A 230,686-nucleotide genomic window follows, 5' to 3' on the forward strand; every position below is an offset into this window, starting at 1 on the left:
CGTGCGTACCTGTACAGCAATCACGGACAATGGTCCGGCTTAGCCGTCACCTTGTGGCTGCTCACGCTATCGCTGTTTTTTGGTTTTATCCTCTCTATTTTTACTGCCATTGGGCGCAACTCAGCCCGTTGGTACGTTTCTAAGCCCATTTGGCTGTTCTCCTACGTATTTAGAGGCACGCCCCTATACGTACAGATACTGTTTATCTACGGCGGCTTGTACGGCCTAGATTTCATCAAAGAAACCCCAAGCTTGGCGTCATTTTTCCAAAGTGGTTTTAACTGCATGGTATTGGCGCTGGTGCTGAATAACGTGGCTTACACCACCGAAATCTTTGCCGGCGCAATCAGAGCCACACCCGCTGGCGAAATTGATGCTGCCAGAGCGTACGGCATGACCCGTACTACCATGTACCGCCGCGTCATCTTGCCATCTGCATTACGCCGCGCCCTGCCCGCGTACAGTAACGAAGTTATCTTGATGCTGCACGCTACCTCTCTGGCTTTCACTGCCACCGTGCCTGACATCTTAAAAATTGCTAGGGACGCCAACTCGGCCACCTACGAAACCTTTGCCTCTTACGGTTTTGCCGCTTTGCTGTACCTTGCCATCACTGTGGTACTGGTAGGCATATTCCGTCTCGTTGAAAAACGTACACTGTTATCTATGCAACCCCTGAAGCCTTAATCATGCAAAAACTGCAAGTTAAAAACATTCATAAAGCCTACGGGCAGAATCAAGTGCTGAAAGGTGTATCACTGGATGCGAACGCAGGTGATGTTACCTGCATTATTGGCTCCAGTGGCTCGGGCAAAAGTACGTTCTTGCGCTGTATTAACTTTCTGGAAATTCCAGATCAAGGCAGCGTGCAACTGAATGACCAAACCATACATGCCGTCACCAAAGACAATGGCACCATACGCGTATCAGACCTAAAAATGCTGCGCGATATGCGCACACGTCTGACCATGGTGTTCCAGCACTTCAATCTATGGGGCCACATGAACGTTCTGCAAAACGTCATGGAAGCACCTACCCATGTATTGAAAGTCTCCAAGAAAGAAGCCATGGAGCGCGCACGTCACTACTTGAACAAAGTAGGCCTGCCAACCAGCATAGAAACACAATACCCTGCCCACTTGTCCGGCGGACAGCAACAACGTGTGGCTATTGCCCGTGCATTGGCAATGGAACCTGAGGTCATGCTCTTTGATGAGCCTACCTCAGCGCTGGATCCTGAGTTAGTAGGCGAAGTGCTGAAAGTCATGCAACAGTTGGCTGAAGAAGGCCGCACCATGTTGATCGTGACCCACGAGATTGGCTTTGCTCGTCAGGTCAGTAACAACATTGTGTTCTTGCACCAAGGCGTCGTAGAAGAAAGCGGCAATCCATCGACAGTTCTGGATACACCACAAAGTGATAGATTGAAGCAGTTCCTAACAGGTAATTTGAAGTAATGATTGCCTAACACGGGTGCCTGTTGATTAGCAGTACAACCTGTATATAAAAAGCCCTTCATAGGAGTTTCTATGAAGGGCTTTTTTTTCGGCTGAATGTTTGGAAGCTATTTTGATGGCTAGTAGCTGCTGCAAGCTGTACTGCAGTTAGGCTCGCTATGTAAACGTTACTTGTTGCATTTGAGAGCTTTTTGGTAGCGTAGCAACTACTAATCGCATGAGCTTAGGCTGCGAAAAATATTTTGATTTGATGTCTCAAATCACAAAAAGATAGCCGCAGCCCCAGCGTGTGCTATGAACTCTCTGCTATAGCTCCCGCAGTGTCTCAAAACAAAAAAGCCCACAAATCCAAAAGGACTCATGGGCTTCTTGTAGCTGTTACCAGCTAAATACTGCGTACCTGATTATGCTTCTTCACGAGCAAACTTACGACGCTCATGCTCTTTCAGGTGACGTTTACGCAGACGGATGGATTTAGGGGTTACTTCCACCAATTCATCGTCATCAATAAAGTCTACAGCATATTCCAGGGACAAACGGATCGGTGTAATCAGGTCGATGTGCTCATCTTTACCGGATGCACGAACGTTAGTCAGTTTCTTCTCACGAATTGGGTTCACGATCAGGTCGTTGTCACGGCTGTGAATACCGATGATCATACCTTCGTAAACTGGGTCGTTAGGCGAAACGAACATTTTGCCGCGCTCTTGCAGTTTCCACAAAGCGTAAGCTACTGCTTCACCATCGTCTTGGCTGATCAGCACGCCGTTACGACGCTCACCCACGGAACCTTCACGCATAGGCTGGTAGGAGTCAAAAATGTGACTCATCAAGCCTGTACCACGTGTCAGTGTCATGAAGTCGCCTTGGAAGCCGATCAGACCACGTGCAGGAATACGGTATTCCAAACGTGTACGACCACGACCATCAGGGATCATGTCTTGCAAGTCACCACGACGGCGACCCAACTCTTCCATCACACCACCTTGGTGACCGTCTTCAACGTCCACTGTCAGGTGCTCGTATGGCTCCATCTTCACGCCGTTTTCTTCTTTGATCAACACGCGTGGACGGGATACCGCCAACTCGTAGCCTTCACGACGCATGTTTTCCAACAAGATGGTCAAGTGCAACTCACCACGGCCACATACTTCAAATGCAGTATCGTCACCGGTTTCGTTTACACGCAACGCCACGTTGGATTTCAATTCCAAATCCAAGCGATCACGAATCTGACGGCTGGTCACGAATTTACCTTCACGACCCGCCAATGGCGAGGAGTTAACGATAAAATTCATGCTCAGTGTAGGCTCGTCAATGCGTAGCAATGGCAGAGCTTCTGGCTTAGCAGGATCCATCAATGTGCAGCCAATACCGATTTCATCAATACCGTTGATCAGTACGATGTCACCCGCTTGGGCTTCTTCCACTTGTTGACGGTTCACACCTTTAAAGGTTTGAACTTGGTTGATGCGGCCTTTGATTGGCTCGCCTTCAGGACCAAATTTCAGAATCACGTCTTGACCAGCACGCACACGACCACGGTTTACACGGCCTACACCGATCTTACCGACGTAGCTGCTGTAGTCTAAGGAACAGATTTGCAACTGCAATGGACCATCTGGGTCATCTTCACGTTGAGGCACGTGGTCCAAAATAGCTTGGAACAGTGGGCGAAGATCGCCGGAACGCACATCATCAGTCAAACCGGCATAGCCGGACAGACCAGAAGCGTAAACAATTGGGAAGTCCAACTGCTCTTCTGTAGCACCCAACTTGTCAAACAAATCAAATGTTTCGTTTACAGCGAAATCTGGTCTAGCACCTGGACGGTCAACTTTGTTCACCACCACGATAGGTTTCAGACCTAGTTCCAACGCTTTGCGGGTTACGAAACGGGTTTGGGGCATAGGGCCTTCTACCGAATCCACCAGCAACAACACTCCGTCAACCATCGACAGTACACGCTCTACCTCACCACCGAAGTCAGCGTGTCCGGGGGTATCAATAATGTTGATGTGTGTACCCTCAAACTCTGCCGCGCAGTTTTTGGCCAAGATAGTGATACCGCGTTCTTTCTCGATATCGCCAGAGTCCATAACGCGATCGCTAACATGTTCATTCGCACGGAAAGTGCCAGACTGTTTCAGAAGCTGATCAACCAGGGTAGTTTTCCCGTGGTCTACGTGAGCAATAATAGCCACATTGCGCAATGCGCGACTCATAATGTTTCCTTAAGGTTAAGGTTAGCTGGGCGTAGCGTCTCGGGTAAATCAGCCAGCCCGATTAAAAGGGATTCAGGTTCCTCAGAATCCTGTATTGTGTCCAGCGTTACCGCCTTTTCCAATAAAAAGGGTCCCACAGCCGTACGACGCAATGCCGTCAGGTGAGCCCTATAACCTAAACGTTGACCAATATCTTGTGCCAAAGTTCGGATATACGTGCCTTTACTGCACTCCACTGCAATACGCGCAGTGTTCCCTTCGCAAGATAACAGCTCAATATTATGAATCGTTATTGTACGGGGTGGTCTTTCCAGTTCTATGCCTTGCCGTGCATACTCATACAGCGGCTTACCATCACGCTTTAAGGCCGAGTACATCGGTGGAATTTGTTGAATTTCACCTAAGAATTCTTGCAATACTTGTTTTACTGCTTCTACATCTGCACCGCCATCAGGCAGCTCCGCCGTCGCAACTACCGTACCGGTTAAGTCACCAGAGTCAGTTTCTGCACCGAAGGTAAGTTCTGCTTCGTATGCTTTATCAGCATCCAGCAACAGTCCAGAAATTTTCGTTGCTTTACCAAAGCAGCACACCAGCAACCCTGTAGCAAAAGGATCTAAAGTGCCAGTATGACCTGCTTTACGAGCATCCATCGCTCGTCGGGCACGTTGCAATGCGTGGTTACTGGACAATCCTTCATCTTTGTCCAGCAACAGCACACCATCGAGCACACGTCCGCGTTGTCGCCTCGCCATCGTATTTATTTTCCGCTAAAAAACGACGCGCCGACTCAGGCCTGGTCGTCGTCAGGATCGTCAGGAACAGCGTCAGTAGCCGTACTGAAAGAAGAACGGTTTGCTTCGTCGATCAGCTTGGACATGGCCATGCCACGCACCACGTGATCATCGTAGAAGAAACGCAGAGTAGGAACAGTATGGATATGCAACAAGCGGTATAGCTGCGAGTGCAGCCAGCCAGCCTTGGCATTCAGTACTTCAGTTGCAGTCTGTGGCTCAGCGCCAAAAACTGTGAAATATACTTTAGCGTGTGCATAATCAGCTGACAGCTCAACTTCTGTCAGCGTGATTAGACCAGCGCGAGACATATCTATCTCTCGCTGAATCAGCACAGCCAAATCTTTTTGAATTTGGTCGGCTAAGCGGACATTACGTCCGCCGCCAGCTTTATTTTTGTGTCTTGCCATGAATTACAGTGACCGGGCGATTTCCTTGATCTCGAAGATCTCTAGCTGGTCGCCCACTTGAATATCATTATTACCACGTAAGGTGATACCACAATCGAAACCTTGGCGTACTTCGCGGACATCGTCCTTGAAGCGTCGTAGGGATTCGAGATGGCCCGTCCAATGCACCACGTTGTCGCGCAGCAGACGTACCTGAGAATCGCGCTTGACGATGCCTTCGGTAACCATACAACCAGCCACACTCCCGATACGGGAAATGTGGTACACCTCGCGAATTTCTACCATACCGATAACTTCTTCGCGTTTCTCTGGTGTCAACATGCCGGACAAGGCTGCTTTCACTTCGTCTACCGCATCGTAAATGATGTTGTAGTAGCGAATATCAATACCGTTCAATTCGGCCAGTTTACGTGCGCTTTGTTCAGCACGTACGTTAAAGCCAATCACTACTGCGTTAGACGCGATAGCCAAGTTGATGTCGCTCTCGGAGATACCACCCACAGCGGCGTGCACAACTTGCACTTTCACTTCGTCTGTTGCCAGTTTTAGCAAGGAAGACACCAACGCCTCTTGAGAACCTTGTACGTCGGTTTTGATGATCAGAGACAATGTCTGTACACCTTCGCCGATGTTCTCGAACAGAGAATCCAGTTTGGCTGCTTGCTGACGCGCCAGTTTTACATCGCGGAATTTACCTTGACGGAACAAGGCGATTTCACGTGCTTTACGCTCGTCTTGCATTGCAATCAATTGATCGCCAGCAGCAGGTACTTCGGTCAGACCCTGGATTTCAACAGGCATAGATGGGCCCGCTTCTTTCAAGGACTTACCTGTTTCGTTCACCATGGCACGAATACGACCGAAGCTAGCACCTACCAACACGGTATCACCGTGGTGCAATGTACCGGTTTGAACCAATACAGTAGCCACAGGACCACGACCGCGATCCAGACGTGCTTCAATCACAGTACCTTGTGCAGGTGTATTCACAGGAGCTTTCAGTTCCAGCATTTCTGCTTGCAACAGCACTTGTTCCAACAGGTCATCAATACCATCACCAGTGCGTGCCGACACAGGTACGAAAGGCACATCGCCACCGTACTCTTCAGGCACCACTTCTTCTACCAACAACTCTTGCTTAACGCGCTCAGGGTTGGCTTCAGGTTTATCTACTTTAGTAATCGCTACAACCAGCGGTACACCAGCGGCACGAGCGTGGTGAATAGCTTCACGTGTTTGAGGCATCACGCCATCATCAGAAGCAACCACCAAGATCACAACGTCAGTTGCCTTGGTACCGCGAGCACGCATGGCCGTAAAGGCTTCGTGACCGGGGGTATCCAGGAAAGTAACGTTACCGCGTTCAGTTTTAACGTTGTATGCACCGATGTGCTGAGTAATACCACCAGCCTCACCCGATGCCACTTTAGTGCGACGGATGTAATCCAGCAAAGAGGTTTTACCGTGGTCAACGTGACCCATCACAGTAACCACCGGAGCACGAGGACCTTCCTCGATTTCACCAGTGAACTGATCTTCCAAGAAGGACTCAGGATCATCCAATTTGGCTGCAATCGCTTTGTGGCCCATTTCCTCAACCAAAATCATGGCTGTTTCTTGGTCCAACACTTGGTTGATTGTCACCATTTGACCCAGCTTCATCAGATGCTTGATCACTTCAGCTGCTTTCACAGCCATTTTGTGCGCCAAGTCTGCAACGGTAATGGTTTCAGGCACAGCCACTTCGCGAACAATTGCTTCCACAACTTGTGGTTGTTGCTCTACTTGACCTTGACGGCCACGGCCACGTCTACCACCACGGGTATTCGCATGCCAGGCTTCGCGCTCAGTGGAAGCAGAAGCCACTTCCGCTTTAGAAGGTTGTTTGCGACGGCTATCACCTACCCAACCAGTTTCGCCTTTGGCTGCTGGTTTAGGCGTGGTTTTCTTAGCGCTATCGCCGTTCTTAACATCTTTTTTCGCAGCCGGTTTGCCTGCTTTACGAGCAGCATCTTGGCTCTCAGCCGCACGCAATACTTTGCGAGGACGATTCAGCATTTCACTGATCGCTGCTGCTTCGGCTTCTGCTGCCGAGCGTGCGCGATCACGATCACCGTCGACTACAGCCGCCTGAGGGGCTGGTCTGCGTGCAGTAGGGTTACCACTAGACTGCGGACGGCCAGCGCCTTGAGGACGATCCGAATGGCGGTTAGCGCCAGACTGATTCTGTCCGCCACGCGGAGCATTCGCCCCACCTTGCGGTCTTGGGCTACGAGTTTGATTGTCAGCTTTCGCTGTAGGGGTGTCTTTGACAGGCTTGTTTTTAACGGCCACGTTATCCAGCTCTTCAGTTTGTTCTGCCTTCACAGGCGTTTCTTGCTCTACCTGTGATGTAACTTCAGGCACTTGCTCTTCAGACTGACTGACAGCTGGCGATACAGGTTGCCGTACCTGCTCTTCCTTGGCTGCTGTTTCTGCAGTCGGTTCGGTTTTTTGAGTCTCTACAACCGGTGCCTCTTTAACGGGCTCTGGTTGGGCCTCAACTTTAGTTTCCTGTACTGGAGCGGACTCTGCTACAGGAGCTTCTTTTGCTGCCACTGGCGCTTCAGCCACTACCTCTGGGGTAATCTCTGGCGCGGCAGTTGGCTTGCTTGCTACTTCCGGTGTAGCGTGTTCTGCTGCTTTTACAGGGGCTGTCTCTGCGTGCTCAGCGTCGCTTTGATCTTCTGTACGCTCTGCTGCTGCAGCTTTAGCGGCTTCAGCAAGAAGCTCAGCCGGATCCCGTTTCACAAATACGCGTTTCTTGCGGGTTTCTACCTGAATAGTGCGAGAACGACCAGAGCCATCAGCTTGACGGATTTCTGACGTTTTGCGACGAGTCAGCGTGATTTTGTTCCCACGCAATGACTCTAGCAGCTTCGCCTTATCTGCTTCGGTGACGGAATCGCTCACCGATCTGAGCTGAACACCTGCAGCACGCAATTGCTCCAACAACGATTCTGCAGGCATTTTCAGTTCTTGAGCGAACTGGGCGACTGTGTTACTCGGCATTCGACTCTCTCTTGCTTACAACTACTTATTCTATTAATAACAACCCCTGATAGTCGGCTCTCCTCTCTAGAGCAGGCCGACCTGCTGCAACGTCATCATGCGTCACCATCAAACCAGTGGGCTCGTGCACGCATAATCAGATTGCTCGCGTCTTCGGCATTTAGGCCAGTCATTTCGGACAGTTCATCTGTCGCCAACTCGGCCAAATCATCCAAGGTGGTGACTTGCTTTTCAGCTAGTGCAGCCACGATATCAGGAGTGATTCCTTCAATTTCCAATAGATCTTTTTCTACTGTTTGCACCAGCTCATCTTTAGCAATTGCTTCAGAAAGCAGTGCATTACGAGCACGTGTGCGCAACTCGTTTACAGTGTCTTCATCAAAGGCATCGATATCCAGCAGTTCTTGCAATGGCACGTAAGCCACCTCTTCAAGACCACTGAAACCTTCGTCGATCAGTACATCAGCAATACCTTCGTCCACATCCAAACGTTGCATGAACATGTTTTGCAGTTCACGACGCTCTTCTTCCTGACGATTCTGGCTTTCTTCTGGTGTCATGATGTTGATTTGCCAGCCAGTGAGTTCGGAAGCCAAACGTACGTTTTGACCACGAGCACCAATAGCTTTAGGCAGGTTTTCTTCATCAACCACTACGTCCATAGCATGTTTATCTTCATCGACCACGATGGATTCCACATGCGCTGGAGCCAGAGCACCAATCACGAATTCTGCAGGATCTTCTGCCCACAGAACGATATCGACCTGTTCACCGCCCAGTTCGTTACGAACAGCAGTGACTCGCGACCCACGCATACCTACACATGTACCGATAGGATCAATACGTTGATCGTAGGCAATAACGGCAATTTTAGCGCGCACACCCGCATCACGAGCAGCTGCTTTAATTTCCAATAAGCCTTGTTCGATTTCAGGCACTTCGTTCTCGAACAGTTCCTTGATGAAATCAGGAGCAGTACGAGACAGAATTACCTGTTGACCACGTGCTGTGCGGTCAATTGTTTTTACCAAAGCGCGTACACGGTCACCCATACGAATATTTTCTTTGGGGATCATTTCGCTGCGTGGCAAACGGGCTTCGATTTTACCCATCTCGATGATGGCGTCGCCCTTATCAATACGTCGGACTGTGCCAGACACGATTTTTTCGCCACGATCCAGGAAGTCATTCAACACCTGTTCGCGCTCTGCATCACGTATACGCTGCAAAATAGCCTGCTTAGCGGCTTGTGCACCGATACGTCCGAATTCTATAGGCTCCAAGGCCTCTTCAATGTAGTCGCCAATTTGTACATCAGGCACGATCTCAATCGCATCGCTGTACATCTCTTGACGATCAGGCTCTTGCAGGCCAGCCTCATCAGGCACGACCAACCAACGTCTGAAGCCTTCGTGCTCGCCCGTTACGCGATCCACCGCTACCCGTATGTCGGCATCTTCTTCGAAGCGTTTTTTCATTGCAGACGCCAACGCACCTTCTAGGGCGCCAAACACCACATCTGCTTCTACACCTTTTTCACGCGCCAGCGCATCAACTAGCAAAAGAATTTCGCGACTCATCGCTTTCTACCCTTGAAATCAAGAACGGGATCCAATTTGGCACGATCCACTTCATCAAATGTGAAAGTCAGGTCTCTGACATCGCCAGAGGCTTGCTCTAGTTCCAACACGAATTTGGTGTCGGCATCCACATTATCCACAGTGACGTCATCAGGGCTGATCAACACACCCTTAAACACTTTCTGGTTATCCACCGCCTCGTAAAAGCGCAGTTCTACCCTAGCACCGGCAAAGCGTACAAAGTCGCGCAATGTTCGCAGCGGACGATCTGTACCAGGAGAACTCACTTCCAGACGGCCGTAATCGACGTTTTCTACTTCGAAAACGCGCGACAGCTGTTTGGACACCCATTCACAATGGTCAATGCTCACCCCTTCAGGGTGATCAATCACGACACGCAACACGCCCAGTGGCGCGCGTTCCACATCGATCAACTCGATGTCGCTGCCTAGCAAGGCTTCCTGTGTTAAAGCGAAAATATCTGCCATAAAATCCAAAAAAAATGGGCTGACTGCCAGCCCACTGCTACCTTAAAAGCTTAGATCCGGTAAGTATCTGACATTACATACAATAATGATGATACCGTGCCAAGCTTTACATTTTAACAGAATTCGAGAAAAAATCCTGCCACATCCAGCGCTTAGCCCAGAAATAAAGCCACAGCCATGCGGAAGCCGGACTACACCTACTTCATAGCCCGGCCCTGTGGTGCATTAACGACGGTTAGTTCCTATACGCGCCAAGCGTGACTCGTGCGCATTAGAGGAACGTGGCTGCCAATCATCCCCCGAACGACCGCCTGTACGACCACCGCGCGCCGGAGCACGCTTAGCAGCCGATCGCGGCGCCTGTTGACGCTGCTCTTCGGTACCACGCTGCTCACCACTGCGGCGACGTCGATTTGCTGGCCCTGCCTGAGGATCACGCTGATCTCGAGCAGTTGAACCTGCATTACCGCGCGGCTGCTGACCACGACCGCCCGTACGGCGACCACCACGACCTGCCTCAGGATGGCCATTAGCCAAACCACCGCTTACCAGCATACCAGTTGTAGCCGTTGGATCCACATAGCCACCACCCTCGCTGGTACGCAGGCGGCCACGTCTATTAGTACGCGCACCGTTAGTACCATTTTGCTCCATGGTACCAAAGCCGGGAGGCAAAGCACTGTCATGACTTAGCGGTTGACTATGACGACGAGCACCACGACGACCACCGCCTGCACTTTCTGTTTCGCCTGTATCACGCCACAAGCCCACACGCAGCATCAACGCAGCAACCATGTCGGCATTCAGCTCTTCCCATCGACCACGACGCAGGTTACGCGGCAACACCACCTCACCAAAGCGTGTACGGATCAGACGACTCACCACCACACCAGCAGCCTCAAACATACGACGCACTTCGCGGTTACGGCCTTCATGCAAGGTCACACGGTACCAACGGTTACTACCTTCGCCACCGATGAACTCCAATTCGCCAAACTTAGCTTCACCGTCTTCCAGCTCAATACCGGTAGTCAGACGCTTCGCTTGATCATCAGCCAGCTCTCCCAATACGCGCACTGCGTATTCGCGCTCAGCGCCATAACGGGGGTGCATCATTTTGTTGGCCAAGTCACCGGATGTCGTGAAGATCAGCAGACCCTCAGTGTTCAAGTCCAACCTACCAATGGATAACCACTTACCTACGCGTACTTTAGGTAAACGCGCAAAAACAGTTTCACGGCCTTCTGGATCATCGTGCGTCACAATTTCGCCTACAGGCTTGTGGTACAGAATCACACGAGGCGGTTTATTGGCATGAGGACGCGCAATCAGACGACCATTCACACGAACTTTATCGTCTTGACCTACGCGTTGGCCAATGTGTGCAGGCTCACCGTTTACCGAAACACGGCCTGCAACAATCAACTCTTCCATTTCACGACGCGAACCCACGCCAGCATCAGCCAGCACTTTATGCAATTTGGGTTGTATCGCTTCGCTAGTCAGATAACGCCCCAAACGCTGGGACATTCTGGCTGTTTTATCCAAGTAGGACAGCGCGTGATCAGCTTCTTGATCATCTTCTGCGCTCATCTGCACTACTGGTTCTTGATCGTCCTGCACTGGCGCTGCTGCTTTAGGAGCGCGCGTACTGGTTTTGCGAGCACGAGGTGCGCGTGGCGCACGCGGCTGATCTGCATTTGCAGCGGCAGCAGCGGGCCTACGTCTACCTTTAGCTACAGGTTTTTGCTCTGCAGTTTCTTCCTTAACATCTTGGGTGGAGGAAGAGTCATCACGGGTACGTGCACCTGCTTCAGTTGCATCACCTCGACGACGACGAAACGGCGTGCGTAATTTACGCCCCTTGCCGCGCGAAGCAGATGCCGTAGAAGAGGACTCAGCCGCTTCTGCGCTACGCTCAGGCGCTTGTTCAATATTTTCCGTCATTGATTAAAAGACTCCAGTTTTTCTCATTCATTATGCTTTGATGATAAGTGTCAAAAAATTTCACTTCTCATCGCTTTCTTCATGTTCTGTAGTGTCGGGCTCATGCAACGTCCCTTGCTGTGTGTTATCCAGCTCCACAAGCTGTTGCATAAACACATCCTGCACCTGCTCTTCATCCAAAGAAGGCAAGTCCTGTAAAGAACGCAAACCTAAATCATCCAGAAATTGTCGCGTTGTACCTAGCAACGCTGGGCGCCCTGGTGCATCTCTATAGCCCAGTACTTCGATCCAACCTCGATCTTCCAACGTACGCACAATCTGCGTAGAAACACCCACACCGCGTATATCTTCGATATCACCACGAGTAACAGGTTGACGCCACGCAATGATGGCCAGTGTTTCCAACACCGCACGTGAGTATTTGGGCGGACGGTCCGGATTAAGTCGCGCCAGATAAGGCTGCATTTCAGGCCGGCTTTGAAAACGCCAGCCGCTGGATAGGGATACCAGCTCAAGCCCTCTATCATTCCAATCCAGCTGCAACATAGCCAGATGGTGACGCATTTGATCGGCGGAAATTTCATGCACACCGAACAACTGCCGTAATTGTGACAGATTCAGCGGCTCTTCTGTACATAATAATGCCGCTTCCAACACTTTTAAAATCTCACTATCTGTCATATTCAGTTTATTTTCCAAATGAGGCTTGCTTTTTTGAAACAGTCAGGTTACTATTATTTTTCTGACGCGGGGTGGAGCAGCATGGTAGCTCGTCGGGCTCATAACCCGAAGGTCGTAGGTTCAAATCCTGCCCCCGCAACCAAATACCGAAAGGGCTGATTTCTTAGAAATCAGCCCTTTTTCTTTGCCGATTCTATTTACACACAAACCCAACACGCACCCCAGCCCCTGTTCTTGCACACTGCGAATGAACACGGAAGCATTTTTCGTTTTCATGTTGTTAGTACACGCCTAGCTCGCACACCATTGTGCTGCGAAACCATATCGGCCATAAGAAAAAGAAAGGAAGGTGTGAGGGCCTGCTATGACGTAGTATGCAACTGCGTTACCATGCTGGCGCTTTCCGCGCCTGATTGCCCTGCTATCTATCAAAACAGTGGGGAGCCTCCCCACTAGTTTTGCCATTACATCATCAGAATCCTGCTTTATGCAAGATGCTTTTACTCTTTGGGTTTATGTGTTTTCTCTTTTGCAGGAGACGCAAACGGGAAAGCAGAAAACAAACCATACACCTGATCTTGCATCTGATCCTGCACCTGCGTGAACATTTTCTGGCTTTGTTCCGCGTAGGAGTTCATCATTTTTTGGATCATAGGCGTTTGCACCGTCATAAACTGTGCCCAAGCTTCTGGCCCTACAGGCTTGCCATACACATGCTTGGATTGTGCCAACAAACGCTCTTGAATCTCGATGAAAGCTTGAATGTTTTGCTCTAGATAACTACCCATCACGCCCTGCATGGCACTGCCATAAAAGCGAATGATATTGGACAGCACCTCTGCTGAAAACATAGGCACGTTCGCACTTTCCTCTTCCAAGATGATCTGCAACAGAATACTGCGCGTAATATCGTCATTGGTTTTAGCGTCTACCACGGCAAAACTTTCATTTGCCATCACCAACTGTTTCACATCAGCCAACGTGATGTACGAACTGGTGCATGTATCGTAAAGACGCCTATTGGGATATTTTTTAATCAATCTTACAGTTTCTGCTGCAGAATCTTGTGTCATAGACTACCTTTTCATTCTAAAAATACAGTACATCAGCCCATATGCAGGCCACCGTTGACCGAGAAATCAGCACCGGTAGAAAAACCTGAATCATCAGAGGCTAACCACGCCACGATAGAGGCAATTTCATCAGGCTCACCCAGTCTACGTACTGGAATGGTGGCTACGATTTTCTCCAGCACATCAGGACGAATGGCTCGCACCATATCTGTACCAATATAACCTGGAGAAACGGTATTGACGGTTACCCCTTTGTTCGCAACCTCTTGTGCCAATGCCATTGTAAAACCATGAATACCGGCTTTGGCAGTAGAGTAGTTGGTTTGGCCAAACTGACCACGCTGCCCATTAACCGAACTGATGTTAATGATGCGCCCCCAGTTGTTCGCCAGCATGGGCTCCAACACCTGCTTTGTGACGTTAAACAAGCTATTTAGGTTGGTGTCTATCACAGAGCGCCAGTCATCCAAGCTCATTTTACGGAACTGCCCATCGCGCGTAATGCCAGCATTATTCACCAGCACAGCAACATCACCGTGTTCTCTACGCACTTTTTCAAACGCCTCTACGGTAGAGTCCCAGTCAGACACGTTCCCAGCAGACGCATAAAACTCAAACCCTAGTTGACGCTGCTCATCTAACCATTTTTGCGCATCACGGTTTGGCCCACACCCTGCTACAACTTTAAAACCTTCACGCGCCAAGCGCTGACATATTGCCGTACCGATACCACCCATGCCCCCGGTCACATATGCTAATTTTCCAGACATACACTTTCTCCTTGTAGTCCTCACCCATACAACAACACGAGTTGGCCTGTGCTGCACCAACGTTCTTTTTTTATCTAGTGGTTAGGCTCTAACTCGCACGTAGCTTCCCGGCGCAGCACCCAGCGATGGGTAATGTGCATTGCCCGTACTTTTGGGCGCAGGCACATCAGCCCCGCTATGCATTTGTAACCACTGCATCCAATCGCCCCACCAACTACCGGGCAACTGTTGAGCCTGTTCAAACCACTGCTCAGAATCCAGGCCTTTATCTAAACTGCCTGGTTGTACTTGCGTCCAATAGTGACGCTTTTGATCTGCAGGAGGATTAATGACCCCTGCTATATGGCCCGACGCCCCCAACACAAAGCGCACATCACCTTGCAGCAACTGCGCACTACGGTAAGCACTGCGCCATGGCACGATATGGTCATCTCTGGAGCCATACACGTAAGTAGGCATAGCCAACGTGTTCAATTTCAGGGTATGGCCGTTAATACGCACCCCTTCTGGATTCTTTAAGTTATTTTCCAGATAGGTATTACGAAAATACCATGTAAAAAATGGCCCCGGCAGGTTTGTACCGTCTGCATTCCAATACAGCAAATCAAAGGCCGGCGGCGTTTTACCCTTAAGGTAGTTATCGGTTACGTAATTCCATACCAATTCTGCTGGGCGCAAAAAGGCGAAAGTAGTGGCCAGTTCGTTCGCTGCCAACAAACCACCCGCCCCTAATTGCCACTCACGGAAACAAGCCAACGCTTCGTCTACAAAGACCTGCAAAGCCCCCACATCGTCGAAGTCCAACATCGTGGTAAGCAAGGTCATCGCATTAACGGGATGCTCTCCTTGTGCTGCTGCCAAACTTAATGCTGAACTGAGCAGCGTGCCACCCACACAAAAGCCTAGCGCATTGATTTTGGACTGCTGCGTTATATCACGCACCACATCAACGGCTTGCAGCACACCACTATCTAAATAATCGCCCCACGTCGCATGAGAAATAGAGTCTTCGTCATTGGCTAGCGGATTACGCCACGACATTAAAAAGACTTGATAACCCTGCTCTACCGCGTGTTTCACAAAGGAGTTACGAGGCTGCAAATCTAAAATGTAGTATTTATTAATGCACGGTGGTACCACCAGTAAGGGGATAGCTTTAACCGTAGTCGTAGTGGGACGATAGTGCAGCAACTCAAACAGCGCATTGCGATACACCACGTCACCAGCAGTAGTAGCTAGATTCTCGCCGAGTTGGAACTGGCTTTCATCGGTTTGGCTTAGCCTACCTTTTTGCAGATCTTCCCAGAAATTTTTAGCGCCCGCCATCAAGCTTGCACCTTGCGAGAACAATAAATCTTGTTGTGCGTCTGGATTCGTTGCCAAGAAATTTGCAGGTGAGATAGCCTCAATCCATTGCATCAGCGCAAAGGAGAGTCGTTGCTGCTGTTCCACCCCTATAGAGGCTTGATCCGCTAGTTGCTGCAACGTGTCAGCGTAGAGCTCCCACACGTGTGCCGCCATCAATGATTGGGGATGAGATTGCCACGCACCACTTTTGAAACGGCGGCTTTTGGGCACGCCCAGGGTTGCTTGTGCCGCAGCCTGTTGCAACGCCTGCCAGCGCTGCTCAAAGTCGGCACGAATAGCCTGTAGCTCATCAGGACTGATGAAAAAAGAAAGAGGGTGTACCGCAGCCTCAGCCATCGTAATTTGTCTCCCTGTCGCCAAAGCCATCTATGGGCTTTTATTGAACGGTCAAACAACCAATCACACGCAGCAAGCTTGCATGACAAGAAACGCGCAACGCCTTTCACTTGCCGCCACACCTACACTTTGTAACATCCAGAATAAACAACTAGGCTTGGCTTTGCAACCACGCTACCGTCACGAGCCGCCCTGTGGATGCTTGACGTCTGTATGAGTAATAGCGGTCAGTACGCTCGTAGCTGCACTCACCACTTAATGCCACAGCAATATTTCCATCACAATGCTGATGCAAACGGTGACGCGCAATGCCCGGCAAGTCGGCAAAGTACTTGCCAGCATTCACTGCTGGAACAAAATACATGCCATAGTGCGCATTGTTATCTAGAAATGCCTCACGCACTTCTGCGCCCACCTCAAAATGTTGCTGGCTAATTGCCGGCCCCACCCATGCGTACAACGGCCCTTGAGTAGTTGTTTTAGACCGCATTTGATCTACCATGCGTTCCAGTACGCCCGATGCCAGCCCTCGCCATCCTGCGTGCGCGGCACCCAGTACGCCTCCTAAGGAATCATACACCACTACTGGCAGACAATCCGCTGTCATGATTGCCAAGACTTTGTTTGTTTGTGTTGTGATGGCGGCATCCGCTTGCGGAGGCTCATTACCCGAAGGCACATACACGTCCGCATCCAAGACTCCCGTCCCATGCACCTGCTGTAACCAGACAGGCTCGCTGGGCAAACTTTGTCTAAGCAAGGCACGATTGGCTGCCACATCAGCTGCCTCATCAGAACAGTGCGCGCCTAAATTCAGCCCATCCCAATCACCACGGCTGTAACCGGGATAACGCAAACTGCTGAAATACGAACAACCGGCCCACTCCGGGCCGGTAATTGTAGATACCTTTAAAGGTTTTTCCATTCAATGCACTCCCGTACAGCGTTCATATCATCCGGTAACGCTGATTCGAACTGCACCAACTGCCCAGTAGCAGGGTCTTCAAAGCCTAACCCTCTGGCATGCAGCATCTGACGCTCAGCGCCCAGCATATTTTTACCGCCATACAAATCATCGCCTAACAAAGGATGCTTTTGACTCGCTAGGTGTACACGGATTTGATGTGTACGGCCCGTCTCTAGTTTGCACACCACTTCACTAAAGGCGATACCGCGCTCAGCCAAGCCATGACGTAAACAATGGAAGTGTGTAATAGCTTCACGAGGAGCAGAACCGTTCACAGCCATACGGACCGGCACATGAGGATCACGACCTATAGGTATATTAATGGTACCTTCGGGCGCTACAAAACCATGCACCAATGCTCGGTATTCGCGTTTAACGCTACGGCTTTGCAATTGGCGCACCAGGTGTGTTTGCGCCGTCTCTGTACGTGCCACTACCATCAAACCTGAGGTCATCTTATCCAAACGATGCACAATGCCTGCACGCGCCACTGAAGCCAACTCAGGGTAGCGGTACAACAAGCCATTCAGCAAGGTACCTGTCCAGTTACCTGCACCGGGATGCGTAACCAAGCCTGCAGGCTTATTTACCACAATCCAATGCGCACTTTCCTCAACCACAGGGAAATCCACAGGCTCTGCGGTAAAAGCCGTAGATTCAGGTGCCGCCTGTTCCTGCACCGTGATAACATCGCCGGGGTACAAGATATGGCGTGTACGCACTACCTGCTGATTCACCTGCACATGTCCTTCCTCGATCCAGGACTGCAGTCGGCTACGCGAATGCTCTGGCAACAATAAGGCCAGTGTTTTATCTAAACGCTCGGGTTCCTGAGTGATAGGTAACACAAAGCGACGCTCTTCCACTGCCTCGTCGGACAGGAGATCGTGTAAATTTTTTGCAGTATTAGTGTCTTGCATAGCAACAAATCATATAATCAGTCTGAAATGCTAACACCAAGGATGCTTCTGTGACTCGTCTTGCTCGTTTTTTTCTATCTCGAATCGCTAATCTTCAGCGCTATGCCAAAGCTTTGGCAACACTCTGCGTAGTATTGGTGATTGCGGGTTGTGGTGCCACCAAGCCTACCGTAGATCCTACTGCAGGCTGGACAGCAGAAAAGCTTTACCAAGATGCGCGTGAAGAAATGAATGCTGGCAACTGGAAAGCTGCCCGTACTAGATTGGAAGCCATTGAAGCTCGCTACCCGTTTGGCACTTATGCGCAACAGGCTTTGATTGACCAAGCCTACATTAACTGGAAAGACGAAGAACCAGAGCAAGCATTAGCTGCTATTGACCGTTTCCAGAAGCAATACCCTAATCACCCCGGCAGTGATTACATGCTGTACCTCAAAGGGTTGATTACGTTCACACCGCCTAGCGCGATGTTGACGCGGTTCACACGTCAAGATCCTAGTGAGCGTGATCCCCAAGGCTTGCGCGAGTCGTATGAGTCATTTAACGAGCTGATCAATCTATACCCTGATAGCCGTTATGCCGCGGATGCCAAACAACGTATTACATGGTTGGTAAGCACTATTGCAGAAAACGAAGTACACGTTGCTGAGTACTACTACAAACGTGGCGCTTATATCGCTTCCATTAACCGCGCACAACGCGTCATCACTGATTTTCACGGTGTAGCTATTGCTGAAAAAGCGTTGTACCTGATGTACTTGTCTTATGACGAACTAGGTGAAACCGCTTTGCGTGATGACACTAAACGCATCATGGATGAAAACTTCCCAGACAGCATTCTCTGGAAGCAAGGCCTGGATACACCTAGCAACTACTGGAATCCTATCAACTGGTTCTAAGCACGTTTCACGCATACAAAAAAGGCTGCCTTATGGCAGCCTTTTTTTATTCCTCTTGTTGCTTGTCTTTGAAAAAAGCCAATGCTCGCTGTGGGTCTCGTGTACGCGAAAATGGTGGCAACCCGCGCCATAACAACTTGCCGTAAGGTTTATCCACAATACGCGCATCACCTACCACTAAGACGCCCCAATCTTGCTCAGTACGAATCAAGCGTCCTGCCCCTTGCTTTAAGGCAATGGCCGCATCGGGCAACTGGTATTCCATAAACGGATTACCGCCACGCTCTCTACACGCATTGATACGAGCCTCTAGTACTGGATCATCTGGTGGTGCAAACGGCAGCTTATCAATAGCCACTAAAGTCAACGCATCACCCGGCACGTCAATACCTTCCCAGAAGCTCGCACTGCCCACCAACACCATGTTGTGCCCATTGCGGAACTCTTCCAACAATACGCGTCGTGAACGCTCGCCTTGACGCAACAAAGGTCTAGTAATACCTAAGTCTTCAAAACGCTCTTGTAGCAGCTCAGCAATACGCTCAACCGAACGCAGCGTGGTACACAGCACCAACACCCCACCTTTAGCTTCCTGTATCAGTGGTATCAGCAACTCCACAAAGCGTTCATTGAATTGTGGCGACGAGGGTACTGGCAAACTATTAGGTACAAACATCAGCCCTTGCTGAGGGTAATCAAACGGAGACGGCCACACTTCAGTACGGGCTTGCCACAGGCCCAACTGGTGCACGAAGTGAGCAAAGTTACCATGCACCGACAAGGTCGCCGATGTTAGCACCCATGCCTGATGCGGCTCTCGGTAGCGCGAAAATATCTTTGCTACTGACAACGGTGCGCTATGAAAACGCAACGACGTTTGTGTGTGCTCTACCCAGCGCACCATCTCATCGGCAGCAGACTCTTTTAACTCGGCAGAAGCCGTATCAGGCGCTAACGCATGACGCCCTTGCCTATCTGGCTGACTCCATAAAAACAACCGTGCGCGCAACAGCAGTGCCTGTTTATGAGCCGCGCCTAGATCTGGATGCTTTTCTGCCAGCATATCTAGCAGCTTGATAATTTTGTCTAATTTTTCCAGCAGTTCCTCTAGAGCCTCATCAAAAGCCTCTGGCTCAGGAATCATCTCGAAGGTGGCGCGAGCACCTGGCATCTTAGCGACTTCAGCTGTAGCCAAGCGTAAGTCTCTACAGGCTTGTTCTAATGCGCCCGAAACAGCACTCCAATCCACCACGCCACGCGCATGACCTAAACCCGCCACCTCAGTTTGACGCGCCAAATCTAACAAGTGATGCAGTGATACCGATGTACCCAGGAAACGGGTAGCTACGTCAGGCAACTGGTGTGCCTCGTCAAACACCACTGTGTCTACCGCTGGCAACAGGTCGGTAATACCCTCTTCACGCAGTGCCAAATCGGCCATAAACAACGCGTGGTTCACTACCACCACGTCGGCCTCTTGCGCCTTACGGCGTGCTTTCAACACAAAGCAATCACCCACATACGAGCAGTCTTGCCCCAAGCAGTTTTCACGTGTGGAGGTTACCCGCGACCAAATTTCAGCATCTTCGGGGATGCTAGCCAACTCGGATTTATCGCCTGAGCTGCTGGTTTCGCTAAACCGTTGGATTTCGCGCATCCACGTTACTTCGCGGCGTGATGCAAACCCACGACCATCTTGCTCTGCACGCTCTAAGTGGTAATGACACACGTAGTTGCCACGACCTTTCAACAACGCCACCTGCACAGGCAACCCCAAAGCCTTGCGCAAGTGTGGCAAATCGCGCCTAAACAACTGGTCCTGCAAGGTACGTGTCCCCGTGGACACTAGGGCTTTTGAGCCACTTAGGAATACGGGAACCAAGTACGCCCAGGTTTTTCCTGTACCCGTACCTGCTTCGGCAATTAGTATTTCGTGATCTGTGATCGCCTTATGAATAGAGCGTGCTAGCTCTAATTGGCCCATACGCAAATGGTATTGCTGCACAGACTCCGCCAGAGGTCCACCCTCAGCAAAAATTTCGTCAAGTTCCTGTGTCAGCATGGTCATAGTTCTTTCAATATCTCTGCACGGCTCTATAATCAAAGCCGATCATTTTTTACTGGGTTCCCGTTCATACACGGGATTCACGTCAGCCTCCGGCATGGCACCAAGCCCGACCTTTTGTTTTTTGGCCGTATTGAATCCATGACAACTACCCCCTCCTCTTCCCCGCGTACCATTGACCAAAACCGTATTTTGCAACAGCTCGCAACCGAGTTGAGCATACGCCCTAATCAGGCCACTGCGGCAGTGGATTTGCTGGATGATGGTGCCACCGTACCGTTTATTGCCCGTTACCGTAAAGAAGCCACTGGTGGTTTAGATGACGGTGTACTACGCGAGTTGGAAGTGCGCTTATTGTATCTGCGCGAACTGGAAACCCGCCGTATCGCCATTTTAGATTCGATTGAGCAACAAGGTAAGCTCAATCCTGAACTTCTTTCCGAAATCACTTCGGCTGATACCAAACAGCGCCTAGAAGACTTATACACTCCTTACAAACCCAAACGTCGCACACGCGCACAAATTGCCCGTGAAGCTGGTTTGGATGCCTTGCTGCAAAACATTCTGGACAACCCCACCAGTGATCCGCTGGTACTAGCCGAAGCCTTTGTAGGTGAAGCGCCATTTGATAGCAGCAAAGCAGCGTTGGATGGTGCTCGTGACATTCTGTCTGAGAACCAAGCCGAAAATGCTGACTTGTTAGCCAAGCTACGTGAATACTTATGGAACAGCGGTTTGCTGTACGCCAAAGTCGTAGAAGGCAAAGAACAAGAAGGCAACAAATTCCAAGACTGGTTTGATTTTAGCGAAACCCTGCGTACCCTACCCTCGCACCGTACATTGGCGCTGCTACGCGGCCGCCAACAAGGGGTACTAACGTTACGCTTAGGCTTAACCGAAGAACAAGAGGCGCTGCACCCTCACCCCTGCATTGAACGCATTGCTGAACTCAGCAACAGCGCTGCACGCTTTGACAGCCAAGCCACTGCTCACGAAGCATGGATGGCCGAAGTATGCCGCTGGACATGGCGCGTAAAACTGCTGACCTTGTTTGAAACTGAGCTCATTACACGTTTGCGTGAGCAAGCTGAGCAAGAAGCCACACGTGTATTTGCTGCCAACTTACGAGATTTACTGCTAGCAGCCCCTGCTGGCCATAAATCTGTATTGGGCCTAGACCCTGGTATTCGTACCGGTGTAAAAGTAGCTGCCATTGATACCACTGGCAAACTGCTAGACACCGTCACCATCTATCCTTTTGAGCCACGCCGTGATGTAGAAGGCAGCTTAAAAGCCTTGGCCGCTATCGCTAAGAAACACAACATTGAGCTGGTAGCTGTAGGTAACGGTACTGCATCGCGTGAAACTGAAAAACTGGTTTCCGAATTGCAAAGCCGCCACCCTGAACTTCAACTCACACGCGTTTCTGTGTCTGAAGCCGGAGCATCGGTGTACTCAGCCTCTGAGCTCGCCGCCAAAGAGTTTCCTGAGTTGGACGTAAGCTTGCGTGGTGCGGTATCCATCGCCCGTCGCTTACAAGACCCATTGGCTGAATTGGTAAAAATCGAACCCAAAGCTATTGGTGTAGGCCAATACCAACACGATGTGAATCAACGTGAGCTGGCTCGATCACTAGAAGCCGTGGTTGAGGATTGTGTGAACGCGGTAGGTGTAGACGTGAATACCGCCTCTGCTCCATTGCTGATGCACGTATCTGGCCTGAACGCTACACTGGCTAAAAACATTGTGGAATGGCGTAACAGCAACGGCGCATTCTTGTCCCGCAAGCAATTGCTGGACGTACCACGCTTCGGCCCCAAAGCTTTTGAGCAAGCTGCTGGTTTCTTGCGTATTCCTAACGCTGACAACCCACTGGATGCCTCCGCTGTTCACCCAGAAGCCTATCCAGTCGCTGAACGCATCTTGGCTCGTATTCAAAAGCAGGCCAAAGAAGTGATGGGCCAAAGCGGTGCACTGAAAGGACTATCCCCTAACGACTTCACCGACGAGCGCTTTGGTTTGCCTACTGTTCAGGATATTTTTGCTGAGTTTGAAAAACCTGGCCGTGACCCACGCCCTGAGTTCAGCACAGCCACCTTCATGGAAGGTGTTACCAAGATCTCTGACTTGATCCCTGGCATGACGCTAGAAGGCGTAGTGACCAACGTGGCTAACTTTGGCGCATTTGTGGATGTGGGCGTACACCAAGACGGTTTGGTGCACATCTCGGCGCTGTCTGATCAGTTTGTAAGCGACCCACGCGATGTAGTGCGTGTAGGTCAAACCGTGAAGGTCAAAGTGCTGGAAGTAGATGTGCCGCGTAAACGCATTAGCCTCACCATGCGTTTAAACGACGATCTGCCTAGCTCTGGTGGCAGCGATCGTCCAGCTAGCAACAAAGGCCAACGCAACAATAATCGCGCTCCACAGCAACGTCGTGAAGAACCCGCGATGAACAATGCTATGGCGGCAGCGTTTGCCAAACTGCGTAAGTAATACGCGTTAGGCGTAGGTTGGAAACGGCTCCTTTTAGGGGCCGTTTTTATTGCGGGGTACACAACTACCATTACTCAAGAAAGGGCTGTAAACCTATCCATATTCAAAGCAACCGGGGGACGGAGAGGAAACTTTTTTGATTTGGTGTCTCAAACCACAAAAAGTATTCCTGCAGTTCCCAGCGTGTGCGATGAGAGCAGCACAAACGAACTCACCACTAGCTGCAGTAGCTAGCACTGCGAAAAGTATTTTTTAATTTGAGACACCAAATAAAAAAATACTTTCCTCCGTTTTCCCTTCATCGCTTGCAACGGTTTTTAGTGTGATTGCCGGTGGGAGAATATGAGTACTTCTGCGACTAAGAAAGAGTCATTCCTGCTGTCTCTTTAACAAGCAGCCTTATCGCTAAGAGTAGATAAAAATAGCCAAATACTCCACAGAATGCCACAAGTCCCTCTCACTCAAAAAAGGCTGTAAACCTATCCACATTCCGATCAACCGGGGGACGGAGAGGAAACTTTTTTGATTTGGTGTCTCAAATCACAAAAAGTATTCCTGCAGTCTCCCAGCGTGTGCGATGAATGGATCCTCGGCATGCTCAGCACTAGCTTCCACAACACGTGTGCTATGCATGTCGTAATCATCCATCAGCCATCGCCGCCTGAACAATAAAAAATGGCCCCTACATCAGGAGCCATTTTTACTACTCAGAGGGGAGGGAAACTGCAGTTCTTACTCCGCCCGCATTCCTTCCAATGTTTCCAGCAAAGCATCCAACTCAGCAGTTGGCAGGCTGGCAACTTTTGTGCCCTCTACCACTACCAACGCCTCATCGCCTGCCACGTCAAATTGGCTACGATCATTCAGTGCCGCCAGTGCCTTCTGTGCCATACCGGCCTGACGAGGATCAGCAAACACCTCAGACACCAACAACTCTGTGCCCGCTGCGTCTAGCAAACGGAAGCGGAAACCTTCTTCTTCGCGGAAGCTGACAAAGCGGCCTTTACGTGCTGCTTTCTTTTCAGCAGGTGCAGACACTGCAACACGTTTCGCTTTACGCAAGCCTACGGCATCACGCACTTTTTCCATCAAAGGCTCTGTGTAGCGGCGTGCTTTAGCTGCGCCGGCCAACAGGATGTCTTCGATATCGTCTGGGCGAGACAGTAAGTCTTGGTAATGGTCACGCATAGGTGCCAAGTGATCATTCAGCAAAGTGAACAAGGCATTTTTAGCATCGCCCCAGCCCATGCCGCGCTCTAGCTCTGCTTTCAACGCGGCAGTTTGTGCGTCACTAGCAAAACCTTTGTAGATCTGGAAGATCATGGAAGCATCAGCATCCTTAGGCTCCCCAGGCTGACGGGAATCCGTCACGATGCGCATAATGGCTGCTTTTAATTCAGCTTCGGAGCTTTCAAACAGCGGAATGGTGTTGTCATAGCTCTTGGACATTTTGCGACCATCTAGGCCTGGCAAAATAGCTACGTTTTCAGCAATTTGTACCTCAGGCAGCACAAAGGTTTCACCGTACATGTGGTTGAAACGCTGAGCGATATCACGTGCCATTTCCAAGTGCTGAACTTGATCTCGGCCTACGGGTACTTTGTTCGCGTTAAAAATCAGAATATCGGCAGACATCAATACAGGGTAGCAATACAGCCCCATCGTCACGCCATCATCCAGCTCTATGCCTTTAGCTGCATTTTGATCCTGTGCTGCTTTGTAAGCGTGTGCACGATTCATCAAGCCTTTAGACGTTACACAACTCAACACCCAGTTCAACTCTGGGATTTCAGGAATATCAGACTGACGGTAAAAGGTGGCTTTATCTGTATCCAGACCTGCTGCTAGCCACGTAGCTGCCAACGCTTGGCGCGAACGGGCTACCCGTTCTGGATCATCGCATTTCACCAATGCGTGGTAGTCGGCCATAAAGAAAAATGCATCGTTACCCGTTTGACGACTCATTTGAATCGCAGGTTGGATAGCGCCAGCATAATTTCCCAAATGAGGGATACCCGACGTCGTGATGCCTGTAAGTATACGTGTGCTCATCAGATCAAGACTTTTAAAAACAATTAGTAAATTAGAGGGTCACAGCGCTGCGGCGCTCGGACTCCAGATACTCTTTAGACTGCATTTCAACCAGACGTGAGACAGTACGGTGGAATTCAGATGCCATAGGGCCTTCCACATACAACTCATCTGGATCACATTCTGCCGAGATAATCAGTTTGACTTGGTGGTCATACAACACGTCCACCAACCATGTGAAGCGGCGGGCAGCTGATGCGTCACGCACAGTCATACGCGGCACATCAGACAAAATTACCGTCTGGAAGCGGCTCACCAGATCTAAGTAGTCATTCTGGGAACGCGGCCCTTCACACAACACATCAAAACCGAACCACGCCACACTACCACTGCGGGCAACCATCGGCAAGGTACGATTTTCAATTTCAATGGTGGGTTCCATCGGGGCGGTATCAGACAGTTTGTCGAATACCGACTGCAAGTGCGCACGACTTTCATCGCTCAGAGGCGTGAAATACGCCTTCACTTGCTCTAAGGAACGGCGACGGTAGTCTACCCCTGTATCAATGGTCAACACGCTCATGCGGCTTTTAATCAGCGCAATAGCCGGTAAGATACGATCACGGTGTAAACCATCCGGGTACAAACTATCGGGCGGATAGTTTGAGGTCATCACAAAACACACACCACGCTCGTACAAGCCCAACAGCAATTTATACAGAATCATGGCATCAGCAATGTCTGACACATGGAACTCATCAAAACAAATCAATCTATAACGATCTGCGATGACTTGTGCAACGGCTTCTAAAGGGTCAGTTTGCCCTTTGAAGTTATTCAGTTGTTGATGCACGCTGCGCATAAACTCGTGAAAATGCAGACGTGTTTTACGTTCTATGGGTACGCTGCGATAAAACGCATCCATCAAGAAGCTTTTTCCGCGCCCTACCCCACCCCACAGGTACACGCCTTCAGGTGGAGCTTCTTTGGAAAACCAACGCTTCATCAATGAACGCTGACTACGTTCATAAGCCTGAAGTTCATCGGAAAAGCGTTGTAAGCGATCTATACCCGCCAATTGGGCAGCATCAGCCTCGTAACCACGCTCTGCCAGAGCATCCTTGTAATATTGACGAACAGACATGTAAATGCAGTGAAAACAGTAAAACGACCAGTATAAACCCTTAACTACTACGGGTCTGATCTAAGAAGCATAACGTCGCAACACGCGTACACAGTACGTGACTGACTACAACATTATGACCATAAAAAAAGCAGGCCTAGGCCTGCTTTTTCCTGCACCAAACTTGATTAGAAGTTCAATGCACGTTTGTCCACTGCCAAAGCAGCTTCTTTCAGAGCTTCGGACAATGTTGGGTGAGCATGGCAAATACGTGCGATGTCTTCAGACGCGCCACGGAATTCCATGATAGTCACTGCTTCTGCGATCAGCTCGGAAGCCATAGGACCAACAATGTGTACGCCCAATACTTCGTCTGTTTTCGCATCAGCCAATACTTTCACGAAACCAGTAGTATCGCCCAGCGCACGTGCACGACCGTTAGCCATGAACGGGAAGCTGCCAGCACGGTAGTCGCGGCCTTCTTTTTTCAGTTGCTGCTCAGTTTTACCTACCCAAGAGATTTCTGGGGATGTGTAAATAACCCAAGGCACTGTGTCGAAGTTCACGTGAGGGTGTTGGCCAGAGATACGCTCAGCCACTGCAACACCTTCTTCTTCCGCTTTGTGAGCCAGCATAGGGCCACGTACTACGTCACCCACTGCCCATACGTTAGGCAAGTTGGTCAGGCAGTCGTCGTCTACTACAACGAAACCACGCTCGTCTAGTTTCAGACCTACTGTTTCAGCACCCAGACCATCTGTGTTAGGTACTCGACCAATAGATACGATCAGACGATCTACTTTCAGGGATTGCTCTGCACCAGCAGCATCTTCGTAGCTAACTTCTACGCCTTTGCCTTTGCTATCGATGCCTTTAACTTTGGCACCCATCTGGATGTTCAAGCCTTGTTTGGTCAGCGCTTTCAGGGCCTCTTTAGCCACATCACGGTCAGCAGCAGCCAAGAAATCAGCAGCACCTTCCAAGATTGTTACTTCAGCACCCAGACGACGCCATACGCTACCCAATTCCAGACCGATCACGCCAGCACCAATCACGCCCAGTTTTTTAGGTACGGAAGCGAAACGCAGTGCGCCGTCGTTGGACACTACTTTTTCTTCGTCGAAAGGCAGATCAGGGAACTGACGAGCAGAAGAACCTGTAGCCACAACCACGTGCTTTGCGATCAGCTCTTCAGCATCTTTACCGTCAACTTTAATTGACCAGCCAGCATCTACTTTAGCGTTGAACGCTGCTTTACCGTGGAAGAAGCTAACTTTGTTCTTTTTGAACAGGTACAGGATACCTTGGTTGTTCTGGGTTACGACTGTGTCTTTGCGACCCAGCAATGCGTCCAGTTTCAGGCCCAAACCTTTAACTTCGATACCGTGCTCGGCAAAGTGTTTGCCAGCTTGTTCGTAGTGTTCGGAAGACTGCAACAGTGCTTTGGAAGGGATACAACCTACGTTGGTGCATGTACCGCCAGGAGCAGCTTTACCACTTGCATCGCTCCATGCATCCACACACGCTACTGACATACCCAGCTGGGCAACACGGATCGCTGCAATGTACCCACCAGGACCAGCACCAATCACTACTACATCAAATTGTTTTGCCATTTTCTTACCTTTAGCTTTTTCGTGCAGCTCAACAGTAGCCCTTGTACACACAAACAGGACTGGAGCTCTTCATTGCGAAGTACTGCACTGAAAATAAGACCGGCCAGATACGATGCGCATCTGGCCGAACCATTAAAACATGATCAAAGACCCGATGCTAGATTAAATATCCAGCAACAAACGCTGAGGATCTTCCAGCGCTTCTTTCATGGTGACCAAGGCCAGAACAGCTTCGCGGCCATCAATGATGCGGTGATCGTAGGACATTGCCAGGTAGTTCATTGGACGAATAACGATCTGACCATTTTCAACCACTGCACGCTCTTTAGTAGCATGGATACCCAAGATAGCGGACTGAGGTGGGTTGATGATTGGTGTGGACAACATAGAACCGAATACACCACCGTTAGAGATGGAGAAGGTACCACCAGTCAACTCTTCCAGAGTCAGTTTGCCATCACGAGCACGTGTACCGAAGTCAGCGATTTGCTGTTCGATTTCGGCGATGCTCAGTTGGTCAGCGTTACGCAGAATAGGTACAACCAAACCACGCGGGCTACCTACAGCGATACCAATATCAAAGTAACCGTGGTAGATGATGTCTTTGCCATCAACCGAAGCGTTGATGATAGGGTATTTTTTCAGCGCGGCAACAGCTGCTTTCACGAAGAAAGAAGTGAAGCCCAGTTTCACGCCGTGTTCTTTCTCGAACACGTCTTTGTACTGTTTACGCAGATCCATCACAGCCTGCATGTTCACTTCGTTGAACGTAGTCAGGATGGCGTTTTCTTGTTGAGATTGCAGCAGACGCTCAGCAACACGAGCACGCAGACGGCTCATAGGCACGCGTTGTTCTGGGCGGCCATCTAAAGACACACCGATAGGAGCAGCAGGAGCAGCAGCTTTTTGTGTGCTACCAGCTTGTGCGTTTACGGCGTCTTCTTTGGTTACGCGACCACCACGACCGGAACCCGCAACGTTTTCAACTTCCAGACCTTTTTCAGCCAGGATTTTTGCAGCAGCTGGAGAAGCAGCAGCAATCGTTGTGGATTTTTCTGCAGGCGCAGCGGCTGGTGCAGCAGCAGGAGCTGGTGCAGCTTCAGCTTTAGGAGCTGCAGCTGCTGTAGCGGCTGTATCGATACGAGCCAATACTTCACCAGCCAATACTGTAGCGCCGTCACCTTTAACGATCTCTACCAGCACGCCAGCAGCAGGAGCTGGAACTTCCAATACTACTTTGTCAGTTTCAACGTCGATCAGAATTTCGTCGGCGCTAACAGCTTCACCTGGTTGCTTTTTCCACTCAAGCAAGGAGGCTTCAGAAACAGACTCAGACAGCTGAGGAACTACAACTTCGATAATAGACATAATATTTTCTTTCCGTAAATGTGTGTATTTGCTAAAAGTGGTCCCGCTTACTTAACCAGCGAGAAGCCCTTGATACGTGGTGAAAAGGCTTGCTCAAGCAAGGCTTTATGTTGTTCTTGGTGTTTAGCCAAGTAACCCACTGCAGGCGAGGCTGATGCGGGGCGACCTGCATAGCTCAACTTCTGACCTTCAGCCATATTTTCAATCAGGTGATGCTGTATGTAGAACCAAGCACCTTGGTTCTGAGGCTCATCTTGCACCCAAACCACTTCTTTCAGGTTGGGGTACTGCTGCACAACCGATTGGAAAGATTTATGTGCAAATGGGTACAGCTGTTCTACACGAACAACCGCTACGTCACCGCGTTGCAGTGCTTCACGCTCAGCAACCAAGTCGTAGTACACCTTACCCGAACACACCAACAAACGTGTTACGTCTGCTGATTTGATGTCCTCGTTTACTTCGGCAATGATAGGCTGGAATTTGCTGCCTTCAGACAAATCACTCAATGGCGAAGTCGCTGCTTTGTTACGCAGCAAGGACTTAGGTGTAAACAGCACCAGCGGTTTACGGAAAGGACGAATCATCTGGCGACGCAGTACGTGGAAAATCTGCGCACCAGTTGTGGGTTGAACCACTTGAATATTGTTATCAGCGCACGACTGTAAGAAACGCTCAATACGTGCAGAGGAGTGCTCTGGACCTTGGCCTTCGTAGCCGTGTGGCAGCATCATGGTCAAACCACAATGACGGCCCCATTTTGCTTCGCCGGAGCTGATGAACTGGTCGATTACCACTTGGGCACCGTTCACGAAGTCACCAAACTGTGCTTCCCAGATCGTCAGAATGTTAGGCTCAGCAGAAGCGTAACCGTATTCAAACGCCAATACTGCCTCTTCAGACAATACGGAGTCGATCACCAAGAAAGAGGCTTGGTTTTCGGAAATATTTTGCAGAGGAATGTATGTACCATCATCCCAACGCTCACGTTTTTGATCGTGCCATACGGAATGACGGTGGCTAAACGTACCACGGCCAGAATCTTGACCGGTAATACGCACAGCGTAACCAGTGTTCACCAGCGACGCAAAAGCCAAGTGCTCACCCATACCCCAGTCTACGTTCATTTCGCCACGAACCATCGCACGACGGTCGTTCAACAAACGGTTAACCAGAGAGTGTACGGTGAAGCCTTCAGGTACTTCAGTGATGCGCTCACCCAAACGTTTCAATTCAGCCAGAGGCAAGCCGGTATCAGCTTGATCTGTCCATTTAGCGCTCAGGAATGGAGACCAGTCGGTGGAGTACTTGTTTTTGTAGTCTGTTAATACAGGCTCAACAGTACGCTTACCGTCTTCCATCAATTGACGGTAGGCTTTCACCATGTCTTCTGTTTCTTCATCGGACAGCACGTTCTGGGCTACCAGTTTCTCAGCGTACAGTTTACGTGTACCTGGGTGCTTACCAATGCTCTTGTACATCAGCGGCTGTGTCAGTGCTGGTGTATCTTGTTCGTTGTGGCCCAGTTTACGGAAACACACAATATCAACCACTACGTCGTGGCGGAATTGTTTGCGGTAATCCAATGCCAGACGTGTTACGAACACGACAGCTTCTGGATCATCACCGTTTACGTGGAACACAGGCGCTTCGATCATTTTCACTACATCTGTACAGTACAGCGTAGAGCGCGCATCGCGTGGATCAGAAGTGGTGAAACCAATCTGGTTATTAATAACGATATGCAATGTACCGCCGGTACCGTAACCACGTGTTTGGGCCAGGTTCAGCGTTTCCATTACTACACCTTGACCAGCAAACGCTGCGTCACCGTGTACCAGTACTGGCAATACTTGTTCACCTGTCGCATCACCGCGACGGTCTTGACGAGCACGAGTACTACCCTCGACCACTGGGTTAACAATTTCCAAGTGGGATGGGTTAAAGGCTAGAGACAAGTGAATTGGGCCACCACGAGTGGACAAGTCACTTGAGAAACCGTTGTGGTATTTCACGTCACCGTCGGTCAGACCTTCGGTGTAACGACCTTCAAACTCAGCAAACAAATCACCAGGCATTTTGCCCATGATGTTTACCAGCATGTTCAGCCTGCCGCGGTGAGCCATACCCACTACGATTTCCTGAATGCCGTTGTCACCAGCGTGGTTCACGACTTCGTCCATGGAAGCGATGAAGCTTTCACCACCTTCCAACGAGAATCGTTTTTGACCTACGTATTTGGTGTGCAAGAAACGCTCTAAACCTTCTGCTTCAGTGAGCTGCTGCAGAATATTGCGTTTTTCGTCAGTATTGAATTCAAAGGAGCCATGCACGGATTCCAGACGCTCTTGTATCCAACGTTTGGCTACAGGGTCAGAGATGTGCATGAACTCAGCACCAATGGACTGACAATAGGTGTCACGCAATGCTTTGAGCAAGTCGCGCAAAGTCATTGTCACATTGGTAGTGAAGTATGTGTTGGTGGCCGAGTAAACCTGATCTAGATCAGCTTCGGTCAAACCATAAAAAGAAGGATCTAACTCTGCAAAGCTCACACGTTCGGTGCGTTTCAGAGGATCCAACATGGCCAGCCTTACGCCCAAAGAGCGGTAAGCGGCGATCAGCGATTGTACCGATACCTGCTTAGCGGCAACACTCAAGTCCACTGAAGGAATGCGGGCAGCCAAAGCATTAGCTTTAGCACGCTGTGCAAAAGATTCTACGATTGGAGCGTGTGCTTGGTCACGTGTATGTTCACGACCATCGGTTGCTGGCAGATGCTGCAACTGGTCGAAATAATCACGCCATTCACCAGGCACCGCAGTGGGGTTGTCCAGATAAATCTCGTACAAATCTTCTACGTAGGCAGCGTTGCTACCAAAAAGATAGGACGTGGACAGCAATTCTAGTTGCGATGATGACATTATATGCTTCACCTGTCCGAGTGTTTCACTCGTAATGAGATGCAGGAATACCTTCCGCGATCACGGCCACGCCGTATAGCGGATAGCAGAGCAGAAGGCTACTTAACTACTTAACGCCTTTAAACAAGCCGTATGTAATTTAGTATACATGTCAGCATTCAACTGTGCACATTGGCCACTTGAAAACCCTTAGCCAGAGCCACTTTGTTGCGCATACGCCAAAAAAATCAGGTCCACTTGGTACAATGTAGGCCTGCAATTTTGTAGAGCCACTTGGTTCTACAGGTGCTTTTTGTTCCCGCCACGCTTCAATACTTTTTCTATGTTGCGTTGCGACATGCATTACTTTGCACATTCACGCTATAACATGCAATTCACCGTAATTTGCCTGATGAACAAAAAGAGCAAATCGATTTTAGCTTTTACACAGATAGATATCCCGCAGGAGCACATCAACAATGGTTGCCAAAGCAGATCTGGCCAAAATGGCGCTGGATTACCACGCTTACCCTACACCCGGAAAAATTTCGGTTACTCCTACTAAGCCTCTGGCGAATCAAGACGACTTGTCTCTTGCTTACTCCCCTGGCGTTGCTGAAGCATGTATGGCTATTCATGCAGACGGTAACGAAGCAGCAGCTAAGTACACGTCCCGCGCCAACCTGGTAGGTGTGATCAGCAACGGTACCGCTGTACTAGGCCTAGGCAATATCGGCCCACTGGCATCCAAGCCTGTGATGGAAGGTAAAGGCTGCCTGTTCAAAAAATTTGCTGGCATCGATGTGTTCGACATCGAGTTGGCTGAAAACGACCCACAAAAACTGGTAGATATTATTGCTGCCATGGAGCCCACTCTGGGCGGCGTAAACCTGGAAGATATTAAAGCACCAGAGTGCTTCTACATCGAAACAGAACTGCGCAAACGCATGAAGATTCCTGTCTTCCACGATGACCAGCACGGTACCGCTATTATTTCTACCGCTGCGATTGTTAACGGCTTGAAAGTTGTTAACAAGAAAATCGAAGATGTAAAACTGGTATGTTCTGGCGCTGGCGCTGCTGCGATTGCTTGCTTGAACTTGCTGGTAAGCCTGGGCCTGCCACGCGAGCACATTTATGTGGCTGACTCCCGCGGCATCATCTGGAAAGGCCGTGAAGAGAACATGGAGCCAAGCAAGGCCCAATACGCTCAAGAAACAGACTACCGCACATTGGCTGACGCTATTGTGGACGCAGACGTATTCTTGGGTTGTTCCGCCGCTGGCGCATTGACACCAGCCATGCTGAAAAGCATGGGCACACAGCCGCTGATTCTGGCCTTGGCTAACCCTGAGCCTGAAATCCGCCCTGAGTTGGCTAAAGAAACACGCCCAGACTGCATTATCGCTACAGGCCGTTCCGACTACCCTAACCAGGTAAATAACGTTCTGTGCTTCCCCTTCATTTTCCGTGGCGCACTGGATTGCGGTGCAAGCGTCATTAACGAAGAAATGAAGCTGGCTTGCGTAAAAGCGATTGCAGAACTTGCTGAAGCCGAGATTTACGATGACAGCGAACTAAGCTTTGGCCCTGACTACATTATTCCTCGTCCATTTGATCCTCGTTTGCTGGCACATATTGCCCCTATCGTGGCTCAAGCGGCAATGGACTCTGGTGTAGCAACACGCCCTATTGCTGACATGGAAGCCTACCGTCAGAAACTGATTGCGATGACCTATCGCTCCGGTCCTCTGATGCGCCCACTGTTCATGCAAGCAAAGCAAGAGCCTAAACGCGTTATTTACGCTGACGGTGAAGATGAGCGCGTATTGCGTGCAGTGCAATCGGCTGTAGACGAGCGCATCGCCAAACCAATTCTGGTTGGTCGCCCTTCTGTAATCGAAATGCGCATCAAACGTTTTGGTCTGCGTCTGCAACCTGGCGTGAACGTGGAAATTGTTGATCCAGAAAACGACGATCGTTTCAACGAAACATGGACCAGCTACTACCAACAACGTGCACGCTTCGGTGTAACACCTGAAGTAGCTAAAGCGACTATCCGCAAAAACAACACCTTGATTGGTGCCATGTTGCTGGAACGCGGTGATGCTGATGCCATGCTGTGCGGTGTAACCTCACCATTCATCAATGAGCTGAACCACATTGAAAATGTGATTGGTCTGCAAGAAGGTGCTACGACTTTCGCCGCCATGAACGCTTTGGTTCTGCCTACACAAACCTTGTTCATTTGCGATACACACGTGAACGAGAACCCTAGCGCAGAACAAATCGCCAACATGACTATTCTGGCTGCACATGAAGTTCGTCGCTTTGGCGTAGAACCTCGCGTTGCTCTGTTGTCGCACTCCAACTTTGGTAGCCGCGATAACGTATCATCCAGAAAAATGGCTGAGGCTCGTCGTCTACTGGCTGAAATGGCACCTGAATTGGAAGTTGATGGCGAAATGCATGCAGACTCCGCACTGGATGACAGCGTACGTTTCAAAGCCTTCCCAGACAGCACACTGAAAGCGCCTGCAAACCTGCTGATCACTCCTAACTTGGATGCGGGTAACATTACCTACAACATCCTGAAAGTGACTGGTAGCGGCGGCGTAGCAATGGGCCCAATCCTGCTGGGTGCAAAACGCCCAGTACACATCCTGACCACTAGCGCTAGCGTACGTCGTATTTTGAACATGACTGCTATCGCTGTGTTGGATGCAATGGAAGAAGCAGAACAAGCGAACTAAAAAATAACGCGACACTGCTACAAGCAAAACACCCCCTCACTCACATGAGGGGGTGTTTTTTATGCCTATTCATAATATTGTTTTTGTTCTATAGCCTAGTTGCTTGCTTAAGCCTTTTTGTGGTTCTTTAGCTTGAACTGCTCTACAACGCAGCAAGCGCATCCAGCACTGCCACGCTACCCCTGTCGAATAGCCACAAAAAAACCCAACCGTTCAATAACGATTGGGTTCATTCCTTCAGAGCTGCTATCTAATAAGCTATTAGATGTTGCGCTCTGTTTCGCCTGTGTACAACTGGCGAGGACGGCCAATTTTGTAGCCTGGATCGGAGATCATTTCATCCCACTGAGAGATCCAACCTACTGTACGTGCCAATGCGAAAATGGCAGTAAACAACGGAGTAGGAATACCAATAGCGCGCTGTACGATTCCGGAATAGAAATCTACGTTCGGATACAGTTTACGCTCAACAAAGTATGGGTCTTCCAGAGCAATACGCTCCAATTCCATTGCCAGCTTGAACAGAGGATCGTTTTCCAGACCTAAAGCAGCCAACACTTCTTTGCATGTCTCTTGCATCAACTTGGCGCGTGGATCGTAGTTTTTGTAAACACGGTGACCAAAGCCCATCAGACGCACGCCTGAATTTTTGTCTTTGACCTTTTCCATGAATTCGCCAACTTTCTCTACACCACCGTTAGCTTGCAATTCTTCTAACATGTTCAAGCATGCTTCGTTAGCGCCACCGTGAGCAGGACCCCACAAGCAAGCTACACCAGAAGCAATCGCTGCAAATGGGTTAGTGCCTGAAGAACCGCACAGACGTACTGTGGAGGTAGAAGCGTTTTGCTCGTGTTCTGCGTGCAGAATGAAGATACGATCCAATGCGCGCTCTACCACTTCGTTTACTTGGTAGTCATCGCAAGGTGTACCGAACATCATGCGCAAGAAGTTACCTGTGTAGCTCAAGTCATTGCGTGGGTACATCAAAGGTTGACCCAATGTGTACTTGTGCGCCATAGCTACCAGCGTTGGCATTTTCGCGATCAAACGGATAGCGGAAATACGACGGTGCTCAGGATTAGTGATGTCAGTGGAATCGTGATAGAAAGCCGACATGGCACCAACCAAACCGGTCAGAATAGCCATAGGGTGCGCATCACGACGGAAGCCATGCAGGAATGTCTGCATTTGCTCTTGAACCATCGTGTGGTGTGTCACCAGCCAGTCAAAATCAGTTTTCTGTTTTTCATCAGGCAATTCGCCGTTCAGAATCAAATAGCAAACATCTAAGAAGTTGCAGTTCTGAGCCAATTGCTCGATTGGGTAGCCGCGGTACATCAGCTTGCCCTGATCCCCATCGATGTAAGTGATCGCGGACTCACAAGAGGCCGTTGCCATAAAACCCGGATCATAGGTAAACATACCTGTAGAACCGTACAGTTTACGGATATCGATTACGTCAGGACCCACCGTCCCTTTGTATACGGGAAACTCTACCGAAGGACTTCCATCGGAAAACGATAGTGTCGCTTTCTTATCAGACAGTTGCATCACATATCTTCCTCAAAAATTACAGCTCACGAATCTGAGCTACCAAACGCCGAATATCGGTCGTGTCATACTGGCCCTCAACTTCTTTTCGGGCCAGTAAAACATCGAGTAATTCCGTGTCATCCATTTCAAACAGAAGCGTTAGAGCAGAAACGTCAACGTCAGTTAGAGTCTCTTCATAACGATCCAGAAACTTGGTCACCATCAAATCGTTTTCAAGCAAACCTCGGCGTGCTCTCCAACGTAGGCGAGCGCGTTCTAACTGCGTTAACGTTCTCATTTCTACTCCTTACACGCTGCGGCGAACCAGCATTTCTTTGATTTTGCCGATGGCTTGTGTTGGGTTCAGGCCCTTAGGACATACGTCCGCACAATTCATGATGGTATGGCAACGGAACAAACGGTATGGATCTTCAAGGTTGTCCAGACGCTCAGCTGTTGCCTCGTCACGAGAGTCGGCAATAAAGCGGTACGCCTGCAGCAACCCTGCTGGACCCACAAACTTATCAGGGTTCCACCAGAACGATGGGCATGATGTGGAACAACACGCGCACAGAATACATTCGTAAACACCGTCAATCTCTTCACGAGCTTCTGGTGATTGCAAACGTTCTTTTTCTGGCGGTGGTGTTTCGTTGATCAAGTACGGCTTGATAGAGTGGTACTGATCAAAGAAGTTAGTCATATCCACGATCAGATCCCGAATGACTGGCAAGCCAGGCAATGGGCGCAGAACAATAGGTTGTTTCAAATCGTTCAAGTTAGTTGTACAGGCCAAACCATTCTTGCCGTTGATGTTCATGGCATCAGAGCCACAAACGCCTTCGCGGCAAGAACGACGAATAGCCAAGCTGTCGTCTACATCGTTTTTGATGCGCACGATAGCGTCCAACAACATCTTGTCGGTGGGCTGGAGGGTAACCTCCAGCTTTTGCATGTAGGGGCGCTCGTCCTTATCAGGATCGTAGCGATAAATTTCGAATTTGATAGTCCGTGTTTTACTCATGACAGCGTCCTGATTAGAAGGTACGTGGCTTAGGCGGAATAGTTTCGGCCGTTAGGGGTTTCATCTGAACTGGTTTGTAGTCCAGACGGCTGCCATCGGCATACCACAAGGTATGGCGCAACCAGTTCTCGTCATCACGCTCAGGGAAATCGTTCAGTGCGTGAGCACCACGACTTTCTGTGCGGTTGGCAGCAGAACGGGTTGTGGCACGAGCCACTTCAATCATGTTGGACACTTCCAGCGCTTCAATACGTGCTGTATTGAATACTTTGGATTTATCCTTAAAGTAAATACCGTTAACTTCTGGCACCATCTCTTCGATCAGGCGCTCGCCCTCTTTCAGCAAGTCCATAGTACGGAACACGCCGCAGTGAGCTTGCATGATGGTACGCATTTTGCCAGCCACATCTTGAGCTTTTTCGCCCGACGTACGGCTTTCCAGGTGCTCAACACGTGACACAGAGTAGTCGATAGCAGATTCTGGAATCTCTTGATGGCTGTGCTCTTTTTCTGGGTGGGAATCCACAATGTGGTTACCAGCCGCACGACCAAATACGATCAGATCCAGCAAGGAGTTAGTACCCAAACGGTTCGCACCGTGTACGGACGTTGCCGCACACTCACCTACTGCGTACAGACCATTAACAACTTTGGTCTCGCCATTTTTGTAATCAACAACTTGGCCGTAGTAGTTAGTAGGAATACCGCCCATCTGATAGTGAATGGTAGGCACAACTGGGATTGGATCTTTGATTGGATCAACGTTCGCGAATTTGATAGAAATTTCACGAATGGATGGCAGACGTTTCTTAATAACATCTTCACCCAGGTGATCCAGTTTCAGAACCACGTAGCTACCATCACCACAACCACGACCTTCTTTGATCTCTTGGTCCATAGAACGGGACACGAAGTCACGAGGAGCCAAGTCTTTCAGGTTAGGTGCGTAACGTTCCATGAAGCGCTCGCCGTCTTTATTCAGCAAGATACCGCCTTCACCACGCACACCCTCAGTGATCAGCACGCCAGCGCCAGCCACACCAGTTGGGTGGAATTGCCAGAACTCCATGTCTTCCAGAGCCAGGCCTGCACGAGCAGCCATACCCAGACCGTCACCAGTGTTGATGAAGGCGTTAGTGGAAGCACCCCAGATACGACCCGCACCACCAGTCGCCAACACAGTACGTTTGGCTTCCAGCACGAACATCTCGCCGGTTTCCATTTCCAGTGCAGTAACACCCAGCACATCGCCAGCTTCGTTACGCAACAGGTCTAGAGCCATCCACTCAACGAAGAAGTTGGTGCGAGAAGCTACGTTTTGTTGGTACAACGTGTGCAACATCGCGTGGCCAGTACGGTCAGCAGCGGCACAGGCACGTTGAACAGGTTTCTCACCAAAGTTAGCAGTGTGACCACCGAAAGGACGCTGGTAAATAGTACCGTTAGCGTTACGGTCAAACGGCATACCAAAGTGTTCTAGTTCGTATACAGCGTTAGGCGCTTCACGGCACATGAACTCAATAGCATCTTGGTCACCCAGCCAGTCCGAACCTTTAACGGTATCGTACATGTGCCATTGCCAATGATCTTCGCTCATGTTACCCAGCGAGGCACTTACCCCACCTTGAGCAGCAACAGTATGAGAGCGTGTTGGGAAAACCTTAGACAACACAGCCACAGACAGACCGGCACGAGCCAGCTGCAACGAACAACGCATGCCAGCACCGCCGGCACCTACCACCACCACATCGAACTGGCGGCGAGGTAATGATTTATGAATAGCAGCCACGGCTTACAGGCTCCAGATAATTTGTGCAAAGAAAATGATGGATGCTACCAACCACAAAATGGTCAGGACTTGCAAAGTCAGACGCAAGCCAGTGGGCTTAACGTAATCCATCCAGATGTCACGTACGCCAATCCAAGCGTGCCATGCCAGAGACATAAAGAACAGGCTTGATAGCAATTGACCCAAAGGCAGTCCACCTACCTTGAATGCAAACAGGCTACGCCAGGACTGGTAATCCAAAGGCATGTTTACCAACAGACCTACCAAAAACACCAGGGTATAGATGATCATGATCACAGCGGTGACACGCTGGATAATGAAATCGAATGTCCCGTAGTGGGCGCCCACTACCAGACGATGTTGCCCAACTCGTTCTGGACTCGCCATTACCATGCTCCAAACAGTTTCAAACCGAACACAACCGTCAAAGCAAGGCTGACGATGATGACAGACGCAGCCGTTTTACAGGCGCTATATTTATCTATACCTTTGCCCAGATCCAGTGCCAGGTAACGAATACCAGCACAGAAGTGGTGCAAGTAACCCCAGATCAAGACCAGCAATACTAGTTTGAACAGTGGGTGACCTACGTAGGCGCCGATCTGGTTGAACCCTGCTTCGGAACCCAAGCTAGCTGCCAGCAAAGGCAGAAGCACTACTGGTAGGCTCAAGAACAGCAGAGCGCCGCTAATGCGGTGCAGAATGGAGGTTTTGGCCGCCAACGGTAAGCGGTATGACAATATCTGCGGTATGCCGATATTGCGATACTCCGGACGCGGTTTGGATGCGGTATCAGACATTATGGCCTCTATAAAAACAAAATGAGTGCATCGTTACGTGAAGATTATAGTTTTAGTATTTTCGCCTATTTACTTCGCAAAGCGCCAGACTTGACGCAAACAAAGATCAATTCAGCAAGTTTCGGTAGTGGAATCGGTCCGTTATATACAACCCTCTACGTACTTCCATAGGACGGTCACCATAGGTATAGGCTACCCGTTCAACTTGCAACAGGGGCGATCCCTCTGTTACGCCCAGGTGCTCAGCGGCCTCTGCACTGGCAGCCACTGCTCGTATAGATTCATCGGCGCGCACCATACTGACGCCAAACCCGCTTTCGAACCAGGCATACATGGGGCGTTTATTCGCCGCCACACTCTCGGCGGTTACACCTTTAAAGGCGGAGCCTGGTAGCCAGATATCATCCAAAATCGTTGGCATACCGTCGAAAGACAAGACGCGTCGTACGTTAACGACCACATCAGCTGTACGTAAACCTAAGAGCACAGCGATATCGGCAGGCGCCTTAATACGCGAGCACCCTAAAATCACGCTGCTGGTCGCAGGCTGGTGCCCGTCGTCGGGCGTCAAACGCAGGAAACGGTAACGTACTTTGGCTTCGTGGTGAGTGGACACAAAAGTGCCCTTACCTTGACGGCGTATCAACAAGTTATCGGCCGCCAGTTCATCAATCGCCTTGCGTACTGTGCCTTGGCTGACCTGATAACGAGCCGCTAAATCGAATTCGCTGGGGATAGCCTCGCCGGGCTTCCACTCACCTCTATCAAGACTTTGTAATAACAAAGCCTTGATCTGCTGGTATAACGGACTATACGCCGCACTGGCAGCATTTCGTTCCGACACCAACAAGCGTTCGGGTGTAGCAATGGGTTCTGTCATAAGCCTGCTAGCCGGTTACTTGAAAAGTTAGCGACCGCGCACAAGAATTTAAACTGTCCATATTTTCGCACGCTATACAGAATCTGTCTAACACTCTTCTGTCTTATATAAGATATAAGAGATTTGACTAGCCCCCCATTTTGGTCTAGTGTTCGCACCATGGAGTCTCTGTTCTGAGCCACATCAAAAATCACATGCATTTTTAGGTTTCAGCAGAGCAAACTGGCAGTACACTAGTTTCCAAGCACACTGTTTTTCCAACCCAACTGGAGTCAACTCTCATGTCCAAACCCGCAATGCGCGTTGCCGTTACCGGCGCCGCAGGCCAGATCGGTTACGCACTACTGTTCCGCATCGCTTCAGGCGAAATGCTGGGCAAAGACCAACCCGTTATTCTGCAATTGCTGGAAATCCCAGACGAAAAAGCTCAGAAAGCCCTGCAAGGCGTCATGATGGAGCTGGACGACTGCGCATTCCCTCTGTTGCAAAGCATGACTGCTCACAGCGATCCACGTACTGCATTCAAAGATGCTGACGTTGCTCTGCTGGTTGGCGCTCGTCCTCGTGGCCCAGGCATGGAGCGTAAAGATCTACTGAGCGTGAACGCGAAGATCTTCACCGAGCAAGGCCGTGCACTGAACGATGTTGCTAGCCGCAATGTAAAAGTATTGGTTGTAGGTAACCCTGCTAACACCAACGCTTACATCGCTATGAAATCCGCACCGGATCTGCCAGCGAAAAACTTTACAGCTATGCTGCGTCTGGATCACAACCGTGCGTTGTCTCAATTGGCTCAGAAAGCCAACATCGCTGTTGCTGATATAGAGAACCTGATTGTGTGGGGCAACCACTCCCCAACCATGTACCCAGATATCCGCTTTGCTACCGTTAACGGTGAATCGTTGGAACAAAAAATCAACGACCAAGAATGGAACCGTGACACCTTTATTCCTAAAGTGGGTAAACGTGGCGCCGCCATTATTGAAGCGCGTGGCCTGTCCTCCGCTGCTTCCGCTGCTAACGCTGCAATTGACCACGTACGCGACTGGGTACTGGGCAGCAATGGCAAATGGGTAACAATGGGCGTACCTTCTGATGGTTCCTACGGCATTCCTGAAGGCATCATCTACGGTGTACCAGTGACAACAGAAAACGGCGAATACACACGTGTTGCCGGCTTGGAAATCGATGCATTCTCTCGTGAACGCATGGACTTCACTCTGAACGAGTTGCTGGAAGAGCGCGACGGCGTGAAAGACTTACTGGCGTAAGACTTTAGAACAAGGCCTGCTATATGCAGGCCTTGTTTTTATGTATGCTAACTACACCAACCACACTTTTCACACCCATCGCAACAGGATTACCAACACTCGTTTAGAAACATTTTCCGGAGAAGTTCATGCACACCCTCGCTTCTACTGGCTCGCTGTTTCGCCACCCCCGCAGCAACAACGCTTCGTCTTACTCCCCGGCTACTTCTAGCCCCCTTACTGCATCTAGTTCGCACCACCTTTTACTCACCTGCCCCATTTTTCTGCCTGCAGGTTTCTTGATTCCGCACTGTCACCCACCCGACTTATTGCGCTCAGCACTCATCGCCTGAGCAACGCTATAACACGCCCTTGTTTTTCGTAGCAACGCGCATGACGCATGGGCACAGCCTATAGTCATCACACACGAAATGGCGCACTAGAGTTTTACAGTCACCCTTACCATTTTTGCGCCCAAAACCCCTGCTGCTGTTTACACCTATCACGGCACCAGAACACGATGATCAACCTTATGCACAACATGAGGCGTTGGCTCGTGTATAGGCAATCACACCTTTGAATGTCCACGTTACAACAACCAAGCAGTTCAAAAGGAGACAAACATGGCAACAACACGACGCACCGCATCCAAAAGATCAGCAAAAGCGACGGAGCCCATCACAACGACCGCACCTACCCCTAAACCCAAAAAGTCGGTTGCACTATCTGGCATTGTTGCCGGCGACACCGCACTTTGCACGGTAGGCCGTAGCGGTAATGATTTGCACTATAGAGGCTACGATATTTTGGATATCGCACACACCTGCGAATTCGAAGAGATTGCCCACCTACTCATTCACGGTAAGCTGCCTACGCGCCCTGAGCTCAAGACTTATAAAGACAAGCTACGCCGCTTGCGTGGTTTACCTGCTGCGCTAGTCACAGTACTGGAGACCCTGCCGCCCGCGAGTCACCCCATGGATGTGATGCGCACAGCGGTCTCGGTATTAGGGTGTGTATTACCCGAAAAAGATGACCACAACCTGCCAGACGCCCGCGATATTGCTGATCACCTGGTCGCCAATCTAGGCTCTGCCCTGCTCTACTGGTATCACTTCAGTCATAACGGTTGCTCTATCACGCTACAGACTGATGACGACAGCATAGGCGGACACTTTCTGCATTTACTGCACGGCCAAAAACCCTCAGACGACTGGGTACGTGCCATGCACACCTCGCTGATTTTGTATGCCGAACACGAATTTAATGCCTCCACCTTCACCAGCCGCGTAATTGCCAGCACCGGCTCAGATATGTACTCCGCCATCACTGGTGCTATTGGTGCGCTGCGCGGCCCCAAACATGGTGGCGCTAACGAAGTGGCGTTCGAAATTCAGAAACGCTACAGCAACCCTGACGAGGCAGAAGCCGATATACGTAGGCGCGTGGAAAACAAAGAAGTGATTATTGGTTTTGGCCACCCGGTGTACACCGTTGCTGACCCACGCAACCAAATCATCAAAGAAGTGGCATACAAACTGTCCAAAAAGCAAAACAGCACAAAAATGTATGACATTGCCGAACGCTTAGAAACGGTGATGTGGGATGCCAAAAAGATGTTCCCCAACTTGGACTGGTTCTCGGCTGTGTCGTACCACATGATGGGTGTACCCACCGCCATGTTCACTCCGTTGTTTGTGCTCGCTCGTACCGCAGGATGGGCTGCACACATCATAGAACAACGTATTGATAACAAAATCATTCGCCCCACAGCCAATTATGTAGGCCCTGAAGACCTGAAATTCGTCCCTATTAACCGTCGCACCTAACTCTGGAGCCGCTTGTTATGTCTGCACCCATTTCCAACATTCGCCCTGAGGCGGATCAGGTTTTAGTCGATATTGCTGATTACGTTCTGAATTACGAGATCAAGAGCACGCTAGCTTACGAGACAGCACGCAACTGCCTAATGGATACCTTAGGTTGCGGGTTAGAGTCTTTAGAATACCCCGCTTGCCGAAAACTATTAGGGCCTATTATTCCCGGCACTATTGTTCCTAATGGCGCTAAAGTGCCTGGCACTCAGTTTCAACTTGACCCCGTGCAAGCCGCTTTCAACATAGGTGCCATGATACGTTGGCTGGATTTCAACGACACATGGCTGGCCGCCGAATGGGGACACCCGTCTGACAACCTAGGCGGGATTCTGGCTACTGCTGATTGGCTATCACGCAATGCCGTAGCCGTAGGCAAACCAGCGCTTACTATGCGTGATGTTTTAACAGCCATGATCAAAGCCCACGAGATTCAGGGCTGCATCGCGCTAGAGAACTCGTTTAACAAAGTAGGCTTAGATCACGTTGTTTTGGTCAAAGTAGCCTCCACTGCCGTAGTCGCCCACATGCTGGGACTAAACCGTGATGAAATCATCAATGCACTGTCATTAGCATGGGTAGACGGCCAAAGCCTGCGTACCTACCGGCACTCACCCAATACTGGCAGCCGAAAAAGCTGGGCAGCAGGCGATGCCACCAGTCGTGCGGTGCGTTTAGCCTTAATCGCCAAAACGGGGGAAATGGGCTACCCCTCTGTGCTGTCTGCCAAAACCTGGGGCTTTTACGACGTGTTATTCAAAGGCAAGCCCTTCGCCTTCCAACGCCCCTATGGCAGCTATGTGATGGAAAACGTGCTGTTTAAGATTTCCTTTCCTGCTGAGTTCCACTCACAAACAGCGGTGGAATGCGCCATGAGCATACACAAGCAGTTAAAAGCACTAGAAAAAACCGCAGAAGATATCAAGAAAATCACCATACGCACCCATGAGGCGTGCATACGCATCATCGACAAAAAGGGACCGCTTAATAACCCTGCTGACCGCGATCACTGCATACAGTACATGGTTGCTGTGCCGATTTTATTTGGCAGACTCACCGCTGCTGACTACGAGGATCACATCGCTAGCGACCCACGCATTGACACCCTGCGCGACAAAATGGTTTGCATTGAGGATCAGGCCTTTACGGCGGATTACCATGATCCCGAAAAACGCTCTATCGCCAATGCCTTAACCGTTGAGTTTAACGATGGCAGCAAGCTAGATGAAATCGTCTGCGAATACCCTATTGGGCATAAGCGTCGCCGAGCTGATGGCATACCTTTACTGGAAGCAAAATTCCGCACCAACTTAGCGCGCATTTTTCCTAGCAAGCAACAACAGCGAATTTTGGAGGTATCACTGGACCAAAAAGCACTAGAAAACATGTCCGTACATGAGTACGTAGACATGTATGTGATTTAAGGCCTACGCAAAGGTCTGAAAATAGTCGGCGTTACGAGACCTATCTTTTCCTCGTAACGCCTTATTTTCTATAGCGATACGCCATAGCAAACTCATCTATAATCACTACAAAACGTTACCACTTCTACTGCGCTACGCTGCTGTTACAACAGCCATGTTACAGTCGTCAAACCACTGACTTTTTCCCTGTATCAACATGCGTAATGTCACTCATAACACCGCCGAACAACGTTTCGAAATTTTAGAAGATTCGTATCTGTGCACGCTTGAATATCAGCTACGGGATAACACTCTGACCATTACACACACAGTTGTCCCTCGTGCAGTTGGTGGCAAAGGCATCGCCGGCGAATTAGTGAAAGCCGCGCTGAATTACGCCCGAGAGCAACAGCTACGCGTTATACCGCAATGCAGTTATGCCGCGGTTTATGTACAGCGCCACCCTGAATACCAAGATCTTGTGTTGTAAAGCAAACAAGCGCATATCAGAAGTCTTATGTCTTATATAAGACCATTGCGTTGAACCCTGCTTCCACCTACAATAGAGGCATTACAAGCCTCTTGTCCCACCCTTTACTTAAATAGGCCTGCAACATGCTGGATTCTTATCGCCAACACGTTGCCGAACGCGCCGCGTTGGGCATCCCCCCACTGCCGCTAACGGCACAACAAACTGCTGATCTGATCGAACTGATCAAAAACCCTCCTGCTGGCCAGGAAGAATTTTTGCTGGACTTGATCACCCACCGCGTACCAGCGGGTGTGGACGATGCCGCTAAAGTTAAAGCCTCTTACCTTGCAGCCGTTGCATTTGGCTCCGAAAGCAACCCGCTTTTCGATCGCAAACGCGCCTGTGAGCTGCTGGGCACCATGCTGGGTGGCTACAACATTGCTCCATTGCTGCAATTGCTGGATGACGCCGAACTGGCTCCTACCGCAGCTGAAGCACTGAAACACACATTGCTGATGTTCGACGCTTTCCACGACGTGAAAGAAAAAGCCGACAAAGGCAACAAATTTGCTCAAGAAGTGCTACAGAGCTGGGCTGACGCTGAGTGGTTCACTAGCCGCCCTGAAGTACCTGAAAGCATGACCGTGACAGTATTCAAAGTCACTGGCGAAACCAACACTGACGACTTGTCTCCTGCACCTGATGCTTGGAGCCGTCCTGATATTCCTCTGCATGCATTGGCCATGCTGAAAAACCCACGTCCAGGTATTACTCCTGACGAGCCAGGTAAAGTGGGCCCCATCCAGTTCTTGGAGTCCTTGAAAGAAAAAGGTCACCAGATCGCTTACGTGGGTGACGTAGTTGGTACAGGTTCTTCCCGTAAATCGGCTACGAACTCCGTACTGTGGTTCACAGGCGATGACATCCCATTCGTTCCTAACAAACGCTTTGGTGGCGTATGTTTGGGCAGCAAAATTGCACCTATCTTCTACAACACCATGGAAGATGCTGGCGCGCTGCCTATCGAGTTGGACGTTTCCAAAATGGAAATGGGAGATGTAGTTGAACTGCGTCCTTACGAAGGCAAAGCCTTGAAAAACGGTGAAGTTATCGCCGAATTCAAAGTGAAATCCGACGTATTGTTTGACGAAGTACGTGCAGGTGGTCGTATTCCTCTGATCATCGGTCGTGGTCTAACTACACGTGCTCGTGAAGCACTGGGCTTGCCAGCAACTGATTTGTTCCGTCTGCCACAAGCTCCTGTAGACAGCGGCAAAGGTTTCTCCTTGGCACAGAAAATGGTTGGTCGCGCATGCGGTCTGCCAGAAAACCAAGGTATTCGTCCAGGTACATACTGCGAACCTCGCATGACTACCGTTGGTAGCCAAGATACAACTGGCCCAATGACTCGTGACGAGCTGAAAGATTTGGCTTGCTTGGGCTTCTCTGCTGACTTGGTGATGCAGTCCTTCTGCCACACAGCTGCGTATCCAAAACCTGTAGACGTAAAAACTCACCACGAATTGCCTGATTTCATCAGCACACGTGGCGGTGTATCTCTGCGTCCAGGTGATGGTGTGATTCACTCGTGGTTGAACCGTATGTTGCTGCCTGACACCGTTGGTACAGGCGGTGACTCCCACACACGTTTCCCTATTGGTATCAGCTTCCCAGCAGGTTCCGGTCTGGTAGCGTTCGCGGCAGCTACAGGTGTAATGCCTTTGGATATGCCTGAGTCCGTATTGGTACGTTTCAGCGGCAAAATGCAGCCTGGCGTGACACTGCGCGACTTGGTTAACGCCATTCCTTTCTACGCCATCAAGCAAGGTCTGTTGACAGTAGAAAAAGCCGGCAAGATCAATATTTTCTCTGGCCGTATTCTGGAAATCGAAGGTTTGCCTAACCTGAAAGTTGAGCAAGCATTTGAATTGTCCGATGCATCCGCTGAGCGCTCCGCTGCAGCATGTACCGTACGTCTGGACAAAGAGCCTATCATCGAATACCTGAACAGCAACATCACACTGTTGAAGTGGATGATTGCTAACGGTTACGAAGATGAACGCACATTGGCCCGTCGTATCCAGAACATGGAAAGCTGGTTGGCTAACCCTGAATTGATGGAACCTGATGCAGACGCTGAATACGCAGCTGTGATCGACATCAACATGTCCGAAATTCACGAGCCTATCGTTGCTTGCCCTAACGATCCTGATGATGTGAAAACACTGTCAGACGTATCCGGCACAGCCATTGATGAAGTGTTTATCGGTAGCTGCATGACCAACATTGGTCACTTCCGTGCCGCGTCCAAATTATTGGAAGGCAAACGTGACATCCCTACCCGTCTGTGGATTGCACCTCCTACCAAAATGGATCAGGCTCAGTTGACAGAAGAAGGCCACTATGGCGTTCTGGGTACGGCTGGTGCTCGTATGGAAATGCCAGGTTGCTCGCTGTGTATGGGTAACCAAGCTCAAGTACGTGAAGGTGCAACAGTAATGTCCACCAGTACACGTAACTTCCCTAACCGTTTGGGTAAAAACTCCAACGTGTTCTTGGGTTCTGCTGAGCTGGCCGCTGTATGTTCCCGTCTGGGCCGCATTCCTTCCCGTGAGGAATACTTGGCTGATATGGGTATCTTGGAAAAAGACAGCGACAAGATCTACCATTACTTGAACTTCGACCAAATCGAAGAGTACAAGGAAATTGCTGACTCCGTCGGCATTTAAGCAACACACTTGCTCTAAAGTGTACAGAGGGGCTGCATTTATGCAGCCCCTCTGTTTGTGTTCTGTCACAAGACAGCCTACACGCACTACTTCAAGGGTAAACTGATTCTATTGTTACCGGTCTCATACTTTTGGCATGCATCCATCCTTGTTACCTGACTATCAGCATCTGCATTCACATGCCCAACGCTTGTTGCAGTGTGCGGATGCACTCAGCCACTCTGTGTCCAAAGTAGAAGACTCCTACTGGGAACACATGGCCGAACAATGCATAGAAACACTGCTGCTTTCTGACGAAAGCTCTATTATTGAACAGCTGTTTCAATACCTGAATGAGCACCAGCTAACTGAGCATTTGGAAATCATCGCCAGCCTGCTTGAGGGTTGCAGCGAATCCATCTCGCTAGAAGATGCCCAAGGGCAGCGCTACGATGCACTGCTCATCAGCATCCCTATTACGGCATGGACTCGCTACAGCCTACCTGAAGGCCCTATGGATTCCGAGCTTACCCACGCTTTGGAACAACAGTTGCATCAGCACGTGTTGGCTCCCAAAGTGCGTGTAGCATTGCACCCAGAACTGCTTTGTTTTGAGGATGTGCCCCACAACTTGCACCAAGCGCGTCAGTTGTTGGAGTCATTAGCCAAACAAGCATTAGGGCTGCACGGAAAATCCACCACCAAACTGCCCCCACGGTCACAGCACCCTACACTGCTAGCGGATGCTCGATTTGTGTTGGCGGTAATTGCGGCCCCCTCTGGTTTGCCGCTCTTTGCATGGCAACAAAGTAAAGAACGCGCGCTCACCAAACAAGTAGCCATCCTCAACACATGGCAACAACACAGCCAAGAGCTTTTTGCTGGACTCTTTACTGGCTGCCAAACCGAGTACTGGCTGCCTAATGCCTTCCACGCCAATAACCGCGTAGCTGAGCAGCATTTGCGCCCGCTGAATCTCAAAGCTACGGTGACATGGCTACAAACCGTTGCCCAAGTTCCTAAAGGGCAACTCACTGCCATACTCGCGGCATGTGGGCAGGAACAGATAGAAGAATATCGTATTGGTTTCTGCGTGACCGATAGCGATGTAGTCATACATGGCTGCATCTGGCCTTTGCTAGATCCCGACGATCAATCAGACACGCTAGCTCAAATCAGTGAACTGCTTAAAGAGCTAGACAGTGGCGACGTATTATTGCTGCCCGGCCTCTACGAGCCCGAGTTCTGCGACGACTGCGAAACCCCCTACTTTCCCAATCCGGATGCCCAGTTAGTGCACCCGGAATTCCCTGAACAAATAGATTCAGATCCTCCGCTTTTACATTAATATCCGTGCTTCATTTTGATATTTTCTGCCGTGTCGTTGATAACTACGGCGACATAGGTGTCTGTTGGCGCCTGGCTCGCCAGTTAGCTGCCCCTCCCCACCAAAAAAACGTACGCCTATGGGTGGACGACTTACACAGTTTCAAACGCTTAGAACCCCGTCTGCAGACCGAGCTGAATGAACAGCATATAGACGGCGTTACCGTACACCCTTGGAATGATGCACAATCCTTCCCCCCTCCTGCCGAGGTAGTCATAGAGGCTTTCGCCTGTGAATTACCAGACACCTACAAAGCCGCGATCACTGACAAAACGGTGTGGCTGAATCTGGAATATTTAAGTGCTGAAGACTGGGTTGAGGATTGCCATGCGCAACCCTCACCGCAGCAACAAGGCAAACGTAAGTATTTCTTCTTCCCTGGCTTTACGGAACGCACAGGCGGCTTACTACGTGAAGAAAACCTTAAGCAACAACGCCTTAGCTGGCAACAAGATCAAAGCAATGCTCAAGCGCTATGGACCAAGATTGGTTTATCTGAGCGTACTCAAATTGAGTTGATGCACGGGCAGCGTAGGCAGATTTTGTTATTTTCCTACCCTTCCGCACCAGTTATGGCGCTGTTGCAAGCCCTACAGCAGGGCAATCACGATACGTTAGTGTTAAGCCCCACGCCGTTCACACCTGAACAGCAAGTGCTGTCTAATGACCATCTGCAACTGCACCATTTCAATTTTGTGAGCCAACAAGAGTTTGATCATTTGCTCTGGAGCAGTGACCTGAACTTTGTACGTGGTGAGGATTCCCTTGTTCGTGCGCTATGGGCCGCTAAGCCGTTTATTTGGCAACCCTACGAGCAAGAAGAAGGGCTTCATACAAAAAAACTACAAGCGCTCTTAGATCGCAGCCCTATGAATCAGGCTGTACAAACACTGATGCACACCTGGAGCAACTGCGACAGTCAGCAGTTCACCGATCAATATCTCTCATGTATGCAAGCTCCTATGTGGCACAGATGGCGCGAGGAAGCCCTGCAATGGCATAATACGCTATTGCAACAGAAAGACCTGTGTACACATCTGCTGGAGTTCTGTACGAAACACCAGCCTACACAGTAAAATAGTCTTCTTTACGATTTTTGCCCCACACCATCACGTGCGGGGCCATCCTTTACCGGAGTTTCTTTAGTTATGAAAACCGCTCAAGAGGTACGCGTTGGTAACGTGGTGCTCGTCAATGGCGAACCTTTAGTTGTACAGAAATCCGAATACAACAAGTCTGGCCGTAACTCAGCTGTTGTAAAAATGAAGTTCAAAAACCTGCTGACAGGCTCTCCTAGCGAAGCTGTACACAAAGCTGACGAAAAATTCGACATCGTTGTGTTGGAGAAAAAAGAGTGCAGTTACTCCTACTTCGCTGATCCTATGTACGTATTCATGGATACTGAATACAACCAGTACGAGATCGAAGCTGACAGCATGGGTGATGCGCTGAACTACCTGGAAGAAGGTATGGAAGCAGAAGTAGTGTTCTACGAAGGTCGCGCGATCTCTCTGGAACTGCCTACTATGATCGTTCGTGAAATCACTTACACAGAACCTGCTGTGCGTGGTGACACTTCCGGTAAAGTGCTGAAACCAGCAACTATCAACACTGGCCACACTCTGCAAGTGCCTATGTTCTGCGAAATTGGTGACAAAATCGAAATCGATACACGCACCAACGAATACCGCAGCCGTGTGTAATTCACACACTCTGGCAATAAAAAAGGATCGCTTAGCGATCCTTTTTTATTTGTGCTGATAGGCACGCTACTTACTGCAAGCGATCATCATCCAAATAATCCGGTATAGGTAATACAGCAATACCTTCCTCTACCAGTTCTACGCATTCTTCGGCAGTTGCACTGCCGCGTATAGAGCGCTCTTCAATTTCGCCGTTGTGCATTTTTCTGGCTTCTTCGGCAAAGTTTGCCCCTACGTTATCCGCCTTACTTAACAAGGTGCGCACCTGACGCATGACTTCGGCCTGTATCGCTGCGACGTCCGCAGTACCAGACGGCACGCCTCCCCCGGTTGATGACACAGAAGCAGTTGGCGCAGGCTTAGAGGGTGAATCCTTAAGGTGACTTAAGTTCAAACGGGGTGCAGATAGTTTTTTATGTACCACCACAGAATGACACACAGGACAGCTCAGCAGCTTTTGTTCCAGTTGCTGCTCATAATTGTCTTGTGATTTAAACCAACCCTCGAACACATGCTGGTTTTCACATTGAAGATCAAAAACTTTTAACGCCATACCCTACCTAGTGAAGGCTACAGTGACAGTGAAAGCACCATTATAAACGCTATACGCCTGCCCTACGCCCTTGCTCTTACAACCGTGGAACCGAGGCCAACAACTGCTTTGTGGACTCGTGTTGCGGGCGTAGCAGTACCTGTTCTGCACTGCCATATTCAGCAATACGTCCGTTATGCATCACCGCCACAGAATCCGCCAAATACTCTACCACCCCAAAGTTATGCGTGATAAACAAATACGCCATGCCACTTTCTTGCTGCAATTGACGCAATAGATTCAATATTTGTGCCTGCACTGATACATCCAACGCCGATGTAGGCTCATCACACAGCAGCACTTTAGGCTCTACCGCCAACGCCCGCGCAATAGCCACTCGCTGACGCTGCCCTCCCGAAAACTCATGTGGATAACGTTCGGCACTGTTTACTGGCAGACCCGTTTGATCTAACAACGTTTTGATGCGTACTTGCCTCTGCTCTTTGCTGGTATGCGGATGCAACGCTCGTATGCCTTCATCCAAAATATCACCCACCAGCATGCGTGGGTTTAGCGAGGCATAGGGGTCTTGAAACACAATCTGTATTTGACTGCGTAAGGCCTTAAGTTGCTGCCCCTGCACCGCTAACAAATTCTGGCCATCTAACAGGGCTTCACCCTGTATCTGCGCTTGCCCATCTAGCAACCGTAGCAATGCTTTAGCCAAGGTAGTTTTCCCGCAGCCTGATGCCCCCAACAATGCTAAGGTCTCACCCTGATGCAAACATAGGTTCACATCCGTCACCACGGGAATGCTACGACGTTTACGCAACCAACCACTGCCTGCCCAATACGCCACATGCACACCTTTTAAGTCCAACACGGGTGTGCGAGATGCCACTGCAGTGGCTTCATTCTTTTCTACTACTGGCACAGAAGATGCTCCTAGCCCTAATGGCTGACCACGTTTTTCATAGGTAGGAATAGCTGCCAATAGCTCTTGGGCATACGGATGATCTGGATGCGCGAAGAACTGTTCTGCAGGGGATATCTCTACGATATCGCCAGCTTTCATTAAGGCCACGGTATGGGCAATACGCTTCACTACCGCCAAATCGTGGGTAATCAAGAGAATCCCCAGCCCCATCTCTTGCTGTATTTCAGCCAACAAATCCAGAATTTGCGCCTGTACCGTGACATCTAATGCCGTGGTGGGCTCATCGGCAATCAGTAAGGTAGGTTCGGCGGCTAAGGCCATCGCAATCATAATGCGCTGCCGCTGCCCACCCGAAAACTGAAAGGGGTACTCATGTAGGCGCTCACGCGCTTGGGGAATGCCTACTCTGTCCAACCACCAAATCACTTTTTCCCAGACTGCATCACCACGCAACGGACTGTGCAAACGTATAGTTTCAGCAATTTGTTCACCTATGCTCATGATGGGGTTTAAGCAGGTAGAGGGCTCTTGGAAAATCATGCCTGCTTGGCCACCACGCAACTGCTGCATACGCTGCTCAGGCACATCAAACACAGCCTCGCCAGCCAGACTCACATCTCCTGAACTGATCCACGCCGCATCAGGAAGCAATCGCACAATGGCTTGCGCCGTCAGGCTTTTACCTGAACCGGACTCGCCCACCAGCGCGAAAGTACGACCCTGCTGTACCGCGAACTCTACCTGCCGCACTACTTCTTTAGCTTGATCTTCGGTGGCCACACTCACACTAAGCTGAGACACATCCAGCAAGACGTTAGTTGGTTGCAGAGTTTGACTCATAGCGTGCCCTCCTTGGCTGCACTGGCCTTACGTCTGAAACGCTGTAGGCTTTGCAATCTAGGGATATGCAAGCGTCGAGTTCGGGGATCAAAGGCTCGTTGCACAGCATCGGAAAACACATTGGCAGACAGCACCAAGGCTAACAAGAACACAAACGCTGCCAACAAGTTCCACCAAATCATGGGGTCTCTAGACATTTCTACGCGTGAAGCATCAATCATGGTGCCAAAAGACGGCATGCTTGGGTCCACCCCTATGCCCAAGTACGACAACACAGCTTCGTAAAGCACCAATCCCGAGAACTCCAGCACCATCGTAATCAGCACAATGTGCATGAGGTTAGGCAGGATGTGTTTCAGCATAATACGCACATGACTCACGCCAAAGGCTCTGGCGGCCTGCACGTACTCCATCTCACGTAACTTCAAGGTTTCAGCTCGTAATAGCCGGCATAAGCCCGCCCAACCGGTAAAACCCAAAATCAAACACAGCAAAAACAAACGCAAATCGGCGCGCGCCGCGATGGTATCAAACAGCTCTGGGTGAGACTCTATATACACCTGCATCATCAGTACACACGCTGCGATCAGCAATACACCTGGCACAGAAGTAAGCGTGGTGTAGATGTATTGGATTAGATCGTCTACCCAACCCTTAAAGTAGCCTGCTGCAATACCAAAGAACAACGCAGGCGGCAACATGGCGCAGGTTGTTAAGGTGCCAATCACCAAAGCAGTACGTACACTTTTAAGCGCTAAGGCTATGACGTCGTTACCTGACCTATCTGTACCCAATACGTAATAATTACCGGCCAGCATAATCAGTGCCAAAACCATAATCACTAAGATAGACAACGCTACCCATGCCGCTCGCCATGCAACGCGTTCGCTACCATTACGCCACCACAAGCTGCGTGCTGCCCACCAGCCTTTAGACTGCTTGCGCGTACGCAAGATACGCCATGCCAAACTATTCACTACTGCCCACGACAGTACCAGCCACAACAAGGCATAACCACCCGCATATTTCAATCGTTGGCGTACATCTTCATTACGCTCTTCTAGCGTACCTATACCTACAGCAGCCTGCTCCAATGCCGGATAATCTCGCACCGCTTGCCCATCTACTAACTGTGACTCTTTGAAAAATAAGGTGAGCGAGAACGGTGCCGAATACGTACGCTCTACTTTGCTTAAACCCGTAGCGTCCAACACATCATCTAATACAGATCTAGCAATAGGCGCGTAACGCTGCGGCGCACTCTGTGCGCTATCCAATGCAGGTAACGCCTGACGATAATGAATAGAGTCCAGCATGCCCACCGTCACGAAGCTAAGCAATACCACGGCAGCGGCAGCCGCAGAGGGTGTGCGCCAGACACTACCCCACGCAGCACGTAACGCCGTAGTACGACGCACATGCCAGACGTAGCCTAAGGCCGCTAACAACGCCAACCATAGAAAAATATCGGTCCAGAGCAAAGCAAATTTAGGCATGATCATGACCCAGTGCAGAATAGCTGCTCAACATTTATTCAAACCGGACACGAGGGTCCACCACGGTATAGGAGATATCCGCCAAAATCAGGCCGACGATATATAAAGCCGAACCTAAAAACACCATCGCGCGCACAATGGATAAGTCTTGTGCGTTGATAGCATCAATGGTGTAGCTACCCAAACCAGGAATACCAAAGAAGGATTCAGCGATCAGGCTACCCATGAATAGCAACGGTATAGCCGAGACTGTTCCCGTCAAAATAGGCAGCATGGCATTACGTAATAGGTGTTTGAACAATACGGCTTGCTCAGATAACCCTTTGGCTCGTGCGGTACGTATGTAGTCTTTATAGGCCTCTTCCAAGAACAGGCTGCGATAAAAACGGGATTCCGCCCCCAATCTGGACATAATGCCCACCAGCACTGGCAGTATCAAAAACTTAATGTTTTGCATGCCATCTAGCCAACCGGAATACGGCACCCAACGCAAAACTTTAGCAAACATCCATTGCCCAGCAATGATGTAGAACAGCCCTGAGATAGACAGGAGCACCACACACACCACTACCCCAGTAAAGTCCACCGCCGTTGCCCGGAAAAACACCAACAACAAGGCAAACATAATGGATGCCCACAAGCCCAAAATAAAGGTAGGTATGGCTAAGGCTAAGCTGGGGCCCATCCGTTGTTTGATTTCGCGCGTAATGTCAGCGCCATTGTCAGAAAAACCAAAGTCAAAACGTAGCAATGGTACAGAGCGTTCGTAGAAAATGGTGTTGGTGAAGGCCTCGCTACCGCTGGCTTCATCGTTATAAAACAAAGGCTTGTCGTAGCCATGTACGACTTTCCACTGCTCTACCGCTTCGGCACTCACACGCTGACCACCAATTGCTAACCGTGCCATATCATCAGGTGTGTTCACAGCAAAAAACAGCACAAAGGTAAGTAAATTCACTCCAAACAGAATCAACACACCGTACAGTAATCGACGCAGTACATAACGGATCATGGTTGCCTCTCCTTAGGTGACACGGCAACTGCGCGCACCGTTTGCTGCTCTCGTCTTTTCACCTGACGCCATAAATACACGGCTACGCCCCCGCCTAGCACTAACACCAGCCACAGCGGCCACCAGTACGGCTGATTCCAACGCTGCTGGAACACCACCCTACGCTCAGGATCTATACGTAAATATTGCAGCGTATTACGCACCATTTGCGAGGGCTTCAAATTGTGTACCCACGAATGAGCGGCTCCACCCGACTTGGGAAAATACCCAAACATCCACACAGCATCCTCTTGCAAGATAGACACCATCTTACGTATTACAGCTTCTTTTTCTGGGCCATCATCCAAATAACGCATCGCCCTGAAGAGCTTGTCGTACTCAGGGTTTTCGTAGTTAGCGGCATTTTCTCCGCCATGCGCTACCTTAGCCTGTGGGCCATACAGCTGGAACAGGAAGTTCTCGGCATCTGGGTAATCGGCTACCCAGCCCCACAAAAACAGCTGCGCCGAACCCTTACTCATTTTCTCTTGAAAACGGTTGTAGTCGCTGGCACGTATTTCAAACTGCACACCAATAGCTTGTAGTTGCCTACGCATCCAATCCAAAGACGCGCTAGCACCCATACCTGTCATGGAGTCGTAGTACAAAATTAACGGTGCGCCAGTCTCACTATTACGCCCATCTGGATACCCTGCTTTGGCCAGTAACGCACGAGCCTCGTCCAGCGAACGACGTCGCACCTGACCTGCCTCTGTGGTGTACACCGTAGGATTCATGCCCGCAGGCAATGGCTCATACCCCACCACGCCTGGTGGTAATGGGCTATGCGCAGCTTCGGCCTGATCATTTTGGAAAATACTGACGAACTCTTCCCAATCAAAGGCAATACTAATCGCTTGACGCAAATACCGGTTACGCTCGGCCTGCTCTGGCGTGTCGCCCTTACCGACGATGGGGTCTAACCAGTTAAAGCCCATGTAAAACAAACTGGCTTCGGGCGCACTGCTTAACTGCAACGCACGCTCTTGGTATAAAAGCGCCTTTTCGGGCGAGTCTTCCGCTGCCACTAACATTGCCACCCCATACTCACCACGCTCTAGCTGTGGAATATCGTAGTAGCCTTGTAAAAACTTGCCCATTAGCGGCACGCTTTCTTTTTCTATGCTGAATATGGCTTTATCGATAAACGGCATAGGCTTACCGCAATCTTCTAGCAAGCCAGCTGCTTTGTCTTCCGCACTGCCTTCACAGGGGTACGGCTCGCCACGGAAATTCGGGTTGCGTGTGAGCTCATGCCTACGATTGGGAATGTACTCCGTCAACATATACGGCCCCGTACCTACTGGCCATCTACTGAATGACAAACCGTGCTGCGCCATACCGGGCTGGTGATAAAAACGATCGGCTTCCCACGGCACAGGGGCCACAAAAGTCATCGCTAACCAATATTTGAACTGCGGATATTTACCCAATACGCGTATGCGTAACGTATGGTCATCTAGAGCTTGCACACCTGATAACTCGTACTTGCGCAAATCTAGCCACTGCTCGGCTGGCAGATTTTGATTAACGGTTTTTAGCTGCTCACCATAGTCACGCATGCCTTCCACATGCGCGGCCATAGTGGAGAAAATCGGCGACACCACTCTTGGGCTGGCCAAACGTTTAAAGGCGTACACCACATCGTCGGCCACCAACGGGCGCGTGCCACTCTGCGAAAAATCCGGAATGGCGTACTTGCCTTCTAGTTGCTCTGGGGTGATTGGCCAATAGCGATAATCACCAGACTCTGATCTAGCAAAAGCAGGATGCGGCTGATACAAAATATCAGGCCGCAGCCTAATGTCGTACACACTAATAGCCACTTGCTCGCCGTCTGCATCGGAAGGCAAACGCTCACCTTGGGCATCCAAGTAATAGGGTTCTACCACCTCTACGGCCGCCCTAGGCATGAGCTTGTAGGGGCGCTCAAGATAGTGATAGCCGTATAACGGCTCATACACCGAGTAGGTGATAGGTGTCTCGTCACCAGAATAGCTGGTGGCAGAATCTAAAGTACGAGGCGAACGCTGTGTAAACGCGGTATAGAACACGTTTTCAGCCACCTGTTCTGACGGGTAGGGGTTATTCACCACCTCATCGCCGCAGCCTACTAGCCCTCCCACCAGTCCTACAACGACCACCAGCCAGAGTTTACGCATTAGTCACACTTCCTCTGTTGCCAGCATTGATAACGCCACACCCACGGTTCTACGGCTGAGGGTGCCTGCCATATGCCTTGTTTGTTTTTTTGCGCCTGCTGCTGCAGGTCTACCATGTTTTTGTCTCGCAAGAAACGACCACGTTTTTCTTGATTGGCCCATGCATAACCCGCCGCGACCAACTGACGATTCAGGCTAGTATCTTGGCCGAGCAGACTCACATCACAAATCTTTCTACCGTAATTATCTTCTTCATAGCAGTTGAGCTGCACGTTTTTGCCCCCTACTCGCTGATAGAGAAAATCTCTGGATGCTTGGGCATAAGGCTGACCGGGTTGCTCGTCGCTTTTATGCGTTTCGGGTGCATCAATGCTAGCCAACCTAATACGGTACTGCTGGCTTCCTACCTGCACCGTTAACGTATCGCCATCCGCCACGCGTACCACTCGCCCCTCTAGGACTTGTGACTCACCTGATGCTGCAGGGCTACTTGGCTCTACCGAGTCCGGTAACCATTGCTCCCACAACCATGACAGCATGATCAATGCCACAATCACCGCTGCACTCAACCCCGTCTTTTTTGCTTTAATTCGTTGCTGTTTCATCTGACCCATCACGTTGATTTCAGTTCCGGTAGTGCTTGATGATTATAAGTTCAACCACCCCTAAGTCCAGCGTCATAGCTCGCTTTTTTCACCTGACAGAAAATCCGTAATACCTGTTAAAGTAAAGCCTCATGTTGGCTTTCAATCACTGAATTACCCCCTATGCAACCTAGAACTCTTTGCGGCGCAGGCGCCCTACTACTCACTATTGGCGTTGCCGCTGGCGCATTTGGCGCGCATGCACTCAAAGCCATTCACGTTGACCTGCTTGCCGTCTGGCACACAGCTGTACTGTACCAATTGATTCACGGCCTGGGCTTGATCGCCTTGGCCGCTGCACACCCCTTACTACAACCTCGCACCGCTGCTCTTGCTGGCCCTATTTTGCTAGCTGGCTCAGTACTGTTTAGCTTCAGTTTATATGCGTTGGTCATGTTCCAAATCCCATTTTTGGCCTATTTGACTCCGTTAGGCGGCCTTCTGATGGTGGCAGGCTGGGCACTGGTTGTAGTCGCTGCATGGACACGCCCTCGTTCCTAATCTGTTTATCAGGAGATTCTTATGTTTCAACCAGCCACGGCCCTGCAAACTTTCTTGCGTGGTTTGCCTAAAGCAGAGTTACACCTACATATTGAGGGTACTCTGGAGCCTGAACTGATTTTCGAACTGGCTGAACGTAACCATATCCCGCTGAACTACCCTTCTGTAGAAGCACTACGCGCCGCCTATCAGTTTCAGAATTTGCAGTCTTTTCTGGATTTGTATTACGCCGGCGCCAGCGTGCTAATACACGAAGCAGATTTCTATGCCATGACCATGGCGTACTTTGCCCGTATCCATGCCGACGGCGTGACCCATACCGAGATCATGTTTGATCCCCAAACGCACACGGCACGCGGCATTGCAATGGAAACCGTGTTTGCTGGCATTGCCACGGCCTGTAGGGATGCGCAAGCAAAGTACGGCATTAGCAGCTATTTAATACTGAGCTTCTTGCGTCACCTTAGCGAAGAAGAAGCCTTCACCACGCTAGAACAAGCGCTGCCGTTACGTGAGCAATACAGCGACCTGTGGATAGCCATAGGGCTAGACTCTGCCGAGCAAGGCAACCCCCCAGAAAAATTTGCTAAGGTATACCAACGCTGCAAAGAATTGGGCTTCAGACTAGTCGCTCACGCCGGTGAAGAAGGTCCGGCTGACTACATTACTACTGCCTTAGATTTGCTTCACGTTGAACGCGTGGATCATGGTGTGCGCAGCGAAGACGACCCACAACTGGTACAACGCTTAATCAAAGAACAAGTGGCCCTCACTGTCTGTCCGCTGTCTAACCTAAAGCTGCAGGTGTTTGATGCCATGCATCAGCACAACTTGGCAACGTTGCTGCGCCAAGGCGTAAAAATCACCATCAACTCGGATGACCCTTCCTATTTTGGTGGCTACCTACTGGATAACTACCTAGCCTGTGCACACGCGCTGGATCTACACAGAGACGAGTTAGTCACCCTTGCCATGAATAGTTTTACCGCCTCATTCCTGCCTGATGCGCAAAAACGTGAATGGGTGGCTAGCATTCAGCGTTACGCAGCAGAACACTAAGCATGCCTATTTCGAGCACCGCTTTACCGCGTGATTTTTACCTGCAAGACACCATAGAAGTGGCCCAGCAATTGTTGGGCCACTATCTAGTCTACGAACACGCTGGGCAAACACGCTACGGCCGCATTGTAGAAACAGAAGCCTATTTGGGCGCTCACGATTTAGCAGCACATAGTTGCCGTGGCGTGACACCTAGAACGCAAATCATGTTTGGCCCTGGCGGCTTTGCCTATGTGTACCTAATTTATGGCATGCATCATTGCTTCAACATTGTCACTGGCCCAGAAGGCCAAGGCAGCGCAGTGCTTATCCGCGCTTTAGAGCCTTTGGGTGAATTGGACACCAACACAGCAGGCCCAGGCAGGCTGTGCAAAGCCATGGGGATTACTCGCGAGCAAAACGGTTACGACCTGTGCAACTCTGCCTTGTATGTATGCCACCCTGACTCCGCTCTTATACATGCCAACGAAACATTGGTGACTGCACCCCGCATAGGCGTGGACTATGCAGGAGAATGGGCCTTAAAGCCCTTACGTTTTCTACTGCAAGGCAATGCCTACGTTTCTCGTCCCGCTCCTAAAACAGCCTGACTTGCCCTGAATACTATGACTGCTACTACCCCAATAGATCCGTTACTGCAAATTGCTTTAGCACCATGGGTGCAAGTAGAACGCTTGCAACAAGTGGAGCGATCCGCCCAACACATCACGCTAGATCTGTGCTTAGCCCCTTTGTTACTGCAACACCCTGAACACTACGCGCATAGCTTACACGCGTTGGCTGGCAGCGCCATGAGTTGTTTGGTTGAGGGTGCATTGCAGCCTGGTTTCACGCAACGTAACGTCGCTTTGCACGCCAGTTTGATTCATCCTGAACCCAGCCAAGTCGTGCAGGTGCAGGCTAGACTATGCCGGCAAGGCCGCAGCGTCTCGTTTGCTGAAGCCAGTCTCTACAATGAAGACAATATAGTGATCGCGCATTACCAAGGCACTTATGCGCTATTGAGCGCCACACAATAGCAGGCAACTATACCGCACACTACTCTATAGCAGAGGCAACTCTTGTCTACTCGCAAAAAAGTGACGTGGTTAGCCCCCATAAAAAAAGCCCTTGCCATCATAGCAAGGGCTTTTTTATAAACATCACGCGATTAACGATCGAAACGCGCAGGGTCTAACAAGATACGGCGGTCCACATCCTGTATATCGCGCACACCGCACAACCCCATCGACACACTCAGCTCGTTTGCCAGAATTTCCAGCGCACGGGTTACGCCAGCTTGCCCTGCTGCACCCAAAGCGTACAGGAATGCTCTACCAATCATGGTGGCATCTGCACCCAGCGCCACAGAACGCAAAACATCTTGGCCGGAACGCACACCACTGTCTAACCAAATTTCAGTTTGATTACCCACTGCATCGGCAATAGCCGGCAAACATGCAATGGTAGAAGGCGCGCCATCTAACTGTCTGCCGCCGTGGTTAGACACCACAATCGCATCAGCCCCCGCATCTACCGCATGGCGAGCATCTTCGGCTTCCATAATACCTTTCAGCACCAACTTACCGCCCCAGCATTTTTTGATCCACTCCACGTCATCCCACGACAAAGTTGGGTCAAACTGCTGCTGCGTCCATGACGCCAAGGTACCCAGATCATCTACACCAGCAGCATGACCAATAATATTACCGAAAGTACGGCGTTTGGTTTTTAGCATACCTTGGCACCAGCGCAGGCGAGTCGCCAAGTTCAGCATGTTCATCAAGGTAGGACGCGGTGGTACAGACAGCCCATTACGTATATCTTTATGACGCTGCCCTAAGACTTGTAAATCCAGCGTCAGCACCAAGGCAGAACAATTCGCTGCTTTGGCTCTATTAATCAGTGCCTCGATAAACTGCCTATCGCGCATCACGTACAACTGAAACCAGAATGGAGCTTGAGTGTGCTCGGCCACGTCTTCTAACGAGCAAATACTCATGGTGGATAAGGTAAATGGCACACCAAAATCACGCGCAGCACGTGCGGCCAATATCTCACCATCAGCGTGCTGCATGCCTGTCAGGCCGGTAGGAGCCAGCGCCACAGGCATACTCACAGGCTGCCCCAACATGGTGGTCGCCAAACTACGACCTTCAATATTCACGGCTACGCGCTGCTTGAACTTCAGCTGTTGAAAATCTGACTCATTTTCTCTGTAGGTGGATTCTGTCCAGGAACCCGAATCTACATAGTCATAGAACATTTTAGGCACGCGACGGCGCGCCAACTGCTGAAAATCAGAAATACACGTAATCTTGGACAGATCTTCCACTTCGGCTCTCCAAAGGGCTCATAAATAAAGCAATACTACACACCTGACAGCATGCAGGTATGCGAAAACATCAAGCGTAACGCTTGTACGCGGTACTAGGCCAGTGCATTCGCTAGAATTTTGCTGTGCGACACCTAAAATGGCGCACTTTTTTGCTCCAAAATGGGGCTACAAAGACCTAAAACCAAAAATTTCACTATAAATTCGCTTTGCATATCAAAAAACGTTGACACATTAAGAAATACAGTGCTATAGTTTCTTTCTCACAGCGGCTGTAGCTCAGTTGGATAGAGTACTTGGCTACGAACCAAGGGGTCGTGAGTTCGAATCTTGCCAGCCGCGCCATATTTAGTAAAAAAGCCATTTCTTCGGAAATGGCTTTTTTATTTTCTACTCCCTAGACTAGGCAGTGAATAAGTCTACGACACTGTTAGGTGCACCACTTCCCAAGAAACGCTGCTGATTATCGGCAGTCTGTTTAGCAAAGCGAGCACTACGCTCAAATAACGCCTGTTCATACTCAGACAGCGCACGCTCTGTATTATCAGGATGCTTGCACAAGACCAGCGCCAACTCTGCTCCGTCATACATAGCTAGATTTGCCCCCTCACCCGCAAACGGCGTCATCACATGCGCGGCATCGCCAACCAAGCTCACTCCAGCAACATGCTCCCAACGATGCTGTATAGGTAAGGCATACAAAGGACGCACTATAGGCAGCGTGTCGCTGTGTATAAGTATGTGCTGCAACGTCACCGCCCAATCAGAAAACTCACGTACCAAGCACGGCAACACGTCAGACTTTTTAGAGCTAGCCGCTATGCGTGCACCCCAGCTTTCTGGTTTATTGAGTGCAATATACGCACGTATGTCGCCATTCGCATAATGGTGGGCCAATATTGCTTTGCCCGGCGCTACCGCCATTAGCGTACCCTTCCCCACCAACTCGGCAATAACCTTATGATACGCCCCGTGAGCATGCTGATGAATTTCAAAAAAGGTAGTACCGGTATAAGCTGGTTTAGCGTTCGACAACAGAGGTCTAACCTTAGACCACGCACCATCCGCCCCAATCACGAGATCAGCTTCGTAATACGTACCATCCGAGAATGTTAATTCCTGAGCACCTTCAGAACGCGTGCGAACCTGAGCCAGTTTGCGCCCCCACTGGATACACCCAGCAGGCAGTGATGCGATTAATAGCCTACGCAGTGCACCTCTATCTACTTCAGGTTTACTAGAGAGCAAAGAACTGGGCTTATCCCACAAGATATGGCCATGTTTGTCTGTAATACGCTTGGCATCTTCCCCAGGAAGAATCAACGCCAAAAACTCGTTATACAGCCCGGCCGCCTTCAGTGCTAATTGGCCGTTGTACTCATGTATATCCAACAGCCCGCCTTGATCCCGTGCGTCAGGAGAAGCCTCGGCCTCAAAAATCGTGGTCGTTATTCCATTTACCCATAGCACACGAGCAAGCACTAACCCACCCAATCCAGCACCAATAATGGCGATAGGCGACGTTGTGGGTGATGATGAAAAAGCAGAATTCATGGCGCGTTCCTAGTGTTATGAACCGTGATAACAGTTCATAAAAAACCGACACAAGTCGGGGGAGACGCTGGCCACTATCGCAAGCAATGCGAAGAGACGTGTGCGCGGCTGTTATAGGGTGAATGCCTTATGCTTTACAGCCGTTTTTCGCGATTATTAAAAAATTCTAGCACAGCAGTAACCTAACACTGCTGCTCTATTAGCGTTTTTCTGACAGATCTATACCATTGCCATCGCCAAAGCCATCATGCACCCATGCCACAACAGGCACGGCGTAGCTCCAGCCACCGGCTTTCCACCAGCACTCGGCAAACCATGCTTGCACTGTATTAGCGGCAATAGCTAAGCCATCAAAATCCTCATCGAGGAAATAATCTTCGTGGAAGGCATCCATCTTCTCTAAGCCTACGGAAAGCTCCATGGCTCTGCCAGCGAAGATAGTAGGATCGTTATTATCGACTTTATTATTTTCACCGCTGTAGTAGATCCACGCAGATGGGGTTTCCAAGCCGTCTTCACCAAAGAAGATTTGTACTTCAGCACTGCACACAGTATCGGGCACAGGTAGTGTGAACAACGCACGTAACTCGTTGATAAGATGCTTTGAGGACTTTTCTAAGCAGCGTCTATAACGGGTTTGAAATTGCGTTTTACTTAGCCCAAATGGAACCATGCGTAGATACTCCTAATGCAGCGATAAGGCGTCTAGCCACTAGATAAGGCTGCATCATAACATTCGACTTTGGCACATCCACACGGCCTTCAACACTGCCGTATACCCTATCTAGTAAAAATTTCTTGCACCGGTATTATATTTAGTGTTATAGTTTACTTCTCACAGCGGCTGTAGCTCAGTTGGATAGAGTACTTGGCTACGAACCAAGGGGTCGTGAGTTCGAATCTTGCCAGCCGCGCCATATTTAGTAAAAAAGCCATTTCTTCGGAAATGGCTTTTTTACTTTCTACTTCGTTAACACTCTCTGCGTGCCGTATACACCTAGACGATTTACGACACGCCGTTAGTCTCTGACTACTCTGTAGTGGGTAGCGGTAACAAACCCAACGCTTTCAAATGCGGTTCTTCATAAACTGAGTCTTCCGCTGGGTAGCGCAAACCCTCTACCCCTTTGATTTTGGCATTCGCCCAAATAATACTTTCCCCGGCTGGCAAGCTATCCACATCCGCCACATACAACGGATCGTTAAACGCCTGCAATGGCGGCACAAAACTCCAGCCGTTCTGTGTAAAAGCCTCTATCACGTCAGGAATAGTCTCGGCATTAATACGGTTAGTATGCAGCAGCAACACATGCGCGGGGCGTCGTTCCAGCACCTGCATGGCCAGGTTGTCGTAATACGTGGCGCGATCCAGCAAATGTTCTATGTAAGCGGCCTGCACTTGCTGCGCTTTGGCGGGTTCCCCTGCGTCCATCCATGCCGAATAAACTTGGTTGTAATACCAGTCGCTAGCATCAATGGAAACTGGTGCCGCTTTATACCCGTGCTGACGCATCCACTCACGTATACCATCACGCTTTTCTACGGTATCGCCTTCTTTAAGATAAGGAAAACGTAGCATGGGCATCCAGTTAGGCAAGGTATTTAGCACCACATCAGCCTCGGCCACATCCGCGATAAAGTCATTCAACGACAACTGAGGGGACGCCAAACTTCGGTGCTTAGAAGTATGGTTGCCAACGGCATGCCCTTGTTCGCCCCATTGCTGTATCAGCGCCAAACCAGCCTCTCCACCCAAACGATCTAATGCGGGAAACACCATTGCTGTGATGTTGGTGTTTTTCAAACCATCCAAAATAGCCTGATTCCAACTCGCTGCTAGCGGCTGCTTATCGGGATTCAAGCCATCATCAAAGGTCAAGCTTAAGGTTTGCGCAGTAGCCACAGCTGATAACACAGCAAAAAAAAGAGCAGAAAGTAGTTGAAGCTTTTTTCTCATGAAACGGTTGCCATAAAAATGTGCATTGACGCAGAAAGGCCCACAGTAATGTGGGCCTTTCCATACTACAAAGTTGACTGTAGAAACTCAATCGCTAAAAAAGTAGCCTGCGTCAACGTGTCACAATAGCAGTTAGCTGGCTATGCATAAACGCTGGATCTGAATCCCTGACCGTAGGTAAATGCAGCCTCGCATCAGCAATCTGCAGAACATCTAGCTCTGCAGTTATTAACTCACTGCCTTCACCTGCACACGCTAGCACCTTAGCATTTGCATCTAAGATGCATGACCCACCCCAAAAATCCAAATTATCTCGACGTCCACAGTGATTTGCCATCACAGCAGCCACCCCATACGTCATGCAGGTATAACGCAAATTCAGATCCCAGCCACCAGGGTTATCAAAATCACCACCCACTGCCCCACGCGCAGAGGCAATAGGTTGAACCAATAAATTAGCTCCTTTAAGCGCAGCTAACCAAGGCAAGCCAGGCGACCAACTATCGGCACAAATTAAAGTAGCCAATTGCCAGTCGTCACACAAAGAAGTGAGAGTAAACTCAGCACCTTTAACGTAAAAATAGCCCTCTTTCAGATTGCCATAGGTGGGGAGATTAAGTTTACGATGCACATGCTGTATGCGGCCATTAACTAGTAACACTTGAGAGTTATAGACTCGCCCATCATCTGCTTGCTCTATTAGCCCAAACGACACAGCAGTACCCCGCGTAGCCGCACACAAAACCTGTACTTCGTTAGCATCTACTGATCTGGCCAACCGGCTTACATCCGGTTCAGAAAGATAGTCCGTCAGAGACAACTCAGGAAACACCAACAAGTGCACATGCTGCTGCTTAGCTTGCTCAATCATGTCTACGTGCAATGCCAAGTTTTGCGCTATATCTCCTGGCACACACTCAATCTGAGCCGCCCCAACCTTAAGCTTCCTCATGCTCTATCCTTACAGCAGGCCGTTTTCTGTAAGAAAGGTCTGCGCCACAGACTCTACAGACTTTCTTTGCACATCCACCTCAGCATTCAGCCCAGACATTATCGAACTGTCCAGTTTGGCAGACAGCGCATTCAGCAATTCAGCAATTTCTGGGTTTGCTGCCAATACATCAGCGCGTATAACCGGGGTCAGCGCATAAGAAGGGAAGAAGCTTTTATCATCTTCTAACAAAACAAAGTCAAACGCTTGTATGCGACCGTCTGTAGCCAAAACTAACGCCACGTCCACTTGTTTATCACGTAATGCTTGATAAGTGAGCCCGCCATCCATACGTTTAATTTGGCTACGCGGAAACTCAAAACCATACATGTCGTGCAAAGGTTTTAGCCCATCCGAACGAGAGTAAAACTCAGCATTGGAGGCAAATAAGTACTTGCTTCCTTGATTCAAGGTGGCGGCCAAATCGCTCAAGGTGACAATATGATCTGCTGCTGCTTGCTCTTTGCGCATGGCAAATGCATACGTATTATTTGCCTCGGACGGGTTTAACCAGATCAAACCTTTGGGTTCATCCATACTCTTAACGCGCTCGTACGTCCCCATACGATCCAAACGCTCTTGCACCTTGTTGTAGATCACCAAAGCTGTGCCCGTATATTCCCAATACACATCCACTTGGCCATTTTCCTGAGCTGCCCGTAAAACAGACGACCCCATGTCTACGCGTTTATCCACATCAAAGCCTGCATTCTTCAGAACTAACGCTGTCATTTCAGCGATCACTTGCTGCTCAGTAAAACTTTTCCCCCCCACCACAACAGTAGGTTTCGCTACGGCAATACCAGCAGCGGTCATTAAACATAAGGTGGCTATCCATTTATGAATTCTTGTCATCACTCATCCTCTTTTTCATGGTTTTTTAGTTACTACACTTACCCTAAGGCCTTACACCACGTGGAATCATCCAATGCTGTGCTTGAGCACATAACAGATCCACAGCAATAGCCAACAAAGCTGTAGAAAGCGCCCCCGCCAGCATCATGCCTATATCATTCAAATCAATACCAGTAAAAATCAGCTCCCCCAGACCACCGCCACCGACAAGAAACGCTAGCGGTACTGTACCTACATTAATTGCCAGCGCCGTACGTATACCCGCAAAAATCACATACAAGGCATTGGGTAGTTCTACCCTACGCAGTATTTGCATTCGGGTCATACCCATTGCTTCTGCCGCCTCTATAAGATGAGCAGGCAAGGAACGTAGCCCCTCGTAAGTATTCACAGCAACAGGCAACAGCGTCGCAACCCACAGACCAAAAATAGCCGCTGGCGCTCCCAAGCCCATAAACCCCATAGCAAGTGCTAACAAGGCTAGCTTTGGTACAGCCTGACCTATATTAAGCACCTGCAATGCAACTAATGCCCCAGTACGCTGTGAAGGTCGGCTCATCCAGATGCCTAATGGGATTGCTACCACAATGGCCAAACCACCTGACACCATCACTAAATAAAGATGCTGCATCACCAAGTACTTCACATCCTCGCCATGCATAGCGATCTCATCCCACAGCCCAGCATGCGCAGCGAACGAGGACAAAGCTCCCACCAACACCACAAGCACACTCCACGGCGCTATTTTGGAAAGACACTTCACGCTGCCGCCTCCTGTCTTACAGGAGCCATGAGCCACGCCAAAATATGCTCTTTACTAATTGCGCCCATCACCTGCAGATGTTCATCCACACAAATGGCATAGGGAACATTGCGCGCCAACAATAGAGACAACACCTGACGCAAATCATCAAACTCATTGACACGTAACGCATTCGGATCCTGTGCCAAACCCTCTAATCCAGCAACCCTTGTTACCGAACGCACCAACCGCCCTGCATCCATCAAGCGCAAGCGTTTCAGTAAACGATCATCACCCATAAAGTTCGCCACAAAATCACTGACAGGACGTGCTAATAAATCATCGGGTGCACCAAACTGCTCTATTTTTCCGTCTTTAAAGATCGCCACACGATCTGCCATTTTGACAGCCTAATCTATATCGTGACTCACAAATAGTACTGTCTTGCCCATCTTGCGCTGTATGCGCATAAATTCATCTTGAATAGTTTCACGGTTGATAGGATCAATCGCGCCAAAAGGCTCATCCATTAGCATCACGGGGGGATCTGCAGCCAACGCTCGCGCCACACCCACACGTTGCTGCTGCCCTCCCGACAACTCACGTGGATAACGCTGCAGAAAGGCAGAAGGATCCAACGCCACTACCTCTAACAGTTCTGCGGCACGCTGCCGGCTTTTCTTTTTATCCCACCCCAGTAAATCCGGTACCACACAGATGTTGTCGCTCACCGTCATATTGGGAAACAACCCCACCTGCTGGATGACATACCCGATAGAACGCCGAAGCGTGACGGTATCCATCTCAGAAGCGTTACGTCCCGCAATCATGACCTGTCCCGATGTGGGTGGAATTAGCCTATTGATCATTTTCAGGGTAGTGGTCTTTCCACATCCCGAGGGACCTAACAACATGCAAATTTCCCCCTCCTTCACCTGAAAAGACACATCTTTTACCGCATCCACAGAACCATCACGGGTTTCATATCGTTTAGACAAGTTTTTGACTTCTATCATTTCAACGCTTCCTTAGGTGTTATACGAGCAACAGGACCAACACCCTTTGGGGTTAAGACTTTTTGCAACCAGGCCAATAAATAATCAGAGGCAATTGCTATAGCACTCACCAATATCGCTCCCGCTAACAATTGACGCGGATCCGATTGAGAGATCCCTCTATTAATCAAACTACCTAAACCACCTGCGCCAATATACGTAGCGATAGTGGCAATACCGATATTGATCACCACAGCCACACGTACTCCTGTCATGATCAAAGGCACAGCCAATGGCAGTTCTACCCGCCACAAGCGCTGTACCGCTGTCATACCCATACCGGTAGCTGACTCACGCAATGCGGGATCCACGTTGGCAATCGCCGTAGTGGTGTTACGTAAGATGGGTAATTGTGCATACAAGAACAACGCCAAAATCGCTGGCACTAGGCCTATACCCTGCCCAATTAACGATAAGGGAGGAATCATCAATCCAAATAAGGCGGCAGACGGGATGGTCATGATGATGGCAGCAATTGCCAATACCACTCGGGATGCACGCGCATATTGCGAGATCACAATACCCATAGGTACCCCGGTCAAAATCGCTAACCCCACAGCTATACCCACCATCGTTAGATGCTGTAGCGCGAGCGTAATAATCAGCGAAATATTATTCACAATAAAATCTATGGTCTCCATCTTCCTTCCGACTCATTCTTATAGGCGAGGCTCTAAGATACGAAACTCTGCAATAGTTCGTAACCTTAGATCCGACAGAATCTATCAAAAAAACGACATCACACCAAAACTAGGGTAATCACCGATCTGACATATATCCCTCCATCCATAAAAGAAAAAAACACAAACCCCACACACCCTTATATTTAAAAGACTTTTAAAAACAAAAAACAAAACCCCATTATTTATTGTTCGTTGGAAACGAAAATAAGCTTTATTCAGAATGTCGTTTTCTTGATAGTAAATGTCGTCTTAGTATGGGCTGAATCACGTTAAAGCAGGCTATCTTTTCCTGACCTTAACTCTGCTACTACACCCTAAGATGATCTCAGCTTCTCCGCGTTTGGATGCTCACGTACATTTCTATACCGCTCACGATTTGGAGTCGGTAGCAGCATCTCTCCCTTATTCCCTGCCCAGCCCACACCCGCTAAAAGAGTATTTGGACACACTCATTGATGCCGGCAAAAAACCGTATCTACTCAATAACGTCCACCTCAGTATCTTGCCGGACTCTGAAAATGTATTTGCCTCATTTCTAGAGTTGAATCAGTTGCAGCAATCCGATCCGCAACGGTACGGGGATATACATCTGGTAGGCACCATCATGGCGGATCCAGACTACGCTACTGACCAACGTTTAAGCCACCCACAAGTGGCGGGTATACGTATCGTTTTGCACAATGCCAAACCTACAAGCATTAGCACTAATGCCTATAGCACCCCCGCATGGCAAGAGTTATTGACGCGCCTGCAACCGCATCACCATATACACATTTATGCCTGCGAAGCAGAAAGCAACCTGCGCGTACTGCGTCAGCTACCCAAACATATCACTGTATTAATTGATCACTTAGGTACTTGCCATCCCGAACGAGGCGCCAATGAGCCCGCCTACTTAGCACTACTTCAAGAAGCCAAAATACGCGGCAATGTGTACTTCAAGGGACCTGGTTATAGAACCTCTATACACCCGATTGCGGCACAGCCTTTTGTAGAAAAAATTCTGCAGTACGTGGGGCCGCAGCGACTACTGCTAGAAGCAACCGATGCACCTCATGTAGGCACTGACCAAGAAGGTGTGCCTTACGCCCATAGCTTCACCCCTACCCAAGCGTTTGATTATGTAGAGCGTTTGGCTCATCTCTCCTCTCTGCATCAGGGAGTTAGCCCCGAAACCCTGTTACGTGCAACTGCAAGCGATATTTTTCCCAACCTTTACCCACAAAGACCTACTATGAACAACATTACTGAACGCGTTATTTCCTTCCCTGTTTCCTACTCTGATGAAACTATAGATTTACAAGGCAGAGTTTTCTTACCTGAACAGGTTGATGAGTCACTCCCCCCTGTGGTGTTTAACTCAGGCTTTACTGGCGGCGTGAGCATGTATGGCCAGTTGATGTCCAAAGCACTGGCAGCCCGTGGCTATCGTGTAATGACCTACGACGTAGCTGGTTTTTTCACTAATCGCCAAGTTAGAAACACCTTCGTGGCGAATGGCAAGCGCGTAACTCGCGTCAGCCTAGCAGACCAAGTACAAGAAATGCTAGCTGCCATTTCGTGGTGCAAACAGAATTTTGATCAGATGCCAGCTGTAGCGTCTTGGGCGATGGGCTCATCTGCCAGTTTGGCTGCTGTCATAGAGTTGGCAAAGCAAGGGGGGGAGCAGATTCCCTTCTACATCCCCATGAGCTATACCAGCTTGACAGACCTGCAGAATCTGCGCGCTGATGCTCAAACGGCTCATCGCGATATCATGCAACTAGATCCTATGTCTGCCATTCCTCCATTTGATACTGGCACAGCACAAACGCGCTTGGGTTATTACCCACTAGACGTAGACACTCAAGCTTATGTAGACCAGCAACTCGGTGCTTACACTGATGCTAGCGGTGTAGACCATTGGCCTGGTTGCGAGGCTGTAACTGCAAGCTCTTATCAAGAGTACATTACCTTTAACCCAGAGGCCGATTTACCCACTGTTACTGGAAAGCTGCCTATCGCGCTGATTGTTCATGGCAACGACAACACCTTGCATATGCCAGCAGAGTCTGTTCGGTTGCATGCTCTTTACAGCAAACAGCAACCTAAAGCAGAGCTTTTACAAGTAGAAGACATGCAACATGGTCAACAACTTATCGCTGACAACCCGATCTTCCAATCATTAATTCAGCGCATAGATCAAGGCATACGTACACGTTAATTCTTTGCCCCAGTTATACCCAACAGGCTCACAGAACGTGGGCCTTTTTTTAGCAGCATTGTTAGGTCTACAGGAATACTCTATGCTTTTGATTCACTTCACCCATACCTATAGATACTGAATCATCCATGCCTGACCCACATGCAAACGCACCAGAGGCCTCTCAAAAAACAGCACCTATCAAACGTATTGGGTTGCTAGTTTTTCCCGATTTTTCGATGCTAGCACTGGCGTGTGCCAGCGACCCTCTGCGCGCAGCGAATCGCCTTAGCAATCAGCGCCTGTACGAATGGCATGTGCTCTCACCCAGTGGAGATCAAGTCAGTTCTAGTAGCGGTTTCTCTGTGCAAACAATAGCGTTAGAACAAGCACCACCTTTAGATCGTTTATTCGTTGTTGCCAGCCTAAACATAGAAAATGTACGCGAGCCGCATGTACTCAGTTTCCTACGACAACAAGCCATACAAGGCACCACCTTAGGAGCACTAAGTAATGGGGCTTTTGTATTAGCCCGCGCAGGTTTACTCGCAGGCTATAAGTGCACCGTACATTGGGAGTCTTTACGCCAATTCGCGGAAGAGTTTCCTACTCTACAAGCCTGTAGAGAGCTCTATGTAAAGGATGGTAATCGCTGGACCTGTGCCGGCGGTACTGCCGCTATGGACATGATGCTTGCCCAAATCGCCAGTGACAATGGTGCTCCGCTTGCCGCGAACGTTGCAGAACAATTTTTGCACAGCCGTATTCGCGGACCAGAAGAACAACAGCGTATGGCTGTGCAATGGCGCTATGGCATCCACGATGCCAGACTGGTTGCCGCTATTGCGTATATGGAGCAGAACCTTGAGCACCTAGTCTCTATAGAGTTTATTGCTGAGCACTGCAATGTTTCCATACGCCAACTCGAACGCTTATGGCTACAGCATTTTGAGCAGACTCCGCAACGCTTCTACTTAAATATACGACTGCATGAAGCTAGACGGCTGCTTAAAGAGAGTACAGAATCTATTGCCTCGATTGCACTACGCTGCGGCTTTGTATCGGCTTCCCACTTTGGGAATGCCTACAGAAAAATGACCGGCTACAGCCCTAGTGAAGAACGCCGGCTCAGTACCGCACCGACACAAGACACAGGTACAACCACATTGCGTTAGCACCTTTTACTTACATATAACCTTCGCAGCCTTCTCGTATTGTTGTGGTTGTTGCACGCCACGGTGCAAACACCATCACACTCAATGCCGCCAAGGCTAATACGCTGAGTGCTCCGTAGGTCATCACCCAACCAAAGCCATAAATCAGCGCGGCATGCACGGCATCCAGAGGCGCTGATATGTGTGCCAGCAACTCAGCATTTTGCTCTACAGCTGTCACATCACCCGCCGCTATTTTTTCGGCCAAGAAGCGTGTTTCGTCACTATCTACCACATACAGAGTCTCTACCAGATACGCTCTAATGCCCTCTACCAACACCAATCCCATCACAGCAATATTGAATGCCAAGGAAATCATTCGGCCACTAGTGTCAGCACCTGAAGCCATGCCAGCTCGGTCGGCAGATACTGCCGCCGTGATCGTATTGGTAGCCGTAGTATTCGTTAAACCCAGCCCTATTCCCGCAAGCACACAACCTGGCAATATCCACCATCCTGGCTGGGCAGAGATACTGCCTATTTTCATCAATACAAAGCCCAAGCCTATAGTAGACAAACCCAAAGGAATCACCACGCCAGGCTGGTACTTCAATGACAGTCGCTCTGCCACAGGGGGTATAAATAAGGTGGGTAAGGTATAGGCTAATAACGCCATACCCGTCTGTACGCTGTCGTAACCTAATCCCACATGGAAATAAATAGGCAGGTAAATGATAAACGGCCAGAAACTAAAGTTTTGACCCATAGAGCCCAATAGCGCTCCTGAGAATTTGCGTATTCTGAACACCGAAAACTCAATCATCGGCCTAGTAGCTAGACGTTCTGCGACGATAAAACCAATCACACTGATGGCAGATAGCGTAATGATCCCTAGAGCCGCAGCACTACCAAATCCTAAGACTGGACCTTGTGTAACGAACAGCACCAAGCAAAATACCGCGACGGATAAGGTCACAATACCGGCTATATCTAAACGTGTGGCGTTTGGATCTACCGACTCTTCTACACCCACAATGCTTAGTACCAACGTTAGAACGGCCAAAGCCCCATGAATTAAAAACACCCACTCCCAACTCGCTAAGGCCAAAATTGCACCACCCACGATGGGACCAAAACCTAGCCCAGCACCAAATATAATGCCCCACCACGCAAAAGCCTTGCCGCGCTCTACGCCATCGCGAAATTGACTGGATAAAATCGCGATTTGGCAGATCAACATCATGGCTCCGCTTAATCCCTGCAAGAAACGCGCCACAATAAGCACCTCTGCACTTTCAGTCAGACCACAGATCAGCGAGGTAATGCCAAAGGCTATGATGCCAATCACAAAGACGCGTTTACGCCCATAACGATCCGCTAACGTGCCCACCGCCATCAAAATAGTCGTCATCGCAATGGTGTAGGCTGCCATCACCCACTGCAATTGCCTAAAGCTCGCCCCCATCACCTGCTCTATGGTGGACAAAATAGGCGGCACGCTGGAGATTTCCAAACCCAGCATCAATGCGGATAAACACACCGCAATCAGGGCAAATTTGCGCTGCTGTAAAGGTGAAAGTGACATCAATAAACCTTTGAGAAAAACGATAATGCAGACACGCATTGTGGCGTGCCATCACAGGCTACCGATCTTAGTCATCCCACAACCATTCATCAATGCTATGCTTGAACATATCAGTAACAACAAAATTGAATAGATATGAGTAAGCCAACGCTGGATGTGGACTCTGTACAGGCTTTTATTGCTATTGCGGATTTCCAAAGTTTTACCCGCGCTGCGGAAGCGCTAGGCAGCACACAAGGCGCAATCAGCGTGAAGTTAAAACGTCTAGAGGATAGGCTGGGCTACAAACTGCTGGAACGCACGCCACGCCAAGTACGTCTTTCGGCATCAGGTGCGCTGTTTCTGCAACCTGCCCGTGATTTCATTGTGGCGCACGATCGTGCGGTACAAGCGTTATCGTGCGAGTGCAGGCGCTTTAGGCTAGGTATAGCCGAACATGTGGCTGGCCCTGAAATCCCCACTCTACTGGCTCGACTCAATGCACGCGACCCTGCCTTAACCATCGAAGTACGTATAGAAAACTCGCGCTCATTACTGGATGCCTTTGATAACGGCGAGCTGGATGCCGTGATTGTTCGACAAGAAGATGATCGTCGAGATGGTGAAGACTTAGGGCCAGAACACTTTGGTTGGTTTGCGGCTCCTACCTTTCATCAACCGCCAGGCACACCATTACGCCTAGCTGCACTAGCACCGTGCTGTGGTGTACGTGATATTGCCACCCGTGCCTTAGAAACAGCCGAACTAAATTGGAGCGAAGTGTTTGTAGGTGGTGGCCATGCCGCGGTCATGGCAGCGGTATCTGCTGGGTTAGCCATTGCAGCGTTTTCGTGTCGCTTAGCTCCCGCCGACACCATCGAGGTGAGTCAACGTATGGGCTTACCCCCCCTACCCTCATCACGCATTATGTTGCATTCAACGCTGACCGACACCCGATCGCGTGAGGCCTTACGCACCTTAGCTGCTGCTTACAGAGAGCATCGAGCACCGGCATAATCCCCAAAAAACCTATTAACTTACGTCCAACAAAAAGGCCACCTCTGCTGAGGTGGCCTACTGCTATATTCTCTACACAACCATTAGAACGTAATGTTTGTGGACAACCAGAGGCGTCGGCCAGGCTCAACCATCCTATATTGGTTGGCGTAGGAGTTACCTTCTCGCTGGTAATCTACGGTGTTGGTATCAAACACGTTATAAACCGCCATGTTTAAGGCTACATTTTTATTTACTCTGTATGTACCACCTACATGAGCCAACGTTAATGATCGGTAATAGCGGTTGCTACCGTTCTCTCCCTGATTATCACGATAACGCTTCCCTCTGTATTCCAAACGTGTCCACAAGCTTAAGGCGTCATCTGGATACCATGTCAGCTTAGCGTTGAACATGTTTTTGGGTGTTGAGGTCAGTGGTTTACCATCGTCAGCATGGCCTGGGTATTTAATCCTGCTATAGGTATATGTGTAGTTAGCAGAGATATCCAGGTTATCGGTAATCAAATATTTAGCCTGTAGCTCTACCCCGCGAGTGACGGCCTTGGAAAGGTTGGTACGTCTACTGAAGGTAGCTTGCTCCACGCCGTTATCATCCGTCCAACTACCTATGTCCACACACTCCTCATTCATTGGCCTGTCAGCACCTGTATAGCGGCAATTCCATACTCTTTCTGACTCCAACTTATCTTTGAAATCAGTATTAAAGACGGTAGCCCCAACAGAGAAGTTGCTTAGGTTGTCATAGATAAACCCAATCTCAGATGACGTACTAGTTTCGGGTTTCATGTCAGGATTACCACCAATAATTGGCCGTGTTCCCTGCCCCCCAACGTTCTGTATACCTGGCGCTAATTCATTAACTTTTGGCGCTTTAAAGCCTCGGCTAATACCACCTTTGATGGTCCAGTTTGGTGTTGTGTTCCACACCACATACGCACGAGGGCTAAAGTGGCCACCATACCAATTATGGTGATCGTACCTAGCACCTAGTGTCAGGCTAAGATCATCTGTTAAGGACCACTCGTCCTCTGCAAAGATCCCCCACTGCTTGTGCTCCATAGGGCTGCCCACCAAAGTGTCCGTCATTTTGGCAGACCACCATTGCCCACCCAACGTAAACATATGGTTATCCGTGCCTAATGGAGTGACCAATTTAGTGTCAAACACGATATTACGGATTTTCAAGTCACGTGGGTCATTAGGCCCTGTGCCTGGCGGTCGGTGTTGAGGTGGCAACACCTCTGGAATCAGCCTACCAATTGTCTCGGTAGTGTTATGCATGATGCTGCTATCCCACGTACCAAAGCTGTAGCGGCCTGTGTGCGCTAGCGTGTAAGAGTCGCGATGAAAGCGTAGTGCATCACTTGAATACCCCCCATTCCAGCGCCCCATCGCACCACAACGTCCTAGGTTAGTGGTATTGGGTGCGCACCAAGAGTTGTCGTACTTTTGTCTGGACCACGTACCTTCCAGCACAATGTCATGATCCTTAGTAGGCGTCAGCGCAAATCGTAAACCGGTATCGTAACGATGGTTAGGAACTTTATTACCGCTAAAAGTAGGTGTGACCTCTTTGCCATCGTCATTGGTATAGGTGACATTGTTTTCTTGATTGTTGACATAAGCACCACGCACAGACATGCCTAGTAACCCCTGCTTCAACGGCCCATCAATATAAAAATCCCCAGAGGTGTTATTACCAAACTCAGAATCAAAGTTGATGGTGGTACCAAGGTTCACTGCCCCACGCCACTCATCTGAAATTTTGCGGGTAATGATATTAACTACACCGCCCATTGCATCCGCACCATACAGTGTGGACATGGGCCCCCTAATCACTTCTATACGTTCAATTGCAGAAATAGGTGGCAAGAAGTTGTTTTCGGTACGCTCGAAACTATTGGGCTGTACATTACCTACACTGTTCTGCCTACGCCCATCAATCAGAATCAACGTGTAGTCTGCAGGCATCCCTCGCATTTGTATTTGTAGACTACCCGATTTATCTGTGCCATCAGTAACATCAATCCCCTCTACATCTCGCAAGGCCTCAGCAATGGAATGAACAGGACGTTCTTCTAAATCTTCCCTGGTGATCACAGAAATAGAGGCAGGTGCATTCTTAATCTTCTGCTCAAAGCCTGACGCCGTCACAACAACTCTATTAAGCTGTGTAGCCATATTGTTTGACTGTGCCACCACAGCATTTGCTGCGAAAGCACCCGCCATCAATACAACTAGCCGTTTTGGTTCTACCATAAACTTCATTTCAACTTCTCCTAAATCCCATCATTCACCATCCAACTGACGGTAACTCTCTCTCCCCAAAAAGGAACTAAACAATAACAGTTATCATTATCACTATCAATCTCGATTGTGTAAGCCCTAGACATATCTAGATTGGAAGTTGTGAACCTTAGTTACAAAAGCGCAGCACTGCCTATGACCTCTTTGCACTCAACCATAAAAAAAGCCCCAAAAAGGGGCTTTTTTGTTTGCTACGTGACGACTTAAAACTCTATGCCTAGGTTAGCGCGTACACCATGGTCATTGCCATCGCTACCCAACTGACCTTGGTATGACACACCCAGCGTTACCGACCGACTGAGTTTCAAGCCCAAACCAGCTTCCAATACCGCACTGTCGCGAGACAGAGGTACACCATACACTGTGAAGGCATTACCAGCCGAGAAGCGATGTGTGGATTCTGGAGTCACACCACCAAGGGTATGGCGCCACCCAAGAGAAGCATTGGCCATCACAGTGGTTGCACCCACATCCATTTCAGTACTGAAGCGTGAACCCAATGTCATGTAACTGATATTGGTATTGTCGCTCTTCACTTTCAGTGCTGCATCGCCACCACGCTCGTTAAAGCTACTGCTATGCAGATTCACGTAAGCCAAGTTAGCAAACGGTTCCAATTGCACAGAACCCGCATCAATGTTGTAGCCCACATCAGCAAAGATCTGTGTAGTACGTGCTTTTGGCGAAGACTTCAGATCGTCAGAGAAACCGGGAATAGAAACTGAACGCGTTGCGCGCATGTCATGCCAAGTATGCGCTACCCCCATACGTACACCCAAGTTATCCCACTGACCACCACCGTATAAACCTACGTGGTAGTTATCGCTCTTATTCGTGCTGCTTACATCATTAGCATCGGCTTTGGTGTAGCTGTAACCCGCCAATGCGCCTACGCGGAATGCACCATCACCAAGCGGTGTGTCAGCACCGACCAAGAAACCGTATGTACGACGTTTAAGTTTGTGCGCATTGCCGTCGCTATCGGTATCCCCCCAGTTGCCGTAAGTCTGCATCCATGCAGCCGTACCTGTGGCGTTAGCCTGAGCGACTTTTTTGTCAGCCATCACCGCACTACCACTACTACCTGCACCACCAAAAGCGGAGCGCATACGATCTGTAGCGGCATCACGTACAAAGCGGCTATCGTCAATCAGTGCAGTTTTGGTAGAGGCGTAGATCTCGCCAGACAAGGCATCTAAGCTGCGCTCAATCAGTGCTGAATCGTTAGGTAATTTAGCGATGGCCGTGTACACACTATGTGTAGAGGTAGACCCCATGCTATCAATACCTCTGGCAGTAGCACGCTGGTTAGGTGTTCTACCACGCGAGTCAAAGGTATCACCATTACGTTTCAAAATCAGTTGTACTTCGCTATCGCTGTAGTTGTATTTCAGCTCTGGGTTCAAGAACGCAAAGTTAGATTTCACGCTATCAAAGGTACCGTTTACCGAACCATCTGCAGTCAGGATAGTGTAGGCCGCGTTCAACTGGTAATTACCTGTTTCGCCAATATGGGCAACCCCACCCGACAATGTCGCATTACCTGTGACGTGTACCAAGTCAGAGGCTGTACCCACTGGGTCAACTTCTACATCAAAACGTGAGCCAGACTGGAATACCAAGTCGCCATCTACCGTCAACTTGCCAATAGAGTTACCAGGTGACAGTACGCCACCTTTAGCAATGGTCACGGTTGCACCGTTACCGCTACCAATCGTGCCAGTACCAGCCAGCGTTGCGCCGTCAGCAATCAGGGCTTGTTTAGCACCTAGCTTGCCATTCACGGCCAACACACCGCTATCTACGTTTACTTGACCGTTAAAGGCAGAGCTGTCGCCAGTGACTTGCAACATGCCTGCGCCTTTTTTGCGTAGTTCACCTGTACCCGCCAATTGACCTGCATACGCTGCATCAGCCGCTTGGTTCAGCGCCAAGGTTGCGCCGGAAGCAATGTTTGCATTACCTGCAAAACGCTCTGCTGCTGTCGCCAACTGACCAGCCTCTACATTCCAATCCAACGCGGATTGGCCTGCGAGCGTCAACGTACCTTGCCCTTTTTTGACCATGCTCCCTTTCTGGTTGTTCAAGGCCAGAATGTCGTTAGCAAACGTAGCATCAGCGGTTTGATCCAACACAACCGTACCGGCGTTAGCAATATACCCAGACACGCTGCCTGCTTGCGCCACCAACGTACCTTCTTGCACCAGCGTGTTGCCATAGGCGTTGGCGGTGTTGCTCAACGCTAACGTACCTTGGCCTGTTTTCAGCAAATCGCCTTTACCCGTTACTGCACCGTCTACGCCCATCGTTGCACCAGCGGCTACCGCAACGCTACCGGTTTTGTTCAAGGTGAAATCGTGTGCAGTGTTCAGTGATGCTGTAGCAGCCAAGCTACCGCCTTCAAACACTACCGCACCACTGTTTGCACCCAAGTTAGCAGCACTGCTGATTTGAGTAATACCACCACCTAAGGTGGTGTCGCCAGCATAGCTATTTGTGCCTGCCAGTGTCAGAGTACCGGTGCCTACTTTAATCAGGCCACCAGCACCGCTGATGTCACCTTGCAGGCCCAGTTCTGTGCTTGCTGCCACATCTACAAAACCTGTTTTGTTCAGTGCAATTTCACGCCCTGAGTTGAAGGACGCTGTCGTTGCCAAACCACCGCCATCAAACACCATGTTAGGGGCTGTACCCAGTCTTGCATCGCTATCGATTTGCAGCGTACCGCCTGCAATCGTGGTGACACCGGCGTAGTTGTTCGCACCACTCAACACCAAGGTACCGGCACCGGCTTTAGTCAAACCACCCGCGCCATCGATGATGCCTTGCCAATCCACTTTGGTATCGGCAGCCACATTCACAGCGGCTGTTTGTTGCAAGTCCATATGGCGGCCGGAATTAAAGGAGGCTGTAGTCGCCAACCCACCGCCATTCATGACCAAATTACTGCTTGCTGCACCCAGGTTTTTATCGCTGGAAATAGAGAGCACGCCACCTTGCACTAAGGTATCGCCGGTGTAGCTGTTATTGCCACTTAACACCAACGTACCAGCACCTGCTTTGGTCAGTGTTTTACCATCCCAACCAGTCTGTGGGTTTGCGGTTTGGTCACTAAGATCAGTGCCTACCAAGAACTGCTCAGCCGCAGTTGCTAGTGTGAATGTACCGTGCGCGTTATTGTTATTCGCCAACCAGCTCAAGCCGTACTTAGCGAAGAACTGTTTGCTATCAGCAGACTTACGTGTACCCACGGTGAGGTAATCCACCACACCGGATGCACCACCTACGTTTACTGAGGCAAAGTCACCATTAATACCGTTAGTGGTATCAATCACTAGTACTTCTTGCTCACCCGCTTGAGACACGCCATTAAGCATAAAGTTAACGTCGGAACCCAACTGTACGCTCTTAGCCGTTAACACCGCACCGTTATCCATCGCACCCAGCGACAAACTCGTGTCATTGGCCATGTTCACGTCACCAGCTACAGTCAATGTCGCTGGGCCCATTACACCCAATGCACTGTTTGCACCGCTAACATTCAAATCACCTTGCAAACTATTGGCGGCGTTAGTGGTGCCATTACCGTATTCCAATGCACCGCCTGTTACTTCAGCGCTAGAACCTGCGGTACCCAACACCACCAATTTGCCTTCAGACACTTTGGTATGGCCGGTAAAGCCTGTGTTTTGTGCACTCAGTGTCAGCTCACCTGCACCAGTTTTCTCTAGACTACCAGTACCCGAGATTGCACCCGTAAAGGTAGCATTCGTAGCTTGAGCGAACTCTACTGCGCCATCGTTTTTCAGATTACCCTTAATAGCTGCAGCCTCACCTTTCAGCAAACCTGCTTGTACTTCTGTGTTGCCATAGGCATTGCCACTGTTCTGCAAGTGCAGCGTGCCAGCACCTTTTTTCACCAAATCACCTGCGCCACTAACCTTGCCAGACACAGCCAATTCGGTGCCGCCTGCTACGTCAACACCACTAGTCTTGCTGACTTGTAGATCGCGTGCATTCGTAAACGACGCTGTCGTTGCCAAGGTACCACCGCTTAAGGTGATGGCATCGGTGCCTGTACCCAAGTTAGCTGCACTCGCTACCTGTAACGTACCCTCAGCAATATCATGAGAGATCGCGCCATTGGTACCATCTAGCGCTAGCGTACCTGCACCTTTTTTCAGCAAGGTTGTACCCGAGCCTTTGACATCACCTTTCCAGTCCACAGACATCGCTGCAGCTACCGATACGGTGGCGTCTTCTTGCAGATCTAGCTCACGCTGCGTTGCAAAACTGCCTGTAGTAGAAAGCGTTGTGCCTTGGCCTGCGATCTGTACTGCGCCGTTGGCATCACCCAGATTTTCATCTTTAGCGATTTCCAGCTCACCGCCTTCTAGTACGGTGTCGCCAGCGTAGGTATTTGTACCGCCTAGTACCAATTTACCGGTACCAGCTTTGGTCAAACCACCTGCCCCTTCTATAGTGCCGTTCAACCCCAAGGTTTTATTTGCGGCCACATCCACAGCACCCGTTTGCTGTAAATCTACCTTGCGAGCAGAAGTGAAGGAATCCGTAACCGCTAAGCCACCACCGTTCAAGACAAGGTTGCTAGCTGTTGCACCCAAATTATCATCGCGGGAAACAGAGACCGTACCGCCTTCTACAATGGTGTTACCGGTGTAGCTGTTTGCACCGCTGAGTGTCAGCGTTCCAGCGCCTTTTTTGGTTAACGTCTTACCGTCCCAACCTGTGGCGGCGTTCGCGGCTTCATCTGTGAGGTTCTCGGTCACGTTGAATGTATTTGCCAGCGTGAACGTACCATGTGCATTGACATTCTTAGCCAACCAGCTCAAACCATATTTAGCTAAATATTGTTTGGCATCTATAGACTTACGTGTACCGACAGTCAGGTAGTCCTCCGCGCGTGAACCATCTACAGTTACGGATGCGAAGTCACCCAAAATGCCATCGGTGGTGTCAATAATGACGACCTCTTGGTTCATGGCCAACGAAGAAAGGCCGCTGAGGTTCAAACTAACATCACCGCCCATGAGTATTTCATTGGCCGTCAACGCTACGCCATTACCACCCAAGCTAATGTCCAGCTTGGTATCATCCGCAAACATTGCAGTACCATTTACTTTGAGCTTTGCAGGTCCATAAATAGCCAGCGTACTACCTGCATCATTCACGCTCAGTTGGCTAGCCACCGTACTGAGTCCGCCTTGCGTACCATCGCCATACTGCAAGGTAGAACCAGCATAAACCTGCGCCTCATCTGCGGTGGCTTCCAGTACAACCAACTTACCGCTTAACACATCCATAACGCCCGAGAAGCCATTGTTCTGTGCGCCCAGAGTCAACTCGCCTGTCCCTGACTTAGTCAGTCGGCCGTTACCCGATATCACCCCATTAAAGGTAGCATTAGAAACTTGAGCAAACTCTACCGTTGCGTTAGCTACGGTTTTTACGTTCCCTTTGATAGTTTCTGCCGTACCTTTCACCCCACCTGCACGTACATCAGTATTTGCATACGCATTCGCTGCATTTTGCAGTTCTAGTACGCCAGCACCCGTTTTGACTAAGTCCCCTGTACCACTGACTTGACCGGATAGGGCCAAAGTGTCAGTACGGGTGGTGACTTCGATAGCACTACCTTGGCTAACACTAATATCTCTAGCGGTAGCAAAGGATGCTGACGCCGCCAATGTACCGCCACTGAGTGTGATGGCATCGGTACCTGTGCCTAGGTTGGCATCACTACTAATTTGTAGCCTACCTTCAGCGATGTTGTGAGAGATTGCACCGTTATTGGTGCCACTTAGCACCAAGGTACCTGCACCGGTTTTATTCAGTGTGGTACCTGTACTTTTTAGATCGCCTTCCCAATCAACCGTCGTACCACTAGCCACCGACAAGGTAGCATCTTGCTGTAAATCTACTTCACGACGACTTGTGAAGTTAGCTGTAGTCGCCAAGGTGGTGCTCTGCCCCTTCAGTCGTAGCACACTGTTGGCATCACCCAGATTACTATCGCTAGAAATCTGCAGCACACCGCCTTCTACAATGGTGTCGCCGGTATAGCTGTTATTGCCACTTAAAGTCAGCGTGCCCTCGCCTTTCTTGGTTAGAGTCTTGCCATCCCAACCCGTAGCAGCATTTGCTTTCTCATCTTTAAGATCCTCATCCGCATCAAAGCTTGCCCCCGCATTAAGTGTGAACACACCGTTCGCTAGGTTGTTATTAGCGGTCCAGCTTAGGCCTTTCTTGGCCACATATTGTTTGCCATCTACTGACTTGCGTGTATTTAACGCCAAATAGTCTTCTGCTTGAGGCTGATAGCCGTGCACGATGACTGATGCAAAATCATTCTGAATACCTGATGTTGTATTGAATAACACCAAATCAGTACCCAACTGCTGCACGTTGGTAATACCACTGATGTCTAACACGGTACCTGCACCAATAGTAAAGCCATCCGCCTGCACCACTGTAGCTGCACTAGGCACCACATCCATTTCTAATTTAGCACCATCACTGATCGCTACCTGACCAGCAACGTCAAGCCCTGCCGTTCCTTTGATCAATAACGCACTATTAGCGCCGCTTACGGTCAATGAGCTTAGGTTGCTCGTTGCCCCAACACCTGCAGCACCGTATTGCAACGTACCGCTAATGACCTCAGCCGCACCGCCCAATTTATTCTGAACAACTAACGTACCGCCAGAAACTGTGGTTTTGCCTTTAAAGCCAGAGCTGTCCTCGGTCAAGGTGGTGTGACCTGCAATCTGATTGATCTGCTGATCGTTCCCTAGAACTGAACTATTTATCGCTGCGGCTAAAGTGTAATTGGCGTCAGTATGGTTAAAGTTCAGTTGCCCTTTCATCACACCAAAGTCGATGCTAGCAACATCTAAAGTACCAGCCGCTTTGGCATCTGCCGCATTATGTGACGCACCGCCCACATAAATGGCAGCTGCATAATCAGGGCTAGTCTGAGCGGGATTCATACTGATGCTACTGGCTTTTACTAAGCCCCCCTCTTGCACCACTAACACAGAGCCTAGACTTGGAACAGTCTCACCATCCATAAGAATGGTATCCGTTGCCGTCAATGACGAGCCAGCACCTGTCACTACCACTCTGGCTTCTGCACCGATACCTGCTCTAACCCTAACCGTTTTAGCGGTAACCGCCCCTCCGTTTTCTATCTGTACCTCACCAACCTCACCTGGATTAGGGCCCATGATAGTTAATGTATTACTCACATCAACTTTAGAGCCTGCCCCATTTACCAAGAGTCGGCCCCCCACACCACTCTCATTGATCAGGATATTGACGGCCTTAATAGCGCCGCCATTTCTTACCTCTAACGCCCCTTTGGAAAAATTCCTACCCACACTGATAGCGGTGCTTACATTTAAGAGAGATCCATCACCGTCAACCACGATGGTGCCACTGGCCCCTGTGTTATTTCCCACGCTAACTGATGACTTGCCTGTGATATTTACTTCAGCCCCGTCTTTAATTTCCAAACGTCCTGTTGACTGCGCGGTAGTACCTATATTCAATGCTGTCGGAATATCCCATGGACCAGTAGCAGGAGGTATAAGGTTGACATCCCCCGTCGCCGTAATAGTCCCTTGCGCTAAGGCATTCACACTGATAAATGCAGCCGCCGCCGCGACCAGAGTTGCTTTACGCCCTCCCGATTTTTTCCGTGCTTTACAGCTCTCGCTGGCTACTTGCCACAGCCCCAGCTTGGCATTAAAAACGACTCGATAAATACGGTTCATAGGTGCGCTCTCTGATAAGAAACTCGACGGTTTTTGATGCCTCGAATTATAAGAAGCAGCCTGTCAACCATGATTTCCGAACCTGCGTACTATGTGCCTAGTTGTTACCTCATACGTTTTTCTTTACGTAATTCCTTCACTGTTTTTTGGACTTCTGCACGGCACTAAAAACTGCTTTTTACACTGTTCTGTATAGACGTTTTTAAAATTACTTTTACCAATTTATACATGAGCAATTTTCATAAGGGTTTAGTATTCAACTTATGTCTGTATCAATATTCGGTTTCAACTGATACAGACACCGTAGCCAATACGCAGAGGCTATTGCACCACACCGGCTACGGTTTTTCTAACATCAACCAGCGCTAAAAGCATTAGAACCTTAGCGTTGCCCCCACATAGAAACGACGACCATCCAAGATTTTGTCGTACCCATCATCACCGCTAATCTGCTTATCCAACAGGTTATAAATACCCGCAAACGCACTGATATTCTTGGTGATGTCGGCATTGATACCCACATCCACCATGGAGTAAGACGGGATACGACTGCTACCGCCTTCAATGGTACGGCTCTTATGTTTCCATTTCCCCCAGAAGTTAATCGCTTCGGTGGCTTGCCAATCCACCCCTAGGTTAAACATATGGCGCGGTGTGTTGTTCAGCGGTTTACCCTTGCTTGCTCCCGACGTAATTTCACTGTCCGATAGCGTGTAGTTGGTGTTCACACGAACTTGCTCACCAATAGGCATGCCAAAACCCACCTCTAAACCTTGCAAGCGAGCTGAGTCTAGATTGATGTATTGCTGAATACTTTGGCGAGTTTCACCGTTATAGGTACATTCAGGAATGCTGCCAGAGCTTTGACACACATACTGCTTACCAATTTTGTTACGGAAACGTGTGTGATAACCCATCACGCTAAAGCTGTATTGATCAGGCGTGCTCCACACAAACCCCAACTCATAGCTGGTACTTTTTTCAGGTTGTAAGTCTGGGTTACCCATGTCCCATGAACGTCCCCGTGCTGCATTTTCAACAATGCCATCATCGGCCTGTTTCAAACTTGGTGTTTTGTAGCCCGCACTCACACCACCTTTCAACACCAAATCGTCACTCACGTTATACACACCATACAAACGTGGGGTCACGTGATTACCGTAATGCTGATTACGGTCCACCCTCAAGCCGCCCGTTAGGGTGAAATTATCGGTTAGGTTGTACTCATCTTCGGCAAATAATGAGGCATGCCATCTAGATAAGTCAGTATTTTTAGAACCAGGAAAACGACTAGCATCGTGCAAGGTTTCTTCTTTCTTGTACTCAGCCCCTACCGTAATCGTATGTGACTCCAATGGCAGTAGCGTTCTGCTGTTCAAAATACTGGATCGGTACTCAGACTCTGTACCGCCATTTTCAATGGTGACTTTTTCTTGTAACGCGTAGGTACGTGTATTGTTACTACTGCCCCAATTCCAGTCATGCGTCACACCGTAATAAATGCGTTTGTTATTCATGTCCATCTCGCTGCCTGAGCGCTCTGGTGTACGCAAGTTATCGGTGGTAGTAATGCCCCCGTCAAAACGCAAACTGTGGTTGTCAGTCAGGATCCAGTCTAACCTCGCATTGTTATTGTTAATACGCTGTTTACCATAGCCGCTTGCAATACGATCTTCGCGCCTGTGGTAACTAGAGCCAGACAGCATAATGCCTAGACGGTTAGCAATTAATGGTCCGCTCAGGTTATAGCGCCCCTGAAACGCATTTCCCGATTCAGATCTTTTTTGTAAGGTTGCATCCAGCGTTACCTCACCTGTCCATTCCGGTGATATTTTCTTCGTAATGATGTTGATCACACCACCCATCGCGCTAGAACCATACAGCGACGACATAGGACCACGTATCACTTCTATACGTTCGATGGCTGACATAGGGGGTAGTAAGTTAGTGGTAGCACCGCCCCCAAAGCCGTTGTAATACGCCTCGGACGATGTACCCAATGGCTTACCGTCCACAAGAAACAGTACATAGCTCTCGCCTAAACCTCGAATGGTGATGCTAGTACTTTCAAATTTCCCACTGGCACCACCTTCAATGGATACCCCTGGCACATCCTGTAGGGCATCCGTGATGTTACGGTAGGCCTTACCCTCCAGTTCTTCTTTCGTGATTACGGTAATAGTGGCTGGTGCGTCAGCAATCACCTGCTCAAACCCTGATGCTGTGACGACGATATTACTCAGTTTATTGACGTGCTGTTCTTGTGCGTATATAGGTAGTGCCAAAGCGCCCAATACAGCGCTACACAACAAACGCTGCGTAAAGTGGTGCGGTGTAAAGCCAGTCATAGTTGTAGTGGTCCAGAGTGCAAGCGGAAACCTGTATCGGTTTTTGTGTGCCTGCATGAGTTTTATAAATAAGAATCATTTTCATTATAAAAATACAACCTGACCACAGCCTGACGGGCAAGCCTTACTGCTGAAAATACAACCTCATCGTGCACGGCTGCATACTGACAAAACAGGCATCCCCGCCTGCATTACGCAAAATTCGTCGCACAATTGATAAGCCTAGGCCTGAACCCGAACTACCTGGATCGGCTTTGTGGAAACGTTCAAACATAGCTTCCCACCTTTCTACAGGTACGCCCGTACCTTGATCCTGTATATCTAAAACCACCTGCTCACCCGCCGTATACAGCCTTACCACTACATCACCCTGACCATGAAGCAATGCATTCTCTACGCCGTTACGTATCGCATCACGCAGCAGCGACTCTTGCCCCCGCACGATTACATGCTCTTGTAGCTGCACCTGTATGGATCGCTGCGCTGCTTCAAACAATGGCATCAAACCCAGTACAGTTTCTCGCACTAGGCGTGTCAAACGCGTTGTGGATGTCGCATGTTGTTGGCGTTCTATATCTTGCTCTTGCCGCGCCAACAACAATAGTTGACCAACCAATCTGCTCAATTGTTTAAGCTCATCGTCTATAGCCTGCCAATCTGCCTGCCCGTCCGCTCGGTAACGCTGTAGGCGTAAATCTAAAACAGTTAACGGGGTACGCAACTCATGCGCCGCATCAGCAATGACTTGCTGTTCTTTCTCGTAGGCATTGGCAAAGCGCTCTAATCCTAGATTAGCAGCCTGCGCCAACGGGCGAATTTCTACTGGCAATGTCTCAATCGGAATACGTAACTCGGGAGACTGTGGCCCTATACGACTCGCCAACCTAGCTGCCTGCTGAACGGGCCGTAATGCCCACTGCAACAAGAACCACGCCAACACCATTCCCAGTACCGCAAAGGGTAATAGCACAAACAGACTGCGAATAAACTGCGCGTGAAATAAGGTATCCAACAGTTCGCGCTCCATGCGGTCCTCTTTGGAGACCATCAAGGTTGCACCATCAGCCAGCACAACAGGGATACTAATAAGTTTGCCGCTCGCTTTACTCCAACTAGGATGCGAGAAGTGCAGCCACTTCCTTGACTCATATTGCTTCAGTTTTAACGGACGCCCTAAAAATCCGCTGTACCAAAGCAGTTCTCCGGTAGCGTCATATAAGGTGTATGCCATAGGGCTACCAGCATAATGATCAGGCAAATCGGCAGGGTTACTATGCATACTTAAACCCTTACCCAGCTCTTGGGCTTGTATATAGATCACACTGCGTCGTATCTGATCCCTAGCATCCAACAGATACAACACTACAGCCGCCAAACCCAGTAAAAACACTAGCCCAAACGACAACAATAAGCGACGACGCAAGCTGGCTCTACGCATATTACGCATCCGTAACCAGCCGGTAACCTATGCCTCGTACCGTATCCACACGTATGGTTGCACCAGCAATTTTCAACTTACGCCGTAAGCGGGATACCAAGGCTTCTATGGCATTAGACGTCACCGCTTCGTGATTCGTGTATAGCGCATCCTCAAGGTAATCTTTAATCACTGTACGAGGTGACGAACGCAATAAGGCTTCTAACAACATGGCCTCGCGCCTTGGCAAATCCAATGGCTGCTGTCCTACTGCAGCTTGCAAAGACGCTGGGATAAAGCTCAAGTTACCACGACTTAACATAGCTGTTTGCTGGCTTGTGCGTCGCCAAATAGCGCGTAATCTGGCCTCTAGCTCTTGCATGTCTACAGGCTTAAGCATGTAATCATCTGCCCCTGCATTCAGACCGGCAATGCGTGAAGCAATAGCATCACGCGCAGATAAAATGATGCAGGGCGGCCTAGATGCAATGCCTTCCAACAACTGTAGGCCATCCATATCAGGCAACCCTAGATCTACTATCCAGGCGTCATAATGCGTATGTGCGATTAACTGTAGAGCAGCAGCACCCGACGGCGCGACATCCACCACAAAACCATAACGCTGCAGATGCTGCTGCAAAAGTTCGCTAAGAGGGGCGTGATCCTCAACTACCAATAGCCTCATACCGTCTTCTGCGTTTCTTATTTGATAATGATTCTTATTATAGTAAGAAAAAGAAGATACTACAGAAAGTCCCCATTGCACTACCCACTCAGGTTACGTCCTGCTATGTTATTGGGCCTGCAACTGATCCAACACACCATCGGTCGCAAAATGCTTAGCTTGTATGGCCCGCCACGAGCCTAACACTTCGGTTGGATTGATCAGCTTCAAAGAGTCGAAGCGTGTCGCTGCTTCTTGGACAACGTCCGGATCCCGCACCCTATAGTTAAAGTCACTCAAAAGGCGCTGAATATCCGGCGTATATAAAAACTGTAGAAAGGCGGTTGCGAGTTTTTGGGTACCCCGCTCATTCGCCACTTTATCCACCACCGCCACAGGGAACTCCGCTAAGACACTGCTAGGTGGCACAACGATTTCAAAACTCTGATCTTGAAACTCTGGGCTAGCGAGAATATTGCGCTCCTCGAACTCGAAGGTCAGCAACACATCACCCTGACCATTTTGAGCAAAGGCCACAGTTGCCCCTCTACTGCCAGTAGGAAAATTTTCTACGTTCGCCAACAGGCTGCCTACAAACTCCCTAATTTTGGCTTCATCGCCGTTAAATTTTTGATGCGCGAACAACCACGCCCCCAAGTAGCTATAGCGCGCATTACCGGAGGTTTTAGGGTTTGAAAACACTAGACTGACGTCATCGCGTACTAAATCATCCCAGTCTTTGATATTTTTAGGATTCCCTTCACGCACCAAGAAAGTAATGGTGCTGTAGTAAGGAGAGCTATTGTGCGGCAAGCGCTGTGCCCAGTCCTCGGCCACAATGCCTCGTTCTACTAAGGCATCTATATCAGTGACCTGGTTAAAAGTGACTACATCGACTTTTTTACCTTGAATAATGTCTTGTGCTTGGCGCGAACTGCCTGCAAACGATTGATCTATCTTGATGCTCTGGCCGGTTTGTTGCTGCCAATGCTCTACAAACTTAGGATTCACCGCGGCAAAGGTTTCACGGGCCACATCGAAAGATGCATTCAACAAACTGCTGGTTTGCGCCATGACAGTAAAACTGCTTATCGCGACGATCAGCGTGAATACCCCCGCCGTAATGTTCACATTCATCTTCTACTCCACATAACATTGGCATAGCTGCCAAATCATTTATTCATGCAGAGCATTATGAGCAACCCATCATTGAATACGAACAACAAAGTCCTCATGCACTTATAACTATTTTTAAAACTGAATATAATTACCAAGAAATATTATTTTTTTATACAAAACACATCCACACCATCAAATAATATAAACAAATAATTTATATTATTTATATCAACAACACCTTCTACCATACCGTAGCATTCACCCACACCTCATACTCAGGAGCATCCCCCTGATTGAGGTATCCCTACCTTCTTCCTAGAAAGCATGATAGCTAGACCATATTTACTACGTTATATTTTTTCAGAAATCAGTGTTTTCCGTATCAAAAAATAGCGTTTACCATCACAAAAATTCTGATTTTTTTCAAAAACGCTTATATAGCTAAAAATTGAATGTAAATATTCATTGCGATACTATTAATAACTAAAACTCATGAAACTTCTATAACAAATATTTTCAGCACTACGCGACTTAATAAACACACGCGTATACTGTGTTGTTAGAGAAAACCACTGCAGTACCACGCATTCTGACCAAGAGCCGCCATGCTTACTGATTTCTTCGTTGGCCACAAGCCAGCCCCTTACGCCCCATCACACGCTAAGCGCGCTCTTACTGCACAGCCCTTTTCGCTGCGCCGCCATAGTCGGATTGTTTCTGCCGTATTGGGCTACACACTATTGGGTTCAGTGCTAGCCCCAGCGGTTGCTGCCACCAACAAAGACGAAGCAGCGTTATACAAGCTGTACGACGTACTCACCTCGCAGTTGCTAAGTGACCGACCATTAGAAGAATCATTGGTTGCCGCTTTTCCTATCAAGCGCCCTATTAGCTATTTCGAACAGCAGTTCAACGTAGAAACCGACAGCGCCAAACTGTCTAAGCCCGATCAAAGCATTAGCCCAGATGAGTGGAAAGCAATACAAAACTCTGACATCACTGCCTACTCAGAGTCTGGCAATATCTCCTACACCCTGATGGATTTGGATAACGATGGTCAGCGCGATCTGATTATTGAAAGCTATATAGGCGGCACAGGATTATTCAGCTACACCGGCGTACTTAAACGCGATGGTGAGCAATTTGTTGCGGACGCGGATGCTGCTCCAGAAGATGACTCATTCATGCCTGGCGAACTGTTTACCGAAAATGGGCGTGGCGCCAACCAATGGAGCACATGGTTGGATATAGACGGGCAAATTTATGCGCTATTTTTTGACGGCACCTTTAGCCAAGAAAAGTTCTACCTCTTACGACCTTTTCACCACACTGCCGAAGTGCCTGTCATCACCGTCAGTTATAAAACTGAATTTACAGGCGTTACCCCACCTGATAAACGAGCGCGTACCAACCCTGCAGCCTATGTAGATCAAGCTAAACTGTTTAGCGAATTAGGCAATATGCAGAACACCAAAACGGTAGCTACAGATGTTCCTACTCCACTGTGTCCCGTACCGGCAGACACTGCGCCTGAAGACCTAGGGTCTTATTCCATAGGCTCAGCCTTGCATTACAGTGTAGATGGCATAGGTACCATACCTGTATGGGCAGAATCGTCATGTTATGTAGGCTCGGTATACAGCTATTTCGGCTTAGCGCCAGGCGCCAGACGCGCCGAGGCACAAATACTGCTACGCGACCCTTATACACCGGACAGCGAAGAACTTTCTGAATTTACGGTATGGGGCGTTAGAAAATTGCATACTATGGCGGTGGGTTGGGAAAAGCTCTATTAACCCCTTAGCCGTTCGTCACACCTTCTTCATTTTGTATGACCGTAGCCATTCCCTCTGAAGCCTCACAGGCGCTACAACTATTGCAGCGCAGCTTACTCAATAATTTGCATTCGGTTTACTTGCATGGCTCTGTCGTCACGCAAGGGCTACGCCCACGCAGTGATGTGGATGTGCTGGCGTTTGTTCACCAACCGCTTTCCACAGAAACCCGCCAACAGTTGGCGTATGGACTACTACAAATTTCTGGCCACTACCCCACTGATAAGGCGGGGCGACGCCCCTTAGAAGTAATGATTTTTTTGGCGGATGATCCTAGCGTGACGCACTATCCCGCACGTTGTGAGTTCATCTATGGCGAATGGCTACGAGCAGACATAGAAAATGGTGACCTTGAAGAGGCCAGTGCCGACCCTGAGTACACATTGATTTTGGCTCAAGCAAAACAGGCTGTGCTGCCGTTGTATACGGCTACTAATGCTCCACAACTACCCACCATTCCCGACGCTGATATACAGCAAGCTATCAGCGATTTACTGCCCTCATTAGTAGCATCTGCTGAAGGCGATGAACGCAACGTGCTACTAACGTTAGCGCGCATGTGGTACACCGCCTGCACTGGTGAGTTCACTTCTAAAGACCACGCCGCCACGTGGGCCTCTGAACGCGTGGAGGCTGAGCACGCAGAGCTGCTACGCTATGCCAGAGACGGCTATGTGAATAGGATAGATGAAGACTGGGCGGCAAAGTCTAAACTGCTGCGCCATACCATGAGCATCATGAAAAAACACATTCAGCAGCGACTGCAAAACACGTAAATAACTCACAGACCTGTCGCACAAAGCACACCTTGCCTACGCTTTGCCGCATAGCTCCAGCAACTCCCCCAGCAACGCCTTCTGTGGCTCCGGTGCTAGTTTATGCACTTTACGCAGCGCCGCCTCAGAGCCCCAGATAAAGTACACCAACGTTTGCAGGGCATAGTTATCCAGCGTGCGGCTTTGTTCTAGCAATAACAGCAACGCCTCTGCACTTTCAAATACTGGGGCTACTTTGGCTTTAAAGTCGCCGTTCACGCGCCCTATGCCATCCACCACAATCGCGCTATTGGCTGCCGTCATGCCGCGTTGTTCTAGCAAGATTTTGAGAAACTGTTGATGCACCATTTGGTGCTCATCATCCACCTGATGCAAGTAACGCTGTAGTAAGGGCAAATAGCGCTCATCCGCCAATGCCAACGCAAAAACAGCGTAGCTGCCGGGCATAGCGCAATATTCGTTTTCTTGGTCGGTGTACCACTCATACTCTTGCATGGCGGTAGTCGCGTAGCGCTCTAATTCCGCATACAACTCTGGATACTGCACCGCATTCGCAAAAAACTGCAGGGTTTTGCCTTTACCTAATTTGGGTACAGGGAAAGTGGCTTTAGCTTTGCTGCTTAAGAGTATTTTGTAGCTATGTGGAAAACCTTGCTCCAACACATTGCTAAGAAAGTTCAAAGCGGTGGCATAAGCTGCTGCACCTTCGCGCAGAATCTTGATTTTGACCTGTGCTTGCACGTCGTTGGCAATGCACTCAACATCGTCAGTGCGTAACGTCGTGTAGGCTGCATCAATTAAACCGCTGCCGGTTTTTAACAAATCATAAGCACGTTGATAGCCCAGCTCACCCGCATTTTGTAGATACGCCATGCCGGTATCGCGGCTGTAGTTAGGCTCATATTGCAAGATCAGTACGGCGATAAAGGCCAATAGTTCGACGGCAGCTTGATCCTCTACTGCAAACGCTACCTTGTTACGCACGCCTATGTCGTGATCGGGTACCACAGAGAAGAACATGGATGACCCATACAGCGGCTCTACCGTGTCAAAGTAGCGCGGCAAAAACACCTTGTTTGCCCAGTGTTTCAAGGTGGTCAACATGGTATTGCGCACTTGTATCAAGCGCTTAGGGGACACCTTGCTTAGCTCAAGAATGGTTTTGCAGGCTCGTTCAGCCTGCGCCGCATCAATGACCGCATACAACTGCGGGCTGAGTAAATGCTGCAGTAAGAACATCACGTCCAAATCTTTGGGCGGATGCTTCCCTTCCCACACATTGCTGTTCAGGTACTCATCTATACGCTGACGTAAGGCAATTTGCCTAGCCTCATCCACATACTGCAGCAAAATACCATGCGGCTCTAAGGCTGGACCAAACTGTGCCGGGTACAACAACTGCACTACGACACTATGGGCCCAAAATGCATCGCCTTTTTGCGTATCCAGCCACTCGTACACGGCCTGACGCAAAGCAGGAATCAATACCTGCTGTAGTTGCTCGGCCGTCCAACGCGGCTCTACCAGCTCTACTACGCTGTACTCTTGTGAGGATAACTGCACCGTGATACGCATTTTATTCGCGTCAACGGTATTCTCAATGTTGATGCCCAGCTCATCAAACATGCCATCTTGCAAAGGGCTGCGACTGACTATGCTTTCAGGGGTGCCATTCAATTCGCCCCGCTTATGGGTGACCAATTGATTGAGTGCAGTGATGATGGTGGCGACAAATGCGGTGGGCTGGTTCATGGCATACCTGACTATTTTCTAAGCCACGATTTTGCCACAGTACGCCTAGGAAATTGTAGCAATGGGTTTGCGCTGCCCTCTAGATGGACCACCGCAAACCCAAGATCAATGCTAATCAGCCTTCTGCGCCATCGGCCCTAATGGTCAACAACGGTTTACTGTAGTGGTACAAGAAAATCGCATAGGCTACGCCCCATAAGGTCACGCTTGCGTCATACACCGGCAAAGCAATGGTAGGAAATACCGCCAGCAATGGCCCACGTACTACTGCGGCAATCAACATTAATGCTAATGCCAATCCTATGCCTGGCAAGGTTTTAATAACCCTGCCGGTATGGCCTAAACTTACCCGCGCCATCATGGCAAGAATCATGGTGGACATGGCACCTATAGTGAGTGCATGTATAGCGATTTCGGTGCGCATCCAGCCCAATAACGCCCCCGCCCACAGTAATAAACCGATGGCGATGAAGTAATAGCTAGTATGTAGCCCCCACAACAATGGCTCATGCCAACAACGCTGACCTTCCCACCGTAGTGCTCGCCATGCGTTACAGATGGCGGCAGCCACACACACGATCGCCATCGCTGTAGTCGATACATTGACACCGAAGATCGCCAGAATCTGCCAAATCACCAGTATCAACACCAAGAGTATTGATCCTAGTTCTAAGCCTTTACGCGGTTTCACGGCGTCGCGATTAAGTTTTCTGGAGGTAAAAAATGGTATGACTCGGCCACCTAGAATCACCATCAATAAGGTGATGAGCAAGATACCCATGTATACCGAATGCTGTGTTAACTCGAAATCAGCACGCCATGCGCCCACATGCATGCCTATGTTCGCCAAGGCCAATAAGGTCAAGATAGGCACAAACATCATATTGCGCCACAGTTTTGCACGCGCCACCAACCAGCCCATGATTAGCGCTACCACGGGTAAAAAGGCCATGTCTACAAGGCCTACCACCACCGTTAATCCTTGAGGTGGAAAGGCCATCAAGACTCGCCCGGCTAGCCACAGCAGTACCAACAACAATAGCGGCACCCCCGTCAGACTAGGCATGCCTGTCCAGTTACGTACGGCCGTGAGTAGAAAACCCGCTACTACCGCCGACACGAAGGCAAACAGCATTTCATGCTGATGCCACCACAGCATAGAACCATACGGCTGCAATAGTACTTTGCCATGCCAGAACAGTATCCATACCACCAAAAACACCACACTACTTAAGGCCGCCAAGAAAAAGAAAGGCCTAAACGCCAATGCCTTATGAGGCATCCACCCTTTAGTCATGCTGCTATCGTGTGCCATCACTTACTCCGCCACCCAAAACATGCATCCTTGATGCGTTAGCCGCTACTCTTCTGCCGCCAAACCATGCTCCACGGCATAGACTGCGATTTGTACCCTACTGGTTAAATCTAGTTTCTTTAAAATATTCTGTACGTGAATTTTGACGGTGCTTTCCGCCACATTCAGCTCACGCGCAATGGCTTTATTGCTATCGCCGCGTACCAAACACTGCATGATTTCACGCTCGCGTTGAGTAAGACGACTTTGCTGCTCATCGCGCTCTTTGTTGCTGGCCACATTGGTGCCATGCTGGCGAAATTGTTCTACCAACTTCACCGTCATCTGGTTATCAATGACCGGTTCACCTGCGGCTGCTTTACGTATGGCAGAGGTCAGTGCTTCTACATCCATGTTTTTCAGCAAATAGCCTCTGGCACCATAGCTCAGTGCTTGCGCTAACTCAGCCGCCTCTTCGGAAACGGTCAGGATAATCACAGCGCAGTCGGGTAACTCTTGTACCAACAACTGCAAGGTGTCTAAACCCGATAAGCCAGGCATGTTTAAGTCCAGCAAAATCACATCGGGCTTCAACGATGTTGCACGCTTTAAGCCCTCAGCCCCATCGGCTGCCTCGCCCACTACTTCAAAATCGTCTTGACGCATCAACAGCAATTTGACGCCGGAGCGGAATAAACTGTGATCATCAATCAATAAAATGCGTATGTTGCTCATCTTCTTATCTCTAGTGAGGTCATAGACCTTCTTGTAGCGGTTGGTTTTCCGATGCGTCTGTTCGGGGATGACTAGACGTCAGAATAGGCAATACCAATGACACTTTTGCCCCCTGACCTGGAGTAGAAACCTGCTCTAAGGTTGCGCCTATTCGCGCAGCACGCTCTTTCATAATGCGCCGGCCCAGCTGTTCCCTGGCTTCATGCCGTAATGCACTCTCATCGTAGCCCATACCGTCATCAATCACCTGCAAGGTGAAATCCACACCCTCATGAATTTGGATTTGCACTTTGCTCGCGTGCGCATGTTTACGCACATTCGACAACGCTTCTTGCAAAATAAACAGCACCTGCAACTGCTGCTCTTGCGTTAATGCCGTGCCCTCGTCCAGCCCCTCAGTATCCAACTCTACTAATACATCAACTTGCCGCTGAAAACGCTCAATGGTTTCACATACGGCATCCAACAACTCACCTTCACCCAACTTGCTGCGGAAATTACTTAGCAGCTCGCGTACGTCCTGATAGCTTTCGTCTACCCCTGCACGCAGTAAAGGTAAGATTTCTTTGGCCTCTTCAATCTTGTCATTTTTTAGTGACTGATCCAACATTTGCAGCTGCAAATTCAAGAAATTCAAGCCCTGCGCAATGCTGTCGTGCAAACCTTGAGCAAACAAATTACGCTCTTGCTCCATCGCTAACTGACGGGTTTGACCCAGTAAGCGACGGTTCTGTAACGCTACGCCCAAATGCTTACCCAAGGTTTCTAACAAATGGCGTTCACTAGCACTGAGCTTGCGGGTTTCTTTGAAATGCAACGAGAAGGAACCTAGCACCTCGTCTTGCGCCATGATCTGAAACACATTCAGACTATGGAAACCGTCATCAAAACAATGAAAGGCTTCGGGTGCCTGTATGCGAGTTACGTCTTGAATAGACACCGTGCCACTGCGTGTGGCCTGCCCACAAAAACACGACCCAGCTTTAATACACGATTCGTGCTGTTCGTGTGTGGCCGATAAGCCTTGGGCCAACACCAAGCGCAAATTATCGTGACGTGGATCTAAGGTGCGGATCGTACCGCCATCTGCCTTAAATTGGCGCATGATGCGATCTAGAAAACCTCGGCATACTTCTTCAACCTCGCGCGGTTGGCTCAAAAATGCTGCCATTTCATACAACGCCGATAACGATGCATTACGTAGTGCCAACTGTTGAGTTTTTTCTTCTGCTCGGCGCTCTAAATCTACGTACAAACTCTTAAGCTCTTTAGCCATCAGGTTAAAGCCTTCAGAGAGCTCACCAAACTCATCGCGTCGCTGAACGGGCAACGAGACAGAGAAATCTCTATCTGCCATGCGGGCTACGCCACTGCGCAAGGCCGATATGGGTAAGATAATCCACTGATACACCAAGTAAATTAGTGCTGCCGCACCTGCTATAGCAATCACCAACAAGACTACCTGCAGCAGTCGCAACAAAAAGGTTTTTTGGGCATTGTCGACTTCTATTAAATGCACCAACAAATCTGCTTTAGAGATAAATTCTGGCAAGGCGATTTGGTAACGCTCAGCAGCATCACCTTTCAAGGCCAAGTTCACACTAGCCACCATCTGCCTATGCCAATATTGTGTCACCTGATCTAACTGCGCATGCACCATAGGATCACGCGGCAACAACAAAGGTCGAGTAGGATCACCCTTGCGCAATTGTTGCAGCACAAAGGCTTGCCTATGCAACTGGCGTTCTAATCGCTCAGTGGCTGCACCAGTAGGGTCGTTACTTAACGCTTCTAATGACAAGGCCACCTGATTCGCGCGCATACGCAAGGTGCCAGCATCATTAATGGCGGCTGCGGCCCCTTCCATTTGCCATGACAACCACAACGTACTACCAATCATGGTCAAAAAAATGGCGAGAGCGACCGCTACACTTACTGTTAAGCGTGTAGAAAGTCGCTCCCACCATTTCAGGTGATCCAGCGAAGCCAACCGGCTTTTATCCATAGCGATGCCTCATCGTAAAAGGATGATGCCTACAGCTTACACCTATGGCCACACTGTCGCGTTGCTTCACCTTTACCTCGCACTACTGCATCAATGGACTATCTGCTGCTACAAAGTGCTCCAACCCTTCTATGCGAGCCTGACCTGCTAAGCGTTGCAGGAACTGCCGCCATGCTATGTCTTGATTCGCAGAGCGCAAGGCATCGCGTATGCTGTCGCAGACTTTTTCATACGGTAGCACCTTCCCCTCTGCTCGCCGTAACACCCTTACCACATGTAGACCATGTCGCGTTTCTACTAGGCGGGGTAAAACTTGGCCCTCAGGCATTGCAAAGACCACTCGCTCAAACTCAGCCACGGTTTGCCCTCGCGACAACTGCCCCAAACTCCCACCCACCGCTGCCGAACTACAGTTAGAAAACTGCTTCGCCAACACAGGAAGCTGTGTGGGATCACGCAACACTTCATCCAGTACGTCTTGTGCGCGTTGACGCAGGCTTTGCAAATCTACGTCAGGCGTTACCTGAAATAAGATATGCTCGGCCTCTAAGCACTCCCCCACAGTGAAATGCTCAGGGTGCTGTTCATAGTGCCGTCTACAGGTGTCTTCATCAGGCTGTGGCAGACTCACTTCTTTAGCGAGCAAGGCATCTATCACTTGCTCGTCAGTCTCGGCGTGCACACCTAAACGGTTCGCTTCATCCAACAACAAACGTCGCACCACCAAGGTGTTTAAGGCCATTTCTAACGGATTTTCCGTATCTTGGTGGTAGCTGATTTCTTGCTCGATTTCAGCGTCTGTTAACTCAATACCGTTTACTTTGACTCCCATGAACGTCTCCTTAACGGCGTGGACGCACTAACTGCCATGCGCGCCCCAAATAGAACACTGAAGCGAAGCCACTCCATACGTGAACCAAACGTGTGAAGGGGAAGATCACAAACAAGGTCATGCCCATAAACAAGTGCGCTTTAAATACCCATGAAGCATTCATAATGAAACCGGCTGCACCTGCTCTGAAGGTCACAATATGCTGTGCCCACGACATCAACAGCACCATTTCTTCGCCATCTAAATGCTGCATAGAAACAAAGATTGTGCTTAGCCCTAATAACAGCGTGACCAGCAACCATACCAACAGCACCTTATCGCCTACACGAGTAGTGGCGGCAATACGAGGATTGGTCAACCGACGGTAAAGCAGTATCAACAAGCCGGCCAAACACATCAACCCCATGATGCCGCCTGCGGCCATCGCAAATACCTGCTTAGTGCCGTGCGAAATACCCAGGAAGTCCCACACAGCTACGGGTGTTAGCAAGCCCACCAAGTGGCCAAAGAACAAACCAATAATCCCAATATGGAACAGAATATTCCCTAAGCGTAGGGAGCCGTGATACAGCAGTTGTGAGCTATCACTTTTCCATGTGTATTGCTCACGCTCAAAACGCACCAAGCTTCCCAAAAAGAAGATCGTCAGCGCCACATAAGGATACACACCGAATAAGAACTGATTCAGGCTACTCATGCTGATTCTCCTGTTGATCTTTGTACCGTTCTGGGATGAAAGCGCACCACCTGTTCGCCCCCGAAGTTACCGTGCAACAAAGGCTCTGCACCATCGTTACCTACCCCGAACATTTCCAACGCTTCGTCCATATCCCGTATAGGTGGCATTTCCTGTTCTTCAGGCTGAACGTCTGTACGGGTACGCAGTACGGCAAAAATCGTGGCGTAAGGACTTTGGTTGGCCGCCAACCTTGTGCCTAGAGCAGCCAACACGTGAATGGCTTGATCTAATAACTCTTGAGATTCCTCTGGACTTTGTAAGCTTAAAAACTCCAAGAACAACGGTACATAATCGGGTAGCTCAGCCGAAACCAAGTCGAAACCGTGTTGCTGGTATTCGTTCAGTAAGTCCACCATCGCTTGCCCACGGTCACGACTTTCGCCGTGTACGTGTTCAAACAAGTGCAAGGAGTGAGCCGGATTTCTATCGAAAGTGGCCACATAGTTTTCTTGCACGGCAATCAACGATTTTGAGGATAAGAAATCCAGTAATGGGGTGAGCTGTTGTAGCGCACCAGGGTAATCGCTTAAGGCTTCGCGCACTTCGGGCAGCGCATCCAACAACTCTTGATCTGGGTAATCCAATAAGGATGAGAGCACTTTATACAGCAGCATGTTTATCCTCCCCAGAGTTCTGTTCCGCTGGTTTTCTGCGTACTTCCCTAGCAATCACTGTAGGAGCGCGCTCCCCTGTTGCTAGGCCTTTAGGTTTATCCGCACGTTGGCGTGGTCGTCCAAACAAGGTGGTTTCTGTGACCCCACCACTGCAACCATTACCAAAGGTGAAACCACAACTACCTTGATCATCGAAGCTGTCTTCCACCATCTCTTTGTGTGATGACGGAATCACGAACCTGTCTTCGTAATTGGCAATTGCCATGATTTGGTACATGTCTTCGATGGTTTCAGCATCCAGGCCCACGGCAGAAATCACCTCGTGATCTGGCTGTTTGTGCACCACTTCAGAACGTTTGTAGGCACGCATGGCCAACATACGTTTCAGCGCCAATGTAATGGGCTCTTCCTTACCTGCTGTTAACAAGTTCGCCAGATAACGTACTGGAATACGTAAACTATCTACGTCTGGGATCATGCTGGCAGCACCAATAGTGGCATGTGGCATTTGACCAGACTCAGCGGCAGACTGAATAGGAGACAGTGGCGGTATGTACCACACCATCGGCAAGGTACGGTATTCAGGGTGCAGTGGGAAAGCGACTTTCCACTGACAAGCCATTTTGTACACCGGCGACTGTTTAGCAGCCTGCAACCACCCTTCAGGAATACCTTGCTCACGAGCTTTAGCAATCACTTCTGGATCATTAGGGTCCAAGAAAAGATCTAACTGGGACTCGTACAAATCTTGCTCGTCAGCCGTGGAAGCTGCTTCGGCAATTTTGTCGGCGTCATACAGCATCACGCCCAAGTAGCGTATACGTCCCACACAGGTTTCCGAACATACGGTAGGCTGACCGGCTTCAATACGTGGATAGCAGAAAGTACATTTCTCTGCTTTGCCGCTTTGCCAGTTGTAATACACCTTTTTGTACGGACAACCGGAGATACACATACGCCAGCCACGACATTTGTCTTGATCCACCAGCACAATACCGTCATCTTCGCGCTTATAAATAGAGCCAGATGGACAGCTAGCCACACAGGTAGGGTTCAAACAGTGCTCACACAACCGGGGCAAATACATCATGAACGTATTTTCAAACGTGGCGTACATATCTTTTTGCACGTTCTCAAATAACTGATCACGACTACGTGCAGCAAACTCGCCGCCCAAGTCATCTTCCCAGTTCGGACCCCAGGTGATTTTTTCCATTTTTTGCCCCGTCAGCACCGACACAGGCCGTGCGGTAGGCGGAGTACGACTTAGGGGTGCATTTTGTAAATGCTGATAGTCGTAGGTGAATGGTTCGTAATAGTCATCAATTTGTGGCAAGTTGGGGTTGGCAAAAATATTAGCCAAGATACGCAATTTACTACCTTGTCTGGGTTTGAGACGCCCTTTAGCATCTCGCACCCAACCACCTTTCCATTTTCTCTGGTTTTCCCATTCTTTGGGATAACCCACACCAGGTTTAGTTTCTACGTTATTGAACCAGGCGTATTCCACACCGTCTCTGCTGGTCCAGACATTCTTACAGGTCACCGAGCAAGTGTGACAACCAATACACTTGTCCAGATTCAATACCATGCCTATCTGTGCACGAATCTTCATTGATGAACTCCTTTACGAATACTATCCAGACTGAGCGGCTCTTCCATCCAATCCACTTTATCCAGCTTGCGTAGCACCACAAACTCATCACGGTTACTACCTACCGTACCGTAGTAGTTAAAGCCGTACGCTTGTTGAGCGTAACCACCAATCATGTGCGTAGGTTTCAGCACAGTACGTGTTACCGAGTTGTGGATACCACCACGTTTTCCACTCAGTTGAGAGCCGGGCACGTTCACGATCTTTTCTTGAGCGTGATACATAAAACACACACCCGCTGGAATACGTTGGCTGACTACTAGTCGAGCAGTTACCACACCGTTGACGTTAAAGACTTCTACCCAGTCGTTATCCACCAAACCAGCACGTTTGGCTTCGCTTTCAGCAATCCACACGTGTGGACCACCACGGCTCAACGTCAACATACGCAGGTTGTCAGAATACGTGCTGTGAATACCCCATTTTTGGTGAGGCGTTACCCAGTTCAGTACCAAGTCGTTTTTGCCTTTACCGTGTGCCTTGAACATAGGCTGTACGGTTTTGGTGTCTACAGCTGGACGGTACACACAAAAGCCCTCACCAAAATCCAGCATCCAACGGTGATCTTGGTACAGTTGCTGTCTACCAGTCAGCGTGCGCCAAGGAATCAGCTCGTGTACGTTGGTGTAACCAGCGTTGTAGCTCACTTCCTCGCTTTCCAAGCCCGACCACGTTGGAGCAGAAATAATCTTGCGAGGTTGCGCCTGAATATCGCGGAAACGGATTTTCTCGTGCGATCTACCCTGCGCTAAATGCTTGTGTTCACGCCCAGTAATTCGCTCTAGCGCTTCCCATGCTTTTACTGACACATGACCATTGGTTTCAGGCGCTAAAGTCAGAATCATTTCAGCCGCATCAATTGCCGTATCTAACTGTGGTCGACCTTGGCTGACACCGGCTTCCAATACACACTGGTTCAATGCACCCAGTTCTGTGATTTCATGCTCGGTATTCCAGTTAATCCCTTTACCACCGTTACCCAGTTTGTCTAACAGCGGGCCTACTGATGTGAACTTGCGATAAATGTCGCGGTAATCCCGTTTCACTACCATCATGGATGGTGCAGTTTTACCGGGGATCAAATCACACTCACCGTATTTCCAGTCTTTAGGCTCCAAGGCTTGACCCAATTCCCCGGGGGTATCGTGCATCAGAGGACTCAGTACCAAGTCTTCTTGCTCGCCCAAGTAGTCGCCACCAATCTCGCTAAAGCGTTTGGCCAACAGCTTGTAGATTTCCCAATCAGTTTTGCTTTCCCACAAAGGCTGTACAGCTTCGCTCAGTGGGTGGATGAAGGGGTGCATGTCAGACGTATTCAGGTCGTCTTTTTCGTACCATGTTGCGGTAGGCAGCACGATATCGCCGTACAAACAGGTGGTGCTCATACGGAAGTCCAACACCGTCAATAAGTCCAACTTACCTTCGTGCTCTTCATCACGGTAGGCTACTTCCAACGGACGTATGCCGTCTTTTTCCTCGCTAAATACCGCGTTTTGTGTACCCAATAAGTACTTCAGCATGTACTCATGGCCTTTACCGCTGGAACCCAGCAAGTTAGAACGCCAAATGAACATGTTGCGTGGGAAGTTAGCTGGCAGATCAGGATCTTCACAGCTCATGCGCAAGGTACCTTTTTTCAAGGCCTGTGCTGCGTAAGCGACTGGATCTTCGCCTTTAGCTCGTGCCTCAGCCACGACATTCAGCGGGTTAGTTTCCAACTGTGGTGCCGATGGCAACCAGCCCATGCGCTCAGACTTGGCATTCATGTCTATCATGCTCATGCCCGCATAAGGCGAGGTCTGAGCAGTAGGCGACAACACTTCGTCCACGGCTAATTTTTCGTGGCGCCATTGACCTGTATGCGCGTAGAAGAAAGACGTACCGTTCATTTGGCGTGGTGGTCTGGACCAGTCCAAGCCAAAGGCCAATGGGGCCCAACCAAACTGTGGACGCAGTTTTTCTTGACCCACGTAGTGAGCCCAGCCACCACCGCTTTGGCCCACACAGCCACACATTACCAACATGTTAATGATGGCGCGGTATGTCATGTCCATGTGATACCAGTGGTTCAAACCAGCCCCCACAATCACCATGGAGCGCCCTTTGGTATCGTGGGCATTTTGTGCGAACTCACGGGCAACTTGTATAACTTGCTGACGCGGCACAGTGGTGTGTTTTTCTTGCCAAGCTGGGGTGTACGGCACATCGTCGTCGTAGCTGCTGGCCACATTAGGACCACCCAAGCCCATGTCTACCCCGTAGTTGGCCATCTGCAAGTCGTAGACTGTGGCCACTAAAATAGGATTACCGTCAGCACCTATTAAACGTTTAACCGGTACGCGACGCTGCAACACCTCGTCGTGTTCACCACCAAAGTACGGGAAGGCCACTTCTACGGCTTCATCGTGCTGTTTCACTAAACTCAGCTGTGGTGACACCTCACGACCAGTGCTAGCATCACGCATTTCCAGATTCCAGTGACCTACGTGCCCTTGCTCGTGCTCACCTTCACCCCAGCGCAAGCCAATAGAGCCATTAGGCACTACCAGTTCACCAGTGGTTTCATCGATCAGTAGTGTTTTCCACTCAGGGTTATTCACTTGGCCCAGAGCATTATCCAAATGCGATGCACGCAAGAAATGACCCGGATGCAGCATGCCATCCCGCGATTCCAGCATCACCAACATAGGCATATCGGTGTACTGTTTTATGTAGCTTCGGAAGTACTCAGACTTATCTGGACGGTGGAACTCGGACAAAATCACATGGCCCATCGCCAGTGCCAATGCGGCATCCGTACCTTGTCGTGGTGACAGCCAGATATCACCGAATTTCACCATTTCACCGTAGTCACTGGATACAGCCACGGTTTTGGTACCTTTGTAGCGAACTTCTGTGTAGAAGTGAGCATCGGGGGTACGTGTTTGCGGCACGTTAGAACCCCACACAATCAGGTAGTTAGCGTTATACCAGTCGGCCGATTCGGCCACGTCAGTTTGTTCGCCCCAGACTTGCGGGCTGGCTGGCGGCAAATCGCAATACCAGTCGTAGAAGCTCAAACAGGTACCGCCCAATAAACTGAGGTAACGCGCACCAGCAGCGTAGCTCACCATACTCATCGCAGGAATAGGCGAGAAACCTATCAAGCGATCTGGACCAAATTTTTTGATGGTGTACGCGTTGGCTGCGGCAATGATCTCTGTCGCGGTATCCCAATCAGCACGTACAAAACCTCCCAAACCACGCACCGCTTTATAACGGCGTGCTTTTTCTGGGTCTTGGCTAATGGATTCCCAAGCAGCTATAGGATCCAGAGTTTGTCTTGCTTCACGCCACATTTCCATCAGCGTGCCGCGCATTAAGGGGTATTTCACCCTTTGGGCTGAATACACGTACCAACTGTATGAGGCGCCACGTGGACAGCCCCTAGGTTCGTGATTAGGTAAGTCGGCACGAGTACGTGGGTAATCGGTTTGTTGGGTTTCCCAGGTAATTAAACCGTTCTTGACATAGACCTTCCAAGAACAGGAACCGGTACAGTTCACACCGTGCGTGGAGCGTACGATTTTGTCGTGCTGCCAACGGGCACGATAGGTGTTTTCCCACTGCCGGTCTTCATTAACCACCTCGCCGTGCCCATCTGCATACGTAGACTTCACACGAGAAACGAATTTCAGCCTATCGAGAAAATGACTCATACTGTTGTCCTCATTGTTCAGCCCACACTGCCTACTGGACTGACGTAAAAGAATGGAGATTACGTACTACTGTAAAAAAGTTCTGCGCGGCTAACCATTCGCCACGCGGGGTAATTTCCTACCGCAAAAGGAGTAGTTCTAACGCCATAGAACTACTCCTTTAGAACTAGTGGCCTAACACGGCATAGCCGCATTGCGTCTGGCGTAAAACCACCATGTAAGCAATACACAACTCAAATAGAAGCCTACAAAACACCACAATGCCGCACTCACCCCACCCGTCATACTGATGGAGGTACCAAAACTTCTAGGAATGAAAAACCCGCCATATGCCCCAATCGCACCGGTGAAACCCAGTACCGCAGCAGACTCTTTACCAGCGTCAATCAAGGCGCGTTTATGTGCCTCCTCGCCTTTGCCTTCTGCCTCACGCAGACGCTCTGTCATAAAAATGATGGGGATCATGCGAAACGTAGATCCATTACCCACACCAGACAAAGCAAACAACAAGATAAACAACGACAAAAACACATAAAAATTGCCGCTTTGACCTTCGGCGGGAATCACAAACAACAGCGCAATCACGCACAGAGTCATCAAACCAAAGGTATAGAGCGTGACTTTGGCTCCCCCTACTTTGTCTGACACCCAACCACCTGCAGAGCGGGTTAGCGAACCTACCAGTGGGCCTAAAAAAGCATAGGCAACGGGGTTGTACTCAGGGAACAGCAGCTTCGCCAACATGGCAAAACCGGCTGAGAAACCAATAAATGACCCAAAGGTACCTACGTATAACCAGCACATCAGCCAGTTATGTTTACGCTTGAACACCACGGCCTGTTCTCTAAACGATGCCTTAGCATCAGCAATATCGTTCATCCCAAACCAGGCAGCTATCGCTGACAGCGCAATAAAAGGCACCCAAATAAAACCCGCATTTTGCAACCACACAGCTTGCGGTGCATTGGCATCTACTACCATTTGCGGTGGTCCCGCCAATGCGCCAAACATCCCCACACTAATCACGAAGGGCACGATAAACTGCGCCAGCGACACACCCAAGTTCCCAATACCGGCATTCAAGCCTGTAGCCATACCTTTGTGGGATTTAGGAAAGAAGAAGCTGATGTTTGCCATACTGGAGCTAAAGTTACCGCCACCAAAACCACACAACAGTGCCAGAATCATTAAGGTGGTGTACGAGGTAGTTGGGTCTTGCAACGCAAACCCCATCCCCAAGGCGGGAATCAGCAACAAGGCGGTGGAAATCGCTGTCCAGCGTCTACCGCCAAAAATAGGCACCATAAAAGAATAGAAAATACGCAGCGTGGCACCTGACAAAGCGGGCAACGATGTCAACCAAAACAGTTCGTTAGCCGAAAAATCAAAGCCCGCCTTGTTTAAGTTCACCGCCACAATGCTCCACAGCATCCAGATGCTGAAAGAGAACATCAATGCGGGAATAGAAATCCACAAATTGCGGCGCGCAATACGATGGCCGGTGCTTTTCCAAAATGCTTCATCTTCCGGTGTCCAACGTTTTAAAACATACTCGCCCATGACATGTTCCTTATGTAGTAACTCTGACTGTGCTTGTGAGATAGCACTAGGCCTCAGCCGCAGTTTTCTTTTGTGGCGCTCTAAAGCTGAAATGCATCCAGATCAACGACACACACACCGCGCCATACAACAACATGAAGCAGCTAGAACGTACGCCGGTTAGATCCAACAACAGACCAAATAAGATGGGCAGCACAAAACCACCCAGACCACCGGCCAACCCGACTAAGCCAGATACCGCGCCAATGTTCTGATCAAACTCATCTGAAATAAACTTAAACACCGAGGCTTTACCAATAGCCATGGCTATACCCACCACAAACATCAAGACGGTGAACGCCACAGGGCCTAGTGCAATATGGAAACTTTGAGGACCATCCACAGTACGAATCGTGAAATCCGTATCGGGATAACTAAGAAGGAAGAAGGCGACCCAGCACACCCACATCACCCACCATGTAGTGCGATACGCGCCGAATTTGTCGGACACCCAACCACCCACAGCACGCAACACACCGCCAGGCAAGGAAAAACAGGCAGCTAAGAAGGCTGCGGTTTTCAGGCTAAAGCCGTATTCGCCTATGTAGTATTGGGTCATCCACAATGACAACGCCACATACCCGCCGAACACCACTGAATAATATTGGCAGTAGCGCCATACTCTAGGATCGCGCAACATGGCTAACTGAGCAGACAAGCTCGTGGTTTGGCTAGATTGCTTATGGCTTGGATCGGTAGAGGTCAACAACCAAAAAATCCCGGCTGTGACCAGCAAAGCAATGGAATACACCTGTGGAATGATGGTCCACGTGCCACCCGCAGCAATCATTAACGCCGGGGCTACAAACTTGGTGAGTGCCGCACCCGAGTTACCAGCGCCAAATATCCCCATCGCCAAACCTTGGCGGTTTTTAGGGAACCAGCGAGCCACATAGGGCGTACCTACTGAAAACACGCCACCTACTAAGCCCACAAACAATGCCAAAACTAGGAATTGCCAGTACTGTGTGGCGAACGACATAAGCCAAATAGGAATTACTGCCACTAGCATCGTACAGAAAAATACGATACGACCACCGTATCTGTCTGTCCAAATACCTAAAGGCACCCTAACTAGCGAGCCGGTAAGCACAGGCATAGATGCCAATAAACCAAACTGAGTTTCTGTCAAACCCAGCTGTTCTCGAATTGGAATACCCAATACAGCAAACATCATCCAAACGGCAAAACAGATGGTGAATGCAAAGGTACTACCCGCTAAAACAGAAACCGCCTTTCCAGAGTGTGTGCTCATACGTATGCCCTCCAAGAGCAACTATTCACATCAACTCAAGCGTAGCTAACGGTCTTGTATTGCACCATTCCTCTGGCGAGCAGGCAAAGCCAAGCAGAAGAACTAGTTATTTAGAACTAGTCGCCCTGCTAATTCCTGCAAAACACAAACAACACAATGAGGCGCTACTAATTGGTGCACATCAACACCTAGCCTTACTCACTAGAACTGCTTATTTTTGCTGCGTCATTTTTATAGAGACACTTGTTTTAGTCACGATTATGGCGTGCAAGCTCGTGTTCTTTCTAAAAATTTACAATCCGTTGCCAGCATTTAAAAGATTGAAAACTATGGCTCTTAACCCTTTAAAGCCGTTTTTTTCGCTGTACTTAGAGGTCATTTCCCGGAGGAAAGCGGTATATCTGGCCGCGCACATCACATATGTTGGAGTACTACAAAACATCTGCACTAGCGCTATACGTACAAGCATCTAGCCGCATAGCAGCAATTTCTATGCCTCTTGATAATCATTCCAATTTTATTATTCATTTTCAATAACTTGTCTACCAAACAGCCATCCTTAAAGAAGGCGTTTCTGAGCTCATCAGTGTGTTTTTTCTCATCACAGCCCTGTTGCCAAAACACATCATCCTGTAATTCACCACAGCCTAAACAATTATTAACACTTGAGCCGTTACAAATTCGCTCCTGAGCAAGAGGCGCAAAATAATACAAAAGTTCCTTGCAAATTACCTTCCGATACAACCTTAAACCTTTAGAACACAAAAAAAGCCAGCCCCTCATACACAATACTCTCAAAACAAAACCAAAAAACTCTTCCCACGCACAGTGCAGTGGGCATTTTTTATAGTGAATTGAGATACGTGATAGTTAAGATCTATGGTTTTAAACTTCTTATATAAGAAGACAAGTCTTAGTTAGGATTTTTAATAAAAACCATACTGCAAAACACATATAAAGGTTAGCAATGAATATTTATAACTGGCAGGCTCAAGACTATAGAAAAACAATATGCAAATTCCTGAGCAGCAAAGAAATAATTTCCCAAGAGGACTGGATTATAGATTCCACTCATTTTAATAGGGAGACTTCAGAGACTATACAAGCAGGATATTCCGTATGGGCTAGACCTGTTTTAGCCTTGATTAAAAAAAGTGAAACTTTTGAAAAAATAGTATCTAAACCCGCCTCATGGCTAATTGAAGATATTAAATTCAAAAAGGGAATAAATAAAAAACCTCACATTAGAGGTTATTTATTTAGACATCTCTTTTTTAACCCTATTTCCTGGTGTCTAGGAAATTTAAAATTGCTTGTAAGTATTAAAAAACACAAGCAAGTCGTAGCAGCAAATAAACGTTGATAAGACGTTTTTATTACCTTAATTAAGGAAACTCATTATGAAAAAACATGCACTGAACATCGCTTTGGCTTCTGCTTTGATTTTACCTGCAGCGTTTGCAAACGCATCTACCGGTAACATCGACTTCACTGGTGAAGTAACAACAGAGACCTGCTCACTTGAAGCTGATTCCGCACAGATCAACGTACCTCTGGGTTCATGGGCTGCTCACCACATCAACACTCTGGATCGTACAACTGCACGTAAATTCCAGATCAAGTTGACAGGTTGCGACCTGACAGTTGCTCCATCTGGCACAACTGGCCCAGTTTCCAAAGCTAACTTTGCATTCAGCGGTGGTGTTGCTGACGGCAATGCAAAACTTTTGAAACTGAACTCCGCTGGTGGTTTCGAAGCTAAAAACATCGGTGTTGGTATCAGCACAAACCCAACAGACCTGACAACTGCTCGTGTGCAGTTTGACCGTCAAGCTCCTCTGTCTATGGATCTGGTTGATGGTGACAACACTATGGATCTGTACGCATTCTACGAGAAGTTTGTAACTACTCCAGGCACAGTAACTGCTGGTCCTGCGAATGCTCAGGCAACCTTTGAAGTAACTTACAACTAATCTTTAGCGATTAGTGGCCATGCTGGTCCTCACGGGCCAGCATGGCTCTCGCTTACTTATTATGACCAAAAATCTATCAACATTTGCTGCAGTACTTTATGCCTGTTTGCTGAGCACTTCAGCCTATGCTGATACGACCAATATCACCATTACAGGTTCAGTTCGGGCAGCAACCTGCACGGCTGTCACCGCTAACGGTGGTGATGCTGTAGATTTCGGCACAGTAGACTCCCGCCTTCTACAGCGCGACGGTTTTACTAGACCAAAAGTTTTTTATATTGTGCTCGAAAATTGCACTACTGATATTTATAAAAATGCTTCATTTAAGTTTAGTGCAACAACAGTTGCTGGATCTGGCGATTACCACATTGCGTTAAGAAATATACCAAACTCCGCTCAAGGTATAGCCATTTCCCTTAAAGATGGCCAAAACAGAGATATCAAATTTGACAACCAAAGTGCCTTTAACTATCCCATCTCTTCTGGCAATAACTCTTTAAGATTTGAAGCCTCACTAGTTCCTACAGATACTAATTGGGCAACATTAGTACCAGGAAAAATATCAGCACAAGCTACTTTTACAGTCAGCTATCTATAACGGTTACATAGGAAACACAAAAATGGGAAAGAATAAGACCCTTAAAATCTTTGCTCTGATAGCCTCTACGTTTTTTTGTGCTCAAAGCTTCGCTGCTGTTCAGCTCAATAACACTAGAGTAGTTATACGTGAGGCGAAGAACTCCGGAACCGTTACTGCAAAAAACGTTTCATCTGACCCTTTTGTGGTTCAAAGCTGGGTAGAAGGCCCTAATGGAGAAATGGAAACTCCACTTTTTGTAACACCACCTCTTACTCGCTTAGAAGGTAAAACAGATTTAGCTTTAAACATAAGAAAAATTGATGGTTCTCTACCTGAAGATAGAGAATCATACTTTTGGCTAAACGTAATGGAAATCCCAAAAGAAGCCAAAGATGCTGAAAATACGTTAACTCTTGCTGTGCGTACAAGAATAAAAATATTTTACCGACCTAATGCGGTTGGAACTCCATCAGATATAGAGAAATCCTTGAATTGGACATTGATACGTAATGGTAATCAGTGCCAAGTAAGTTTTGCTAATACCTCGCCATTTAATGTCAACTTCTCTGACATACGTCTAGGTGGTACAGCTGTATTTGGGCAAGGTTACGTGTCCACACCCTTCAGCGAACAAACATCAGAGAGCATTCCCTGCCCTGCCAGTACCGAACTGGATGCGATTATCGTTAATGACTATGGTGCATTCGTGACTCTGCCCAAAGTTACTCTTCAATAAAAGAATAATATGAAAAAAACTATCGCGATTCATCTTACTTGCGCTGGCTTATTATTTACTAGCTCTTTTGCTGTACAAGCCGATGACGGAGAGTTTTTTGACAGTGGTTTTTTATTTCGCCCTGATAACCAAGAGTTACCTACTGACCTATCTATTTTCAGTCATACCAACCGCGTACTACCTGGACCACAGCAAGTCAAAATAGTTGTCAATGAGCGCAACTTCGGTGATCACACGGTCAACTTCATTGATGCTGGAAACGGCGCCAAAGACGCCGTACCGTGCTTGACCATACCGCTATTGCAAACGGTAGGGATTAAGACTATTGCATTCCCAGAAATCTCCGCTGAGGATGAGAACGCCTGTGTAGATTTGAGCCTAATTCCTGCCGCCACATTTAGTTTTGATAGTAACTCGTCCATATTGACACTTTCTATCCCTCAAGCAGCTTTAGATGCATCCGCTCGTGGTGCTGTGCCAATGTCAATGTGGGATGACGGTGAAACCAGTTTTTGGGCCTCCTATCAACTCTCTCACTATAGAGCCTCCAATAAATATGGTGGTGAAGAGTCTGAAAACTCAAATAGTACATTTTTGGGACTACGGGCTGGCTTTAATGCGGGCGCATGGCGCATTCGCTCCAACGGCACATTGTATAGACAAGATGGTGATCAGCACTGGAACACCAATGAGACCTATGCTGAACGTGACATTAATGCATGGCGTAGCCGTATACGTTTAGGTGACGTAACCACTAATAACCGTAATAGCGCCTTTACCACCAACCGTATTAGAGGTGTGCAACTAGCTTCTGAAGACGGTATGTTGGCCCCTAGTGAACAAGGCTACGCACCAACTGTACAAGGCTATGCTAACTCTAGTGCTAAGGTAACAGTCTACCAAAACGGTAATGTAATCTACTCTACCTTTGTAGCCCCTGGCCCCTTTATGTTCAATGACTTGTACGCCATTCCAGGCGGGGGTGACTTAGAAGTAGAAATTGAAGAAAATGGCGGGAAAATAACTCGTTATATTCAGCCATACTCTGTACTACCTTCTATGCTGCGAGAAGGTCGTTGGCAGTATTCTGCGTCCGTAGGTAAATACCGCGCGTATGATTCAGATTCAGATGAACCATTAGTAGCACAAGCCACATTCGCCCACGGCTTACCCGGTGGAGTTACCGTCTACGGTGGCTCTATGGTGTCTAAAAATTACTTTGCTAACTCTCTGGGTGTGGCATTGAACATGAGCGATTTTGGTGGGATCTCTACCGATATCGTGCACTCTAATGCTAAAGATCAAGAAGGGAAACGCCTAAGCGGTCACGCTATACGAGTCCAGTATGCAAAAAACCTACAACAAACAGGTACCGATTTCCGTTTATTTGCCTATCGCTATAGTTCTGATGGCTATAGGGACTTGGATCAAGTATTAAGAAAAACCAGAATCTACACAGACCCTATTAATGGTCAGGTGTACGACACCACTTTATGGAATAAATCCCATGAGTATCAGGTGTCAATTTCTCAAAGCTTGGGTGAGTATGGATCCGTTTCTGCCTCGTATTCTAAAATACAGTATCACTCAAACGTAAAAGCATCGAACTCGTTCAACATTGGCTACAACACGCAAATTGGTCCTGTGAACGTATTCCTGAACTACAACATGCTAGATTCTGAGTGGCAACGACGTTCACACAACTTCATGCTGAATTTAAGTATTCCACTTGGCAGTGGTTCTACCTATGCAGGCTATAGTTTCTCTAGACAAAACGATGGCAACTACTCACATGACGCAACACTTTCTGGCTCTACCTTAGAAAATAATGCACTGTCATATAGCTTGCGTACCGGTGTCTCTAGGGATGATCGCGGACGCGGCAATAACATTTATGCAAGTACCAGCTACAAGAACTCTATAGGTCAAGTAGCCGCTAGCTACTCACGTAGTCATAAGAACACCCAAACTCAGCTTAGTGTAAGTGGCTCGCTAGTCATTGATAAAGGTGGCTTGCTACTGGGTCAGTACCTCACTGAAACAGCCATTATTGTAGATGCTCCAGGCGCAGCTAACGTCAGACTACAAAGCCACCCAAGTATTAGTACAAACAGCTCTGGCAGGGCTCTTATTCCTTATGCTGCTGCCTACCGTGAAAACATGGTGTCATTGGCCCCTGACTACTATGATGACAACGTTACATTACGTCAAAACATCCAGTCCGTGGTACCTACACAAGGCGCAATTGTCGTAGTGACATTTGAAACAGAACAAGGCCGCTCCTATCTGTTCACACTGAAAAATGATGGCCGTAATGTTCCGTTTGGTGCCGCTGTGTACGACGCTGAAGGTCTGCAGAGAAGTATTGTTGGTCCTATAGGTCGTCTATGGATGACGGGTTTATTAGAACCACAAATCTTTACCGTCAAATGGGGTACTAACGGAAGTGCCAAAAGCTGCGAATTTTCAGTAGACCCTGAAGTCTTACCAGCCTCTACTGACACTGTTGAGAAGGAAATGACATGCGAATAATTTCTGCTGCTTTAGCCATGGCATTAGGCAGTTGCATACTTTATGCACCACATGTAGCAGCGCAATCGACCATTGCGGGCTGTGATATTCATACTAATCAGCTTCCTAACAAATACGACCCTTATGATTCTAGCCATTACAGAATAATACTATCAGGTGGTTGGAGTACTAATGTTTCAGTTCCGATTGACGCAGCAATAGGTTCAACTATCCATAGGATTACAGCTTGGGTGTCGCCAGACCTGAATTCAATTGCCAGCAATCAAAAATATGCTGCCAGGTTTATTCCCTTAGCAAACTGCCCTGCAGGGGTACAAGAGCGCTTCATGCCTACAGGTACTCAAGTTTCCTATGATGTATTTAGGCATAACCTTTCTACCATAGGCGTAAGAACTTATTATCCTTACGTTAATGCCACGTCAGCTCAACCCGGTATGACAGTTAACATATCTACAGCTCAATACAACATGTTGTATTTCCCCTTTGGGCAAGCAGTGGTTGAGTTTGTTTTGCTCAATCAAAACTGGGGGGCAAGCAGCAGCCAATTGCTTAACTTTCCAGCTAATCGTGTAGCCACTACCACTGTTGCAGGTTGGGGTGCAGATCAGCTATTGCGCTATGAAGTGCCGAGCAGTATCCGTTTCACACCAGAACCATGTAAGTTCGTCACTGATAAAAACATGACGCAAGACTTAAATCCGGTCGACTCATCCTTGTTCACCTCGGTAGGCACTACACTAGAACCTAAGCGATTCAGTTTGCGTATGCAATGCAACAGTACTAGACCCAAACCTAAAGTCACGTTTTCCGGCACTGCAGAAAGTGCTACGTTACCAGGCGTCCTAAAAAACCAAGCTACGACTAACCCCGCCTCTGGTGTGGGTATTTTGCTTGAACATATCCCTCCCAATGGATCCCCTACTCCTGTTCCCTTGGGCAGCAGCTCTGGCGTTACAACCCTCGTCAATAATGGTTCTTGCGGTGGCAACACTTCTTTCTGCGAAGAGTCGCAAATCAACCTGCAGGCCAGTTATTACAGTACTGCCGCAACGGTTACACCAGGTACTGTTCTGTCACGGGTGACAGTTACTGTTGAACACATGTAAGTTTCATACGCTTTGTAACTATTCAGATCGCCGCTACTGCGGCGATCTTGCTATGCTTGTTACAAACTTATAGCCTCAACAAGGAATAGGCATGATTACACTTCCTGAGCGCCCCGAGCTGCGGGCAGCTTTAGCGAAAATTATTGCTGAAGTTTGCCGTTGTGACGAAAAAGACTTGCTCAAAGATACTCCTTTTAATGAGATCATTGAGCACTACGATTCACTAGCTATGTTGGAAATTCTGTTGGGTATTGAAGCCAAATTCGATATCACCACAGACGACATGCTCCCCCCCGAATACCGCACACAAGAAGAGGTTGCCGAGCTTTTTCCCAAAACATTGGAGGAGCTGGTAGACCATACTTACAATGTTGCAGCACGCCTAAATAAAGAAGAACAAGAAAAATCGGTAGCCGCTGAAGATGCTGCGTCGACGACCGAAAGTGCAGAACTCACTCCACAAGCCCCTGCTGCTGTGCCTGACCTAACCACAGAGAAATCGGAAGCAGCGCCACGTAAAACTGCTAAAAAGGCGGCCAAGAAAGCAGCTAAAAAGGCAGCTAAGAAAGTGGCGAAAAAGGCGACTAAGGCCGTCGTGGAAACCGATGGTGCTGCACCAGAAAAACCCAAACGTGCTAGAAAGGCAGCCAAAAAAGCGGCAGATAGCACTGCAAATGCCCCTAAGCGTAGAACCACTAAAACCCCTTCCTCTAACTCATAATTGCTGAGCATTGCTACATGAAACGTCGTGTTGTTATCACTGCTATGGGTTTGGTTTCGCCTATAGGCCATAACCCAGAAGATTTTTTTACTGCATTGCGTGAAGGGCGTCATGGTGTACGTCCGCATACTGAACTGAAGCTCAGCCATTCAGTAGGTTGGGTAGATGCTGATCTGAACAAAGACTTGCCGGGCAATCAAAGCATGATGCTAGATAGGGTTAGCAAAATGGCATTGTTTGCTGCCCGACAAGCACTGTCGCAACAACCGCTATCAGCTGAAGACCTAACGCAAACTGGTGTATACCTTGGTACAGGAATTGGCGGTATTAAAGCACTGTGTGATGCTGTAGCGGGTCATCACAACATAGGCCCAAAAATTGTACAGTTGGTCATTCCAGCCGCCATGCCTAATGCGCCTACTGCCCATATTGCACAATTAATGTCATGCACCCAAGAGGCACAAACCTACGCTACTGCCTGCACTGCCGGTTCTGTTGCTATTGGTGAAGCATACCGTCGTATCCGTGATGGCTATGTAGACACTGCACTCGCGGGGGGCACGGAGGCAATGATTCAACCAGAGCTACTTAGGGCTTGGGAACAGTTGCACGTGTTATGCGTAGACCAAGAGACAAACCCAGAAGGTGGGTGTAGACCTTTCAGCCTAAAACGTAGTGGTTTTGCGTTAGGTGAAGGTGCTGCCATGGTCATGATGGAAACACTTGAGCATGCGTTGGCTCGTGGTGCCACCCCCTTAGCTGAGGTTATTGGTTACGGTGTTAGTAATGATGGTACACACCCCTTGCGCCCTAATCCCCATGGCCAAGCGCTAGCGATCTCTCGTGCACTACAAGATGCCAAGATCAAACCCAAACAAGTGGAATACATCAATGCACACGCAACCGGCACCATGACGGGCGATCGCATTGAAACTGAAGCAATTAAAAAGGTGTTTGGTGATCATGCCAAGAAGTTGGCTGTCAGCAGCATTAAAGGCAATATGGGTCACTTAATTGGTGCCTGCGGCGCGTTAGAAGCTATCAGCACCATCAAATCCCTGCAAACAAAAATCTTGCCACCTACGCTGCACTTTGCCCCCGGTGATGAGCTATGTGATCTAGATTACGTTCCTAACAAAGCCCGCCAATTGGATAAACTGGATATTGCCGTCAGCAACTCCTTTGGTATGGGTGGTAACAACGCGGTATTGGTGTTTAAAGCCTATAAAGAATAAGCGTTGTCCAACGACCAACTAACGGGCTGTGCCGCACATTGTGGCACAGCCCGTTTTACATGCTGCTCCGTCTTGTCCAGCCTATTTCTCCCCTCTTACCGATTTTTTTCTTTTCCACACACCTCCTAGTTATCCACGTCTGCTGTGAATAAGCTTGGGGACAGTGGCAGAACAAGCCTCGCTTAGCTAATCCACACGCCACTTTGCACAGGCATGGCTAGAGAATGCTCACCACTCTGCTTCCTCCTCTACCTTGCCATGCTGATCCGGCAGTGCCATGATAAGTGTCTACGGTCATACTGATTTTCTGGTGCCGCACATGCCGTAAGCTGCACCCGCTATGAAAAGGAAACACGATGAAAGCGATACAGTTATCCTACCCCGGCGGTATAGACGCCCTAACTACTACCGAACTGCCTCAACCACCTGCCCCGCAAGCCGGGGAAATTCAAGTGCAACTGCATGCTAGTTCGTTGAACTTTCATGATCTATTGGTGGCCAAACATACGACGGCCGCGCAAAAGGGACGTATCCCGTTGTCTGATGGAGCAGGCGTAGTCACCGCTGTAGGCGCAGGTGTCACTGAGTTTGCAGTAGGCGATCAGGTCGTCTCGTGCTTCTTTCCCACATGGCAATCAGGCCCAGGCTTATTAGCCGACTTTAGTACAGTGCCTGGTGATGGCATAGATGGTTATGCCCGTGAATACGTGAATGCCGCCCCCACCGCGTTCACCCTTTCGCCCACAGGCTACAGCCATGCCGAAGCCGCTACGCTAACTACAGCGGGGCTCACCGCTTGGGTAGCCTTGGTAGAAGACGGCAAGCTCAAAGCGGGTGATACCGTTTTATTGTTAGGTACAGGTGGCGTATCCATTTTTGCCTTGCAGTTAGCTAAGTCTATGGGCGCTCACGTCATTGCAACTACATCATCACACGACAAAGCTGCCCGTCTAAAAGAGCTGGGTGCAGACCATGTGATTCACTATCCATCTACCCCTGAATGGGGCAATCGTGTGTTAGAGCTTACCCAAGGCCGTGGCGCAGATATTGTGGTTGAAGTAGGTGGCCCAGGTACCTTAGCGCAATCTATACGCGCTGCCCGTGTGGGTGGTCACATTGCACTAATTGGTGTGCTGACCGGTTTCTCTGGCGACATCCCTACGCGTGAACTTATGGCGAAACGCGTCTCGGTGCAAGGTGTGTTGGTAGGCAGCAGAAGCGCACAGCAAGACATGGTACGTGCCTTAAATCAGCAAACATGGCGCCCTATTATCGATCGCAGCTTCCCTCTGTCTGAACTCAGCAAAGCGTTCAACTACCAAGAGTCTGGACAGCATTTTGGGAAAATTGCGATAGAGATTTAAGGGCTTTCTTAGGCCAGACATAATCTGACTTTGCCGTCATGATAAGGGGGAGGTAACGACGCAGTTGCTCGTTACTTCCCCTAGCTCCTTTAGAGGTGATGATTCCTAACAGTGGAATACCTTTTAGTGGGCTTGCTCAGCATATTGCACCGTGATCGTCCCGCTTTCCTGTGTGAGCGGTAATCGCACCACCACCACCACCACCACCACCACCACCACCACCACCACCACCACCACCACCACCACCACCACCACCACCTCCTCCTCCTCCTCCTCCTCCTCCTCCTCCTCCTCCTCCCTCGTACAACAACACACTATTTTTAATTCTCAGTGCTACAATAACAATCCATCTAGACGGATTGTTATGAGCAAAATTAACCGACCTAAACAACCAGAAGTACTACGTGCCAAGATTCTAAAAGCCACCCAGGACGTACTACTGAGCGAAGGCCTTGCTGCACTCACACAAGAAAAAGTGCTTGCCCAACTGGATATTTCCAAAGGTGGCTTGCAGCATCATTTCCGCACCAAACAAGACTTATTGGATGCACTGTTTGATCATGTGTATGAAGGCTTTGAAGAGCTGTATAACGATGCCTTGGCACAAGAACCGGAAGGCCCTGCACGCCATATACGCGCCTATGTAATTGCTGCCAGTCGTAGTGGCAGTGAAGAAAAACTCTGGGGCCAGACCTTAGTATTACTTGCCGTAGGTAATGCCAATTACCAAGCCAGATGGCAACGTAGCCTAGAAGATATCGCCAAAGCTGATTCATTAGATCCCGGCAAACAATTAGCCTGCAGATTGTTTGCTGATGGCTTGTGGTACAGCTTGGTCATAGGGCCTGATCATCATATGGATCACGTTCAAAGCGCCCTACAACACATCCTCTCTCTCACCGAGTAAAGCACTCATATGTCATCTCCCTACATACCTCTAGGCATCGCTATTGTTGCTGAAGTGATCGCCACCACCGCCTTAAAATCTTCGGACAGTTTCACTCGTTTGATGCCCAGCATCATTACTCTGGTAGGGTACGCCATCGCTTTTTATTGTTTATCCCTAACGCTGAAAAGTATCCCTACAGGCATTGCTTATGCCATATGGTCTGGCGTGGGCATTGTGTTGATTTCGCTAGCTGGTTGGTTCATCCATAAACAAACTCTGGATGTGCCAGCGTTAATAGGCTTGTCGCTGATTATTGCTGGCGTCATTATTGTGAACGTATTTTCTAAGAGTACCGCGCACTAACGTGCTTTAGAGTTATACCGTGGCCTGATAGGAGACTTGCCCATAAGCCCGTTCAATCACGGCCACCAAATCTTGTATGGTTTTATGTTGGCTTTTGTTCTTCGCCACAAACATAGAATACAAATGGCGTAGTACTGGTTCTGCCCTACCCTGAAAGGGGCTAACCAATAATCCAGTCTCTACTTCGTACTTCACAATACGCTCGCACTCTACATAAAAACCCATCCCTTCTTTGGCACTTTGTATGGCCTGTATGCCGCTGTTGAAATGAATGGCGTTACGGAAGTTAAAGTCTTCTATGCCATTCACTCTAAACCAATCTGCCCAATCCACTTCTTGATTATCGTTAAAAATCAGAGGAAACTTCAGCACATCACGAGGATGGCGAATTTTCTTCGCTAAGGCGGGTGCACAATACGGCATCAAGGTATTGATGCCCAAACGTTCTACCCCTTTTTTCTCCATGAACGACTCACCATACAGTACGGCAATATCAAACTCTCTAAACCGGTCAGTATGGGGAATGTACTCGCTGATGACAGCAAAACTCACCGACTCATCGCTAGTCTTCATGTAGTTTTGCAGTGCAGGGTTAATAATTTTGCTGCAGAACGTGGGGGAACTATAAATGCGCACCAAACCTTCGTCTGCTGCGGTGACTCCCCTAATTCCATCACGGATTTCACGCAGACCTTTTTCCACAGCCTGCAATAACATACGGCCATCTGCCGTCAAGGCTAACGCCCTACCCTGACGGCTAAATAGCTCTACATTGAGATCCTCTTCAAGCTTGCGTATGGCTTGGCTGACAGCGCTAGGAGACAGAAACAGCTCCTCCGCCGCCAGCTTGAATGACTCCATTCTCGCTGCAACCTCAAAAATCTCTAACCCGCTTAAATAGCTTGAAATACGCATTGTCGCCATGCTGACACCACCTTCAATGCCAAAATGGCTAATGCTAGTGGTACAGCCTGCCGCTACACAGATGCCAATATCACCTATATAACGCCTCCCTCTCGTGTGATAGCCACTCTTGCAGCACCAATTCCACGGTAATGCATACGGGGGCTTCGGCACGTACAAACCTGCCTGAATAGACTACCCCTTGATTATCGGCCACCATGCCAAACAGTTTGGCTTCAGGCTGTGAACCGTTACGCGTCACTTCACCACGCAGGGTTAACAACTCTACGGCATAGCCCGTAATATCAATGGGTGCAGCGTTTTCATGGCCAGGCTCATTTACTAATAACTGCGCCCTGAATAAGCTACCCAGCCCGCCCTTCACCAGTACATGATCCATCTCGTAGTGAGCACAGATATCTTCTATGCCCAACACAAGGTCATCATTGCATTGCAGTCTGGCCTTCACGATGCGACCTGGCTCACCCTGTAATAGTTGTGTCGTCATACCCTAGTCTCCGCAGAGACTACGGATGGATGAAACACATGCATCTGGGAAGTGCTGTCTTTCTTGGCTACAAAACCAATCTCTGCCGTCACTAATACTTGCACAGACAAGCCTTGTTTACCGACCACACAACGCGATAAATCTAAATGGCCACCAAAGGTGGTTTGGCTGGATTGTTCGATTAGGCAACCATGACAATGCACCAGTGGCAATCCGTACTGGTCTTCACCCAATACCGCATCACCGGCCAATAACAAACATGGCCCAAACTCGTGCCCAGCGCCATATTTCACGATGAATTTTCCTGCGCTATCAGGGGGAGCTGTGTGGCATACCCCGCTTTCTAAATAGCCAGGCTGAAAAGATAACAAGGCAAAACGTATATGTTGTGCCTGCTGTAATTGCTCCTGTATGGCCTGACTGATGGTCTGCCCTTCAGGTATATGAAGAAGAAACTCTTTTTCCCCATACGCAGCGGCTGTCAAAGCACGGCTTTGTAACATGGCAACTCCTCCTCCGGTGCTGAGGTTATCAACCCGGCATAAACAAGTACGTGTCATACTTTATAAAGCTGGGCAGCCTTGTGAGCTGCACAGCATTACCTGCCTACACACCATCAGTAGGACAGCATTTTTCGTATTTCTTTTTTAACGATCTTGCCATACCCAGACTTGGGCATGTGTTCCCAGAAGTAGTAATGGGTAGGCTGCTTATAGCGGGCAATCCTTCCCTGAATGAAGCTTTGCATTTGTTCGGTGTCTAAGGTAGTACCATTTTTAGGCACAATCACAGCCACCCCCACTTCCCCCCATTTCTCGTCAGGAATACCTAAAACGGCGATCTCGGAAATATGTTCGTGGGTGAGGAACACTTCTTCGATTTCGCGTGGGTACACATTAGAGCCACCCGAGATATACATGTCGGAATGACGACCTGTGATGTACAAGAATTGCTGCGCATCCATATGGCCTATGTCACCAGTATGGAACCACCCAAACTTAAAGGCTTCAGCATTGGCTTTGTCATTGTTGTCATAGCCCTTGAATACCGCAGGTCCACGTACGCAAATCTCGCCTGTTTCAAAAGGCGGTAGCCGGCGACCTTGTTCATCTAGAATCGCGACTTCCATACCAGTACGCGCATAACCGCAGGTACCGACTCGGGCATCTGGCGTGTCTTCTAGATCGTGTAAGTGCGGTGGCAATACCGTGATGTTTCCGGTGACCTCACCCAGACCATAATATTGCACCAGCACCTTCCCTAATTTTTTCAGGGCGTGTTTCTGGTCACTGCGGTACATAGGAGCACCCGCATAAATGACATACTTCAGCGAGCTGTGGTTATAGCGATCTACAGATTCGTGCTCAGTAAGAATTTTCACAATAGTAGGTACGGTGAACATGTTGTCCACACCGTATTTTTCTACCAATGACCAGACCTCTTCAGGCTCTAACTTGCTGCTGGCAGGCACCACACTAGCTGCACCACGCGCCACGTTAACCAACGCATGAATACCCGCACCATGTGAAAGCGGAGCCACCACCAACGACCTAGACTGATGCGTTAAGCCCGGCATTAGATCAGCTAAGTGATTGGTGATCACAAATGCCATTTGACCGTGCGTCAAAATACCGGCTTTGGGCATACCTGTTGTGCCAGAGGTATAAAAGAACCACAGCGGATCGTCGTACTGTACCTCGGCGGCCTCAAACTCGCCGTCCTGCCTGTGGCTACTAAGCAAGGTGTCGTAGCTTAGCTCGCCCGCTTTGGCATCACCTATAGCAATTACATGCTGCAAGCTGGTGGATGCATCTCGGCATGCTTGTACATGCGAGTCGAAACCTTCGTCGTAAATGATGACACTGGCACGACTGTGCTCTGCCAAATAGCTGATTTCATGTTCGGTAATGCGTACATTGGTAGGCACCCATACCGCCCCCAACTTAAACGCCACCCAACAACTTTCAAACAGCTGGATACGGTTTTTAGCATGCACCAGAATTTTGTCGCCATGCCCTACGCCTAATTGCTGCAACGCATGTGCCATGGCATCTACACGCGCATTCAACTCTTGCCAGCTATAGTGCTGCGTACCTTGTAGATACGCAGGCTCGTGCGGCAAACGGCGGCTGATATCCGTTAATAAAGACCCAAGGTTTTTAACTGTGGACAGCATGTTCTACCCTTTTAGTTACACCCTAGTAGGCTGACGTAGTTCGCCACAGCAGCCCCACCCATATTGAATACACCCGCCATATCCGCATGCGGCAACTGCATATCACCCGCTTGACCGGTAAGCTGCATTGCTGCCATCACGTGCATGGACACGCCTGTTGCACCGATGGGGTGCCCCTTGGACTTCAAGCCGCCAGACGGATTAATAGGCAAAGCACCATCTTTGCGACTGACGCCATCCAAAATAACGCGAGCTCCTTGGCCAGGTTCAGCCAAGCCCATCACTTCGTATTCGATAAGCTCGGCAATCGTGAAGCAGTCGTGGGTTTCTACAAACGACAGGTCACCAATGCGTAGCCCTGCTGATGAAAGCGCTTGCTGCCACGCTAAACGTGCGCCTTCAAACGCAATAGGATCGCGCTTGCTAAGCGGCAAGTAGTCGTTCACGTGTGCCACGCCGAGAAAATCCACACGGTTAGCGTGATTAGGCGTGTAGTGCCTATTGCTAATCACCATTGCTGCCACACCGTCGGACACCAATGAGCAATCGGTACGTTTTAATTTGCCTGCCACATAAGGATTTTTTTCAGACTCTTGTCGGCAAAACTCGTAGCCGAAATCTTTACGCAAATGTGCGTAGGGGTTATGTACGCCATTAGCGTGGTTCTTAGCGGCAATAGCGGCCAAAGCATCCAGTTGATCGCCGTAGCGCTCGAAATAGGTCTTGGCAATAATGTGGCCAAAAACGCCCGCAAACCCACCTTCTACTTCCGCCTCTTCTTCGGCATACGAGCACTTCAATAACACCTTGCCCACTTCAGCGGTAGGCAACGTGTTCATCTTTTCGTAGCCTATAACCAAAGCATGTTTGCTTTTACCAGAACGTACCGCATCCAGCCCGGAGTGCACGGCCGCCGAACCGGTAGCACATGCATTTTCTACGCGCACAGCAGGACGAAAACGCAGTTCTGGCACCTGATTGAAAATCAGGGAAGACGGGAAGTCTTGGTACAAGAACCCGCCATTGAAATGCCCAATATGTACGGAGTCTATGTCTTCCCAGTCTAGCCCAGCATGCTCTACAGCTTGAGCGGCCATTTCAGCAATGGTGCGCTCAACATCCAGATTATCCAATTTGCCAAACTTGCTATGAGCCCAGCCTGATATAGAAGCATTAATCATTACCACATCACCCTACACATTAAGGTTGCAACACACCTGAAGCCAGGAAACCACCATCCACCGGCAACACATGTCCATTGATATACGACGCCCCTTCCGAGGCTAAAAACAGCACAGCGGCCGCGATTTCATTACTGCTACCGTAACGCCCCATGGGCACACGATCGGTATAGGCTTTGCGCGCCTCATCGCTGTGCAACACTTGCGTAAGCGGTGTCTCAATAGGGCCTGGAGAAATACCATTGGCTGTGATGCCGTACTCAGACAGCTCAATGGCCATTTGTCGAGTCAGGCCATAGACAGCAGCTTTAGAGGTGCCATAAGCGGCGCGCCCAAAACTGGCGATTTCACCGCTGATAGACGCCAGATTAATAATGCGCCCCCAACCGTTCTTTTTCATGAGCCTGCCCGCATACTGCGACAACAAAAACGGCCCCGTAACGTTGACGCGCATGACTAAATCCCAATGCTCTTTGGGGTATTCCAAGTAAGGAATGGTTTTAGCAATTCCGGCGTTATTCACTAATACATCGCAACGCCCGTACTCACGATCTAGATAATCAAACAACCCCGCAATTTGTTCTTCGGAACCTACGTCGAGTTTGTAGAAATCTACGGTGCAGTCCTGCGCTCGTAAGCGCTCTTGCAACAGCAATGACCCTTCTTCGTTAATATCGGAAATGACGGTGATATACCCATTGGTGGCAAAGGCTTCCACGATGGAACTGCCTATGCCGTTCCCACCACCTGTGATCACTGCTACTTTTTGATTCATCATGCTATTCATCCATTACAAAAAACCGATGGAAATCCAAGGCACCAAGGCAATGAAGATGGTGGTTACCAACAGCACTGCGAGGTATGTCCAACTTTTCGGCATCACGTGATCGGCATTCACTTTACTGATCGCGCTGGCCGCATAAAAACCAATTCCTAGTGGTGGTGCAAACAGACCTATACCCATAGAAAGAATGATGACGATGGCGTAATGCACATCATGAATACCCAGGGACTGTGCCGCTGGAAACACCAAGGGGCCAAATAGCACGATGGCGGGAATACCTTCCAACATGCTGCCCAATAAAATAAACACAGCAATACTGACCAACAGGAAACCCACTGCGCCACCTGGCATATTGGTAAGGTGCTCTACCAAATACGACGAGAACCCTGACTGTGTCAGCGCCCAGGCCATGGCTGTAGCTGCACCGATGATCAGCAAAATGGCACCAGATAACGAGCACGCTTCTACCAACAACTTGTAGGTATTAGAGAAATCCAGGGAGCGTGTGATGCGCTGCAAGATGAGCGCATAAGCAATCACATACACAATCCCGATGGCAGCCACTTCCGTTGCTGTCGCAATACCATTCACCACGCAGAAACGAATCAAGATAGGCAGAAAAATGACCGGCAAGGCATACAGCAATGTGCGCATCACTTGGCTCATCGGTGCTTTTTTCACCCCTTTGAGATCAATCTTGCGCGCTTTGTAAGCACATACCAGAGCGATGGCGACCGTACATACAAAGGCTGGTAACAACCCACCAATGAACAGCGCACTAATGGATACGCCACACACCGCCCCTACCGTAATCAATACCAAGCTAGGTGGAATGGTTTCCGTCATAGCACCAGTTGCCGACAACAATGCAGCCAGCTCGTGCTCATCTGCCCCGCGTTTTTTCATTTCAGGGAACAACGCCGGTGCAACCGCCGCCATATCAGCTACTTTGGAGCCTGAAATACCCGACACCAAGAACATGGCTCCTAGCAATACGTAGTTCAGGCCACCACGTACGTGTCCCAGTAAAGACGACATAAAGTCGATCAATACTTTGGCCATACCGCTAAGTTGCAGTAAGGCACCCAAGAAGATAAACAGCGGCACCGACAACAGCACCATGTGCGACACGCCTTCGTCGATACGGCTCACAATGATCATGCTAGGTACTTCGGCCACATGCACCACATACGCCAAAGTGGAAATACCGAAGGCAAATGCGATGGGAATACCGCAAATCACCGCAGCACCTAACATCACCACAAAGAACAACACCAAGTTCAAGTTGCCCAGGTCGTACAAGTCGTAGGCGAAGTAATCAATGGCATACCAGATCACCGCTATGACTGCTGCTGAGGCCAACACACTGGCCACGCTGGAGCGCTCTATTAACTGTGCTACAGCGATAAACACCACCAACCCAAAGCCCACGGGAATAGCTGATGCTCTGAAGCCATCAGGTACGTTTAGTGCAGGCGACGTCACGGCCATTTGCTCAGAGGCATGTGTCATACCAGGTTCTAGTAGCAAACAGGCAAACACCAACACCACCATCAAACCAAAGGTTTCCAACCACGCTCGATTGGACTCTGACAAACGACCTACCACGGCTGTTAAGCGCATATGTTCAGAGCGGTTTAGTGCCACCACCGCCCCCATCATGCAAAGCCAAATAAATAGGGATTGCGCTAGCTCATCGGACCACACCAATGGGCTATGCAGGAAATAGCGGAACACCACGCTCACAAACAGGATCAACGACTCTACCAGCAGCAATGCGACTGCCAATGCTTCCACAGCACGCATTACTCCTGTTTTGAAGGCTAAGAAACCATGTTTGAATGAGTAGGTAGTGGGCGCTGGCATGACCTCGGCCCCCGCACTCATGACAGGCTCCCTACCGCGCGTTCTAGGGTGCTCCACAATTCATTGCCAAAGGTTTTATGCCATTCTTCATAAAAGCCGGCTTGTCTGAGCTTGTCACGGAATGGGTCTGAATCTACGTCGTTAAAGACCATGCCTTGGCCCTCTAACGTATCTTTGATGTTCAAAGACAATTGCACCAAATCAGCACGCTCATTCATGGCAGCTTGATTAGCGTGTTTTTGAATTAAGGCTTGTACATCGTCAGGCAGGCTTCTGAACTTGTTTTTATTGGCTAAGAACCAGAAACCATCCCACATGTGGTTAGTCACGGATAAATATTTTTGTACTTCGTACAACTTGGCACTTTCCACCAAGGTAATGGGGTTTTCTTGCCCATCAGCAATTTTGGTTTGCAGTGCTGAATACGTTTCGGCGAAGTTAATGGTGGTAGGGGCTGCATCAAAACCCCGGAACATAGACGTCCATAATGGGCTTGGGGGTACACGTAGCTTCAGCCCCACCAAGTCTTCTGGGGTATAGATGGCTTTATTACTGGTAGTGATGATTCGGAAACCGTTATCCCAGATTTTTTCAAATGCCATCAAGGACGAGTTGTCTTCGATAGTTTGACGTACTGCGGCACCCAAATCGCCATCCATTGCGCCCCATACTTGATCGTAATTCTGGAAGGCAAACCCTACTCCAGAGATTTGGGTATTGGTAATCAACGAACCCAAGATAATGGGCGACAACATAAAGAAATCTACGGCGCCAGAACGGATTTGTGCCAAGGTGTCAGTGTCGTTACCCAACTGGCTGCTGGGATAAATACGAATTTCGATTTCACCATCAGACTCAGCCGCGATAGCTTCTACCATTTCTTTAGCCCGTATATTCATAGGGTGGCTAATAGGTAGATTATTGGCGTACTTCAGTCTGAATTTAGGGCGTTTTGAGGCCCATGCAGGCTGAGTGTAACCTGCACCCAAAACTGTTGCTGCGGTGAGTAAAGAACCAGCCTTAATGAAATGTCTACGCGTAACGTTACTCATTTTGTCTCCTCCTTGAGGATGGGGAAACAGACTTCAATAAATAATGTTTTAAGAGGCGAAGTCTGCGTTTTTATAATTTATGAACGAGACTATATTGCCCGCGAAACATAGGGCTAACAAACGATAAATTTTGCTTTATAAGTAAGCTTAGCTAACCTATAGCAGCCCTTAATTCATGCACCTTTCAGAACCTAAGGACATACCCTTAACTAAGGGATAAACCGGTTGACCTGATCGTATTTTTCTTCTGAGCAGTTTTTGACCACCCCTGCAAGATGGGCTTGGCTACGAGCTTTGTGACAGATGTCATCAGACTATCCCCAAGCTTATGCACAGTAGCTGTGCACAACCTACAAATAGACACACAGCTAGCATTTGGAACCAAAGTTTTTTGCTCTAAATCAATAGTTTATGCTTTAGTTATCAAATCCAAAGCGATGTTGAGCCAAGTCAAATGCTGGCCAAGAACCTCAGTCTATCCTGTTCTCAAATTACGAGATTTACTGCCTAGACTGCATGTGATCTACCGTTTTACACAGGCACAATTAAGGTGCCTCACCTTGGGGGGTAAAGATGAAAAAAACCAAAAATTTGCGCTCGGCCAGTAAGACCATGGGAATTTTTCCATCTGGGGACAGCGCTGAACAAGCAGTCAAAGAGCTATCTCATATTTTGTCTGACGACTCAACTCGAGTCATTGTGGTTGAACCCAACGACCCCGCCTTGGAAGCCAAACTAAAAAATGAATACACCCATATGGGGCAAGCGGCTATTTCTGCACACATCTGGTCTGCGGTTATAGGGGTACTAGTAGGCGTTGTGTTCTGGGCCATGCTGTATTACTCCAAGATCCCAATGTTCGTGCATGAAGCACCTACAGCGCTGCTCGGATCCATCTGTGTTTTCTTGCTGATTGGCGTACTCATAGGCTGTTTAGTCGCCTACATGCCAAGCGGAAACAACATTATTCGCCCCACCAAAGAAGCAACAGCAAACGGCAAATGGGTGGTTATGGCCTACCCCATTTCAAGCCGTGAAAAGAAAGCTGCTGTGGCCTATTTTGGCCAACAGAATCACGCTAGAGCATAATTACTTATAAGTGAGTTTCTCCCTCTGCACGCCCTAACATTCTTGTAATGTTCAGGGCGCTTTTTTTTAGTGACTGCGTTATCCACTGGATGTGTGCATAAGTGTGGGGAAAGCCTAGGCATACCTTGCTCAACGCGAACAAATACGCGCCTGTATCAGCACTGGGCAAAAACTGCTCAGTGCCACATTACTCACAATAATTAACATCTTTGTCGTGTTATATATGCAGCAAAAACATGCTTTATTCCCCCTGTATATAACGCGTCACCGTATACTTCTAATTTTCCCTGCTAATTGAGAATTTTATGTTGAAAATCGTTTCCCAAGCTGTGACTGCTGGTGCTCTGAGCCTGGCTATGTTGAGTCCTGCTGCTGCACAAGATGCACAAACCATGGTTGGTTTGGCTGAGTTGGGTGGTGTAATGCACGCTGCTGCCGAAACTTGCGGCACTTACTCCAGCTCTGAATTGGCTGAAATGAAATCCCAACAAATGACTGCTCTGAAAGAAATGGGCGTGTCCGAAGCTGATTTCAACACCGCATTTGATTCTGGCTTTAGCCAAGGCAAAGAGCAAATCAGTGGTGCTACTGCTGAACAGAAAAAAGAAATGTGCGACGAATTGGCAAAAATGAAGTAATTCGTTGAACGATCAGGGAGCAGCGCGTTGTGCTGCTTCCTGAACTTGCCAAAGCTCGTGCCAATCACGCGCATATTGAACACGCATTTCATCTGCACTAATTTTCTTGAACCCTAAGGCTCGCCAAAACTGGTTTGCTGGTTCTTTATGTACATCCGTCTCTAGATGTACTGCCTGCACGGCTTTCTCGCCCGTCCAGCGCAAAATCTGCCCCCACAACAAACGCCCATACCCTTGTCGTTGCGACAATGGCCGTATATAGAACTCGGCTACATTCGCCACATCGGGATTCTGCGTATCTATCCACACGTTGGCAAACCCTACAGGCACCTTATCATCACACAGCAATAAAAATGCTCTAGGGCCTTCTGCATAACGCTGAATGAGCAAATCGGCATCGCACTGCTCACCCGCCCAGTTTTGATCCAAATACTCTTGGTATAGCGCAATGAAATTCGCCCAATGAGAGGTATTTGGCACAACCAAAATACTGTTCAGCATAGGTTTTCCTTGATGGTGGACGTTTTATATAGTGTGTTCTATAGAGGTGACCGCAGTATGTATGACGTGATTTACTCCCAACGATACTCCAAAATCTCGTCGCCTGCGTCATCGAATTCACCTGTAGAACGCCAACCCAAGTATCGATAAAAGCCATAAGACCTAACCTGCGCATCGGCTGCACAGCTAAGGAAAGGCCGCTCTACATCCGCTGCCTTCATGTCTTGCATCACCAAGTTCAGCAAGTGTTTACCTATACCTTGATTTTCATATTCAGGTAACAACGCAAGCACCAGCACTTCACCATGTTCTATTTCGCCAAAGCAATAACCCACCATGTGCTGGTCGTCTAAACACACATAGCCAAAAGACTCGCCGTTCTCTATGCCTTCAGCCCATGTTTGAGTCGTAATACCCAACTCGGCCAACTCGTCACGCGAGAATGCATTTTCACGTGTTAAACCACGGATCTCTATGCATTGGTCGGCATCAGAAGCAACAGCTGCTCTATAATGAATCATTGAAAACCTGTGAATAAATTTTGATTTACCATGTCAAAAAACATACAAGCAGCCTGCGGCGCTGTAATTATAGACAAGAATAAAATTCTACTATTAAAAAGAAAGAAAAATCCAGAATCTAACCACTGGGGAATTCCTGGTGGGAAAATAGACTGGATGGAAAAAATTGAAGATGCCGTAGCTCGCGAAACGCTAGAAGAAACCGGCGTTCACCTCACATCACTCTACTTGCTAGTGAACATTAACCACTTTGATATTGAACACGATGAACATTGGTTAGCAGGCGTGTATTTGGCGACATCCTACCATGGTGAAGCACAATTACAAGAACCCGAAAAACATGCTGATTTAGGCTGGTTTCCGCTGGATAATTTACCGTCCCCACTAACACAGGCTACCCAACAAGCGGTTGCTGCCTACACCCATTACAACGAAACCCCGCCCACCAAACTGGCATAACACTACAGGGGCTATATAGCCCCTGTTTTGCATTTACTCTGCTGCTTGTGTCTCTGCACTCACTACAGATTTCTGATGTAACTGCGATCTAAAAATTCGGTCATAAACCAGATTAAAGAAAAAGGCGAAGAACAAATAAAACGCCACAATCCATAAATCCATAATTAATGCTTTGACTAGAGTTATATTCAAATACCAAGAAATGAATGGTATTAGCAAGAACAATAATCCAAACTCAAATATTATTGCATGCAGCACACGATCTTTTACGGTTTTATCTAACTTACCGCGCAGTTGGTAGATGACTTTATCGTAAAGAATGTTATAAACAAAGTTCCAAAGCGTGGCAACAATGGATGAAACTATTCCCACCACGCCCATAGAGGCGATGGAGTACCCCAAAAAGTAGGTAAAAATGGGAATAAATAGCATCAATGCTATGGCTTCAAACATCAGGGCATGCCTGATACGGTCGGCTAAACTTCTGGCTTGCATCATCAATCCACGTTATACAGCGAAGCTTATGTTATACACGCAGCTTTTCTCTCTACCAAGTTGATAACCATCGCTTTAATAGATATATGAACCTTTCCATCGATCAACTACAAGCGCTGGTATGGGCTGTGCAAGCAGGATCTTTCTCGCAAGCTGCTAAACAAGCAGGACGCTCACAATCGGTGATCAGCACACACATTGCCAATCTGGAAGCCGATCTAGGAGTACAGGTGTTTGATCGCAGCACCCGTATTCCTACGCTGACACCAGAAGGTGAAAGAATTTTCCAAGAAGCGGAGTTCATTCTGCAGCGCCGAGAACACCTCATCCAAATGGCGCATAGCTTCGAAAAACAACACGAAAGCCATATCGTCATGGCCATAGACGAGATATTTCCTGAATGTCTGGTTGGTAAGCTATTACATGAGTTTTCACTGCATTTCCCACACACTGAGGTAGAAATCTACTTCCCGCTGATGGATGATGTGGAAGATCTAGTAGAACAAGGCAAAGTAGATATAGGCGTTTCGTGGCGGCAAGCTCCTAGCCGCGACAGCCTACGTTTCACTCCCATAGGTAGCGTGCCACTGGTGCTGATATGCGGGCCAGACCATCCTTTGCGTGATGTATCACCTATTACCGTAGATGAGCTACGCAAACACAGACAAATTTTGATATCAGGCCGCAATCACAGCTTAAGTAAAAAGACGCTCAAACTATCACTGGAGTCGTGGTATGTGGAAAGCCACTGGGTCTCTATGCATATGGTGATGCAGCATATAGGTTGGGCATTTGTGTCCAAGTACGCCTACGATAACTTCTTACACAAAGACCAACTCGCTCTATTAGAAATACGTGATACCCAACTGCGTGATATAGACCAAAGCGTACATATAGATGTAATCACCAGCAAGAGCAAGCACATAGGCCCCGCTCTACATTGGCTGATACAACGCTTTCAAACTAGTGTACTGCCGTAGTCTTAGCGCACTGCTGTTGCCTTAATGGCTGCTTGATTTGCTTTCCAATAGGCATACAACCCTGCCACCTCATTGGTGCACAGCAATGGCATACATGCATGTAAGTGCTCTAACGACCAATCCCACCATGCCATTTCCAGCAATTGCTCAATCACATCATCGGGAAAACGTTTTTTAATCTGACGAGCCGGATTGCCGCCCACTACGCTGTAAGGCTCAACGTTTTTGGTGACGACTGCACGGCTAGCAATCACCGCTCCGTGGCCTATTTCTACACCTGGCATGATTAAGGCTTCGGTGCCTATCCACACGTCATGGCCCACAATGGTGTCACCCGCTGGTGCGTAAGCGTTTTCAGCGCCGGCGAAAGCTGGCTCTTCTGGCATAAAGAAAAAGGGGAACGATGAGATCCAGTCGTGTCTGTGACCTTGGTTGCCCGCCATCATGAAGGCCACACCGCTGCCTAGGGAACAAAAATCACCAATGCGCAGCTTATCTACATCGTCGCGGTCTGGCATCAAGTAGCGGGCACAATCATCAAATGAGTGCCCATGATAATAACCAGAGTAGTAGCTGTAACGCCCCACCTCGATATTGGGGTTAGTGACTTGCTCCGAGAGCAGTTTGCCTCGGAAAGGACTTTCAAAATAATTCGTCATAATGTGTTTTACTCTATGATCTACGCCTATCCCTTGTGAGGATACGGCTTTGATACCTAGGGCTTTAGCGTAGACTACAATACTGTCTTTAAGCCCAAGTTGCTTACTGTATTCCTATTTCTTTCTCTGCACACCTATTAGCTATGTTCACAGGTATAGTTCAAGGCAAAGCACGCATTGCCACCCTTAAAGATCACAATGGTCTACGCACTCTAGAACTAGAGTTTCCTGCCGGTTTCTGCGAAGGGCTGGAAATTGGCGCTAGCGTCTCGGTGGATGGCGTCTGTCTGACCGTTACCGAATTACTTTCTGACACCATGGCATCCTTTGATGTCATGTTGCAAAGTCTGAACATCACCACGTTGTCGCAGTACCAAGAAGGCACCTTGGTCAACGTAGAGCGCGCCGCCAAAGACGGTGCTGAAATAGGTGGCCACCCGTTGTCTGGACATGTGGATTTCGTAGGTACCATCAACCTCATCCAGATTTTTGATGACAACAAACAGGTGCGCTTCAGTGTGCCGCCAGAGTTCTGCCGCTATATTTTTGCCAAAGGCTATATCGCGATTAATGGTGCGAGCCTCACCGTATCCGAGGTCAACAAACAAGAAAACTGGTTTGAGGTCTGGCTCATTCCAGAAACCCGCCGTGTGACCACGCTAGAAGACAAAGACGTGAACGACACCGTCAATATTGAAATAGAACGCGGCACCCAAGTGGTGGTAGATACCATTCGCGACAGCATTCAAGAAAGCCTGGGCAGCTTGCAACCTTTGTTAGAAAAGCTGCTGCAATCCCAAGGGATCTCGCTGGAAGAACAGTTATTCAGCCAGCAACTACAGCGCCTAAACCAATCTACCAAACCCTAAGCTCTGCAGCACCGCCTAAGCTTACATACATCCTGCCATCATCACGAGGCAGGATGTTTCTTTTCAGACTGTCGCACCAGCGCCCACACCATCACCAACGCAGCCAACATAATTCCCACGGCAGACCAAGATACGGCACTAAACGCCTTATCGAAGGCCTGTAACGCAGCGTGCAGCAACGGTTGAGCGGATTCCGCGGGCATATTGCCAATCAAATAACGCACCTCATCCAAGCTATCCACAGCACTAGGCAAATTCATACTGTTGGCGGTGGCCAGCATATAGGCACTGTAGACGGCAGACATCACACTGCCCATCACCGCCACACCCATAGCGCCACCCAGTTCATAGGATATTTCTTCTAGTGAACCCACCATACCCACCTGATTAGCCGGTGCTTGCTCTAACACCGCATACGAAGCTGTGGTCATGGCAGCACTTAATCCGCACCCCAACAAAATCAAGCTGGCGGCTCGTGGCCACGTACCCATATCATGCAGACTAGCAAAGCAAGTCATACCAACCAATGACAGCAAGATCGCCAACACCAACAAACGTTGGTACGGCAGATAGCGCATGGCATAACCGCTTAATGGCCCCGCTAATAATGCCGAGATAGGCAACGGTAGCAACACCAAGGCAGCATTAAAAGGGGAATGCTCTAACACCAACTGCAACTGCTGCGTAAAGGCGAACTCTACACCCGACAATGTAACGGTGCTTAAGAAGGCTGTAATCACCCCTGCGCTAAATAGCGGATTTTTAAAAATAGCGAAACTTAGTAGCGGATAAGGGCCATGCAGTTGCCTGTGAGTAAACCACCCCAAAAACACAAACGCCATGACCACACTGCCCCAAAAATAAGCCCATGAGGTATTGGGCAACGCGGCTTCTTTCAATGCACTGACAGCAGCAATTAAGCCCACCATCACCAACAATGAACTGTAGCCATCCCATTTCTTATGGGTAGGTGCAGGTTTTTGTTTGGGAACTACCCAGATACTCACCACCAAAGTAAGTACCACAATGGGCACATTAATCAGAAATACTGATCCCCACCAGAAGTACTCCAACAAGATACCGCCCACCACAGGCCCCATCGCCGCTCCACCGGCTGCAATGGATGACCACACGCCAATGGCTAACGAGCGCTCTTTTTCATCGGTAAACACATCACGAATAATCGCTAATGTTGCGGGCATCATCATTGCCGCCCCCAACCCTAAAGCTGCTCGCGCAATAATTAATACCAAAGAAGACGGCGAGAAAGCAGCCCACAGCGAGGCCAGACCAAACACCACCAAGCCACTCATGAACATACGACGGTGGCCTATGTGATCCCCTAGCGACCCCATCCCCAACAGCAAGCCTGCCACCACCAAGGAATAAGCATTCACAATCCACAACTTTTCACTGGTGGTGGTATGTAATGCCGCGCTTAAGGAGGGCAAGGCGGTGTACAACACCGTAATATCCACCACAATCAACAATAACGCACTGGCTACTGCCACCAATGTGAGCCAACGATAGCGATACGGTACTGCACTGTTTTCTGACAGCATACTTTCCTACTACTACAACTATTGATTGATAAATTGCTGATCGGCTAATCGCCTGTCCTCATCGTTAACGGATGTCAGCTTGGACAAATGTTTACCCAGCCAATGGCGTAAGTCATCCATGTAGCTATACACCACAGGAATGAACACCAGACTGAGTACGGTAGAGGTTAATAACCCACCAATTACCGCTGCGGCCATTGGCGCCCTAAAACCGGCATCAGCACCGGTACTGAGCAAAATAGGAATCATCCCCGCCACCATCGCAATGGTAGTCATCACAATAGGACGAGCCCGCTCTTTACCCGATTGCATCAATGCCTGAGCTCGGTCCATGCCGGCTCGGTATTTTTCCGAGGCAAAATCTACCAACAAGATGGAGTTCTTTGTCACGATACCCATCAACATCAAGATACCTATCACGGCAGATAAGTCTAAGGTTGCCCCTTGCAGCAATAACCCTGCGAATGCTCCACCCATGGACAGCGGCAACGCCACCAAAATAGTGAGTGGTTGCAGGAAGTCTTTGAACAGCAGCACCAAAACGGCATACACCATCAAAATACCGAAGCCCATGGCCAACGCAAATTTCTCGAACATTTCAGTCAGAAACTCAGCATCGCCATACTTCATCAGCGTTACGCCTGTGGGTAAGTCTTGCATCTCGGGCAAGGCATACACGCTTTCTAACACCGTACCTAAGGACTGCCCGGGTTGTAGGTCGGCCTCTACGGCAATACGACGCATGCGATCAAAGCGTTCAATTTGCGCAGGCCCCACCCCAAAGCGGACATCAGCCACCGTGTGTAAAGGCACCGTACCGCCATGTTGTGACGGTACTCGTAGCTGACGTAGAGTTTCCAAGTCATTACGATCTTGTTCGCTTAACAGCACACGTATAGGCACCTGCCTGTCTGAAGCCGTAAAGCGTGCCGAACTGGCGTCAATCTCACCCACCGTGGCAATACGTATTGCAGCACCTACGCTTTGTGAGGTGACACCGGCTCGCGCTGCCTCATCGGTACGTAGCTGTATTTGCAACTCGGGGCGTGCCAAAGGTTCTTTGACCTGTACATTCGCAATGCCACCCAATCCTTCCATTTGCTTACGCAAACGGTGTGCAGATTGCGAAAGCGCCTGCCCGTCAGCACTGACCAAAATCACAGAAACATCACGACTTTCACCACCCGTAAACGAAAACTGCACATCTTCGAATTGGGCTAGTTCACCACGTAAGCGTTGCTCTACCTGCTTCTGCGAGGCATCGCGCTGAGATAACGGCACCAACCGTATCAACATAGAACCCGACGCAACACCTGAGTTATCTTCACCGTCGCTACCGCTACTGGCGAACACAGCCTCTACTTCGGGGTGCTGACGCACCTTTTGCGACATGGCGACAATTTTGGCATCCGTTTGTGCCAAGGTAGCACCAGGAGGCAACTTCACCTGTATGTTGATCAGACTCTGATCCCCTTCAGGCATAAAACCCACAGGAATGAGCGGCAACAACATGGCTGATGCTACCAAAAAGATAGCCCCCAATCCTAAGGTGCGACGTCTATGATTCAGCGCCCATTCCAAAATAGACAGGTAACGTTTCAATACACCCTTCACAGGAGCTTGAGCGGCATGCAACTTGCTCGCTGGTAACGGCTGCAAAACATACGCTGCCAACAGCGGTGTTGCTAACCTCGCTACCAATAGCGACGCCAATACCGCCGCCGATACCGTCACTCCAAACTGCTCAAAATACTGGCCGATATAGCCGCCAATAAAACTCACTGGCAAGAATACCGCCACTATCGTTGCAGTAATGGCTACCACGGCAAACCCGATGGCATCCGCCGCATCAATAGCCGCTTGGTATGGTCGCTTACCTTGGTAGAGATGCTGCTCAATGTTCTCCACCTCTACGATGGCGTCATCCACCAAAATACCAATCACCAAGGTCAACGCCAACAACGTAATGCTGTTCAAGGTGTAATCCAGCAGCATCATGACCACAAACGTGGGCAAGATAGACAGCGGCAACGCAATTGCTGCCACCACTGTTGCACGCCAACTGCGCAGGAATACGAACACCACCAACACAGTTAGCAGTGCCCCTTCCAACAGCGTTTTCATGGACTCTTTGTAGCTATCTTCGGTGTATTTCACCAAAGACAAAATAGGTTGAATACGTATATCGCTATGGCTTTGTTGCAGTGACTGAACACCCTTTTCCACCAACTCAGCCACTACCGTATCGCTAGCGCCTTTGCTACGAAACACCGAAAAACCCACGACTTCACGCTCAGCTAATCGTGCTTTGCTACGACGCTCTGCACTGCCATCGTTGACCACGGCTAACTCAGACAACACCGCCCAACGCCCATCCGACAAAGCTATAGGCAACTGTGCCAGCTCATCCACGTCTTTGGTGCCGCCCAATATACGTATGGCCAGCTCTCGGCCACTTAATACGGCTCGCCCACCGGGCTCATCAATATTGCTGCGCACTAGCTGTGCGTTAACTTCCTCGGCAGTAATACCTAGAGCCTCTAGCCTATCAGGACGCAACTCTACACGTATCTCTCGCTTAGCACCGCCCAACCGTTGTACGCGCTGCACGCCTGGTTCGGCTAACAGCACACGGCTAACGCGGTCATCCACAAACCACGACAACTCTTCTGGCGAACGCTCGGTAGAACTGATGGCGTAATACAGAATTGCCCCACCCTCTACGTCCACACGTGTTACCTGCGGCTCTAATATGCTTTGCGGTAACTCTGAGCGTATGGTGGTGATGGCATCCCGTACATCGTTGGTGGCTCTGTCTGGGTCTACACCCAAGTTGAACTCAACGGTGGTCAACGAAGTGCCTTCATTTAAGGTAGACGTAATATGACGTACACCCGCCATCCCTGCGACGCTTTCTTCCACCTTACGGGTAATGGCATTTTCCAACTCGCTGGGCGCTGCACCGGGCTGTGTCACCAGCACCGTCACAATAGGAAACTCCACCCTAGGGTTTGAGTTAATAGGCAGCTTCATAAACGCCAACCATCCTGCGATGGTCAGCATAAAAAACAGCACTAACGTGGGAATGGGCCTACGTATAGCCCAAGATGACAACTGCGAATTCATGGCTGAGTGCGCTCCAACTCATGCACTTCTACATGATCGCCATCTTTCACAAACGCGAAGGCAGTAGCCACCACGCTTTCTCCGTTATTCAAACCTTCCACAATTTCCACCCACTGCGCATCTTGCCAACCTATACGCACAGGCTGGTACGACACCACCCCGCCGCTAACCACTTTCATCACGGCAGCTTCCCCTTGGCTATTCACCGACACGGCACTAGCCGGTACAGCAATCGCCAAGGTATGGCTAGGTAGCGTTAATTCTGCTCTACCAAACATGCCCGCCAGCACCACCGACGGTACGGCGTTCAAGGTGATACGCACCGACCCCATACGTGAGGCTTTATCCACTTGTGCTGATACCAGCCGTACAGACCCTGGCGCAGCTTCGGTTTGCCCTGTCCACTGCACAGCCGCAGGCATGCCATTATGTAACTGTGCTAACAGCCCCTCCCCTACATCGCCCTCCAGCTCAATCACACTATTTTTAGCGAGCGTAAACAACGCATCATTTCCCACTTGAGCTCCGGCCTGTGCATGACGCTGCAACACCAATCCTTCAACCGTGGCGACAATGCGCGTTTTATCCAACTGCTCTTGCTGCTCAGCTAACTCTGCTTGCGCCTTGTTCAGAACAGCCTGCGCAGCTTGCCAGGTTGCTTGTGCTGCTTGAGCTTGTGTACGTCGCTCATCCAACGTTTGTGCACTAACCGTGCCTTGGCTTAACGCGGTGACTCGTTTGAGGTTTTTCTGCGCTTCTTGATGCAGTGCTAATTTTTCCTGCAGTTCGGCTGTAGCGCTGGCTACACTCGCTTGCGCTTGCTGTACTTGGGCGCGTAGCACGGTGCTGTCTAACTCGGCCAACAACTGGCCGCGTTGTACGCGCTCACCTTGCTCTACTAACACGTTTTCTATGCGCAACCCGGTTAATGCCGTACCGACTTCAATGCTGTCTTTGGCGACCAACGAACCACTCACCCGTGCGCGTGGATGCAACACCACCTCATCGGCTTTGATGGTGCTAATGCGCAACAACGGCTCTTCGGGCACGGTGTCTTTGCCAGAGAGCAAAAGCCACATTGCCAGCAATACCAACACGCATAAACCGCCTATGCTCCACTTGCTTCGTAAGCCCGTCAGCACGGCGTTAGGTTTTTCTGTAGAACTATTCATAGTGATGCAGCAAACTGTACATTTTTTTGTTAGACTGATTAGTCGATCTATTATTTAGAAGATGCTCTACGCTGTCAACTTCTGCTTTGCGCACCTTATGCATTCACGTCGCCCATCCGCTTTGCGTCACTCTGTTATCGCACTTGGACTCAGCCTTGCGCTGTCTGCGTGCACCAACATCCCCACCTTGCCAGATCAACATGTGTCCCTCGCAGCAAACTGGGCACAACAGCATGCCTTGCTCTCGCAAACGCCTGATATTGATCCTGCTTCGTGGTGGACGGCTTTTCATGACCCCGTCTTGGATGCTCTGGTCGCCAAAACACAGGCACAAAACCTGTCACTGGCGCAAGCCGCCTATAGGTTGCATAGCGCCAGAGCCTTGATACAACAAGCTGTAGCGGCGGGTTTGCCTGAAATCACAGCAAAAGCCGAGACCCAACACCAGCGCAAGCTTTCTTCTTCGCATAATGCCTCGCCACTCATGGACCCCACAGTCGATGGTGATCTAGCCCCTGACTCTGAACGCACGACGGGCTATTACCAAGCTGGCTTTGATGCGGCGTGGGAGCTGGATTTATTTGGTCGAGTGTCATCGCAACGTGACTCCGCCCACAGCGCCGCCGGTGTAGCCTACAGCGATTTACGCCACGTGCATGTCAGCGTGATCGCTGAAGTGGTACGCAACTATGTGGAATTACGAGCACAGCAACAGCGGCTAGCCCTGACTGAACAAAATCTGGCAGACCAAACTACGCTTTTGCAACGCACTCAAGAAAGGCACGCAGCAGGCTTAATTGCCGATTACGAGAAAGACCAAATTCATGCTGATCTGATTAGCCTGCAACAGCAACAACTACAGCTACAGCAAGCGCTACAACAAACATTGCTGCGCTTAGCCGTATTAACAGGCGAATCTAGCGTGGATACAGAATTACGTGCGCTTTTCCCCCTGCCTAACCCGCAACAACTGGGCTTTAGCATGCTGCCCGCTGAATTACTACGTGTACGCCCAGCGATTCAACAAGCAGAATTTAAGGTGACACAAGCCAGCGCTGAACTAGGGGTAGCGCAAGCTGATCTCTACCCGCGCTTACGCTTATTGGGCAATCTCAGCATCAGCGATAACCTGACGGGTAAACCGTTATTGGGTCGTACAGAAATTGCAGGCGGCTCTTTTTCACTGAACATTCCGCTACTCGATTGGGGGGCCAGACGAGCAGTAGTCAATGCGCGTGAAGCGCAACTCGCCGAAGCCATTTTGGCGTACCGTGAAGCGGTATTAGAAGGCGTAGAAGAAACTGAAAATGCCTTGTTGGCGATCGCCACACACACTACTGTCGTGCAGCAAGCCCAACAAAAGCTGGCCTTCACCCAACACGCCTTAAACAGAGCCCAAGAGCTGTATCAGCAGGGCATGATTCCATTGCATGAGTTATTGGATGCTTCGCTGCAAAAACGTCGCAGCCAAATGGAGGTAGTGAATGCCCAAGCCGAACAGGCCAACGCTGTTATTGCACTGCATAAAGCGGTGGGTGGAGCGGCATTGCCTGCCAGTTTGCTAGACATGCAGTCCGCGCTACACCCACGCTCATAACTGTTAAGGCTGAGATGGTACCGTTTCGAGTAACCACTCCTTCATATCAGCGATTACCGTATCCAGATGTGTTTGGCCTTGCGCATCATTAAACACATGGTCCAACTGAGGATAGGTTTTATAGTGAATGTTTGTGCGCCCTGCCATGTTCATTTCGCCCATCATCTGCCCAACAGCAATGGGACTCACCGAGCGGTCTTGCCCACTTTGTATGATTAACACTGGTGAATTAACTTTCAGCAAAGTGGCTTGTTGATCATGCTCTCTCATGGCTTTCCACCAACGCACTCCATGATCGTTAATCGCGGCTGTTTCGGTGGGCACCCTGTCTAACATCGCAAAAAACCCATCTATATCTTTGGCGACTTCAGGACTGACTTCCTCGGGCGGAACCCCTGGTGTCATGCTAAACAACATGTCATCTTTAAACCAACGCCCACCACCATTAAAGGCGACACTGGCATCTACCACATCTGATTGAGCAGCCAACATAATCGCGGTTACAGCCCCCTCGCTACCACCCACAACAAGCACTTTTTTGTAGTCGTTTTGTTTTTGCAAGGCATCCAATACTGCACTGTAATCTTGAACACGCTGATAGATCGTATCGTTAATCAAGGTTTCCATCGGGCAATCAGCGCGAGAAGAATCGGCGTTCCACGCAAATGATGCATCTAAGCCGTATTTCTCCACTGTGAGTACATCGGCATTAGGCAGCATAGGTACAAAGGCCTCTTGTATACGTGGATTATTTTGCACGCTATTACAATCAGAACCCTGCATGATCACCAACAACTGCTCAGCCGGCTGGGACGCTGCTTGTTTCACATAATAAGTAATCTCTGAACCATCCGCTCGCGGCAACGTGACGGGTGTTTGCGCCCAGGCTGTTACCCCTGCAAAAACCAACATGCCACCTAGAGCCCATCGCTGCCAGTTGCTTACACCAACACTACTTTGCCTATACACGCTCGTACTCCTATACGTTATTCATGTCTTACCGTTACGCCACGTGTGAAACATAGTACACGCGGCACTTACTCTCACGTAGCTAAAAAGTGTGTCATCCCACTACACAAACATAGGTTGACACTTACCTCTGAGTAGCCTGCCTACTTCAGTGCACTCACAACAATCCATGCGCAGCGAACATATCCTGATAAATAGCGTGCACTACCGCATGCTTGCTACGGTTGTAGTCGAGCGCATTGTTGGTACCTCCGGCGGCATTGAATTTAGACGCGGCATAACGCTTCCTGTCGGCTTCGTGATTGCACAACCAATCCCTAAAGAGCACATGACGAATATGCTCTGGGCAGCCCGGAGCGAATATATGTAAGTTCACGCGTGGGGACTCATGTCGTAGCATGCGATGCTGATACCACGAAGGCTCCCGTATTGTCAGTTGGTAGCCCAACTGCGTTAATGCAGGTACATAGCTATCTTCGTCTGCAGGGTCTGCCACCAATACATCAATATCAATCACCGGTTTAGCAGGCAATTCAGGCACAGCAGTAGACCCTACATGCACAATGCTTAGCGCCTTATCACCCAAGGCTTGCTGAATACGATCGTGTTCATACTGATAGCGCAATGCCCACGCAGGATCGTAGGCTAACACTTCCATTTTCTCTATCTGTGGCTTGCCAGCTACCCACGGGTTTTCGTTGGGATCGCCATCCGCAAAAGTAGTGATGGAGTATTTGTCATGCTGTGTCCATGTACGACGAGTAAGGTCATCTACATTCACGATTTCCCTCAGCATTTGTATAATCAATTAATTAGTTGAATATTTCTCATAGCGCTCATGACCATCACTAGTCAGCCCACCACACAGTCTTCGCTAGGAGCATTGGCCGATATTGCTCGCACCTTGGCCAATGAACACCGTTTGGCTTTGCTCGCGTTATTGCATAACGAGGAATGGTCGGTAGAACAACTGGCTGAACGCAGCGGTTTATCTATTGCCAATACCTCTCAGCACCTGCAAAACCTAAAACGTGCTGACATGGTGCAAACTAGGCGTGATGGCAAGTACATTTACTACCGATCCAGTGCTGGCCCTGTTCAAGCGATTTTGAGCAGTTTGCAGCAATACTTAGCGTTTCAACACGAGCAAATACAAGAATTGCTCACTGATAATCAACATCAACGCGAACGGTTGGATGGGTTATCGGTAGATGAATTGCTAGTACAGATAAAAGCTGACAGCGTGGTACTACTGGATGTGCGCCCTGACGATGAGTACCGCACTGGCCACATACCTGACGCATTGCATATTCCTGTGCCTGCCTTGCAGGGCAGACTGCATGAACTGCCTACCAACAAAACCATCGTCGCGTATTGTCGAGGGCCTTACTGCGTGCTTTCCAGCGAGGCTGTGCAAATCTTGCACAGCAATGGTTTGCTCGCTACCAGACTGCCTGCAGGCTACGATGCGTGGCAAGCCGCAGGGTTAGCTACTGCCCAAACTCCTACACGCTAAGCAACGAGTACTGCTCAAGGCCGCAAGGCTTTGCGTATCATCTTTTCCAGAATATCCAGTTGTGCTTCCCATTTGAAGCCCGGCTGCATAATGCTGCGCCCTAATACACCATCACCCAACATCAACAACCACGTAGCAGTGGCCTCCGGTTCTAGCTCTAAATCGATTTCCCCGTTTTTCATGCCCTGTTCAATCAATTGAACCAGCTTCTGTTTATTGAAGTCTTCGTTTTCCAAAAAGATGGACATGACTTCAGGGTTTCGGGCGGCTTCGGCGCCTACTTCCAAACTTAAGCGGGCAGAGATAGGGTCGTGGTTCATCACATCAATAATGGTGCGAATGATTTGCACGATGGAGTCCACCACTGTTTTCTCAGAAGAGCATCGCTCAAAAATCTCAGTGAGCAATTCGCGGTCTTCTTTGGCGATTTCTTGAATAATTTCGTCTTTGGTGGCGAAGTAATGAAACACGTTACCAGGGCTCATCCCCACCTCTTTACAGATCTCGGCAGTAGACGTGGCATGGAAGCCCTTCTGGGAAAAACACACCATAGCGGCCTCAACGATTTCCTTGCGTTTGGCGCGCTGTTTATCGGTTAACGGTTTGCTGCTCATACTTCACTCACCTCCTTTGTTTAAAAATAGACTAACTGGTCTACTTATTAAATCACTTTTTTAGAATCGAGCAAAGCTCGGTTTCAATATGCCGTACAAACACTGTTTATTAATGCAGTTAATTGATACTGAACCCAACACATTACAGGCTATAAAGCATAGCCATCGTGCACTACGCAATGCCATTTCAATGCATGATACTGTCCATAAACATTGACGCTACCAAGCGCTAAAAAGGGGCCCCAGCCCCCTGCACCACCCTTAGAAAGAGCCTACTTCTTGACTGGTGATTTTGTGGATTTACTTGGTTTTAACGATGGCGTATTGCCGGGAGTATCTTTGTTATCACGGCGACGTCTATCCGGCTTACCTGTTGAATCAGCGATAGGCTTAGGGCCTGGCTTAATCCTAGAAATGACTATTAGCCTTTAGAAAATTAAGAGGAAAAGCCCTCTAAACCTGTATACGGGTTACGGTGAAAATCATCCGTAGAGGTCTACACCTAGGCCACCTCTAGTAGCTCAAGAAAGGCGGCGCATCCAACTCGACCACCACCTACTCCTTCGCCTGCATAGGTGTTGCGCAGTCTCTTTAATCAGGACTAAACAGCCACTACACCGTCGACTTATAGTTTTACTTATTTCTTATATAAATCAATAAAACAAATAAATCACCTTAATAATAAAAACCATGCTAAGGTAATTTAAAAATCATAAATAATAAAAACCAAAATATACCAAAGGATATTCATCCTATACCAAATACAAAGACTAATCGCTACATTATAAAAAATAAGCGATCTATACTTATGAAGTCGATACAGACCAGACCTCGTTAGGTAAGGCTCCTGTACGGAGAAACGCTACTGCCCAGAAACGTCCAAAGACGCCAATGGGTTTGAACAGAAACCATCGACTTAAGGTGGTTTATAACGTAGCTAGAGTTCACTCTCTTATGCCGTGCAGTGCTAAAGCTCAATGATTTGGGGTTCGTTGACAGAAGGCTATAGCCCTCTGCCAACTAGGTGCATGAACAACGGTGCTTCGCCTATCTGGGCCACACCTTGCGAACGCACGCCCCATTCTGGAGAGGCGTGTTTTCATTGCCTGTTAGTTTCCCAACTAATAGACGCCGTTACGGTGTCATCCTCTGGGTGAGCCGCTAAACCATGCACAGCAAGGTGTTTTACATGTTAAAGCTCTATCAAGCCACTACAGCACATGGTGCTGATCAGGCCGTTGGCCGTGTCAGCTGGGATCACCACGTCAACCCAGGGCAAGACGTGGTGCGTGCACTAGCCAGCACTTTTTCTCTGGATTCCAAGACCCTGCAAAAGCAGTTGGGTTCGTCGTGCCGCCCCTTGGCTATGGATTACCACGGCACCATGATGATTACGCTGGCGGTGACGAAGAAAAACGCCCCTACCGCCAAGCGGTTATTTGATATGGAATACCTAACAATTTTGATGCGCGATCAGCACATCGTGACCTTAGGCGATGATTCCAATCAATCCATTCACACTTTGCTAAATAGCTTCAATCAAGGTGCTCATCACAGTAGTGTACATACGCTGCTATTTCATATCTTGAAAGTCTGTGCAGGAAAATTTGTAGAAGCGCTTTCTGAAATCAATCATAAAGTAGAAGAGATTGAAAACGGTTTAAAAACCGCTATTCAAAATAAACAAATATTTCAGCTTTTGGAAAATAATAAAAATCTGAATTTATTATCCAGCACGCTGAAATCTAATTTGAATATTTTGAAGAAGATACAGCTACGACAGAAATTCTACTCAGACGAATCCAGTCATGCGTTATTGGCCGATGCCATTATTGAAACTGAACAAGCCCAAAGCATGGCCGAGATTCACAACATCAACCTGAGCAACTTGATGGACGCGTATTCAGCAGCCGTCGAGAACAACCTGAGTTTGGTCGTTCAGTATTTGTCTGTGTATGTCATTGTGGCAGCCGTTCCCATGGGGATTGCTGGTATTTATGGCATGAACACCCCCTTACCTTTCCAGGATGAACCGTATGCCTTGGCGGCACTAGCCGGTATTGCCCTGCTCATCGCCACTTTGTTGGTTGTCACCCTCAAAGTCCGTCGGATCCTCTAAGTTTCTGGAGAAACCCATGCTGCACATTTACAAAAGCGACGCCCAAGGCACACTGCTGAACGTTAAAGAAATCACCCACAACAGTCTGGTGTATCTGGAAAACCCTACCGCAGAGGAAATCCAAAGCACCGCTAAAACACTGAATATTCCACTGGATTTCTTTGAGGATTCTCTGGATAAAAACGAGCTGCCTCGCATTGAGAAATCAGGCCAAGCCTCACTGATCGTCGTGAATGCTCCTGTACGTGTTTCGGAAGAAAGCGCTAAAGCTGGCGTGCCCTACAAAACCGCCCCCATCGGTTTGATTCACACTCAAGACAATCTGGTGATTGTGGCGCGTGAAAAGCTGCCTTTTATTGGTGATCTGATCAAAGGTAAATACGGTGATTTCCAATCGTTCATGAAAACCCGTATCAGCTTGCTGCTGTTCAAAGCGGTATCTCAAGCCTTTGATAGCAGCTTGCACCAGATCAACCATCAGGTAAGCGGCCTACAAAAGAAAATCAAATCCTCGTACCACAACAACGAGCTATTTGGCCTGATCAACCTGAACAAAAGCTTGGTGTACTTTTCCACCTCGCTAAGCGCGATGTCCATTCTGTACAAACGCTTAATGGAAGGCGTGGACATCAAAATCCATGACGAAGAAAAAACACGCTTAAACGACATTCTGATCGATATTCAGCAATCGGCTGAAATCACTGAAATGCGTCGTGAAAGCTTGAGTAACTTGATGGATGCCTATGCCGCCATCATTCACAACAACTTGAACTCCGTGCTGAAAATGCTCACCACGCTCACCATCGTGATGATCATTCCTACCATGATAGGTAGCATTTTCTCGATGAACGTGGCACTGCCTTACGAAGAAGAGTGGATTTCCACCGTCGTGATCAGTATTGCCATGGTTGCTATCAGCGCATTCCTTGTGGTGCTGTTCTACAAGAAAAAATACCTGCGCCTGTAAGTCTGGCTTGCCCTTGGAACCTTTTTTGCACGAGAAAACATCATGAAAACCATCTACTGCAGCCGCAACAACGAGCTAACCAAAGTTGAAAAAATCCGCCAAAACAGCTGGGTACAACTGATCAACCCTACGCTGGATGAAATCCATGACGTGGCCACTGAACTGAACTTGCCTATTGAGTTCTTAAACGACGCCTTGGATACAGATGAGCGTCCACGCATTGAGCACCGTGGCCCAGCCACCTTGCTGATGCTGCACATTCCGTACAGCGACCCTGCCGTCAAAAATCTGTACGACGATGTGAAGTACAAAACCATTCCTTTCGGCATCGTTCTTACCGGCGGCCACATGGTTACCGTGTGCAAAGAAAGCGGCTTTATCAACAAAGACTTCTTTGTGCAGCAAAGCTTGATTTTGGATGAGCACAACCAAAGCTACAACCTCTTCTCTATCCTGAACCAAGTCGCCCATGTCTTTGCCGATGCCAGCAAAACACTGGATGAATCCATCAGCAAAGCCGAAGACGAGTTATCCAAGTCGTACCGCAACCAAGAGCTGTACACCTTGCTGTACTTGAACGAAAGCTTGATCTACCTAACAACCGCGTTGAAAAACATGATGCACGTCATGAACCGTATGCAGAAAGACAGCCCGCTGCCTATGGACTCCCGTGCTCGCCTGTTGTTTGACGAAGCCTTGGTGGAAGTGGAGCAAGTGTATTCCATCACCAAAATCAGCCAGATCAACCTGAATAACGTGATGGATGCTTACGGCAATATCATTCAGAACAACGTGAGCCACATTGTGAAACTGCTGACTGCCGTGACCATTGTGCTGTCTATTCCTACCTTGATTGCCAGCATCTACGGTATGAACGTACCACTGCCTTATCAGGAAGAACCAGGCGCCTTTACTGCCATCATCATCAGCATGGTAGTGATTAGCGGAATTGTGGCGTTTTTATTCCAGAAGAAACGCTACTTCTAAGCAGGCCACAAAAAAGCCCAGTTTTTACACTGGGCTTTTTTTATAGCTGCTGAACGTTCGCCTACCCTAACAGCAACACAATCACCATCCCCCACAACGTCAGGAACGTATTACTGATCGCATAGGGCACGGTGTAACCCAACATAGGCACGTTGCTCTTTGCCGCTTCAGCCACCATCGCTACCGACGCGGTACTGGTACGTGCGCCACCGCAACATCCTAGGTTAATGGCAGGGTCAAAACGGAAGATGTATTTACCGATGAGCGGTGCCAATAGCATAGGCAAGCTGGTCGCAAACAAGCCCCAGAAGAACAGCTCTATCCCTACCTCTTTCACCCCTTGGATAAAGGTGGGCCCCGCGGTAATACCCACCACGGCAATAAACACGTTCAAGCCTACCGAGTTCATGAACCACAAGGTGGCACTAGGGACACTGCCTAGTTTGGGTTTGAAGCTGCGTAACCAGCCAAAGACCAAACCGGCAATCAATGCACCACCCGAGGTAGACAAGGTAATGGGAATACCGCCCACCGGCACCACAATCGCACCTATTAAGCCCCCGATCACAATACCCGAACCTACAAACACCATGTCGGTCACGCTGGTAGGACGGTCGGCAAAACCGAACTCCTCAATCACCGATTCCACGTGCTTGCGACTACCGCTCACACTCACGATGTCGCCTCGGTGTAGTTTGGTTTGTGCCTGCACAGGGATGTCTACGCCCATGGAGCCTCGGCGTATACGTGTGACATAGACTCCGCGTGCGCACGGGCTTTTAGAGAGTTCAAGCAAGGTTTTGCCGTTGGCATTTTTGCTGGTGACCACCACATCAATGGACTCAATAGGAATCTGTAGCAGTTCTTGGTCGGCCACTTCCTCAGCACGATTAGACCAATCCACCAATGTTTCGTGTCTACCCGACACGGCGACCACATCACCCACCTGCAAGACGGTATTCGCATCAAACTCAATAATCTTACCGTTGCGACGCAAGTTCTCTAGGAACAAACGCTCCCCGCCCGTCATGCCTGCTTCGGCTTGGGCCACTGTTTTACCGGCAATAAAATCCGGTTTAGTCAGTTTGAAGGAACGCACAATGTACTGATACCACGCAGACTGCATACCGCCATCAGGTTCGCCTTCGGACATTTCTTTTTCGTAGCGGGCGCATTCTTCTTGCAGATTAATACGCAAGATCTTGGGGCCCAGATACGCAATGATCCAACCCGTACCCACCGTACCAAACAAGTACGTCACCGCATACGCTACCGGAATGGCATCCAGTTGTGCTTGGATTTGGTCTGCACTCATGTCTAGCCTATTGATGGCGTCCGTCGCCAAACCAATGGAGGCAGAAATCGTTTGTGTACCCGCCAATAGACCTGCAGCCAAACCAGGGCCATAACCTGACAACACCGCTGCCAGATAGACTGAGAACAAGCACAGGCATGACACGATCACCGCAAATACAGCTTGCGGCAAACCATCGTTCGCCACCCCACGCACAAACTGCGGCCCTACACCAAACCCTACCGCAAACAAGAACATGATGAAGAACACTGACTTGATGTGCGGTGAAATATCGATGCCTATTTGCCCAATGATTACCCCTGCTAGCAATGTACCCGTGACTGAGCCCAAGCTAAAACTGCCAAATTTTTTGCCACCTATCCAGTACCCCACCGCCAGCGCCAAAAAGATCGCCAGTTCGGGATAACTACGCAAGGTTTGCTCTATCCAATGCCAAATCGCCATATTTCCCCCTACTGCGTCAATAACGGCCAGAACTTGTCAAAGCACTGGCCGTTATGACGATTAGCTCATAGTTGTATTAACGAAGTTTGAGTAACTGTAATCCACGGCTAGCTTCATACCCGTGTACCTCTTTGACGTCCAGCTTGCGCATGAACTCAATGGTGTCACGGCTAATCACTTGACCAGGGACTAAGATAGGGAAACCTGGAGGATATGGAATCACCATTTTGGCCGAGACCATCGGAGGCCCTTCTTTCAGACGTCTATCGCACTCTTCGCTATTCAAGGCCACATACTCGCAGTTTTCTTCTTTCCAACTCATGAAGAAAGCCTCACGTATATTGCCCTCTACCGCTACTGCGCCGTTACTGTCATGGCGGAATTTTTCATGAAAATGGCTGAAGTTAGGCAAATCAGGTACGTCATGCATCAAGCTGTTCACGCGCTCTTCAAAGCGTAACTTCCCTTGCTCGCCTGTTTTGGTCAGTTTCTGTTCTACATCGCTGGAGATTTCCAACAACACGCGAATAAGATGCGCCACATCACTACGGGTGTTATTGATGTTGGACTGTAGCAAGACCGAGTTACGCGACGTTTTATTCAACTGTATGTCGAATTTATCCGCTAGTAATTGCTTGAATTGTGTGCCATCAAAACCCGCTGTACCGCACACCAGCGTAATACGCGTTGGGTCTAAGAAAAACTCATCATCACGGATGCTGCACACGGCATCATCCCAGTTTGTACCTTCTACCAAGAAGTCTTGGAAACCACTTTGACGGTACTCGGCAGGGATCATCTTATCTGCACCCAGCACTTGGAAATAACGAGAGATCAGCGGGTGTTTGTTGATCTGGCTGCGAATATCAAAAGCAATCTGAATCGCATTGTTCACCAAACCATAGCCTTCCAATTCCATCTGTCTACGGGCGACGTCTAACGAGGCAATCAACTGTTGGTTAGGGCTGGTCGTGGCATGAGTAAAGATGGCTTCGTGCAGTTGCGGCTCAATGCTGTAGAAATCCACGTCTTTGACCAACACCATAGAACCTTGTCGTATGGCCGACATGGATTTATGGGTAGAGTTAGTCTGATACACGCGCAGGCGTACTTGGCGCGGGTCTGGCAACAAGTAGGTATTCAGCAACTGCTCATCGCTTGGGTTGTCGCCCAGCTCTTGTTGCTGACGCTCATATTCTTTAACAGACTCTGGGTTAGCCATCCATTTTTCAATATAAGATGCTGCGCCCATTGCTGTACGTGGGCGTAAAAATGGCGACCAATGCGCAAAGCCGAACCATGCCTCATCCCACAAGAATACGAGATCAGGTTTAATGGCCAAGCACTCTAGCATCACACGACGAGTGTTGTAGACGTGACCGTCAAAAGTGCAGTTGGTTAAATCCACAGCGCGCACTTGATCCAACTTGCCTTCTTTTTTCAGGTTCAACAAGGCACGTTTAATGTTTTGCAGCGGCACCGCGCCGTACATGGAGTACTCCTTCATGGGGAAGGCTTCCACGTAGTAGGGCTGCAAGCCCCCTAACACCATGCCGTAGTGATGAGACTTATGGCAATTGCGGTCTACGATGATGATGTCACCCGGCTGAGCAATGGCCATCAACACCATTTTGTTCGACGTGCTGGTACCGTTGGTTACAAAAAAGCAGTGCTCGGCACCAAAGGCTTTAGCAGCACGTTCTTGGGCTTTTTTGATGTTGCCGGTGGGTTCCAACAAGCTGTCTAGGCCACCGGTAGTCGCAGATGATTCAGCCAAGAACAGGTTCAAGCCATAGAACTCGCCCATGTCGCGAATCCAGTCAGATTTGAACACTGACTTACCGCGCGCAATAGGCAGCGCGTGGAAGGTACTGATGGGCTTACTGGCGTAACGTTTTAGGTTGTCAAAAAATGGCGTCTGGTAACGGGCGCGTACACCTTCCAGAATAGATAAGTGCAGCTCCATAGGCTCTTCTACTGCGTACAGTACGCGGCGCACGCTTTTGGCGCGTTCATCGCTAGCGATCTCTTCTGGACGCAAATCCGACAGCAGATAAATATCCAGCTCAGGACGGTAATCGGCCAACGTAACCGCCAACTGCAGTGCCAAATGGCTTTCATCCACATGCACATCCAACTCTTGGATTGCTTGGTCTAGCAGCGGTACTGACTGTTTGCTTTTGAAATCTATGCCTTCAAAGATCGCTACCGCACAAATATTGCTGTTTACCGAAATAGCGCAAAAGGCGTCTTGGAAGTTATCCACCACCACTGGCTCGTACACAAAGTCATCTTCTTTGCGACGCTGCGCGCGTAATAGCTGTACGTTACGTTCTACACGAGGACTGTTTCCGGGGGCTACCACCAGCACTTCAAAGTACGGTCTGCCACCGCCTAAGCTTTCCCCTTCGTGACGAATGTCGCCGTAGTGGTCTACGTCGTTATTGGCTTCCCATTCGCGGGAATCGTCTTTGTAATAGCGTGCCAGAATGGCAAAAGAAATGCGGCTGGCTAGCTCTACAAACGCTGTGCGTCTGTCTTCTTGCAAATGAGCGGCCAACGTAGCCATCAAATGACGACCAGGGTACGCATGGAGGATTTCCAGATCACGCAGATGTTGAAATTTTTCTTGTACTACCTGACTGTCGCCCTCTTGGCGAGCCCACTTCTGGGCGGCGACCAACAAATCACGCCAGAGGTCCGATCGTACGGCCCCCAGTGAGAAAATTTGATCGAGGGAAGACGTACCTACTGGCGCTTGCGAGCTCATATCTATGACTCCTATACAGACCATCAGGCCTCGTGCGAGGCAAACTCGAAAAAGGGGGTGTGTGAACCATACCGTACATCTATGCAACCAAATGCTTCTATTCAGCACACAACGCTACAGAACTCACACCACACTTTAAATTTCAAGTTTTTGACTATATAGCAGTCATGACAGGCTGTTTACACCAACAACCTATCGCGTAATTGTTCTACCTCTGTATCCTTAATGTTCAAGCCTTTGCTCACATACTTCAAGACAGAGCCATACTGAGCATCTAGCTCACTGAAACTTTGCTCTAAGTACTGTGCGCTCACCCCCCACAAAATACGCATGACAGCTTCGCTCATGCCATATTCTGCTTTAAAGGAGCGGTGGTAATACTGCTCGGTCAGCATGTAGTCCGCCAAAATGTCATCGCGATGCACCCCTAAAATACTGAGCACTAAGGCTGAGGCAAAACCGGTCCTATCCTTACCTGCCGTGCAATGCACTACTAGCGGCTCTTCGGCAGCGCATATGGTACGTAAGCACTGCGAAAAATGCGCTTGGTTATTTTGATGAAAATCGTGATACATGCTTTGCATATATTGGCTGGCTTGCTCAGGCGTCACATGCCCATTTTGCTGCACCATGCCATCCACCAACCGCGCTACTTCGGGCTCAATACCGCATACCGTATGTTGCAAGAACTGATAGTTATAGGGCTTTTTCGTGCGCTCGAACTGACCACGTAAATCTATACTTTGATTCACCTGCAAGGCTTGCAACTGCACCTGATCAGAAGGCGTCAAATCAGCTAAATGCGCTGATCTATAGAGTGTCTGCCAACGCACCGATGCGCCATCAACGGTTTGATAACCACCCAAATCACGAAAATTCGTTACGCCCTCAAACGCAACCGCACGTTGCCCTTGTACATTCTGCTCTGTATCCATTCAACTTTCCTGTGACGAGTTCAAAGTGGCAGGCTTACTCTGCTTATTTCAGCCTATGGTCTGAGTCTTGATCTTGCCGCTTCTGGCGACTTTCCTCTATTACCTGCTTAAAGCCTTTCACTACTAGGTAAACCACGGCTATGGCACCAAAAATAAATAAGGCAATCCTCATGGTCTTTACCCCTATTTGCACTGATTTGCAGTCATTATAAAGGCTTACGCACACAAGTCTCGTACAAGCCCACGCATTACTGACAATAAAAAACCCGCTAAAGCGGGTTTGCTGGTGCTAACGTAGGCGATCTAGTCGCTATCGCTAACAGCGCTCTGAGGGCTGATCTAGATCCATGATGGGGCCAAGCGGCACTATACCCGTAGGATTAATAGTCTTATGGCTACGATAATAGTGCTGCTTGATGTGATCAAAATTAACGGTAGCTGCCACCCCTGGCCACTGATAGAGTTCACGCGTGTAACTCCACAGGTTCTTATAATCTGCCAGTCGTTTCAGATTGCACTTGAAATGACCATAATACACAGCATCAAAACGTAGTAGCGTCGTGAATAAGCGCCAATCAGCCTCTGTCACGCGCTCGCCCACCAAAAAGCGCTGACTACTCAAGCGCTTTTCCAGCGTGTCCAAATAATCAAACAGCTTACTCACTGCTTGTTCATAACTCTGCTGCTCAGTGGCAAAGCCCGCTTTATACACACCATTATTGATCCGGTCGTAAACCTCACTATTTATGGCATCAATCTGCGGCAATAACTCACTAGGTGAATAATCGTCCTGATTACCTGCCACCCCCTCAAAAGCAGAGTTCAGCATACGAATGATTTCTGATGACTCATTACTGACGATAGTATTGCGCTGTAGGTCCCACAATACGGGCACCGTCACCCTGCCGCTATAGTCACTTTGTGCCCGCAGATATACCTCGTAAAGATAGCGAGCCTGCGCCACAGGGTCTGGAATCACGCCTTCGCCAGCCTCAAAAGTCCAGCCGTTCTCACCCATATAAGGATTAACAACAGAGACACTGATGATGTCTTCCAAACCTTTTAACGCTCGCATAATTAAGGTGCGGTGTGCCCACGGACATGCCAGCGAGACATAGAGGTGATAGCGACCAGCCTGCGCGGCAAATCCTCCACTTCCACTAGGGCCTGGACTACCATCTTTAGTAATCCAATTCCGAAACTGTGTGTCACTACGCACAAAACGACCACCCGTACTTGCGGTGTCGTACCATTGGTCCTGCCATTTACCGTCAACAAGAAGTCCCATTGCCTAACCCTTATTCTTAAATGGATGATGGTGCGATGTGCCTATAGAACGATTTACCAAGGCCTTGCCTAGTACCACTAGCTATAAGATGCTATCCCAGAATGGAAAAAGCCCGTAGAACGTAAATTCTACGGGCTTTTTGAAACTTAGCCGTACATCAGGCGTAGAGAGCAGAAATGAAAAAAGCCCTTGATCAACAAGGGCTTCGTTCAAATTTCGCTGGCGGGAATGGAGGGATTCGAACCCTCGATGCGGGTATAAGCCGCATGCTCCCTTAGCAGGGGAGTACCTTCAACCTCTCGGCCACATTCCCAGCAAAAAAGCTATTCTAGCACGAGTAAAACTAATTTTGCTAGCCCTAGAACGTTTTTTTCCTAGGTACGCGATCAAGGACCGCGTACCACCGGATTATTGTGCTTTTTCTTGATCCAATTCGAAGGCTTTGTGCAGTGCACGTACAGCCAATTCCATGTATTTTTCGTCGATCACAACAGAGGTTTTGATTTCGCTGGTGCTGATCATCTGAATGTTGATACCCTCTTCGGACAATGCACGGAACATGGCGCTCGCTACACCGGCATGGCTACGCATACCGATACCCACGATGGATACTTTAGCGACTTTGCTGTCGAATACGATTTCACCTGCACCCACTGCTGGACCTACTTGAGTTTCCAACAACTCGTTGGTGCGATCTGCATCAATACGGTTTACGGTGAAGGAGAAGTCAGTAGTACCTTGTGCGGACAAGTTCTGCAGAATCATGTCTACGTCAATGTTCGCAGCAGCGATAGGGCCCAAGATGGAGTAGGCCACGCCCGGGGTGTCGGGTACGGCACGCAACGTAAATTTAGCTTCATCGCGGCTAAAAGCGATACCCGAAACAACGGCAGCTTCCATTTTTTGATCTTCCTCGAATGTAATCAGTGTGCCCGAGTTTTTCTCTTCCTCGAGCGAAATTTCTGGGTCGGTAAGCGAAGACAACACGCGTACCGGCACACGGTATTTACCTGCGAACTCTACCGAGCGGATTTGCAGTACTTTGGAGCCTAGCGAAGCCAGCTCAAACATTTCCTCAAAGGACACTACGCTCATGCGGCGCGCTTCAGGCACCACACGAGGGTCCGTCGTATAGACACCATCCACATCGGTAAAGATCAAGCACTCTTCTGCGCTCATGGCAGCAGCAATCGCTACGGCTGACGTATCGGAACCACCACGACCCAAGGTCGTAATGTTGCCGTTGTCATCAATACCTTGGAAACCCGTCACAATCACAACGCGCCCAGCATCCAGATCGCTCTGTACGCGTTCGCTATCAATAGATTTAATGCGGGCCTTGGTATAGGCGGAGTCTGTGTGTACAGCTACCTGCCAACCAGCGTAACTACGTGCAGGCACACCCATTGCGATCAGCGCCATCGCCAGCAAAGAACTGCTGGCCTGTTCGCCGGTTGCCGCAAGCATGTCCTGTTCGCGTGCATCGGGACGTGGGCTAATTTCTTTAGCCAAGCCCAGCAAGCGGTTGGTTTCACCAGACATAGCAGAAGGTACAACTACGACTTGGTGACCGGCCGCATGCCATTTAGCCACGCGTTTTGCGACATTTCTGATGCGCTCCACCGAGCCCATAGAAGTGCCACCATATTTTTGTACGATCAAGGACATCTTATTACTCGAAAATCAATAGGAATGGTGTCTGTGTGCCCAAAAAAGGGCCATTCTATTCTAACGATATTTTTTACCCCCCAATGGGGCATTTATCAGACTTTTCATGCATATTGTTGCAAAATTACACGCCCTTGGCGACAAATCACGTAAAACGCACCATGTTTTACCTGCATCTGCCTATCAAAGCCCAACGCGTGCAAGGTGCGCATCTGACGCATCATGTCGTCGAGTCGCGCCTCGGTAGGCATTTTTAAGCCTGCCAAGGCCAACCAATGGCGTATTACCTGCGCCTGACGAACAGTGCTTAGTTCGCGCCACGATTTCAAATCAAAACTGTGATCCCGTTTGCGGTAATCCAGTTTTTGCAAATCTTCAGCAGCAACTTCTTCTAGTAACTGCGCGGTATCACGGCTTAACTTCGCGTGACGTGTCAGTATTTTCTGCCACCCCTGCCAGCGCTCGTTCAAATGCGGCTTTAATCGCTCACGCACCGCACCACGGGTGTAGTCATCATTCAGGTTAGTGCTGTCTTGTACGGCAGTCCAACCCAAGCGCTGGCTCATCAGCTCGCCCACAGCCACAATACGGCTACGGGGGATGTCTAACCACGGACGCAGCACCGTAAAGCCGTCACGCGGGCTTATAGGCGCCATAGCGCCCAAACCGGTAGGCCCAGAGCCTCGCAATAAACGCAGCAGGACGGTTTCTGCCTGATCATCTTGGTGATGTGCCACAAACACATGCTGTACGCCTGTGCGTTGGCATAGCATCTGGAAAGCGTGATAACGGGCATCGCGCGCAGCCGCTTCTATTCCGGTTCCGGACAGCAGGTCTACGTTTACTCTTTCTATGTGGATACTAGCCCCAATCAGGCTAGCGAGCTTTTGCACATGCAGCGACCATTGATCCGCAATCTCTTGCAAACCATGGTGTACGTGAAAGCAATGTAGGGGCAGTTCTAGGGCATGCGCCCAAACTGCCATGTGCAGCGCCAAGGCCGCCGAGTCCACCCCGCCGCTCAATGCTACCGCAACCTGCTGCGGCACTGGCTGCGGCAGGTTGGTGTACAGCGTATGGATGGACTGCAATAAGCCTACATCGCACAGTTCAGCCAACGGATGGGCGTGTACCTGTGCGAGTGGAAATTTACGAACGAACTTCCTGGAAACGGCCATAAGACAACAAACGCTCCAAACGACGCTCACGCAGTTGCTCGGAGTTCAGGCCAGACAACTGGCGCAGGGACTCAGCCAAAGCACGTCCCAACTGGCGAGCCATTGTCGTTGGATCGCGGTGAGCGCCACCCACAGGCTCGTTCACTACTCTATCAATCAGCTCTAGCTCTTTCAGGCGTGGGGCTGTAATCGCCAAGGCTTCTGCGGCTGCCGATGCTTTATCTGCACTGCGCCACAAAATGGATGCACAACCTTCTGGGGAAATCACTGCATAAGTCGCGTATTGCAACATCAACACAGTATCTGCCACCGCAATCGCCAATGCACCACCTGAACCACCTTCACCAATGATGGTGGTGATAATAGGCACTTTTAGCTCAGCCATCGCGTACAGGTTGTGGCCAATAGCTTCAGACTGACCACGCTCTTCCGCGCCAATACCTGGGTAAGCACCGGGGGTGTCTACAAAGGTAAAGACAGGAATATTGAATTTTTCGGCCAAACGCATCAAGCGCAAGGCTTTGCGATAACCCTCTGGACGAGGCATACCGAAGTTACGGCGCGCACGTTCTTTGGTATCACGGCCTTTTTGATGACCAATCACCATGCAAGGCAAACCATTAAAACGTGCCAAACCACCAATGATCGCTTGGTCATCTGCATACATACGGTCGCCATGCAACTCATGGTAGTCCGTGAAAATTTCATTCACGTAGTCCATGGTGTAGGGACGTTGTGGGTGGCGGGCCACCAACGCAGTTTGCCAAGGCGTTAATTTTTCGTAGATGCTACGCGCCAAGGTCTGGCTTTTTTGTTGCAGCCTGCTGAGTTCTTCCGAAATATCAACAGCAGAATCCGTTTGAACAAAACGTAACTCTTCGATCTTGTTTTCGAGTTCAGCAATGGGCTGCTCAAACTCCAGAAATGTATTTCGCATTGTTGTGTCTTCGGGTTAATCGCTAATTCATTCGCTTTCGGCAATAGGATCTAGGCTACGCCACAGATACCAAGTTGCCACCGTACACCAGGGAGTCCAGGCTTGAGCCACTTCACGTGCCTCAAAGCGGGAGACTGGCTCACCACTGTAATAATGTTGAGAGATAGCCCGGATTAATCCGGCATCATCCAACGGTAATACATCTGCACGATGCAGGTTAAAAATCAGGAACATCTCTGCCGTCCAGCGGCCTATGCCGCGAATAGCACAAAGTTCTCTGATAATGGCCTCATCGTCCATATCTTGCCAACTTTCTGGGTTTACCTTGCGCTCTTTAAAATGCAGCGCAAGATCCAGAATATATTCGGCTTTGCGTTTGGGCATACCCATCTGTTGCAAGGCTGCGACTTCCAACGCTAACACATCAGCGGGCGTCGCAGGCGATGCAAACGCATTATTAAATCGTTCCCAAATAGCCTCCGCATTGCGGCGGCTCACTTGTTGACCAATCACAGCCCGCACTAATGTAGCAAAGGCTTCTGAAGGTGGTTTCAGGTGTTCTTCAGCAAACGTGGGGATGATTTTACGCAGAATCCTATCGCGTTTCATCAAATGTGTTTTGGCTTCATCCCAATAATGCGGTTTATGCACTATCTCTGCTCCTAGGCTCGTCGCCACTGAGTGACGCCACCCGCCTTGTCTTCTAGCTCAATACCCGCTTCTTGCAATTGCTTGCGCAAGGCATCTGCCTTGGCGAAATCGCGGTCAGCTTTGGCTTGAGTGCGCTCTGCTACCAGAGCATCAATAGCGTCGTCGGTGAGCTGGCCTTCGGTAGAGCTTTGACGTGCATCACGTACATAACGGGATGCCGAACGTAAATACTGCGCAGGATCTTTTTGCAACAGACCCAACACGCCGCCCAATGCTTTCATCAGGCCTGCACTTTGTGGGCATTTGTCACGGTTAGCGGCGGCAGAAAGCTCAAACAACACAGCCATAGCACCAGCTGTATTGAAGTCATCGTTCATTGCTGCTGCAAAACGTTGTGCTGCAGGCAGTGTCCAGTCTATCTCTTGTTCGGCCGCTGGCACGTTTGCCAAGGTTTGGTACAAGCGGTCTACTGCTTGCTGTGCATCAAATAAGTTATCTGCTGCGTAATTCTGAATACTACGGTAATGATTGCGCACAATGAAAAAACGCAACATTTCAGCCTCACGCGGATTCGCCTCGTAAGTAGCCTGATCCGCGGCATCACCGTCAACGGCAATGGTTTGACGAATATTGCGGAAATTGCCCAACGACTTGGACATTTTCTCGGCATCCACCATCAATGGGCCACAATGCATCCAGTAATTGGCCATTGTGCCGCCAAATGCACCTTCGGACTGTGCAATTTCGTTTTCATGGTGCGGGAATTTCAGGTCAGGGCCACCACCGTGTATATCTAGAGGCATACCCAATAAAGAGTGACTCATGGCCGAGCACTCAATGTGCCAACCCGGACGGCCTAAACCATAAGGGGATTCCCATTTGGACTCTGCCGGCTCTTCGGCTTTGGCAGATTTCCACAACACAAAATCCAGAGGGTCGCGTTTACCGTCTGCAACAGCAACACGCTCGCCCGCGCGCAAATCATCCAAGCTTTTGCCAGATAACTTTCCGTAGCCATCGAATTTACGTACGGCGAAGTTCACATCGCCATCACTGCCCTGATAGGCCAAACCGTTTTCTTCCAGCTTGCGGATAATGCCCAACATATCGCCCACGTACTCTGTAGCGCGAGGTTCAGCATCAGGTGACTCTACCCCTAACGCTTTTTCATCCGCATGCATGGCCGCAATATAAAAGTCGGTGACTTCGCCTATGGTGCGATTTGTTTCTACAGCACGACGAATGATCTTATCTTCGATGTCTGTAATATTACGCACGTAATTGACCTGATAACCTGACTGACGCAACCAACGTTGAATCACGTCAAAACTGACCAACATGCGAGCATGGCCAAGGTGGCAGAAGTCATACACCGTCATCCCACACACATACATGCGCACAACGCCAGCCTGGCTAGGCTTGAATTCTTCTTTGCTACGCGACAATGTATTATAAATGTGCAACATGTACAGTAATCACTTAAAAATCAATACGATAGAATAAAAAAACACGCCAACGCAAGCGTGAATCACCACCGATCCACCAGACACGCTAAAATGACGGATCGTAAAGTATACCAATAAAGGCATCTGACTTCGTGAACCAGACTCTTAATCGCCTGCAAGCGTGTGTATTCGCCTCGCTTTTCATTATAGGGGGTATTTCCAGCATTGCTCATGCTCAAACCCCTCACTCCAGACTCTCTGCGCAAGATCAAGAAATTTTTGCCAATGACGTGCAAGAGGATCGAGGCTGGAAGGGTTTGGCCCGCATTTTGGACTCTATCAGCCCCGGTGCTGACACGTCACGCCCGTTAAGTGCCAGCGAGATCACCCAGCGTATTCAACGTATGCTGGATGCAGGTCAAGCCGCTGAGGCCTTGGACGCTATAGAGAAACGCATAGCACAACGAGAAGCACGCAACGAAATAGGCTCTGACGTACAACTGTTGTTTTTACAGGGCAGAGCCCTTTCGGCGTTAAAACGCCACGACGAAGCGATCGCTGCGTACCAACAACTGACTATTGATGCCCCTGAACTGCCCGAGCCATGGAATAATCTGGCCGCTGAATATATGCGCCAAGGCAAACTGCAAATGGCTCAAGAAGCACTAGAAATGGCATTGGCGGCCGACCCTAATTACCGAGTCGCTCGCGCCAACATGGGTGAAGTACAACTGATGCTGGCTAACGAGTCTTTTAAAGCCTCGGGACAATTAGGCCAAAACCGTACACAACAAACCCAACAAATTCTGCAACAATAACTGTTTAGCGTATTTTTAACGAGCATCGCCTATTATGCAAAACTTACCCTTTTTCAAGTCTGCGCATGTCCTGGCTATGCGCCTCTTTACTCTTGCCGCCCTGCTCTGTTTTGCAGGTCTGGTGTACTCACCAGCGCATGCGGCCTCATCAACTACAACACAAGGTAGCGCCATGAGCACAAACCCAAAAGTTAAACTGCAAACTAACAAAGGCGACATCATCATCGAATTGAACGCCGAAGCAGCACCTAAAACAGTAGAAAACTTCATCGGCTACGTGCAAGACGGTTTTTACGATGGCACGATCTTTCACCGTGTAATCAACAACTTCATGATTCAAGGCGGTGGCTTTGAAGCCGGCATGAAGCAAAAACCAACAAAATCTCCAGTAGAGAACGAAGCTAACAACGGCCTGAAAAACGACCAATACACATTAGCGATGGCTCGTACTTCCGATCCTCACTCTGCTACCGCTCAGTTCTTCATCAACGTGACGAACAACGACTTCCTGAACTTCACTTCCCCTACACCTAACGGTTGGGGCTACGCCGTATTCGGTAAAGTAGTTGAAGGCCAAGACGTTGTAGACAGCATGAAAGCAGCGAAAACTGGCAACAAAGGTTTCCACCAAGACGTACCAGTGGAAGACTTGGTCATTGAAAGCGCCACTATCGTTGAATAAACGGGCGTTACGCGGCACCGTTTGGCTTGCCGCGGATATACACCTGGGGCCGCAAGGCCCCCATACATCAGCGGCCTTCTACCAATTCTTGGAGCAGGCCGCTGATGTATGTGAGCACCTGATTTTAGTCGGTGACATCTTCAACGCTTGGATTGGGGACGAGCAAATCAACGCCCCCGAACCCTGGTTACACGACGCCCTACAGCACCTACAACGTTTCAGCCAACGCAAAAAGCTCTATCTAGTACGTGGCAACCGCGACTTCTTAATAGGCAAACAACTAGCGTCGTTCTTACAAGCCGAACTACTGCCGGATCAACTCATACTGCGCACTGATGCATTTGAGTTCTTATTAATGCATGGCGACGAGTTATGCACAGATGATCACAGTTACCAACGTTTTAGACGCATTGTGCGTCACCCGCTGACTCAAGCCTTGTTCTATAGCCTGAGCCTAAAAACCAGACAGCGCATTGCCAACTTTTTCAGAAAGCGCAGCAAAGCCGCTGGCCAGCATAAAACGTACGAGATCACCGATGTGAATGCAGAGGCCTGCCTAGACATCATGCTGCAGAATAATCAACCCACGCTGATACACGGACATACCCACCGCCCTGCCCTGCATCAGGTGAACGCCGAACACCCTAGCTATAGACGCATTGTGTTGCCTGACTGGGAATTTGATCACAGCCAGCCTCCTCGCGCAGGATGGCTATCCATTACCCCTGAACACATCACCTTGCACCGCCAAGGTCATGACGACCTACTGTGCGATGTAGTCTCTGCGCCTACGCAATAGCAACAGGCCAACGTATAACGCTGGCCTGTGTGTTCACTCGTATCGCTATACGCCTTCTTAGTCGATGACGTCAGGAATGATCGTGCGCTGAATAGAGCTATCTAAGGACTCATAGCCAAAGTAGTTGATCAACTCATACAGTTCGGCACGTGTTTGCATGTTCGGCACGCTGCTTGCCGCAGAACCCGTTTGCTTCAAACTGGTATAGAAAAGCTCCATCGCTTTAGCTGCAATACGCAAACTGGATACAGGCCAAATCGCCATACCGTAGCCCAACTTCTCAAACTCTTCGGCAGAAGTTTGTGGTGTACGACCAAACTCCGTCATGTTTGCCAACAAAGGAACGTCGATTTCCTTAGAGAAAATCTCAAACTCTTCTTGTGTGGTCAGTGCCTCGGGGAAAATAGCATCTGCGCCAGCTTGCACATACATCTTGGCGCGAGCAATCGCTGCTTCCAACCCTTCGCTGCCTGCCGCATCGGTACGCGCAATAATACGTAGGTCACTACGTGCTTTAGATGCCGCAGCAATTTTAGCGGCCATATCTTCCGGGCTAACCAATTGCTTGCCGTTTAAGTGACCACACTTCTTAGGCAAGATTTGATCTTCCAACTGCACGGCAGCCACGCCCACGTCTTCCAGTTCGCGCACCAAACGCATGACGTTTAGCGCTTCACCAAAACCAGTATCACCATCCACAACCAGCGGCAAACGTGTCACGCGCACAATGGCTTGAGCTCGTGTGACCAGCTCTTCCATGGTGATCAAACCCAAATCAGGCAAGCCCAGCGACGCAGTGAGCGCACCACCTGACAGATACAGAGCCTCAAAACCGGCATCACGCGCCAGCAAACCACCAATAGGATCGTATGCACCCACAATGGAAATGAATTTCTTCTGTTCCCAGTAGCTTGCCAGTTGAGCCCCTAGACCACGCGGTTGCGGCTGCTCTAACCACACAGCTTTTGCATCGGTATTAGTCATTATTTCCATCCATTCATATAACGAAATTTATAGCGTAGGAACGCACACAGCACCTTCCATCAGGCGACGCTGCGTGCGCACAATACTTGCCGAAAGAATGTGTGGTGTAGACAGCCCGGCTTGCTGTTCCAAATCCACACCCACTTGCACTACACCGCTAGGAGAACCCAAACGTATAGCGCTCAAATCCACCTCATCACCCACACACTGCTGCACCACACTGCCAGCAATCGCTGCTGCAGTGGCAGTGGCCAACGATACGGTGATAGGGGCTGCACGATGCGGTTGCCCCGCTGAAATCATGCGTACCATCACATCTACATCACGCGCTGCAACTTCTTGCCCATTTAGCGCCGTATATGTTTGTGCCTTACCCACCATGCACAATTTAGGAATAGCAATAATGCGCGCAGCTTCTTCCATAGAGGCGGCAATCCCCATTCGCACCGACGCTGCTTGGCGTAAATGCTCTAAATCCGCCAACAATGTGGCATGCGCATCTACGGCATCAGGCATGATGTCAGCACTCACACCCACCGCCTCTGCTTGCACAAACACCGCCGGAATCGCTGAATCCACTAACGTAGCCTGCACGCTGCTGCCAGCCGCAGTAGGCAGATCAACCACCACTGCCTGGGCAGGCAATACACCCCGACCGCGCGTATTAGCAGGGTCTTCAAAACTCAAAGTGACAGGCGCACCAGCAGAAGCCAAGCCTGTGATGCGAGTATCGCCACTCACGCACGCTTCGCCACCTTCTACCGCAAAGCGCGACACAATAATCTTGCCGGAGTTGGTGTTGTGGATCCTAACCACACACTCCCCATCAACCGGCCCTTTCACCATTTTTTCGTCGTAAGCAAAAGGCCCCACAGCGGAACTCATGTTGCCGCAGTTACCGCTGTAATCCACGGCAGTACCGGTCACGGAGATTTGCGCAAAGGTGTAATCCACATCCGCACCCTCTACTGAGCTGGGGCCTATGATGCACACTTTGCTCAACGACGACTGACCGCCACCCATACCATCCAACTGCCTGCCATAAGGATCAGGACTACCCAATGCCGCCAAAAAAATAGCTGGCCACTGATTTTGATCTGTGGGCAAGTCTGCGCGTTTCAGCATCAGTGCTTTAGAAGTGCCGCCGCGCATAAACACAGCGGGTATACGTTGTTGGTGGGCCATGCCTGTTGTCTACTCCATGTTGTTTTCTAACTGACTGGAAAACGCATTCCAGCTTGCGGTCAAATGTCGACGCATCAGTAGCGCCGCCAACTCACTATCGCGCTCCATAATGGCTTCCACAATGCGCTGATGCTCTTTCAACGCCACTTGCCCCCTGCCGCGCACATTTTTATGCTGTGAACGTAGTAAGACCAATTGCGGATACAGCTCTTCGCTTAACGCTCTGCGTATCAACTCGTTGCCACTTAGCTGGGCAATCAGGTTGTGGAAATCTCTGTCGCCACTACGTTGCAAATACGCGCCCGAAGGGTGACTTGCCACGGAGTGTGCATCTGTCTCTAGCAAGGGTTGTAACGCCGCCTTAGCAGAATCATCCACATTCAGCGCCGCCAATCGAGCCGCTTCAGTTTCTAACGCAGCACGTACTTCATACAGCGCCTTAGCATCGGCTGCGGTCATCACTCGTACGCTCGCTCCAATATTGGGCGTGAACGTTACTAAACCCAATGCCACTAAACTACGCAGCGCTTCTCGCACAGGACCACGACTGATATCAAAGCGCTCAGCCAACACAACCTCCCCCAACCTATCACCGGGCTGCAACTTTCCAGCCATGATGTCATTGGCCAGTTCTTGAGCAATTTTCATGCTTGCCGAACCATGACCTTGGGGATCAATACCTGACATTGTAAACAATCTTGGTCTCGCAATAAAAATAGGTAGAGTGTGTTTTTACAGAAATATAGCATTAACCCCTTAATAAAACACATATTCTAGTAGAAACCCTAATTGATGATAGAGACCTATGGAAGTCCAATAGCCTTAACAAAATACACATTGTAAACATTTTCAGTTTGGCGCTATGCCTTCATCAGGAATAAACAATGAATTTCAAACGCATCAAAACATGGGCAGCCACATTGTTGGTAGGTAGCTCTCTGACCTTGTCCGCTGCTGCACCCGCTGTAGCACAAAAAGCAGATAACTGGCCTAACCAGCAAATCACCTTTGTGATTGCGTTAGGCCCTGGTGGCTCCGCTGACCGTACTGCACGTTTGGTCGCACAACAAATGCAAGAAAAGCTCGGCGTACCTATTCGTGCCATTAATCAAGAAGGCGGTGGCGGCCACGTAGGCCAAGTGTATTTCCGCAATATGCCAAAAGACGGCACCTTCTTTTTGGTGACATCCATTCACCCCTACATCAGCAGCGCCATTCTAAATCTGGATGCTGACTACAGTTTGGATGATTTTGCATTTGTGAATGGCCAATGGACCGACATGGATTTGTTCGCTCTGAACGCCAAACTGCCTTACCAAACCATGGACGAATTTATTGCTGCGGTAAAAGAGCAGCCAGGTAAATTCCGCATTAGTGTGGTACCTGGCTCTACTGGCCACATCAACACCATCCAAATGCTACAAGCCTACGGTTTGCCTGCTGACGCCGTGAATATCGTGACCTACCAATCCGGTAATGCTGCACGTACCGCGGTAGCGGGCGGTCAAGTAGAAATGGCAGTATTGGCGGCCGATGGCACTATTCCTATCGCCGAATTCATTCGCCCCTTAGCCGTGGCATCAGATGAGCGTTTAGAAGAGTGGGATGCACCTACCTTGAACGAAGTACTGCAACAAGCTGGCCGCGAACCGGTACAAACGTTGGTGGGTTCCATGCGCGGTATCGCTGCTCACGCTGAATTTAAAGAGCAGTACCCAGAACGCTTCGAGAAATTTGCTGAAGCCTACCGCGAAGTGCTGTCCAATCCAGAGTTCAAAGAAACCTTGAAAAAACAAGGTATTGGTTCGGACTGGCTGGGCCCAGATCGCACAACCGAAATTATCTACAAAAACTTTGAAGTGCTAGAGCAGTACAAAGATCAACTCTAATAGCCTTGGGTCTGGCGGGCATTTTTGACTGAACTAACAGTCGCCAGACCCTCCGCTTTGGAAACCTCTAATGGCTACACGAATTTCTCTTACACACCTTGTGTTTTTGCTGGTGGTTTGCGCCGCCGCAATCTTCCTCAACTGGAGCGCCTTCAGTGCTTCAGACAAACTCTACAACCTGATCGTGGTGGTACCCAGCGGGATAGCTTGCGTACTGTTGGTGCTGTGTATAGCCATCAGCAATTTACGCAAACCTGCCACCAAAACCTCCGCAACACCTAGCGAAGCACAAGCAGCTCGCAAATCCACCTTAGGCGATCTATTGCTGTTGGGTGCTTTTGCCGTTTTCTGCCTTAGCCTGACTACCGTCGGCTTTGATGTCGCCACCTTCGTTTTTGTGTGGGTAGGCATTTTGATGGGTGGCGAGAAAAACAAAATTGCACCACCTATTTTTGCATTCTTGTTTACCTTGGCGCTGATCAAAGGGTTTGGCTCTTTGTTCCCATTCCCTATGCCACTTCTGGTGTTCTGAGATGATTGATACTTTCGCTTTTTCTCAGTCTTTGGGCTTGCTGTTCACCAGTTTTGACCCTTGGCTATTCGTGATCCCTGGCCTCATTATTGGTCTGGTTTTTGGTGCTGTACCCGGTTTGCAAATCTCCATGGCAATGGCAGTATTTTTGCCAGTAACGTGGGCAATGGACTTCCTGCAAGCCATGCTGTTCTTAACCGCAATCTTCACTGGTGGCGCTTACGGCGGCGGGGTAACAGCGGTGCTTATGAACATACCGGGCTCATCGTCCAGTGTTGCCACCGCCTTTGATGGCTACCCCATGGCACGCCAAGGCAAACACAACGAAGCACTGGGTATTGGCCTGGGCGCATCCGTTGTGGGGACATTCATCGGTTACGCACTACTGATGCTGCTGATTCAACCCCTAGCTGGCATGGTATTGCGCCTAGGCCCACTAGAAATGGTGATGATCGTACTGTGGGGCTTGGCGTTGATTGCTACCCTGAACGACAGCACCGTACTTAAAGGCTTGTTGGCTGGCGCTTTTGGCTTACTACTTAGCCAAGTAGGCATGTCCTCTACTGGTACGATGCGCGCCACCTTGGGTACCCCGTACCTGATTGATGGCATTGCCGTAGTACCCGCCATGATTGGTTTGTTTGCCGCGTCTGAATTACTGCGCTTGCGTTCCAGCACGTACTTAGTGGAAGACAAAGCCGCGCGTAGTATTTCCATACGCAAAATCCTGACTGGCTTTAAAGAAGTCTTCAAATACCCAAAAATCCTGCTCAAAGGCAGTTTTATTGGTGCGTTAATTGGTGCTGTGCCCGGTGTAGGTTCGTCTGTGGCTAACTTAGTGGCCTACGGTGAAATCCGCCGATCCTCTAAAGAACCAGAAAAATTCGGTACAGGCTGCACAGAAGGCTTGATTGCAGCGGAGTCTTCTAACTCCAGCTCCGAAGGCGGTTCCATGACAGCGTTGCTAGCCTTGGGGATTCCTGGTGGTGCGGCAACAGCTGTACTGTTGGCGGCGTTCTCGTTCCATAACTTGGTGGGTGGCCCGTCCTTCATTCGCGACCAACGTGATGTGGTCTACGCTATCATCATGGGTAACTTTGGTCAGGTGATTTTGCTGGCTATTGTTGCACTGATGATTCTGCCTATTCTGGGCCTAGTCGTACGTATTCCTTTGAACTATCTAGTGCCTTCCGTCTTAGCGCTGTGTGCATGGGGTGGTTTTGGGATTACCGGTACTATTGCTGGCCCTATCACTGTCATGGTGTTTGCAGGTCTAGGTTGGCTGATGCGCCGACACGACTACCCTGTAGCCGCTACTGTGATTGGCTTATTGCTAGGCCAAATGACAGAAAGTGAACTAGTACGTACCTTGCAGATCTCTGGTGGTAGCCCACTTAGCTACATTACTGAACGTCCTATCGCTATAGGCTTGCTGGTCTTGTTCATTGTCTCGGTCATCATCATGCCTATGCTACGACGCCAGAAAATGAAAAAAATGGCGCAAGCACACTAATGATGAATCGTGTTTCTAGCTATATGCAATCCCGCGCCAAGGGCTTAATCGCCCTTGGCGTAGGTTTACTAGGCGGCCTAAGCTTCATACAAATGGGTCTGTCTCTGCCGTGGGTGCTAGGCAGTTTGGTAGCGTGTTCCCTTGCTGCTCTTTGTGGCGTAAAACTGGCGATTCCTTCTGCGTGGCGCGGTTATGCCATGGCCATGTTGGGCACCATTCTAGGCAGCAGCTTTTCCCCTGAAACGTTGCATACGCTAAGCCAATGGGTTCCCACCCTAAGCGTGATGCTGATTCTAACGGTGGTGTACTTCCTGATCAGCTTCAAGGTACTGGCACGCTGGTCTGGTATGGATAGGATCAACGCCACTTTTGCAGCCATTCCCGGTGGTTTATCCATTGTTAGCGCCATCGCCGACAGCTATAAAGCCGATAGCCGACGCATTGCCTTAAGCCATTCTGCACGCTTGGTCGCCTTGCTTGCGCTAACCCCCATCGTGCTGCACTACGTAGGCCATTACGAGCTACCCGCCAGCGCGCTACCCATTGGGCAACATGCTGATCAAGCTACGTTCTCATGGGTATCGCAATTGGTATTAGTGGGTTGTGCCGTAGCAGGATGGTTACTCGCACGACAACTACGCTTTGCTACCGGCATGTTGCTGTTCCCGCTGTTGTTTTCCGCGATTTTGCATGCCTCAGGTTATACCCAAGCCATTGCTCACCCTGCCGCCGCAGCACTATCCCAATTAGTGATTGGCACCAGTGTAGGTGTACGCTTTGTGGGCTACAGCTGGAAAGTCCTGATCAAAGATGGCTGGTTATCCATACTCGTAGGCATAGGCTTAGCCCTGCTAGCCGTAGTCTGCGCCCTTGCCTTACACACCCTCACTGGCGCACCTTTTGGTGCCGTATTCCTGGTATTGCTACCAGGTGGCGCACCCGAAATAGGCGTCATGGCGTTGGCGTTAAACATAGACCCCGCCATCGTGACCACCCACCACCTGATCCGTGTGTTATTTCTGGTCAGCTTCTTGGGTTGGATCACTAGTCGTATACCAAATAGCACAAAATAAATTTACGCGACGACTGCCCCTTGCCACAAAAAAAAGCCCGACTCAAAAGAATCGGGCTTTTTATCGTTTTAGTGCTTAGCAATTACGCATACAACCACAGCAATACAACCGCACCTAAGGCGATGCGATACCATGCAAATGGACGGTAGGTGTGGCGTGATACGAAACGCAGTACGGCTTTTACCAAGAACAGAGCACTAAAGAAAGCCAGTACAAAACCTACTGCAATTCCCCAACCTTGCTCTACGTTCAAGCTGGCACCGTTACGGTACAAGTCGTACACAGTGGCTGCCAACATGGTGGGCATGGCCAAGAAAAACGAAAACTCAGTCGCTGTTTTGCGGTGTACGCCGGCCAGCATCCCACCCACGATCGTAGCGCCGGAACGCGATGTACCGGGGATCATTGCAATACATTGCGCAAAGCCTACTACCAACGCCTGTTTCCAAGTGATTTCTTCTAGCGCATAGGCGGTAGCTTTTTCGGATGTGGCGGTTACACCGTCTTCTACTTTGTAGTTAGGGTGCTGTTTTGCGTAGGCAGGTTTACGCTCTACCCACAACATAATCAAACCGCCAATAACCAGTGTGAACACAAATACCAAGGGGTTATGGAATAGCGCTTTGATGTATTTGATGGTCAACGCACCGATGATCGCTGCAGGCAAGAAGGCAATGATCAGGTTTCGGGTGAACATCATTTCGGTACGATCACCGCTGAAGGTTCCTTTAATCAATTGCCAAATACGCGCTCTGAATAGCCAGATCACCGCCATGATGGAACCAAACTGAATCACCACCTCAAACACTTTATTACTGTCTGAGGGGAAAGATATCCACTCACCCAACAGCAACAAGTGTGCTGTACTGGAAACCGGAATAAATTCTGTGAACCCTTCAATCAGGCCCAAAATCGCAGCTTTGATTAAGTACAGCGTGTAGTCAGTCATGAAAACCCGGAAATAGCAAAAATCAATGAAAACGGGCTGTGTATAACAGTAGCCCTGACGCAGAAAAGCGGCGTTTTCTTGCCTTGCTGCATCACGAATAAAACAGGGGTATTTGAACACGACCCAAGCGCAAATCACAATGGGCTGTTTACGCCTGCTTACCTATAGCCTTCTGTAGCGATTACCGTGCAGTCGCCCGTTCTACTAACTTTGAACATAATGGCTTCACCCTGCGCCTGCATCGCTAATAAAAACACCCCAACATCACAATAACGTTGGGGTGTTTTTTATTACTTCACGGTGCGCTTATTCAGCCAAGTGCACCATCATTTGAGTGAAGATTTTTGGTGTAGCCGCAATGATGTTGCCGGACTCGTACCAGGTTTGTTCGCCAGCGAAGTCGCCCACCAAACCACCAGCTTCCAGTACCAACAAGGCACCCGCAGCCATATCCCACTGTTTTAGATTAGTTGCTACAAAGCCGTCTAAACGACCACATGCAACGTAAGCCAAATCCAGCACCGTCGCGCCTACGCGGCGTACAGCGGCGCAATCGCTCAACATAGCGGAAAATGGGGAAGTGCTTTTTACTACGCCGCCAGAGTCGGCTACGTGTGCGCCCAACAATGCGTCATGGTATTTGCGCAAGCTGGACACACGAATACGACGGTCGTCCAAGAACGCACCGCCGCCACGAGTGGCGTGGAAAATTTCGTTTTTAGCTGGGTCAAAAATTACGGCATGTGTAGGCACGCCTTTGTTCAGCATCGCAATGGAAATAGCGTAGTGAGGAAAGCCATGAATGAAGTTGGTGGTGCCATCCAACGGGTCGATCACCCACACGTTTTCAGGGTTGTCATTGCCCTCGGGCATGAGTTCGCCAGTTTCTTCGCCAATAAACCCATGGTCAGAGTACGCAGTACGCAGTATGTCAATGATTGCTTCTTCAGCTGCCGCATCAATTTCGGTTACGTAATCGCCGGGGCCTTTGCGGCCAACTTTGATTTTTTCTAGATCCACGCTAGCACGGTTGATGATGGTGCCTGCTCGGCGTGCCGCCTTGATGGCGGTATTCAGCATGGGATGCATAGATAATCCGTTCGGTAAAATTTTCCTGCTCTTGTGCTGCCCGAATGCAATAATAGGGCTACAAAAGCTTTCTGTATCAATGTATTTATGACACAAACATCGGCACACACCAATCACCCTGCCTTCGAGCAGGTTCGCTTCATTATGGTACGGCCCAGCCATCCCGGTAACGTGGGGGCTGCAGCACGCGCAATCAAAACTATGGGCTTTAAAGAACTGTGTTTGGTGGCACCAAAACATGAGCACATTACCGAGCACGCCGAAGCGATCGCTCTGGCCAGTGGTGCAACCGATGTTTTAAGCCAAGCCTCTATCGTACCAAGTTTAGAGCAAGCATTGGCGCCTGTTTCACTTTCTTTTGCGCTAACAGCCAGACCGCGTTATCTGGGACCGCCACCATTAGACATACGCCAAAGTGCGACATTGGGAGCGACACACCTCTCTGAAGGTGCAGGGAAAATTGCGGTTGTACTGGGCACAGAGCGCACAGGGCTCAGTAATCAAGAGCTAGAAAGCTGCCAGCATTTATGCCATATTCCGGCCAATCCTGAGTACAGTTCACTAAATGTTGCTCAAGCCCTGCAACTAGCGGCATGGGAACTGCGTTATGCATTATTGCAACAGTACGACTTAGAAACCATGCCTATCGTCCCCGGAAAAGTGGATCCAGGCAAGGCACTGGCCACCATGGGGCAGTTGGATGCCTTTATGACGCACTTTGAGGAAGCCTTAATAGGCGTGGATTTTTTAGACCCAGAAAACCCCAAAAAACTGCCTACTCGTATGCGACAAATTTTTAGTCGTAATCGTCTAAGCGTGGACGAAGTAGCTATGCTGCGCGGTATGTGTACCGCCATGCTTAAAACAGCAAAACAAGCCAAATAATCGCTGAGCTATACGCAGCCCCTACAACGTGAAATACACCAGGCTGCTGTTACCACACGCATGCAATGGGCCTAGACGGAATCACACCGCTAGGCCTTTTTATTGGGAAACGGTGCGCGCTTAGGCCTTAGCGGGATCTAAGATTTGCAGTAACACTGACAAATTCTGATCCAACGCCGCTAGCTGTTCTACCGCCATGGGAGCCAGCATCTTACGCTCGTTATCCACATGTATGACCACTACCTTGTTAATCAAGGCCAAGCCTTCATCGGTGAGCTGCACCAGCATACTGCGCGCGTCTTGTTCGTTAGGCAGTCGTACAATCCAGCCCTTGCTCTCTAAGCGTTTTAGCCTGTGCGTCATGGTGCCGGATGTCACCATTAAGGTGTAGAACAACGCCGTAGGGCTTAAGCAGTACGGTGCGCCACTGCGCCGTAGCGCCGCCAACACATCGAACTCCCACAAGCACAAACCGTATTCGGCAAAACACTCGTCTAATCGTTGCTCTAACAACATGGCACAACGGTTGATACGCCCTATGGGGCCCATGATTTCTACATCTAAATCAGGGCGTTCACGTCGCCATTGATCCAGAATCATCTCTACCGCATCGTTCTTCTTGGTCATCACACGCCTCTGCATTTATCTTGACATCAAGATAAAAAACTCTCAGAATGAATTTATCTTAAATTCAAGATTAATCTAAAATGACTGCTCCTGTCTCTACTTTTCCGTGGCGCGATAGTTTGCTCACAGCACTGGCCCCTGCTATTTGGGGGTCTACCTATATTGTGACCTCTGAGATTCTGCCACCCGATAGACCATTTACGGCGGCACTCATACGCGCACTGCCCGCAGGCATACTGCTGGTGTTACTCACGCGCAAACTGCCTTTACGCCAAGACTGGCTACGTTTACTCATCTTGAGTGCTTTAAATATTGGCGTGTTTCAGGCCTTGCTATTCGTCGCCGCGTACCGCTTACCCGGCGGCTTAGCGGCTGTGCTTGGTGCCATACAACCGTTATTGGTGATGGTACTGGTCTGGGCTGTAGATGGGAAATCCCCCGCACAAACCACCTTATGGGCAGCAGTAGCGGGCGTGATAGGTATGGCGATTTTATTGTGGTCACCACAAACCCAGTTTGAACCCATAGGCGTAGCGGCTGCCTTGTTAGGTGCGGCCAGCATGGCAGCGGGTATTTGGCTGACTCGACGCTGGCAAGTGCGGCTACCTGTGCTAGCGCTTACAGGTTGGCAGCTACTGTTAGGCGGAGCCATGTTGGCCCCTGTAGCCTATTTGGTGGATGCCCCGTTACCCCACTTAACCGCCACGCAATTTCTGGCTTATGCCTACTTATGTTTGGCGGGTGCATTGTTAGCCTATGTGCTGTGGTTTAGAGGGATTGTGCGACTACCTACGGTTGCCGTGGCGTCGCTAGGCTTGCTTAGCCCCTTAACAGCCGTGATCTTAGGCTGGGCATTATTGTCACAAGCCATGAGCGGTTCAGCACTAGTGGGGTTACTGATTGTGTTAGTCAGTGTGTTTGCGGTGCAGTGGACCTCTAGCAAGCGCTAAATACAGGTGTCATAAAAAAGGTCATTGGGGTTACCCAATGACCTTAAGCTCCCTAACATCAGTATAGAGTTAGCACTTCTTTACATGCCTAACCCCTTAGAAGGCCACACGCACCTGTACTTGCGCTGAATGATCACGCTGGCCATTACCCAGTTCCCCTTTGTATCCAATGCCCACTGAAGAATAACGGCTTAGCAATACTTCGGCACCCAGCTCAATGAGTGCGGTATCTCGTGCCAACGGCACACCCGCCACAGTGAAGTTTTGGCCGCCTTCAAAGGCCATGGTTCTGTCAGACGTTACTGAGCCAATAGCATGACGCCACCCTAAAGTGGCTCGCAATCTGCCATCGTACTCACCCATTTGGAAGTTATTATGCAAACGTACCCCTAAGGTGCTGCTGGCTAAGGTGTGATTGCTGGACTTACCCTCTAACGCCGCAAAACCGCCTTTCTCACTGAAGCCACGTATACGCTGTTCAGACACGCTCATGCCCACAAAGGGCTCTATGCCCATTTGCTCGTACTGCCCAAAGGCATAGCCCACTTCAGCAAAAGCTTGCGCTGTATGTGCACTGTAATCGGCTTTGAGTTTTTGATCCAAGCTAGACACCGTACGCTCGGTGCGAATGTCGTGCCAGGTATAGGCCAAGCCACCCAACATGTTGATGTGGTTAGCACCTGCTTCCATGCTTCTACCGGCATAAATGGCAACGCTGTAGTTATCAACTTTAGTGTTTGATGACCTATCATCCACATCTGTCTTGGCATGTATATAACCAACGGCTGCGCCCACACGCCACTCGCTACCACCCACTTTTTCATCCATACCGAGGAAAACACCGGTAGTGCGTTGCTTCATCTGGCCTACGTTATTGTTACCATCAAAACGCTGCCAATGGCCGATGACCTCAGCCCATGCTGGCAATGCTTTAGAGGATGGCCATGCTGATGCTGGTAAGGCTCCATCGCTTTGCGCAACGGGATCGCCAGCACGTCTGCCTGCCGTTAAATTGCTATACAAATGCTGACTACCCAGATTGGATGCCAAGCTGCCTACACTCGCCAAACCACTGGCTACGCTGGCGTGGGCCTCGCCCGATAAGCTGTCAAACACCGCTGGTGGTGCTCCAGCAGGCAAGGTTTCTACAAATTTGTACAACGCGTGGCTGCTAGGTAGGCTTTCTATACCTTGCGCGGTCGCAACCTGATTACCTGTTTGTGCTAAATCAGCAAAATCAATGATGGTTGTTCCACCGCCCTCTTCTTCCTCTGACTTACGCTCTAGTTTCAAGCTTACGGCATTAGCACCATAACCCAAGGCCACATCCAAATACGCATAGTTAGATTTCACCTCACCAAAATTACCTTGAATGCTGCTGGCTTCTAGAATGGTGTAGGTTTTGCCGACTTGGAAATCTGTTTTGGCATTCAGCTCAGTACCAGCATGCAAGACACTGCCGCCTAGCGTAGCCGTACCAGCCACTTTCAACAGACTGCTGTTGTCGCTGTCTGGGTCAGCCTGCACGTAATAGGTAGACCCTTGCTCTAAGCGTAAGTCACCTGCAATGCGCATCGTGCCGTAGCGCGTAGCATTCTCGCTAGGGTTAATCGTGGCACCGCGTTGCACGGTTGTAAGCGTAGCCGCACTACCTACCGTACCCGTGCCTGCCAACGTTGCTCCGTTAGCCACGGTTACATCGCCACCCAAACTACTATTTTTAGTGATGAGCAAGCCACCATCGGTAACCTGTGTGCTACCCGAAAAAGTGCTGCTATTGCCGGTTAACGTCAGCACACCCGCGCCTGTTTTACTGATGTAGCCTGTGCCGCTAATGGCTTGCGCCAACGTAGCATCGTTGCTTTGCTGTAGCTGCAAGTTGGCATTATTCACAATCGCGCCGCTGCCTAGGCTATCTGCGGAGGCCACCACACTGCCATCATCAATATGCAAACCACCAGACCACGTGTTATGCCCTGTTAAATGCAGCTCACCCGTGCCGGTTTTGGTCACACTACCACTGCCTTCTATGGCTTGCGATAACGTGGCATTGCTACCTTGATCAAGCTGTAGTTCGGCATTGGTCTTAATCGTTCCGCTGCCTAAATTGGCCACACTGGCCACCAGCTTACCGCCATCAATAACAGTGCCACCGCTGTAGCTGTTTGCACCTGTCAACACCAAGGTGCCATCGCCCGCTTTGGTGAACACACCACTGCCAGACAAATCACTGTCTAGCGTGAATAGATTGGCACTATCCGCAATATCTACTGTACCGCCCTGAGCACCCACACTCCAGGCACGATTACCATTGCTGGTAAAGCTAGTACCGGTAATCTGCAAACGCCCGCCGTTCAGTGTGACTGCTTCACCGCTTTGTCCTAAGCTCGCATCCTGCTCTACTGACAGCGTGCCAGCAGATACGGTAGTGCCACCGCTGTAGCTATTAACAGCGGTTAGCAGCAATGTGCCAGCACCCGTTTTATTCAAGCCATCACTACCCGCTAAAACATTCTTGATGGAGGCATGCCATCTATGGCTAACAGCACTGCCATCACCTACACGTATTTCCACTGGGTCGGAATTTGTGCTGCCAACGACTAGCGTTAAGGTATCTCCATCCATCACATAACCATCACTGGCAAACTGCATCCCTGAAGCTTGCACTGCTCCATCCTGATTACTTACTGAAACGATACCTGCATCACCACCAAAGATAGCAAAACCCGGCTGAGGGTTCATCGCTGAAGTAAGCGTACCCTGAAAATCAGCCCAATAAGCAGAAGCAGTGCTCCATACCCCCGAGCCACCTCCTAGCCGCGAGCTAGAAGCCAAACCATTGGCATTCCAGAAGTTCAGTGTGAGGCCACCACTACCATTAATGACATTAATCTGTTTACTGCCAGCCAGATACTGCACCGTCATACCCGCGCTGGAAGGCATAAGCCCTCCATTCAGTAGAGTGAGTGCTCCTTTGTAATCAAACAATCGGTATAAACCGTCGCCAAAACCACTGACTTGCTGTACATCTAACTGCACACCATTCAGTGTGAGATCCCCGTCTACACTGGTGCTAGTACCTTGCCCAGGCGTACTCATGTTAGGGCCAGGAGCGCCTAGCGCTACTGTCAAGCTACTACCCTGCTCCATTGCTAGGTCGCCTTGAATCGTCAGGTTACCCGTACCAATAGCCTCTCCAGGGGCCAATACTGCGCCTGACTCCACCTGAACGTTACCAGCCAGCACCCCTTGCCCAGCTAAGGTAGCACCACTCTCCACCATGACCTGAGCACTGGCTAGACTACTATTCGCTTGCAACTGCAAACGTCCAGCTTTTACTGAGGTATCCCCGGTATAGGTATTGTGGCCAGCTAAGGTCAACGTTGCAGTGCCTAGCTTAGAGAGTGATCCATTACCGCGAATATCACCCTCTACGGTAAGCGCCTTACTGCCCAGTACCTTCAGTTCACCCTGCAGCACCACCTTGTTACTTAGCACTACATCGACACTACTGTCTAAGCTCGTATTCGATGCGACCACTAGTTCGCCTGATCCCAAGGCCTTATTGTTGCCCACCTCCAGGCTGCCCGCATTCAACAAAAGGCCACCCGCATGGGTGTTACTACCGTTGAGGGTCAACTGCGCAGCACCATTCTTCACCAATGCGCCTGCGCCACGAATAACACCACTCAATATCAATTCGTTACTGCCCGCCACGGTCAGATTACCCGTTACCAATACTGCATTGCTTAACGCAACAGTATTGCTACTGTCCAAAACAGTACCCGCGGCTGCCGTTAGCGTGCCCTCTCCCAGCACAGTATTGCTGCCCACCACCAGCGTACCTTCATTCAACGTGGTGCCGTTGCTATAGGTGTTGTTGCCATTTAACGTTAATGTGCCTGTCCCCTGTTTCACCAGTGATCCAGTGCCAGCAATACGACCACCCAGTGTCAGCGAGTCATTGCCTGTTATTGTCAGAGCACCATTAAGGTCTACCTGATTATGCACTGTTTGATTACCTGTAGCACCCAAGGTAGTCCCATTGTAGGTAGTCAGCGTACCTTGACCCAGCGCATTTGAATGACCAACCAACAGCGAGCCGCCGCGCAATGCAGTTCCCCCTGAGTAGGAGTTGTTCCCACTCAATATCAAGGTACCGGCCTCCAACTTCTCTACACTACTGCTCCCGGTCATCGGAGCCTCTATAACAGCCGTTATATCAGCGCCTACACGTATATTGGCACCGCCAGCCTGGCCACTCACCAAGCTCAGTTCGCCCGCAGCCCCTTTAGCCAAGGTATAGCCATCTGTTATGAACTGCATGCCACTAACAGTTTGCCTACCCTCTACCGTGACAGTACCTGCCCTCCCCTGAAAAACAGCAACACCAGCTGACCATCGATCATTCGCGTTACCATCCCAGGTCGTCCAGTTCGTATTCGTACTGTTCCATACACCACTGCCACCCTCGATCTGACCATTAGCTACATTGTCGCTGCCATCCCAAAACTGAACTTCCTGACCAGAGGCTTTAACCACTACATTTACCTGATTAGCAATAGCAATCTGAATCGTTAGGTCACCAGCCTGCCAACCGTTAGGTAAAGTCCCCAAACTCAGCCCGTTATAAGTCAACGAGCCACCATAGGTAAATAAACGATAGACACCACTCCCAAAGTCACCAGCATCCGTAACATTCAATACGCCGTCTAACGTCAGATTCTGATTTACCTTGAAAATTTCCGGTGTACCTAAGCCAGGGGCACCGAGTACGACATCAACCTGTGAGTCAGTACCCAAGGTTAAGGAGTCCATCGTTAAGGTACTGCCGCTGCGGCCTACTACCCTACCGTCCTTACGCACCGTGACTGCCCCCACCGTACCTGTACCTTTTAATGCTGCGCCTGCCGCAACCGTTACCCCTGCGTGGGCCACCCCTGCCACATTCAGCACACCACCATTCAGCGCTACCGTAGGATTTGGTGTGCTTGATGGAAAGAGGTTGCCAGACAGGTTCCATGTACCGCTGTTAACAACTAAATGACTAAAATTCAGGTATTTATCGCCATCTATGGTTCCCGAACCTGCCGTTCCTGCGCCTACACCATTAATGGAGTTTTGTAGCGCTAAGATATTGCCGTTATTGGCTGAGCCAGCATAGACGGTGCCTGTGGCGGCATAGTTAACATTTGCAACCGTTATGCTTTTCCCCACACGAGCATTACTCACAAGCGATGAGCCTGTAACGGCTATAAAACGGTTGCGCCCTCCCCCTGCGCCTAGGTGCACACTACCCTGAACAGTACCTATATTAATAAACTCATTACCTGCGGTAGAGGCCTGCATACCCACTCTGCCAGTAATTGTTCCGCTATTCCGCACCACCTGTTTCGCACCGCCTCTCAGCGTCATTGCGATTAAGTCTTCCAACTCCCCACTGCTAGCCACTACACGCCCGGCCTGAATAAAACCACTATTGATTACGCTCGTAGTTCCACCAGCACCGTTGCTTATGCGTAGCGCAGCACCGCCATCGCTAACATCATCTGATTGCCCTGATATGAAGCCAGACACACTGTTGTTTATCGTTACTGTGCTCCCAGCAAGGTTCTCAATCTGCACACCCACAACAGGCTTAAGCTTCGGCACACTAGCATTTATGTTGCCGTTGTTCTCAAGCGTAACGCCAGTGCCGGTAAGTTGTATTGCATACCCTGCATTCTCCTTTGGAGTCACCGTTGTAGTAGTCCTTATACTAAGACTCAGATTATTATTTGATGATTCGTAGCCCGCGACCGAACCGCTACACATTACTACTCCAGGGCCTGCCTGTGTACATTCTGCATGCGCTGGAGCCGCTACCAAGCTACCCCACGCTATAGCAATGGCAAGTGCAAGACTATGCTTACGCCACACAGGCCTAGTTGTGGCTAAGCTCGCGGCACTACTCGCCGTACTCCCCTGGTGATTACGCGCATTTTCTGGCACCGCCACCCACGTGCCTAAGGCCATGCTCCAAAGCGATTTATAAATGTGATTCATACTGTTTCTTCCCAATTTTTGTTGTAGATCGCTTTGGGCGGCTGCCCTTAACACTTATTAACCATCTATTCCCCCGGATTCTAATAAGTTCATCCCTGTAGCGATATCACTGAAATTGGTGATATCAGCCAAAAACAACGATTTTTCTAGATCACTGCTACACCCTGTTTACGCCCCACTCACGCGACCTCTTACTCGTAGTCCTGTACACCTCTTGTATGTCATGCATAAAAAAACCCGCCCTACATAGGGCGGGTTTTTGTGTATCACGACGTTACATCGTCGTATTACGCACTGGCTTTTTCTGCATCGTTAGGTGCACTGATTTCACGTACGGGTACGGGAATACGCAAACCTTCGTCTTGCAACAGTTGCGGTGCTCTACGCAGTAACTCAAAACGCAGATCCCAGAATTTCTCGACCTGACTCCACACACGTACAGTGACAACAATTGCGCTATCTTTGTATTGCGTCACCATAACTTGAGGGGCTGGATCTTTGAGTACGTTTTCATTGTTCTCTACCATCTGTCTCAAAATACTGATGGCTTTATCCAAATCATCGCCATAACGTACGGCAACTTCCACATCCATGCGGCGGGTTTTGTTGCGGCTGTAATTGATGATGGCGCTGCCCCAGATTGAGCTGTTAGGCAGAGTGAATTCAATACCATCTACTTGGATGAAGCGTGTCAGAAACAAACCTACTTCATCTACAGTACCGTCACCTTTACCCACTACAGACACAAACTCACCCGCGCTGATAGGACGCAGAATCAGCAGCATAATGCCCGATGCCACGTTTTGTAGTGTACCTTGCAAGGCCAAGCCCACTGCCAAACCCATCGCACCCAACATGGCAACGATACTGGTGGTTTGAACCCCAAAGCGCGCCAATACGGCAATCAGCACAATAATACGTATAAACCATTGCAGCACGATGGTGAGCATGGGGATCACGGTGCGATCCATGTGTGGCATACGCGTCAAGAACTTGCGCAAGAAGCGAGCTGCCACCGACGACAACCACCACCCCACAATCAAAATCAGTGCGGCCACAAGCAGGTTGATGCCAAACGTTTGCAGTAAGGATAACGTTGTGCTGTCGACTAGCTGTGTTTCATTCATTCACGTAGCTCCCAAAATAAACATGACCTGTCGCCATCATAACGGGTTTTAACTGCCCTATGATATGGGTATCGTTGTCTGTTACAAGGACTCACCAACATGTCTACTCGTGCCGCTTTCTCTGTACTGGATTTAGCTCCTATTATTCAAGGAGGTACCGCCAGAGATGCTTTCTTACGTGCCGCTGAGCTGGCTCAGCACTGTGAGCAATTAGGATTTAGTCGCTATTGGTTAGCTGAACACCACGGCATGCCTGGTATTGCCAGTGCTGCTACGTCGATTTTGATCAGCCATGTGGCCTCGCAAACGCAACGCATACGTGTGGGTGCTGGTGGCATCATGCTGCCTAACCACTCACCACTGGTGATTGCTGAGCAATTTGGTACGTTGGAAAGCCTGTACCCAGATCGTATAGATTTAGGGCTAGGCCGTGCGCCAGGGTCTGACCAAATTACCTCTAGAGCCTTACGCCGAGACTTAAACTCTGACCCCGAGCAGTTCCCACGCGATGTACTGGAACTGATGGACTACATGTCTGACGAACCTGAGCAACCTGTACTGGCCGTGCCCGGTAAGGGCAGTAAAGTACCTGTGTGGATTTTAGGTAGTAGCTTGTACGGCGCACAATTGGCCGCGGCGTTGGGGCTGCCTTATGCATTTGCTTCGCACTTTGCGCCTGCTCAGTTGGCCCATGCCTGCGAGGTCTATAGACAGCATTTCCGCCCATCCAAATACTTGGATAAACCGTACTTGATGCTGGGCTTTAATATCTTTGCTGCCAATACTACCGCCGAAGCAGAAGACCTTGCCACATCGTGGCAGCAATCTTTTGTGAGCCTGCGTTCAGGCAAACCTATTACCTTGCCACCTCCTGCGCCTGGTTATATGGATAACGCCAGCCCACAAGCTCAAGAACTGATCAAACACATGATGCACTGCACAGCTATTGGTGATGTTGACACCGTTCGTCAGAAAATTCACGCAACACTGGTGAATACCCAAGCCGATGAGTTGATTGTCACCAGCAATATTTACGATCAGAAGGCGCGTTTGCATTCGTATACGTTGGCGGCTGAGGCGTTTAAGTCGCTGTAGTATTCATTGTCTGCGCTGGGGGCTGCAGAAATACTTTTTGTGATTTGAGACACCAAATCAAAAAAGCTTTCTCTCCGCCCCCGAGTATTCGGATTACTGATAGGTTTACCGCCCTTTCTATAGTGATGATGACAGGGGCTATGGGCACAAAAAAGGCTTGGGTAGTTCCAAGCCTTTTTTATATCGCTTACTGCTTATTTCTTGTTGCTGCTGCGCTTTTGCAAAGATTGCGTCAGTCTATCTAGCAACATGGCCAGAATCACGACGGCAATACCGGCGACAAAACCATCGCCAGAGCGTAGTCGTTGAATCGCACGCCATACTTCACTACCTAAACCATCAGCACCAATCATGGCGGCAATCACTACCATGGATAAGGCCAACATAATGGTCTGGTTTACACCGGCCATGATGGTAGGTAAGGCCAAGGGCAACTGCACTTTAAACAGTTTTTGGCGGCGTGTTGCACCGTAGGCATCAGCGGCTTCGATGAGGTCTTCTGGCACTTGGCGTATACCTAAGATCGTTAGGCGTATCGCGGGCGGCATAGAGAAAATCACCGTGGCGAAAATGGCCGATACCGCACCTATACCAAAAAACGGGATGGCTGGAATCAGGTACACAAACGCTGGCATGGTCTGCATGAAGTCCAATAGCGGCATCACCACTTTATATAAGCGGTTAGATAAGGCCGCCACGATACCAATAGGTAGCGCGATCACAATAGCGACTAATGTGGCAATCACTACCAGCGTTAAGGTTTGAATCATGGGCACCCACAAGCCTAGGTTCCAGATCAAGCCCAAACCTGCCACAGCACCTATGGCTAAACGCCAGCCCGATGCACGCCAACATAACAAAGCAAAGGCCGCAATCAGCAACCACTCTGGCAAGGCCAGCAAGCCATCGTTCAGTAGATCAATACCATCTTGCGTAAAGCGTGACACGCTACGGGTGACGCCAGAATAGCTAGAGGTCAGCGAGTTTAACCCCTGCTCAATCCAGCGACTGAGGGGTAAGGGTGGAATACTACTCATCATGAGGTTTCTCCTGCTTTAGCCAGCTCATCCAACACGGCACCTTTCACTACCACGCCCAATAACTGTTCTTTATCGTTCACTACGGCGACGGGGATACTGCGGTCGAACAAACCAAATAACTGATTCAACGGTTCGTCCGGCCCTACTTTAGGAATGTCAGTATCTATATAGTTTTGTATGCTTTGTGCCTGCTCTTGTATGGCTTTACGCAATACCGCCGCTTCAATCAGCCCTATTAAACGTCTATCTCGGGTGGTCACATACACCGAGTCGATACTGTTTTCACTCATTTTGCGCAAGGCAGTACGTGGGCCATCATCAGGGCGCACGGTCACGCGTGAAGAACGCATGGCGCTACTTGCGGTCAGCACTCGTGCTTTATCCACACCTTCAATAAAGCGAGCCACGTAGTCATCGGCTGGTTTACTGAGTATTTCTTCAGGCGTACCTTCTTGCACGATCTCACCATCTTTCAGCAAGATAATGCGGTCACCAATGTTAAGTGCCTCATCCAAATCGTGCGTGATAAAAATGGTGGTTTTACGCGTGCGGTACTGCAGCTCTTGCAGCTCTTGCTGCATGTCTTTACGTATCAATGGATCCAACGCCGAAAAGGCCTCATCCATCAACAACACACCGCCGTCATTCGCCAGCGCTCGCGCAATACCTACGCGCTGTTGCATACCACCAGACAACTGTGAGGGATAGGAGTCTTCCCAGCCTTTAAGACCCACTTGCTCTAGAGCATCAACGGCAATACGACCACGCTCTTCTTTTTCCATGTGGCGTATTTCTAGCCCGAACTCTACGTTTTGCTGCACAGTTCGGTGTGGAAACAAGGCAAAGTTCTGAAACACCATAGAGAAATGCTGGCGGCGTACTGCCAGCATTTCTTTTTCAGAGAGTTTAGTGATGTCTTGCCCTGCTATTTCTACCTGACCTTCGGTAGGATCTATCAGCCTATTCAAACAGCGGATTAGCGTGGACTTACCCGACCCAGACAGACCCATAATCACTAGCAGCTCACCCTCGTACACATCAAAGTTGATGTCGTACAACCCTAGGGTTTGGCCAGTTTGTTCAAAAATTTCAGGGCGTTTCTTACCCTGCTTGCGTAAAGCCAGTGCTCGTTCAGGATTAGCACCAAACACTTTACTTAACTGACGGACTTTGATTTTTACAGTTCGATTATTCGTCATCCGTTCCTCTTTTACTGTAATTGAAAAGTACAAGGCCGGGTCGCAATGCGCCCGGCCTTGTGCCTATAGCGACATTACTGGTTCACCACGATGTGGTTTACTCAGTAGCGGGCATCCAGGCTTGTACTTTTTCTGGGTTAGCTTCTACCCATTTTTTGGCATTTTCATACGGGTCACTACCGGCTTCTTCGTTCATCAACATGATTTCGCCCATGTCATCGGTAGTCCAGTTAAAGGCATCCAAAATCGCATACGCCTCTGGTTTTTCGTCTTTCAGACCTTTACGTGCAATGGTGTGAATTTGCTCTGCACCACCGTAAATACCTTTAGGATCTTCTAAATATTTCAGATCCCAGCGGGCAAACATCCAGTGTGGTGTCCACGCAGTAATCACTACATCTTCTTTGTTTTGAATAGCATTCGCCAATGCTGCTGTCATGGTGGCATCGGTACCATCACGCAAACGCAGCTTCAAACCATATTGATCCACTACATCACCGGTTAGACGTTGCAGACCAGCACCGGGGTCAATACCAATAATTTCGTTATTGAATTTCTTGGCGTTGTCGTTCAGCTCTTCAATAGAGGTGATTTCTGTGTAGGCAGGTACAACCAAGCCCAACTTAGTGCCATCGAGGTTTGGACCTAAGTCTTCAACTTTGTCACCCAATTGCTCGAAGTAATCTTCGTGGGTAGTAGGCAACCACGCTGCCAGCATGGCGTCAGCATCACCGTTTGCTACGGCTTGCCACATTGCGGCACCGGTCAGTGAGCTCATTTTTACATCGTAACCAGCCTGTTCCAACAATACGCGCATCACGTTGGTGGAGGCTACTTCAGAGGACCATTCTACATAGGCCAAATGCACGGTACCTTTGTCTTGGGCATAGGCACTGCCAGTTCCCAATAACCCTAGGCCAAAAACAGCGGTACCCATTGCAACACTTAGACGCTTCAGGATTTTATTTATTAACATAATCATTTGACTCCGAATCATTCTAGAGCTAATCATTATATCAATAAATCAATTTCAGTCCAGTTCAGCATAACCAAAGCGGCATAATCATAGGAAAAAACTGGCCACGAAAATACGCGTTTCTCTAGAGTCATATCTATGAAAATCATTATGAAACAAAACCTTAGCAACACTCAAAAAACCTACTCCTTTAACGTAGTCACATAAAAAATGCTGATGCTTCGCCCTACTCAATAAGGGCTATACATCAGCATTGAAGATAGACGTGAGCAGTGCGTCCGTCGTTACCCATACTTTCAGGCCACGAACGACAAGCGTATATCTGAAACTCTGCCTTGCTACGGTGTAACGATTACGGCCACTGCATCTCACCTTTGGCCACAGCAGCGCTTAACACTAACGAATCATCACCCAGCAATGCAGGATAGCGCTGCTTCATGGCGACGATAAGCTCTGGTGAATTACTCGCCTTAGCGGCTTCTTCATCAAAAGCGCGTATGTAATCCGCCGTAAAAGTGACTGCATCCACACCTTTAGGTAACGCCCCCATATAGTGGCCTGGGATCACCACATCCGGCGCTAACGCTTTGATGTTCTCCAATGTTGCCAACCAATCTGCATGTGATTGAGGCGTTTGGGTATCAGCCATCCACACATGCTCGCCAGACATCACTGGAATCCCACCTACCACGGTTTTAATAGAAGGTATCCACACCACCGTACGATCAGGTGTAGGACCATCTAGCCCCACCACGGTGAGCTCTTGCCCCTCTAACAGCAACGTATCACCCTCTAAAGGTTGGGGCACAATCAACTGACTGGGCGCTCCATCCCCCATTTTCGGCCCCCAAAACGCTAGCTTGTCATCTTTGGTGGCTTCAATGTGAGCGATAGTGGCTGGTGTGGCGACGATGCGTGCATCCGGAAAAGCCGCATGTAAGGTTGCCAGCCCAAAGTAATAATCAGGATCACCATGACTAATATAGATAGTGCTCAAGCGCTTTCCAGTCGCTTTAATCTTTTCGACTAACTGCTTCGCTTCGGTAGCTGAAAACTGCGCATCAATCAGAATGGCTTCATCTTTACCTTGTACCAACACTGACGACACTGCAAAGATAGCCTCATCACCCCAATTAAAAGGCTCAATGCTTAAAGTAGCGTGCTGTGCAGGGTTGGCTGATACAGCAGAGGCCAGCGTAGGCTCAGCCGCTACTGTTGCGGTCGATACCCCTGCGAGCACTGCGGCCACCGCCACGGCTGCTGTAGAAAATGCATAACGCCATGTAGTCATCATTACTCCCTAATTAATACCCTACTGTGAAACGTTGTCGTGAATGCGCTGGGCGCTCCACTTCATCGACCAATGCCATCGCATAGTCCTCAAAGGAAATACGGCTACCCTCGTCACTATGCAGCAACTGGTCGCCACCAATTCTAAATACCCCTGTACGCTCACCTGGTACAAACTCAGCTGAAGGCGATAAAAAACTCCAGTCCAAAGCTTGCTCTCTACGTAACAAATCCAAAAACTCAGCGCCTTTAATCGCCTCAGCCTTATATTCCTCAGGAAATGCGGGAAGGTCCACCAAACGCTGACCCGAAGCCACCTCTAAACTGCCCGCGCCACCTACCACCAAATAGCGTGGCACACCGGCAGCCTGTACTGCAGCAATCAAGGTATGGGTATCACTGTCTAGGAACTTAATCGCACTGATCACAACATCATGCCCCGTCAACAACTGTGTTAACGCCTCTATATCCTTCACATCCCCCGCTTTCGCTGTCACCCCAGACAACGCCGGTACACGCTCAGGACGACGGGCAATCGCAGTCACGGTGTGACCTCGATTTACTAGCTCTTGCAAAATGCGTGAGCCCACCTGTCCTGTTGCACCCAATAATGCAATATGTGCCATATTCCGCTCCTTTAATCCAAAATGAGTACTAGGTCACTAAAAGTGACCTATAACACTAAGAATGCTACACTCCTCCCCGATCAGGAACAAGAAGTCACACCAACGTGCCTCAGTCACCTCAACGTGACCCTCCTGTTAGCAAGAGCACATACCATGTCTGAAAAAAGCGAACAGCATATTGAATTTGACCAGCCTTGCCCCATTCGTGATGTGTTAGATCGCATCGGCGACCAATGGAGTTTGCTGATTTTAGAGGCCTTAAAAAACCGCATATTGCGGTTTAACGAACTACACCGTGAAATAGGTGATATTTCCAGACAAGTGCTATCGCGGACACTAAAACGTTTAGAAAGTGATGGCTACATCAGCCGCACACAATATCCAGAAGTACCACCACGGGTGGAGTACGCGCTAACGGATTTGGGGAGTTCGTTTTTGGTGCCTATGCAGCAATTAGTGCAGTGGGCAGATAAGAATCATGAGGCGATTTATCTGGCGAGAAAGCGGGCTGTAGAGGCTTAAGTATGCCGTTTCAAGCAGGGGTGTAAGTGTGCGGTTTCAAGTAGGGGTGAAAATGCAGCATCAACATACCCACCACTGGCTGCCGTAGCTAGTTCTGCAATCCCCAGCGCAGGCGCTGAATACAGTCTCAACATGCTCACCACTGGCTGCAGTAGCTAGCACTGCGAAAAGTATTTTTTAATTTGTATACCAAATAAAAAAACACTTTCCTCCGTTTTCCCTTCATCGCTTGCCACGATTTTGGAGTGGTTGCTGCTGTGGTTCATGAGTATTTCTGGGGCGGATGAAAGAGTATTCCTGCAGCCACTTTAGCAAGCTATAGACACTACGCAGGGCGTCACAAACATAAAGCCATCATTACTCAAGAAAGGGCTGTAAACCTCACACACTCACAACAATCGGGGGACGGAGAGGAAACTTTTTTGATTTGGTGTCTCAAATCACAAAAAGTATTCCTGCAGTCCCCCAGCATGTGCGATGAATGCCCTGTCAGCATGCACCACTAACACTTGCTGAGGCATTCATCGAGACACAACCAATACAACTGTTAGCGCGCATCCTTCAAAATCAGATCCGCCCCTTTCTCAGCCACCATCATCACCGCCGCTTGCGTATTACCGCTAACCATCGCAGGCATCACAGACGCATCCACAATACGTAACCCTTGCAGCCCACGTACTTTCAGGCTTGGGTCTACCACGGCGTTATCATCCGTCCCCATACGGCATGTACCAATAGGGTGATAAATGGTTTGGCCGTTTTCACGAGCAAATTTCAACCACTGATCATGACTTTGCACCGCACTACCTGGAGCCATTTCCTGCTCTATATAGCGACTCATTGCCGGTTGCCCCATGATGTTTCTGGCGACTTGCATCCCCCCAATCAAGCTGTCTTGATCTTCTTGAACAGCTAAGAAGTTAGGTTTGATGGCAGGTTGCATATAGGGATCGGACGATTGCGCATGAATACTGCCTTGCGATTTAGGCCGCAACTGTGCCACACCTAACGTCATACCCGGCAGCTTATCGAGCTTACGTTCCGCTGCATTGGCATAGCTGGCGTGCATAAAGAAGTACTGCACGTCAGGGGCGGTCAGTTCTGGGCGGCTTTTTACAAAACCAAACACCAAGCCTGTACCCAGAGTCAGAATCCCGGTACGACGTGTAAAGTACTGGCCCACAGCCGACACTAACGACATACCGCGTGTTAGCTCGTTCAGTGAGTCGGTTCCTTTCACGCGCCAATTCATACGCGTGCAGAAGTGATCGATGTAGTTCTCGCCCACCCCTTCCAACGCATGACGTACAGGCACACCTATCTTCTGCAATACATCAGGCTTACCAATACCCGACAGCTCAAGGATTTGTGGAGTCTGCACAGCACCTGCGGCCAAAATGACTTCCGCCTTGGCTTTCACGGTAACTGTCTGTCCGTTATGCACGTAGCGCACACCGGTACAACGTTTTTGCTCGTCTATTTCTAGATTCAGCACATGCGTATCGGTACGCACGGTTAAACCGGAGCGCTGCTGAGCGGGGGCTAAATAGCCATCCACTACACTCCATCTACGCCCTTTATGTTGCGCTACTTGGTAATAACCAAACCCTTCTTGGTCCCCACTGTTGTAGTCAGCATTTAACGGCTGGCCTGCCTGTTGAGCCGCATCCAGCAAGGCTGTGGATAAGGTATGGCGCTCGGTGACCTCACAGATATGCATAGGGCCATCGGTACCGCGCCCTTCGCCACCTTGTGCGTAGGTTTCCAACTTGCGAAAGTAAGGCTCTACGGATTGGAAGTCCCAACCCGAGGCGCCTAGCTCTGCCCAATGATCGTAATCTTGTGCTTGGCCACGCACATAAATCATGCCGTTAATCAGCGTTGACCCACCCAAGCCTTTACCACGTGGCACGGCAATCACTCGATTTAAGGTGCTTTCTTCGGGGGCTGTGGAAAAACGCCAATTGAATTTAGGGTTGGTCAGCAGCTTGCTAAACCCAGCAGGTATAGGAATCCAAAAACCTTTACCTTGCCCGCCAGCTTCTAGCAGCAACACGCTATAGCGTCCGTTGGCTGTTAGGCGGTTAGCCAGAATACATCCGGCTGTACCACCCCCTACCACTACATAATCGAAGCTTTGGTTGGCATCAGACATGATCGGCGGTATCCAGCATAAACTCTGCCATCAATCGCACTTGTTCATCCAACATATGACGACCAAAGTGCACGGTACATCCCTTTTGCTGTGCTGCGTCTAACAGAGGGGTCAATGCTGGTTTCATGATAATTTCTGCGACCAACGTACTGCTAGCAATGGTATTCACATCCAGCGGCAAGGCATCCTCAGGGCGCATACCCAGCGAGGTGGCATTCACCACGATATCGTAGCCTTGCGCATCGCTATCACCCGCACGCACTGGGGCATCAGCCACGATGCTCTTGATGCGAGTGGCGATTTCTTCGGCCTTGCTTAAGGTGCGATTGGTAATCACCAGTTCGCCTACTCCTGCTTGAACCAACGCAAACGCAATCGCTCCTGATGCACCACCTGCGCCGACCAGCAACACACGTTTACCTTTGGGGTCGTGGCCTTGACTAATCAAACCACTCACAAAGCCAGCGCCGTCAAACATATCGCCGTACAAGCGTCCATCAGACAAGCGTCGCACGGTGTTCACCGCACCGGTTGCTTTAGCGGTAGGCCCCAATACATCGCACAACTCAGCCACCGCATTTTTATGGGGCACAGTAATGATGCAACCACCCATGTTTTTCATGCCACGTATGGCATCCAGAGTGATAGATAGTTTGTCTGCTGGCACATGCATAGGCACTAACACGCCATCTACATGGTGCTCAGCAAAGTACGCATTCAACACTTCCGGTGTGCGTACTTGGGCGATAGGGTCAGCCAAGATGGCGAATAAACGGGTATTTCCTGTAATCAGCATAACCATGGTCTCCTTAGGTCAACATCCAGCCACCGGCCACATCCACCACTTGCCCGGTAATAAACGCCGCGCTGGGCGAGGTCAAAAACAAGCAAGCATCCGCCACTTCTACGGGTTCACCTAAACGGCGCAACGGCGTTTCCTGCACCACTTCTTCATTGGCACTGCTCACAACTGTTTTCAGCAACGGGGTATTGATACGACCTGGAGCCAACGCATTCACAGTGATACCGTGTGGGCCCAACTCACCTGCTAAGTGGCGTGTGAAACCTATTAATGCTGCTTTGGTAGTGCTGTAGTGAGCCGCCACGATGTCCACAATATTGGCTTTACCCGCTACCGATGACATAGACACTATGCGACCAAATTTGCGCTCTACCATGCCGGGAGTCAGAATTCTGGACCAATTAAACGCACTGTTCAGATTCACGTTCATCACGCGATTCCATTCAGCCGGGTCCATCTTGTAGAAAGCCATAGGGTGGCCATCATGCTTAGGGGAAATTCCGGCGTTATTCACCAAGGTATCAATAGGCCCCAGCACGCTTTGCAGTTGGTCTGCTGCACGCTCGCAGGCTTGGTAATCCGCCACGTCTGCCGCAGCAAAAGCCACCTTGTGACCAGCCGCTTTCCATTCAGCGCACAACGCTTCGCCACGCGCTGCATCCATATCTACAATCGCTACACTGGCGCCGTCTTGCACATAGCGCTCGGCAATGGCTCTGCCTATACCGCCTAGACCACCTGTGACCACTACTACTCTATCTTGATGCTGCATGGTCTATTCCTCTACTTTCATCATAATTTTGCCAATGTGCTGGCTGCTTTCCATTAAGCGATGTGCGGCTTGTACTTCGCTAAGCGTGTACTCGGCATGAATAACCGGCAAGCATTTCCCGGCTTCCAGCAACGGCCACACCGCATTTACTAAATTATTGACCAAGGTGGCTTTCTGTTCGTTACTGCGCGCACGCAATGTAGAGCCGGTGACCGTCAAACGCTTCAGCATGATGGGCATCAAGTCCATGTCTACACGGCTACCTTGCAAGAAAGCGATCTGCACTAAGCGACCTTCCAAGGCCAATGACGCCACGTTTTTCGTGATGTAGTCACCACCTACCATGTCTAGGATCAGCTCTACACCCTGACCATCAGTGTGTTGCTGCACCACTTGGCTGAAATCTTCGTCGCGGTAGTTGATGGCAATGTCTGCACCTTGTGCACGACATACTTCTGCTTTTTCTGCATTCCCTACCGTCGTGAATACACGCGCACCAAAGGCTTTGGCCAATTGAATAGCCGTCAAACCAATGCCGCTGGAACCACCATGTACTAAGAAGGTTTCGCCGGCTTTCAACCCACCACGCTCAAAAACGTTGGTCCATACGGTTAAATAGGTTTCGGGCAATGCGGCAGCTTGCAACATGCTCAAGCCAGCAGGCACAGGCATACAATGACGCGCATCGGTAACGCAGTATTCGGCGTAACCCGCACCAGGCACCAATGCACAAACTTTGTCACCCACTTTCCATTGGCTCACGCCCTCACCCAAGGCAACCACTTCACCCGATACTTCCAAGCCCAAATAAGGCGATGCATCTTTTGGTGGTGGATATAAACCTTTGCGCTGCAATACGTCGGGGCGATTCACACCGGCGTAGGCCACTTTAATCAGTACTTCACCCGCACCAGCGACTGGGATATCTGCATCCACCAGATGCAGAACCTCTACATCACCGCCAGCACCGTGTTCTACACGTTTCATTTTCTTGTCCATGTCTGTCTCCTCAAATTTGAAGCGCTTCATATTTTTGGCAAAACAAAAGCCTCAACCCATTAAATGAAGCGCTTCAAAAAAATAAAACTTTATCATACGCTGATCTGCTTTGAGCGTACATAGTACAAAGCTCACGCAACTTTCACACTGTACGTTACGTGAGCATCGCTCATTAAATGTAGCTGTATGCTGACCAACCACCATCTGCCACAGCCACATGACCATTCATGAAAGCAGCTTGTTCAGAGGCCATGAAAATAGCCAATGCCGCAATTTCTTCTGGTGTACCCAAACGACGGGAAGGCGTGCGTGCAGTTAATGCATCTAGATCCATTCTGCCGCGTGCAACCAAATCGTCTACCAACGCTGTACGCACATAGCCGGGTGCAATCGCATTCACACGCAAACCGTGCTCACCCCACTCGTTGGCCAATACTTTGGTCAACATAGCCACAGCCGCTTTGCTCGCACAATACGCCGCACGTTGGGGAGCAGCCACCACACCGTACATGGACGACATGTTCAAAATTACGCCCTGCTTTTGTTCTACCATGCAGCGCGCCGCTTCTTGAGCACAATAGAAAACGCCATTCACGTTGATGTCCATCGCACGACGCCAATCGTCACCCGACAACTCCAACGTAGGAGTATTCATGGAAATACCCGCGTTGTTCAGCAGTACATCGACTCGCCCCCAGCTTTGCTGGATTTGGGCAAACATCTCTTGTACGCCAGCTTGATCGTTTACCGCGCAGGTGTATACGGCCACAGCCATTTGTGGATACTCGCCCAACAGCGTATCGCGCGCTTTTGCCAAGGCCTTGGCATCTATATCCACCAACGCCAATTTAGCGCCGTTATAAGCAAAGGCTTGGGCCATGGAAAAGCCTATGCCGCTTGCGCCGCCGGTAATCACAACTACCTTGTCTTTCAGGTCAGCGTAACGTGCCCACGAAGCTGAGTCCGTTTGCGCTACTGTATTTTGATTGCTCATACTCTCATCCACATTGATTCAAACCAACCTAACTGATAGGATATAAAACCTGTCAGACAGGACAAAGCATTCTATGCTTGGCTAAAAACGCTTGTCAATCGCTACTGGCTTTTCGCCACCTGTACATCGCCTTACGCCCAGAAAAACAAAGCAGACTTGTACAATAACGTTGCATCATCCACCTTTACCGCCACACTATGGACACATCACCTACTCCTGATGCCAGCCCGTCACTCAGCGCTCCGCTGGTAACGTGGATTGCTGAACAGATCAACAACCAATCTTTGGTACCTGGCGACAAACTACCCAGTGAGAAACAACTGTGCGAGCAGTTTGGTGTGAGTCGCCCTGTGGTGCGTGAAGGCTTGTCGCAATTGAAGTCTGAGGGCCTTGTGGTATCACACAAAGGCAAAGGGGTGTTTGTGAGCGAACGAGGCAGCAGACAAAGCTTTAGACTGCCTTATACCGAACTTCACGATGCCGAAGGCCTAGCGCATACGCTAGAGTTGATTCAGGTATTTGAACGATCAGCCGCGCGTTATGCCGCCATGCGCCGTACCCCTGACGACTTGAAAAGCATACGGCGTGCCTTAATCGCGATGGAATACGCCATCTTGAGCGACCTACCGGGTGACGAAGAAGATTATGCCTTTCACCAAGCCATCGTGGACGCTACGCACAACCCCCACTTCATTCAGCTTAATGAATACCTAGAGCAGCACGCCAGACGTTTCATTAGACAGGCACGGCAGCATACCGCTACCTACCACCATAATCTGATCCAAACGGTGCAGCAGGAACATCAGGCTATTTTGCAAGCGATTGAAGAACAAGACCCCGATGCCGCCGCTACCGCAGCTGAAACGCATTTACAAAATGCTGCACAGCGATTGCACGTGTATTTGAAAAAGGGCTAAGACAGCCTAGCCGCCTTAGCCCCTTAGGCTTTCTTAGGCCTCAGGTGTCATCACCATACGACCCAGAATTTTGCCTTGCTCTAAATCTTGCAAGGCCTGACCCAACGCATCCAGTGAGCATGTAGTCACGGGGATCAACGACAGGTTTTCTTTAGCTACCAACTCCACCAGCTCTTGCAGCTCACCCAACGAGCCTACATAACTGCCTTGAATGGTAATAGCGCGCATGGCGATCAATGGCAGCGGCCACGGAGCCGCACCACCGAACAACCCTACCAGCACCATGTGGCCACCTTTGGTCACCACGTTAAAGCCCAACTCTGTGGTTTGCGGGTTAGACACAAAATCCAACACGTCGTATACCGCACCACCCACTGCTTTTTGGATTTGCTGGGCCGCATCTTCCGCATTCGGGTCTACGACAGCTACCGCGCCTGCATCCACTGCCGCTTGGCGTCTGGTCGCATCAGGCTCAACCACTACCGCGCCTTTGCCGCCCATAGCCTTCAACAGTGCCAAGGCCATCAAGCCCAAACCACCCGCACCAATAATCACCATGTGATTACGCTGCAAGCGTGCTTGATTGAATTTGCGCAATGCTGAATAGCAGGTCAAACCAGAACATGCCAAGGGTGCTGCTTTAATGGCACTCACCCCTTTCAGGTCAACCAAATAACGCTCATCAGGCACCACCAAATGATCTGAATAACCACCGGGACGGTTAATCCCTACGGTGCAAGGTGTGAGACAGTAGTTTTCTTGACCTGCCAAACATACTTCGCAATGGCCACAACCATTCCACGGGTAGACTAAGCGCACATCGCCTACCTTTACGTTACGTACTTCTTCACCTACTGCTATCACCATGCCCACGTTTTCGTGGCCCATGGTCAGCGGTAACTTCACACCACGTTCAGCCATGGACAAGCGTTTGCCATGACCTAAGTCGTAACCACCGTGCCAGAGGTGCAGGTCGGTGTGACACACACCGGCCGCTTTGACTCGTAGCAAGATTTCTTTGCCTGTGGGTACGGGCACAGCGCTTTCGGTTTGCACTAGTGGTTGCCCAAACTCCAACACTTGCATACTTCTCATCAACTGCTCCTGCTTTATCAATGCCCCAAATAGGCGCGACGCACATGGGGATTGCCCAACAACTCTTCCCCTGTGCCTGACAACACAATGCTGCCGTTTTCCAGCACGTAACCGTAATCCGCTAAACGCAAGGTGTGGAAAACGTTTTGCTCTACCAGCAGCACCGTTATGCCCTGCTCGGTAACACGACGCACCACGTCGAACATTTGCTCTACTAACAGCGGTGACAAGCCCAACGATGGCTCATCAAACAGCAGCAATTTAGGGCATGCCATCATGCCGCGCGCAATCGCCACCATCTGTTGTTCACCACCAGACAGCGAACCGGCAAACTGATCCAAACGCTCGCGTACACGAGGGAACAGTTCCAGCACTTCTTCCAAGCGCTCGGCCACTACAGGACGCGCTTTCTTGCGATACGCCCCCATCAGCAGATTGTCTTTCACCGACAAAAAAGGAAACAGTTGGCGGCCTTCGGGAATCATGGTGATGCCTAGATCCACGATATCGTGAGGGGCCAAACCATTAGTTTCTTGCCCCTGGAACGAGATACTGCCGCGACATTTCAACTGACCGCACAAGGCTTTGAGTGTCGTCGTTTTACCTGCACCGTTAGCACCAATTAGCGTGACAATTTTGCCTTCTGGTACCTCTAGCGATACGCCTTGCAAGACTTCACTCTTGCCATAGCCTGCATATAAATCATGAATTTTGAGCACGTAGATACTCCTTGCCTAGATACGCTTCAATCACTCGCGTGTCGTTGACCACTTCTTCTGGTGCACCACCAGTCAGCACTTGTCCCACATTGATCACCACTACGCGATCAGACAGTGCCATCGTTGCTTGCATCAAGTGCTCAATAAATAGAACCGATACGCCCGAATCACGGATACGACGCACCATGTTGATGGCTCGTTCCACGTCGGTAGGGTTCAAACCTGCCATCACTTCATCCAGCAGCAAAATACGTGGGCGTGTTGCCAAGGCACGTGCTACTTCCAGTCGTTTCAGGCCACCAATAGTCAAACTGCGTGCTTCGGAATCCAAGCTGGCGGTGAGTTCGGTCAGCTCAGCTACTTGTCTAGCAATCGCTTCCGCTTCACGTTTGTCGGTGGTGTGCATGAATGCACCCAGCATGATGTTTTCCAATACGCTCAAACCAGAGAATGGCTGAGCAATCTGGAACGTACGACCCACACCCGCTTTAGCAAAGTCTTGCGGTGTGCGAGGTTGTACCCATGTGCCATCTTCCAAACGTACGCTAACGGTACCGTTGTCAGGAATAATGAAACCAGACAGCTGGTTAAAGACGGTGGTTTTACCCGCGCCGTTAGGCCCAATCACACCCAGAATCTCACCTTCGTGCAAGGTCAGCGATACGTCATTGGTTGCGTGCAACCCACCGAAGTGTTTGTTCAGGTGTTCAGCTTTGAGGATAGGCTCACCTTTATGCGCGGAGTTTTTCTCAGGCATGGCTGCAGCGGGTACTACTTTGCTGCGTGGCCCAGGCAAGCGGTCGATAAACTTCAACGCCCAATTACCGAATTGGCCCACAATACCGCGCGGCATGGTCAACACCACAACCACCAGCACCACACCATAAATAAAGCCGTGCATACCACTGCCGAAGCTACCTAACCAGCCACGAGCCAGCTCAGCAATAGGCACTACCAAAATCGTACCGGCCAATGGTCCCACTACACTGCCCAAACCACCGATCAAGGCAAACATCGCAATCTGAATAGACAGTTCTAGCGAGAAGGCCGCAGATGGCTCAATAAAGGTCAGGTACATCGCGTGGAATGAACCCACGATACTGGTCAGCATGGCAGAAATCACCGCTGCACTCAGTTTGACGTTAATGGTATTAATACCTACCGCAGGTGCAGCAAATTCACGCTCACGCACAGCCACCAAGTAGAAGCCCAAGCGAGAGTGACGAATCCACCACGTCACCCAGATGGCCACTACCAGCATGCCAAACGCGACCAACAAGTACGCCCATTTCTGACGGAAAATCATCCATTCAAGGCCGATGTTCAGTGGCACGCTCAAACCGGCTGCACCACCGGTCCAGTCGGACTGGTGCACGGTCAACAGCTTGAACACTTCCAATACAGCGATGGTCGCCAAGGCAAAGAATGGCCCACGCAGTCTGAAGGTTGGGTACGCAATCATCACGGCTACCAATGCCGAAATACCTGCACCCACAAACATACCTAACCATGGGGTAATGCCGAAGTTAATCACCAACAAGGTCGCGGTATAACTACCCACACCGTAGAACACGGCATGACCCAGCGACAATTGGCCTGCGTAGCCCCCAACGATGTTCCATGCCGTCGCCAATGCGCCATAGACGCAAATCAGCACAAACAAGTGGTACACAAAGGGGGACTGAATAATTAGCGGGATGACGAGCAGCAGCGCAAGGCAGAGCAAGCCCACATAAACCCGTGGTTGTCGAATATCAGGAAACACGTAAAACCTCTCTTGCCCGGTTTACTCAGAACCTCGTCCTAGCCCAAACAGGCCAGTAGGACGGAAGACCAGAATCAAAATAAAGATGGCGAAATACACCACTTCTTTAAGGTCCGGCGCAACGTAGTAGCCAGCCAAGCTGTCTACCAAACCAATCAGTAACGAGCCGAACAACGCCCCGGTCAAGCTACCCATACCACCCAGCACTACGATCACGAAGGCGGTCAGTACAAAGTAACTACCAATGGTGGGGAACACAGGGTATTGCGGAGCCAGCAACGCACCACCTACCCCCACAAAGGCTGAACCAATGGCAAACGCCAATACGTAAATTACTGGTACGTTCACACCCATTAACGATGCCGCGTACTGGTGTTGTGCTACGGCTCTGAACGCTCTACCTAAGTAGGTATGTTTCAGGAACCAGTGCATGCCCCCTACCAATAACAACGCCACAATCAAGGTAATCAGCGGGCCTATGCCAATACTGAATCCACCCAGGAAGATCGTGCCTGTACCTATGTCGGTTTGAATCGCCAATACGTCAGCGCCAAACACCAGCAATGCCAGGTTCATCAATGCCGTGGATACACCCACGGTCGCAAAAATCTGAATGTGCCCATCTGCACTAAGCAGAGGTTGAATAATGGCACGCTGCATTAACGCGCCCAGGCCAAACAATAAGATCGCAATAGGTACTACGGCCACATAAGGGTGCCAACCCAATTGCGTTGAGAACAAATAGGCAGCATACATAGCCACCATCAAGAACTCGCCGTGGGCAAAGTTCACTACTCGAATCACACCAAAGATCAGCGTCAAGCCGATACTGATAATCGCGTACGCGCCGCCCAATAGCAGGCCGTTGATCACCAGTTGCAGAAAAATATCCATTGCAGCTTCCTTCCATCGTCATGCCCGGCTTTGTGAGCCGGGCAGACGTTTCATGCATTACTTATTAACAATGGGTTTTGCTACGGCGGCGGCTTCTGGCCACACGGTTAACAATTTGCCATCTTGCCATTGCATCAGCGTCGTTGTCGCTGCTGTGTTCTGGCCGTTTTCTGCAAAGTCAAAGCCCCAACCTGTTGCGGTAGAACCTACTGGTTTTTTGTATGCCAGTACCGCTTCACGGATTTTGTCTGCATCCATGGAACCGGCTTGTTCGATGATGTCGAAGAAAGCAACGGCACCCACGTAGTTAGCCAAGCTGTGGCCGGAACGTGGCTCGCTGTTGTACTGCTGTTTGTAGGCTTCTACGAAAGCGCCCAAACCAGGAGCACCCGCTTCGTTGGTGTTGTACTGAGGGAAGTCCACATCAAACGCACCTTCGATGGTGTCGCCCAATGCTTTAGCTGTGTCAGTCAACGAGTAACCACCACCTGCGCCCAATACCGCTTTAGGTTTGTAGCCAGCAGATTTAGCCTGACGGAAGAACAAGATAGTGTCGTTCTGGTACGAAGTTTGCAGCACTACATCTGCCTGAGCACCACGCAAACGCAGGATAAGCGCAGACAAGTCCACCGCTTTAGCCGAGTAAGGCAGCACTTCTACTACGTCCAAACCCAACTCTTTAGCGCGTTCTTGTTGGAAGCCGCCCAGTGTTTTACCGTACAAGCCGTCTTCGTGAATGATCGCCACTTTCAGGCTTTTAGGGTCTACCCCCAGCTCTGGAGCAATCACATCTTGCACCGCATCAACCATTGCGTATGCAAAGTCTCTAGCGGTGGAGTTACTACGGAAAATGTTTTGGTAACCACGGTCAGTCACGCTGTCAGACACCGCGCCCAACTCAAAGTACGGTACGCCAGCCAGTTCTGTTACCTGTGTCGCAGCGTAGGACAATGCAGAAGAGAAACTACCGAAAACGCCTTCCACGTTTTCTACGGACGTCAAACGACGGGCTTCACCTACGGCTTGGTTAGCATCCACCGCGTCGGCTTTCACCAATTTGATTTGCTTGCCCAGTACACCGCCTTGCGCGTTACGTTCGTTGACGGCCAATTCCAGGCCTCTATAGCTTTCATCACCCAACTGAGCCAACGCTCCGCTGAAGGGATACAAAGCACCCATGCGAATTTCTTCTGCTGCCATTGCTGCAGAGGACATAGCCAGCACCGCGGCGGTTCCTGCCAGCAAGGAAGTTACTTTCTTGAAACGCATACTGTCTCCTTTATCAACACTAACTTGTGGCGTTACGCCAAACAAATCACTAGTTTCCTTATTTGAAGCGCTTCAAATGATGTCTATAAAAAAAGAGCAGTTAAGATGGATACTAGCTCATTTATAATTTGAAGCGTTTCAATTCATTTGCTGCTCATTATTACAACCACTAAAATCCTTGTCAATGAATAAGAACTACAGACTTTCCCGTACTAAAAAGCCTACTCTGGCTGACGTAGCCAAGCTGGCAGGCGTCTCGCTAGGCAGTGCTTCGCGTGCTCTTTCTGTACCTGAGCAAGTCAAACCCACCACCTTAGAAAAAGTAAACCAAGCCGTTTCACAGCTAGGTTATATACGTGATGGTTCTGCCCGCGCCTTAGCCTCTAGGCGCACGCACACCATTGCCGCAATCTACCCTACGCTGAATAACCCCATCTTTGCGCAATCTACCCATTCTATGCAGCAATCCTTATGGGATAGGGGTTACCAACTGCTGATTGCCAGTCACGAGTATCACACTCAAGACGAACTACCCATTGTGCGAGCCACCTTGGAACGCGGTGTGGACGGCATCATTATGGTGGGTACGGATCACAGCGAAGAAGTGTTTTCTATACTATCGCAGTTAAATATGCCCTATGTGCTGACGTGGTCGGTGGACGATAGCCACTACCCTTACTGCGTGGGCATATCCAACTTCGACGCTTCCTATGAGTTGGCTCAATACGTGCTCAAACACGGCCACACACGCATCGCTATCTGTGGTGGCCCCATCGAAAATAACGAACGATCTCGTGGTCGTCGCAATGGCATTTTGACTGCCGCCGCACACGCGGGCATAGAAGTGCCAGAAAAATGGATGACCATACAGCCCTTTTCGTACAAGGGTGGGCGTCAAGGTTTACGCGAGTTATGGGCTCTAGACGACAGACCTAGCGTACTGTTCTGCGGGACTGACTTGCAAGCCATAGGCGCACTGTACGAGTGCCAAATGCTGGGCATTCGCGTACCCGAAGATCTGTCTATCGTTGGTTTTGACGGTATGGAAGAGGCAACAATGGTGCATCCCAAACTCACTACCATACGCATCCCTGCGGATGAAATTGGTTCACGAGCCGCCTTGTTGATGCTGGAGCTGTTAGCGGGACACACGCCGCCTATTGAACTCCCCATCAAAACCGTGATTATTCCTGGCGAAAGCTTAGGACGGGTTTAAGCCATTTCTTTGGCGAGTGTACGCAGCAATTGAGCCGCTGGCATTTCACGTGCCAGCGGTGCTCCCTGCCCTGCCCATTGCGCAGCAAACTCATAATTGCCTTTTGCTACAGCAGCCGCATTCAACTGTTTTGCCAAATCATAGGTTAAGGGGTACGACGGTACGGCTGGTGCGTCTTCAGCATCACCCCATTGAATTAACTCATTCAACATGCCACGGGCTGGACGCCCTGACATCACAGTGGTTAGACGTGTTGATGCCGCACGTTCGCTACGTAGATTTTCTCGGTAACTGGTATTCGCGGAAGACTCGGGACACAGAATAAAGGCCGTACCCATCTGTGCTGCTACCGCCCCCAAATCCAACATAGCGCGCGCACCTTGACCATCCATGATGCCACCAGCAGCCACAATAGGGGCATGGCATTTTTTAACCAGCAAACGAGTCAGTACAGCTGTGCTTAAGTGCTCATCCTGGCTATCGGTATCCATGATACCTCGGTGCCCGCCCGCCTCTATACCTTGCGCAACAATCACATCAATGCCCGCTTGTTCCAGTAGCTTGGCTTCACGCAAACTGGTGGCTGATGCCATAGTAATAATGCCTGCCGCTTTAACAGCGGTAAGAAACGCATCATCGGGAATACCAAAATGGAAACTCAACACAGCAGGCTGCTGGGCCAGTATTAAGAACTGCATGGATTGATCGTCTAAGAAGGACGTATAGATCTCAGACAATGATGTAGGAGGCGTCGCGCCGAAACGCACAAAGTGCGGCGTAAAGTAACGAATCCACGCTTCTTCGCGTGCTGTGTCGAATTGTGCCGACTTGTGGCAGAACACATTAACGTTAAAGGGCTTGTCGGTCAGTGCTCGCGTGGCACTAATCATGTCCCGCGCTTGCTCCATAGAGCTGGCCCCCAAGCCCAGAGAACCCAAACCACCCGCATTGCTAACGGCAGCCGCCAATTCCGGTGTGGCTACACCGGCCATCGGCGCTTGAATAATAGGAGTCTGCAACCCCAATTTGCCAATCAAGTCTAGCTGATTCATGGTTGTGTTCCCCTTATATAGTCATGCCCTCAAGCCTTTAATCATACTACTGAGTGAAACAAACCATAGTGACCCGCCTCGCCTGAGAAACAAAACGTATCAATATTTGACGATGTGCATTCTGATTTACAGAAAATCATCTGTTAAAATCAACCACTTGCTGAAAAAAATCAGGAGGTAGTGTTGATTCACACAACACGTACACACGCCACACACCGTACACTGAAGCATCTTTTCACTGTATGTGCGCTAATGACTGGCCTATTTTCCACTACGAGTTCTGCCACCTCTACACAAGCACTAGAAGTTGCAGGCTACGTAGAAAAAGTACAAATCGCGGGCACAGACCTTGTTTTTGACGCCAGACTAGATTCCGGTGCAACCACGTCCTCGCTGAACGCTTTAGATATAGAAAAATTCGAACGTGATGGCAAAGACTGGGTACGCTTTGACGTCGTAGATCCCAAAGACAAAGAAAAACGTATTGCGCTGGAATATCCTGTCAAACGCAATGTGCGCATTGTTCGACACGACGGCAATCACCAAAACCGGCCTGTGATACAGCTACCACTGTGTATTGGCACCCACGAGCGCCTAGAAGATGTGTCTCTAGTTGATCGCTCGGAACTCACCTATCAACTACTGGTAGGCCGCAATCACATGCGTGGCGCTATTCTCATAGACTCTGGCAAGCGCTTTATGCACGAGCCTCGCTGCCCCAGTGCTTCCTAATTTAGTCTTTTGCTGATATTTCCTCATGAAACGATTACACCTGCCATTGCTGGTATTCGTGCTGCTGGCTGTTGCCTGCAGCCTTTTCTTTTATAAAGTCAGTGTCCTGCAATTCCCGCTTATGCCTGTGAGTCAGGTTGAGGCGTGGACCGTGGAAGCCAATGTGGACTTTGTGCCCTCGGGAAGTTCGGTCAAAGCAGAGCTGCAATTACCCGACTACACTCCCGGCTTCACTATTGTGGATGAAAGCTTTATTTCGCGTGGCTATGGTCTAAGCACCCAAACCACCAAAGACGGCCGTACTGCCACATGGACGCAACGTCGTCCCGGAGGCCCACAAACCCTGTACTACCGCGTACAGTTGGTACGTGATAATCAGCCTGCAGCACAGCAAGGCTTCCCTGGCGTCGCTGCGCGCCCTGAGCTGCCCCCCGCTTTAGCGACAGCAGCCGATGCATTGCTAGACGACATTCGTAGCCGCTCGGCTGACATTGACTCCTTTAGTACGTTGTTGGTGCAAGAGGTAAACCGCAGTCAGCCTAGTGAAAATGTGGCCGCTTTCTTAGCACGCACAGCAAGCTCCTTAGAGCGCACACAACTGATTGTTGATTTACTAGCTGGCGCCCGCATTCCTGCTCGTGTGGTGCACGGCTTTAGCCTCACTGATCGCAGCCAACATCAAACAGCCATACCTTGGCTGCAATTCCACAATACCCGCGAATGGGTAGCCCTAAACCCTACTACGGGTGAACGTGGTTTCCCTGAGGACTTCTTGGTATGGTGGGTAGGCGATAGCTCAAGCCCACTGACACTGGATCGCGCTCGTCAAGGCAAGGTGACATGGTCTACCAGTAGCAATTATCTGGATGCTATGACGGCAGCCAGCCAAGCTGCTGCACAAAAGCAAGAAGACAGCTTCTTGAGTTTCTCGCTGCGAGAACTGCCTATTGATGTGCAAAACACCTATCGCATCCTGCTGCTGTTGCCTCTGGGTACACTGCTGATCGTGTTCTTGCGTAACGTCATTGGCTTACGTACTTTTGGTACCTTCATGCCAGTGCTGATTGCGTTGTCCTTCCGTGAAACGCAGCTTGTACACGGGGTAGTGATGTTCTGCACTATCGTGGCCTTGGGCTTAGTGCTGCGCTTTTATCTGGAACACTTAAAGCTCTTATTGGTCCCCCGATTAGCGGCCGTCGTCACCATCGTAGTGGTGCTGATGACATTGCTTGCCGTGTTCTCACACCAGTTAGATATACAAGCTGGTTTATCGCTAGGTTTATTCCCTATCGTGGTCTTGGCCATGACCATCGAGCGCATGTCCTTAGTATGGGAAGAGCACGGCCCCGCCGACGCTATCCAACAAGGTGCAGGCAGTTTGGTGGTAGCCGCCGTGTGTTACCTGCTGCTGGTTAACCGCTACGTAGAGCACCTGTTCTTTGTGTTCCCTGAACTGGTGCTGTTGGTATTGGCTCTGCTATTAGCCTTGGGTAGATACACCGGCTACCGACTGTCTGAGCTGTTCCGTTTTAGCTCGCTGCCGCGCCTGAAGGAGTAAGCCATGAAACGATGGATCAGTCCGCGAGAACTGCACCGTCTGGGCATTGCCGGCATGAACCAACGCAATGGTGAGTACATTGCCAAGCTGAATCCGCGCAGCCGCTACCCGTTGGTGGATGACAAAATTCTCACCAAAGAACTCGCCGTCAAAGCTGGCGTCGCGGTACCTGAACTGTACGGTGTGATACAAACCCACCGTGACATACGTTCGCTAGGCGCCATGCTGCAAGACAAATCCAGCTTTGTGATTAAGCCAGTACACGGTAGTGGCGGTAGCGGTATTTTGGTGTTCAACGGCAAAGACGACAAAGGCGCTTACCGCCGTGCCAACGGTCGCATGATGAGTGCCGAGGCTTTGGCTCACCACGTGAGCAACATCTTGGCAGGCGCCTACTCCCTAGGGGGTAGGCCTGACACGGCCATGATCGAACAGCGTGTGGAATTTAGCCAAGCCTTTGAGCACCTAAGCTACCAAGGCGTGCCCGACACCCGCATTATTGTGTACCGTGGTTGCCCAGCCATGGCCATGATTCGTTTACCCACCCGTCACTCTGACGGCAAAGCTAACTTGCACCAAGGCGCTATTGGTACGGGGATTGACTTAGAAACCGGACATACTACTGCTGGGGTATGGCTAAACCAACATATCACGCATCACCCCGACACTGAGGTGGCGGTAGCGGGCCATGTGATCCCTGATTGGGACGTACAGTTGCGTTTGTCGTCACGCTGTTATGACCTAACCGAGCTAGGCTATTTAGGGGTGGACTTGGTACTGGATGCCAATCTCGGCCCTATGCTGCTAGAGCTGAACGCCCGCCCCGGCTTAGCGATTCAAATTGCCAACCAAGAGGGCTTGCATTGGCGCACTAAGGCCATTGATCACTGGCTGGCAGAACGTGCAGAAAACCCGCCCACCGCGGATGAGCGTGCACATTGGTTTGCTGAGAAAGGCTTACGTAAGCTGATTGATGAGGCGGCTGCTCGCGGTTAGTCACTAGCACTTGTGCCTACTAAACAAGCCCCTATCGTTGATTACGGTAGGGGCTTTTTTTATGTGCCGCTCGTGTGTGAAAGTGTGGTCGTAAAAAGCCCGCGTAGCCACCACTGTCTGCCGTAGTCTTAGGCTGCGAAAGTATTTTTTAATTTGTACACCAAATAAAAAAACACTTCCATCCGCCTTCCCTTCGTCGCTTGCCTAGGGGTTTGCTTTGGTAGTTGCTGTAGGAACACCCACTTCTGGAAAGTACACCCTGTAGTCTTGCAGCGAGTGCAAGATCCGCAGCAACTACAGATCGGCAATGAATGGCTGTAGCCTGCGCCTGATTAAGCAAGGGCAGTAAACCTATCAATAGCGGAATGCTCGGGGAGACGGAGAGGAAACTTTTTTGATTTGGTGTCTCAAATCACAAAAAGCTTTCCTGCAGTCTCCCCTGCACGTGCGATGAAATACGATAGTGACACATTAACAATGCCACAATGCATACCATCACCAGACTTCAGCAATTACGACAACTCAGGCACCGTCGCCACAAACCTATTCATCGCACTAAGCACTGCCTGAATAGAGGCCGTCACAATATTAGGATGCTGCCCTACCCCAAAGCGCGAACCAGGTACGCCCGGCCACACCACTTCAACAATAGCCATAGCCTGTGCATCGGCACCTGAACCCATACTGCGCTCTTCATAGCTGTCCAAACGCACTGGCAAACCTAAGGCGGCTACCGCTGCTGCAATAGGCCCGTTGCCTGCACCTTCTACGCTGACTCGTTGCCCATCTGGCCCCGTCATCTCCAAGACAATAGATTGCAAACCGGCATCAGTATCCTGCAACTTATGAGCGTGATACACATAGGCTGGTGATGACTGTTTACCACCCAAATAGCAGTGTTCAAACAGCGCCCACAACTGCGCACTGCTTAGCTCCGTTTCACCACTGTCAGCACGCTCTTGCACCACCGCACTGAACTCCACCTGCATACGGCGAGGCATGACCACGCCATAATCTCGCTGCAGCAAGAAAGCGATGCCACCCTTACCCGACTGGCTATTCACCCGTACGATGCTATCGTAAGTACGTCCTAAATCGTGCGGATCAATGGGCAGATACGGCACACGCCACAACGCATCGGTTTTTTGTGCAGCAAAGCCTTTGGCAATTGCGTCTTGGTGCGAGCCTGAAAATGCCGTAAACACCAAGTCGCCCACATAGGGATGGCGCGGGTGTATAGGTAACGCCGTGGTTTCTTCCACAATTCTGGCTACGGCCGAAATATCCGAAAAATCCAACTTCGGTGATATGCCTTGGGTGTACAAGTTCAACGCCAAGGTCACCAGATCCAAGTTACCGCTGCGCTCACCATTGCCAAACAAGCAACCTTCTACTCGCTCTGCTCCCGCTAACATGGCTTGTTCTGCACACGCCACACCGGTGCCTCGGTCATTGTGCGGATGCACGGATAACACCACATGTTCGCGTCGGTTCAAGTGTCTGTGCATCCACTCTATTTGGTCGGCAAACACATTGGGCGTAGCGACTTCTACAGTAGTGGGCAAGTTGATAATCATGGGGCGCGTAGGGCTTGCATCCCACGTTTCGATGGCGGTATTGCACATCAATAAAGACACCTCCAACTCAGCCATGCAGAAAGTTTCTGGTGAGTACTGCAATACCCACTCTGTTTCAGGATGCTGGTCTGTCAGCTCACGCAGCAACTGCACACTTTCTTGCACCATGACCTGAATTTGCGGGACTTCCATGTTGAACACTAACTCACGCCATGCTGGGGCAATGGCATTGTAGAAATGCACAATCACACGTTTAGCCCCTATCACGCTACGTACCGTTTCACGTATCAAATCAGGACGCAACTGCGTGATCACCATAGGGGTCACATCATCGGGGATTTTTTTATCCTCAATCAGATGGCGCACAATCTCAAAATCTGTACGCGACGCCGACGGGAAACCCACTTCTATTTCTTTAAAACCAATGCGCACCAGCTCATCAAACAAACGCAGTTTGCGTTCTCTATTCATGGGCTCGAACAAGGCTTGGTTGCCATCACGCAGATCCGTAGATAACCACACCGGAGCCTGCGTTAAGGTACGCTCTGGCCATTGGCGATCTGGCAAATTGATGGCGGGAAAAGCTTTGTATTTTTGGGCTGGATTACTCAGCATAAACACCTCAGGAAAATCAAATTCGATGATTTGCCTGACTCCCCTTGCTAGGGAAAAGCTAGTACGGTTGGGGCCACGGGGAATCAGGACAAGTCACGGTGCGCACAGCGACGCACTGACCCCAACCTAGTGTCAGGGAGCGTAGTAGTCGTAGGCTGTGTAGTACGTGAGGCATGGCGTAAAACCCAAAATCCATCCAAGGAATACACAGTGTAGGCTTGACCTGACTGTCTATCTACAGAAAAATAGACAGATTATTGTTCAAAATAGACAGCCCTATGGCGATGACTGTAGACGGCGGAATCGCCACGTTTCTAGACCTGAAGCACCACGAGCAAAGCTCATTACTGGTTACGGGCGTGCATGGGCATTACCCCGCTCAGACGCACGTTCCTGCACACCAGCATGATTGCTATCACTTGTTGTATGCCGCTGAAGGGTTGATGCGTGTAGAGGCTGACAGCGGCGAATGGTTGCTTCCCCCCACCACTGCGGTGTGGTTACGCCCGCAAACGGACCATGCGTTTTTTACCTATAGTCAGGTACGTGCGCACGGGTTGTTTATCAAGGCTGAAATCAGTAATCACCTGGCCGATCAAGACGCTGTGCTGCACGTGTCGCCACTGCTGCGAGAGCTAATCATTGCGTTGTCACAAGACTCTTTTACGCCCCCAACACTCTCGCGGCGTCATCAGCTACTGTCAGAATTACTGCTAGAAGAATTGCAGCAACAACAGCCTTTACCCTGCTATTTACCGTGGCCCGCAGACCCTACTATGGCCCAAGTGTGTGATGCCCTTACGGCCAACTTGTCGCACTCGTTTACGGCCAATGATTGGGCAGATCGCCTTGCCATGAGCAGCAAGAGTTTTCATCGACATTTTGAGCGCAGCACGGGCATGACCTTTGGACGCTGGCGTCAACAATGTAGACTACTGCACTCATTACCCATGCTATTGGATGACGCACCTATAGTCAGCGTTGCACTGACATGCGGTTATGAAAGTCACAGCGCGTACTCGGTCGCCTTCAAAAAACACTTTGGCGTGTCACCGTCTAGCTTTGTAGCGGCAACACGCCAAGCGTAGATTACTCTGCAGCGGCGACTGCAGTGTCAGCCGTTACAGCCTCGTCTTGTGGCAAATGAATGGCTCGGCCTGCCCCCATACCCAGCACGGCTTGCAGCACGCACAGCGCCATACACACATACAGCGGCACTTGCCAATTACCAACGGAATCGTGCAATGCACCCAGAATGATGGGGCCTGTTGCTGCCAACAAATACCCTATGCACTGTGCCATCCCCGACAAAGCAGCAGCTTGTGCTGTAGTGGCAGCTCGCATACCAATGAAAGACAGCCCCAAAATGAAGGTACCTGTCACACCAAAACCAAACACCGCTACCCATACCGTGGCAGCCACTGGAAACAGCACCAAGCCTAGCAAGCTCAACAATGACAAGCTCGCCATCGAGATCGCAATACCGCGTTGATCTTTAGAACGCTTTACCCAAGGCACCAACACCAACCCAGGAAAGGCGGTGGCCAACTGCATCAAACCGTGCAACGAGCCCGCTTGAGCTTGGCTATAACCCAAATCCACCAACATGGCGGGCAACCACGTTGCCACGGAGTAGTACGTCAACGAGGTAGTACCAAAGAACAAGCTCACCTGCCATGCCAAACCCATGCTCCATACGCTGCGTTTGGTAGTCTGTTTAGTGGTAGCGGTGGCTGGCTGAGCACGTACGGCTTTAAGTTGCGGCAACCAGATCAAGGCGCTTAGCAATGGCAACACCAAAAACACGCCTAACGACCATTGCCAATTCAGGCTTTGCGCCAACGGTACTACAACGGCCGAACCCGCTGCCGATGCCACACCCATGGTGATGGCGTACACCGCCGTCAGCGTCGTTATCTGTGTAGGAAAATCGCGCTTCAGCAAGCTAGGTAGCAAGGTATTACCTACCGCAATCCCCGCCCCCAAAATGCTGGTACCGGCATACAGCCCCCACAGCGACCCTGACGAACGCAACACAATGGCACCGCACATAATTAACAACGCCACAAACAAGGCGCGCTCTAATCCTATTTTTCGTGCCAATAACGGCGCAAATGGCGACACAACAAAAAAGCTCAACAGTGGCAAGGTAATCAATAACCCCGCCTCACTGGTGCTTAGCCCAAACACCGGTCGTAGGCTTTCCAGTAATGGGCCTACCGCGGTAAAGGGTCCACGCAAGGTGGTCGCGAAAAGTAAAATCCCCAGTACCAACCATGCCGACCGGGGAAGTTTAGAAAACACTGACATACAGAGATTCACTACATGTTGAATTAGCCAGCCTCTACGATAGCCCACCACGCCTTTTCTGAATTTACTTATAATGACTATTTATTGCTAAAAACGGTCAAAATCTATGAAAGACCCTCTGTATCAAGCTATGCAGAGCTTTGATCCTGATGCCCAGCCATACCCGGTCACTGCATTACGTGACCATGCACGCGAAGAATCTAGCGAACTACCCTTTCATCGCCACGATAAAGGGCAGTTGGTCGTTTCGTTACAAGGTGGCGTGATGTGTCAGGCTGAAGGCGGCATGTGGATGGTTCCGCCACGCTGTGGGGTGTGGATTCCCGGTGATATGCTGCACAGCAATCACATCACTGCCAACGGGCATGTCTACCTACTGTTTGTAGACCCTGCTATTAGTGGCTTACCTGAGCACTGTTGCACACTATCCCTAACCCCATTGGTCATAGAGCTGATCCGGCACATCGCCCATCTGGAGGATCCTAGCGACTTAAACCTACCGCATGAAAAGCAGCTCATCGCTGTCTTACTCGAAGAGCTGCGCCGCATGCAGGTAGAACAACTACACCTGCCCATACCCGAACATCCGGTATTACAACGCATTGCTCATGCACTCATACGCCATCCTGACAACCGCAGTACCGTTGCTCAATGGGCGGAACAAGTGGCGATGAGCGAGCGCACCTTGGCACGTTTAGTACAGCGTGAAACCCTCATGAGCTTTGGGCGTTGGCGTCAGCAATTACACATACTAATTGCCCTACAACAATTAGCAGCGGGTTCTAGTGTGCAACGCGTGTCGGATGCACTGGGATACGAGTCTGTCAGTGCTTTTATTACGATGTTTCGCAAAGCCTTGGGTAAACCACCGGGTCGCTATATTGCAGAACAGTAAGATGAGGCGAGAAGTCGCTACAACAGTGCATTTAAAACCTCTGCATCGTAGAATAAAGGCGTGCTATCGCCTAACAATCACAGCAATAAAGCCTAGTCATGTCTTTAGAATTACTACTGTTATTTATACCTGCCTGTTTTGCCTTAAACATGGCGCCAGGCCCCAACAACCTGCTTTCTGTCTCTAACGCTACTCGCTTTGGTTTTGGTGTCTCGTGCTTAGCAGGCATAGGCCGCTTAGTCGCCTTTGTAGGCATGATTGCTATTGCGGCGTCCGGTTTAGCCGTGGTGCTACAAACCTCGGCCATCGCCTTCACCGTCATCAAAGTAGTAGGTGCCATGTACTTGTTTTACTTGGCATGGCAATTGTGGCGTGCGCCAGTCAGCCAAATCCCCCAAGACGACAACCGCAGCACCAGTAAAAACTACAGCTTATGGAAACTGATGCGCCAAGAGTTTATGGTAGCGGCAGGTAACCCTAAAGCCATCTTAATCTTCACGGCTTTCTTGCCCCAATTCGTGAACCCTTCAGACGCCGCTGCCCCACAATTTTTGGTGCTAGGCAGTTTGTTTTTGGTATTGGAATGGATAGCCATCGCCGCCTACGCATACATGGGCGCGCATTTAGGTAAATGGTTCGCCGTGCCAGAACGCCAGCGCCGTTTTAATCGTGGTTGTGCGGCGTTGCTTGGGGCGGCGGGGTGTGGGTTACTACTTTCTAGAAATAGCGCAGCAACGTAATACCTCATCCACCTACGCGTGGATTGCATAGCCCACCCTTCCCACGCGACAATAGTCACTATGCACTACACTAGGGATCACCCTTTTACCTGCTACAGGTACTAGCGTGATCCCTTGCATTCTCTACACCCGTTTAGATAGGCACAGATAGCACCAACATGACCGACAAGAAACGTACGACTCCTGATACATCATTGCAAAGCAACACCACTCAAAACATTGATATTGAAGCCTTGGAGTTCTCGAATCACACGCCGATGATGAAGCAATACTTGCGTCTCAAGGCAGAGGCCGGTTCGCATCTGTTGTTCTACCGAATGGGGGATTTTTATGAGCTGTTCTACCAAGACGCCGAGCGTGGTGCGCGACTGCTAAACCTCACGCTGGCTAAACGTGGCTCGTCTAACGGCGAACCTGTGCCGATGGCGGGTGTGCCTTTTCATTCTATGGAAGGCTACTTAGCACGACTTGTCGCACTGGGTGAGTCCGTCGCTATTTGTGAGCAAGTGGGCGACCCAGCGACCAGCAAAGGCCCGGTAGAACGCCAAATTGTGCGTATTGTCACGCCCGGCACCCTAACCGACGATGCACTGCTACCTAGCAAAGCCGACCGTATTATTGCGGCCTTGGTACCGGGACGTAAAAACCGTCAAGATGTTATAGGTTTGGCATGGATGAACTTGGCTAACGGTGAATTTACCGTGAGCGAATGCCAACCCGATATGCTGGACTCTGAACTCAGCCGTTTAGAACCTGCTGAACTGGTCATGAGCGATAGCTGCCAACAAACGCTATCCAACCCGTATAGACTTAGCCGCGTGCCAGACTGGCACTTTGAAAGCACAGGCGCAGAACAAACACTGTGCACACATTTTTCTGTGGATAGTTTGTCGGCCTTTGGCTTGGATGACTACCCTGTAGCGCTGTGTGCGGCTGGTGCCCTGCTGCGTTATGTAAGCCACACTCAATCGCAAAGCCTAAACCACATCCATAAATTAAGCGTGCATCACAGTGGCGAGTTTGTGGTGCTGGATAGCGTGACGCGTAAGAACTTAGAGCTGACTGAAACCATTAGTGGTGAGACGTCCCCCACGCTGTTTTCCACGCTGGACCATTGCCAAACCCCAATGGGTGCGCGTTTGCTACGCCGTTGGCTGCACCACCCGCTGCGTAATAACGATGCGGTACTAGAACGCCAGCAAATCGTGTCATCGCTGCTCACTGGCGTACCTAGCCAGCACTTTCAGACGCTACACAAACTACTGCGTAACTTCCCCGATTTAGAACGTATTTCTACCCGTATCGCATTAAGCAGTGTGCGCCCGCGCGAGCTGGCTAGCCTACGCGATGCCCTGCAAGAACTACCTGCCTTTCATCAACTGTTGAGCCAGCATTTTCCTGCCACCCCAGCACTGGAACGGTTGACTCGTCAATTGCAGCTAGATCCAGAACTTGCCACTTTATTGCACCAGTCTATTGCACCTGAACCCGCCCTATTGGTACGTGATGGTGGCGTGATTGCGGATGGCTACGATAGCGAACTGGATGAGTTGCGATCACTTGCCAGTGATAACGGTGAGTTCCTGATGAAAATGGAACAGCGCGAACGTGAGCGCACAGGAATTTCTACCCTGCGTGTAGAGTTCAACCGTGTACATGGCTTCTTTATTGAGGTTAGCCGCGCTCAAGCCGACAATGTGCCCGAAGACTACCGTCGTCGCCAAACACTCAAAAATGCAGAACGTTTTATCACGCCCGAGCTAAAAGAGTGGGAAGACAAAGTACTCTCTGCTAAAGAGCGCAGTTTAGCCAAAGAGAAATTCCTGTTTGAAACGCTGCTGCAAACGCTGACCGATTTCACCGTTCCTTTGTCATTGGCGGCCTCTGCCTTAGCGGAAATTGATGCTCTGGCTTCTTTCGCCCATCACGCCTTGATGAATGACTGGGTAGCACCTGAGCTGAGCGATCAAACCGGTGTATGGATTCAAGCTGGCCGCCACCCCGTGGTAGAGCACAGCATTGAGCACTTCACGCCTAACCATTGTGATTTGCGCCACGACAGACGCTTGCTGCTGATTACCGGCCCTAACATGGGCGGTAAGTCCACCTACATGCGTCAGAATGCACTGATTGCGCTGTTGGCACGTACCGGCAGTTACGTACCCGCTACAGCGGCACGTATTGGCCCTGTGGACCGTATTTTCACGCGTATTGGCGCTGCGGATGACTTGGCTGGTGGTCGTTCTACCTTCATGATGGAAATGACCGAAGCGGCGGCTATTTTGGCCTCCGCCACCTCTCACAGCATTGTGCTGATGGATGAGATTGGTAGAGGTACATCTACCTACGACGGTTTAGCCTTAGCATGGGCTATTGCACATCGCTTGCTGACCCACAACCAAGCCCTCACACTCTTTGCCACGCACTACTTTGAGATCACACGACTGCCGGATAGCGAACCTGCCTGCGTGAACGTGCATTTGGCGGCGGCGGAATCCTCCCAAGGCATTGTGTTCTTACACGAGGTTCAAGAAGGCCCCGCCAGCCGTAGTTACGGTATTCAAGTGGCCCAACGCGCTGGTATTCCTATGGCGGTGATTAGACAAGCCATGCGCGAACTGAATCATCTAGAATCACAACACCCTAGCAATCAGTTAGATTTGTTCTCTGCTCCGGTTGCGGAAGATAACTTAGCAGCAGTAGCTAGTGTTGAAGATGAGCAAGCGCTAGAACTACAACGCCGCTTTAATGAACTGGATGTGGACAACTTAAGTGCACGTGATGCGTTGGACTTGTTGTACGACTGGAAGCAGCAGTTTCCACGTCAGTAAACAGAGATCACTAACATGAACATTGCCCTATACAGCAATGCCCATGCTCTGAATACTAAAAAGCCCCACGTACACACGCGGGGCTTTTTATATACGTAACGCGGTTTTAACCTAAAGGATCTGGCACGGTATGCTGCAATACCAGCAACTCATGGTTGGTAGCCAAACCGCTATGGCGTTCCGACGCTACAGAGACTTGCACCGTAGCATCGGCAATGGGATAGACCTTATTGCCTATATGCAAAGACGTAGGCATCGCTTGATCGCCGGATACATGCAAAACAGCAGAGCCGGTGAGCATATAGACTTCGCGTCTATTACCGTACTCCACCACATTGGCCTTAGCACCTGGTGACAGCTCTAGATAGGCAGCCCCTTCCCACGCGTGCGTCAGCGTTTTAGTGCCGGCATCAAGCTTAGTGGTAGAGAAACGTTCTTGCCATTGCAAACCCACATACGCCACCAGCACTGACGCCAACATAAAGCTGGCTACACATAACAACATACCCCAGCTACCCGGTTTAAGCACTTTGCGCAAAGCCCGATCCAAGCGAGATTGCTCTGCCTGATTCATCGTTACCGCCGAGAGATATGCACTAGTCATGTCCTGCCTCATCACCAATATTAAATGATATTCATTCTCATTATCTATAAGTTGAGAGGGATTGTCTAGCCTTTAGTGCAATAAAAAAAGCCCACCTGTTTGTAGGTGGGCTTTTACGAAAAACGTGCAGCTTATTTTCCGATATGGTTGGACAGTACCGTGATGATACGGCGAGCCGTATCGGTAGAGATGGTTTGGCCATCTTTGTCCAGCACAGTAACCACAGAGCCATTGCCCTGCGATACCACACGAATGCGGAATACCTGAGCTTCTGCCGTGTTACGGCCACCAAACATACGAGTAAAGATGTTGGCTTGCTCGATTTTCTCGCCAGTGTCGGAATCCAAGTAGCGAATGAAGTACTCACCGCTAGAACGATCACGATCTTCTAACGCAAAGCCTGCGGAATCAATCGCTACACCCACACGACGCCATGCGCGGTCGAACGGTTCGTTCAAACGCAAGAAAGCTTCGCTAGAAGTAGTGACGGTTTCTACGGCTGTACCGCGTTCTGTTTGTTCAGCTTGTGTCACTTTGGACTGAGCACGTTCTTGATCAGTACCCAAGTACACCATCAAGCGAGCCAACATAGCTGCGTTCAGGTTAGGATCCTCTTTACCGTATACCCACTTGAAGGTTGTACCGTCAGGTGTAGGAGTTTCTTCCATGTGCTGGTGACTGATGTAAATTTCAGTCTTGCCATCCACACGTTCCATACGGGTAGTAAAGCGCTCACGCTCGCCACTGTCGAACACTTGGTCCACGATGGCGCCCAACGCACTGCGAATCCAGCCTTCAGGAATCTTGGCACGGTTTTCAGCCCAGTCTGTTTGGATCACACCAGCGCGAGGATCTTGGCTACGAATCGTAAAGCCTTGTGTTCCCCAGAACTCAATCACTTCTGGGAAAATTTTCTCTGCGGGCATGTCCACAACCAGCCAGCGCAACTGACCATCGCGCTTAACCTCAATACCATCTGTTTGCGGCAGGATGTTGGAGCCACTGGAAGCAGCTTGTTGCTGCGCTTCACGTGACTGCATGTAGCTGCTGAAGCTGGTGCCTTCCGGTGCTTTGTAATGAGCATCGGCCTGAGCTTGTGTTAGATCAGGTGGAACGCTTAAAGGCTCACCGCGTACTGTACTTTTGTAATCTACGCTTTCTGCACCACCGGTAATTTCTTCCAGAGTGGAGCATCCACTTAGCGCTACAGCACCCAGGCCTACCGTCAAGGCGGCACAAATCTTGGTTAAACGCATTGTTCTCATGAAATCAGACCTGCATCCCTTAATGTTTGACGCAACATATCGTGAAACTTCTCGTTCAAGGGAGTCAATGGCAATCTGTAACCCAATTGCATTCTCCCCATTTCAGCCAGCGCCCATTTTACAGGGATAGGATTGGCTTCGATAAACAATTTGCTGTTTAGTTCGGCCAAAACCATGTTCAAGCGTCGAACTTCTGGCAAATTACCTGCTAAAGCGGCCATACACAGGTCGTGCATCATACGTGGTGCCACGTTGGCAGTCACAGAGATATTGCCTTTACCACCTAGCAGTATCAGTGCAGCAGCAGTAGCATCGTCACCGCTCAGCACAATGAATTCTTCTGGCTTGTCGCGCAGCAATGCGCTCAAGCGACCGATATTTCCAGTAGCATCTTTTACACCGATGATGTTTGGTACATGAGCCAAACGCACAATGGTGTCGTTGTCCATGTCAGCAACGGTACGGCCTGGTACGTTGTACAAGAAAGATGGCAGATCAACAGTTTCCGCAATTTTACGGAAGTGTTGGTACATACCTTCTTGAGTAGGCCTATTGTAGTAAGGCACAACGGACAAGCCAGCATCAGCGCCTACGCTTTGTGCGTGACGAGACAATTCGATGGCTTCAGCTGTAGAGTTCGCCCCTACACCAGCGATAACTGGGATACGGCCAGCAGCGTGCTTAACAGCGATGCTGATCAGTTCAGCATTTTCATCCATGCTGACAGTAGGCGACTCGCCTGATGTACCCACTACAACGATTGCATCTGTGCCTTCAGCCACATGCCAATCGATCAACTTTCGATACGCCTCGATATCCAACTGCCCATCCGGGAACATAGGGGTAACAAGCGCAACCATACTGCCTTGAAATACAGGCGTTGCATTCTCCGAGTTTGCCATAATCGAGGTTTTCTCCAGAATCAAAAAGCGGCACACATCTTACAACATAAAGATCATTGCAGTTTACAGGATTCACCGCAAAATCATAAGAACCAGCTCACCACTTTCTGCCCGAATGACAAAAATGGTGCTAAAGCGATGCCTAATACGTTAGTAAGCATCAATACAATCAAAATCAGCATGCCATATGGCTCGATGCGGCCATACTGATAGGCCCATTTATTAGGTAGCAAGCTAAATACTATCCTGCCGCCGTCTAGTGGTGGCAACGGAATCAGGTTCAGTGCCATCAACACCAAATTCACCCAAATACCGGCTATCGCCATACGTGGGAAGAAACCCGTGTGAAGCACACCGTTATCCAGCATCAAGCGCAGAGCAATAGCCCAACCTATAGCCATGACTAAGTTAGAGGCCGGCCCCGCTAATGCTACCCACAACATATCGCGTTTGGGCTGACGTAGCTTGGACCAATTTACTGGTACTGGCTTGGCCCAACCGAACAATAAACCAGCCCCACCCATCATGCTAGTAGTAAATAGTAAGAATAGTGGCACGGCAATCGTACCGATGGGATCAATATGGGGAATGGGGTTCAGCGTAATGCGCCCTGCCTGTGCTGCTGTGTTGTCGCCAAAGAAGCGGGCCACATAGCCGTGAGAGGCTTCGTGCAACGTAATCGCAAACAAAACAGGCAGAGCATAGACCGTAATGGTCTGTATTAAGTCATTCATGAAAAACCGTAGTTCAAAGCATTTTTGCCATTATTCACCAGAGTTGTGCACAAAAGCAAAAAAACTGCCTTAACTCTTACGATAAGCCTAATTTAGTAGGATCACCCGCCCCCACACGCACTACTACTGGTGTTTCGTCAGTCAGATCGATCACTGTAGTCGGTTGCATAGAGCATGCCCCCCCATCTACCACCGCTTCAATTTGGCCCTTGTAGCGTTTTTCAATTTCCGCCACGTCGTTTAGCGCTTCACTTTCCCCTTCAGGAATCAGCGTCGTGGACAACAGCGGTGAACCCACTTGATCAATCAGCTCGCGTACGATCTTGTTATCAGGCACACGTATACCAATAGTCTTACGTGAAGGGTGGGACACACGGCGAGGTACTTCTTTAGTTGCCTCTAGAATAAAGGTCCACGGACCAGGCGTAGCCATCTTCAACAAACGGTATTGGCTGTTCCCTACTTTGGCAAACGTACTAATCTCTGCCAAGTCTCGACACAACACCGTCAGGTTATGACGCTCATCCAAACCACGTACCCGTCGCAAATCTTCAGCAGCTGACTTATCGTCCAGACGCGCAACTACGGCATAGCTAGAGTCAGTTGGCACGGCTACTAAGCCGCCCTTAGCTAGGATCTGCGCCGCTTGAGCCAGAATGCGTCCTTGGGGATTTTCAGGATGAACAACAAATACCTGTGTCATAGTCAAACTCCTTTGTATAGGTCTGAACCACTATAGAGCAAAGCGCTGTTTCTCGCCAAACTCGTTAAACTTTATTTATTTTGCTGCAAACTTGTGCAAAAAATAAAAATGCTGCTATAATCATTTTTCTTTGCTACACAATGGTGGCCGTAGCTCAGTTGGTAGAGTCCCGGATTGTGATTCCGGTTGTCGTGGGTTCGAGCCCCATCGGTCACCCCAGATTCTTTCTAATTTTCATACACACAAAAGAAAAGCAATTTTTCATAATATGAAAGTTAGAACAAAAATAAATTTTAGAACTAAGACTGCATTTGGCAGTCTTTTTTTTCGTCTATTACACCCGTTTTACCGGCATTTAACAACGGACATTACAGACCGAAAAAAATGCTATACACGCTGTAACCTACTGCGCCGCTTTGTCATCTAGAAAGCTGAAGGGCAAACCGACACCAAACGTCACTTAACCGTGCTCATTAAGTTGCTATGATTGAGCCTTCTCGAATATTTGTTAAGCGACGACTGGATTTGATAATGAAAAAAACATGGGCGCAATCTTTCACTTACTTGCTACTCTTTTTGGGTATCAACTCCGCGTCTATAGCTGAGCCTATATCTTCTCTAACCCCCGAGAACCAAGAGCTTTTTAAGACTGCTCAACTTGAAGCAGAAAAGGGCAACCCTACCGCACAATACAATCTAGGCCAGCTTTATTACAAAATAAACGACTACGAAAAAGCACGTGATTGGTACGAGAAAGCGGCTGTACAAGGGCATACATCGTCGCAATTTAGCCTAGCGATTATGTACGACAAGGGTAAGGGTGTTCCTCAAAATGATACAAAAGCATTTGAGTGGTACAAGAAAGCTGCTGAGCAAGGAATGGCTGCTGCGCAATTTAACCTAGGGATTCTGTACGAAACGGGTCAGGGCGCTCCCCAAGACGACACTAAAGCGTTTGAATGGTACGAGAAAGCCGCCGAACAAGGCATTGCTCCAGCGCAATTTAACGTAGGGAATATGCTCCGTAATGGTCGTGGCGCTCCTAAGAACTATACAAAAGCTATTGAGTGGTACGAGAAAGCCGCCGCACAAGGGCATACAACTTCGCAGTTTAATCTAGCGATTATGTACGACACGGGCCAGGGCGTTTCTCAAAACGACACTAAAGCGTTTGAATGGTATGAGAAAGCCGCTGAGCAAGGATATGCACAAGCACAGTTCAACCTTGGTGTTATGTACAAAACAGGCCAAGGCGTTCCTCTAAACTATACAAAAGCGTTTGAGTGGTACAAAAAATCCGCTGAACAAGGGCATAGTTCCGCACAGCTCAATCTAGGGATTATGTACGACATTGGTCAGGGTGTTCCCCAGAACGACACTAAAGCGTTTGAATGGTACGAAAAAGCCGCCGAGCAAGGAATGGCTCAAGCACAATTTAACGTAGGTAATATGCTCCGCAACGGTCGCGGCGTTTCTAAAAACGATACTAAAGCTGTTGCTTGGTACGAGAAAGCAGCAGAACAAGGGGATGCTTCTTCACAGTTCAATCTAGCAACTATGTATGAAGCGGGCCAAGGCGTTCCTCTGAACTATACAAAAGCGTTTGAGTGGTACAAAAAAGCGGCCGAACAAGGGAATGCTTCTGCGCAGTTCAATCTAGGGATTATGTACGACGTTGGCCAAGGTGTTCAGCAAAATAATACAAAAGCACTTGAGTGGTTCGAGAAAGCGGCTGAACAGGGGCATGCTTCCGCACAGTACAACCTAGGGGTTATGTACGACACGGGCCAGGGTGTTCCTCAAAACGATGCGAAAGCGCTTGAGTGGTTCGAGAAAGCGGCTGAACAGGGATATGCCTCTGCACAGCTCAATCTAGGAATTATGTATCACAGTGGCCAGGGTACTCCTAAAAACGATACTAAAGCGTTTGAGTGGTTCGAGAAAGCGGCTGAACAGGGGCACGCCTCTGCACAGTTTAATCTAGGTGTTATGTACGACACGGGCGCAGGCACCCCTCAAAACAGAGCAGCCGCAAAAGAGCTTTTCAAACAAGCTTGTGATAATGGACACGCCACTGGTTGTAGTAACTACAACATCCTGAATAAATAAGCTTTCTGAGTAATTTATTTTCGCCTTAGTAGTGCACCAAAGCCCCTTAATGGGGCTTTTTCTTTGTCACCCCACACCCAAAACATCATAAGACGCCTCGCAGGCTAATCCTGCGACTCTCACCCTTTAGCAATGCATTACAGACATAAATCACTGACCAATACAGATACACTCCGTAACCCTTTGCCTTGATCAATTTTGCTTAAATTACACCCGTAAAAGTTTTAGGCTTTTACTGAGTCAATGTAAATCCATACAGAAACTCACTACTTATTAGAATCAGGTAATTTATGAAAAAAATAATTTTGGCAGGCGTTATTGCATCTATGTCTTCGGCTACTTTTGCTGCCGATATGTCCCAAGCATGCACAGACTACTACACAGCTGTGGATAAATACATCGAGCAAATCGCTTCTCACGACGCCATGAAAGGCCAAGTAGATATGATCAAAGCACAATACGATGATTCTAAAAAAATGATCGAATCCATGCCTAAAGATTCACAAGATGCAGCATGCAACGCCGCTAATGATGCGATGAAGCAAGCTGAAGAAATGATGAAAAGCATGGGTCACTAAGCTGTGATGCACTACATGCAGAAGGGGATTACTCTTTCTGCATGTGGTTCTTATAGCCACATCACCATATGCCATAAATACACTAATAATAAGAATCTATATTCCATCCAGATCTTTCCTGGCGACCTCCACACTTCCCCTATGCCGCAAGAGCACCGCCAACACTGGCCCAGCCTTGTGCGCACGACGCATCCTTCCCCCTCTACAGTAGAGCGCCTAACGCAATGAAAGCTATTGATTAATTTTTTCTATTTCTTAAGTATATTGATTAAAAACAAAAAAATTAAAAACCAAATCAAATACAAACAAATAGATAGTGATAAAAATAACAATAAATCAATAATTAATTATCACCAATTACTCAATACTCAATACTCAATACTCAATACTCAATACTCAATACTCAATACTCAATACTCAATACTCAATAAGTTAGAAAACCATCACCCCCTAAGTTCCCCTACTTAGCAGTGCTAAGAAAATGTATTCCCGCATACCAAAACACGCTTACTACGGAATCCTTACCTTTGCTACGGCCTAGGCTTGCTAAAAGAACGACGCTTATACTGACAATCCTCTATGGTGTTTACCTAAGTCCACAATTCTGTGCCTTAACACACTGGTATAAATCACCACTTTCTTATACCCTGTACGACTTAGGTTCTTCACTCACACTCCCGTAGGTCTGCGCTGGCATCCATGCAACAACACATTTCTACCCTGCACGAATTCCTGTCTGAGTACTGGCCACATATCGTTCTAACCTTTAGCGTACTCGTTAGTGCATCCGCTGCCGTTCACGCTGCTATGAACAAAAACGATGTGCGTGCCGCCATTGGGTGGGTGGGGGTGATCATCATGTCACCGTTACTAGGACCTTTGCTTTACCTCATTGCCGGTATTAACCGTGTACGCCGCAGCCAAATCTATGAGCAGCGCGACAAAACCTTCAAACAATTCATCAGTTACCCCGAACCTCCTGTATCTGACATAGAAAGTTGTGCCGGCATACAGTTCCGTTCACTACACATCTTGGGCGACAGGGTAAGCCGCTTTCAACTGCGTAATGGCAACCATGTGCGCTTATTAGCCGGTGGTGATGAGGCCTACCCAGCTATGCTAGAGGCCATTCGTAATGCCAAAAGCACCATCGCCATGCAGTCATACATTTTTGACAATGACCACATTGGCCGTATTTTTATTGACGCTTTAGCCGAAGCGCATCAGCGCGGCGTCAACATACGCGTGCTGATTGATGCGGTAGGTGCCAAATATTCGCACCCTCCTATTACACGACTGCTGCGCAAACACCAGATTCCTCATGCACTGTTCATGACCAATCCACTGGGTTTCATGCGTATGCCTTACGCCAACTTGCGTAGCCACCGCAAACTGCTGATTGTGGATGGTACGCATGCCTTCGCAGGCGGTATGAATATACGCGAAGGCTTCATGACAGAGTTTGGCAAAGAAAACACCGCTAAAGATACGCATTTCAGCATTGAGGGCCCGGCTATTTTGCAGTTGTTCTCGTCATTTGCGCACGACTGGGAGTTCACCACCAAAGAAGAACTCCCCTATGCAGACTGGTGCGTGAAAGAATGGAATGCCCCGCAGCCACATGTGCCTGCACGTTGCATACGCTCAGGCCCTGACCGCTTTATTGGCAGCAACCACCATATGCTGCAAGGCGCTTGTGCAGTAGCGACTCGCCATATTCGTATTCAAAGCCCGTATTTCTTGCCTGACCAAGTGCTGATGGGAGCCATCAACACCGCTGCCCGCCGAGGCGTGCAAGTGGATATAGTGATCCCAAAAAATAACAACCTGCGTTTGGTGGGTTACGCCATGATGGCGCAAATAGATCAGCTCATACGCGCTGGCTGCCGCGTATGGATGGCTACAGGCACCTTCAATCACTCTAAACTGGCAACAGTAGATGGCCAATGGAGTTATGTGGGCTCGTCGAACATGGACCCACGCAGCTTACGGCTGAACTTCGAGTTGGACTTGGAAATTTACGATACTGACATTACTGGCCAAGTTTCCAATCTGATTGATAATGAAATCGAGACTGCTGAAGCTCTCACGCTGGAACACCTGCAGAACCTACCTTTCCACAAGCGTTTGCGTAACAGAGTGATCTGGCTAGCCAGCCCTTATCTGTAAATCACCACGAGCAGGCACTAGCCTGCTCTTTTTCTTTACCCTTCTCTCTTTCTACTAGCAAATAGTAAAACCTTGTGCTGTATAGACTTGCACAGCACTAGTCAGGTTTTGCAAAACACCGATAATACTAGGTTGAACAATGCCGTCAGGCCTTGTCGGCAGGCTGCGCATCGTGCTTACCTGCCCTATACCTATAAGATCAAAGGAGATAAGCATGAGCCTAGTACTAAAACTGGAACCCCTAACCCACGAGGCATTTGCTCCTTTTGGCGAGGTGATTGAAGCCTCCGAACATGCACAGCAATTCAGCATCAACGAGGGCAACACGCAGCGCTATCACGATCTAGCCACTATTGATCCGGGCGAAGACGGTAAGGCTATTGTGTCTATTTTCCGAGGCCAACCCCGCAGCCTACCATTCACCATCACCATGATGGAGCGCCACCCTAAAGGTAGCCAAGCCTTTATTCCTATGTCGGGCCACCCCTACTTGGTTGTGGTCGCCCCCAAAGGGGATGCGCCTAAACCTAGCGATTTACGCTTATTTTTGGCCAGAGGCGATCAAGGCGTGAACTATGCAACTGGCGTTTGGCATCACCCCTTATTGGGCCTAGAGACCGTGGTGGATTTTATTGTGATAGACCGACACGGCCCTGGCGATAACTGTGATGTTGTGACCTTAAACCATACAGCGCTCATTGCAGAGCTAGAGAACTGCACGGCATGATGTACCCCACCGACCCTCGCACCGCACCCGGTAGCACGCTATACGCAGCGCGCCCTGCTGAAATTAGCCCAGCCGAATGGCGAGCCCGCGTTGATTTGGCAGCGGCTTATAGATTGGCATCGCGCCACGGCTGGGATGACCAAATTTACACCCATATCTCATTGCGAGTGCCCGACCGTGACAATGCCTACTTGATGAATCCTTACGGATTCAGATTCGAGGAAATCACCGCCTCTAACCTACTGCTGGTAGACACACTAGGCAATGTGATTGATGGCACCAACCGCCGAGGCAACCCTACCGGCTTTGCCATTCACGGGGCTGTGCACAATGCTCGCTCAGATGCGCATTGCGTGATGCATCTGCATAACGACGCCATCATTGCCGTAGGTGCACTCAAACAAGGGCTGCTGCCGTTGTCCCAACATGCCATGCGCTTCTGGAATCATATTTCTTACCACGAGTACGAAGGCTTAGCGTTGAGCGCAGCCGAGCAGAGCCGCTTGTTGGCATCGTTAGGCGATAACGCCGCTATGTTCCTGCGCAACCATGGTTCGCTCACCTGTGGGCGCACAGTAGCTGAAGCCTATGTATTGATGTTTGATCTGGATAAATCCTGTATGACACAATTGGCAGCCATGGCCGCCTCAGACCAGCTCATACAGCCTTCTGACGATGTACTGCGCCAAACACAAGCCAATCTAGCGCTAGGCCCTACACCAGACGGCGAGTTGGAATGGGCCTCACTCTTGCGTAAACTGCTACGCGAAGAACCCGAT

The 230,686-nt window shown here is 49.6% G+C and carries 185 protein-coding genes, 5 tRNA genes, 3 pseudogenes and 1 riboswitch (2 of these 194 only partly in view); of the genes and pseudogenes, 73 read left to right on the forward strand and 120 right to left on the reverse strand.

Annotated features, from left to right (window positions below):
- Positions 1-687, forward strand: partial view of a histidine ABC transporter permease HisM gene (hisM, locus tag ACLO87_RS14635; RefSeq protein WP_135862670.1) — the 3' portion only. The gene continues 27 nt to the left of window position 1, outside the view; only the last 687 of its 714 coding nucleotides appear in the window; the start codon falls outside the window, past its left edge; the stop codon is at positions 685-687.
- Positions 688-689: 2 nt separating this feature from the next.
- The gene (locus ACLO87_RS14640; protein WP_430224094.1) at positions 690-1,457 is read left to right on the forward strand and encodes an ABC transporter ATP-binding protein; all 768 of its coding nucleotides are present in this window, start codon (positions 690-692) and stop codon (positions 1,455-1,457) included.
- Positions 1,458-1,861: 404 nt separating this feature from the next.
- On the opposite strand, the gene typA is transcribed toward ACLO87_RS14640, so the two are convergent.
- The 8 genes and pseudogenes from typA to scpB form a co-directional block, all read right to left on the reverse strand.
- A complete protein-coding gene (gene typA, locus ACLO87_RS14645) occupies positions 1,862-3,682 on the reverse strand; it encodes a translational GTPase TypA (protein WP_135866886.1) in 1,821 nt (606 codons plus the stop codon).
- Positions 3,679-4,437 carry a tRNA pseudouridine(55) synthase TruB gene (gene truB, locus ACLO87_RS14650; protein WP_135866888.1) on the reverse strand — a complete coding sequence of 253 codons (759 nt, stop codon included), beginning with the start codon at positions 4,435-4,437 and terminating at the stop codon, positions 3,679-3,681. Before truB ends, typA begins: the two co-directional genes overlap by 4 nt.
- Positions 4,438-4,472: 35 nt before the next feature.
- Positions 4,473-4,886 carry a 30S ribosome-binding factor RbfA gene (rbfA, locus tag ACLO87_RS14655; protein WP_430222334.1) on the reverse strand — a complete coding sequence of 138 codons (414 nt, stop codon included), beginning with the start codon at positions 4,884-4,886 and terminating at the stop codon, positions 4,473-4,475.
- 3 nt (positions 4,887-4,889) lie between these two features.
- Positions 4,890-7,937 carry a translation initiation factor IF-2 gene (gene infB, locus ACLO87_RS14660; RefSeq protein WP_135864670.1) on the reverse strand — a complete coding sequence of 1,016 codons (3,048 nt, stop codon included), beginning with the start codon at positions 7,935-7,937 and terminating at the stop codon, positions 4,890-4,892.
- Positions 7,938-8,032: 95 nt separating this feature from the next.
- A complete protein-coding gene (nusA, locus tag ACLO87_RS14665) occupies positions 8,033-9,517 on the reverse strand; it encodes a transcription termination factor NusA (protein WP_135864672.1) in 1,485 nt (494 codons plus the stop codon).
- Positions 9,514-10,005, reverse strand: a complete 492-nt coding sequence (rimP, locus tag ACLO87_RS14670; RefSeq protein WP_135864674.1) for a ribosome maturation factor RimP — start codon at positions 10,003-10,005, stop codon at positions 9,514-9,516. The genes nusA and rimP overlap by 4 nt, the downstream gene beginning before the upstream one ends.
- 225 nt (positions 10,006-10,230) lie before the next feature.
- The gene (rluB, locus tag ACLO87_RS14675; protein WP_430224095.1) at positions 10,231-11,952 is read right to left on the reverse strand and encodes a 23S rRNA pseudouridine(2605) synthase RluB; all 1,722 of its coding nucleotides are present in this window, start codon (positions 11,950-11,952) and stop codon (positions 10,231-10,233) included.
- Between the two features lie 165 nt (positions 11,953-12,117).
- Positions 12,118-12,633, reverse strand: a pseudogene (gene scpB / locus ACLO87_RS14680) (SMC-Scp complex subunit ScpB); the annotation flags it as partial.
- A 65-nt stretch (positions 12,634-12,698) separates the two neighbouring features.
- On the opposite strand from scpB, the gene ACLO87_RS14685 reads away from it, so the two are divergent.
- Positions 12,699-12,775: transfer RNA gene (locus tag ACLO87_RS14685), tRNA-Met, on the forward strand.
- A 358-nt stretch (positions 12,776-13,133) separates the two neighbouring features.
- On the opposite strand, the gene phaR is transcribed toward ACLO87_RS14685, so the two are convergent.
- The 5 genes from phaR to ACLO87_RS14710 all read right to left on the reverse strand — a co-directional run bounded on the left by phaR (position 13,134) and on the right by ACLO87_RS14710 (position 18,067).
- Entirely contained in the window at positions 13,134-13,706 is a 573-nt protein-coding gene (gene phaR, locus ACLO87_RS14690; RefSeq protein ID WP_135864680.1) for a polyhydroxyalkanoate synthesis repressor PhaR, read from the reverse strand.
- A 32-nt stretch (positions 13,707-13,738) separates the two neighbouring features.
- On the reverse strand, positions 13,739-14,476 hold the full coding sequence (phbB, locus tag ACLO87_RS14695) for an acetoacetyl-CoA reductase (protein WP_135864682.1): 738 nt from the start codon (positions 14,474-14,476) through the stop codon (positions 13,739-13,741).
- An 81-nt stretch (positions 14,477-14,557) separates the two neighbouring features.
- The gene (locus tag ACLO87_RS14700) at positions 14,558-16,180 is read right to left on the reverse strand and encodes a PHA/PHB synthase family protein (protein ID WP_430224096.1); all 1,623 of its coding nucleotides are present in this window, start codon (positions 16,178-16,180) and stop codon (positions 14,558-14,560) included.
- Between the two features lie 151 nt (positions 16,181-16,331).
- On the reverse strand, positions 16,332-17,105 hold the full coding sequence (pgeF, locus tag ACLO87_RS14705; protein ID WP_430224097.1) for a peptidoglycan editing factor PgeF: 774 nt from the start codon (positions 17,103-17,105) through the stop codon (positions 16,332-16,334).
- Positions 17,090-18,067, reverse strand: a complete 978-nt coding sequence (locus ACLO87_RS14710; RefSeq protein WP_135865540.1) for an RluA family pseudouridine synthase — start codon at positions 18,065-18,067, stop codon at positions 17,090-17,092. Before ACLO87_RS14710 ends, pgeF begins: the two co-directional genes overlap by 16 nt.
- Before the next feature lie 83 nt (positions 18,068-18,150).
- Here ACLO87_RS14710 and ACLO87_RS14715 point away from each other — a divergent pair, with 83 nt between their 5' ends.
- Positions 18,151-18,966 carry an outer membrane protein assembly factor BamD gene (locus tag ACLO87_RS14715; protein WP_430224290.1) on the forward strand — a complete coding sequence of 272 codons (816 nt, stop codon included), beginning with the start codon at positions 18,151-18,153 and terminating at the stop codon, positions 18,964-18,966.
- A 46-nt stretch (positions 18,967-19,012) separates the two neighbouring features.
- Here the strand turns inward: ACLO87_RS14715 and ACLO87_RS14720 are convergent, their stop codons facing one another.
- Positions 19,013-21,028 carry an ATP-dependent DNA helicase gene (locus ACLO87_RS14720; protein ID WP_430224098.1) on the reverse strand — a complete coding sequence of 672 codons (2,016 nt, stop codon included), beginning with the start codon at positions 21,026-21,028 and terminating at the stop codon, positions 19,013-19,015.
- 144 nt (positions 21,029-21,172) lie between these two features.
- Here ACLO87_RS14720 and ACLO87_RS14725 point away from each other — a divergent pair, with 144 nt between their 5' ends.
- Positions 21,173-23,527, forward strand: coding sequence for a Tex family protein (locus ACLO87_RS14725; RefSeq protein ID WP_430224099.1), 2,355 nt, complete (start codon positions 21,173-21,175; stop codon positions 23,525-23,527).
- 732 nt (positions 23,528-24,259) lie between these two features.
- Here ACLO87_RS14725 and ACLO87_RS14730 read toward each other — a convergent pair.
- The 5 genes from ACLO87_RS14730 to ACLO87_RS14750 all read right to left on the reverse strand — a co-directional run bounded on the left by ACLO87_RS14730 (position 24,260) and on the right by ACLO87_RS14750 (position 32,589).
- Positions 24,260-25,579, reverse strand: a complete 1,320-nt coding sequence (locus ACLO87_RS14730; RefSeq protein ID WP_135865548.1) for a tryptophan--tRNA ligase — start codon at positions 25,577-25,579, stop codon at positions 24,260-24,262.
- A gap of 31 nt (positions 25,580-25,610) precedes the next feature.
- A complete protein-coding gene (gene zapE, locus ACLO87_RS14735) occupies positions 25,611-26,702 on the reverse strand; it encodes a cell division protein ZapE (protein WP_430224100.1) in 1,092 nt (363 codons plus the stop codon).
- A 167-nt stretch (positions 26,703-26,869) separates the two neighbouring features.
- Positions 26,870-28,297, reverse strand: a complete 1,428-nt coding sequence (gene lpdA / locus ACLO87_RS14740) for a dihydrolipoyl dehydrogenase (RefSeq protein ID WP_430224101.1) — start codon at positions 28,295-28,297, stop codon at positions 26,870-26,872.
- 162 nt (positions 28,298-28,459) lie between these two features.
- Complete coding sequence (gene odhB / locus ACLO87_RS14745) at positions 28,460-29,665, reverse strand: 2-oxoglutarate dehydrogenase complex dihydrolipoyllysine-residue succinyltransferase (RefSeq protein WP_430224102.1); 1,206 nt, start codon at positions 29,663-29,665, stop codon at positions 28,460-28,462.
- A gap of 47 nt (positions 29,666-29,712) precedes the next feature.
- Positions 29,713-32,589 carry a 2-oxoglutarate dehydrogenase E1 component gene (locus tag ACLO87_RS14750; protein ID WP_430224103.1) on the reverse strand — a complete coding sequence of 959 codons (2,877 nt, stop codon included), beginning with the start codon at positions 32,587-32,589 and terminating at the stop codon, positions 29,713-29,715.
- A gap of 458 nt (positions 32,590-33,047) precedes the next feature.
- Here ACLO87_RS14750 and ACLO87_RS14755 point away from each other — a divergent pair, with 458 nt between their 5' ends.
- The gene (locus ACLO87_RS14755) at positions 33,048-35,321 is read left to right on the forward strand and encodes an NADP-dependent malic enzyme (RefSeq protein ID WP_430224104.1); all 2,274 of its coding nucleotides are present in this window, start codon (positions 33,048-33,050) and stop codon (positions 35,319-35,321) included.
- 261 nt (positions 35,322-35,582) lie between these two features.
- Here the strand turns inward: ACLO87_RS14755 and gltA are convergent, their stop codons facing one another.
- From gltA to ACLO87_RS14790, 7 genes are all read right to left on the reverse strand, one after another.
- Positions 35,583-36,875 carry a citrate synthase gene (gene gltA / locus ACLO87_RS14760; RefSeq protein ID WP_135865731.1) on the reverse strand — a complete coding sequence of 431 codons (1,293 nt, stop codon included), beginning with the start codon at positions 36,873-36,875 and terminating at the stop codon, positions 35,583-35,585.
- A 19-nt stretch (positions 36,876-36,894) separates the two neighbouring features.
- Positions 36,895-37,155: a succinate dehydrogenase assembly factor 2 gene (locus ACLO87_RS14765; protein WP_135865733.1), complete on the reverse strand. Its 261-nt coding sequence runs from the start codon at positions 37,153-37,155 to the stop codon at positions 36,895-36,897.
- A gap of 9 nt (positions 37,156-37,164) precedes the next feature.
- Entirely contained in the window at positions 37,165-37,881 is a 717-nt protein-coding gene (locus ACLO87_RS14770; protein WP_135865735.1) for a succinate dehydrogenase iron-sulfur subunit, read from the reverse strand.
- 13 nt (positions 37,882-37,894) lie between these two features.
- A complete protein-coding gene (gene sdhA / locus ACLO87_RS14775) occupies positions 37,895-39,598 on the reverse strand; it encodes a succinate dehydrogenase flavoprotein subunit (protein WP_430224291.1) in 1,704 nt (567 codons plus the stop codon).
- Positions 39,599-39,673: 75 nt separating this feature from the next.
- Complete coding sequence (gene sdhD, locus ACLO87_RS14780; protein ID WP_135865739.1) at positions 39,674-40,057, reverse strand: succinate dehydrogenase, hydrophobic membrane anchor protein; 384 nt, start codon at positions 40,055-40,057, stop codon at positions 39,674-39,676.
- Positions 40,057-40,470, reverse strand: a complete 414-nt coding sequence (sdhC, locus tag ACLO87_RS14785; protein ID WP_135865740.1) for a succinate dehydrogenase, cytochrome b556 subunit — start codon at positions 40,468-40,470, stop codon at positions 40,057-40,059. Before sdhC ends, sdhD begins: the two co-directional genes overlap by 1 nt.
- 106 nt (positions 40,471-40,576) lie before the next feature.
- Entirely contained in the window at positions 40,577-41,350 is a 774-nt protein-coding gene (locus ACLO87_RS14790) for a GntR family transcriptional regulator (protein WP_135865742.1), read from the reverse strand.
- Positions 41,351-41,631: 281 nt separating this feature from the next.
- On the opposite strand from ACLO87_RS14790, the gene ACLO87_RS14795 reads away from it, so the two are divergent.
- The 9 genes from ACLO87_RS14795 to efp all read left to right on the forward strand — a co-directional run bounded on the left by ACLO87_RS14795 (position 41,632) and on the right by efp (position 52,147).
- The gene (locus ACLO87_RS14795) at positions 41,632-42,621 is read left to right on the forward strand and encodes a malate dehydrogenase (protein ID WP_430224106.1); all 990 of its coding nucleotides are present in this window, start codon (positions 41,632-41,634) and stop codon (positions 42,619-42,621) included.
- A gap of 128 nt (positions 42,622-42,749) precedes the next feature.
- Positions 42,750-42,953, forward strand: a complete 204-nt coding sequence (locus ACLO87_RS14800; protein ID WP_430224107.1) for a hypothetical protein — start codon at positions 42,750-42,752, stop codon at positions 42,951-42,953.
- 270 nt (positions 42,954-43,223) lie between these two features.
- Complete coding sequence (gene prpC / locus ACLO87_RS14805) at positions 43,224-44,429, forward strand: bifunctional 2-methylcitrate synthase/citrate synthase (protein WP_430224108.1); 1,206 nt, start codon at positions 43,224-43,226, stop codon at positions 44,427-44,429.
- Positions 44,430-44,446: 17 nt separating this feature from the next.
- Positions 44,447-45,898, forward strand: a complete 1,452-nt coding sequence (locus ACLO87_RS14810; RefSeq protein WP_430224109.1) for a bifunctional 2-methylcitrate dehydratase/aconitate hydratase — start codon at positions 44,447-44,449, stop codon at positions 45,896-45,898.
- Between the two features lie 196 nt (positions 45,899-46,094).
- Positions 46,095-46,367, forward strand: coding sequence for a GNAT family N-acetyltransferase (locus ACLO87_RS14815; protein ID WP_135865688.1), 273 nt, complete (start codon positions 46,095-46,097; stop codon positions 46,365-46,367).
- Between the two features lie 125 nt (positions 46,368-46,492).
- Positions 46,493-49,078: a bifunctional aconitate hydratase 2/2-methylisocitrate dehydratase gene (acnB, locus tag ACLO87_RS14820; RefSeq protein ID WP_135865686.1), complete on the forward strand. Its 2,586-nt coding sequence runs from the start codon at positions 46,493-46,495 to the stop codon at positions 49,076-49,078.
- 136 nt (positions 49,079-49,214) lie between these two features.
- Positions 49,215-50,405, forward strand: a complete 1,191-nt coding sequence (locus ACLO87_RS14825; RefSeq protein WP_430224110.1) for a DUF2863 family protein — start codon at positions 49,215-49,217, stop codon at positions 50,403-50,405.
- A 5-nt stretch (positions 50,406-50,410) separates the two neighbouring features.
- Positions 50,411-51,520: an elongation factor P maturation arginine rhamnosyltransferase EarP gene (earP, locus tag ACLO87_RS14830; RefSeq protein ID WP_430224111.1), complete on the forward strand. Its 1,110-nt coding sequence runs from the start codon at positions 50,411-50,413 to the stop codon at positions 51,518-51,520.
- Between the two features lie 72 nt (positions 51,521-51,592).
- On the forward strand, positions 51,593-52,147 hold the full coding sequence (gene efp / locus ACLO87_RS14835; RefSeq protein ID WP_135862188.1) for an elongation factor P: 555 nt from the start codon (positions 51,593-51,595) through the stop codon (positions 52,145-52,147).
- Between the two features lie 70 nt (positions 52,148-52,217).
- Here efp and ACLO87_RS14840 read toward each other — a convergent pair whose 3' ends face one another.
- The 6 genes from ACLO87_RS14840 to ACLO87_RS14865 all read right to left on the reverse strand — a co-directional run bounded on the left by ACLO87_RS14840 (position 52,218) and on the right by ACLO87_RS14865 (position 59,770).
- Positions 52,218-52,700 (reverse strand): DUF1178 family protein, encoded by a 483-nt coding sequence (locus ACLO87_RS14840; RefSeq protein ID WP_135862186.1) that lies wholly within the window; start codon positions 52,698-52,700, stop codon positions 52,218-52,220.
- Positions 52,701-52,776: 76 nt separating this feature from the next.
- Complete coding sequence (locus ACLO87_RS14845; protein WP_430224113.1) at positions 52,777-54,456, reverse strand: ABC transporter ATP-binding protein; 1,680 nt, start codon at positions 54,454-54,456, stop codon at positions 52,777-52,779.
- Positions 54,453-55,952, reverse strand: a complete 1,500-nt coding sequence (locus ACLO87_RS14850) for an ABC transporter permease (RefSeq protein WP_430224114.1) — start codon at positions 55,950-55,952, stop codon at positions 54,453-54,455. Before ACLO87_RS14850 ends, ACLO87_RS14845 begins: the two co-directional genes overlap by 4 nt.
- Positions 55,953-55,986: 34 nt before the next feature.
- Positions 55,987-56,964, reverse strand: a complete 978-nt coding sequence (locus ACLO87_RS14855) for an ABC transporter permease (RefSeq protein ID WP_135862180.1) — start codon at positions 56,962-56,964, stop codon at positions 55,987-55,989.
- A complete protein-coding gene (locus tag ACLO87_RS14860) occupies positions 56,961-59,165 on the reverse strand; it encodes an ABC transporter substrate-binding protein (protein ID WP_135862178.1) in 2,205 nt (734 codons plus the stop codon). Before ACLO87_RS14860 ends, ACLO87_RS14855 begins: the two co-directional genes overlap by 4 nt.
- Positions 59,165-59,770 carry a thermonuclease family protein gene (locus ACLO87_RS14865; RefSeq protein WP_430224115.1) on the reverse strand — a complete coding sequence of 202 codons (606 nt, stop codon included), beginning with the start codon at positions 59,768-59,770 and terminating at the stop codon, positions 59,165-59,167. Before ACLO87_RS14865 ends, ACLO87_RS14860 begins: the two co-directional genes overlap by 1 nt.
- Before the next feature lie 162 nt (positions 59,771-59,932).
- Here ACLO87_RS14865 and ACLO87_RS14870 point away from each other — a divergent pair, with 162 nt between their 5' ends.
- The 4 genes from ACLO87_RS14870 to ACLO87_RS14885 are packed head-to-tail and all read left to right on the forward strand — an operon-like array spanning position 59,933 to position 62,388.
- Entirely contained in the window at positions 59,933-60,310 is a 378-nt protein-coding gene (locus ACLO87_RS14870; RefSeq protein ID WP_430224116.1) for a DUF423 domain-containing protein, read from the forward strand.
- 21 nt (positions 60,311-60,331) lie between these two features.
- On the forward strand, positions 60,332-61,369 hold the full coding sequence (locus ACLO87_RS14875; protein ID WP_430224117.1) for an adenosine deaminase: 1,038 nt from the start codon (positions 60,332-60,334) through the stop codon (positions 61,367-61,369).
- A gap of 2 nt (positions 61,370-61,371) precedes the next feature.
- Positions 61,372-61,959, forward strand: coding sequence for a DNA-3-methyladenine glycosylase (locus ACLO87_RS14880; protein ID WP_135862171.1), 588 nt, complete (start codon positions 61,372-61,374; stop codon positions 61,957-61,959).
- Positions 61,960-61,974: 15 nt separating this feature from the next.
- Positions 61,975-62,388: a PaaI family thioesterase gene (locus tag ACLO87_RS14885; RefSeq protein ID WP_430224118.1), complete on the forward strand. Its 414-nt coding sequence runs from the start codon at positions 61,975-61,977 to the stop codon at positions 62,386-62,388.
- 131 nt (positions 62,389-62,519) lie between these two features.
- On the opposite strand, the gene ACLO87_RS14890 is transcribed toward ACLO87_RS14885, so the two are convergent.
- Positions 62,520-63,683: an alpha-hydroxy acid oxidase gene (locus ACLO87_RS14890; protein ID WP_430224119.1), complete on the reverse strand. Its 1,164-nt coding sequence runs from the start codon at positions 63,681-63,683 to the stop codon at positions 62,520-62,522.
- Between the two features lie 268 nt (positions 63,684-63,951).
- Between ACLO87_RS14890 and ACLO87_RS14895 the strand changes: the two genes are divergently transcribed.
- A tRNA-Arg gene (locus ACLO87_RS14895) sits at positions 63,952-64,028 on the forward strand.
- 57 nt (positions 64,029-64,085) lie between these two features.
- Here the strand turns inward: ACLO87_RS14895 and ACLO87_RS14900 are convergent.
- Positions 64,086-65,237, reverse strand: a complete 1,152-nt coding sequence (locus ACLO87_RS14900; RefSeq protein ID WP_430224120.1) for an FAD-dependent oxidoreductase — start codon at positions 65,235-65,237, stop codon at positions 64,086-64,088.
- 199 nt (positions 65,238-65,436) lie between these two features.
- Entirely contained in the window at positions 65,437-65,910 is a 474-nt protein-coding gene (locus ACLO87_RS14905; RefSeq protein WP_430224121.1) for a hypothetical protein, read from the reverse strand.
- Positions 65,911-66,077: 167 nt separating this feature from the next.
- On the opposite strand from ACLO87_RS14905, the gene ACLO87_RS14910 reads away from it, so the two are divergent.
- Positions 66,078-66,154, forward strand: a tRNA-Arg gene (locus ACLO87_RS14910).
- 113 nt (positions 66,155-66,267) lie between these two features.
- Here the strand turns inward: ACLO87_RS14910 and ACLO87_RS14915 are convergent.
- From ACLO87_RS14915 to ACLO87_RS14940, 6 genes and pseudogenes are all read right to left on the reverse strand, one after another.
- A complete protein-coding gene (locus ACLO87_RS14915; protein WP_430224122.1) occupies positions 66,268-67,194 on the reverse strand; it encodes a polysaccharide deacetylase family protein in 927 nt (308 codons plus the stop codon).
- 112 nt (positions 67,195-67,306) lie between these two features.
- The gene (locus ACLO87_RS14920; RefSeq protein ID WP_430224123.1) at positions 67,307-68,146 is read right to left on the reverse strand and encodes a nitrilase-related carbon-nitrogen hydrolase; all 840 of its coding nucleotides are present in this window, start codon (positions 68,144-68,146) and stop codon (positions 67,307-67,309) included.
- Positions 68,147-68,155: 9 nt separating this feature from the next.
- Positions 68,156-69,040, reverse strand: a complete 885-nt coding sequence (locus tag ACLO87_RS14925; protein WP_430224124.1) for a glycine betaine ABC transporter substrate-binding protein — start codon at positions 69,038-69,040, stop codon at positions 68,156-68,158.
- Between the two features lie 43 nt (positions 69,041-69,083).
- Complete coding sequence (locus tag ACLO87_RS14930) at positions 69,084-69,803, reverse strand: ABC transporter permease (protein ID WP_430224125.1); 720 nt, start codon at positions 69,801-69,803, stop codon at positions 69,084-69,086.
- Positions 69,800-70,798, reverse strand: a pseudogene (locus ACLO87_RS14935) (ABC transporter ATP-binding protein). Before ACLO87_RS14935 ends, ACLO87_RS14930 begins: the two are co-directional and overlap by 4 nt.
- Positions 70,795-71,478 (reverse strand): ABC transporter permease, encoded by a 684-nt coding sequence (locus ACLO87_RS14940; protein ID WP_430224126.1) that lies wholly within the window; start codon positions 71,476-71,478, stop codon positions 70,795-70,797. Before ACLO87_RS14940 ends, ACLO87_RS14935 begins: the two are co-directional and overlap by 4 nt.
- 361 nt (positions 71,479-71,839) lie before the next feature.
- Here ACLO87_RS14940 and ACLO87_RS14945 point away from each other — a divergent pair, with 361 nt between their 5' ends.
- Complete coding sequence (locus tag ACLO87_RS14945) at positions 71,840-73,723, forward strand: amidohydrolase family protein (RefSeq protein ID WP_430224127.1); 1,884 nt, start codon at positions 71,840-71,842, stop codon at positions 73,721-73,723.
- A gap of 128 nt (positions 73,724-73,851) precedes the next feature.
- Complete coding sequence (locus ACLO87_RS14950; protein ID WP_430224128.1) at positions 73,852-74,877, forward strand: GlxA family transcriptional regulator; 1,026 nt, start codon at positions 73,852-73,854, stop codon at positions 74,875-74,877.
- A gap of 10 nt (positions 74,878-74,887) precedes the next feature.
- Here ACLO87_RS14950 and ACLO87_RS14955 read toward each other — a convergent pair whose 3' ends face one another.
- Positions 74,888-76,441 (reverse strand): MFS transporter, encoded by a 1,554-nt coding sequence (locus ACLO87_RS14955; protein WP_430224129.1) that lies wholly within the window; start codon positions 76,439-76,441, stop codon positions 74,888-74,890.
- A 135-nt stretch (positions 76,442-76,576) separates the two neighbouring features.
- On the opposite strand from ACLO87_RS14955, the gene ACLO87_RS14960 reads away from it, so the two are divergent.
- On the forward strand, positions 76,577-77,437 hold the full coding sequence (locus ACLO87_RS14960) for a LysR family transcriptional regulator (protein ID WP_430224130.1): 861 nt from the start codon (positions 76,577-76,579) through the stop codon (positions 77,435-77,437).
- A gap of 83 nt (positions 77,438-77,520) precedes the next feature.
- On the opposite strand, the gene ACLO87_RS14965 is transcribed toward ACLO87_RS14960, so the two are convergent.
- The 6 genes from ACLO87_RS14965 to ACLO87_RS14990 all read right to left on the reverse strand — a co-directional run bounded on the left by ACLO87_RS14965 (position 77,521) and on the right by ACLO87_RS14990 (position 93,108).
- Positions 77,521-79,707, reverse strand: a complete 2,187-nt coding sequence (locus ACLO87_RS14965) for a TonB-dependent receptor domain-containing protein (RefSeq protein WP_430224131.1) — start codon at positions 79,705-79,707, stop codon at positions 77,521-77,523.
- A gap of 242 nt (positions 79,708-79,949) precedes the next feature.
- Positions 79,950-87,542, reverse strand: a complete 7,593-nt coding sequence (locus ACLO87_RS14970; protein ID WP_430224132.1) for an autotransporter-associated beta strand repeat-containing protein — start codon at positions 87,540-87,542, stop codon at positions 79,950-79,952.
- 374 nt (positions 87,543-87,916) lie between these two features.
- Complete coding sequence (locus ACLO87_RS14975; protein ID WP_430224133.1) at positions 87,917-89,890, reverse strand: TonB-dependent receptor domain-containing protein; 1,974 nt, start codon at positions 89,888-89,890, stop codon at positions 87,917-87,919.
- 124 nt (positions 89,891-90,014) lie between these two features.
- Positions 90,015-91,328, reverse strand: coding sequence for an ATP-binding protein (locus ACLO87_RS14980; protein ID WP_430224134.1), 1,314 nt, complete (start codon positions 91,326-91,328; stop codon positions 90,015-90,017).
- Between the two features lies 1 nt (position 91,329).
- Positions 91,330-91,992 carry a response regulator transcription factor gene (locus ACLO87_RS14985; protein ID WP_430224135.1) on the reverse strand — a complete coding sequence of 221 codons (663 nt, stop codon included), beginning with the start codon at positions 91,990-91,992 and terminating at the stop codon, positions 91,330-91,332.
- A gap of 108 nt (positions 91,993-92,100) precedes the next feature.
- Positions 92,101-93,108, reverse strand: a complete 1,008-nt coding sequence (locus tag ACLO87_RS14990) for a sulfate ABC transporter substrate-binding protein (protein WP_430224136.1) — start codon at positions 93,106-93,108, stop codon at positions 92,101-92,103.
- Between the two features lie 587 nt (positions 93,109-93,695).
- Here ACLO87_RS14990 and ACLO87_RS14995 point away from each other — a divergent pair.
- Both ACLO87_RS14995 and ACLO87_RS15000 read left to right on the forward strand, forming a co-directional pair.
- On the forward strand, positions 93,696-94,886 hold the full coding sequence (locus ACLO87_RS14995) for a hypothetical protein (RefSeq protein ID WP_430224137.1): 1,191 nt from the start codon (positions 93,696-93,698) through the stop codon (positions 94,884-94,886).
- Between the two features lie 35 nt (positions 94,887-94,921).
- Complete coding sequence (locus tag ACLO87_RS15000; protein WP_430224138.1) at positions 94,922-95,701, forward strand: aminoglycoside adenylyltransferase family protein; 780 nt, start codon at positions 94,922-94,924, stop codon at positions 95,699-95,701.
- 36 nt (positions 95,702-95,737) lie between these two features.
- Here the strand turns inward: ACLO87_RS15000 and ACLO87_RS15005 are convergent, their stop codons facing one another.
- The 11 genes from ACLO87_RS15005 to ACLO87_RS15055 form a co-directional block, all read right to left on the reverse strand.
- Positions 95,738-97,453, reverse strand: a complete 1,716-nt coding sequence (locus ACLO87_RS15005; RefSeq protein ID WP_430224139.1) for a DUF6138 family protein — start codon at positions 97,451-97,453, stop codon at positions 95,738-95,740.
- A 115-nt stretch (positions 97,454-97,568) separates the two neighbouring features.
- Positions 97,569-98,768 (reverse strand): NnrS family protein, encoded by a 1,200-nt coding sequence (locus ACLO87_RS15010; protein WP_430224140.1) that lies wholly within the window; start codon positions 98,766-98,768, stop codon positions 97,569-97,571.
- A 45-nt stretch (positions 98,769-98,813) separates the two neighbouring features.
- Positions 98,814-99,482: a response regulator gene (locus ACLO87_RS15015; RefSeq protein WP_135863459.1), complete on the reverse strand. Its 669-nt coding sequence runs from the start codon at positions 99,480-99,482 to the stop codon at positions 98,814-98,816.
- Positions 99,483-99,501: 19 nt separating this feature from the next.
- Positions 99,502-101,487: a type IV pili methyl-accepting chemotaxis transducer N-terminal domain-containing protein gene (locus ACLO87_RS15020; RefSeq protein ID WP_430224141.1), complete on the reverse strand. Its 1,986-nt coding sequence runs from the start codon at positions 101,485-101,487 to the stop codon at positions 99,502-99,504.
- Positions 101,488-101,569: 82 nt separating this feature from the next.
- Complete coding sequence (locus ACLO87_RS15025; RefSeq protein WP_135863462.1) at positions 101,570-102,319, reverse strand: peptidylprolyl isomerase; 750 nt, start codon at positions 102,317-102,319, stop codon at positions 101,570-101,572.
- Between the two features lie 10 nt (positions 102,320-102,329).
- Positions 102,330-103,016: a respiratory nitrate reductase subunit gamma gene (gene narI, locus ACLO87_RS15030; protein ID WP_135863464.1), complete on the reverse strand. Its 687-nt coding sequence runs from the start codon at positions 103,014-103,016 to the stop codon at positions 102,330-102,332.
- Positions 103,013-103,672 carry a nitrate reductase molybdenum cofactor assembly chaperone gene (gene narJ, locus ACLO87_RS15035; protein WP_430224142.1) on the reverse strand — a complete coding sequence of 220 codons (660 nt, stop codon included), beginning with the start codon at positions 103,670-103,672 and terminating at the stop codon, positions 103,013-103,015. Before narJ ends, narI begins: the two co-directional genes overlap by 4 nt.
- Positions 103,659-105,287, reverse strand: coding sequence for a nitrate reductase subunit beta (narH, locus tag ACLO87_RS15040; RefSeq protein ID WP_430224143.1), 1,629 nt, complete (start codon positions 105,285-105,287; stop codon positions 103,659-103,661). The genes narJ and narH overlap by 14 nt, the downstream gene beginning before the upstream one ends.
- Positions 105,284-109,024: a nitrate reductase subunit alpha gene (locus ACLO87_RS15045; protein WP_135863470.1), complete on the reverse strand. Its 3,741-nt coding sequence runs from the start codon at positions 109,022-109,024 to the stop codon at positions 105,284-105,286. Before ACLO87_RS15045 ends, narH begins: the two co-directional genes overlap by 4 nt.
- Before the next feature lie 174 nt (positions 109,025-109,198).
- On the reverse strand, positions 109,199-110,584 hold the full coding sequence (locus ACLO87_RS15050; protein WP_135863472.1) for a NarK family nitrate/nitrite MFS transporter: 1,386 nt from the start codon (positions 110,582-110,584) through the stop codon (positions 109,199-109,201).
- A 46-nt stretch (positions 110,585-110,630) separates the two neighbouring features.
- A complete protein-coding gene (locus tag ACLO87_RS15055; RefSeq protein ID WP_135863474.1) occupies positions 110,631-111,878 on the reverse strand; it encodes an MFS transporter in 1,248 nt (415 codons plus the stop codon).
- A gap of 967 nt (positions 111,879-112,845) precedes the next feature.
- Between ACLO87_RS15055 and ACLO87_RS15060 the strand changes: the two genes are divergently transcribed.
- The 9 genes from ACLO87_RS15060 (at position 112,846) to ACLO87_RS15100 (ending at position 122,125) form a co-directional block, all read left to right on the forward strand.
- Positions 112,846-113,241 carry a hypothetical protein gene (locus ACLO87_RS15060; RefSeq protein ID WP_430224144.1) on the forward strand — a complete coding sequence of 132 codons (396 nt, stop codon included), beginning with the start codon at positions 112,846-112,848 and terminating at the stop codon, positions 113,239-113,241.
- A gap of 37 nt (positions 113,242-113,278) precedes the next feature.
- On the forward strand, positions 113,279-113,851 hold the full coding sequence (locus ACLO87_RS15065; RefSeq protein ID WP_430224145.1) for a fimbrial protein: 573 nt from the start codon (positions 113,279-113,281) through the stop codon (positions 113,849-113,851).
- Positions 113,852-113,912: 61 nt separating this feature from the next.
- Entirely contained in the window at positions 113,913-114,449 is a 537-nt protein-coding gene (locus ACLO87_RS15070; protein WP_430224146.1) for a fimbrial protein, read from the forward strand.
- A gap of 22 nt (positions 114,450-114,471) precedes the next feature.
- Positions 114,472-115,167, forward strand: coding sequence for a fimbrial biogenesis chaperone (locus tag ACLO87_RS15075; protein WP_430224147.1), 696 nt, complete (start codon positions 114,472-114,474; stop codon positions 115,165-115,167).
- Between the two features lie 9 nt (positions 115,168-115,176).
- Positions 115,177-117,699, forward strand: coding sequence for a fimbria/pilus outer membrane usher protein (locus ACLO87_RS15080; RefSeq protein WP_430224148.1), 2,523 nt, complete (start codon positions 115,177-115,179; stop codon positions 117,697-117,699).
- Complete coding sequence (locus ACLO87_RS15085; protein ID WP_430224149.1) at positions 117,690-118,805, forward strand: fimbrial protein; 1,116 nt, start codon at positions 117,690-117,692, stop codon at positions 118,803-118,805. Before ACLO87_RS15080 ends, ACLO87_RS15085 begins: the two co-directional genes overlap by 10 nt.
- Positions 118,806-118,896: 91 nt before the next feature.
- Positions 118,897-119,526, forward strand: coding sequence for an acyl carrier protein (locus tag ACLO87_RS15090; protein ID WP_430224150.1), 630 nt, complete (start codon positions 118,897-118,899; stop codon positions 119,524-119,526).
- A gap of 17 nt (positions 119,527-119,543) precedes the next feature.
- Complete coding sequence (locus tag ACLO87_RS15095) at positions 119,544-120,761, forward strand: beta-ketoacyl-[acyl-carrier-protein] synthase family protein (protein ID WP_430224151.1); 1,218 nt, start codon at positions 119,544-119,546, stop codon at positions 120,759-120,761.
- A gap of 356 nt (positions 120,762-121,117) precedes the next feature.
- Positions 121,118-122,125, forward strand: coding sequence for a zinc-dependent alcohol dehydrogenase family protein (locus ACLO87_RS15100; RefSeq protein ID WP_135866673.1), 1,008 nt, complete (start codon positions 121,118-121,120; stop codon positions 122,123-122,125).
- A 136-nt stretch (positions 122,126-122,261) separates the two neighbouring features.
- Here the strand turns inward: ACLO87_RS15100 and ACLO87_RS15105 are convergent, their stop codons facing one another.
- Entirely contained in the window at positions 122,262-122,438 is a 177-nt protein-coding gene (locus ACLO87_RS15105) for a hypothetical protein (RefSeq protein WP_430224152.1), read from the reverse strand.
- 51 nt (positions 122,439-122,489) lie between these two features.
- Here ACLO87_RS15105 and ACLO87_RS15110 point away from each other — a divergent pair, with 51 nt between their 5' ends.
- Positions 122,490-123,032 (forward strand): TetR/AcrR family transcriptional regulator, encoded by a 543-nt coding sequence (locus tag ACLO87_RS15110; RefSeq protein WP_135866998.1) that lies wholly within the window; start codon positions 122,490-122,492, stop codon positions 123,030-123,032.
- Between the two features lie 9 nt (positions 123,033-123,041).
- On the forward strand, positions 123,042-123,377 hold the full coding sequence (locus ACLO87_RS15115) for an SMR family transporter (protein ID WP_135866996.1): 336 nt from the start codon (positions 123,042-123,044) through the stop codon (positions 123,375-123,377).
- Positions 123,378-123,389: 12 nt separating this feature from the next.
- On the opposite strand, the gene ACLO87_RS15120 is transcribed toward ACLO87_RS15115, so the two are convergent.
- The 8 genes from ACLO87_RS15120 to ACLO87_RS15155 form a co-directional block, all read right to left on the reverse strand.
- Positions 123,390-124,301 carry a LysR family transcriptional regulator gene (locus ACLO87_RS15120; protein ID WP_135866994.1) on the reverse strand — a complete coding sequence of 304 codons (912 nt, stop codon included), beginning with the start codon at positions 124,299-124,301 and terminating at the stop codon, positions 123,390-123,392.
- A gap of 70 nt (positions 124,302-124,371) precedes the next feature.
- On the reverse strand, positions 124,372-124,788 hold the full coding sequence (locus ACLO87_RS15125; protein WP_135866992.1) for a PPC domain-containing DNA-binding protein: 417 nt from the start codon (positions 124,786-124,788) through the stop codon (positions 124,372-124,374).
- Complete coding sequence (locus ACLO87_RS15130; protein ID WP_430224153.1) at positions 124,785-125,291, reverse strand: PPC domain-containing DNA-binding protein; 507 nt, start codon at positions 125,289-125,291, stop codon at positions 124,785-124,787. Before ACLO87_RS15130 ends, ACLO87_RS15125 begins: the two co-directional genes overlap by 4 nt.
- A gap of 113 nt (positions 125,292-125,404) precedes the next feature.
- The gene (locus ACLO87_RS15135; RefSeq protein WP_430224154.1) at positions 125,405-126,964 is read right to left on the reverse strand and encodes an acyl-CoA synthetase; all 1,560 of its coding nucleotides are present in this window, start codon (positions 126,962-126,964) and stop codon (positions 125,405-125,407) included.
- A gap of 11 nt (positions 126,965-126,975) precedes the next feature.
- Positions 126,976-128,145, reverse strand: a complete 1,170-nt coding sequence (locus ACLO87_RS15140; RefSeq protein ID WP_430224155.1) for an acetyl-CoA acetyltransferase — start codon at positions 128,143-128,145, stop codon at positions 126,976-126,978.
- A 19-nt stretch (positions 128,146-128,164) separates the two neighbouring features.
- A complete protein-coding gene (locus ACLO87_RS15145) occupies positions 128,165-128,923 on the reverse strand; it encodes an SDR family NAD(P)-dependent oxidoreductase (RefSeq protein WP_430224156.1) in 759 nt (252 codons plus the stop codon).
- A 12-nt stretch (positions 128,924-128,935) separates the two neighbouring features.
- The gene (locus tag ACLO87_RS15150) at positions 128,936-130,816 is read right to left on the reverse strand and encodes a TRAP transporter large permease (RefSeq protein WP_135865293.1); all 1,881 of its coding nucleotides are present in this window, start codon (positions 130,814-130,816) and stop codon (positions 128,936-128,938) included.
- Positions 130,813-131,847: a TRAP transporter substrate-binding protein gene (locus ACLO87_RS15155; RefSeq protein ID WP_430224157.1), complete on the reverse strand. Its 1,035-nt coding sequence runs from the start codon at positions 131,845-131,847 to the stop codon at positions 130,813-130,815. Before ACLO87_RS15155 ends, ACLO87_RS15150 begins: the two co-directional genes overlap by 4 nt.
- A 573-nt stretch (positions 131,848-132,420) precedes the next feature.
- Here ACLO87_RS15155 and ACLO87_RS15160 point away from each other — a divergent pair.
- Positions 132,421-132,936 (forward strand): hypothetical protein, encoded by a 516-nt coding sequence (locus ACLO87_RS15160; RefSeq protein WP_135865289.1) that lies wholly within the window; start codon positions 132,421-132,423, stop codon positions 132,934-132,936.
- Between the two features lie 305 nt (positions 132,937-133,241).
- A complete protein-coding gene (locus tag ACLO87_RS15165; protein ID WP_135865287.1) occupies positions 133,242-133,574 on the forward strand; it encodes a hypothetical protein in 333 nt (110 codons plus the stop codon).
- A gap of 12 nt (positions 133,575-133,586) precedes the next feature.
- Here ACLO87_RS15165 and ACLO87_RS15170 read toward each other — a convergent pair whose 3' ends face one another.
- Both ACLO87_RS15170 and ACLO87_RS15175 read right to left on the reverse strand, forming a co-directional pair.
- Positions 133,587-134,075 (reverse strand): GNAT family N-acetyltransferase, encoded by a 489-nt coding sequence (locus tag ACLO87_RS15170; protein ID WP_135865286.1) that lies wholly within the window; start codon positions 134,073-134,075, stop codon positions 133,587-133,589.
- A gap of 71 nt (positions 134,076-134,146) precedes the next feature.
- Positions 134,147-134,596 carry a GNAT family N-acetyltransferase gene (locus ACLO87_RS15175; RefSeq protein WP_135865284.1) on the reverse strand — a complete coding sequence of 150 codons (450 nt, stop codon included), beginning with the start codon at positions 134,594-134,596 and terminating at the stop codon, positions 134,147-134,149.
- A 30-nt stretch (positions 134,597-134,626) separates the two neighbouring features.
- Here ACLO87_RS15175 and ACLO87_RS15180 point away from each other — a divergent pair, with 30 nt between their 5' ends.
- Complete coding sequence (locus ACLO87_RS15180) at positions 134,627-135,055, forward strand: NUDIX hydrolase (RefSeq protein WP_430224158.1); 429 nt, start codon at positions 134,627-134,629, stop codon at positions 135,053-135,055.
- 33 nt (positions 135,056-135,088) lie between these two features.
- Here ACLO87_RS15180 and ACLO87_RS15185 read toward each other — a convergent pair whose 3' ends face one another.
- The gene (locus tag ACLO87_RS15185) at positions 135,089-135,550 is read right to left on the reverse strand and encodes a PACE efflux transporter (protein WP_135864182.1); all 462 of its coding nucleotides are present in this window, start codon (positions 135,548-135,550) and stop codon (positions 135,089-135,091) included.
- A gap of 86 nt (positions 135,551-135,636) precedes the next feature.
- On the opposite strand from ACLO87_RS15185, the gene ACLO87_RS15190 reads away from it, so the two are divergent.
- Entirely contained in the window at positions 135,637-136,530 is an 894-nt protein-coding gene (locus ACLO87_RS15190; protein WP_135864161.1) for a LysR family transcriptional regulator, read from the forward strand.
- A 2-nt stretch (positions 136,531-136,532) separates the two neighbouring features.
- Here ACLO87_RS15190 and catB read toward each other — a convergent pair whose 3' ends face one another.
- Positions 136,533-137,189: a type B chloramphenicol O-acetyltransferase gene (gene catB / locus ACLO87_RS15195; protein WP_135864163.1), complete on the reverse strand. Its 657-nt coding sequence runs from the start codon at positions 137,187-137,189 to the stop codon at positions 136,533-136,535.
- A 143-nt stretch (positions 137,190-137,332) separates the two neighbouring features.
- Here catB and ACLO87_RS15200 point away from each other — a divergent pair, with 143 nt between their 5' ends.
- Entirely contained in the window at positions 137,333-138,058 is a 726-nt protein-coding gene (locus tag ACLO87_RS15200) for a riboflavin synthase subunit alpha (RefSeq protein ID WP_430224159.1), read from the forward strand.
- Between the two features lie 41 nt (positions 138,059-138,099).
- Here the strand turns inward: ACLO87_RS15200 and ACLO87_RS15205 are convergent, their stop codons facing one another.
- The 3 genes from ACLO87_RS15205 to ACLO87_RS15215 are packed head-to-tail and all read right to left on the reverse strand — an operon-like array spanning position 138,100 to position 143,918.
- Complete coding sequence (locus tag ACLO87_RS15205; protein ID WP_430224160.1) at positions 138,100-139,620, reverse strand: MFS transporter; 1,521 nt, start codon at positions 139,618-139,620, stop codon at positions 138,100-138,102.
- Between the two features lie 18 nt (positions 139,621-139,638).
- Positions 139,639-142,746, reverse strand: coding sequence for an efflux RND transporter permease subunit (locus tag ACLO87_RS15210; RefSeq protein ID WP_430224161.1), 3,108 nt, complete (start codon positions 142,744-142,746; stop codon positions 139,639-139,641).
- The gene (locus ACLO87_RS15215) at positions 142,743-143,918 is read right to left on the reverse strand and encodes an efflux RND transporter periplasmic adaptor subunit (protein ID WP_135864170.1); all 1,176 of its coding nucleotides are present in this window, start codon (positions 143,916-143,918) and stop codon (positions 142,743-142,745) included. Before ACLO87_RS15215 ends, ACLO87_RS15210 begins: the two co-directional genes overlap by 4 nt.
- A 97-nt stretch (positions 143,919-144,015) precedes the next feature.
- Between ACLO87_RS15215 and ACLO87_RS15220 the strand changes: the two genes are divergently transcribed.
- The gene (locus tag ACLO87_RS15220; RefSeq protein ID WP_430224162.1) at positions 144,016-145,515 is read left to right on the forward strand and encodes an efflux transporter outer membrane subunit; all 1,500 of its coding nucleotides are present in this window, start codon (positions 144,016-144,018) and stop codon (positions 145,513-145,515) included.
- Positions 145,516-145,518: 3 nt separating this feature from the next.
- Here ACLO87_RS15220 and ACLO87_RS15225 read toward each other — a convergent pair whose 3' ends face one another.
- Complete coding sequence (locus tag ACLO87_RS15225; RefSeq protein WP_135864174.1) at positions 145,519-146,484, reverse strand: alpha/beta fold hydrolase; 966 nt, start codon at positions 146,482-146,484, stop codon at positions 145,519-145,521.
- Positions 146,485-146,641: 157 nt separating this feature from the next.
- Positions 146,642-147,280 (reverse strand): GrpB family protein, encoded by a 639-nt coding sequence (locus ACLO87_RS15230; RefSeq protein WP_430224163.1) that lies wholly within the window; start codon positions 147,278-147,280, stop codon positions 146,642-146,644.
- 42 nt (positions 147,281-147,322) lie between these two features.
- On the opposite strand from ACLO87_RS15230, the gene ACLO87_RS15235 reads away from it, so the two are divergent.
- Positions 147,323-148,000 (forward strand): ArsR/SmtB family transcription factor, encoded by a 678-nt coding sequence (locus tag ACLO87_RS15235; protein ID WP_430224164.1) that lies wholly within the window; start codon positions 147,323-147,325, stop codon positions 147,998-148,000.
- Positions 148,001-148,014: 14 nt separating this feature from the next.
- Here the strand turns inward: ACLO87_RS15235 and ACLO87_RS15240 are convergent, their stop codons facing one another.
- On the reverse strand, positions 148,015-148,614 hold the full coding sequence (locus ACLO87_RS15240; protein ID WP_135864180.1) for a TetR/AcrR family transcriptional regulator: 600 nt from the start codon (positions 148,612-148,614) through the stop codon (positions 148,015-148,017).
- 823 nt (positions 148,615-149,437) lie between these two features.
- Positions 149,438-149,608: riboswitch (M-box (ykoK) riboswitch) on the forward strand.
- Positions 149,609-149,803: 195 nt separating this feature from the next.
- On the opposite strand from ACLO87_RS15240, the gene ACLO87_RS15245 reads away from it, so the two are divergent.
- Genes ACLO87_RS15245 through ACLO87_RS15255 form a run of 3 tightly spaced genes read left to right on the forward strand, consistent with a single transcriptional unit; the run spans position 149,804 to position 152,687 of the window.
- A complete protein-coding gene (locus ACLO87_RS15245) occupies positions 149,804-150,733 on the forward strand; it encodes a magnesium transporter CorA family protein (RefSeq protein WP_430224165.1) in 930 nt (309 codons plus the stop codon).
- A 16-nt stretch (positions 150,734-150,749) separates the two neighbouring features.
- Positions 150,750-151,700 (forward strand): magnesium transporter CorA family protein, encoded by a 951-nt coding sequence (locus ACLO87_RS15250; protein ID WP_135863005.1) that lies wholly within the window; start codon positions 150,750-150,752, stop codon positions 151,698-151,700.
- A gap of 42 nt (positions 151,701-151,742) precedes the next feature.
- A complete protein-coding gene (locus tag ACLO87_RS15255; RefSeq protein ID WP_430224166.1) occupies positions 151,743-152,687 on the forward strand; it encodes a magnesium transporter CorA family protein in 945 nt (314 codons plus the stop codon).
- Between the two features lie 61 nt (positions 152,688-152,748).
- Here ACLO87_RS15255 and aspT read toward each other — a convergent pair whose 3' ends face one another.
- The 10 genes from aspT to cysS form a co-directional block, all read right to left on the reverse strand.
- The gene (gene aspT / locus ACLO87_RS15260) at positions 152,749-154,446 is read right to left on the reverse strand and encodes an aspartate-alanine antiporter (protein WP_135863008.1); all 1,698 of its coding nucleotides are present in this window, start codon (positions 154,444-154,446) and stop codon (positions 152,749-152,751) included.
- A 76-nt stretch (positions 154,447-154,522) separates the two neighbouring features.
- The gene (locus ACLO87_RS15265; RefSeq protein WP_135863010.1) at positions 154,523-157,216 is read right to left on the reverse strand and encodes a beta-eliminating lyase-related protein; all 2,694 of its coding nucleotides are present in this window, start codon (positions 157,214-157,216) and stop codon (positions 154,523-154,525) included.
- A 179-nt stretch (positions 157,217-157,395) separates the two neighbouring features.
- The gene (locus tag ACLO87_RS15270) at positions 157,396-158,151 is read right to left on the reverse strand and encodes a tyrosine-protein phosphatase (protein ID WP_135863012.1); all 756 of its coding nucleotides are present in this window, start codon (positions 158,149-158,151) and stop codon (positions 157,396-157,398) included.
- 316 nt (positions 158,152-158,467) lie between these two features.
- Positions 158,468-159,439 carry a glutathione S-transferase family protein gene (locus ACLO87_RS15275; protein WP_430224167.1) on the reverse strand — a complete coding sequence of 324 codons (972 nt, stop codon included), beginning with the start codon at positions 159,437-159,439 and terminating at the stop codon, positions 158,468-158,470.
- 220 nt (positions 159,440-159,659) lie between these two features.
- Positions 159,660-159,752 (reverse strand) — tRNA-Ser (locus ACLO87_RS15280).
- A 95-nt stretch (positions 159,753-159,847) separates the two neighbouring features.
- Complete coding sequence (locus ACLO87_RS15285) at positions 159,848-161,107, reverse strand: aspartate kinase (protein ID WP_135863015.1); 1,260 nt, start codon at positions 161,105-161,107, stop codon at positions 159,848-159,850.
- A 104-nt stretch (positions 161,108-161,211) separates the two neighbouring features.
- Positions 161,212-162,285, reverse strand: a complete 1,074-nt coding sequence (gene tilS / locus ACLO87_RS15290) for a tRNA lysidine(34) synthetase TilS (protein WP_430224168.1) — start codon at positions 162,283-162,285, stop codon at positions 161,212-161,214.
- Positions 162,257-163,222 (reverse strand): acetyl-CoA carboxylase carboxyltransferase subunit alpha, encoded by a 966-nt coding sequence (locus ACLO87_RS15295; protein ID WP_430224169.1) that lies wholly within the window; start codon positions 163,220-163,222, stop codon positions 162,257-162,259. Before ACLO87_RS15295 ends, tilS begins: the two co-directional genes overlap by 29 nt.
- 27 nt (positions 163,223-163,249) lie before the next feature.
- Complete coding sequence (locus ACLO87_RS15300; protein WP_135863029.1) at positions 163,250-163,831, reverse strand: DNA-3-methyladenine glycosylase family protein; 582 nt, start codon at positions 163,829-163,831, stop codon at positions 163,250-163,252.
- 53 nt (positions 163,832-163,884) lie between these two features.
- Positions 163,885-165,339 carry a cysteine--tRNA ligase gene (cysS, locus tag ACLO87_RS15305; RefSeq protein WP_430224170.1) on the reverse strand — a complete coding sequence of 485 codons (1,455 nt, stop codon included), beginning with the start codon at positions 165,337-165,339 and terminating at the stop codon, positions 163,885-163,887.
- A 131-nt stretch (positions 165,340-165,470) separates the two neighbouring features.
- Here cysS and ACLO87_RS15310 point away from each other — a divergent pair, with 131 nt between their 5' ends.
- From ACLO87_RS15310 to ACLO87_RS15320, 3 genes are all read left to right on the forward strand, one after another.
- Positions 165,471-166,136, forward strand: coding sequence for a tetratricopeptide repeat protein (locus ACLO87_RS15310; protein ID WP_135863020.1), 666 nt, complete (start codon positions 165,471-165,473; stop codon positions 166,134-166,136).
- 172 nt (positions 166,137-166,308) lie between these two features.
- Positions 166,309-166,818 (forward strand): peptidylprolyl isomerase, encoded by a 510-nt coding sequence (locus tag ACLO87_RS15315; protein WP_430224171.1) that lies wholly within the window; start codon positions 166,309-166,311, stop codon positions 166,816-166,818.
- On the forward strand, positions 166,793-167,617 hold the full coding sequence (locus tag ACLO87_RS15320; protein ID WP_430224172.1) for a UDP-2,3-diacylglucosamine diphosphatase: 825 nt from the start codon (positions 166,793-166,795) through the stop codon (positions 167,615-167,617). Before ACLO87_RS15315 ends, ACLO87_RS15320 begins: the two co-directional genes overlap by 26 nt.
- Positions 167,618-167,674: 57 nt before the next feature.
- On the opposite strand, the gene prpB is transcribed toward ACLO87_RS15320, so the two are convergent.
- Genes prpB through ACLO87_RS15335 form a run of 3 tightly spaced genes read right to left on the reverse strand, consistent with a single transcriptional unit; the run spans position 167,675 to position 170,473 of the window.
- Positions 167,675-168,601 (reverse strand): methylisocitrate lyase, encoded by a 927-nt coding sequence (gene prpB, locus ACLO87_RS15325; protein ID WP_135863023.1) that lies wholly within the window; start codon positions 168,599-168,601, stop codon positions 167,675-167,677.
- Positions 168,602-168,628: 27 nt separating this feature from the next.
- Positions 168,629-169,786 carry a PrpF domain-containing protein gene (locus ACLO87_RS15330; protein WP_430224173.1) on the reverse strand — a complete coding sequence of 386 codons (1,158 nt, stop codon included), beginning with the start codon at positions 169,784-169,786 and terminating at the stop codon, positions 168,629-168,631.
- Between the two features lie 9 nt (positions 169,787-169,795).
- Positions 169,796-170,473 (reverse strand): GntR family transcriptional regulator, encoded by a 678-nt coding sequence (locus ACLO87_RS15335; protein ID WP_135863027.1) that lies wholly within the window; start codon positions 170,471-170,473, stop codon positions 169,796-169,798.
- Positions 170,474-170,670: 197 nt separating this feature from the next.
- On the opposite strand from ACLO87_RS15335, the gene ACLO87_RS15340 reads away from it, so the two are divergent.
- The 4 genes from ACLO87_RS15340 to ACLO87_RS15355 all read left to right on the forward strand — a co-directional run bounded on the left by ACLO87_RS15340 (position 170,671) and on the right by ACLO87_RS15355 (position 174,793).
- Complete coding sequence (locus ACLO87_RS15340; protein ID WP_430224174.1) at positions 170,671-171,675, forward strand: tripartite tricarboxylate transporter substrate binding protein; 1,005 nt, start codon at positions 170,671-170,673, stop codon at positions 171,673-171,675.
- A gap of 70 nt (positions 171,676-171,745) precedes the next feature.
- Positions 171,746-172,207, forward strand: coding sequence for a tripartite tricarboxylate transporter TctB family protein (locus ACLO87_RS15345; RefSeq protein WP_135866445.1), 462 nt, complete (start codon positions 171,746-171,748; stop codon positions 172,205-172,207).
- A gap of 1 nt (position 172,208) precedes the next feature.
- A complete protein-coding gene (locus ACLO87_RS15350; RefSeq protein WP_135866443.1) occupies positions 172,209-173,720 on the forward strand; it encodes a tripartite tricarboxylate transporter permease in 1,512 nt (503 codons plus the stop codon).
- Positions 173,720-174,793 (forward strand): AbrB family transcriptional regulator, encoded by a 1,074-nt coding sequence (locus ACLO87_RS15355; protein WP_135866442.1) that lies wholly within the window; start codon positions 173,720-173,722, stop codon positions 174,791-174,793. Before ACLO87_RS15350 ends, ACLO87_RS15355 begins: the two co-directional genes overlap by 1 nt.
- Positions 174,794-174,875: 82 nt before the next feature.
- Here ACLO87_RS15355 and ACLO87_RS15360 read toward each other — a convergent pair whose 3' ends face one another.
- Complete coding sequence (locus tag ACLO87_RS15360) at positions 174,876-175,742, reverse strand: undecaprenyl-diphosphate phosphatase (RefSeq protein WP_135864650.1); 867 nt, start codon at positions 175,740-175,742, stop codon at positions 174,876-174,878.
- 306 nt (positions 175,743-176,048) lie between these two features.
- A complete protein-coding gene (locus ACLO87_RS15365; RefSeq protein WP_430224175.1) occupies positions 176,049-176,831 on the reverse strand; it encodes an inositol monophosphatase family protein in 783 nt (260 codons plus the stop codon).
- 87 nt (positions 176,832-176,918) lie between these two features.
- On the opposite strand from ACLO87_RS15365, the gene ACLO87_RS15370 reads away from it, so the two are divergent.
- Entirely contained in the window at positions 176,919-177,716 is a 798-nt protein-coding gene (locus tag ACLO87_RS15370; RefSeq protein WP_430224176.1) for an RNA methyltransferase, read from the forward strand.
- 120 nt (positions 177,717-177,836) lie between these two features.
- On the opposite strand, the gene ACLO87_RS15375 is transcribed toward ACLO87_RS15370, so the two are convergent.
- Entirely contained in the window at positions 177,837-178,343 is a 507-nt protein-coding gene (locus ACLO87_RS15375; protein WP_135864656.1) for a MarR family winged helix-turn-helix transcriptional regulator, read from the reverse strand.
- An 80-nt stretch (positions 178,344-178,423) separates the two neighbouring features.
- Between ACLO87_RS15375 and ACLO87_RS15380 the strand changes: the two genes are divergently transcribed.
- Positions 178,424-179,293, forward strand: a complete 870-nt coding sequence (locus ACLO87_RS15380; protein WP_430224177.1) for an EamA family transporter — start codon at positions 178,424-178,426, stop codon at positions 179,291-179,293.
- A gap of 96 nt (positions 179,294-179,389) precedes the next feature.
- Here the strand turns inward: ACLO87_RS15380 and ACLO87_RS15385 are convergent, their stop codons facing one another.
- From ACLO87_RS15385 to ACLO87_RS15395, 3 genes and pseudogenes are all read right to left on the reverse strand, one after another.
- On the reverse strand, positions 179,390-184,870 hold the full coding sequence (locus ACLO87_RS15385; RefSeq protein WP_430224292.1) for an autotransporter domain-containing protein: 5,481 nt from the start codon (positions 184,868-184,870) through the stop codon (positions 179,390-179,392).
- 366 nt (positions 184,871-185,236) lie between these two features.
- Positions 185,237-185,338 (reverse strand): annotated as a pseudogene (locus ACLO87_RS15390) (ESPR domain-containing protein); the annotation flags it as partial.
- A 287-nt stretch (positions 185,339-185,625) separates the two neighbouring features.
- Positions 185,626-186,465, reverse strand: coding sequence for a mechanosensitive ion channel family protein (locus ACLO87_RS15395; protein WP_135864660.1), 840 nt, complete (start codon positions 186,463-186,465; stop codon positions 185,626-185,628).
- A 99-nt stretch (positions 186,466-186,564) separates the two neighbouring features.
- Here ACLO87_RS15395 and ACLO87_RS15400 point away from each other — a divergent pair, with 99 nt between their 5' ends.
- On the forward strand, positions 186,565-187,560 hold the full coding sequence (locus tag ACLO87_RS15400) for an LLM class flavin-dependent oxidoreductase (RefSeq protein ID WP_430224178.1): 996 nt from the start codon (positions 186,565-186,567) through the stop codon (positions 187,558-187,560).
- Between the two features lie 194 nt (positions 187,561-187,754).
- Here the strand turns inward: ACLO87_RS15400 and ACLO87_RS15405 are convergent, their stop codons facing one another.
- From ACLO87_RS15405 to ACLO87_RS15425, 5 genes are all read right to left on the reverse strand, one after another.
- Positions 187,755-188,600 (reverse strand): ABC transporter permease, encoded by an 846-nt coding sequence (locus ACLO87_RS15405; protein WP_135864664.1) that lies wholly within the window; start codon positions 188,598-188,600, stop codon positions 187,755-187,757.
- Complete coding sequence (locus ACLO87_RS15410) at positions 188,597-189,799, reverse strand: quaternary amine ABC transporter ATP-binding protein (RefSeq protein WP_135864666.1); 1,203 nt, start codon at positions 189,797-189,799, stop codon at positions 188,597-188,599. The genes ACLO87_RS15405 and ACLO87_RS15410 overlap by 4 nt, the downstream gene beginning before the upstream one ends.
- Positions 189,800-189,896: 97 nt before the next feature.
- On the reverse strand, positions 189,897-190,775 hold the full coding sequence (locus ACLO87_RS15415; protein ID WP_135864668.1) for a glycine betaine ABC transporter substrate-binding protein: 879 nt from the start codon (positions 190,773-190,775) through the stop codon (positions 189,897-189,899).
- Positions 190,776-191,127: 352 nt separating this feature from the next.
- Positions 191,128-192,069 (reverse strand): MBL fold metallo-hydrolase, encoded by a 942-nt coding sequence (locus ACLO87_RS15420; protein WP_430224179.1) that lies wholly within the window; start codon positions 192,067-192,069, stop codon positions 191,128-191,130.
- Between the two features lie 10 nt (positions 192,070-192,079).
- Positions 192,080-192,691: an NAD(P)-dependent oxidoreductase gene (locus ACLO87_RS15425; protein ID WP_135867058.1), complete on the reverse strand. Its 612-nt coding sequence runs from the start codon at positions 192,689-192,691 to the stop codon at positions 192,080-192,082.
- Positions 192,692-192,844: 153 nt separating this feature from the next.
- Between ACLO87_RS15425 and ACLO87_RS15430 the strand changes: the two genes are divergently transcribed.
- Positions 192,845-193,213, forward strand: a complete 369-nt coding sequence (locus ACLO87_RS15430; protein ID WP_430224180.1) for a winged helix-turn-helix transcriptional regulator — start codon at positions 192,845-192,847, stop codon at positions 193,211-193,213.
- Between the two features lie 547 nt (positions 193,214-193,760).
- On the opposite strand, the gene ACLO87_RS15435 is transcribed toward ACLO87_RS15430, so the two are convergent.
- From ACLO87_RS15435 to ACLO87_RS15455, 5 genes are all read right to left on the reverse strand, one after another.
- The gene (locus tag ACLO87_RS15435; protein WP_430224181.1) at positions 193,761-195,368 is read right to left on the reverse strand and encodes a GMC family oxidoreductase; all 1,608 of its coding nucleotides are present in this window, start codon (positions 195,366-195,368) and stop codon (positions 193,761-193,763) included.
- A complete protein-coding gene (locus ACLO87_RS15440) occupies positions 195,361-196,164 on the reverse strand; it encodes a shikimate dehydrogenase family protein (RefSeq protein ID WP_430224182.1) in 804 nt (267 codons plus the stop codon). The genes ACLO87_RS15435 and ACLO87_RS15440 overlap by 8 nt, the downstream gene beginning before the upstream one ends.
- A 13-nt stretch (positions 196,165-196,177) precedes the next feature.
- A complete protein-coding gene (locus ACLO87_RS15445) occupies positions 196,178-196,942 on the reverse strand; it encodes an SDR family oxidoreductase (protein WP_135864045.1) in 765 nt (254 codons plus the stop codon).
- Positions 196,943-196,945: 3 nt separating this feature from the next.
- Positions 196,946-197,941 carry an NAD(P)H-quinone oxidoreductase gene (locus ACLO87_RS15450; RefSeq protein ID WP_430224183.1) on the reverse strand — a complete coding sequence of 332 codons (996 nt, stop codon included), beginning with the start codon at positions 197,939-197,941 and terminating at the stop codon, positions 196,946-196,948.
- A gap of 172 nt (positions 197,942-198,113) precedes the next feature.
- On the reverse strand, positions 198,114-198,935 hold the full coding sequence (locus tag ACLO87_RS15455) for an SDR family NAD(P)-dependent oxidoreductase (RefSeq protein WP_430224184.1): 822 nt from the start codon (positions 198,933-198,935) through the stop codon (positions 198,114-198,116).
- A 197-nt stretch (positions 198,936-199,132) separates the two neighbouring features.
- Here ACLO87_RS15455 and ACLO87_RS15460 point away from each other — a divergent pair, with 197 nt between their 5' ends.
- Positions 199,133-199,852, forward strand: a complete 720-nt coding sequence (locus tag ACLO87_RS15460; RefSeq protein WP_135864051.1) for a FadR/GntR family transcriptional regulator — start codon at positions 199,133-199,135, stop codon at positions 199,850-199,852.
- Between the two features lie 33 nt (positions 199,853-199,885).
- Here ACLO87_RS15460 and ACLO87_RS15465 read toward each other — a convergent pair whose 3' ends face one another.
- The 5 genes from ACLO87_RS15465 to ACLO87_RS15485 are packed head-to-tail and all read right to left on the reverse strand — an operon-like array spanning position 199,886 to position 205,594.
- A complete protein-coding gene (locus ACLO87_RS15465; protein WP_135864053.1) occupies positions 199,886-200,947 on the reverse strand; it encodes an alcohol dehydrogenase in 1,062 nt (353 codons plus the stop codon).
- A gap of 17 nt (positions 200,948-200,964) precedes the next feature.
- On the reverse strand, positions 200,965-201,666 hold the full coding sequence (locus ACLO87_RS15470; protein ID WP_135864054.1) for an ABC transporter ATP-binding protein: 702 nt from the start codon (positions 201,664-201,666) through the stop codon (positions 200,965-200,967).
- Positions 201,650-203,431 carry a branched-chain amino acid ABC transporter ATP-binding protein/permease gene (locus tag ACLO87_RS15475; protein WP_135864056.1) on the reverse strand — a complete coding sequence of 594 codons (1,782 nt, stop codon included), beginning with the start codon at positions 203,429-203,431 and terminating at the stop codon, positions 201,650-201,652. The genes ACLO87_RS15470 and ACLO87_RS15475 overlap by 17 nt, the downstream gene beginning before the upstream one ends.
- Positions 203,432-203,452: 21 nt before the next feature.
- On the reverse strand, positions 203,453-204,325 hold the full coding sequence (locus ACLO87_RS15480; protein WP_135864058.1) for a branched-chain amino acid ABC transporter permease: 873 nt from the start codon (positions 204,323-204,325) through the stop codon (positions 203,453-203,455).
- Positions 204,326-204,382: 57 nt separating this feature from the next.
- Entirely contained in the window at positions 204,383-205,594 is a 1,212-nt protein-coding gene (locus ACLO87_RS15485; RefSeq protein ID WP_135864060.1) for an ABC transporter substrate-binding protein, read from the reverse strand.
- Positions 205,595-205,778: 184 nt separating this feature from the next.
- Here ACLO87_RS15485 and ACLO87_RS15490 point away from each other — a divergent pair, with 184 nt between their 5' ends.
- Complete coding sequence (locus tag ACLO87_RS15490; RefSeq protein WP_430224185.1) at positions 205,779-206,810, forward strand: LacI family DNA-binding transcriptional regulator; 1,032 nt, start codon at positions 205,779-205,781, stop codon at positions 206,808-206,810.
- On the opposite strand, the gene ACLO87_RS15495 is transcribed toward ACLO87_RS15490, so the two are convergent.
- Positions 206,807-207,862 carry an NAD(P)H-dependent flavin oxidoreductase gene (locus ACLO87_RS15495; RefSeq protein ID WP_135864064.1) on the reverse strand — a complete coding sequence of 352 codons (1,056 nt, stop codon included), beginning with the start codon at positions 207,860-207,862 and terminating at the stop codon, positions 206,807-206,809. The two genes, ACLO87_RS15490 and ACLO87_RS15495, sit on opposite strands and share 4 nt — an antisense overlap.
- 252 nt (positions 207,863-208,114) lie before the next feature.
- Between ACLO87_RS15495 and ACLO87_RS15500 the strand changes: the two genes are divergently transcribed.
- The 3 genes from ACLO87_RS15500 to ACLO87_RS15510 are packed head-to-tail and all read left to right on the forward strand — an operon-like array spanning position 208,115 to position 211,148.
- A complete protein-coding gene (locus ACLO87_RS15500; RefSeq protein WP_135864066.1) occupies positions 208,115-208,594 on the forward strand; it encodes an ATP-dependent zinc protease family protein in 480 nt (159 codons plus the stop codon).
- 25 nt (positions 208,595-208,619) lie between these two features.
- A complete protein-coding gene (locus ACLO87_RS15505; protein WP_430224186.1) occupies positions 208,620-210,152 on the forward strand; it encodes a UUP1 family membrane protein in 1,533 nt (510 codons plus the stop codon).
- A 3-nt stretch (positions 210,153-210,155) separates the two neighbouring features.
- On the forward strand, positions 210,156-211,148 hold the full coding sequence (locus ACLO87_RS15510; RefSeq protein WP_430224187.1) for an alpha-L-glutamate ligase-like protein: 993 nt from the start codon (positions 210,156-210,158) through the stop codon (positions 211,146-211,148).
- 512 nt (positions 211,149-211,660) lie between these two features.
- Here ACLO87_RS15510 and leuA read toward each other — a convergent pair.
- Complete coding sequence (gene leuA, locus ACLO87_RS15515) at positions 211,661-213,340, reverse strand: 2-isopropylmalate synthase (protein ID WP_430224188.1); 1,680 nt, start codon at positions 213,338-213,340, stop codon at positions 211,661-211,663.
- A gap of 278 nt (positions 213,341-213,618) precedes the next feature.
- On the opposite strand from leuA, the gene ACLO87_RS15520 reads away from it, so the two are divergent.
- Positions 213,619-214,428 (forward strand): AraC family transcriptional regulator, encoded by an 810-nt coding sequence (locus tag ACLO87_RS15520; protein ID WP_430224189.1) that lies wholly within the window; start codon positions 213,619-213,621, stop codon positions 214,426-214,428.
- 1 nt (position 214,429) lies between these two features.
- On the opposite strand, the gene ACLO87_RS15525 is transcribed toward ACLO87_RS15520, so the two are convergent.
- The gene (locus tag ACLO87_RS15525; RefSeq protein ID WP_430224190.1) at positions 214,430-215,650 is read right to left on the reverse strand and encodes an MFS transporter; all 1,221 of its coding nucleotides are present in this window, start codon (positions 215,648-215,650) and stop codon (positions 214,430-214,432) included.
- 106 nt (positions 215,651-215,756) lie between these two features.
- Here ACLO87_RS15525 and ACLO87_RS15530 point away from each other — a divergent pair, with 106 nt between their 5' ends.
- The 3 genes from ACLO87_RS15530 to mutS all read left to right on the forward strand — a co-directional run bounded on the left by ACLO87_RS15530 (position 215,757) and on the right by mutS (position 220,116).
- Entirely contained in the window at positions 215,757-216,545 is a 789-nt protein-coding gene (locus tag ACLO87_RS15530; RefSeq protein ID WP_430224191.1) for an AraC family transcriptional regulator, read from the forward strand.
- A 98-nt stretch (positions 216,546-216,643) separates the two neighbouring features.
- Complete coding sequence (locus ACLO87_RS15535; protein WP_430224192.1) at positions 216,644-217,285, forward strand: LysE family translocator; 642 nt, start codon at positions 216,644-216,646, stop codon at positions 217,283-217,285.
- 158 nt (positions 217,286-217,443) lie between these two features.
- Positions 217,444-220,116 carry a DNA mismatch repair protein MutS gene (mutS, locus tag ACLO87_RS15540; protein WP_430224193.1) on the forward strand — a complete coding sequence of 891 codons (2,673 nt, stop codon included), beginning with the start codon at positions 217,444-217,446 and terminating at the stop codon, positions 220,114-220,116.
- Between the two features lie 106 nt (positions 220,117-220,222).
- Here mutS and ACLO87_RS15545 read toward each other — a convergent pair whose 3' ends face one another.
- The 5 genes from ACLO87_RS15545 to ACLO87_RS15565 all read right to left on the reverse strand — a co-directional run bounded on the left by ACLO87_RS15545 (position 220,223) and on the right by ACLO87_RS15565 (position 224,324).
- Positions 220,223-220,720: a hypothetical protein gene (locus ACLO87_RS15545; RefSeq protein WP_430224194.1), complete on the reverse strand. Its 498-nt coding sequence runs from the start codon at positions 220,718-220,720 to the stop codon at positions 220,223-220,225.
- 131 nt (positions 220,721-220,851) lie between these two features.
- Positions 220,852-221,976, reverse strand: a complete 1,125-nt coding sequence (gene bamC, locus ACLO87_RS15550; protein WP_430224293.1) for an outer membrane protein assembly factor BamC — start codon at positions 221,974-221,976, stop codon at positions 220,852-220,854.
- Between the two features lie 5 nt (positions 221,977-221,981).
- Positions 221,982-222,887 (reverse strand): 4-hydroxy-tetrahydrodipicolinate synthase, encoded by a 906-nt coding sequence (dapA, locus tag ACLO87_RS15555; protein ID WP_135865881.1) that lies wholly within the window; start codon positions 222,885-222,887, stop codon positions 221,982-221,984.
- 83 nt (positions 222,888-222,970) lie between these two features.
- Complete coding sequence (locus ACLO87_RS15560) at positions 222,971-223,621, reverse strand: site-2 protease family protein (RefSeq protein WP_135865879.1); 651 nt, start codon at positions 223,619-223,621, stop codon at positions 222,971-222,973.
- A 76-nt stretch (positions 223,622-223,697) separates the two neighbouring features.
- Entirely contained in the window at positions 223,698-224,324 is a 627-nt protein-coding gene (locus tag ACLO87_RS15565) for an L-threonylcarbamoyladenylate synthase (RefSeq protein ID WP_135865878.1), read from the reverse strand.
- A gap of 143 nt (positions 224,325-224,467) precedes the next feature.
- Between ACLO87_RS15565 and ACLO87_RS15570 the strand changes: the two genes are divergently transcribed.
- The 6 genes from ACLO87_RS15570 to ACLO87_RS15595 all read left to right on the forward strand — a co-directional run.
- Positions 224,468-224,543, forward strand: a tRNA-His gene (locus tag ACLO87_RS15570).
- Between the two features lie 312 nt (positions 224,544-224,855).
- Positions 224,856-226,433: an SEL1-like repeat protein gene (locus tag ACLO87_RS15575; RefSeq protein WP_430224195.1), complete on the forward strand. Its 1,578-nt coding sequence runs from the start codon at positions 224,856-224,858 to the stop codon at positions 226,431-226,433.
- A gap of 290 nt (positions 226,434-226,723) precedes the next feature.
- The gene (locus ACLO87_RS15580) at positions 226,724-227,011 is read left to right on the forward strand and encodes a DUF5339 family protein (protein WP_430224196.1); all 288 of its coding nucleotides are present in this window, start codon (positions 226,724-226,726) and stop codon (positions 227,009-227,011) included.
- A 699-nt stretch (positions 227,012-227,710) separates the two neighbouring features.
- A complete protein-coding gene (locus tag ACLO87_RS15585) occupies positions 227,711-229,180 on the forward strand; it encodes a phospholipase D-like domain-containing protein (protein WP_430224197.1) in 1,470 nt (489 codons plus the stop codon).
- Between the two features lie 214 nt (positions 229,181-229,394).
- Complete coding sequence (locus ACLO87_RS15590) at positions 229,395-229,907, forward strand: ureidoglycolate lyase (RefSeq protein ID WP_430224198.1); 513 nt, start codon at positions 229,395-229,397, stop codon at positions 229,905-229,907.
- Positions 229,904-230,686: the 5' portion of a class II aldolase/adducin family protein gene (locus ACLO87_RS15595; RefSeq protein ID WP_430224199.1), read on the forward strand. The gene runs 12 nt beyond the window's last position; the window shows 783 of its 795 coding nt (coding positions 1-783); the start codon lies at positions 229,904-229,906; its stop codon lies off the right edge, out of view. The genes ACLO87_RS15590 and ACLO87_RS15595 overlap by 4 nt, the downstream gene beginning before the upstream one ends.

This window comes from Paenalcaligenes sp. Me52 (assembly GCF_050487965.1).
GTDB lineage: Bacteria > Pseudomonadota > Gammaproteobacteria > Burkholderiales > Burkholderiaceae_B > Paenalcaligenes.

What these genes read in the sequence shown, in the direction of transcription:
- ACLO87_RS14640 (WP_430224094.1), top strand. Translation starts at nt 690, where the DNA reads ATGCAAAAACTGCAAGTTAAAAACATTCATAAAGCCTACGGGCAGAAT.
- typA (WP_135866886.1), bottom strand. Translation starts at nt 3,682, where the DNA reads ATGAGTCGCGCATTGCGCAATGTGGCTATTATTGCTCACGTAGACCAC.
- truB (WP_135866888.1), bottom strand. Translation starts at nt 4,437, where the DNA reads ATGGCGAGGCGACAACGCGGACGTGTGCTCGATGGTGTGCTGTTGCTG.
- rbfA (WP_430222334.1), bottom strand. Translation starts at nt 4,886, where the DNA reads ATGGCAAGACACAAAAATAAAGCTGGCGGCGGACGTAATGTCCGCTTA.
- infB (WP_135864670.1), bottom strand. Translation starts at nt 7,937, where the DNA reads ATGCCGAGTAACACAGTCGCCCAGTTCGCTCAAGAACTGAAAATGCCT.
- nusA (WP_135864672.1), bottom strand. Translation starts at nt 9,517, where the DNA reads ATGAGTCGCGAAATTCTTTTGCTAGTTGATGCGCTGGCGCGTGAAAAA.
- rimP (WP_135864674.1), bottom strand. Translation starts at nt 10,005, where the DNA reads ATGGCAGATATTTTCGCTTTAACACAGGAAGCCTTGCTAGGCAGCGAC.
- rluB (WP_430224095.1), bottom strand. Translation starts at nt 11,952, where the DNA reads ATGACGGAAAATATTGAACAAGCGCCTGAGCGTAGCGCAGAAGCGGCT.
- phaR (WP_135864680.1), bottom strand. Translation starts at nt 13,706, where the DNA reads ATGACACAAGATTCTGCAGCAGAAACTGTAAGATTGATTAAAAAATAT.
- phbB (WP_135864682.1), bottom strand. Translation starts at nt 14,476, where the DNA reads ATGTCTGGAAAATTAGCATATGTGACCGGGGGCATGGGTGGTATCGGT.
- ACLO87_RS14700 (WP_430224096.1), bottom strand. Translation starts at nt 16,180, where the DNA reads ATGGCTGAGGCTGCGGTACACCCTCTTTCTTTTTTCATCAGTCCTGAT.
- pgeF (WP_430224097.1), bottom strand. Translation starts at nt 17,105, where the DNA reads ATGGAAAAACCTTTAAAGGTATCTACAATTACCGGCCCGGAGTGGGCC.
- ACLO87_RS14710 (WP_135865540.1), bottom strand. Translation starts at nt 18,067, where the DNA reads ATGCAAGACACTAATACTGCAAAAAATTTACACGATCTCCTGTCCGAC.
- ACLO87_RS14720 (WP_430224098.1), bottom strand. Translation starts at nt 21,028, where the DNA reads ATGCTGACACAGGAACTTGACGAAATTTTTGCTGAGGGTGGACCTCTG.
- ACLO87_RS14725 (WP_430224099.1), top strand. Translation starts at nt 21,173, where the DNA reads ATGACAACTACCCCCTCCTCTTCCCCGCGTACCATTGACCAAAACCGT.
- ACLO87_RS14730 (WP_135865548.1), bottom strand. Translation starts at nt 25,579, where the DNA reads ATGAGCACACGTATACTTACAGGCATCACGACGTCGGGTATCCCTCAT.
- zapE (WP_430224100.1), bottom strand. Translation starts at nt 26,702, where the DNA reads ATGTCTGTTCGTCAATATTACAAGGATGCTCTGGCAGAGCGTGGTTAC.
- lpdA (WP_430224101.1), bottom strand. Translation starts at nt 28,297, where the DNA reads ATGGCAAAACAATTTGATGTAGTAGTGATTGGTGCTGGTCCTGGTGGG.
- odhB (WP_430224102.1), bottom strand. Translation starts at nt 29,665, where the DNA reads ATGTCTATTATCGAAGTTGTAGTTCCTCAGCTGTCTGAGTCTGTTTCT.
- ACLO87_RS14750 (WP_430224103.1), bottom strand. Translation starts at nt 32,589, where the DNA reads ATGTCATCATCGCAACTAGAATTGCTGTCCACGTCCTATCTTTTTGGT.
- ACLO87_RS14755 (WP_430224104.1), top strand. Translation starts at nt 33,048, where the DNA reads ATGGTTGCCAAAGCAGATCTGGCCAAAATGGCGCTGGATTACCACGCT.
- gltA (WP_135865731.1), bottom strand. Translation starts at nt 36,875, where the DNA reads ATGCAACTGTCTGATAAGAAAGCGACACTATCGTTTTCCGATGGAAGT.
- ACLO87_RS14765 (WP_135865733.1), bottom strand. Translation starts at nt 37,155, where the DNA reads ATGAGAACGTTAACGCAGTTAGAACGCGCTCGCCTACGTTGGAGAGCA.
- ACLO87_RS14770 (WP_135865735.1), bottom strand. Translation starts at nt 37,881, where the DNA reads ATGAGTAAAACACGGACTATCAAATTCGAAATTTATCGCTACGATCCT.
- sdhA (WP_430224291.1), bottom strand. Translation starts at nt 39,598, where the DNA reads ATGCGTTGTTCGTTGCAGCTGGCTCGTGCCGGTCTGTCTGTGGCTGTG.
- sdhD (WP_135865739.1), bottom strand. Translation starts at nt 40,057, where the DNA reads ATGGCGAGTCCAGAACGAGTTGGGCAACATCGTCTGGTAGTGGGCGCC.
- sdhC (WP_135865740.1), bottom strand. Translation starts at nt 40,470, where the DNA reads ATGTCTGATACCGCATCCAAACCGCGTCCGGAGTATCGCAATATCGGC.
- ACLO87_RS14790 (WP_135865742.1), bottom strand. Translation starts at nt 41,350, where the DNA reads ATGACAGAACCCATTGCTACACCCGAACGCTTGTTGGTGTCGGAACGA.
- ACLO87_RS14795 (WP_430224106.1), top strand. Translation starts at nt 41,632, where the DNA reads ATGTCCAAACCCGCAATGCGCGTTGCCGTTACCGGCGCCGCAGGCCAG.
- ACLO87_RS14800 (WP_430224107.1), top strand. Translation starts at nt 42,750, where the DNA reads ATGCACACCCTCGCTTCTACTGGCTCGCTGTTTCGCCACCCCCGCAGC.
- prpC (WP_430224108.1), top strand. Translation starts at nt 43,224, where the DNA reads ATGGCAACAACACGACGCACCGCATCCAAAAGATCAGCAAAAGCGACG.
- ACLO87_RS14810 (WP_430224109.1), top strand. Translation starts at nt 44,447, where the DNA reads ATGTCTGCACCCATTTCCAACATTCGCCCTGAGGCGGATCAGGTTTTA.
- ACLO87_RS14815 (WP_135865688.1), top strand. Translation starts at nt 46,095, where the DNA reads ATGCGTAATGTCACTCATAACACCGCCGAACAACGTTTCGAAATTTTA.
- acnB (WP_135865686.1), top strand. Translation starts at nt 46,493, where the DNA reads ATGCTGGATTCTTATCGCCAACACGTTGCCGAACGCGCCGCGTTGGGC.
- ACLO87_RS14825 (WP_430224110.1), top strand. Translation starts at nt 49,215, where the DNA reads ATGCATCCATCCTTGTTACCTGACTATCAGCATCTGCATTCACATGCC.
- efp (WP_135862188.1), top strand. Translation starts at nt 51,593, where the DNA reads ATGAAAACCGCTCAAGAGGTACGCGTTGGTAACGTGGTGCTCGTCAAT.
- ACLO87_RS14840 (WP_135862186.1), bottom strand. Translation starts at nt 52,700, where the DNA reads ATGGCGTTAAAAGTTTTTGATCTTCAATGTGAAAACCAGCATGTGTTC.
- ACLO87_RS14845 (WP_430224113.1), bottom strand. Translation starts at nt 54,456, where the DNA reads ATGAGTCAAACTCTGCAACCAACTAACGTCTTGCTGGATGTGTCTCAG.
- ACLO87_RS14850 (WP_430224114.1), bottom strand. Translation starts at nt 55,952, where the DNA reads ATGCCTAAATTTGCTTTGCTCTGGACCGATATTTTTCTATGGTTGGCG.
- ACLO87_RS14855 (WP_135862180.1), bottom strand. Translation starts at nt 56,964, where the DNA reads ATGATCCGTTATGTACTGCGTCGATTACTGTACGGTGTGTTGATTCTG.
- ACLO87_RS14860 (WP_135862178.1), bottom strand. Translation starts at nt 59,165, where the DNA reads ATGCGTAAACTCTGGCTGGTGGTCGTTGTAGGACTGGTGGGAGGGCTA.
- ACLO87_RS14865 (WP_430224115.1), bottom strand. Translation starts at nt 59,770, where the DNA reads ATGAAACAGCAACGAATTAAAGCAAAAAAGACGGGGTTGAGTGCAGCG.
- ACLO87_RS14870 (WP_430224116.1), top strand. Translation starts at nt 59,933, where the DNA reads ATGCAACCTAGAACTCTTTGCGGCGCAGGCGCCCTACTACTCACTATT.
- ACLO87_RS14875 (WP_430224117.1), top strand. Translation starts at nt 60,332, where the DNA reads ATGTTTCAACCAGCCACGGCCCTGCAAACTTTCTTGCGTGGTTTGCCT.
- ACLO87_RS14880 (WP_135862171.1), top strand. Translation starts at nt 61,372, where the DNA reads ATGCCTATTTCGAGCACCGCTTTACCGCGTGATTTTTACCTGCAAGAC.
- ACLO87_RS14885 (WP_430224118.1), top strand. Translation starts at nt 61,975, where the DNA reads ATGACTGCTACTACCCCAATAGATCCGTTACTGCAAATTGCTTTAGCA.
- ACLO87_RS14900 (WP_430224120.1), bottom strand. Translation starts at nt 65,237, where the DNA reads ATGAATTCTGCTTTTTCATCATCACCCACAACGTCGCCTATCGCCATT.
- ACLO87_RS14905 (WP_430224121.1), bottom strand. Translation starts at nt 65,910, where the DNA reads ATGGTTCCATTTGGGCTAAGTAAAACGCAATTTCAAACCCGTTATAGA.
- ACLO87_RS14915 (WP_430224122.1), bottom strand. Translation starts at nt 67,194, where the DNA reads ATGAGAAAAAAGCTTCAACTACTTTCTGCTCTTTTTTTTGCTGTGTTA.
- ACLO87_RS14920 (WP_430224123.1), bottom strand. Translation starts at nt 68,146, where the DNA reads ATGAGGAAGCTTAAGGTTGGGGCGGCTCAGATTGAGTGTGTGCCAGGA.
- ACLO87_RS14925 (WP_430224124.1), bottom strand. Translation starts at nt 69,040, where the DNA reads ATGACAAGAATTCATAAATGGATAGCCACCTTATGTTTAATGACCGCT.
- ACLO87_RS14940 (WP_430224126.1), bottom strand. Translation starts at nt 71,478, where the DNA reads ATGGAGACCATAGATTTTATTGTGAATAATATTTCGCTGATTATTACG.
- ACLO87_RS14945 (WP_430224127.1), top strand. Translation starts at nt 71,840, where the DNA reads ATGATCTCAGCTTCTCCGCGTTTGGATGCTCACGTACATTTCTATACC.
- ACLO87_RS14950 (WP_430224128.1), top strand. Translation starts at nt 73,852, where the DNA reads ATGCCTGACCCACATGCAAACGCACCAGAGGCCTCTCAAAAAACAGCA.
- ACLO87_RS14955 (WP_430224129.1), bottom strand. Translation starts at nt 76,441, where the DNA reads ATGTCACTTTCACCTTTACAGCAGCGCAAATTTGCCCTGATTGCGGTG.
- ACLO87_RS14960 (WP_430224130.1), top strand. Translation starts at nt 76,577, where the DNA reads ATGAGTAAGCCAACGCTGGATGTGGACTCTGTACAGGCTTTTATTGCT.
- ACLO87_RS14965 (WP_430224131.1), bottom strand. Translation starts at nt 79,707, where the DNA reads ATGAAGTTTATGGTAGAACCAAAACGGCTAGTTGTATTGATGGCGGGT.
- ACLO87_RS14970 (WP_430224132.1), bottom strand. Translation starts at nt 87,542, where the DNA reads ATGAACCGTATTTATCGAGTCGTTTTTAATGCCAAGCTGGGGCTGTGG.
- ACLO87_RS14975 (WP_430224133.1), bottom strand. Translation starts at nt 89,890, where the DNA reads ATGACTGGCTTTACACCGCACCACTTTACGCAGCGTTTGTTGTGTAGC.
- ACLO87_RS14980 (WP_430224134.1), bottom strand. Translation starts at nt 91,328, where the DNA reads ATGCGTAGAGCCAGCTTGCGTCGTCGCTTATTGTTGTCGTTTGGGCTA.
- ACLO87_RS14985 (WP_430224135.1), bottom strand. Translation starts at nt 91,992, where the DNA reads ATGAGGCTATTGGTAGTTGAGGATCACGCCCCTCTTAGCGAACTTTTG.
- ACLO87_RS14990 (WP_430224136.1), bottom strand. Translation starts at nt 93,108, where the DNA reads ATGAATGTGAACATTACGGCGGGGGTATTCACGCTGATCGTCGCGATA.
- ACLO87_RS14995 (WP_430224137.1), top strand. Translation starts at nt 93,696, where the DNA reads ATGCTTACTGATTTCTTCGTTGGCCACAAGCCAGCCCCTTACGCCCCA.
- ACLO87_RS15000 (WP_430224138.1), top strand. Translation starts at nt 94,922, where the DNA reads ATGACCGTAGCCATTCCCTCTGAAGCCTCACAGGCGCTACAACTATTG.
- ACLO87_RS15005 (WP_430224139.1), bottom strand. Translation starts at nt 97,453, where the DNA reads ATGAACCAGCCCACCGCATTTGTCGCCACCATCATCACTGCACTCAAT.
- ACLO87_RS15010 (WP_430224140.1), bottom strand. Translation starts at nt 98,768, where the DNA reads ATGGCACACGATAGCAGCATGACTAAAGGGTGGATGCCTCATAAGGCA.
- ACLO87_RS15015 (WP_135863459.1), bottom strand. Translation starts at nt 99,482, where the DNA reads ATGAGCAACATACGCATTTTATTGATTGATGATCACAGTTTATTCCGC.
- ACLO87_RS15020 (WP_430224141.1), bottom strand. Translation starts at nt 101,487, where the DNA reads ATGGATAAAAGCCGGTTGGCTTCGCTGGATCACCTGAAATGGTGGGAG.
- ACLO87_RS15025 (WP_135863462.1), bottom strand. Translation starts at nt 102,319, where the DNA reads ATGGGAGTCAAAGTAAACGGTATTGAGTTAACAGACGCTGAAATCGAG.
- narI (WP_135863464.1), bottom strand. Translation starts at nt 103,016, where the DNA reads ATGAGTAGCCTGAATCAGTTCTTATTCGGTGTGTATCCTTATGTGGCG.
- narJ (WP_430224142.1), bottom strand. Translation starts at nt 103,672, where the DNA reads ATGCTGCTGTATAAAGTGCTCTCATCCTTATTGGATTACCCAGATCAA.
- narH (WP_430224143.1), bottom strand. Translation starts at nt 105,287, where the DNA reads ATGAAGATTCGTGCACAGATAGGCATGGTATTGAATCTGGACAAGTGT.
- ACLO87_RS15045 (WP_135863470.1), bottom strand. Translation starts at nt 109,024, where the DNA reads ATGAGTCATTTTCTCGATAGGCTGAAATTCGTTTCTCGTGTGAAGTCT.
- ACLO87_RS15050 (WP_135863472.1), bottom strand. Translation starts at nt 110,584, where the DNA reads ATGGGCGAGTATGTTTTAAAACGTTGGACACCGGAAGATGAAGCATTT.
- ACLO87_RS15055 (WP_135863474.1), bottom strand. Translation starts at nt 111,878, where the DNA reads ATGAGCACACACTCTGGAAAGGCGGTTTCTGTTTTAGCGGGTAGTACC.
- ACLO87_RS15060 (WP_430224144.1), top strand. Translation starts at nt 112,846, where the DNA reads ATGAATATTTATAACTGGCAGGCTCAAGACTATAGAAAAACAATATGC.
- ACLO87_RS15065 (WP_430224145.1), top strand. Translation starts at nt 113,279, where the DNA reads ATGAAAAAACATGCACTGAACATCGCTTTGGCTTCTGCTTTGATTTTA.
- ACLO87_RS15070 (WP_430224146.1), top strand. Translation starts at nt 113,913, where the DNA reads ATGACCAAAAATCTATCAACATTTGCTGCAGTACTTTATGCCTGTTTG.
- ACLO87_RS15075 (WP_430224147.1), top strand. Translation starts at nt 114,472, where the DNA reads ATGGGAAAGAATAAGACCCTTAAAATCTTTGCTCTGATAGCCTCTACG.
- ACLO87_RS15080 (WP_430224148.1), top strand. Translation starts at nt 115,177, where the DNA reads ATGAAAAAAACTATCGCGATTCATCTTACTTGCGCTGGCTTATTATTT.
- ACLO87_RS15085 (WP_430224149.1), top strand. Translation starts at nt 117,690, where the DNA reads ATGCGAATAATTTCTGCTGCTTTAGCCATGGCATTAGGCAGTTGCATA.
- ACLO87_RS15090 (WP_430224150.1), top strand. Translation starts at nt 118,897, where the DNA reads ATGATTACACTTCCTGAGCGCCCCGAGCTGCGGGCAGCTTTAGCGAAA.
- ACLO87_RS15095 (WP_430224151.1), top strand. Translation starts at nt 119,544, where the DNA reads ATGAAACGTCGTGTTGTTATCACTGCTATGGGTTTGGTTTCGCCTATA.
- ACLO87_RS15100 (WP_135866673.1), top strand. Translation starts at nt 121,118, where the DNA reads ATGAAAGCGATACAGTTATCCTACCCCGGCGGTATAGACGCCCTAACT.
- ACLO87_RS15110 (WP_135866998.1), top strand. Translation starts at nt 122,490, where the DNA reads ATGAGCAAAATTAACCGACCTAAACAACCAGAAGTACTACGTGCCAAG.
- ACLO87_RS15115 (WP_135866996.1), top strand. Translation starts at nt 123,042, where the DNA reads ATGTCATCTCCCTACATACCTCTAGGCATCGCTATTGTTGCTGAAGTG.
- ACLO87_RS15120 (WP_135866994.1), bottom strand. Translation starts at nt 124,301, where the DNA reads ATGGCGACAATGCGTATTTCAAGCTATTTAAGCGGGTTAGAGATTTTT.
- ACLO87_RS15125 (WP_135866992.1), bottom strand. Translation starts at nt 124,788, where the DNA reads ATGACGACACAACTATTACAGGGTGAGCCAGGTCGCATCGTGAAGGCC.
- ACLO87_RS15130 (WP_430224153.1), bottom strand. Translation starts at nt 125,291, where the DNA reads ATGTTACAAAGCCGTGCTTTGACAGCCGCTGCGTATGGGGAAAAAGAG.
- ACLO87_RS15135 (WP_430224154.1), bottom strand. Translation starts at nt 126,964, where the DNA reads ATGCTGTCCACAGTTAAAAACCTTGGGTCTTTATTAACGGATATCAGC.
- ACLO87_RS15140 (WP_430224155.1), bottom strand. Translation starts at nt 128,145, where the DNA reads ATGATTAATGCTTCTATATCAGGCTGGGCTCATAGCAAGTTTGGCAAA.
- ACLO87_RS15145 (WP_430224156.1), bottom strand. Translation starts at nt 128,923, where the DNA reads ATGATGAATCAAAAAGTAGCAGTGATCACAGGTGGTGGGAACGGCATA.
- ACLO87_RS15150 (WP_135865293.1), bottom strand. Translation starts at nt 130,816, where the DNA reads ATGAGTGCGGGGGCCGAGGTCATGCCAGCGCCCACTACCTACTCATTC.
- ACLO87_RS15155 (WP_430224157.1), bottom strand. Translation starts at nt 131,847, where the DNA reads ATGAGTAACGTTACGCGTAGACATTTCATTAAGGCTGGTTCTTTACTC.
- ACLO87_RS15160 (WP_135865289.1), top strand. Translation starts at nt 132,421, where the DNA reads ATGAAAAAAACCAAAAATTTGCGCTCGGCCAGTAAGACCATGGGAATT.
- ACLO87_RS15165 (WP_135865287.1), top strand. Translation starts at nt 133,242, where the DNA reads ATGTTGAAAATCGTTTCCCAAGCTGTGACTGCTGGTGCTCTGAGCCTG.
- ACLO87_RS15170 (WP_135865286.1), bottom strand. Translation starts at nt 134,075, where the DNA reads ATGCTGAACAGTATTTTGGTTGTGCCAAATACCTCTCATTGGGCGAAT.
- ACLO87_RS15175 (WP_135865284.1), bottom strand. Translation starts at nt 134,596, where the DNA reads ATGATTCATTATAGAGCAGCTGTTGCTTCTGATGCCGACCAATGCATA.
- ACLO87_RS15180 (WP_430224158.1), top strand. Translation starts at nt 134,627, where the DNA reads ATGTCAAAAAACATACAAGCAGCCTGCGGCGCTGTAATTATAGACAAG.
- ACLO87_RS15185 (WP_135864182.1), bottom strand. Translation starts at nt 135,550, where the DNA reads ATGCAAGCCAGAAGTTTAGCCGACCGTATCAGGCATGCCCTGATGTTT.
- ACLO87_RS15190 (WP_135864161.1), top strand. Translation starts at nt 135,637, where the DNA reads ATGAACCTTTCCATCGATCAACTACAAGCGCTGGTATGGGCTGTGCAA.
- catB (WP_135864163.1), bottom strand. Translation starts at nt 137,189, where the DNA reads ATGACGAATTATTTTGAAAGTCCTTTCCGAGGCAAACTGCTCTCGGAG.
- ACLO87_RS15200 (WP_430224159.1), top strand. Translation starts at nt 137,333, where the DNA reads ATGTTCACAGGTATAGTTCAAGGCAAAGCACGCATTGCCACCCTTAAA.
- ACLO87_RS15205 (WP_430224160.1), bottom strand. Translation starts at nt 139,620, where the DNA reads ATGCTGTCAGAAAACAGTGCAGTACCGTATCGCTATCGTTGGCTCACA.
- ACLO87_RS15210 (WP_430224161.1), bottom strand. Translation starts at nt 142,746, where the DNA reads ATGAATTCGCAGTTGTCATCTTGGGCTATACGTAGGCCCATTCCCACG.
- ACLO87_RS15215 (WP_135864170.1), bottom strand. Translation starts at nt 143,918, where the DNA reads ATGAATAGTTCTACAGAAAAACCTAACGCCGTGCTGACGGGCTTACGA.
- ACLO87_RS15220 (WP_430224162.1), top strand. Translation starts at nt 144,016, where the DNA reads ATGCATTCACGTCGCCCATCCGCTTTGCGTCACTCTGTTATCGCACTT.
- ACLO87_RS15230 (WP_430224163.1), bottom strand. Translation starts at nt 147,280, where the DNA reads ATGCTGAGGGAAATCGTGAATGTAGATGACCTTACTCGTCGTACATGG.
- ACLO87_RS15235 (WP_430224164.1), top strand. Translation starts at nt 147,323, where the DNA reads ATGACCATCACTAGTCAGCCCACCACACAGTCTTCGCTAGGAGCATTG.
- ACLO87_RS15240 (WP_135864180.1), bottom strand. Translation starts at nt 148,614, where the DNA reads ATGAGCAGCAAACCGTTAACCGATAAACAGCGCGCCAAACGCAAGGAA.
- ACLO87_RS15245 (WP_430224165.1), top strand. Translation starts at nt 149,804, where the DNA reads ATGTTAAAGCTCTATCAAGCCACTACAGCACATGGTGCTGATCAGGCC.
- ACLO87_RS15250 (WP_135863005.1), top strand. Translation starts at nt 150,750, where the DNA reads ATGCTGCACATTTACAAAAGCGACGCCCAAGGCACACTGCTGAACGTT.
- ACLO87_RS15255 (WP_430224166.1), top strand. Translation starts at nt 151,743, where the DNA reads ATGAAAACCATCTACTGCAGCCGCAACAACGAGCTAACCAAAGTTGAA.
- aspT (WP_135863008.1), bottom strand. Translation starts at nt 154,446, where the DNA reads ATGGCGATTTGGCATTGGATAGAGCAAACCTTGCGTAGTTATCCCGAA.
- ACLO87_RS15265 (WP_135863010.1), bottom strand. Translation starts at nt 157,216, where the DNA reads ATGAGCTCGCAAGCGCCAGTAGGTACGTCTTCCCTCGATCAAATTTTC.
- ACLO87_RS15270 (WP_135863012.1), bottom strand. Translation starts at nt 158,151, where the DNA reads ATGGATACAGAGCAGAATGTACAAGGGCAACGTGCGGTTGCGTTTGAG.
- ACLO87_RS15275 (WP_430224167.1), bottom strand. Translation starts at nt 159,439, where the DNA reads ATGGGACTTCTTGTTGACGGTAAATGGCAGGACCAATGGTACGACACC.
- ACLO87_RS15285 (WP_135863015.1), bottom strand. Translation starts at nt 161,107, where the DNA reads ATGTCCTTGATCGTACAAAAATATGGTGGCACTTCTATGGGCTCGGTG.
- tilS (WP_430224168.1), bottom strand. Translation starts at nt 162,285, where the DNA reads ATGGCCGTTTCCAGGAAGTTCGTTCGTAAATTTCCACTCGCACAGGTA.
- ACLO87_RS15295 (WP_430224169.1), bottom strand. Translation starts at nt 163,222, where the DNA reads ATGCGAAATACATTTCTGGAGTTTGAGCAGCCCATTGCTGAACTCGAA.
- ACLO87_RS15300 (WP_135863029.1), bottom strand. Translation starts at nt 163,831, where the DNA reads ATGAAACGCGATAGGATTCTGCGTAAAATCATCCCCACGTTTGCTGAA.
- cysS (WP_430224170.1), bottom strand. Translation starts at nt 165,339, where the DNA reads ATGTTGCACATTTATAATACATTGTCGCGTAGCAAAGAAGAATTCAAG.
- ACLO87_RS15315 (WP_430224171.1), top strand. Translation starts at nt 166,309, where the DNA reads ATGAGCACAAACCCAAAAGTTAAACTGCAAACTAACAAAGGCGACATC.
- prpB (WP_135863023.1), bottom strand. Translation starts at nt 168,601, where the DNA reads ATGACTAATACCGATGCAAAAGCTGTGTGGTTAGAGCAGCCGCAACCG.
- ACLO87_RS15330 (WP_430224173.1), bottom strand. Translation starts at nt 169,786, where the DNA reads ATGGCCCACCAACAACGTATACCCGCTGTGTTTATGCGCGGCGGCACT.
- ACLO87_RS15335 (WP_135863027.1), bottom strand. Translation starts at nt 170,473, where the DNA reads ATGTCAGGTATTGATCCCCAAGGTCATGGTTCGGCAAGCATGAAAATT.
- ACLO87_RS15340 (WP_430224174.1), top strand. Translation starts at nt 170,671, where the DNA reads ATGAATTTCAAACGCATCAAAACATGGGCAGCCACATTGTTGGTAGGT.
- ACLO87_RS15345 (WP_135866445.1), top strand. Translation starts at nt 171,746, where the DNA reads ATGGCTACACGAATTTCTCTTACACACCTTGTGTTTTTGCTGGTGGTT.
- ACLO87_RS15350 (WP_135866443.1), top strand. Translation starts at nt 172,209, where the DNA reads ATGATTGATACTTTCGCTTTTTCTCAGTCTTTGGGCTTGCTGTTCACC.
- ACLO87_RS15355 (WP_135866442.1), top strand. Translation starts at nt 173,720, where the DNA reads ATGATGAATCGTGTTTCTAGCTATATGCAATCCCGCGCCAAGGGCTTA.
- ACLO87_RS15360 (WP_135864650.1), bottom strand. Translation starts at nt 175,742, where the DNA reads ATGACTGACTACACGCTGTACTTAATCAAAGCTGCGATTTTGGGCCTG.
- ACLO87_RS15365 (WP_430224175.1), bottom strand. Translation starts at nt 176,831, where the DNA reads ATGCATCCCATGCTGAATACCGCCATCAAGGCGGCACGCCGAGCAGGC.
- ACLO87_RS15370 (WP_430224176.1), top strand. Translation starts at nt 176,919, where the DNA reads ATGACACAAACATCGGCACACACCAATCACCCTGCCTTCGAGCAGGTT.
- ACLO87_RS15375 (WP_135864656.1), bottom strand. Translation starts at nt 178,343, where the DNA reads ATGACCAAGAAGAACGATGCGGTAGAGATGATTCTGGATCAATGGCGA.
- ACLO87_RS15380 (WP_430224177.1), top strand. Translation starts at nt 178,424, where the DNA reads ATGACTGCTCCTGTCTCTACTTTTCCGTGGCGCGATAGTTTGCTCACA.
- ACLO87_RS15395 (WP_135864660.1), bottom strand. Translation starts at nt 186,465, where the DNA reads ATGAATGAAACACAGCTAGTCGACAGCACAACGTTATCCTTACTGCAA.
- ACLO87_RS15400 (WP_430224178.1), top strand. Translation starts at nt 186,565, where the DNA reads ATGTCTACTCGTGCCGCTTTCTCTGTACTGGATTTAGCTCCTATTATT.
- ACLO87_RS15405 (WP_135864664.1), bottom strand. Translation starts at nt 188,600, where the DNA reads ATGATGAGTAGTATTCCACCCTTACCCCTCAGTCGCTGGATTGAGCAG.
- ACLO87_RS15410 (WP_135864666.1), bottom strand. Translation starts at nt 189,799, where the DNA reads ATGACGAATAATCGAACTGTAAAAATCAAAGTCCGTCAGTTAAGTAAA.
- ACLO87_RS15415 (WP_135864668.1), bottom strand. Translation starts at nt 190,775, where the DNA reads ATGTTAATAAATAAAATCCTGAAGCGTCTAAGTGTTGCAATGGGTACC.
- ACLO87_RS15420 (WP_430224179.1), bottom strand. Translation starts at nt 192,069, where the DNA reads ATGATGACTACATGGCGTTATGCATTTTCTACAGCAGCCGTGGCGGTG.
- ACLO87_RS15425 (WP_135867058.1), bottom strand. Translation starts at nt 192,691, where the DNA reads ATGGCACATATTGCATTATTGGGTGCAACAGGACAGGTGGGCTCACGC.
- ACLO87_RS15430 (WP_430224180.1), top strand. Translation starts at nt 192,845, where the DNA reads ATGTCTGAAAAAAGCGAACAGCATATTGAATTTGACCAGCCTTGCCCC.
- ACLO87_RS15435 (WP_430224181.1), bottom strand. Translation starts at nt 195,368, where the DNA reads ATGTCTGATGCCAACCAAAGCTTCGATTATGTAGTGGTAGGGGGTGGT.
- ACLO87_RS15440 (WP_430224182.1), bottom strand. Translation starts at nt 196,164, where the DNA reads ATGCTGATTACAGGAAATACCCGTTTATTCGCCATCTTGGCTGACCCT.
- ACLO87_RS15445 (WP_135864045.1), bottom strand. Translation starts at nt 196,942, where the DNA reads ATGCAGCATCAAGATAGAGTAGTAGTGGTCACAGGTGGTCTAGGCGGT.
- ACLO87_RS15450 (WP_430224183.1), bottom strand. Translation starts at nt 197,941, where the DNA reads ATGGACAAGAAAATGAAACGTGTAGAACACGGTGCTGGCGGTGATGTA.
- ACLO87_RS15455 (WP_430224184.1), bottom strand. Translation starts at nt 198,935, where the DNA reads ATGAGCAATCAAAATACAGTAGCGCAAACGGACTCAGCTTCGTGGGCA.
- ACLO87_RS15460 (WP_135864051.1), top strand. Translation starts at nt 199,133, where the DNA reads ATGGACACATCACCTACTCCTGATGCCAGCCCGTCACTCAGCGCTCCG.
- ACLO87_RS15465 (WP_135864053.1), bottom strand. Translation starts at nt 200,947, where the DNA reads ATGAGAAGTATGCAAGTGTTGGAGTTTGGGCAACCACTAGTGCAAACC.
- ACLO87_RS15480 (WP_135864058.1), bottom strand. Translation starts at nt 204,325, where the DNA reads ATGGATATTTTTCTGCAACTGGTGATCAACGGCCTGCTATTGGGCGGC.
- ACLO87_RS15485 (WP_135864060.1), bottom strand. Translation starts at nt 205,594, where the DNA reads ATGCGTTTCAAGAAAGTAACTTCCTTGCTGGCAGGAACCGCCGCGGTG.
- ACLO87_RS15490 (WP_430224185.1), top strand. Translation starts at nt 205,779, where the DNA reads ATGAATAAGAACTACAGACTTTCCCGTACTAAAAAGCCTACTCTGGCT.
- ACLO87_RS15495 (WP_135864064.1), bottom strand. Translation starts at nt 207,862, where the DNA reads ATGAATCAGCTAGACTTGATTGGCAAATTGGGGTTGCAGACTCCTATT.
- ACLO87_RS15500 (WP_135864066.1), top strand. Translation starts at nt 208,115, where the DNA reads ATGACTGGCCTATTTTCCACTACGAGTTCTGCCACCTCTACACAAGCA.
- ACLO87_RS15505 (WP_430224186.1), top strand. Translation starts at nt 208,620, where the DNA reads ATGAAACGATTACACCTGCCATTGCTGGTATTCGTGCTGCTGGCTGTT.
- ACLO87_RS15510 (WP_430224187.1), top strand. Translation starts at nt 210,156, where the DNA reads ATGAAACGATGGATCAGTCCGCGAGAACTGCACCGTCTGGGCATTGCC.
- leuA (WP_430224188.1), bottom strand. Translation starts at nt 213,340, where the DNA reads ATGCTGAGTAATCCAGCCCAAAAATACAAAGCTTTTCCCGCCATCAAT.
- ACLO87_RS15520 (WP_430224189.1), top strand. Translation starts at nt 213,619, where the DNA reads ATGGCGATGACTGTAGACGGCGGAATCGCCACGTTTCTAGACCTGAAG.
- ACLO87_RS15525 (WP_430224190.1), bottom strand. Translation starts at nt 215,650, where the DNA reads ATGTCAGTGTTTTCTAAACTTCCCCGGTCGGCATGGTTGGTACTGGGG.
- ACLO87_RS15530 (WP_430224191.1), top strand. Translation starts at nt 215,757, where the DNA reads ATGAAAGACCCTCTGTATCAAGCTATGCAGAGCTTTGATCCTGATGCC.
- ACLO87_RS15535 (WP_430224192.1), top strand. Translation starts at nt 216,644, where the DNA reads ATGTCTTTAGAATTACTACTGTTATTTATACCTGCCTGTTTTGCCTTA.
- mutS (WP_430224193.1), top strand. Translation starts at nt 217,444, where the DNA reads ATGACCGACAAGAAACGTACGACTCCTGATACATCATTGCAAAGCAAC.
- ACLO87_RS15545 (WP_430224194.1), bottom strand. Translation starts at nt 220,720, where the DNA reads ATGACTAGTGCATATCTCTCGGCGGTAACGATGAATCAGGCAGAGCAA.
- bamC (WP_430224293.1), bottom strand. Translation starts at nt 221,976, where the DNA reads ATGCGTTTAACCAAGATTTGTGCCGCCTTGACGGTAGGCCTGGGTGCT.
- dapA (WP_135865881.1), bottom strand. Translation starts at nt 222,887, where the DNA reads ATGGCAAACTCGGAGAATGCAACGCCTGTATTTCAAGGCAGTATGGTT.
- ACLO87_RS15560 (WP_135865879.1), bottom strand. Translation starts at nt 223,621, where the DNA reads ATGAATGACTTAATACAGACCATTACGGTCTATGCTCTGCCTGTTTTG.
- ACLO87_RS15565 (WP_135865878.1), bottom strand. Translation starts at nt 224,324, where the DNA reads ATGACACAGGTATTTGTTGTTCATCCTGAAAATCCCCAAGGACGCATT.
- ACLO87_RS15575 (WP_430224195.1), top strand. Translation starts at nt 224,856, where the DNA reads ATGAAAAAAACATGGGCGCAATCTTTCACTTACTTGCTACTCTTTTTG.
- ACLO87_RS15580 (WP_430224196.1), top strand. Translation starts at nt 226,724, where the DNA reads ATGAAAAAAATAATTTTGGCAGGCGTTATTGCATCTATGTCTTCGGCT.
- ACLO87_RS15585 (WP_430224197.1), top strand. Translation starts at nt 227,711, where the DNA reads ATGCAACAACACATTTCTACCCTGCACGAATTCCTGTCTGAGTACTGG.
- ACLO87_RS15590 (WP_430224198.1), top strand. Translation starts at nt 229,395, where the DNA reads ATGAGCCTAGTACTAAAACTGGAACCCCTAACCCACGAGGCATTTGCT.